General features: G+C 68.2%; 223 protein-coding genes, 2 tRNA genes and 1 other RNA gene (2 of these 226 cut by a window edge). 132 read left to right on the forward strand and 94 right to left on the reverse strand.

Features of this window, described 5'->3' with window-relative positions:
* The 3 genes in view from QNJ30_02615 to QNJ30_02625 are tightly spaced (at most 49 nt apart) and all read left to right on the forward strand, a layout consistent with a single transcriptional unit that may run on beyond the window.
* Positions 1–1014: the 3' portion of an alpha/beta fold hydrolase gene (locus QNJ30_02615; protein ID MDJ0942324.1), read on the forward strand. It extends 819 nt beyond the left edge of the window; 1014 of the gene's 1833 nt are visible here — the last part of the coding sequence; the start codon falls outside the window, past its left edge; its stop codon occupies positions 1012–1014.
* Positions 1015–1051: 37 nt separating this feature from the next.
* A complete protein-coding gene (locus QNJ30_02620; GenBank protein MDJ0942325.1) occupies positions 1052–1624 on the forward strand; it encodes a hypothetical protein in 573 nt (190 codons plus the stop codon).
* A 49-nt stretch (positions 1625–1673) separates the two neighbouring features.
* Positions 1674–2609, forward strand: coding sequence for a DUF5996 family protein (locus tag QNJ30_02625; protein MDJ0942326.1), 936 nt, complete (start codon positions 1674–1676; stop codon positions 2607–2609).
* 9 nt (positions 2610–2618) lie between these two features.
* On the opposite strand, the gene QNJ30_02630 is transcribed toward QNJ30_02625, so the two are convergent.
* Both QNJ30_02630 and QNJ30_02635 read right to left on the reverse strand, forming a co-directional pair.
* Positions 2619–3452, reverse strand: a complete 834-nt coding sequence (locus QNJ30_02630) for a universal stress protein (GenBank protein ID MDJ0942327.1) — start codon at positions 3450–3452, stop codon at positions 2619–2621.
* Positions 3449–5878, reverse strand: a complete 2430-nt coding sequence (locus QNJ30_02635; GenBank protein ID MDJ0942328.1) for an AAA family ATPase — start codon at positions 5876–5878, stop codon at positions 3449–3451. The genes QNJ30_02630 and QNJ30_02635 overlap by 4 nt, the downstream gene beginning before the upstream one ends.
* A 245-nt stretch (positions 5879–6123) precedes the next feature.
* Here QNJ30_02635 and QNJ30_02640 point away from each other — a divergent pair, with 245 nt between their 5' ends.
* The 3 genes from QNJ30_02640 (at position 6124) to QNJ30_02650 (ending at position 10681) form a co-directional block, all read left to right on the forward strand.
* Complete coding sequence (locus tag QNJ30_02640) at positions 6124–7458, forward strand: nicotinate phosphoribosyltransferase (protein MDJ0942329.1); 1335 nt, start codon at positions 6124–6126, stop codon at positions 7456–7458.
* Positions 7455–8690, forward strand: coding sequence for a cation:proton antiporter (locus QNJ30_02645; protein MDJ0942330.1), 1236 nt, complete (start codon positions 7455–7457; stop codon positions 8688–8690). The genes QNJ30_02640 and QNJ30_02645 overlap by 4 nt, the downstream gene beginning before the upstream one ends.
* Before the next feature lie 77 nt (positions 8691–8767).
* Positions 8768–10681: a PAS domain S-box protein gene (locus QNJ30_02650; protein MDJ0942331.1), complete on the forward strand. Its 1914-nt coding sequence runs from the start codon at positions 8768–8770 to the stop codon at positions 10679–10681.
* A 15-nt stretch (positions 10682–10696) separates the two neighbouring features.
* On the opposite strand, the gene QNJ30_02655 is transcribed toward QNJ30_02650, so the two are convergent.
* On the reverse strand, positions 10697–11431 hold the full coding sequence (locus QNJ30_02655; protein MDJ0942332.1) for a response regulator: 735 nt from the start codon (positions 11429–11431) through the stop codon (positions 10697–10699).
* A gap of 243 nt (positions 11432–11674) precedes the next feature.
* On the opposite strand from QNJ30_02655, the gene QNJ30_02660 reads away from it, so the two are divergent.
* The 4 genes from QNJ30_02660 (at position 11675) to QNJ30_02675 (ending at position 13899) form a co-directional block, all read left to right on the forward strand.
* Positions 11675–11902: a hypothetical protein gene (locus tag QNJ30_02660; GenBank protein ID MDJ0942333.1), complete on the forward strand. Its 228-nt coding sequence runs from the start codon at positions 11675–11677 to the stop codon at positions 11900–11902.
* A 213-nt stretch (positions 11903–12115) separates the two neighbouring features.
* Positions 12116–12838, forward strand: coding sequence for a helix-turn-helix domain-containing protein (locus QNJ30_02665; GenBank protein MDJ0942334.1), 723 nt, complete (start codon positions 12116–12118; stop codon positions 12836–12838).
* 204 nt (positions 12839–13042) lie between these two features.
* Positions 13043–13477, forward strand: coding sequence for a hypothetical protein (locus tag QNJ30_02670; GenBank protein ID MDJ0942335.1), 435 nt, complete (start codon positions 13043–13045; stop codon positions 13475–13477).
* Positions 13478–13611: 134 nt separating this feature from the next.
* On the forward strand, positions 13612–13899 hold the full coding sequence (locus QNJ30_02675; protein ID MDJ0942336.1) for a hypothetical protein: 288 nt from the start codon (positions 13612–13614) through the stop codon (positions 13897–13899).
* A 26-nt stretch (positions 13900–13925) separates the two neighbouring features.
* Here QNJ30_02675 and QNJ30_02680 read toward each other — a convergent pair whose 3' ends face one another.
* Entirely contained in the window at positions 13926–14195 is a 270-nt protein-coding gene (locus QNJ30_02680) for an amino acid permease (GenBank protein MDJ0942337.1), read from the reverse strand.
* A gap of 74 nt (positions 14196–14269) precedes the next feature.
* A complete protein-coding gene (locus tag QNJ30_02685) occupies positions 14270–14680 on the reverse strand; it encodes a DUF3775 domain-containing protein (protein ID MDJ0942338.1) in 411 nt (136 codons plus the stop codon).
* A gap of 260 nt (positions 14681–14940) precedes the next feature.
* Between QNJ30_02685 and QNJ30_02690 the strand changes: the two genes are divergently transcribed.
* Entirely contained in the window at positions 14941–15465 is a 525-nt protein-coding gene (locus QNJ30_02690) for a universal stress protein (protein ID MDJ0942339.1), read from the forward strand.
* Positions 15466–15518: 53 nt separating this feature from the next.
* Positions 15519–16811, forward strand: coding sequence for an MgtC/SapB family protein (locus QNJ30_02695; protein ID MDJ0942340.1), 1293 nt, complete (start codon positions 15519–15521; stop codon positions 16809–16811).
* Positions 16812–16851: 40 nt separating this feature from the next.
* Here QNJ30_02695 and sulP read toward each other — a convergent pair whose 3' ends face one another.
* The 10 genes from sulP to ccoN all read right to left on the reverse strand — a co-directional run bounded on the left by sulP (position 16852) and on the right by ccoN (position 27985).
* A complete protein-coding gene (gene sulP, locus QNJ30_02700; GenBank protein ID MDJ0942341.1) occupies positions 16852–18567 on the reverse strand; it encodes a sulfate permease in 1716 nt (571 codons plus the stop codon).
* A 124-nt stretch (positions 18568–18691) separates the two neighbouring features.
* On the reverse strand, positions 18692–20356 hold the full coding sequence (locus QNJ30_02705) for an AAA family ATPase (protein ID MDJ0942342.1): 1665 nt from the start codon (positions 20354–20356) through the stop codon (positions 18692–18694).
* Entirely contained in the window at positions 20322–20498 is a 177-nt protein-coding gene (gene ccoS / locus QNJ30_02710; GenBank protein ID MDJ0942343.1) for a cbb3-type cytochrome oxidase assembly protein CcoS, read from the reverse strand. Before ccoS ends, QNJ30_02705 begins: the two co-directional genes overlap by 35 nt.
* Positions 20495–22720: a heavy metal translocating P-type ATPase gene (locus tag QNJ30_02715; GenBank protein MDJ0942344.1), complete on the reverse strand. Its 2226-nt coding sequence runs from the start codon at positions 22718–22720 to the stop codon at positions 20495–20497. The genes ccoS and QNJ30_02715 overlap by 4 nt, the downstream gene beginning before the upstream one ends.
* A complete protein-coding gene (locus QNJ30_02720; protein ID MDJ0942345.1) occupies positions 22717–23211 on the reverse strand; it encodes a FixH family protein in 495 nt (164 codons plus the stop codon). The genes QNJ30_02715 and QNJ30_02720 overlap by 4 nt, the downstream gene beginning before the upstream one ends.
* Positions 23208–24698 (reverse strand): cytochrome c oxidase accessory protein CcoG, encoded by a 1491-nt coding sequence (ccoG, locus tag QNJ30_02725; protein ID MDJ0942346.1) that lies wholly within the window; start codon positions 24696–24698, stop codon positions 23208–23210. Before ccoG ends, QNJ30_02720 begins: the two co-directional genes overlap by 4 nt.
* A gap of 25 nt (positions 24699–24723) precedes the next feature.
* A complete protein-coding gene (gene ccoP / locus QNJ30_02730) occupies positions 24724–25590 on the reverse strand; it encodes a cytochrome-c oxidase, cbb3-type subunit III (protein MDJ0942347.1) in 867 nt (288 codons plus the stop codon).
* Positions 25591–25593: 3 nt separating this feature from the next.
* Positions 25594–25761 carry a cbb3-type cytochrome c oxidase subunit 3 gene (locus tag QNJ30_02735; protein ID MDJ0942348.1) on the reverse strand — a complete coding sequence of 56 codons (168 nt, stop codon included), beginning with the start codon at positions 25759–25761 and terminating at the stop codon, positions 25594–25596.
* 9 nt (positions 25762–25770) lie between these two features.
* Positions 25771–26493 carry a cytochrome-c oxidase, cbb3-type subunit II gene (gene ccoO / locus QNJ30_02740; GenBank protein ID MDJ0942349.1) on the reverse strand — a complete coding sequence of 241 codons (723 nt, stop codon included), beginning with the start codon at positions 26491–26493 and terminating at the stop codon, positions 25771–25773.
* Positions 26494–26503: 10 nt separating this feature from the next.
* Positions 26504–27985 (reverse strand): cytochrome-c oxidase, cbb3-type subunit I, encoded by a 1482-nt coding sequence (gene ccoN / locus QNJ30_02745; protein ID MDJ0942350.1) that lies wholly within the window; start codon positions 27983–27985, stop codon positions 26504–26506.
* Positions 27986–28217: 232 nt separating this feature from the next.
* Here ccoN and QNJ30_02750 point away from each other — a divergent pair, with 232 nt between their 5' ends.
* A complete protein-coding gene (locus QNJ30_02750) occupies positions 28218–29021 on the forward strand; it encodes a DUF2189 domain-containing protein (GenBank protein ID MDJ0942351.1) in 804 nt (267 codons plus the stop codon).
* 37 nt (positions 29022–29058) lie between these two features.
* Here QNJ30_02750 and QNJ30_02755 read toward each other — a convergent pair whose 3' ends face one another.
* Positions 29059–29517 carry a bacteriohemerythrin gene (locus QNJ30_02755; GenBank protein ID MDJ0942352.1) on the reverse strand — a complete coding sequence of 153 codons (459 nt, stop codon included), beginning with the start codon at positions 29515–29517 and terminating at the stop codon, positions 29059–29061.
* Between the two features lie 158 nt (positions 29518–29675).
* Here QNJ30_02755 and QNJ30_02760 point away from each other — a divergent pair, with 158 nt between their 5' ends.
* On the forward strand, positions 29676–30500 hold the full coding sequence (locus tag QNJ30_02760) for an aspartate dehydrogenase (GenBank protein ID MDJ0942353.1): 825 nt from the start codon (positions 29676–29678) through the stop codon (positions 30498–30500).
* 16 nt (positions 30501–30516) lie between these two features.
* On the opposite strand, the gene QNJ30_02765 is transcribed toward QNJ30_02760, so the two are convergent.
* From QNJ30_02765 to QNJ30_02800, 8 genes are all read right to left on the reverse strand, one after another.
* Positions 30517–30810, reverse strand: a complete 294-nt coding sequence (locus QNJ30_02765) for a bacteriophage holin (protein ID MDJ0942354.1) — start codon at positions 30808–30810, stop codon at positions 30517–30519.
* Between the two features lie 68 nt (positions 30811–30878).
* A complete protein-coding gene (locus QNJ30_02770) occupies positions 30879–32570 on the reverse strand; it encodes a tripartite tricarboxylate transporter permease (protein ID MDJ0942355.1) in 1692 nt (563 codons plus the stop codon).
* A 24-nt stretch (positions 32571–32594) separates the two neighbouring features.
* Entirely contained in the window at positions 32595–33080 is a 486-nt protein-coding gene (locus QNJ30_02775) for a tripartite tricarboxylate transporter TctB family protein (protein MDJ0942356.1), read from the reverse strand.
* 74 nt (positions 33081–33154) lie between these two features.
* Complete coding sequence (locus QNJ30_02780) at positions 33155–34129, reverse strand: tripartite tricarboxylate transporter substrate binding protein (GenBank protein ID MDJ0942357.1); 975 nt, start codon at positions 34127–34129, stop codon at positions 33155–33157.
* Between the two features lie 225 nt (positions 34130–34354).
* Positions 34355–35527 carry a TAXI family TRAP transporter solute-binding subunit gene (locus QNJ30_02785; protein ID MDJ0942358.1) on the reverse strand — a complete coding sequence of 391 codons (1173 nt, stop codon included), beginning with the start codon at positions 35525–35527 and terminating at the stop codon, positions 34355–34357.
* Between the two features lie 248 nt (positions 35528–35775).
* Entirely contained in the window at positions 35776–36225 is a 450-nt protein-coding gene (locus QNJ30_02790; GenBank protein ID MDJ0942359.1) for a host attachment protein, read from the reverse strand.
* Between the two features lie 110 nt (positions 36226–36335).
* A complete protein-coding gene (gene ftsH / locus QNJ30_02795) occupies positions 36336–38177 on the reverse strand; it encodes an ATP-dependent zinc metalloprotease FtsH (protein ID MDJ0942360.1) in 1842 nt (613 codons plus the stop codon).
* Between the two features lie 22 nt (positions 38178–38199).
* A complete protein-coding gene (locus QNJ30_02800) occupies positions 38200–38688 on the reverse strand; it encodes a hypothetical protein (protein MDJ0942361.1) in 489 nt (162 codons plus the stop codon).
* Between the two features lie 195 nt (positions 38689–38883).
* Here QNJ30_02800 and QNJ30_02805 point away from each other — a divergent pair, with 195 nt between their 5' ends.
* Complete coding sequence (locus QNJ30_02805) at positions 38884–39648, forward strand: helix-turn-helix domain-containing protein (GenBank protein MDJ0942362.1); 765 nt, start codon at positions 38884–38886, stop codon at positions 39646–39648.
* Between the two features lie 172 nt (positions 39649–39820).
* Here QNJ30_02805 and QNJ30_02810 read toward each other — a convergent pair whose 3' ends face one another.
* The 4 genes from QNJ30_02810 to QNJ30_02825 form a co-directional block, all read right to left on the reverse strand.
* Entirely contained in the window at positions 39821–41110 is a 1290-nt protein-coding gene (locus QNJ30_02810) for an enolase C-terminal domain-like protein (protein ID MDJ0942363.1), read from the reverse strand.
* Complete coding sequence (locus tag QNJ30_02815) at positions 41107–42132, reverse strand: aminoglycoside phosphotransferase family protein (GenBank protein MDJ0942364.1); 1026 nt, start codon at positions 42130–42132, stop codon at positions 41107–41109. Before QNJ30_02815 ends, QNJ30_02810 begins: the two co-directional genes overlap by 4 nt.
* Positions 42133–42503: 371 nt before the next feature.
* The gene (locus QNJ30_02820) at positions 42504–42950 is read right to left on the reverse strand and encodes a phasin family protein (protein MDJ0942365.1); all 447 of its coding nucleotides are present in this window, start codon (positions 42948–42950) and stop codon (positions 42504–42506) included.
* 75 nt (positions 42951–43025) lie between these two features.
* The gene (locus QNJ30_02825) at positions 43026–43568 is read right to left on the reverse strand and encodes an Hsp20/alpha crystallin family protein (protein ID MDJ0942366.1); all 543 of its coding nucleotides are present in this window, start codon (positions 43566–43568) and stop codon (positions 43026–43028) included.
* Positions 43569–43781: 213 nt separating this feature from the next.
* On the opposite strand from QNJ30_02825, the gene QNJ30_02830 reads away from it, so the two are divergent.
* The 9 genes from QNJ30_02830 (at position 43782) to QNJ30_02870 (ending at position 50909) form a co-directional block, all read left to right on the forward strand.
* Positions 43782–44651 (forward strand): universal stress protein, encoded by an 870-nt coding sequence (locus QNJ30_02830; protein ID MDJ0942367.1) that lies wholly within the window; start codon positions 43782–43784, stop codon positions 44649–44651.
* A gap of 49 nt (positions 44652–44700) precedes the next feature.
* On the forward strand, positions 44701–44997 hold the full coding sequence (locus QNJ30_02835; protein MDJ0942368.1) for a hypothetical protein: 297 nt from the start codon (positions 44701–44703) through the stop codon (positions 44995–44997).
* Positions 44998–45060: 63 nt separating this feature from the next.
* Positions 45061–45438 carry a hypothetical protein gene (locus QNJ30_02840; protein ID MDJ0942369.1) on the forward strand — a complete coding sequence of 126 codons (378 nt, stop codon included), beginning with the start codon at positions 45061–45063 and terminating at the stop codon, positions 45436–45438.
* Between the two features lie 103 nt (positions 45439–45541).
* Positions 45542–47284: a monovalent cation:proton antiporter-2 (CPA2) family protein gene (locus QNJ30_02845; GenBank protein MDJ0942370.1), complete on the forward strand. Its 1743-nt coding sequence runs from the start codon at positions 45542–45544 to the stop codon at positions 47282–47284.
* Positions 47285–47418: 134 nt separating this feature from the next.
* On the forward strand, positions 47419–48402 hold the full coding sequence (locus QNJ30_02850) for an endonuclease/exonuclease/phosphatase family protein (protein MDJ0942371.1): 984 nt from the start codon (positions 47419–47421) through the stop codon (positions 48400–48402).
* Between the two features lie 86 nt (positions 48403–48488).
* The gene (locus QNJ30_02855) at positions 48489–48806 is read left to right on the forward strand and encodes a hypothetical protein (GenBank protein ID MDJ0942372.1); all 318 of its coding nucleotides are present in this window, start codon (positions 48489–48491) and stop codon (positions 48804–48806) included.
* On the forward strand, positions 48787–49125 hold the full coding sequence (locus QNJ30_02860; GenBank protein ID MDJ0942373.1) for a cytochrome c: 339 nt from the start codon (positions 48787–48789) through the stop codon (positions 49123–49125). Before QNJ30_02855 ends, QNJ30_02860 begins: the two co-directional genes overlap by 20 nt.
* Before the next feature lie 200 nt (positions 49126–49325).
* Positions 49326–50027 (forward strand): tetratricopeptide repeat protein, encoded by a 702-nt coding sequence (locus QNJ30_02865; protein ID MDJ0942374.1) that lies wholly within the window; start codon positions 49326–49328, stop codon positions 50025–50027.
* 39 nt (positions 50028–50066) lie between these two features.
* Positions 50067–50909, forward strand: coding sequence for a universal stress protein (locus tag QNJ30_02870; GenBank protein MDJ0942375.1), 843 nt, complete (start codon positions 50067–50069; stop codon positions 50907–50909).
* 3 nt (positions 50910–50912) lie between these two features.
* Here QNJ30_02870 and QNJ30_02875 read toward each other — a convergent pair whose 3' ends face one another.
* From QNJ30_02875 to QNJ30_02885, 3 genes are all read right to left on the reverse strand, one after another.
* The gene (locus QNJ30_02875) at positions 50913–53672 is read right to left on the reverse strand and encodes an HAD-IC family P-type ATPase (GenBank protein ID MDJ0942376.1); all 2760 of its coding nucleotides are present in this window, start codon (positions 53670–53672) and stop codon (positions 50913–50915) included.
* Between the two features lie 99 nt (positions 53673–53771).
* Positions 53772–54335 (reverse strand): hemerythrin domain-containing protein, encoded by a 564-nt coding sequence (locus QNJ30_02880; protein MDJ0942377.1) that lies wholly within the window; start codon positions 54333–54335, stop codon positions 53772–53774.
* 58 nt (positions 54336–54393) lie between these two features.
* The gene (locus tag QNJ30_02885) at positions 54394–54582 is read right to left on the reverse strand and encodes a hypothetical protein (protein MDJ0942378.1); all 189 of its coding nucleotides are present in this window, start codon (positions 54580–54582) and stop codon (positions 54394–54396) included.
* A gap of 234 nt (positions 54583–54816) precedes the next feature.
* Here QNJ30_02885 and QNJ30_02890 point away from each other — a divergent pair, with 234 nt between their 5' ends.
* The 5 genes from QNJ30_02890 (at position 54817) to QNJ30_02910 (ending at position 58330) form a co-directional block, all read left to right on the forward strand.
* On the forward strand, positions 54817–55194 hold the full coding sequence (locus tag QNJ30_02890; GenBank protein MDJ0942379.1) for a cytochrome c family protein: 378 nt from the start codon (positions 54817–54819) through the stop codon (positions 55192–55194).
* A 149-nt stretch (positions 55195–55343) separates the two neighbouring features.
* A complete protein-coding gene (gene mtgA, locus QNJ30_02895; GenBank protein ID MDJ0942380.1) occupies positions 55344–56042 on the forward strand; it encodes a monofunctional biosynthetic peptidoglycan transglycosylase in 699 nt (232 codons plus the stop codon).
* A 229-nt stretch (positions 56043–56271) separates the two neighbouring features.
* Positions 56272–56574, forward strand: a complete 303-nt coding sequence (locus QNJ30_02900) for a hypothetical protein (GenBank protein MDJ0942381.1) — start codon at positions 56272–56274, stop codon at positions 56572–56574.
* Positions 56575–56701: 127 nt separating this feature from the next.
* Positions 56702–57079 (forward strand): polymer-forming cytoskeletal protein, encoded by a 378-nt coding sequence (locus tag QNJ30_02905; GenBank protein ID MDJ0942382.1) that lies wholly within the window; start codon positions 56702–56704, stop codon positions 57077–57079.
* An 18-nt stretch (positions 57080–57097) separates the two neighbouring features.
* On the forward strand, positions 57098–58330 hold the full coding sequence (locus QNJ30_02910; protein MDJ0942383.1) for a tetratricopeptide repeat protein: 1233 nt from the start codon (positions 57098–57100) through the stop codon (positions 58328–58330).
* Between the two features lie 6 nt (positions 58331–58336).
* Here QNJ30_02910 and QNJ30_02915 read toward each other — a convergent pair whose 3' ends face one another.
* Positions 58337–59671, reverse strand: a complete 1335-nt coding sequence (locus QNJ30_02915) for an MATE family efflux transporter (GenBank protein MDJ0942384.1) — start codon at positions 59669–59671, stop codon at positions 58337–58339.
* A 226-nt stretch (positions 59672–59897) separates the two neighbouring features.
* Between QNJ30_02915 and QNJ30_02920 the strand changes: the two genes are divergently transcribed.
* Together QNJ30_02920 and ykgO are read left to right on the forward strand one after the other, a co-directional pair.
* Positions 59898–60860, forward strand: a complete 963-nt coding sequence (locus QNJ30_02920) for a methyltransferase domain-containing protein (GenBank protein ID MDJ0942385.1) — start codon at positions 59898–59900, stop codon at positions 60858–60860.
* Between the two features lie 94 nt (positions 60861–60954).
* Positions 60955–61080, forward strand: coding sequence for a type B 50S ribosomal protein L36 (gene ykgO, locus QNJ30_02925; protein ID MDJ0942386.1), 126 nt, complete (start codon positions 60955–60957; stop codon positions 61078–61080).
* A gap of 85 nt (positions 61081–61165) precedes the next feature.
* Here ykgO and QNJ30_02930 read toward each other — a convergent pair whose 3' ends face one another.
* Complete coding sequence (locus tag QNJ30_02930) at positions 61166–63400, reverse strand: PhzF family phenazine biosynthesis isomerase (GenBank protein MDJ0942387.1); 2235 nt, start codon at positions 63398–63400, stop codon at positions 61166–61168.
* Positions 63401–63667: 267 nt separating this feature from the next.
* On the opposite strand from QNJ30_02930, the gene QNJ30_02935 reads away from it, so the two are divergent.
* The 6 genes from QNJ30_02935 (at position 63668) to QNJ30_02960 (ending at position 70264) form a co-directional block, all read left to right on the forward strand.
* On the forward strand, positions 63668–65155 hold the full coding sequence (locus QNJ30_02935) for an FAD-linked oxidase C-terminal domain-containing protein (protein MDJ0942388.1): 1488 nt from the start codon (positions 63668–63670) through the stop codon (positions 65153–65155).
* Positions 65156–65165: 10 nt separating this feature from the next.
* On the forward strand, positions 65166–66386 hold the full coding sequence (glcE, locus tag QNJ30_02940) for a glycolate oxidase subunit GlcE (GenBank protein ID MDJ0942389.1): 1221 nt from the start codon (positions 65166–65168) through the stop codon (positions 66384–66386).
* Between the two features lie 25 nt (positions 66387–66411).
* Positions 66412–67743, forward strand: a complete 1332-nt coding sequence (gene glcF / locus QNJ30_02945; GenBank protein ID MDJ0942390.1) for a glycolate oxidase subunit GlcF — start codon at positions 66412–66414, stop codon at positions 67741–67743.
* Positions 67744–67982: 239 nt separating this feature from the next.
* The gene (locus QNJ30_02950; GenBank protein MDJ0942391.1) at positions 67983–68936 is read left to right on the forward strand and encodes an HTTM domain-containing protein; all 954 of its coding nucleotides are present in this window, start codon (positions 67983–67985) and stop codon (positions 68934–68936) included.
* Positions 68929–69474: an HTTM domain-containing protein gene (locus QNJ30_02955; protein ID MDJ0942392.1), complete on the forward strand. Its 546-nt coding sequence runs from the start codon at positions 68929–68931 to the stop codon at positions 69472–69474. Before QNJ30_02950 ends, QNJ30_02955 begins: the two co-directional genes overlap by 8 nt.
* 244 nt (positions 69475–69718) lie before the next feature.
* Entirely contained in the window at positions 69719–70264 is a 546-nt protein-coding gene (locus tag QNJ30_02960) for a DUF2199 domain-containing protein (GenBank protein ID MDJ0942393.1), read from the forward strand.
* 21 nt (positions 70265–70285) lie between these two features.
* Here QNJ30_02960 and QNJ30_02965 read toward each other — a convergent pair whose 3' ends face one another.
* The gene (locus tag QNJ30_02965) at positions 70286–71371 is read right to left on the reverse strand and encodes a M14 family metallopeptidase (protein ID MDJ0942394.1); all 1086 of its coding nucleotides are present in this window, start codon (positions 71369–71371) and stop codon (positions 70286–70288) included.
* A gap of 88 nt (positions 71372–71459) precedes the next feature.
* On the opposite strand from QNJ30_02965, the gene QNJ30_02970 reads away from it, so the two are divergent.
* The gene (locus QNJ30_02970) at positions 71460–72008 is read left to right on the forward strand and encodes a tetratricopeptide repeat protein (protein MDJ0942395.1); all 549 of its coding nucleotides are present in this window, start codon (positions 71460–71462) and stop codon (positions 72006–72008) included.
* A gap of 99 nt (positions 72009–72107) precedes the next feature.
* Positions 72108–73031 carry an EamA family transporter RarD gene (gene rarD / locus QNJ30_02975; protein MDJ0942396.1) on the forward strand — a complete coding sequence of 308 codons (924 nt, stop codon included), beginning with the start codon at positions 72108–72110 and terminating at the stop codon, positions 73029–73031.
* 15 nt (positions 73032–73046) lie between these two features.
* Here the strand turns inward: rarD and pyk are convergent, their stop codons facing one another.
* Genes pyk through QNJ30_02990 form a run of 3 tightly spaced genes read right to left on the reverse strand, consistent with a single transcriptional unit; the run spans position 73047 to position 76548 of the window.
* Complete coding sequence (pyk, locus tag QNJ30_02980) at positions 73047–74462, reverse strand: pyruvate kinase (GenBank protein MDJ0942397.1); 1416 nt, start codon at positions 74460–74462, stop codon at positions 73047–73049.
* 56 nt (positions 74463–74518) lie between these two features.
* On the reverse strand, positions 74519–75790 hold the full coding sequence (locus tag QNJ30_02985) for a glycerate kinase (protein ID MDJ0942398.1): 1272 nt from the start codon (positions 75788–75790) through the stop codon (positions 74519–74521).
* Positions 75787–76548 carry an FCD domain-containing protein gene (locus QNJ30_02990; GenBank protein ID MDJ0942399.1) on the reverse strand — a complete coding sequence of 254 codons (762 nt, stop codon included), beginning with the start codon at positions 76546–76548 and terminating at the stop codon, positions 75787–75789. The genes QNJ30_02985 and QNJ30_02990 overlap by 4 nt, the downstream gene beginning before the upstream one ends.
* Before the next feature lie 214 nt (positions 76549–76762).
* On the opposite strand from QNJ30_02990, the gene QNJ30_02995 reads away from it, so the two are divergent.
* Entirely contained in the window at positions 76763–77509 is a 747-nt protein-coding gene (locus tag QNJ30_02995; GenBank protein ID MDJ0942400.1) for a Fe-S cluster assembly protein HesB, read from the forward strand.
* Here QNJ30_02995 and QNJ30_03000 read toward each other — a convergent pair.
* Positions 77463–78464 carry a 4-hydroxyproline epimerase gene (locus QNJ30_03000; protein ID MDJ0942401.1) on the reverse strand — a complete coding sequence of 334 codons (1002 nt, stop codon included), beginning with the start codon at positions 78462–78464 and terminating at the stop codon, positions 77463–77465. The two genes, QNJ30_02995 and QNJ30_03000, sit on opposite strands and share 47 nt — an antisense overlap.
* 71 nt (positions 78465–78535) lie before the next feature.
* On the opposite strand from QNJ30_03000, the gene QNJ30_03005 reads away from it, so the two are divergent.
* The 3 genes from QNJ30_03005 to QNJ30_03015 all read left to right on the forward strand — a co-directional run bounded on the left by QNJ30_03005 (position 78536) and on the right by QNJ30_03015 (position 80894).
* Positions 78536–79372: an N-formylglutamate amidohydrolase gene (locus QNJ30_03005; GenBank protein ID MDJ0942402.1), complete on the forward strand. Its 837-nt coding sequence runs from the start codon at positions 78536–78538 to the stop codon at positions 79370–79372.
* Positions 79369–80511, forward strand: a complete 1143-nt coding sequence (locus QNJ30_03010; protein MDJ0942403.1) for a carboxylate-amine ligase — start codon at positions 79369–79371, stop codon at positions 80509–80511. Before QNJ30_03005 ends, QNJ30_03010 begins: the two co-directional genes overlap by 4 nt.
* A gap of 86 nt (positions 80512–80597) precedes the next feature.
* A complete protein-coding gene (locus tag QNJ30_03015; protein MDJ0942404.1) occupies positions 80598–80894 on the forward strand; it encodes a DUF1244 domain-containing protein in 297 nt (98 codons plus the stop codon).
* A 15-nt stretch (positions 80895–80909) separates the two neighbouring features.
* Here the strand turns inward: QNJ30_03015 and QNJ30_03020 are convergent, their stop codons facing one another.
* Complete coding sequence (locus tag QNJ30_03020) at positions 80910–81092, reverse strand: helix-turn-helix domain-containing protein (protein MDJ0942405.1); 183 nt, start codon at positions 81090–81092, stop codon at positions 80910–80912.
* Between the two features lie 130 nt (positions 81093–81222).
* Between QNJ30_03020 and nhaA the strand changes: the two genes are divergently transcribed.
* The 3 genes from nhaA (at position 81223) to QNJ30_03035 (ending at position 83451) form a co-directional block, all read left to right on the forward strand.
* Positions 81223–82428 (forward strand): Na+/H+ antiporter NhaA, encoded by a 1206-nt coding sequence (gene nhaA, locus QNJ30_03025; protein MDJ0942406.1) that lies wholly within the window; start codon positions 81223–81225, stop codon positions 82426–82428.
* On the forward strand, positions 82425–83078 hold the full coding sequence (locus QNJ30_03030) for a carbonic anhydrase (protein ID MDJ0942407.1): 654 nt from the start codon (positions 82425–82427) through the stop codon (positions 83076–83078). The genes nhaA and QNJ30_03030 overlap by 4 nt, the downstream gene beginning before the upstream one ends.
* A 124-nt stretch (positions 83079–83202) precedes the next feature.
* Positions 83203–83451: a DUF2312 domain-containing protein gene (locus QNJ30_03035; protein MDJ0942408.1), complete on the forward strand. Its 249-nt coding sequence runs from the start codon at positions 83203–83205 to the stop codon at positions 83449–83451.
* A 28-nt stretch (positions 83452–83479) separates the two neighbouring features.
* Here the strand turns inward: QNJ30_03035 and QNJ30_03040 are convergent, their stop codons facing one another.
* A complete protein-coding gene (locus QNJ30_03040; GenBank protein ID MDJ0942409.1) occupies positions 83480–83665 on the reverse strand; it encodes a SlyX family protein in 186 nt (61 codons plus the stop codon).
* A gap of 23 nt (positions 83666–83688) precedes the next feature.
* Positions 83689–84387, reverse strand: coding sequence for an SDR family NAD(P)-dependent oxidoreductase (locus QNJ30_03045; protein ID MDJ0942410.1), 699 nt, complete (start codon positions 84385–84387; stop codon positions 83689–83691).
* A gap of 307 nt (positions 84388–84694) precedes the next feature.
* Here QNJ30_03045 and QNJ30_03050 point away from each other — a divergent pair, with 307 nt between their 5' ends.
* On the forward strand, positions 84695–85180 hold the full coding sequence (locus QNJ30_03050) for a hypothetical protein (protein MDJ0942411.1): 486 nt from the start codon (positions 84695–84697) through the stop codon (positions 85178–85180).
* Between the two features lie 52 nt (positions 85181–85232).
* Here the strand turns inward: QNJ30_03050 and QNJ30_03055 are convergent, their stop codons facing one another.
* Entirely contained in the window at positions 85233–88703 is a 3471-nt protein-coding gene (locus QNJ30_03055) for an indolepyruvate ferredoxin oxidoreductase family protein (GenBank protein ID MDJ0942412.1), read from the reverse strand.
* A gap of 433 nt (positions 88704–89136) precedes the next feature.
* Between QNJ30_03055 and QNJ30_03060 the strand changes: the two genes are divergently transcribed.
* The 3 genes from QNJ30_03060 (at position 89137) to QNJ30_03070 (ending at position 94176) form a co-directional block, all read left to right on the forward strand.
* The gene (locus QNJ30_03060; GenBank protein ID MDJ0942413.1) at positions 89137–90336 is read left to right on the forward strand and encodes an efflux RND transporter periplasmic adaptor subunit; all 1200 of its coding nucleotides are present in this window, start codon (positions 89137–89139) and stop codon (positions 90334–90336) included.
* Between the two features lie 11 nt (positions 90337–90347).
* Complete coding sequence (locus tag QNJ30_03065) at positions 90348–93530, forward strand: multidrug efflux RND transporter permease subunit (protein ID MDJ0942414.1); 3183 nt, start codon at positions 90348–90350, stop codon at positions 93528–93530.
* 100 nt (positions 93531–93630) lie between these two features.
* Entirely contained in the window at positions 93631–94176 is a 546-nt protein-coding gene (locus tag QNJ30_03070; GenBank protein MDJ0942415.1) for a DUF962 domain-containing protein, read from the forward strand.
* A gap of 60 nt (positions 94177–94236) precedes the next feature.
* Here QNJ30_03070 and QNJ30_03075 read toward each other — a convergent pair whose 3' ends face one another.
* The 3 genes from QNJ30_03075 to QNJ30_03085 all read right to left on the reverse strand — a co-directional run bounded on the left by QNJ30_03075 (position 94237) and on the right by QNJ30_03085 (position 97019).
* Entirely contained in the window at positions 94237–94749 is a 513-nt protein-coding gene (locus QNJ30_03075; protein MDJ0942416.1) for a cytochrome P460 family protein, read from the reverse strand.
* 132 nt (positions 94750–94881) lie between these two features.
* Complete coding sequence (chrA, locus tag QNJ30_03080; protein MDJ0942417.1) at positions 94882–96216, reverse strand: chromate efflux transporter; 1335 nt, start codon at positions 96214–96216, stop codon at positions 94882–94884.
* Positions 96216–97019: a chromate resistance protein gene (locus QNJ30_03085; protein ID MDJ0942418.1), complete on the reverse strand. Its 804-nt coding sequence runs from the start codon at positions 97017–97019 to the stop codon at positions 96216–96218. The genes chrA and QNJ30_03085 overlap by 1 nt, the downstream gene beginning before the upstream one ends.
* A 217-nt stretch (positions 97020–97236) precedes the next feature.
* On the opposite strand from QNJ30_03085, the gene QNJ30_03090 reads away from it, so the two are divergent.
* Both QNJ30_03090 and QNJ30_03095 read left to right on the forward strand, forming a co-directional pair.
* Positions 97237–98217 carry an NAD-dependent epimerase/dehydratase family protein gene (locus tag QNJ30_03090; GenBank protein ID MDJ0942419.1) on the forward strand — a complete coding sequence of 327 codons (981 nt, stop codon included), beginning with the start codon at positions 97237–97239 and terminating at the stop codon, positions 98215–98217.
* 71 nt (positions 98218–98288) lie between these two features.
* A complete protein-coding gene (locus QNJ30_03095) occupies positions 98289–98690 on the forward strand; it encodes a hypothetical protein (GenBank protein ID MDJ0942420.1) in 402 nt (133 codons plus the stop codon).
* A 33-nt stretch (positions 98691–98723) separates the two neighbouring features.
* Here the strand turns inward: QNJ30_03095 and QNJ30_03100 are convergent, their stop codons facing one another.
* Positions 98724–100604 (reverse strand): AMP-dependent synthetase/ligase, encoded by a 1881-nt coding sequence (locus QNJ30_03100; protein ID MDJ0942421.1) that lies wholly within the window; start codon positions 100602–100604, stop codon positions 98724–98726.
* 107 nt (positions 100605–100711) lie between these two features.
* Between QNJ30_03100 and QNJ30_03105 the strand changes: the two genes are divergently transcribed.
* The 13 genes from QNJ30_03105 (at position 100712) to QNJ30_03165 (ending at position 118628) form a co-directional block, all read left to right on the forward strand.
* Positions 100712–102517, forward strand: coding sequence for a M3 family oligoendopeptidase (locus tag QNJ30_03105; GenBank protein MDJ0942422.1), 1806 nt, complete (start codon positions 100712–100714; stop codon positions 102515–102517).
* Positions 102518–102613: 96 nt separating this feature from the next.
* Complete coding sequence (locus tag QNJ30_03110; protein ID MDJ0942423.1) at positions 102614–103978, forward strand: AarF/ABC1/UbiB kinase family protein; 1365 nt, start codon at positions 102614–102616, stop codon at positions 103976–103978.
* 115 nt (positions 103979–104093) lie between these two features.
* Positions 104094–105374 carry a hypothetical protein gene (locus tag QNJ30_03115; protein MDJ0942424.1) on the forward strand — a complete coding sequence of 427 codons (1281 nt, stop codon included), beginning with the start codon at positions 104094–104096 and terminating at the stop codon, positions 105372–105374.
* A 99-nt stretch (positions 105375–105473) separates the two neighbouring features.
* Entirely contained in the window at positions 105474–105869 is a 396-nt protein-coding gene (locus tag QNJ30_03120; protein ID MDJ0942425.1) for a hypothetical protein, read from the forward strand.
* A gap of 5 nt (positions 105870–105874) precedes the next feature.
* Complete coding sequence (locus tag QNJ30_03125; GenBank protein MDJ0942426.1) at positions 105875–108370, forward strand: DUF4132 domain-containing protein; 2496 nt, start codon at positions 105875–105877, stop codon at positions 108368–108370.
* Positions 108371–108397: 27 nt separating this feature from the next.
* Positions 108398–110914, forward strand: coding sequence for a DUF4132 domain-containing protein (locus QNJ30_03130; protein MDJ0942427.1), 2517 nt, complete (start codon positions 108398–108400; stop codon positions 110912–110914).
* A gap of 105 nt (positions 110915–111019) precedes the next feature.
* The gene (locus tag QNJ30_03135; protein ID MDJ0942428.1) at positions 111020–112015 is read left to right on the forward strand and encodes a zinc transporter ZntB; all 996 of its coding nucleotides are present in this window, start codon (positions 111020–111022) and stop codon (positions 112013–112015) included.
* Positions 112016–112113: 98 nt separating this feature from the next.
* Positions 112114–113481, forward strand: a complete 1368-nt coding sequence (locus tag QNJ30_03140; protein MDJ0942429.1) for a hypothetical protein — start codon at positions 112114–112116, stop codon at positions 113479–113481.
* A gap of 123 nt (positions 113482–113604) precedes the next feature.
* The gene (locus QNJ30_03145; GenBank protein MDJ0942430.1) at positions 113605–114759 is read left to right on the forward strand and encodes a Re/Si-specific NAD(P)(+) transhydrogenase subunit alpha; all 1155 of its coding nucleotides are present in this window, start codon (positions 113605–113607) and stop codon (positions 114757–114759) included.
* 1 nt (position 114760) lies between these two features.
* The gene (locus QNJ30_03150) at positions 114761–115174 is read left to right on the forward strand and encodes an NAD(P) transhydrogenase subunit alpha (protein MDJ0942431.1); all 414 of its coding nucleotides are present in this window, start codon (positions 114761–114763) and stop codon (positions 115172–115174) included.
* 13 nt (positions 115175–115187) lie between these two features.
* Positions 115188–116579, forward strand: a complete 1392-nt coding sequence (locus QNJ30_03155) for an NAD(P)(+) transhydrogenase (Re/Si-specific) subunit beta (GenBank protein ID MDJ0942432.1) — start codon at positions 115188–115190, stop codon at positions 116577–116579.
* A gap of 183 nt (positions 116580–116762) precedes the next feature.
* A complete protein-coding gene (locus QNJ30_03160) occupies positions 116763–117701 on the forward strand; it encodes a hypothetical protein (protein ID MDJ0942433.1) in 939 nt (312 codons plus the stop codon).
* Positions 117702–117746: 45 nt separating this feature from the next.
* The gene (locus tag QNJ30_03165; GenBank protein MDJ0942434.1) at positions 117747–118628 is read left to right on the forward strand and encodes a hypothetical protein; all 882 of its coding nucleotides are present in this window, start codon (positions 117747–117749) and stop codon (positions 118626–118628) included.
* 309 nt (positions 118629–118937) lie between these two features.
* On the opposite strand, the gene rpsU is transcribed toward QNJ30_03165, so the two are convergent.
* On the reverse strand, positions 118938–119141 hold the full coding sequence (gene rpsU, locus QNJ30_03170; GenBank protein ID MDJ0942435.1) for a 30S ribosomal protein S21: 204 nt from the start codon (positions 119139–119141) through the stop codon (positions 118938–118940).
* A gap of 220 nt (positions 119142–119361) precedes the next feature.
* Between rpsU and QNJ30_03175 the strand changes: the two genes are divergently transcribed.
* The 3 genes from QNJ30_03175 (at position 119362) to QNJ30_03185 (ending at position 121487) form a co-directional block, all read left to right on the forward strand.
* Entirely contained in the window at positions 119362–119955 is a 594-nt protein-coding gene (locus tag QNJ30_03175) for a peptide deformylase (GenBank protein MDJ0942436.1), read from the forward strand.
* 20 nt (positions 119956–119975) lie between these two features.
* On the forward strand, positions 119976–120614 hold the full coding sequence (locus tag QNJ30_03180) for a COQ9 family protein (GenBank protein ID MDJ0942437.1): 639 nt from the start codon (positions 119976–119978) through the stop codon (positions 120612–120614).
* 243 nt (positions 120615–120857) lie between these two features.
* A complete protein-coding gene (locus QNJ30_03185) occupies positions 120858–121487 on the forward strand; it encodes a PAS domain-containing protein (protein MDJ0942438.1) in 630 nt (209 codons plus the stop codon).
* 27 nt (positions 121488–121514) lie between these two features.
* Here the strand turns inward: QNJ30_03185 and QNJ30_03190 are convergent, their stop codons facing one another.
* A complete protein-coding gene (locus tag QNJ30_03190) occupies positions 121515–121658 on the reverse strand; it encodes a hypothetical protein (protein ID MDJ0942439.1) in 144 nt (47 codons plus the stop codon).
* Between the two features lie 256 nt (positions 121659–121914).
* Between QNJ30_03190 and QNJ30_03195 the strand changes: the two genes are divergently transcribed.
* Complete coding sequence (locus tag QNJ30_03195; protein ID MDJ0942440.1) at positions 121915–122925, forward strand: hypothetical protein; 1011 nt, start codon at positions 121915–121917, stop codon at positions 122923–122925.
* Positions 122926–123238: 313 nt separating this feature from the next.
* On the opposite strand, the gene QNJ30_03200 is transcribed toward QNJ30_03195, so the two are convergent.
* Both QNJ30_03200 and purE read right to left on the reverse strand, forming a co-directional pair.
* The gene (locus tag QNJ30_03200; protein ID MDJ0942441.1) at positions 123239–124345 is read right to left on the reverse strand and encodes a 5-(carboxyamino)imidazole ribonucleotide synthase; all 1107 of its coding nucleotides are present in this window, start codon (positions 124343–124345) and stop codon (positions 123239–123241) included.
* 10 nt (positions 124346–124355) lie between these two features.
* Positions 124356–124853 (reverse strand): 5-(carboxyamino)imidazole ribonucleotide mutase, encoded by a 498-nt coding sequence (gene purE / locus QNJ30_03205; GenBank protein MDJ0942442.1) that lies wholly within the window; start codon positions 124851–124853, stop codon positions 124356–124358.
* 259 nt (positions 124854–125112) lie between these two features.
* On the opposite strand from purE, the gene QNJ30_03210 reads away from it, so the two are divergent.
* On the forward strand, positions 125113–125772 hold the full coding sequence (locus QNJ30_03210) for a GGDEF domain-containing protein (GenBank protein MDJ0942443.1): 660 nt from the start codon (positions 125113–125115) through the stop codon (positions 125770–125772).
* A 34-nt stretch (positions 125773–125806) separates the two neighbouring features.
* Here the strand turns inward: QNJ30_03210 and QNJ30_03215 are convergent, their stop codons facing one another.
* Complete coding sequence (locus QNJ30_03215) at positions 125807–126013, reverse strand: DUF465 domain-containing protein (protein ID MDJ0942444.1); 207 nt, start codon at positions 126011–126013, stop codon at positions 125807–125809.
* A 157-nt stretch (positions 126014–126170) separates the two neighbouring features.
* Between QNJ30_03215 and QNJ30_03220 the strand changes: the two genes are divergently transcribed.
* Both QNJ30_03220 and QNJ30_03225 read left to right on the forward strand, forming a co-directional pair.
* Positions 126171–127256, forward strand: a complete 1086-nt coding sequence (locus tag QNJ30_03220) for an ATP-dependent 6-phosphofructokinase (GenBank protein MDJ0942445.1) — start codon at positions 126171–126173, stop codon at positions 127254–127256.
* Positions 127257–127260: 4 nt separating this feature from the next.
* The gene (locus tag QNJ30_03225; protein MDJ0942446.1) at positions 127261–127794 is read left to right on the forward strand and encodes a TIGR02444 family protein; all 534 of its coding nucleotides are present in this window, start codon (positions 127261–127263) and stop codon (positions 127792–127794) included.
* A gap of 225 nt (positions 127795–128019) precedes the next feature.
* On the opposite strand, the gene QNJ30_03230 is transcribed toward QNJ30_03225, so the two are convergent.
* Positions 128020–128640, reverse strand: coding sequence for a UbiX family flavin prenyltransferase (locus QNJ30_03230; protein ID MDJ0942447.1), 621 nt, complete (start codon positions 128638–128640; stop codon positions 128020–128022).
* A 110-nt stretch (positions 128641–128750) separates the two neighbouring features.
* Between QNJ30_03230 and QNJ30_03235 the strand changes: the two genes are divergently transcribed.
* The gene (locus QNJ30_03235) at positions 128751–128921 is read left to right on the forward strand and encodes a DUF465 domain-containing protein (GenBank protein MDJ0942448.1); all 171 of its coding nucleotides are present in this window, start codon (positions 128751–128753) and stop codon (positions 128919–128921) included.
* Positions 128922–128961: 40 nt separating this feature from the next.
* Here the strand turns inward: QNJ30_03235 and QNJ30_03240 are convergent, their stop codons facing one another.
* The 8 genes from QNJ30_03240 to QNJ30_03275 form a co-directional block, all read right to left on the reverse strand.
* Positions 128962–129852, reverse strand: a complete 891-nt coding sequence (locus QNJ30_03240; GenBank protein MDJ0942449.1) for a serine protease — start codon at positions 129850–129852, stop codon at positions 128962–128964.
* A gap of 9 nt (positions 129853–129861) precedes the next feature.
* Complete coding sequence (locus QNJ30_03245) at positions 129862–130350, reverse strand: DUF350 domain-containing protein (GenBank protein MDJ0942450.1); 489 nt, start codon at positions 130348–130350, stop codon at positions 129862–129864.
* Positions 130347–131444, reverse strand: coding sequence for an acyl-CoA desaturase (locus QNJ30_03250; GenBank protein ID MDJ0942451.1), 1098 nt, complete (start codon positions 131442–131444; stop codon positions 130347–130349). The genes QNJ30_03245 and QNJ30_03250 overlap by 4 nt, the downstream gene beginning before the upstream one ends.
* A 301-nt stretch (positions 131445–131745) precedes the next feature.
* Positions 131746–132906, reverse strand: a complete 1161-nt coding sequence (locus QNJ30_03255) for a hypothetical protein (protein MDJ0942452.1) — start codon at positions 132904–132906, stop codon at positions 131746–131748.
* A 150-nt stretch (positions 132907–133056) separates the two neighbouring features.
* Complete coding sequence (locus tag QNJ30_03260; protein ID MDJ0942453.1) at positions 133057–133428, reverse strand: hypothetical protein; 372 nt, start codon at positions 133426–133428, stop codon at positions 133057–133059.
* Positions 133429–133431: 3 nt separating this feature from the next.
* Complete coding sequence (locus QNJ30_03265) at positions 133432–133770, reverse strand: hypothetical protein (GenBank protein MDJ0942454.1); 339 nt, start codon at positions 133768–133770, stop codon at positions 133432–133434.
* Positions 133771–133780: 10 nt separating this feature from the next.
* Complete coding sequence (locus tag QNJ30_03270) at positions 133781–134086, reverse strand: hypothetical protein (protein MDJ0942455.1); 306 nt, start codon at positions 134084–134086, stop codon at positions 133781–133783.
* Between the two features lie 35 nt (positions 134087–134121).
* Complete coding sequence (locus QNJ30_03275; GenBank protein MDJ0942456.1) at positions 134122–135771, reverse strand: acyl-CoA synthetase; 1650 nt, start codon at positions 135769–135771, stop codon at positions 134122–134124.
* Positions 135772–135979: 208 nt separating this feature from the next.
* On the opposite strand from QNJ30_03275, the gene QNJ30_03280 reads away from it, so the two are divergent.
* The 12 genes from QNJ30_03280 (at position 135980) to QNJ30_03335 (ending at position 147026) form a co-directional block, all read left to right on the forward strand.
* On the forward strand, positions 135980–137056 hold the full coding sequence (locus QNJ30_03280; GenBank protein ID MDJ0942457.1) for a hypothetical protein: 1077 nt from the start codon (positions 135980–135982) through the stop codon (positions 137054–137056).
* Between the two features lie 241 nt (positions 137057–137297).
* Complete coding sequence (locus tag QNJ30_03285) at positions 137298–138422, forward strand: hypothetical protein (protein MDJ0942458.1); 1125 nt, start codon at positions 137298–137300, stop codon at positions 138420–138422.
* Between the two features lie 31 nt (positions 138423–138453).
* Positions 138454–140412 carry an ATP-binding protein gene (locus QNJ30_03290; GenBank protein ID MDJ0942459.1) on the forward strand — a complete coding sequence of 653 codons (1959 nt, stop codon included), beginning with the start codon at positions 138454–138456 and terminating at the stop codon, positions 140410–140412.
* 7 nt (positions 140413–140419) lie between these two features.
* On the forward strand, positions 140420–141772 hold the full coding sequence (locus QNJ30_03295) for a hypothetical protein (protein MDJ0942460.1): 1353 nt from the start codon (positions 140420–140422) through the stop codon (positions 141770–141772).
* Positions 141773–141813: 41 nt separating this feature from the next.
* Complete coding sequence (locus QNJ30_03300) at positions 141814–142095, forward strand: hypothetical protein (GenBank protein ID MDJ0942461.1); 282 nt, start codon at positions 141814–141816, stop codon at positions 142093–142095.
* A 34-nt stretch (positions 142096–142129) separates the two neighbouring features.
* Positions 142130–142792 carry a DUF1523 family protein gene (locus QNJ30_03305; protein ID MDJ0942462.1) on the forward strand — a complete coding sequence of 221 codons (663 nt, stop codon included), beginning with the start codon at positions 142130–142132 and terminating at the stop codon, positions 142790–142792.
* Positions 142793–142897: 105 nt separating this feature from the next.
* Positions 142898–143272: a rhodanese-like domain-containing protein gene (locus QNJ30_03310; protein MDJ0942463.1), complete on the forward strand. Its 375-nt coding sequence runs from the start codon at positions 142898–142900 to the stop codon at positions 143270–143272.
* 353 nt (positions 143273–143625) lie between these two features.
* Positions 143626–144126 (forward strand): YqhA family protein, encoded by a 501-nt coding sequence (locus QNJ30_03315; GenBank protein MDJ0942464.1) that lies wholly within the window; start codon positions 143626–143628, stop codon positions 144124–144126.
* A 458-nt stretch (positions 144127–144584) separates the two neighbouring features.
* Positions 144585–144656 (forward strand) — tRNA-Arg (locus QNJ30_03320).
* 2 nt (positions 144657–144658) lie between these two features.
* Positions 144659–144731, forward strand: a tRNA-Ile gene (locus tag QNJ30_03325).
* 382 nt (positions 144732–145113) lie between these two features.
* On the forward strand, positions 145114–146253 hold the full coding sequence (locus tag QNJ30_03330) for a slipin family protein (GenBank protein ID MDJ0942465.1): 1140 nt from the start codon (positions 145114–145116) through the stop codon (positions 146251–146253).
* A gap of 53 nt (positions 146254–146306) precedes the next feature.
* The gene (locus tag QNJ30_03335) at positions 146307–147026 is read left to right on the forward strand and encodes a hypothetical protein (GenBank protein MDJ0942466.1); all 720 of its coding nucleotides are present in this window, start codon (positions 146307–146309) and stop codon (positions 147024–147026) included.
* 13 nt (positions 147027–147039) lie between these two features.
* On the opposite strand, the gene QNJ30_03340 is transcribed toward QNJ30_03335, so the two are convergent.
* Positions 147040–148341 carry an MFS transporter gene (locus QNJ30_03340; GenBank protein MDJ0942467.1) on the reverse strand — a complete coding sequence of 434 codons (1302 nt, stop codon included), beginning with the start codon at positions 148339–148341 and terminating at the stop codon, positions 147040–147042.
* A 267-nt stretch (positions 148342–148608) separates the two neighbouring features.
* Here QNJ30_03340 and QNJ30_03345 point away from each other — a divergent pair, with 267 nt between their 5' ends.
* Complete coding sequence (locus tag QNJ30_03345; GenBank protein MDJ0942468.1) at positions 148609–150543, forward strand: propionyl-CoA synthetase; 1935 nt, start codon at positions 148609–148611, stop codon at positions 150541–150543.
* A 74-nt stretch (positions 150544–150617) separates the two neighbouring features.
* On the opposite strand, the gene QNJ30_03350 is transcribed toward QNJ30_03345, so the two are convergent.
* On the reverse strand, positions 150618–150830 hold the full coding sequence (locus QNJ30_03350; GenBank protein ID MDJ0942469.1) for a hypothetical protein: 213 nt from the start codon (positions 150828–150830) through the stop codon (positions 150618–150620).
* 115 nt (positions 150831–150945) lie between these two features.
* Here QNJ30_03350 and QNJ30_03355 point away from each other — a divergent pair, with 115 nt between their 5' ends.
* Positions 150946–151722, forward strand: coding sequence for a glucose 1-dehydrogenase (locus QNJ30_03355; GenBank protein ID MDJ0942470.1), 777 nt, complete (start codon positions 150946–150948; stop codon positions 151720–151722).
* 21 nt (positions 151723–151743) lie between these two features.
* On the opposite strand, the gene QNJ30_03360 is transcribed toward QNJ30_03355, so the two are convergent.
* The 4 genes from QNJ30_03360 to QNJ30_03375 all read right to left on the reverse strand — a co-directional run bounded on the left by QNJ30_03360 (position 151744) and on the right by QNJ30_03375 (position 154976).
* On the reverse strand, positions 151744–152634 hold the full coding sequence (locus QNJ30_03360) for a TauD/TfdA family dioxygenase (protein ID MDJ0942471.1): 891 nt from the start codon (positions 152632–152634) through the stop codon (positions 151744–151746).
* Between the two features lie 40 nt (positions 152635–152674).
* The gene (locus QNJ30_03365) at positions 152675–153130 is read right to left on the reverse strand and encodes a hypothetical protein (GenBank protein ID MDJ0942472.1); all 456 of its coding nucleotides are present in this window, start codon (positions 153128–153130) and stop codon (positions 152675–152677) included.
* Between the two features lie 20 nt (positions 153131–153150).
* A complete protein-coding gene (locus QNJ30_03370; protein ID MDJ0942473.1) occupies positions 153151–153819 on the reverse strand; it encodes a DUF1013 domain-containing protein in 669 nt (222 codons plus the stop codon).
* A 161-nt stretch (positions 153820–153980) separates the two neighbouring features.
* Positions 153981–154976, reverse strand: a complete 996-nt coding sequence (locus tag QNJ30_03375; GenBank protein ID MDJ0942474.1) for an NAD(P)H-quinone oxidoreductase — start codon at positions 154974–154976, stop codon at positions 153981–153983.
* An 87-nt stretch (positions 154977–155063) separates the two neighbouring features.
* Between QNJ30_03375 and QNJ30_03380 the strand changes: the two genes are divergently transcribed.
* A complete protein-coding gene (locus QNJ30_03380; protein MDJ0942475.1) occupies positions 155064–155246 on the forward strand; it encodes a DUF1192 domain-containing protein in 183 nt (60 codons plus the stop codon).
* Here the strand turns inward: QNJ30_03380 and QNJ30_03385 are convergent.
* Entirely contained in the window at positions 155243–155458 is a 216-nt protein-coding gene (locus QNJ30_03385; protein MDJ0942476.1) for a hypothetical protein, read from the reverse strand. The genes QNJ30_03380 and QNJ30_03385 overlap by 4 nt on opposite strands.
* 135 nt (positions 155459–155593) lie before the next feature.
* Here QNJ30_03385 and QNJ30_03390 point away from each other — a divergent pair, with 135 nt between their 5' ends.
* Positions 155594–156376 (forward strand): 3-hydroxybutyrate dehydrogenase, encoded by a 783-nt coding sequence (locus tag QNJ30_03390; protein MDJ0942477.1) that lies wholly within the window; start codon positions 155594–155596, stop codon positions 156374–156376.
* A gap of 14 nt (positions 156377–156390) precedes the next feature.
* On the opposite strand, the gene QNJ30_03395 is transcribed toward QNJ30_03390, so the two are convergent.
* A complete protein-coding gene (locus tag QNJ30_03395; GenBank protein ID MDJ0942478.1) occupies positions 156391–156960 on the reverse strand; it encodes a pyroglutamyl-peptidase I in 570 nt (189 codons plus the stop codon).
* A 121-nt stretch (positions 156961–157081) separates the two neighbouring features.
* Here QNJ30_03395 and ppk2 point away from each other — a divergent pair, with 121 nt between their 5' ends.
* Together ppk2 and QNJ30_03405 are read left to right on the forward strand one after the other, a co-directional pair.
* The gene (gene ppk2, locus QNJ30_03400) at positions 157082–158002 is read left to right on the forward strand and encodes a polyphosphate kinase 2 (GenBank protein MDJ0942479.1); all 921 of its coding nucleotides are present in this window, start codon (positions 157082–157084) and stop codon (positions 158000–158002) included.
* A 91-nt stretch (positions 158003–158093) separates the two neighbouring features.
* Positions 158094–158498, forward strand: a complete 405-nt coding sequence (locus QNJ30_03405; protein ID MDJ0942480.1) for a RidA family protein — start codon at positions 158094–158096, stop codon at positions 158496–158498.
* A 61-nt stretch (positions 158499–158559) separates the two neighbouring features.
* On the opposite strand, the gene QNJ30_03410 is transcribed toward QNJ30_03405, so the two are convergent.
* Positions 158560–159303 carry a DUF429 domain-containing protein gene (locus QNJ30_03410; GenBank protein ID MDJ0942481.1) on the reverse strand — a complete coding sequence of 248 codons (744 nt, stop codon included), beginning with the start codon at positions 159301–159303 and terminating at the stop codon, positions 158560–158562.
* Positions 159304–159748: 445 nt separating this feature from the next.
* Between QNJ30_03410 and QNJ30_03415 the strand changes: the two genes are divergently transcribed.
* The 3 genes from QNJ30_03415 to QNJ30_03425 are packed head-to-tail and all read left to right on the forward strand — an operon-like array spanning position 159749 to position 162290.
* Positions 159749–161044, forward strand: coding sequence for an O-acetylhomoserine aminocarboxypropyltransferase (locus QNJ30_03415; protein MDJ0942482.1), 1296 nt, complete (start codon positions 159749–159751; stop codon positions 161042–161044).
* 12 nt (positions 161045–161056) lie between these two features.
* Positions 161057–161845 (forward strand): alpha/beta hydrolase, encoded by a 789-nt coding sequence (locus QNJ30_03420; protein ID MDJ0942483.1) that lies wholly within the window; start codon positions 161057–161059, stop codon positions 161843–161845.
* Positions 161846–161852: 7 nt separating this feature from the next.
* Positions 161853–162290: a thioesterase family protein gene (locus QNJ30_03425; protein ID MDJ0942484.1), complete on the forward strand. Its 438-nt coding sequence runs from the start codon at positions 161853–161855 to the stop codon at positions 162288–162290.
* A gap of 152 nt (positions 162291–162442) precedes the next feature.
* Here the strand turns inward: QNJ30_03425 and QNJ30_03430 are convergent, their stop codons facing one another.
* The 4 genes from QNJ30_03430 to QNJ30_03445 form a co-directional block, all read right to left on the reverse strand.
* Positions 162443–163060: a TPM domain-containing protein gene (locus QNJ30_03430; GenBank protein ID MDJ0942485.1), complete on the reverse strand. Its 618-nt coding sequence runs from the start codon at positions 163058–163060 to the stop codon at positions 162443–162445.
* Between the two features lie 2 nt (positions 163061–163062).
* Entirely contained in the window at positions 163063–163875 is an 813-nt protein-coding gene (locus QNJ30_03435) for a TPM domain-containing protein (GenBank protein MDJ0942486.1), read from the reverse strand.
* Positions 163872–164468, reverse strand: a complete 597-nt coding sequence (locus QNJ30_03440) for a LemA family protein (protein ID MDJ0942487.1) — start codon at positions 164466–164468, stop codon at positions 163872–163874. Before QNJ30_03440 ends, QNJ30_03435 begins: the two co-directional genes overlap by 4 nt.
* A gap of 179 nt (positions 164469–164647) precedes the next feature.
* A complete protein-coding gene (locus QNJ30_03445; GenBank protein ID MDJ0942488.1) occupies positions 164648–165109 on the reverse strand; it encodes an Hsp20 family protein in 462 nt (153 codons plus the stop codon).
* Positions 165110–165397: 288 nt separating this feature from the next.
* Here QNJ30_03445 and QNJ30_03450 point away from each other — a divergent pair, with 288 nt between their 5' ends.
* Positions 165398–165781, forward strand: a complete 384-nt coding sequence (locus QNJ30_03450) for a DUF1465 family protein (GenBank protein MDJ0942489.1) — start codon at positions 165398–165400, stop codon at positions 165779–165781.
* A 23-nt stretch (positions 165782–165804) separates the two neighbouring features.
* Here the strand turns inward: QNJ30_03450 and rpmE are convergent, their stop codons facing one another.
* Positions 165805–166035 (reverse strand): 50S ribosomal protein L31, encoded by a 231-nt coding sequence (gene rpmE / locus QNJ30_03455; GenBank protein MDJ0942490.1) that lies wholly within the window; start codon positions 166033–166035, stop codon positions 165805–165807.
* Positions 166036–166280: 245 nt separating this feature from the next.
* On the opposite strand from rpmE, the gene QNJ30_03460 reads away from it, so the two are divergent.
* On the forward strand, positions 166281–168113 hold the full coding sequence (locus QNJ30_03460) for an ABC transporter transmembrane domain-containing protein (protein MDJ0942491.1): 1833 nt from the start codon (positions 166281–166283) through the stop codon (positions 168111–168113).
* Positions 168114–168147: 34 nt separating this feature from the next.
* Here the strand turns inward: QNJ30_03460 and QNJ30_03465 are convergent, their stop codons facing one another.
* The 7 genes from QNJ30_03465 to QNJ30_03495 all read right to left on the reverse strand — a co-directional run bounded on the left by QNJ30_03465 (position 168148) and on the right by QNJ30_03495 (position 175361).
* Positions 168148–169155 carry an alpha/beta hydrolase-fold protein gene (locus QNJ30_03465; GenBank protein MDJ0942492.1) on the reverse strand — a complete coding sequence of 336 codons (1008 nt, stop codon included), beginning with the start codon at positions 169153–169155 and terminating at the stop codon, positions 168148–168150.
* 144 nt (positions 169156–169299) lie between these two features.
* Positions 169300–170559 carry a peptidoglycan -binding protein gene (locus QNJ30_03470; protein ID MDJ0942493.1) on the reverse strand — a complete coding sequence of 420 codons (1260 nt, stop codon included), beginning with the start codon at positions 170557–170559 and terminating at the stop codon, positions 169300–169302.
* Positions 170560–170562: 3 nt separating this feature from the next.
* Positions 170563–171699: a flagellar motor protein MotA gene (locus QNJ30_03475; GenBank protein ID MDJ0942494.1), complete on the reverse strand. Its 1137-nt coding sequence runs from the start codon at positions 171697–171699 to the stop codon at positions 170563–170565.
* 313 nt (positions 171700–172012) lie between these two features.
* Positions 172013–173362: a hypothetical protein gene (locus tag QNJ30_03480; GenBank protein ID MDJ0942495.1), complete on the reverse strand. Its 1350-nt coding sequence runs from the start codon at positions 173360–173362 to the stop codon at positions 172013–172015.
* Positions 173363–173460: 98 nt separating this feature from the next.
* Positions 173461–174252, reverse strand: a complete 792-nt coding sequence (locus tag QNJ30_03485) for an inositol monophosphatase family protein (GenBank protein ID MDJ0942496.1) — start codon at positions 174250–174252, stop codon at positions 173461–173463.
* 9 nt (positions 174253–174261) lie between these two features.
* Positions 174262–174828, reverse strand: a complete 567-nt coding sequence (gene efp, locus QNJ30_03490; protein MDJ0942497.1) for an elongation factor P — start codon at positions 174826–174828, stop codon at positions 174262–174264.
* 125 nt (positions 174829–174953) lie between these two features.
* The gene (locus tag QNJ30_03495; protein MDJ0942498.1) at positions 174954–175361 is read right to left on the reverse strand and encodes a hypothetical protein; all 408 of its coding nucleotides are present in this window, start codon (positions 175359–175361) and stop codon (positions 174954–174956) included.
* A gap of 76 nt (positions 175362–175437) precedes the next feature.
* On the opposite strand from QNJ30_03495, the gene QNJ30_03500 reads away from it, so the two are divergent.
* Positions 175438–176112, forward strand: a complete 675-nt coding sequence (locus QNJ30_03500) for a cupin domain-containing protein (GenBank protein ID MDJ0942499.1) — start codon at positions 175438–175440, stop codon at positions 176110–176112.
* A gap of 28 nt (positions 176113–176140) precedes the next feature.
* Here the strand turns inward: QNJ30_03500 and gap are convergent, their stop codons facing one another.
* From gap to tkt, 3 genes are read right to left on the reverse strand one after another with little or no spacing between them, the layout of a single operon-like run.
* The gene (gene gap / locus QNJ30_03505; protein MDJ0942500.1) at positions 176141–177151 is read right to left on the reverse strand and encodes a type I glyceraldehyde-3-phosphate dehydrogenase; all 1011 of its coding nucleotides are present in this window, start codon (positions 177149–177151) and stop codon (positions 176141–176143) included.
* A 60-nt stretch (positions 177152–177211) separates the two neighbouring features.
* On the reverse strand, positions 177212–178213 hold the full coding sequence (locus tag QNJ30_03510) for a fructose-bisphosphate aldolase class I (GenBank protein MDJ0942501.1): 1002 nt from the start codon (positions 178211–178213) through the stop codon (positions 177212–177214).
* 44 nt (positions 178214–178257) lie between these two features.
* Entirely contained in the window at positions 178258–180213 is a 1956-nt protein-coding gene (gene tkt, locus QNJ30_03515; protein MDJ0942502.1) for a transketolase, read from the reverse strand.
* Between the two features lie 360 nt (positions 180214–180573).
* Between tkt and QNJ30_03520 the strand changes: the two genes are divergently transcribed.
* From QNJ30_03520 to QNJ30_03540, 5 genes are all read left to right on the forward strand, one after another.
* Positions 180574–180798, forward strand: a complete 225-nt coding sequence (locus QNJ30_03520) for a hypothetical protein (GenBank protein ID MDJ0942503.1) — start codon at positions 180574–180576, stop codon at positions 180796–180798.
* A 1-nt stretch (position 180799) separates the two neighbouring features.
* Positions 180800–181150 carry a cell division protein ZapA gene (locus tag QNJ30_03525; GenBank protein MDJ0942504.1) on the forward strand — a complete coding sequence of 117 codons (351 nt, stop codon included), beginning with the start codon at positions 180800–180802 and terminating at the stop codon, positions 181148–181150.
* 15 nt (positions 181151–181165) lie between these two features.
* A non-coding RNA gene (ssrS, locus tag QNJ30_03530) (6S RNA) lies at positions 181166–181323 on the forward strand.
* A 38-nt stretch (positions 181324–181361) separates the two neighbouring features.
* Complete coding sequence (locus QNJ30_03535; GenBank protein ID MDJ0942505.1) at positions 181362–181964, forward strand: 5-formyltetrahydrofolate cyclo-ligase; 603 nt, start codon at positions 181362–181364, stop codon at positions 181962–181964.
* Positions 181961–182773 (forward strand): TIGR00282 family metallophosphoesterase, encoded by an 813-nt coding sequence (locus QNJ30_03540; GenBank protein MDJ0942506.1) that lies wholly within the window; start codon positions 181961–181963, stop codon positions 182771–182773. The genes QNJ30_03535 and QNJ30_03540 overlap by 4 nt, the downstream gene beginning before the upstream one ends.
* A 7-nt stretch (positions 182774–182780) precedes the next feature.
* Here the strand turns inward: QNJ30_03540 and QNJ30_03545 are convergent, their stop codons facing one another.
* Entirely contained in the window at positions 182781–183077 is a 297-nt protein-coding gene (locus tag QNJ30_03545) for a hypothetical protein (protein MDJ0942507.1), read from the reverse strand.
* A gap of 232 nt (positions 183078–183309) precedes the next feature.
* On the opposite strand from QNJ30_03545, the gene QNJ30_03550 reads away from it, so the two are divergent.
* The 22 genes from QNJ30_03550 to QNJ30_03655 all read left to right on the forward strand — a co-directional run bounded on the left by QNJ30_03550 (position 183310) and on the right by QNJ30_03655 (position 205264).
* The gene (locus QNJ30_03550; GenBank protein MDJ0942508.1) at positions 183310–184059 is read left to right on the forward strand and encodes a YebC/PmpR family DNA-binding transcriptional regulator; all 750 of its coding nucleotides are present in this window, start codon (positions 183310–183312) and stop codon (positions 184057–184059) included.
* Positions 184060–184087: 28 nt separating this feature from the next.
* Positions 184088–184615, forward strand: coding sequence for a crossover junction endodeoxyribonuclease RuvC (gene ruvC / locus QNJ30_03555; protein ID MDJ0942509.1), 528 nt, complete (start codon positions 184088–184090; stop codon positions 184613–184615).
* Positions 184612–185211, forward strand: a complete 600-nt coding sequence (gene ruvA / locus QNJ30_03560) for a Holliday junction branch migration protein RuvA (protein MDJ0942510.1) — start codon at positions 184612–184614, stop codon at positions 185209–185211. Before ruvC ends, ruvA begins: the two co-directional genes overlap by 4 nt.
* On the forward strand, positions 185208–186296 hold the full coding sequence (gene ruvB / locus QNJ30_03565; protein ID MDJ0942511.1) for a Holliday junction branch migration DNA helicase RuvB: 1089 nt from the start codon (positions 185208–185210) through the stop codon (positions 186294–186296). The genes ruvA and ruvB overlap by 4 nt, the downstream gene beginning before the upstream one ends.
* Positions 186293–186742 (forward strand): tol-pal system-associated acyl-CoA thioesterase, encoded by a 450-nt coding sequence (gene ybgC / locus QNJ30_03570; protein ID MDJ0942512.1) that lies wholly within the window; start codon positions 186293–186295, stop codon positions 186740–186742. The genes ruvB and ybgC overlap by 4 nt, the downstream gene beginning before the upstream one ends.
* Positions 186743–186744: 2 nt before the next feature.
* Positions 186745–187473, forward strand: coding sequence for a protein TolQ (gene tolQ, locus QNJ30_03575; protein ID MDJ0942513.1), 729 nt, complete (start codon positions 186745–186747; stop codon positions 187471–187473).
* A 13-nt stretch (positions 187474–187486) separates the two neighbouring features.
* A complete protein-coding gene (gene tolR, locus QNJ30_03580) occupies positions 187487–187942 on the forward strand; it encodes a protein TolR (GenBank protein ID MDJ0942514.1) in 456 nt (151 codons plus the stop codon).
* Between the two features lie 4 nt (positions 187943–187946).
* Positions 187947–188873, forward strand: coding sequence for an energy transducer TonB (locus QNJ30_03585; GenBank protein ID MDJ0942515.1), 927 nt, complete (start codon positions 187947–187949; stop codon positions 188871–188873).
* Positions 188870–190207: a Tol-Pal system beta propeller repeat protein TolB gene (gene tolB, locus QNJ30_03590; protein MDJ0942516.1), complete on the forward strand. Its 1338-nt coding sequence runs from the start codon at positions 188870–188872 to the stop codon at positions 190205–190207. The genes QNJ30_03585 and tolB overlap by 4 nt, the downstream gene beginning before the upstream one ends.
* Positions 190208–190385: 178 nt before the next feature.
* Positions 190386–190889 (forward strand): peptidoglycan-associated lipoprotein Pal, encoded by a 504-nt coding sequence (gene pal, locus QNJ30_03595; GenBank protein MDJ0942517.1) that lies wholly within the window; start codon positions 190386–190388, stop codon positions 190887–190889.
* A 210-nt stretch (positions 190890–191099) separates the two neighbouring features.
* Positions 191100–192176 carry a tol-pal system protein YbgF gene (ybgF, locus tag QNJ30_03600; GenBank protein ID MDJ0942518.1) on the forward strand — a complete coding sequence of 359 codons (1077 nt, stop codon included), beginning with the start codon at positions 191100–191102 and terminating at the stop codon, positions 192174–192176.
* Positions 192173–193519 carry a tRNA lysidine(34) synthetase TilS gene (tilS, locus tag QNJ30_03605; protein ID MDJ0942519.1) on the forward strand — a complete coding sequence of 449 codons (1347 nt, stop codon included), beginning with the start codon at positions 192173–192175 and terminating at the stop codon, positions 193517–193519. Before ybgF ends, tilS begins: the two co-directional genes overlap by 4 nt.
* Before the next feature lie 106 nt (positions 193520–193625).
* The gene (gene ftsH, locus QNJ30_03610; protein ID MDJ0942520.1) at positions 193626–195560 is read left to right on the forward strand and encodes an ATP-dependent zinc metalloprotease FtsH; all 1935 of its coding nucleotides are present in this window, start codon (positions 193626–193628) and stop codon (positions 195558–195560) included.
* Positions 195561–195637: 77 nt separating this feature from the next.
* Positions 195638–196717, forward strand: a complete 1080-nt coding sequence (gene folP / locus QNJ30_03615) for a dihydropteroate synthase (GenBank protein ID MDJ0942521.1) — start codon at positions 195638–195640, stop codon at positions 196715–196717.
* Positions 196718–196798: 81 nt separating this feature from the next.
* Positions 196799–198157, forward strand: a complete 1359-nt coding sequence (glmM, locus tag QNJ30_03620; GenBank protein MDJ0942522.1) for a phosphoglucosamine mutase — start codon at positions 196799–196801, stop codon at positions 198155–198157.
* Between the two features lie 17 nt (positions 198158–198174).
* A complete protein-coding gene (gene thiD / locus QNJ30_03625; protein ID MDJ0942523.1) occupies positions 198175–198987 on the forward strand; it encodes a bifunctional hydroxymethylpyrimidine kinase/phosphomethylpyrimidine kinase in 813 nt (270 codons plus the stop codon).
* A gap of 99 nt (positions 198988–199086) precedes the next feature.
* Positions 199087–200160: a cobalamin-independent methionine synthase II family protein gene (locus tag QNJ30_03630; GenBank protein MDJ0942524.1), complete on the forward strand. Its 1074-nt coding sequence runs from the start codon at positions 199087–199089 to the stop codon at positions 200158–200160.
* Between the two features lie 89 nt (positions 200161–200249).
* Positions 200250–200837 (forward strand): DJ-1/PfpI family protein, encoded by a 588-nt coding sequence (locus QNJ30_03635; GenBank protein ID MDJ0942525.1) that lies wholly within the window; start codon positions 200250–200252, stop codon positions 200835–200837.
* Between the two features lie 77 nt (positions 200838–200914).
* On the forward strand, positions 200915–201535 hold the full coding sequence (locus tag QNJ30_03640; protein ID MDJ0942526.1) for a pyridoxamine 5'-phosphate oxidase family protein: 621 nt from the start codon (positions 200915–200917) through the stop codon (positions 201533–201535).
* Positions 201536–201691: 156 nt separating this feature from the next.
* Positions 201692–203014: a paraquat-inducible protein A gene (locus tag QNJ30_03645; protein MDJ0942527.1), complete on the forward strand. Its 1323-nt coding sequence runs from the start codon at positions 201692–201694 to the stop codon at positions 203012–203014.
* Positions 202998–204665, forward strand: a complete 1668-nt coding sequence (locus tag QNJ30_03650) for an MlaD family protein (protein MDJ0942528.1) — start codon at positions 202998–203000, stop codon at positions 204663–204665. The genes QNJ30_03645 and QNJ30_03650 overlap by 17 nt, the downstream gene beginning before the upstream one ends.
* Entirely contained in the window at positions 204662–205264 is a 603-nt protein-coding gene (locus tag QNJ30_03655) for a PqiC family protein (protein MDJ0942529.1), read from the forward strand. Before QNJ30_03650 ends, QNJ30_03655 begins: the two co-directional genes overlap by 4 nt.
* 73 nt (positions 205265–205337) lie before the next feature.
* On the opposite strand, the gene QNJ30_03660 is transcribed toward QNJ30_03655, so the two are convergent.
* The 8 genes from QNJ30_03660 to QNJ30_03695 form a co-directional block, all read right to left on the reverse strand.
* Entirely contained in the window at positions 205338–206426 is a 1089-nt protein-coding gene (locus QNJ30_03660; protein ID MDJ0942530.1) for a succinylglutamate desuccinylase/aspartoacylase family protein, read from the reverse strand.
* Between the two features lie 62 nt (positions 206427–206488).
* On the reverse strand, positions 206489–207796 hold the full coding sequence (mgtE, locus tag QNJ30_03665) for a magnesium transporter (GenBank protein MDJ0942531.1): 1308 nt from the start codon (positions 207794–207796) through the stop codon (positions 206489–206491).
* Between the two features lies 1 nt (position 207797).
* Positions 207798–208646: a CBS domain-containing protein gene (locus QNJ30_03670; GenBank protein MDJ0942532.1), complete on the reverse strand. Its 849-nt coding sequence runs from the start codon at positions 208644–208646 to the stop codon at positions 207798–207800.
* Positions 208639–209478, reverse strand: a complete 840-nt coding sequence (locus QNJ30_03675) for a hypothetical protein (protein MDJ0942533.1) — start codon at positions 209476–209478, stop codon at positions 208639–208641. The genes QNJ30_03670 and QNJ30_03675 overlap by 8 nt, the downstream gene beginning before the upstream one ends.
* 93 nt (positions 209479–209571) lie before the next feature.
* Positions 209572–210477, reverse strand: coding sequence for a 30S ribosomal protein S6--L-glutamate ligase (gene rimK, locus QNJ30_03680; GenBank protein ID MDJ0942534.1), 906 nt, complete (start codon positions 210475–210477; stop codon positions 209572–209574).
* Entirely contained in the window at positions 210474–210962 is a 489-nt protein-coding gene (locus QNJ30_03685) for a RimK/LysX family protein (protein MDJ0942535.1), read from the reverse strand. Before QNJ30_03685 ends, rimK begins: the two co-directional genes overlap by 4 nt.
* Before the next feature lie 12 nt (positions 210963–210974).
* Positions 210975–211301, reverse strand: a complete 327-nt coding sequence (locus QNJ30_03690) for a hypothetical protein (GenBank protein MDJ0942536.1) — start codon at positions 211299–211301, stop codon at positions 210975–210977.
* A gap of 308 nt (positions 211302–211609) precedes the next feature.
* Positions 211610–212998: a PLP-dependent aminotransferase family protein gene (locus tag QNJ30_03695; GenBank protein ID MDJ0942537.1), complete on the reverse strand. Its 1389-nt coding sequence runs from the start codon at positions 212996–212998 to the stop codon at positions 211610–211612.
* Between the two features lie 94 nt (positions 212999–213092).
* Here QNJ30_03695 and QNJ30_03700 point away from each other — a divergent pair, with 94 nt between their 5' ends.
* The 4 genes from QNJ30_03700 to QNJ30_03715 are packed head-to-tail and all read left to right on the forward strand — an operon-like array spanning position 213093 to position 215545.
* Positions 213093–213329: a DUF1127 domain-containing protein gene (locus QNJ30_03700; protein MDJ0942538.1), complete on the forward strand. Its 237-nt coding sequence runs from the start codon at positions 213093–213095 to the stop codon at positions 213327–213329.
* Positions 213330–213375: 46 nt separating this feature from the next.
* Positions 213376–214281 (forward strand): DMT family transporter, encoded by a 906-nt coding sequence (locus QNJ30_03705; protein ID MDJ0942539.1) that lies wholly within the window; start codon positions 213376–213378, stop codon positions 214279–214281.
* The gene (locus QNJ30_03710; protein MDJ0942540.1) at positions 214278–215057 is read left to right on the forward strand and encodes a PhzF family phenazine biosynthesis protein; all 780 of its coding nucleotides are present in this window, start codon (positions 214278–214280) and stop codon (positions 215055–215057) included. The genes QNJ30_03705 and QNJ30_03710 overlap by 4 nt, the downstream gene beginning before the upstream one ends.
* A gap of 8 nt (positions 215058–215065) precedes the next feature.
* Positions 215066–215545: a GNAT family N-acetyltransferase gene (locus QNJ30_03715; protein MDJ0942541.1), complete on the forward strand. Its 480-nt coding sequence runs from the start codon at positions 215066–215068 to the stop codon at positions 215543–215545.
* 4 nt (positions 215546–215549) lie between these two features.
* Here QNJ30_03715 and QNJ30_03720 read toward each other — a convergent pair whose 3' ends face one another.
* A complete protein-coding gene (locus tag QNJ30_03720) occupies positions 215550–217331 on the reverse strand; it encodes an SLC13 family permease (GenBank protein MDJ0942542.1) in 1782 nt (593 codons plus the stop codon).
* 178 nt (positions 217332–217509) lie between these two features.
* Between QNJ30_03720 and QNJ30_03725 the strand changes: the two genes are divergently transcribed.
* From QNJ30_03725 to QNJ30_03740, 4 genes are all read left to right on the forward strand, one after another.
* Positions 217510–218682, forward strand: coding sequence for a phosphoserine transaminase (locus tag QNJ30_03725; GenBank protein MDJ0942543.1), 1173 nt, complete (start codon positions 217510–217512; stop codon positions 218680–218682).
* 10 nt (positions 218683–218692) lie between these two features.
* The gene (serA, locus tag QNJ30_03730) at positions 218693–220270 is read left to right on the forward strand and encodes a phosphoglycerate dehydrogenase (GenBank protein MDJ0942544.1); all 1578 of its coding nucleotides are present in this window, start codon (positions 218693–218695) and stop codon (positions 220268–220270) included.
* Positions 220271–220392: 122 nt separating this feature from the next.
* Entirely contained in the window at positions 220393–221547 is a 1155-nt protein-coding gene (locus QNJ30_03735) for an ATP phosphoribosyltransferase regulatory subunit (protein ID MDJ0942545.1), read from the forward strand.
* 28 nt (positions 221548–221575) lie between these two features.
* On the forward strand, positions 221576–222419 hold the 5' portion of the coding sequence (locus QNJ30_03740; GenBank protein ID MDJ0942546.1) for an adenylosuccinate synthase. It continues 449 nt past the right edge of the window; the window shows 844 of its 1293 coding nt (coding positions 1–844); it begins with the start codon at positions 221576–221578; its stop codon lies off the right edge, out of view.

Raw genomic sequence — 222419 nt, forward strand, 5'->3', positions numbered from 1 at the left:
TACATCCTCGATCTCTCGCCGCAGAACTCGCTGGTCAAGTATCTGGTCGAGCGCGGCCACACGGTCTTCATGATCTCCTGGCGCAACCCGACCTCCGAGGACCGGGACCTCAGGCTCGACGACTACCGGCGCCTGGGCATCCTGGCGGCCTTGGACGCCATCGACGCCGTGGTGCCGGAGCGCGACGTGCACGGCGTGGGCTATTGCCTCGGCGGCACCCTGCTGGCGATGGCCGCGGCCGCCCTGGCGCGCAACAGCGATCCGCGCTTCGCCAGCCTCTCGCTCCTGGCCTCGCAGATCGACTTCCGCCACAGCGGCGAGCTGATGCTCTTCATCAACGACAGTCAGGTCGACTACCTGGAGAGCCTGATGTGGGACCAGGGCTACCTGGACACCCACCAGATGGCGGGCGCGTTCCAGCAGCTGCGCTCCAACGACCTGATCTGGTCGCGCCTGGTGCAGGACTACCTGCTCGGCAAGCGGCGCGGGATGTCGGACCTCATGGCCTGGAACACCGATCTGACCCGCATGCCCTACGCCATGCACTCTGAGTACCTGCGCCGTTTCTTCCTGAACAACGACCTCGCCGGCGGCCGCTACGAGGTCGACGGCCGGCCGGTCGCGATCAGCGACATCCGGGCGCCGATCTTCGCCGTCGGGACCACCAAGGACCACGTCGCGCCCTGGCGCTCGGCCTACAAGATCAACCTGCTTGCGGATAGCGAGACCACCTTCCTGCTGACCACCGGCGGGCACAACGCCGGCGTGGTCAGCGAGCCGGACCATCGCAACCGCTCCTACCAGGTCGCGACCAAGAAGGAGACCGACTACTACGTCGATCCCGAGACCTGGCTCGCGCGGACGCCGCGCAAGGACGGCAGCTGGTGGCCGGAGTGGCAGGCCTGGCTCGCGGCCCGCTCCAACGGGCAGATCCCGGCCCCCAGTCTGGGCGCCGCCGAGGCCGGCTATCCGCCGCTGATGGACGCGCCCGGCAGCTACGTGCTGCAGCCCTGAGGCGAAGAGCCATCGATCACATTGGGGAGAGAAGCCGATGACGCCACCGGCCGAAACGCGGGATGACCTCGTGCGGGAGGCGGTCGGCGTCTTCCACGACGCCCGGGCCCTGGAAGCGGCGGTCGACAGCCTGATGAGCCATGGCTTCGACCGGGCCGAGATCAGCCTCCTGGCCGGCGAGCACGCGGTCGAGGCCAAGCTGGGCGCGCACTACCGGCGGGTCCAGGACCTGGAGGACGATCCGCAGGCGCCGCGTCGGGCTTTCGTCTCGACCGAGGCCATCGGCGACGCCCAGGGCGCCCTGATCGGCGGTCTGATCTACCTGGGCGGAGCGGCGACGGCAGGGGCCCTGGTCGCCACCGGCGGCTCGCTGATCGGCGCGGCGGTCGCCGCCGCCCTCGGCGGCGGAGCGGGCGGCCTGATCGGTTCGGTCCTGGCCGGGCTGATCGGTGACAGGCACGCCCGGGGACTGCAGGAACAGCTCGATCGCGGCGGCCTTCTGCTCTGGGTCCGGACCCGTGACGGCGAACACGAGGAAAAAGCCCTCGGCCTGCTCCGGGACGCCGGCGCCAGCGACGTTCACGTCCACGGCCTGATAGACAAGCCGTAGCTCCATCCCCATCTAAGGCTCTTTGAAGACGAGCCGAGAGAGGTGGGAAATGCCCGAGGTCTGGCCCGAGATTCCCTTCGAACCCTGGAAGGAGAGCTGCGCGACGCTGCATCTCTGGACCCAGATCGTCGGCAAGTACCGCCTTGCCCGCACGCCCTGGGTCAATCATTCCTGGCACGCGACCCTCTACCTCACGCCCCGCGGCCTCACCACCTCGGAGATCCCCGACGGCACGCGCGCGGTTCAGGTCGATTTCGACTTCATCGATCATGCGCTGATCGTCTCGGCGAGCGACGGCGCCCAGCAGCGGATCGAGCTGCAGCCGATGGCGGTCGCCGATTTCCACGCCCGTTTCCGGGACGCGCTCGAGGCGATCGGCGCTAACGCGTCCTTCCATTCGGCGCCCAACGAGGTGGCGAACCCGATTCCCTTCGCGCGTGACCGCGAGCACGCCGCTTACGACGCCGATGCGGTGCAGCGCTTCTGGCGGGCACTTCTGCGGATCGACCGGGTCTTCAAGCACTTCCGCACTGGCTTCCTGGGCAAGTGCTCGCCGGTCCATCTCTTCTGGGGCAGCTTCGATCTGGCGGTGACCCGTTTCTCCGGCCGAACGGCGCCGCCGCATCCCGGCGGCATCCCGGCCTTGCCCGACGAGATCACCCGGGAGGCCTATTCCCACGAGGTCAGCTCCGCCGGCTTCTGGCCCGGGGGCGGCCCCATCGACGACCCCGCCTTCTACGCCTACGCCTACCCGACGCCGGAGGGTTTCGCCGAGGCCGCAGTCGGGCCGAAGGACGCGGTCTTCGATCGGGACCTGGGTGAGTTCCTCCTGCCTTACGACGCGGTGCGCGGCGCCGCCGATCCCGAAGCGGTGCTTCTCGAGTTTCTGCAGACTACCTATGCCGCGGCCGCCGACCTTGCCGGCTGGGACCGCAGCGCCCTGGAGACGGAGCTGGGACGGCCCGGCGTGCCCCGGGCGGCCTGAGCCGGCGCGTCAGCGCAGAAGCAGGACCGGCACCTCCTGCGTTTCGAGCAGCCCCTCCAGGTCGAGCTTCGAGGCCAGCGGGCCGCGCTGGTCGACGACGAGCAGGCCCGCATCCCGGCGCTGGACCAGGTCGTGGATCGCGGCGGCCTCGGCCGCGTCCAGGCGCTCGACCCGGCCGCGAAGTCCGGCCTCCCGCAGCCAGGTCGCTGCCTCGCCCTCCAGTGCCGCGGCGCGTTCCGGCGTGTCGGCCAGGACCCCGACGATCAGGGAGCAGGCGAAGACGCGCGCCAGCTGCGCGGTCAGCGGCAGGGCACGCGCGCCGCCTTCGTAGAGCGCGACCAGGGGACAGCCGGCCCGCTTGCCGCTGCGCGAGACCAGCACCGAGCAGGAGGCCGCCATCGCCGTACGGCGCGCCGTCGCGCCCAGCGGTGCGGTCCGGACCGCCGGCCGGCTGGTCCGGCCCAGCGCCACCAGGTCGAAGTCTCCCGCTTCGGCGACGACGGCCTCGGCGCTGCTGCCTTGGGCGATCCGGAAGGACCACTTGATCTGCCATTGCTCGGCCGTGCGCTCGAGGGCCGCGCGAGCCTCCGCGGCCTGCACCTTGAAGGCGCGGCGCAGCATGGCCGGATCCAGCGATCCTGTGCCTCGGGCGCCGACCAGCCGCGTGACCGGCAGCTCGGCCATCCTCAGCAGGTCGCTGTCCTCGACGAAGAGGCCGACCAGCTCGGCGTTGAGCCCCTCTGCCAGCCGGGCCGCCGCCTCCAGCGCCGCGCGGCTCTGCTCCGAGACGTCTAGGGCGACCAGGATGCGGCGCAGCGCCAGCTCGGCTTCCGGCGCCGTCATGGCTTCTCCTCCTCGCTCTCGCCGCGGGCGAAGGCCCGCCGCTGCTCGGCCAGCTCGATCAGGCGGGCCTCGACCCTGTGGTTGAGGCTGTCCTCGGGAAAGCGGCCGTCCGCGCCCCGCTCGCCCGCCGGCAGGCCGGTCAGGATCTCGATGCCCTGCTCGATGCTGGCTACGGGATGGACCCGGAAGCGGCCCTCTGCCACCGCCTCGATCACGTCCGGGCGCAGCATCAGGTGCTTGACGTTGGAGGCGGGGATCAGCACGCCCTGCTCCCCGGTCAGCCCGCGTTCGGCGCAGAGGTCGAAGAAGCCTTCGATCTTCTCGTTCACCCCGCCGATCGCCTGGACCTCGCCGTGCTGGTTGACCGAGCCCGTCACCGCGAAGGACTGCTTGATCGGGACCTCGGCGATGGCCGAGAGCAGGGCGTAGAGCTCGGCCGAGGAGGCGCTGTCGCCGTCGACGCCGCCATAGGACTGCTCGAAGACCAGGCTGGCCGAGAGGGAGAGCGGCCGGTCGCTGGCATAGTGCGAGCTGAGGAAGCCGCGCAGGATCAGCACGCCCTTGGAGTGAAGGGGTCCGCCCAGCTCGACCTCGCGTTCGATGTCGACCAGGTCGCCGCGGCCGAGGCGCACCCGCGCGGTGATCCGGCTCGGCCGGCCGAAGGCGAAGCCGCCCAGGCTGAGCACCGAGAGGCCGTTGATCTGCCCGACCTTGGCGCCGCGGTCGTCGATCAGCACGGTGCCGCGGAGGATCTGCTCCTGCATGCGCTGGCGCACCCGGTCCTGGCGGTAGATCTGCTTGTCGATGGCCTTCTGCACGTCGGCGCGCTCGACCACCTTGCGGCCCTCGGTCCGCGCCCAATGGTCCGCCTCGCGCAGCAAGTCGGCGACGGTATCGGTCTTGGCCGAAAGCCGCTCGGCGTCACCGGCCTGGCGTGCCGCTTGTTCCAGGACCCGGCCGACCGCCTCGCGCCCGAAGGGGCGCAGCTTGTTCTCGCGCACCAGGGTTGCGACCTGCCGAGCGTAGAGCCGATCGTTGGGTTCACTGCGGTCGATCAGCTCGTCGAAATCCGCCGAGACCTTGAAGAGGTCGGCGAACTCCGGGTCGTAGAAGGACAGCAGGTAATAGAGCTGACGATCGCCGATCAGGACGATCTTGAGGTTCAGCGGGATCGGCTCCGGCTCAAGCGATGTCGTGCTCAGCAGGCCCATCATGTGGGCCAGCGGCTCGGTCCGGATCTCCTTTGCGAAGAGGGCTCGCTTTAAGCCGTCCCACGCCAAGGGGCGCATCAAAACCTTGCGCACGTCGAGGATCAGGTAACCGCCGTTCGCTTTGTGCAGGGCCCCCGCACGAATCATGTTGAAGTCGGTGACCAGTGCGCCCAGCTCGGCACGGTGCTCGATATAACCTACCAGGCGGTCATAGGTCGGATTGTCCTCGTAGATGACGGGCGCCCGGCCTTCCGGACCGTTGTGGACGATGAGGTTCACCAGATAGCGGCGGAAAGCATCGCTGCCCGTCTCGCCCTCGCGGGCCACCCTCGGCCCCGCACCCTGCTTGGGTTGCTGGAGGAAGAGTTCTACGTTGCCGATCACGTCCTGCTGCACCTGCTCCAAGTACTCCAGGATCTTGGGCAGGTCTGCATAGGCGTCGCGCAGGGAGCCGATCAGATGGCCGACTGCCAGCTCGGCAGTTTCCTGGTTCAAGGCCCGCACCCTCTCGCGGGTCTCCTTAATCCAGATCGGGGTCTTCTCGAGCGCCGCCTGGAGGCGTTTCTGCAGCTCTTCGATGTCGGCCTCGATCTTCTCGCGGGCCTCCTTAGGGAAATGCTCGAAGACCTCCGGCGGAACTAGCTTGCCCTCGCTGACCGGCGCGAAAGCGAAACCGATCGGCGTGCGGACCAGAGCCAGGCCCTTCTCTTTGGCCGCCGCCTCGATCTCCGAGACCGAAGCCTGCTGCCGTTCCTTCAGCTCCTCCTCGATCACCTGTCGGCGGGTCCGGTACTCCTCGCTCTCGAAGGCGCTGATCAAGACGTCGTGCAGGTCCGTGACCAGCCGTGCCATGTCCTCCTTGAAGGCTCTGCCGCGTCCGGGTGGCAGCTCAATCGCCTTGGGTGCGTGGGCCTCGCGGAAGTTGTTCACGTAGCACCAGTCGGCCGGTGCGGGTTGCTCTGCGGCCTTGGCATCGAGGAAACGGCGGACGATGCCGTGCTTGTCAAGGCCTTCGGGCCCGAGGGCGAAGATGTTGTACCCCGGCTGTTCGATGCCCACGGCGAAGAGAATCGCTTCGACGGCGCGCGCTTGTCCGATGACCTCGCCCAGGTCCTCGAGGTCGTCGGTGGTCTCGAAGGTCAATCCGGAGGTGTCGCAGCGCCAGCAGAGCTGCTCTGCGGCCAGCGGCGCGCCGCCTTTGATTTCGCCGGGCAAGTCTCGATCTCCTGGTTCTCGAGCAAAGCAGCCGACATGCTCACAGATTCTGCGACGCCGGGCAAAGCCTCCGATCTACTTTTCCCGGCGCCGCCGATCCATTGATTTGAGTCAAGGTGCCCGCGGCGCGTCGGCCGCACCCTGGTGTTGCCCATCCAGGGCCCTTCTTCCTTTGTTCGATGGCCGCGCGATCCATGGTTTCCTCGCACGATCCGTCAGGCCCACAGCCCGCCTTCGGCAGCGGCTTGCTGCTTACCGACCTCTATCAGCTGAACATGCTGCAGGCCTATCTCGAAGCCGGCATGACCGAGACCGCGGTATTCGAGTTCTTCGTGCGCAAGCTGCCGCCAAGCCGCAACTTCCTGATGGCCGCCGGCCTGGAAAGTGTCGTGGACTTCCTGGAAGGCGCCGCCTTTACAGCCCCCGAGCTGGAATGGCTCCGCGGCAGCGGCCGCTTCTCGGCGGCCTTCGTCGACCACCTGGAGGGCTTCCGCTTCACTGGCGCGCTCCACGCCCTGCGTGAAGGCACGATCTGCTTTCCCGACGAGCCGCTGCTGCGTCTGACCGCGCCGCTGCCGGAGGCGCAGTTGCTGGAGACCCGGATCATCAACCTGCTGCACTTCCAGACCGTGATCGCCTCCAAGGCGGCGCGCATGGTCCTGGCCGCGCCGGGCAAGACCCTGGTCGACTTCGGCCTGCGCCGCGCTCACGGTGCGGAGGCCGGCCTTCTGGCGGCACGGGCGAGCTACCTGGCCGGTTTTGCCGGCAGCGCGACGACCCCGGTGGCGGGGCTCTACGAGGTTCCGATCTACGGCACCATGGCGCATTCCTTCATCCAGGCACATGACGACGAGGAAGCCGCCTTCGAAAACTTCGCGAGGGCCCGCCCCGAGGCGGTGGTGCTGTTGCTCGACACCTACGACACCCTGGCCGCGGCCCGGACCGTGATCCGCCTGGCGCCCCGGCTGGCCCAGCGCGGGATCACGATCCGCGGGGTGCGGCTGGACAGCGGGGACCTCGCCGAAGAGGCGCGGGCGGTGCGCCGGCTCCTCGACCGGGCGGGCCTGGAGCGCATACAGATCTTTGCCAGCGGCGGCCTCGACGAGATCCTGCTGGCGCGCTACCACGCCGAGGCGGTGCCCATCGATGGCTACGGGATCGGCACCAGCCTGACCACGGCTTCGGACGCCCCGGCACTCGACTGCGCCTACAAGCTTCAGGAATATGCCGGGCGGCCGAAGCGCAAGGTCTCGACCGGCAAGGCGACCTGGCCGGGCCGCAAGCAGGTCTACCGGCACTACGGCCACGACACGGTCATGGCCGGCGACGTCCTGACCTGCGAAGGCGACAGCCAGGGCGGCCAGGCCCTGATCGCGCCGGTCATGCGAGGCGGACGCAGGATGGCGTCGCTGCCCGGCCTGGAAGACGCCCGCGCCCACGCCGCGGCCGAGCTGGGCCGCCTGCCGGCCGCGCTGAGATCGCTGGACCCGGCGCCGGCCTACCCGGTCGAGGTCTCGGCCGCCCTGCGCGACCTGGCCGAGGAGGCCGACCGGGCGCGGCAGGAGGCCGGCGGCGCGTGACCGCGATCCTCGAGGTCCTGGTCGTCCTTCTGGCGGCGCGGATCTTCGGGCGGCTTGCGGTCGCCTGCCATCAGTCGTCCTCGATCGGCGAGATCCTGGCCGGCGTGGTGCTGGCCCTGGCGCTGGTCAGCCTGCCGGTCGAGTTGCCCCTGCTTGCCGGGCTGAAGGGCAGCGAGGCGGTCGAGCTGATCGGCGAGGTCGGGATCTTCCTGCTTCTGCTGCTGACCGGCATCGAGATGGAGCCGAAGGAGATTGCCGAGCACTCCCGCGAGGCGGTGCTGGTGGCCTGCGGCGGCATGCTGCTGCCCCTGGCCCTGGGCTGTCTGCTCGGCTGGGCGGTCCTGCCGCCCTCCGACCTGAAGCAGGGCCAGGTCCTGATCATCGGCATCGGGCTCTCGATCTCGGCGATCCCCGTGGCGGCCAAGGTCTTTATGGAGCTCGGCCTGCTGCATCAGGCGGTCGGCGAGATCGTCATCGCCGCGGCGGTGATCGACGACATCCTTGGGCTGGTCCTCCTGGCGATCGCCAGCCATCTGATCATCCAGGGCGACCTGCCGGACCTGGCCGCGCTGCTACTGCTGCTGGGCGCTGTGGGCGTCTTCTTCGGGGTTGCGATCGGGCTCGGCCTCCACGTCTACGGACCGCTGTGGCGCTGGCTTCACGTCCACCACGGCGAGGCCATGAGCCTGAGCGCCCTGCTCCTCTTCGCTCTCGGGCTCGGCGCCCTGGCCGAGCTGCTGGGCCTGCACTTCGTGCTCGGCCCCTTCGTCGCCGGGCTCTTCTTCGAGACGGGTCGGGTCGGCGTCGAGGCCTACGAACGGGTCAAGGCCGTGGTCGGGACCGTCACCTCCGCGGTCGCCGCACCGGTCTTCTTCGCCTGGATCGGCCTGCAGCTCGACCTCGATGCCTTCACGACGGTGCCCGAGTTCCTCGCCGCCCTGATCGCCCTGGCCTTTCTCGGCAAGCTGATCGGGGCCGGACTCCCGGCCTACTTGTGCGGCCTCGGGCCGCGCCATGCGCTGGCCATCGGCATCGGCCTGAGCGGTCGCGGTGCCGTCGAGCTGGTGATCGCCAGCATCGCCCAGAAGTCCGGCCTCTTCCTGGCCGGCGACGGGGCGCATCCGATCGTCGGCAACCTCTTCTCCGCCCTGGTGATCACCGCCGTGGCGACGACCCTGGTCGTGCCGATCGGGCTGCGCTGCCTCCTGGGCTGGCGTCGGCGGCCACCCTGACGGCCTTTTACCCCGCGCCGCCGAGCAGCTAGGCTACTCGCGCGGAGTTGATCCCGAGCAGTGAGGGATGGCCGACATTGTCCTCCGACCCTGAGGCGCCGAAACGCTCGGAGAAGGCCCCGGACACCGAGGCTTCGCTTGTAATCGTGCTCGATGCCGAGGGGCGGATCGTGCTGATGAACGAGGCCTGCGAGGCCCTGACCGGCCGGGATCAAGCCGAGGTGCGCGGACGCCGGATCTGGGATTGCCTCGTGCCGCCGGAAGAGGCGGAGACGATGCAAGGCAGCATCGCCGAGCTCTGGCAGAACCATGACGGCGGCGCGGGCCACTGCGACCTGATCGACCGCAGCGGTGACAGACGGCGCGTGTCATGGTCCCACGCCCTAGTGCGCGACCCTGCCGGGACCCCGCAGCTGCTGATCTGTACCGGCGTAGACGTGAGCCTGGAGGGGACCGCCCGTGCCGCCGCCGAAGAGCGCCAGGCGCGCCTGCGGGCGATCCTCGAAAGCGCCGTCGACGCGATCATCACCATCAACGACGAGGGCGTGATCGAAAGCCTGAACCCGGCGGCCGAGCGTCTCTTCGGCTATTCGGCCGCGGAGATGATCGGCCACAACGTCAGCCTCCTGATGCCCGAGCCGCACCGCAGCGCCCACGACAGCTACATCCGCCACTACCTGGACAGCGGCGAGCGGCGGATCATCGGGATCGGCCGCGAAGTGGAGGCCCGGCGCAAGGATGGCACCACCTTTCCGGCCGGCCTGTCGGTCAGCGAGGTGGTCTTCGACGGCCGCCGGCTCTTTACCGGGATCGTGCACGACAACTCGGCCCGGAGGGCGGCCGAGGAACAGCTCCACCACGCTCAGAAGATGGAGGCGGTCGGCCAGCTTACGGGCGGTATAGCGCACGATTTCAACAACTTGCTGACCGTGGTCATTGGCAACCTGGAAATGCTGGAGACCCGGGTCACCGACGACAAGTCACGCGCCCTGGTCCGCCAGGCGGAGGAGGCGGCCGAACTCGGCGCCGAGCTGATCGACCGCCTGCTGACCTTCGCCCGGCGCCGGTCGCTGGCGCCCCGGAGCCTCGATCTCAACGACCTGATCCTGGGCCTGGACGACATCCTGCGGCGGGCCCTGGGCGAGACGATCGACCTCAGCATCCTGCTTTCGCCCGGTCTCTGGCAGGTCCGCAGCGATCCGGGTCAGCTCGAAAATGCGTTGCTGAACCTCTGCCTCAACGCCCGCGATGCCTTGTGGAACGGCGGGCGGGTCACGGTCGAGACGTCAAACGCCGAAATCGACAGCGAGACCATGGCCGGCGATCCGGAAGTCAGGTCCGGCAGCTATGTCCGGCTCGCGGTCTCGGACAGCGGTCCGGGCATGCCGCCCGAGGTGCGCGACCGGGCCTTCGAGCCCTTCTTCACGACCAAGGAGCCCGGCGTCGGTACCGGCCTGGGGCTCAGCATGGTTTACGGCTTCGCCAAGCAGTCCGGGGGTTTTGCCAGGATCAAGAGCGAGCCGGGCTGCGGGACCACGGTCAGTCTGTTCCTGCCGCGCTGGCAAGGGGCAGCCGCCGACGCGCCGCCCGCAGCCACGGTTACCAGAGGCACTCGGGGGCGGGGCGAGACCATCCTCGTGGTCGAAGACGACGCCCGCTTGCGCCAAGTGACCGTCCAGCGCCTGATATCGCTCGGGTACGAGGTGCGGGAGGCCGCCAGCGGCCGCGCCGCGCTGGAGGCCCTTGCGGAGCACGACGGCATCGCCCTGCTGTTCACCGACATCATCATGCCCGGGGGCATGAGCGGGCCCGAGCTCGCCGCCGCGGTTCGAGAGAAGCACCCCGGGGTCAAGGTCCTCTACACCTCGGGCTATGCGGCTGAGGCCGCGGCACAGCGCAGCCTCCTGGGCCCGGGCGAAGCCCTGCTGCCGAAGCCCTATCGAAGGTCCGAGCTGGCGGTACAGCTTCGGCGGATCTTGGATCCGGACTGACGGCCCCCGGAGGGCTCAGGTGGCCGCGACCTCGGGCGTGAAGACATAGCCGATGCCGCGGACCGTCTTGATCAGCGAGGGATTCTTGGGGTCGGCCTCGATCTTCTTGCGCAGCCGTCCGACCTGGGTGTCGATGCTGCGATCGAAAGGACTCCAATCGCGTCCGCGCAGCCTGTCCATCAGCTGGTCGCGGTTGAGTGGCCGGTTGGGAGATTGGAGGAAGGCCAGCAGGAGGTTGAACTCCCCGGTGGTCAGCTCCACCTCGGCGCCGTTGGAATCGCGCAGCTCACGGCGCCTGGGGTCGAGAGTCCAGCCGGCGAAGACCAGCTGGCCGCTTTGCCGGCTGGGGTCGCCGACCCTGGCTTCCGGGGCGGGAGCCGGCGCGCAACGGCGCAGGACGGCGCGGATGCGGGCCAGGACCTCGCGCAGATGGAAGGGCTTGGCGATGTAGTCGTCGGCGCCGACCTCCAAGCCGATGATGCGATCCAGCATTTCGCCCTTGCCGGTAATCATGATGACCGGCACACTCGACTGCTGGCGCAGTTCGCGCAGCAGGGCCAAGCCGTCGTCTCCCGGTATCACCTGATCGAGCAGCACTAGATCGACCTCGGCGGCGGCCAACTCCTTGCGCAACTGCTTGCCGCTCTCCGCCTGGCTGACCTTGAAACCCTGCTCCTCGAGATAGGTGGCGAGCATCTCCCGGATCCGCCGGTCGTCGTCGACGATCAGTATGTGTGCCGGCGAGTCCACGAATCCCGGTCTCCAGTTCCCACTGGGTATCTAAAAGCCCTGAGGGCCCTCCCTCTCGCCCGGTCGGCGCCGGGCTTTCTTCTTGAGTAGCATGAAGTTGCAGAGTGACACAAAAAAGCTGCAGCCCCGCAGCCGCAACTTCGGCACACTGACGTCGCCAGGGTATTGCGTCGTCGCGGCAACGGGGCGGACGGCCTCCGCCGCACGTTCGCTTGCGCAGGGCCCACGACTTGGGAGGTGCAAATGCCCGATCAACCCCGCAATGGCGAAAAGGCCAAGGCCTGGTCGACGATGAAGGCCGCGGTCCGTGCCTACGCTCACGACCCCTCTGGGCACAATATGGTCGAGGTCGAGTCGGCCTGTAGCCGCTTGCGCCGGGTCGAAACCGACTCCCTGCTGGCCCGCGGCCAGGCCGCGGCGGCGGCCCCAGGAGGCGGTCCGCTTCGGAGCGAGGGGCGCGCCAAGGATTGACGCCGATGGTCTCGCTGTGTGAGGGGGCGGGACGCGACGGCGCCGAAGCGCGCTCGCTCCGTCACACTTCGTTACAAAGCCTTGCAAATTGACGCCGAGTTCCCCAGCGCGCGACATACGGCGGTGACGCGAGCCTGCTTCCCTAGGGACACGCGGGAGGGCTAGCGCGGCGCGCCGTCCTCCTTTGCATGTCGTCTTGTTGGGGAGGACAGAATGTTAGCGTTGAGGACCCAGAAGGCCCGGCGTTCCTGCGGACTGCGCAAGACCGGCTTTGCGGAGGGGCTGCCGGAAGGGCCCCTGGTCGATCTGTTTCTGGCCTCGGTCCGCAAGTCGGCGTCTGCGCGCGAGATCATCGTCTGCGAGGGCGACAGCAGCGAGAGCGTCTTCGAGGTCGTCGAGGGCGTGGTCAAGCTCTACAAGCTGACGCCGGACGGCCGGCGCCAGGTTACGGGCTTCGTCTATCCCGGACAGCTTTTCGGCCTGTCGCAGCAAGGCACCTGCATCTACACGGCCGAGGCGGTCACCCCGGTCACGGTCGTGCTCTACCCCCGGACCAAGCTGGACCACTTGGCCGCGCAGGTGCCCGGCTTGGCGCAGCGCTTGCTGGCGCTGGCGACCCGTGAGTTGATCACGGCACAGGAACAAATGCTCTTGCTCGGCCGAAAGACCGCGGTGGAGAAGATCGCCTCCTTCCTCGTTGCCCAGGCGGCCGACGCCGTCGCCCGCGGCGGCGATGGTGGCAGCCTCTACCTGCCGATGACCCGGGCCGACATCGGCGACTATCTCGGGCTGACCACCGAGACCGTCAGCCGCGTGTTCAAGCCGTTGAAAGAGCACGGAATTCTCTCTCTCCGGCATCAGAAGTACGTGGTCATCCATGACCATGCCAAGCTCATGGATCTGGCGAACGGCAACCTGCATGGCTTCGAGTACTGAAGCGTCGAGGAGGTCGGCGTGAGCCGGTTGCCCGAACCCTCCGACCCGGGGCACTCAGACAGGAACCGGCCTGTCGGGGGCGATCACTTCGCAGCCCGGCGGACTTTCGGTCGCCCCGGTAGGCTTGCCGGGGGTCTGCCCGCACCCCGGCGGCGCGCCGTCGTTGCCGCCTTCGAAGACCGGCTGCGACTTGAAGCCGCCCTCATGGCGCTGCCGCGCCTAGGCGTCAGCGCCGGCCGCTTTGGGATCTGCGCGACCGAGGCGTCCTTGGAATCCCTGCTGCCCCGCCGTTTTCGGGCTGCGGCGACCCAGGATCCCGGGCCGGTTCTGATTGTCGGCGACGGCTTTGTGGCGAGCGGCGAAGGGCGTCCTGTGGTGAAGGCCATGACGTGCCTGCCGGGAGGGACGGGGTCGGACCGCCTCCTGGTCTCGGATGGCTGGCCGCTGCCCACGTCGCCGGACCCGGCCGCTGCCGCCGTTTCCGGGGATCTCGCAAGGCTGCTCTCGGCGACCCGGGGCCGGCCCACGGTTCTCCTGGGCCTACGCCTGCTTAACAGCCAGCCGGCGGCCTCCGTCTGCCGGGCGTTGCTGGCGATCAACGACGGCCCGGTCGAGCTTCACGACCTCAGAATTCCCTGAACCTGCCTGCCTGAGCTTGCCGCCCCCGACATCTTGACGTGGGTCAATGAGCGACCCCGTATCCGGGTGTTCTCTGGTCGTCGGCGGTCGTACCGTCGAGCTTTCGGCAGGGTGGACAGGCCCTGGGGGAAAGTATGGTCGAGAGCGGCAAGGACGCTGATCTGAAAGAGATCCTCCGTGACCCGACGCGGGTTTTCCGTCAGCCCGAGGACGTGCTGCTGCATCCGGAGCTGGATCGGGAGGCGAAGATCGCCATCCTGCGCTGGTGGGAGCGCCGCGACCGCGATGCCTTGGCCCAGGAATCGCTTCGGCCGGACGGCGAATCCCTGCGCCTGAGCCGGATCATCCGTGCCCTGAACGCCTTGCTGCACGACCGCAGTCTGGACGGGGAAGCCGGGTCCGGCGATCGGCCGGATGACTGAGCGCGTTGCGGCCGTCGGCGGGCGCGTCACAGCAAGACCAGGCCCGCGAGCACGACCAGCAATCCCGTGGCCAGGGCGAGATTCCGGCGGCCGAAGCCTTCGTGCACGTAGATGGCCTCGCCGGCGCTGCGCGGGAAGCGCGCCGAAAGCTCGGCGAAGGAGAGGGCCGAGAAGGCGACCAGCAGCGAGGCCAGGAGGAAGGCCAAGGGCGCATGGCTCTGAGCGCCGGCCGCCACCTTGCCGACCAGCACGTAGATGCCGGCGCCGATCGTGGTGCCAAGGCCGTAGAGCGTCACCAGAGGCAGCGATAGGCTGCGCTTGAGCGCCGGCTGTCGCGCCCCGGAGGCCTCGGGGGCAGGGGGCGCCGCGCTCAGAGCCGCTCAGACTCCATGTCCTCGAGGGCGTAGCCGTGCTGCGTCAGGCCCTCCTCGAGGTAGTCGCTGAGCAGCGGTATGCCGAGGAGGTAGCTCGCGGTGTGATCGCTGCGGGCGTTGCGGGCCTCCTGCAGCGCCTGGTCCCACTCCTCGACGGTGAAGTCGCCACGGCCGAGCCAGGTCAGGGCAACGAGGTTGATCTGCTCCTCCTCGTTGAGGGCGGCGATGAACTCCGTGACCTCGTCATAGGTCGGATCGTCGCCGTAGTCCTGCACCAGCTCGTCCACCTCTTCTTCATCGACGGCGTTGGCTTCCGGTTCTTCTTCTCCGACATCGATCTGGGCGTCGAACTCGCGCGATCTGACGATGACGAAGAAGACCTTGTCCGGGGCAATCCCGATGTTCACGTCTCGCTCCCCGATTCCCAGCACTCACTCTCGCTTCCCCCGGAGATCCCGGTGCCCGGAGCGGCCCTCTCTTAGGCGGCCGCCCGCCGTCGCCGAGGTATCGAGAGTCTTGATTTTAGTATCGCGCCCGCCGGGCCCCAAATGCCTTGATCTGAGTCATTCGGCACCCCGACCTTTGACGTGCGTCAAGGTGGGGAACACTGCGCCGTGGTACCCGGGGCTTCAAGGCTCGAACCCGGACTTTCCGTGGGAGGGGCGCCATGTTCAAGACGATTCTCGTGCCGGTCGACGGCTCGGACCACGCGACCAAGGCGGCGGACTTGGCCACCGACCTGGCCCGGACCTACGGCGCCAAGCTGGTTCTTTTGCATGTCACGCTGCAAGGTGAGGCGCCGGCGCAGCTGCGCCGCCTGGCCGAGATCGAGCACTTCGTGGAAGCCGCAGAGGTCGAGCGGCCGTCGGTCGCAAACCTGCCGGCCGGTCTGGGCGCCGCCCTGCGCAACCAGCAGGAAAGCCAGCAGTCCCAGGCGATCTACCAGGCGCTCGGGCAGCAGATCCTGGATATCGCCGAACGCGCCGCCAAGGCCGGGAGTGTCGCCGATGTCGAGACCAGGATGGTGAGCGGCGATCCCACGGATCAGATCATCAAGGCTGCCGCGGAAACCGGGGCCGACCTCGTCGTAATGGGCAGTCGCGGCCTCGGCGATCTCAAGGGGCTGCTCCTCGGAAGCGTGTCGCACAAGGTCGCAAGTCTTGCAGCCTGTACCTGCATCACCGTGAAGTAGGCTTTCCCTCAAGTGAGCCGCCGCAGATCGATGGCGGCGACGGTCCCGGTAACATGGATTTGAGCTATGTGGAGCTCGAGCTTTTCCAGGGCCTGGGTGTGGCCCTGGCTCTCGGCATTCTGATCGGGATCGAGCGCGGCTGGCACGAGCGCGCGCTGCGCGAAGGCAGCCGGGTAGCCGGCATTCGGACCTTCGGGATCGTCGGCCTGCTGGGTGGCGTCTGGGCCCTGCTGGCCGAGATGGTCGGCGAAATCGTCCTCGGCTTCGCCTTCATGGCCTTCGCCGGAGTGATGATCCTGGCCCGCCTCCAGGTCGCGCGCGAGACCAAGGACTACGGCTCCACCACCGTCGTGGCGGCCATGTTGACCTTTGTGCTCGGGGCGCTTTCGGCCCGCGGCCAGATGCAGCTCGCGGTGGCGGCCGCGGTGCTGACCGCCTTGCTCCTCGGCATCAAGCCGATCCTGCACGACTGGATCGCCAGGATCACCTTCGAAGAACTGCTCGCCGTGCTCAAGCTGCTGGTCATGACCGCGGTCCTTCTGCCGGTGCTGCCCAACCGCGGCTTTGGGCCGTGGCAAGCCCTGAACCCGCAGGAGATGTGGCTGATGGTGATCCTGATCGCCAGCATCTCCTTCCTCGGCTACGTCGGTGTCCGGCTGATTGGCGAGTCGCGCGGCCTCCTGCTGACGGCCCTGGCCGGCGGCTTGGTGTCCTCGACCGCGGTCGCCATCAGCTACGCGCGCATCGCCCGCGGCAACCCCGATCGCAGTGCGATTCTGGCGGCCGGGATCGCCCTGGCGGCGGCGACCATGTTCCCGCGCACCCTCGCCGTGGCGGTGGTGATCGAGCCCCAGCTCCTGGCATTGCTCGCCTGGCCCCTCGGCTTGGCTTCGGTCGGCGGTTTCCTCGCCGTCGCCGTGCTCTGGCTGCGCCAGCGCGAGTCCGTCGGCGCCGCGGGGCTGCGGCTCAACAATCCCTTCGAGTTCGCCATGGCGCTCAAGTTCGGGCTGCTGTTGAGCGCCATCATGCTGCTGGTCCGGGCGGCCGAGGCCTGGGCGGGAGAGGGCGGGATCCTGGCCCTGGCGCTCTTGTCGGGGGTCGCCGACGTCGATGCCATCAACCTCTCCCTGTCGCGGCTTTCCGGACAGACCATCGCCCTGTCGACGGCCGCCTTCGGCATTGTCCTGGCCTGCCTTTCCAACACCCTGGTCAAGGCCGGGATCGCGATCGTCTCCGGCGGCCGTGCCCTGGCCCTGCCGGTCGCGCTGGCGCTGGGCGGCAGCCTCGTGGCCGGTGCGGTCGGCCTGGCCGTGGTCTGGCCGACAGCCGGCCAGCCGGTAATGTAATTGAAACGTCGTTCCTTGTCGGCCGAGGCCTCGTGGTGCGCTATGCCGGGTCGGAAGGATGTGAGCGGGGCGTGTGTGCTGCCGCCGCTTTTGAGCGCTTGCGGAAGGCGACCACAGCGGCGCGGACGGTCGGGAAGTTGTGAGCCGTGTTCGATTCACGAACCTGGTCCAACCAACCGCCCGAGAAGTGGCGCGCAAGGCTGCGCTTGGCGCGGGCAAAGGCGAGAACGATGCCCCGCGCGGCCAATTCGTCGCGAAGCTCGCCGACCTTCTCGATCGCGGTCACATCCAAGACATTGATCGGGCTGGCATCGACGACGATCCACTCGACGGGCGTCTCGGATCCGGCCATGGCCTTGAGCAGGCGCTCCTTGAAGTAGTCGACGTTGAAGAACACGAGGTCCGAGTCGAAGCGGTAGATGAGCAGACCCGGGTAGGTGATCGCCTCAGGGTAGTCCTTGAGGTCATGGAAGCCCCTGACGCCGATCTGCTTCGTCCGGCCGAGGATAGCGTCGTGGGGTCGGGACGCGACGTAGAGCAGCCAGATGAACGTCAGGGCCACCGCCAGCAGGACGCCCGGCAGTGCCCCCAGGACCAGGACCCCGACGGTGGTGGTGAGCGAAAGCGCCAGCTCGCGGCGGCTGATGGCGAAGAGCCTGCGCAGCTCCGCGAAATCGAAAAGACCGACGGCTGCGACCATGATGACCGCGGCCAGCCCGGCGCTGGGCACGTGAGCCAGCGGCCCGGTCAGGAAGAACAGGATCAGGAGCATGGTGCCGGCGGCGACGAGGCCGACCAGCTGGGTCTTGCCGCCCATGGCATCGTTGACCGCGGTGCGCGAGTCGGCGCCGGTGACGGGAAAGCCTTGGGCGAGGCCGGTGAGGATGTTGGCCGCGCCGAAAGCGATCATCTCCTGGTTGGGATCGATCTGATAGCGGTTGCGCCCGGCGAAGCTCTTGGCGGTCAGTACGCCGCTGGTGAAGCTGATCAGCATGAGGGCGGCCGCGTCCCCGAAAAGGTGCTGGTAGGTCTGCGGTTCGAAGAGCGCGAAATGGAAGGTCGGGAGGCCCGCCGGAACCTCGCCGAGGGTGGCCACGCCTTGAGCGCCGAGGTCCAAGGCAAGGACCGCGACGATGCCGACGACCACGACGATCAAGGCGGCGGGGAGCCGTGGTGCGAGCTTTCGGAGTGACACCTGAAGGATGAGCAACCCGACGCCGAGACTCAGCGTCGGCAGGTGAGCCTGACCAATCCTCTCGAAGAACTCGGCCAGCTTTGGAAAGAAGGTGCCGGCTTCGCTCGCGTAGCCGAAGAGCTTCGGCAGCTGTCCGGCGACGATGAGCAAGGCGATGCCGTTAAGGAACCCGACCAGGATCGGATGGGAGAGGAAGTTCGCAATGAAGCCGAGTCGTGCGATGCCGGCAACGACGTAGAAGACCCCGGTCATCAGGGTCAGCACCACCAGGAGCGCGAGGTATTTCTCCGGGTCGCCGCCGGACAGATGCCCCAGGCTGGCCGCGACCATGATGCAGGTCGCGGCGTCGGGGCCGACCATAAGCTGACGGGAGGAACCGAAGATCGCGTAAGCCAGCAGCGGAAAGATCGCCGAATACATGCCGACCACCGCGGGGACGCCTGCGAGCTCGGCATAGGCGATGCCGACGGGCAGGGCGATGGCGGCGACCGATAGCCCCGCGCCGAGGTCGTTCGGCAGCCAGGCGGCTTGGTAGTGCAAGAGGTTTTCCAGGCCGGGCATGAATCGCCGGACCAGGTGCCGAAGTGTCGTTGCTTGCTGCCTAGGAGATCCCATGTCTGCCCCCCAACCCTTCGACCAGATACCCGCTCGGTCCTTGTGTGGTGAGTAGACCCGGTCGTTAGCGCTATGTCCTAGGTCGGCCGTCTTCTCGCGGATGACCCGCGGACTCAGGACGAAGCCGCGCGATCCCGATCGAATCCGCGGCGCTGCGGGCCAGGTCGGCGGCTGCTCCGCCGGCGTCGAGGCGCCGCCAGGTGATTTCGCCGGTGTCGTAGCCGAGCTGGCGCTCGACGACGGCGGCGTCGGCGTCGGAGGCGTCGGCGCGGCGGGCCGTGACCCGCGCGCTCAGAGTCGCCGGTGCGGCCTGCAGCCAGAGGCCGTCGAAGCGCAGGCCCCGGTCGCGGGCGACGGCGGCGATGCCTTCGCGCTCCTCGGGCTTGGCGTAGACGGCATCGGCGATTACCGCTTGGCCGGCCGCCAGGCCCCGGCCCGCCCGCCGCCCGATCTCGGCATAGACCCGCGCGCCGAAGCCGGGATCGTAGGCCTCTGCCGGCAGGGGCGCGAGCTCGTCGACGCCCCAGAGCTGTTTGCGGATCACATCGCTGCGCAGATGCAGAGCCCCGGGCGCCGCGCCGAGCCGGGGCGCAAGTTGGCGGGCCAGGGTCGTCTTGCCGCTTCCGGAAAGGCCACCGACCGCCAGCAGACGAGGCGGCGGCGGCTCCAGGTAGCGGCGGGCCGCCTCGAAGTACTGCCGGGCCTCGACTTCCAGGCGCGCGCGAGCAGCGGCGTCTTTCTGGCTGGCCTCGGCGCTGGCTGAGACCTTGGCCCGAACCAGGGCGCGGTTGGCAAGGAAGCCGGGCAGGGCCGCCAAGCCCTCCAAGGCGTCGCCGCGCTGGACGTAGCGGTTGAGGACCAGGTTGGCCAGCGGGTGCAGATCCCGGTGCTCCAGGTCCATCAGGAGGAAGGCCAGGTCGTAGAGCACGTCGATGGCGGCGAAGGTGTCGTTGAACTCGATGCAGTCGAAGAGGGTGGGCGCGCCGTCGATCAGGCAGATGTTCCGCAAGTGAAGGTCGCCGTGGCAGCGTCGGACGTAGCCTTCGGCCAGCCGCGAGTCGAGCAAGCCGCCGCAGGCGTCCAGCCAGTGCCGAAACAGCGCTCGGAGGGTCTCGACGTCCTGGGCAGCAAAGAGGTCCGGGCGCTCGGCGAACTCGGCAAGGCTCTCCTCGGCGACCACCCGCTGTCCCGCCACCCCGCCGCCGAGGGCGCGTCCTGGGTCCAGCCGTTCCGCCGCCTCATGGAAACGCAGGATCGCGTCGGTCAGCCGCAGCGTCAGGTCCGGCGTCAGGCGGCCGATGGCGGCCAGGCGGTCAAAGAGCCCGTCCTGCTCGAAGCGCCGCATCACGACGACCCACTCGACGACCTCGCCCTCTCCGCCGAGGCGCAGGCCGCCAGCGGCTTCGCGGGTAATCGCCTCGGTTCCGAGGTAGAGCTTCGGCGCGCTGCGCCGGTTGAGCGCGACCTCCTTCTTGCAGAACGCCCGTCTCAGCGCCAGGGTCGAAAAGTCCATGTAGGGGAAGGCGACCGCCCGCTTGACCTTGTAGGCCCGGTCGCCGGCCAGGAAGACCATGGCACCATGGGTATCGAAGCGCTCAACCTCAGCGATGCCGGGGCCGTGATTTGCCGGATTGCCCAGAAAGGCCGCCACCTCGCTCTGGTCAGCGACGACGTGCGCGCTGACCTCGGAGGCGCTGGCCTCAGGCCCCCGGTCGTTCTGGGTGGTCGTTGTCATCCTCGTCTTCGTCGAAGAGAATTCGCTGGGCGGCGCCTTCCAGGTCTTCGAACTGTCCCGATCTCAGCGCCCAGAGAAAGGCGCCGAGCCCCAACAGGCCGAGGACGAGCGCGATGGGAATCAGGTAGAGCAGGCCGCTCATCGCGGGCCGCCCCGGACCAGCCGCAGCGCGTTGCCGGTGACCAGCAGCGAGGAAGCCGACATGCAGATGGCGGCGATCAACGGCGTCACCAGGCCGAGGACCGCAAGCGGCACGGCGATGGCGTTGTAGGCAAAGGCGAGCCCGAAGTTCTGCTTCACCAGGGCCTCGGCCCGGCGGGCGACGCCGAGCAGCTCCGGCACCGGTGCCAGGACTTCGCCCTGGAAGACTGCGTCGGCCGCGGTCTGGCTGATGTCGACGGCGCTCGACGGGGACACCGAGACCAGCGCCGCGGCCAAGGCCGGCGCATCGTTCAGGCCGTCACCGACCATCAAGGTCCGGCGGCCCTCGGCTTCCAGCGCCTCGAGGTGCTGGCACTTTTCGGCCGGTGTGCAGGCCGCGCGCCAGGTCTCGATGTTCAGGGCCGCGGCGACCGCCGCGACCGTCGCCTTGCGGTCGCCGGAAAGCAGCTCCACCCGATAGCCCTGAGCCTTGAGCTGTCGGACCACCGCGGCGGCGTCGGAGCGCGGCGGGTCGGTGAAGCTGAAGCGCAGCGGTGCCGCGCCGGGCCTGCAGAGCCAAAGTTCGGGCCCGCTGGTCGTGTCAGGGCCTTCGGTCTCGACGCCGCACCAGCGCCGGCTGCCCAGGCGGATCTCGCCCTCGGGCGTCTCCAGCAGCAGGCCGCAGCCTGGGAGCTCCTGGACGCCGCTGAAGGTCTCGGCCTCCGGCGCCGCCCGTGCGACGGCCTGCGCGAGGGGATGGCGGCTCGCTGCGGCGAGCCCGGCCGCCAGGCGCAGCCCCTCGGCGGGCTGGCCCTCGCGGATCAGGCTCGGCCGGCCCAGGGTCAGGGTGCCGGTCTTGTCGAAGACGATGGTGTCGGCCCGGGCCAGGCGCTCCAGCGCCGAGGCCGACTTCAGCAGGATGCCGCGGCGCAGGAGGCGGCCGCTGGCGATGACCTGGACGGCCGGTACCGCCAGGCCCAGGGCGCAAGGGCAGGTCACGATTAGCACTGCGATCGCGATCATCAGCGCCGGCTGCCAGGCCAAGCCGCCGATCAACAGCCAGCCGAGGAAGGCGACCAGGGCGAGCAAGTGGACCACCGGCGCGTAGAGCCGCGCGACCCGGTCGGCGAGCACGACGTAGCGGGCCCGGCGCTGCTCTGCTAACTCCATCAGGCGGACAATCTCGGCCAGGATCGTTGCCTCGCCGACCGCGGTGACCTCGAGTATCAGGGGTGCGCCCAGGTTGAGCGTCCCGGCGAAGACCGTCTCCCCGGCCCGGACCGGCCTGGGCAGGGTCTCTCCGGTGATCAGGCTGGAGTCGATCTCGGAGTGGCCGTCGACGACCTTGGCGTCGACCGCGATGCGTTCGCCCGCGGCCACCAGGACCCGTTGGCCGCTCTCCACCGCCTCGGCCGGCACGGCCTGGCGCCGGCCGTCCGGCAACAGCAGGGTCACCGCGCCGCCGCGCAGGGCCAAGAGGCGCTCGGCCGCCGAGCGCGCTCGCCCGCGGGCGCGCCGGTCTAGGTAGCGGCCGACCAGCAGGAAGAACAGCAGGGTCACGGCGGAATCGAAATAGGCGTGGGCGCCGCCGTTGATCGTCTCGAAAAGGCTCATGGCTGCGGCAAGGAGCACGGCAAGGGAGATCGGCACGTCCATGTTCAGGCTGCCGCCGCGTAGCGCCGCCAGGGCGGAGCGGAAGAAGGGCCGGCCGGCGAAGAGGATCGCCGGCAGCGCGATCAGGGCGGAGAACCAGTGGAGCAGGTCGCGGGTCGCCGGGCCCATGTCCTCGAAGTGCCCGGCCCAGACCGAGACGGAAAGCAGCATGACGTTGCCGGCCGCGAAGCCGGCGACCGCCAGGGCGATCAGCAGCTCCCTCTCGCTGCGATCCTCGCCGGCCCGCTTTTGCACCGGGTCGAAGGGCGTCACTCGGAAGCCCAGGCGCTCGACGATACCGGCCAGCTCGGTCGCCCGCGCCGCCGGTCCCGCCCAGCCCACCGCCAGCCGGCCGGTGGACATGTTGACCCGCGCCTCCCGGACGTCGGACTGGCGTTGCAGGGCGCTCTCGATCTTGCGGATGCAGCCGCCGCAATGGATGCCGTCGACCAGCAGGTGCAGGCGCGTCAGGCCATCTTCGCCCAGCGCGGCATGGCGCGTGCAGTCCAGTGGCGGCGTCTCTGGCGCCGGTTGAGCTGAAGCTTGCCGGTCGACTTCGAGCGCGGTCATGGCTGCAGGGTCACCCGGCGACGGCTGCTGTGGCGGTCGCCGTCCTTGGTGACGGTCAGCTCGACGTCCCATTGGCCTGGCAATGGCAGGGTCACCTGGCGGCCGTAGAGGCCGGCGCCCCGGTTCTCCAGGGTCACCGCGAAGTCGTGGCCCTCCAGGGTCGGGCGCTTGAATCTGGCCCGCACCTCGTCCGCGTAGAGGGCCTCGCCGCTGGGGCCGAGCAGCCGGACCCGCAGCTCGGCCGCGGTGCCGCCCGCCGGCTCCAGCGCCAGCGCGACGCGCCAGCCCAGCGCCTCCTGGGCCGCGCGTTCGGCCAGCCGGTCGTTGTAGGCCAAGCCGTCCTGGTAGGCGCTGTCGGTCTCCAGGCCGGTCCAGGTGCTGAGCGCGACCGCGATCATGGCGCCGTTGGCGGCGAAGACCACGAGGAAGAAACCAACGAAGATCCAGGGGATCTTCGAGCGCGCCTTGGCTGAGGCCGCCCGCCCGGTCATGGCTTCGGACCCCGGAACACGGTCTCGTTGCGCGCGACGTCGCCGCTGTCGACATCGGTCAAGGTCAAGGTGAAGCTCAGGCTGTCGGCGGTCACGGCGTCGCGCGGCAGGCGCAGATAGACCCGGTAGCTGGCCACGCTGTCCGGTTCCGCTTCCAGGATCGCGCTGCCCACGCCTTCGCCCTCCTGCCCGACCACGGTCAGGCCGGGGGCGGTCAGGCCCTCGATGCCGAGGAGATAGCTGCGGCCTTCCAGGGTCTTGTTCAGGATCTTGATGGTGTAGCCGTTGCGGATGCTGCCGTCCGACAGGGTCACGAAGAGCGGGTTGCGGTCGTGCAGGACGTTGATGTCGAGGCTGGCCCGGAAGGCCAGGCTCCACAGCATGAGGCCGGCCACGAACAGGAGCAGCAGGCTGTAGAGCGCGGTCCGCGGCCGGACCAGCCGATACCTGGGAATCGGCGCGGCCGCGGCCCGCGCCTCCTGGTTGCGCGTCGTATCGTAGGTGATCAAATTGAGCGGTCGGCCGACCTTGGCCATCACGCTGTTGCAGGCGTCGATGCAGAGCGCGCAGCCGATGCACTCAAGTTGCTGGCCGTCGCGGATGTCGATGCCGGTCGGGCAGACCGCGACGCAGAGGTTGCAGTCGACGCAGTCGCCCAGCCCGTCGGCAGACTGACCCTTTTTATGACGGCCGCGCGGCTCGCCGCGCCACTTTTCGTAGGTGACGATCAGGGTGTCCTCGTCGAACATCGCGGCCTGGAAGCGCGGCCAGGGGCACATGTAGGTGCAGACCTGCTCGCGTGCCAAGCCGGCCAGCAGGTAGGTGGTTGCGGTGAAGAGCCCGGTGAAGAAGTAGACTCCGACCGAGGCCTGGCCGGTGAAGACGTCGCGGACCACGGTCGGCGCGTCGTTGAAGTACATGATCCAAGCGCCGCCGGTCGCTGCGGCGATGACCAGCCAGACCGCGTGCTTCAGACTTCGCTTGCCGAGCTTCGCGGCGCTCATGGGCGCCTTGTCCAAGCGGACGCGGGCGTTGCGGTCGCCCTCGATCAGGCGCTCGACCCACATGAAGAGGTCGGTCCAGACGGTCTGCGGGCAGGTGTAGCCGCACCAGACCCGGCCGGCCAGGCTGGTCACCAGGAACAGACCGACCGCGCCGAGGATCAGCAGGCCTGTGAGGTAGTAGACCTCCTGAGGCCAGATCTCGATGAAGAAGAAATAGAGGCGGCCATTGACGATATCGACGAGCACGGCCTGGTCGGGCGCGTCGGGGCCGCGGTCCCAGCGGATCCAGGGCACGATGTAGTAGATCGCGAGCAGAGTGATCAGCACCGCCCACTTGAGGCGCCGGAAGGTGCCGGTGATCTGCTTGGGGTGGACCTTCACCCGGCTCGCGTACATCGACTGCCCGGCCTGCGCGGCCTGCCGGGCCCGTTCCTTCTGGGCCCGGGTCGAAAGGGCGTCCTCGACTGTGACCACGTCGTCCATGTCCGGCTCCGCAGGCCTCTCCCGGCTACTCCTCGCCGCCGCCCAGCGAATGGACGTAGACGGTCAGCATCTTGATGGTGGAGGCGTCCAGGCGGTCCTGCCAGCCTGGCATCACGCCGAGCTTCGGCTGGCGTATCTGGCTGATGACCTGGTCGCGGCTGCCCCCGTAGAGCCAGATCTGATCGTTGAGCCGCGGCCCGCCGAGCTCTCGGATGCCTTCGCCGGCCTCGCCATGGCAGGCGGCGCAGTTCTCCGCGTAGATCTCCTGCCCTGCCGTCGCGGACGCGCTGTCGTGCTCGGCGCCGGAAAGCGAGAGCACGTAGTCCGCCACGGCCTCGATCTGCTCCGGCTCGAGGATGTCGCCATAGGCCGGCATCTCGGAGTCGCGGGCTTCGTCGCTACCGTTGCGGATCCCGTGCAGCAGGGTGGTGTGGATGTCCTCCAGGGTGCCGCCCCAGATCCAGGCGTCGTCGGCCAGCACCGGGAAACCCTCCAGCCCGGCGCCGCCCTGGCCGTGGCAGGGTGCACAGTTGTCGGCGAAGGCCGCGGCGCCGCCGGTGAGCGCGAAGGTCAGGCGGTCCGGCTCGGCGGCGATCTCGGAGAGCTCGGCTTCCGCGATCGCGTCCCAGAACTGGGCCTGCCGGGCCCGCGCCTTCGCCAGATTCTCTTCGAGGTCGACCCGCGAGTTGTAGGCCAGCACGCCGGGGGTATGGCTTGAGAAGCTCGGGATCGCCGGGTAGAGGATGACGTAAACCAGCGAGAAGGCGATGCAGGCGTAAAAGGTATAGAGCCACCACCGCGGCAGCGGCGTGTTGAGTTCCTTGATCCCGTCCCACTCGTGGCCCGTCGTCTCCTGGCCCGAAATGGCGTCCTTTTCGATTTTCGTCGGCATGTCTCAGGCCTCCGCGTCGTCGTCGCGAAACGGTATCTGTGCGTGGTCGTCCATCTCCGCCTTGCGTTTGGGCCAATAGGCCCAGGCGACGATGCCGAGGAAGATCAGCATCAGCCAGACGACCCAGAGCGGGCGCAGCAGGTCGTAGGCGTCCTTGAAGAACTCGTACATGACGCCCTCCTATTGCCGCAGGTCTTCGGCCGTCAGGCCTTCGAAGTCGACCATGCGGCCCAGGATCTGGAGATAGGCGACCATCGCATCCATCTCGGTCAGTTCGCCCGGACGGCCGTCCAGGTCGCCGACCGCAGCCTTGGGATAGCGTTCGAGCAGTTCGTCGTGATCGGCCTCGGGATCGGCCTGCGCCCTCAGGTCCGCCAGGGCGTTCTCGATCATCGCCTCGCTGTAGGGCACGCCGACCGCGACGTTGGCCTGCAGGTGGGCCGCGACGTCGTCGACGCCAACCGGCTTGTCCAGCAGGAAGGCGTAGGGCGGCATGATCGACTCCGGCACCACCTGGCGCGGGTTGATCATGTGGGCCACATGCCAGTCGTTGGAGTACTTGCCGCCGACTCTCGCCAGGTCCGGCCCGGTCCGCTTCGAGCCCCACTGGAAGGGATGGTCGTACATGCTCTCCGCCGCCAGGCTGTAGTGTCCGTAGCGCTCGGCCTCGTCGCGGAAGGGCCGGACCTGCTGGGAATGGCAGGTGTAGCACCCCTCTCGGATGTAGATGTTGCGGCCGGCCAGCTCCAGCGGCGTGTAGGGGCGAACGCCCTGCACCTTCTCGATCGTGGTTTCGATGGTGAACAGCGGAACGATCTCCACCAGGCCGCCGATCGACACCGTGATCAATGTCAGCACCAAGAGCAGGATGACGTTGCGCTCGATTTTTCCATGCCAGTCCATGACGCCCTCCCTATTCCGCAGGCTGAGCGACGGGCGCGGCGGCACGGACTTCCTGACGGACTTCGCCGCGCGCCGTGCGCCACAGGTTGTAGACCATGATCAGGGCGCCGATCAGGAAGAGCACGCCGCCCAGGGCCCGGATCACGTAGAAGGGGTGCATGGCCTCGACCGTCTCGATGAAGGAATACTGCAGGAAGCCGAGCTGGTCGTAGGTCCGCCACATCAGGCCCTGCAGGATCCCCGAGATCCACATCGCGGTGATGTAAAGCACGATGCCGATGGTCGCGATCCAGAAGTGATAGCTGACCAGCCGCTCGGAGTAGAGCTGGGCCCGCCGCCAGAGCGCCGGCACCAGGTAGTAGACCGCGCCGAAGGATACGAAGGCGACCCAGCCCAGGGCGCCGGAGTGCACGTGGCCGACGGTCCAGTCGGTGTAGTGAGACAGCGCGTTGACCTGCTTGATCGACATCACCGGGCCTTCGAAGGTGCTCATGCCGTAGAAGGCGACCGAGGTGACCAGGAAGCGCAGGACCGGGTCGGTGCGCAGTTTGTCCCAGGCCCCCGACAGGGTCATGATGCCGTTGATCATGCCCCCCCAGGACGGCATCCACAGCATCACCGAGAAGACCATGCCCAGGGTCTGCGCCCAGTCCGGCAGCGCGGTGTAGTGCAGGTGGTGCGGACCGGCCCAGATGTAGAGAAAGATCAGCGACCAAAAGTGGATGATCGACAGGCGGTAGGAATAGACCGGTCGCTCCGCCTGCTTGGGGATGAAGTAGTACATGATCCCCAGGAAGCCCGCGGTCAGGAAGAAGCCGACCGCGTTGTGGCCGTACCACCACTGGGTCAAGGCGTCCTGCACGCCGGAGAAGAGCGAGTAGCTCTTGGTCCCGGTCCAGGACACCGGCACCGCCAGGTTGTTGACGATGTGCAGCATCGCGATGGTCACGATGAAGGCCAGGTAGAACCAGTTCGCAACGTAGATGTGCGGCTCCTTGCGCTTCAGCAGGGTGCCGACGAAGACCACCAGGTAGACCACCCAGACCAGGGTGAGCCAGAGGTCGACGTACCACTCAGGCTCGGCGTATTCGCGGCCCTGGGTGACCCCGGCGATGTAGCCGAGCGCGGCCATGACGATGAAGGCCTGGTAGCCGAAGAAGATGAACAGCCCGAGGGCCTCGCCGCCGAAGAGGCTGGCCCGCGAGGTGCGTTGCACCACGTAGAGCGAGGTGCCCAGAAGCGCGTTGCCGCCGAAGGCGAAGATCGCCGCCGAGGTGTGGACCGGCCGCAGGCGGCCGAAGGTGGTCCATTCCAGCCCCAGGTTCAGGACCGGGTAGGCCAACTGAAAGGCGATGTAGACGCCCATGACGAAGGCCGCCACGCCCCAGAACACGGTAGCGATGACGAAGTAGCGGATGACCCGTTCGTTGTATGCGACGGCTTGCGTCCGGCCAGCGGCAGCGTCGGCCGCGGCGACTTCGGCAACGGACATGGTGCCCCCTTTTTCCATCCTCTGTCGGTCAAACCCAGACTACACGAAACCAAAAGAAAGGCGATCCGGCCGCCGAACTCCCGGCCGAATTTCGTTTCGCAGTTGCAGCATAGGACAGAATCCCGGGCCTTGATCCAAATCAATTCGTCCGCCCTTGAGATTGCCTAGCTTGCGCGCCAAGCTAAGACTGCGCTTGTCTTCAGGCGCCGTTACGAGCGGGAGGTTTGAGCCGATGTCCGAAGCAGTGCCCGTGTTCTCGACACCTTCGCCCAAGATCCGTCAGGTCGGGCTCGACCGGCCCTGGGCTTGGCTGGCGGCCGGCTGGGGCGATCTGCGCAAGGCGCCGGCGGTCAGCCTGGGCTACGGCCTGGTCTTCGCCTTGGCCGGCTTCGCCATCCTGGCGGTGGTCTGGGCCTCGGGAATCTCGGCCGAGCGCTACGGCGGCTTTTTTGTGGTTTTGCCGCTCAGCGCCGGCTTCATGCTGGTCGGCCCGATCATGGCGGTCGGCCTCTACGAGGTCAGCAGCCGCCTGGCCAAGGGCGAGACGGTCTCCCTCGGAATCGCGGTGTCGGCCTTCCGGCGCAATCCGGCGCAGATCGCCCTGATGGGGCTGGCCCTGATGCTGTTCCTGTTGTTCTGGATTCGCCTGGCGACCCTGATCTTCGCCCTGTTCTTCGCCAGCAATCCGCCGGATCCGAACAACCTCATCATGGACGTCTTCTTTTCCGCCGAAGCCATCCCCTTCCTGATCGTCGGGGTCAGCGTGGGCGCGGTCTTGTCGGCCCTGGTCTTCTCCATCTCGGCGGTGTCGATCCCGATGCTGCTGGACCGCAACGTCAACGTGATCCTGGCGATCGCGACCAGCGTGGCGGCGGTGCGCCACAACCTCGCGCCGATGGCGGTCTGGGCGGCTCTGATCGTGCTCTTCACGGGGGCCGGGCTGGTCACCGCCTATCTCGGTCTGGTCGTCGCCCTGCCGCTGATCGGCCACGCGACCTGGCACGCCTACCGCGATCTGGTCGAACAGGACGGCTGATCGGCGATCGGCGCCTTTCGATCCGCGCCCTCCCGGCTCAGCTGGCCCGCCAAAGCTCGGCGGCCTTGAAGGCTTGCGCGGCGCTGCGGGCCTCCGCCTTGTCCTCGACCAGCGGCCGGTAGGCCATGTCGACGATCAGGATGTGGTGGGTGAGCCAGTTCTTCAGGTAGTCCAGCAGCTTGTCGTTGATCTCCGGGGCCGCCGCCTCGGGGTCCTCTTCGAAGCGCTTGGCCAGGGCCTGGATCTCCGCCGTGAAGTCCTCGTGCTCGGCCTTGTGCTCCGGCAGCTCCTGGAAGCCGCAGGCCTGCAGAACGTGCTCTTCGCGGGCGAAGTGGAACTCGGCATAGCGCATCAGTGCGAAGATGCACTGCCGCAGGGCACCGGGCTGGCCTGCGTTGTTGGCAAGCTGGTTGATGACCCGCACCAGCATCTTGTGGTCGTCGTCGAGCTCGGCAAGGCCGACGCTCATCTCGGGTGTCCACTCCATGAACGTCATGGCCGGCCCTCCAGCGTGAATCCCTTGAACCTGCTTCGAGTCTTCCCCGAAATTGCGCCGGGATCGTTGACCCAAGTCAATCGCGCCGCGCGGTGGGCAAGGCTCGCGGATTGCCGCAGCTTCACGTAGGCTGCCCCGCCAGATGCGGGAGAGGGGTGATGACGGAAGCGAATCGGGTGTCGCTCGGGGTCGCCGTCGGGGGCTTCGGCGCGATCGGCAGGCAGGTGGCGCGCGCCCTGGATCGCGGGGTGCCGGGGCTGCGGCTGGTGGCGGTCTCGGCGCGCGACCGAGAGGCCGCGGGCCGGCGCATGTCCGACTTCGCGCAGCCGGTCCCGGTTGTGGCGCTGGACGAGCTCGCGGGGCTGGCCGAGGTCGTGGTCGAATGCGTGCCAGCGGCGGCCTTTGCCGACTTGGCCGAGCCGGCCGTTGCGGCGGGTCGCCGCCTGGTCACGGTGAGCTGCGGCGTGCTCCTGCGCCGCTGGGATCTGGTTGAGCGCGCCAAGGCGAGCGGCGCCCAGATCGTCGTGCCGAGCGGCGCCCTGCTGGGACTCGATGCGGTCCGCGCCGCCGCCGAGGGCGAGATCCATGCGGTGCGCATGGTGACCCGCAAGCCGCCGGTCTCCCTGGCCGGGGCACCTTACCTCGAGCAACAGGGTATCGACCTCGAAGGGCTGACCGAGCCCCGCCTCATATTCCGCGGGACCGCGCGCGAGGGGGCCTTGGGCTTCCCGGCCAACGTCAACGTGGCGGCAGCGCTCAGCCTCGCCGGCATCGGGCCGGAGCGTACAGAGCTGGAGATCTGGGCGGATCCGGCCTTGACCCGCAACACCCACCGGATCGAGGTCGACGCCGACAGCGCCCGCTTCGAGATGCAGATCGAGAACCTGCCCAGCGAAGCGAACCCGCGCACCGGCAAGATCACCGCCCTAAGCGTGATCGCCACCCTGCGCGGTCTGACGGCGCCCTTGCGGGTTGGGGCTTGAGACTAGGTCGCTGCGGCTACGATGCGCGCCCTTGCGCCGTCGACTCGGGCGTGCGCTTGGTCAGCCTCGAAGCCAGCAGGTTGTAGAGCCAGGCCAGCAAGGCACCGCCGATCAAGCCGTCGGCGAAGCCCCAAGCCAGACCGACCAGGCTCCCCAAGGGCGTGACGCTGTAGCCGAGATAGATCTGCCCGACCGGCGAGGGCCCCGAGGTGCCGCCGCCGGCGAGGATCACCCACCAGGTCAGGAAGAAAACGCTGCCGCCCCACCAGAGAGCGAAGGCGAGCGCGAAGGCGGGGACGTTGAGCTTCATGGCGGTTCCTCCAAAGCGAGCGGTGGCCTCACTCGGGGAACAACCTGGGCGCCGCCTTTGTTCCTGTCTCAGGTCTCGCGGAGCTGCGAGACCTCGGCGCCGCTGCCGCGCAGCGGCAGCCGCCAGCCGGCGCGCTGGTGGCGCCAAAGGGTGAAGACGGCGAGCAACAGCAAGACGCCGGCCAGGACGGGCCGGACCACCCCGTCCATCAGGAAGAGCGGCGGCACGATGGCGAGGCAGAAGGCCGGGAAGTAGAACAGGGTCCAGCGCGCCTCGTGGCGCCGCGCCTGGTACCAGGGAAAGGCCGCCGAGAAGACTGAGATCACCAGGAAGAACAAGGCCCAGGGCCGGGTCACGAAGAGCGAGAGGTCCTCGGAGATCGCCAGGGCGCGCGACAGGTTGAGCTCGGCAACGTGGCCCAGGACCACGCCCAGGATCATCGGCGCCAGCGGAAAGCCCAGGGTTTTCAGGACGTAGCCGAGGACGCCGAAGACGAACAGGGTCCAGATGTCGAAGGTGACGTTGTTCAGCGCGAAGACGCCGATCGCGCAGTAGAGCAGGATCACCGAGGCCAGGGTGTACATCGGCACCCGCACGACCAGCAGGAAGGCCCGCAGGCAGACCGCCTGCATGGCGATCATGATGAAGTGCGCCAGGAAGAAGGCGACGAAGATGGCATAGGCGAGCTGGGGATTGTCGGAGATGAAGGTCGGGCTGGGCTGGACGTTGTGGATCAAGAGGGCGCCCAGCATGACCGCGGTGACCACGTCGCCGGGGATGCCGAGGGCCATCATGGTGATCAGGGCGCCGCCGGCGGTCGCGTTGTTGGAGGATTCCGGGGCGATGATGCCTTCCGGCGTGCCGCTGCCGAAGGCCTCGGGATTGCGCGAGGCCTTCTTGGCCTGGTCGTAGGCCAGGATGTTGGAGATCGAGCCGCCGGCCGCCGGCAGGATGCCGGTGAAGGTGCCGATCAAGGCGGAGCGGATCAGCTGCGCCCAGTGCCGGACGATCTCGCGGATCGCCTTGAGGTGCTCGACTCGCACCGCCTGGGCGCTCTTCTCCATCAGGGGCCGCCGCGCGGCGGCCACGTCGCGGACGTCGCTCAGGAGCTGGCTGAAGGCGAAGAGGCCGACCAGGACCGGCAGGAAGGCGAAGCCCTGCCTGAGGGCGTCGACGCCGAAATCGAAGCGGGCGACGCCATTGACCTCGTCCTCGCCGATGGTCGCGACCAGCAGGCCGAGCAGGCCGGCGATCACGCCCTTGACCAGGTTCTCGCCGGACAGGCTTGCGGTGATGGTCAGGGCGAAGAGCACCAGGGCGAAGTAGTCCCAGGGCCCGAACTCCAGGCCGATGCGGGCCAGCTGCGGGGCCAGGGCGACCAGCAGGCAGGCGCTCAGGATGCCGCCGAAGAAGGACGACCAAATGCCGATTCCCAGGGCCAGGCCGGGCCGGCCGCCGCGGGCCATGGGGAAGCCGTCGAAGGTCGTGGCGACCGACGACGGCGTGCCCGGGATCCCGGTCAGCATGCCGGACATCAGGCCGCCGGAGAGGCCGCCGACAAAGACCCCGATCATGGTCGCCAGGCCCTCGACCGCGCTGAGCCCGAAGGTGAAGGGCAGGGTCAGCACCACCGCCATGGTGATGGTGAAGCCCGGGATCGAGCCGGCGATCAGCCCGGCCGAGACCCCGAGGAACATCAACATCAGGTTGCCGAGCGAGAAGACCTCCGCGAAGGCGCCGCCCAGGTTCTCGATCAGCATGCCCCGCCGCCCCCCGGCCCTGGCCTATTGCAGGTTCAGGATGACGCCGCCCGGCAGGAAGACGCCGAGCGCGTAGGTGAAGATCGCCCACATCGCCCCGACCGAGATCACCGCGATGGCGAGGTGCAGGGGCAGCTGCGCCGCCTTGCTGCCGCCGAGAATGGTCAGCATCAGCAGGACGAAGAGGATCCCGCCCAGGAGCATGCCGAGAATCGGCAGGCTGACCAGGAAGCCCAGGAACAGCGCGTAGCAGATCAGCGGGTTGCGGTAGCGCCGCAGCCAGTCGCGCAGGCCGCCGCCTTCGCCGGCCGCCGGCGGGCTGCGCAGCGCCTGGGTCAGCAGCAGCAGCGAGAAGAGGCTGAGCGCCCCTAGGATGATCTGCGGCCAGACCGAGGACTGCAGGGTGCCGTAGTTGGTCGCCTCGATATCGAAGCTGGCGGCGATGAAGACGCCGCAGAACAGCAGCAGGAAGACCGCGGAAAGGGAGTCGCGATTGATGCGAGGCTGCATGGCCCGAGCCGACTTTCAAGAAAACAGAAATGGCCGGGACGGCGACGCCGCCCCGGCCGCGAAATGAGAAGGTCTCAGCCGCCCTTGTACATCCCGACCTCGGTTGCGATGCGCTTCCAGGTCGTGAAGGTTTCCTCGAAATAGGCCCGGTAGTCCTTGGGGCCCAGGTAGTTGATGCTGGTTCCCTTGGCGGTCATGGCCTCGACCACGGCCGGATCCTCGGCCGCCTTCTTCAGCAGCGCCGCGTAGTGGTCGACGACCGCCTTCGGCGTGCCCTTCGGCAGCACGACCCCGCGGTCGGTGCCGTAGATCAGGTCGTAGCCCTGCTCCTTGGCGGTCTTGACGTCGGCGATCTCGGGGTTCCGCTCGGCGGTGGTGATGCCGAGGGCCTTGAGCTCCCCGGTCGCGATGTACTTCTTCGCGGAGGCGAGGTTGATCTCGCCCAGCTCGATGTTCTTGGCCAGCAGCGCGGTCATGCGCTGGCGGGTGCCGTCGTAGGAGACGTGCTTGAACTTGATCCCGGCCGCGTCCTCGAGCAGCAGGAAGATGAAGTGGCTGGTCGAGCCCAGGGTGCCGCCGGCGATGATTTCGCCGGGCTTCTCCTTGGCCGCCGCCACCAGCTCGCCCAGGTCGTTGTAGGGCACGTCCGGGTTGGCGCCGAAGATGGCCGGCGTGCGGGTCAGCAGTGAGACCGGCTCGAAGGCGTCCCAGGTGAAGTCGACCCGGCCGCTCAAGAAGCTGGTCAGGGCGCTCTGGTGGATCGCGAAGAGCGTGCAGCCGTCAGCCTTCGCGCTCCTGGCTTCCTTCGCGCCCTTGTTGCCGCCCTGGCCGCTGATGTTGACGACCTGGAGCTGCGGCTTCGCACCTTGCTTGTTCACGGACTCGACGAAGGTGCGGAAGATCACGTCGGTGCCGCCGCCGGCGCCCCAGGGCACGATCAGCTTTGCAGTCCGGCAGGGGATATCGGCCGCCTGGGCGCTGGTCCCGGTGACCGCCAGCGCCAGGGCCGCGAAGGCGGCGCCGGCCATCCAAACACTCGCTCTGAACATCGTTCCTCCCTTGCGTACAAAAACCCCGCCACATCCCTCGCGGGGGAGGGACTTGTGAGCAGGGCACCAATGATTGCTCGATTATAGGCAGATCGCTACGGCCGCGGCCAGACGGCGGCCGTCACCCATCCTCCGACTTCGCGCTAGATCAAACGAGCGCAGATAATTTGACCCATTTCATACAGATAGAGCAGCTTGCCTTCGCTCGAATGAAGGCAGGATGCTCTACCGCTGGGTGTTGTACCAGCGGACGAACTCCTCGAAGAGCTGCTCCCTCTGCTGATTGGAGATGTTCCGCACGCCCGTGGACTGCTGGAAGGTCGACAGGAAGCGGTTGAAGGCGGTCTTGAGCTCGCTGGCCGGCGCGTTGCTGTTTGTCGCCAGCCATTCCTCGGCGGCGGCGAAACGCGTCCAGCCGGGCACCTCGGCGGCCAGGTTGATGGATCGCCACTTGGGGTTCCGCGGCTCCTGGCGCAGCTTCTCGAAGTTGTCGAAGAAGCGGGTCACGAAGCGGGCGACGCGCCGGTAGCGTTCGGTCCCCTTCGGCCAGGCATAAGTCGCCAGCACGACGCTGGTGGCGACGGTCTGGACCGACTGGCCCTCCGGGATCACGGCCGGATAAGCCTCGCTCTTGAGGGTCGCCGGCAGATAGACCGCCAAGAGCTTCTGGTAGTTGGGGTTGGGATTCTGGGGGTCGGTCAGCGGCACGAAGTGCAGGTCGTCCTCGGGCGTGATCCCGGTGAAGGCGGGCAGGGGCGAGCCGGCCATGCGCGCCATGGCCGCGATTTCGCCGTTCTTCAGCTTGAAGGTGGCGAGCTCCTGATCCAGGTAGACCGGCTCGACGTCGACGCCGAGGATCCGGAACACCGTCTGGCTGCCGATGTCGGTCGCGCTCAAGGGCTTCCAGAAGTTGACCTTCTTGCCGCGCAGCTGCTCGATGCTCCGGATGTCCTTGCGGGCCATGACGTGAAACTCGGCGTTGTAGAGCTTCGCGATGTAGTGGATGACCCGGTTGATGTTGTTGTAGAGTTCGGGGTCGCGGTTCTTGAAGTAGGCGAAGTAGCCCGACTCCGTCAGGCCCATGTCGACGCCCTTCAGCATCAGGACGTCGCGCATGTTCTGGGCGCCGCCGCGGCCGATCACCGGCAGGATGCGCAACTCGTTGCCGCGGGTGTCGTCGAGCACGTTCTGCAGGTCCTCGACCAGCTTGATGTAGGTGCCCGAGCGGCCCGCGGCCATGATGGTCACGGTGTTGGCGTTTGCCGCAGCCTGCTCCCTTTGGAACTTGGCGTTGCCGGGCGACGACTGCGCAACCGCGTCCTCTGCGATGCCGAAGGCAATCAAGCAGGCCAGGGAGAAAGCTGCGCCCCTAACCCTCGCACTCTCCAGCGACCTCATCTGGGAACTCCCTGTACCAAGACAATCAAAGGGTACGATTAGCCCGAGGCGCTGAGCTGAACAAGAGTCCCAGAAATGACAAAGAGATGTCGTCTTGCCACAGAGACCTGAGCAAGATGCTTAAGTTTATCAATTACGTGTATCAGTCCCTATATACTTTGGGTGATCTCCTCCGACTAGGTCCTGGGGTTCGGAATACCAGGGGTTGAGGGGCGACTGCCAATCTTCAACGCCGCGTCCGGGGCGGGCTACAGAGCGATCAGCTCGTCGAGATGGCCGGGCAATGCCTGGGTCGGGATCTTGGTCAAGTCCTTCGAGAGCTCGCCCGTGACCTTGGCCGTCGCACCGCGACCAAGGGCGGCGCGGAGTTCCCCGAGGGCCTTTGCCGGTGCGACCAGGATCAGACGGTCGAAGACTCTTTCGGCGGCCGCGGCATCCAGACGCGCCGCCACGGCCTTGAGGAAGTCTTGCTTCTCCTGCTGGTGCCAGTCGGCGCGCGGTGCCATGGCGTGGCGCCCCAGGCCCTTCCGGTCGTGCACTCGGCCCGGCCGATCGCTCCCCACCTCGCGCGTCGCGGCACGGGAGCCCTGCATCTCGCCGTCGCTGACCGGCGCCAAGCCCTTGCCGGGACCTGTGTTCTCCAAGATCCGCGCCGCCGCACCGTCGGCGACGACGATCCATGTCCGGGTCGCTTGCATCGAGACCTCCGAAGGGTGGCTCGGACTTTTAGATTCAGATCAACCGCGCCGAGCCGTGATCGTGTTGATCTGCGTCACGGCCGAGTGGACAGGCTATTGAGAGGTCACGCCTAGGCCGCCCTGTGCCCGGCCTGTGGCGTCGGGGGCAGCTTGGGCAGCTCGTCGCCGGCGAGGGTTTCCTTCTCCAGGAGGCGGCGGGCCGTCTCGTCCAGCAGCTTGCGGTGCCGTTCCAGGATCTTCGTCGCGGACTCGAAGGCGGCGTCCAGCAGGGCGCGGACCGCGCAGTCGATCTCGCGCGCGGTCTCCTGGCTGTGGGTGGCGCCGCGGGTGAAGCCGGGCAGGCCGCGCGGCGGGTTGTCCAGGAACTGCGGGGTCTCCTCGGCGTAGACCGCCTGGCCGAGCGTGGCGTCCATGCCGTAGCGCATGACCATGGAGCGCGCCACCTCGGTCGCCCGGTTGAGGTCGTCCGCGGCCCCGGTCGAGAGCTCGCCGAAGACCAGCATCTCGGCGGCGCGGCCGCCCAGCAGCACCGCCATCTTGTTCTCCAGCTCCGCCCGGGTCATGAGGTAGCGGTCCTCGGTCGGCCGCTGGATGGTGTAGCCCAGGGCGCCGATCCCGCGCGGGATGATCGAGATCTTGTGGACCTCGTCGCTGCCGGGCAGGGCCATGGCGACCAGGGCGTGGCCGGTCTCGTGGTAGGCGACGATCTTGCGCTCCCTGGGATTGAGCAGGCGGTTCTTCTTCTCCAGGCCGGCGACGATGCGCTCGATGGCGCGCACCACGTCGTCCATGGTCACGGCCTCGCCGCCGCGGCGGGTCGCCAGGATGGCGGACTCGTTGACCAGGTTGGCGAGGTCGGCGCCGGTGAAGCCGGCGGTCAGTTCGGCGATCTTTTCGGCGTCGATGTCGGGGCCGAGCCGGATGTCGCGCAGGTGCACCCCGAGGATCGCGACCCGGCCGAGCTTGTCGGGCCGGTCGACCAGGATCTGCCGGTCGAAGCGGCCCGGCCGCAGCAGGGCGGTGTCCAGGATCTCGGGGCGGTTGGTGGCCGAGAGCAGCACCACGCCGGAGGAGGGGTCGAAGCCGTCGAGCTCGGCCAGGAGCTGGTTCAGGGTTTGCTCCTTCTCGTCGCTGCCGCCGCCGACCGGCGACAGGCCCCGGGCCCGGCCCAGGGCGTCGAGTTCGTCGATGAAGATGATGCAGGGCGCCGACTTCCGGGCCTGCTCGAAGAGGTCGCGGACCCGGGCGGCGCCGACCCCGACGAACATCTCGACGAACTCGGAGCCGCTGATCGAGAAGAAGGGCACGCCGGCCTCGCCGGCCACCGCCCGCGCGAGCAGGGTCTTGCCGCAGCCGGGCGGCCCGACCAGCAGGACGCCCTTGGGTATCCGCGCGCCGAGCCGGCCCCAGGCCTCGGGCTCCGTCAGGAAGCGGACGATCTCCTGCAGCTCCTCCTTCGCTTCCTCGACCCCGGCGACGTCGTCGAAGGTGACCCCGACCTCCTTCTCCATGTAGATCTTGGCCTTGCTGCGGCCGATCGACAGAAACCCGCCCATGCCCTGCTTCTCGGCCATGCGCCGGAAGATGTAGAGCCAGGCGACAACGAAGATCAGGACCGGGACGGTCCAGGACAGCAGGGTGGCGAGAAAGGTGTTCTTGACCACCCCGGTGAAGGTGACGCCGGTCTCCTCCAGGTCGCGGGCCAAGTCGCTGTCGACCCGCACGGTATAGATCTGGTCCCGGCCGTCGGGCAGGGGGCTGTGAAGCCGGCCGCGGATGTGGTCCTCGGCGATCGAGATCTCGGCAACCTTGCCCTCGCGGAGCAGGGTCTGGAACCTGCTGTAGGGTATGGTCTCGACCTGCTGCAACCCCGCCAGCCAGTGCTGGAGCAGAAGCACGGCCAGGAAGGCGATCACGAAGTACCAGAAGTTGAAATGCTCTTTGCGTTCCACGGTCCCTGCCCAGCCCCGGCGCCTAGCTGTGGAAGGAGCGATCCATCGGCGGCAGAGGCTTGCAATAGCTGAGGCCGGAGAGCTTGTGGCCCTCTGATTCCAGAGCGTCGTGAAGACCGCTCGGGAAGAGCTGGACGCTGGCGGCGGGCATGATGACGTGGACGGCACGGCAGCCCTTGCCGCGGGCCAGGTTCTCGACCGCGGTGATGAGAGCGTGCTCGACCTGTCGGCGACCCGAGGCGAAATAGTCGTGGGCGATGAGGTTCTTGACCAGCAAGGTGCGGCCCTGGATCGGATCCTTCTCTATGCTATAGACCGCTAGCCCGAGGATGCAGCTTTCTAGCTTCTCGGCGACCAGTATGCCGTTCGGCTCCGGATGACCCCGGGCCATATGGCCCTCGGCAAAATCCAGCCACGCGCTGGCGGTCATGCTCGGGGCCGTCAGATGCACCAGGGGGAAGCACTGGGCCACCCGCTCGGCCTCCAGCGGTCGAATTCTCAGGTTTTGCATGGGTCAGCCGTGTCCTTTTCAGCCTGCGGCAGGCTAGGGTGCGGCAACAGACAAGGGCATTGACATAGGTCAACGAGGCCGAGGCGACGGGCTGGCGGTTAACGCCCTCGGTCTGCCCGGAAGGCGCCCTCGCAGCCTTGGCTTGCAGTTCCCTGACTTCCCGGCCAAACTGCTCGCGGTCTTGGGGAGCAAGGCATGGACCAGACGAACCAGTCGCCCTTCGACGTCCGGAACCGCAGGCTGGTGGAAGCCAGGAGCCGGCCGGAGCCTTCGACATCGCCCTGCGCGGCCTGCAGCGTGCGGCACCTTACCGTCTGTGCTGCCTTGGAAGGCGCCGAGCTGGAGCAGCTCGCCGACATCGTCCACAACGTCGAGTTGGAGGCGGGGCAGCCGCTGTTCGACGAGGGCGAGCGGGCGGACTACGTCTTCAACGTGACCGCGGGCTGCGTCAAGGTCTACAAGCTCCTGCCCGACGGCCGGCGTCAGGTGACCGGCTTTCTCTTCGCCGGCGACTTTCTCGGGCTCGCCAATCAGGACACCTACGCTTTCAGTGCCGAGGCGGTGTCTCCGGCGACCCTCTGCCGTTTCCAGCGCGGCAAGCTGGAAGCGGCGATGGAGCGCTTCCCCCAGCTCGAGAAGCGGCTCCTCGGCGTTGCCAGCCACGAACTGGCCGTCGCCCAGGAGCAGATGCTGCTGCTGGGCCGCAAGACCGCCAAGGAGCGGCTCGCCTCCTTCCTGATCAAGCTTTCCCAGGGCGCGGAACGCCGGGGCCGGCCGGCCAGTCCGGTCCGGCTTCCGATGACCCGGGCCGATATTGGCGACTACCTCGGCCTGACGACCGAGACGGTCAGCCGGGTCATGACCCAGCTCAAAGGACAGGGCACGATCGCGCTTCTGCCCAACGGTCAGGTCGATCTCCGCGAACTCGAGACTCTCGAGGACCTCGCCGGGGGCTACTAGATCAAACTGCGCTCGATCGGATCCAGTTGAGCGCAGATAATTTGATCTATTCCATATAGATAGAGCAGCTCATCTGCGTTCGAATGAACGCAGGATGCTCTAGCGAAAGCCCCGCGTCGGGCGTTTTCCTATCGGTTCCGGCTTTCTGCCAGGACCTCTCCGCACTGCGTCCTCAACGGCCCCAGGGAAATGCCTCCCGAGCCGGCAGGCGCCCGCCTGCCTGGCCGAACGCCTCTGCGATGCGCAGGCCTTCGTTCCACTTGGCCATGCGCTCGGATCGTGCGAAGGCGCCGACCTTGAGCTGTTTTGCCCGCCAGCCGACGGCGAGGTGGACGATCGTGACGTCTTCGCTCTCGCCGGAGCGCGCCGAGACGATGGCTTCCCAGCCGGCCGCCCGGGCCGCGTCGAACGCCGCCTGTGCCTCGCTGAGGGTGCCCGCTTGGTTGGGCTTGATCAGCGCGGTGTTGCAGGCACCGAGAGCCGCACCGTCGCGGATCCGCTGCGCGTTGGTGCAGATGAAGTCGTCGGCGACCACCTCGACCCGCGGGCCGGCCGCCGCAGTGAAGCGCGCCAGCGCCTCGCCGTCGTCCTCACCGAGCGGATCCTCGATCGCGACGATCGGGTAGCGCTCGAGCCAGCCGAGGAGCATCGCTGCGAGCGCGTCGGCGTCGACCTCGCGCCCGTCGCGCGCCAGGCGATAGTGGCCGCCGCGCCCGAAGTCGGTGGCAGCGATATCCAGCGAGATCGCCACCTCGTCGCCGGGTATCCGGCCCGCCAGCTCGATGGCGCGCAGAAGGTAGTCCAGCGCCTCCTCGTTGCTGTCAAAGGCCGGCCAGTAGCCCCCCTCGTCGGCCACGCCCTGCAGGCGGCCCGCCTCGGCCATCAGCTCGCCCGCAGCGCGGTAGACCTCGGCGGTCCAGTCCAGCGACTGCGCGTAGTCGCTCGCACCGACCGCGATAACCATGAAATCCTGCACGTCGACGCGCCGTCCGGCATGAGCCCCGCCGCCGAAGACCTGGATTTCCGGCAGCGGCAGGTCGAGGTCGTCGGCCTCGCCGGCGAGATGGCGCCAGAGCGGCAGGCCGCGCGCGGCGGCGGCGGCCTGCGCCACCGCCATCGACGTCGCGACCAGCGCGTTGCCGCCAAGCCGTGCGCGCTCGGGCGTGCCGTCGAGTTCGACCATGGCCGCGTCGATGCCGGCCTGGTCCGCGGCCGAGCGCCCGCGCAGCAGCGCGGCAATCTCGCCGTCGACCGCGGCCACGGCACCGCGCACGTCGAAGCCGCCGAAGGCCGTGCCGCCGTCGCGCCGGTCGAGCGCCTCGGCGCTGCCGGTCGAGGCTCCGGCAGGCGCGATGGCTCGCCCGAGGGCGCCGCCCGCGAGGCGTACCTCAGCCTCGACGGTCGGGCGGCCGCGCGAGTCCCAGATCCGGCGCCCCCGGACGGCCACGATGGTGTCGTTCATGTATCGAGTTCCTCGTTCCAGGCGGCAAGAACCGCCTCTAGCCTGTCTGCGGGAGCCGAGAGAAGGCGCCGCGCGCAGCGGCGCACCCGCTCCCGGTCGGCCTCTGCGGTGATGTACTCGACCGGCGATTTACCGTCGACCCGTGCCAGCAGCAACCCGGCCAGGAGATCCGCGGCGCGGGCCTCGAGGTCGACTGGCGGCTCCCAGTCGACCCCGGCGAGATAGCTGCTGGCCATCGCTGTGAAGGCGGCGTTGAAGCCGTTGCGCGCCGCGGGGGTCCACAAGGACTTCAGCAGCAGGTGGTTGACGCAGAAAGCAAGATCGAAGGCCGGGTCGCCGATGCAGGCGCACTCGGCGTCGAGGAAAACTGGGCCTCCCGGGCCGGCGAGGATGTTCTTGGGGCTGACGTCGCCGTGGATCATCGCGAGGCGGGTTTCGGCGGTGCGGGCGCTCAGACCGAACAGGACCTCGCGCAGGTCGGGATGGCGCGCGGCGGTCGCCTCGAGGTAGGGCTCCAGCCGGATGGCGTGGAAAATGTCGTGACGGGGGAAGCGCCGGGCGACCTCATCGTCGCCGGCGGTGGCCGCGTGGATCGCTGCCAGGCGGTGCCCGATCTCGGCCGCGAAGGCCGGGTCGGCGCGGCCATCGCGTAGCTCGTTCTTCCAGAGGCGGTGGCTCGCCGGGTCGAGGTAGCTCATCGCGCAAAGCATCGCTTCGGCATCGTGGTGGAGGACCGGCGGCGCGGCGCCCGGCACGACGCTGCCGGCGATCTCGTACCACGCAACCTCGAAGCGGTTGCGTTCGACCGGGGCGTGCCACTCGGCCGCCACTCTGAGCTGCGGCAGCGCCCGCTTGACGCAGAAGGTCTGCTCGGGCGTCACCACCTTCCAGATGCTCGAGGAGACGCCGCCCGCGAGCGGCTCGAAGGAGGCCGTGTCGGCGCCCTCGACAAGCCCCGCCTCCCGCAAGGCTGCAAGAATCGCCGCGTCCGGTTGGGCCGTGCCCGGCTCTGACCGAGTCATGTCGTGCCCCGACTTTTGAGGACCAGCCAGGAATTATGGCGTGAACCACCGCACGCCAAAATATGAAATGCAGGACTTGGCCGGTTTCGACTTATCCCTGCGTCCGGCAGGGTTGTCGGAATGCGGGGAGTGGGAGACTGAATATTCACGGAGCACCGGCAGGATCCGGCACGAATTCACCCGGGCCGCCCCTGTAAAGCGCGACCTGTGTCGCGGGAGACTTGGCGGGGGGCGCCCGCTGGTCGAGGTCGACAGGGCTCGCTCACGGACCTCGACGCCGAATCACGCGTCGAGCTGCGTGGCGACCCGAAGCCCTGCGCCCCGAGGGACGAAGGGAAGACCCGCTCCGTCTCGACAGGCGCAGACCGCTGTCAGGGCTGCCCGAAGGCCTTCATCGCCTCGCGGGTGCGTTCCTCGACGGGTGCCCAGCAGTCGCGTGAGATGTCCATCATCATGCCCATGAGCTTCTGGGCCTCGCGCAGGTAGTCCTCGCCGGCGGCCTGGACGAAGCTGGCTTGTAAGCGGAGGGCCTCCTCCGGCCCGCTGCACCCGATCAGCGACTCCGTGCGACCGAATTCCTCGCGCAGGCGGTGATCGGCAAAAGCCATGATCTCCCGATTGAGCGCGGTCCAGCCGTCCAGCATGGCCTGGTTCGCTGCCAGCATCGTTTGCACTGTCTCCTGGTTCGACTTGGCGAAGTCCCCGAAGTCGAAAGTCTTTTCGGCCTTCTCCGCCTTCTCGCTCGCTCCGGCTTTCGCCTCGGGCGTGACGCTCTCGCTCTTTCGTCTTGGCTGGGTCATCTTCTTCGCGGCCGTCATCGTGGTGTGCCTCGTAGTATTCGGTTGATGAGAAACCGAGGCCGAGCCGGGGGGCTCTCCTCGGACCTCCGGGCGCTACTTCTTCTTCTCGGCAATCTCGATCTTTTGCTCCTTGCGCCGAGCAGGGGCCGATTTCGGCAGCCTTATGGACAGGACTCCCTTGTTCATCTCTGCCTTGATCTTGTCGGCCTCGACCCCGGAGGGCAGACGGAAGGAACGCTTGAAGGTACCGTAGCTCCGTTCGCTGAGGAAGTAGTCCTTCTCCTTTTCTTCGTGCTCGGTCCTTTTTTCGCCGGACACCGTGAGCAGGTCGTCGCGAAGCGAGACCTCGACATCCTTGTCGTCCAGGCCGGGCAACTCGATCGCGATCTCGTAGGCGCTATCGCTCTCACTGATATCGGCCATGGGACTCACCGCCATCCGCCCCCAGCCGGGAGCGGAGTCGAAATCTAAGCCGCGCAATCTCGGCCAGCCTCGGAAATAGCTGTCGAAAACGCGGTCGATGTCCTGCCGGAGGCCGAGGAACGGATCGCCCATGCCCCGCGTCACGGCGGGCGCGGCCTCCTTTTCGCGGTCCTGGGATCTCTTGACGTCGGCCTTATCGCTGTGCTTCGCCATGGCCGTGACTCCTCGGTTTGGTCGGGCGAATTCGGCGGAAGGGAGTCTGGAATCCTGGTCCGGTCCCGGCCATGATCTGCGTCAACAGTCGCCGGCCGGAAGCGGCCCGAACGCACCTCAAGCCGGTCTCCCGAGTTGACCCAGGTCAATGCTCTGGCCGAGCGCGAGTGGAAGCCTGGAATTCCGGACATGACCTGCGAGCGAGGAATGCAAATGACCATCGCGGCGATCTTGGCACTGATCGACGGCGGTCCCGGGAGCGAGGGGGCGCTGATCACGGCGACCCAGCTTGGGCAGGCCTTCGACGCCTATGTCGAAGCGCTTCACGTCCGGGTCGATCCCGAGACGGTGATTCCTGTGGTCGCCGAAGGCATGTCGGGTGCCGCCATCGGCCAGATCATGGAAAGCACGCGCCAGGGCGCCGAACAGCGGGCCAAGGAAGCGGAACGCATCTTCACCGACCTCACGACTTCCGAAGGCTTGCCGGTGATCGGCGCCGAGCAGGAGGCGGAAGCCGGCCGCTTCGCCCTGGCCTGGACCGACATCACCGGACGCGAGGCGGCCGAAACCGCCGTGCGCGGCCGGTTGTTCGACCTCACGGTGGTGGCCCGGCCCGACGACGAGGGCGAGGCAGGCGGGATCGCGACCCTGGAGGCCGCGCTTTTCGATACGGGGCGGCCACTCGTCGTTGCGCCCCCGAGCGCGGCGGCCGTGCCGCCGCGGCACTTGGCCCTGGCTTGGAACGGGACCCGCGAGGCGGCGCGGGCGGTGTGGTCGGCGCGGCCCTTCTTCGCCGTGGCCGAGCGGATCTCGGTGATCACGGTGCTGCAGGACGGTTGGGAGGCCAGCCCGGTCGAGTTGGCGAACTACCTGGCCCGCCACGGCGTTGCCGCCGAGACCCACCTGGTGAAGCTCGGAGATGTCGAGGTCGGCGAGCGTCTGCTCGCCTCGGCCGACGGGCTTGGAGCCGATCTGCTGGTTATGGGCGGCTACGGGCACAGCCGCCTGCGCGAACTTGTGCTCGGCGGTGCGACGCGCAGCGTGCTGGCGCGGGCGTCCTTGCCGATCCTGATGGCGCACTGAAGCCGCCCAGGCTCTCGCCGATTATGAGGCGCGCGAAAGGAAGGATGCGATGTTGACCTACGAGGATGCCGTGGCCTTGTCGGACCTGACCGAGGAGGAGATCGAGGCTATCATGGAGCACGAGCATCTGCCCGCGATGGTGGCGGCCGAACTCGGCAACTACCTGGTCCATTCGCCGGAGGGCGTGCCGATGCTCAAGCGCATGATCCTCGAGGACATCGAAGCGGCGCGTGGTCGCGGCGATTGGGATCATGCGATGAAGCTGCGGCTGGTGCTCAGGCACTTCGTGCAAACCCATCCGCAGCACGTTGAGGCGGAAACCGCGGCCGGAGAGACGGCAACCTAGAGTCCTGCAGTCCCGGCCCGCTGCGGAGCCGCAGCTGTTCGAGAGGCCTTGAGGAGTTCCGAGATGATCCTGAAGCTGATTCGCCTGACCCTGGCGCGCGACCATGACTATCCGGACGGCAGTCCGGACCGTGGCTACGAGTTCGTCGCGCCCCTCGGCGAAGACGGCCACATCGACGTCGAGGAATGGCGCAAGCATCGCGATCGCTGCCGGGTCCGCCGCTTCTGGGTCGGCGAGGACGACGAGCACGGCCACCTGATCCACACGCGGGGCCGGACCTGGGCCTTCCATTACGACATCGACGGGAACCCCGACGATGACGAGGCCGGCTATCGTTTCGAGAGCCATGTCTTCGCGCCGGGCGAATACGTCTCCATCCGCGAGCACGACGGCGAGCTCAGGACCTTTCGGATCGCCTCGGTGGTGCCGCTCCCGGGATAGGCCGCCGGCCTAGTCCGGAACCGGCGAGGACCGCTCGGAGCCGCCTTTCCGCGCGCGCAGTCGCGAGCCTGACTCCAACGCGAAGCCTGACTGCAGAGACAGAATGACCGAGGGTCACGAGATTCCCTACCTGCGCGAGGTCCTGGTCTTTCTCTTGGCCAGCGTGTTCCTGGTGCCTCTATTCCGGCGTCTGGGAACCAGCCCGATCCTCGTCTATCTGGCCATCGGGGCCATCGTCGGGCCCTTTGGCCTGGGCTTCGTCGAAGACGCCGAGGGCGTACGCCGCCTGGCCGAGCTGGGGGTAGTCTTCCTGCTGTTCACCATCGGGCTCGAGCTTTCCATGGAGCGCCTCTGGTCGCTGCGCCGCTACGTCTTCGGCTTCGGTGCCCTGCAGGTCCTGATCTCCGCCGTGGCCATCGCGCTGGTGGCCTGGGCCTGGGGTAACTCACCTGCGGCGGCGATCCTGGTGGGTGCCGCTCTGGCGCTGTCCTCGACCGCGTTTGTGACCCAGCTTCTGATCGAGCGCGCCGAGCTCGCCTCGCCGGTCGGACGGCCGACCTTCGCGGTCCTGCTGTTCCAGGATCTCGCGGTGGTGCCGATCCTCTTCATGGTCGCCATCTTCGGCCAGGCTGAGGCAAAAGGCGGCGCCGAGCCCTTGGCCTTGGGCCTGATGATCGCACTCGGCCGTGCCGGGCTGGCGTTGCTCGTGATCGTCCTGCTGGGGCGCCTGCTCTTGAGGCCGCTGTTCCACCTGGTCGCCGGGCGGCACAGCCCGGAGCTCTTCATGGCGATGACGCTGCTTGTGATCATCGGGACCGCCTGGGCGACCGACCAGGCCGGGCTGTCCATGGCCAGCGGCGCCTTTCTGGCCGGGCTGCTGCTCGCCGAGACCGAATTCCGCCACCAGGTCGAAAGCGACATCCAGCCATTCAAGGGCCTGCTGCTGGGCCTCTTCTTCATCTCGGTCGGCATGGCGATCGATTTTGCCGCGGTGGCCGACCGCGCCTTCTGGGTCATCGCCTCGGTGCTTGGGCTGATGCTGCTCAAGGCCGCGATCGCCAGCGCCCTGGGGCTGGCCTTCCGCTTGCCGCCTGCCATCGCCCTGCGTTGTGGCCTCCTGTTGTCGCAGGGTGGCGAATTCGCCTTCGTGATTGTTGGGGCAGCGATGCTGGCCGGCCTGATTCCGCCAGCGGTGGCGCAGTTCATGGTCATCGTCGCCGGTCTGACCATGGTCATGACTCCTCCGGTCGCCGCCCTGGCGCGCCGCCTGTCGGAGGCCTTGGCCGCCAGGGATTCCGAAAGGTCGTCCGGTCATCTCGCCACCGAGACCGAGGGCCTGGAAGGTCACGTCATCATCGCCGGCTATGGCCGGGTCGGCCAAACCGTAGCGCGCTTCCTCGACGCCCAGAAGGTTCCCTATGTGGCGCTGGACCTGGATCCGGCCCGGGTCCTCGCCAGCCGAGAACGGGGCCAGCCGGTGCATTTCGGCAACGCCTGCCGCCATGACGTCCTGGAGCGCTTCGGCGCGGAGCGGGCAGCCTCGATGGTGATCACCCTCGACGATTTCCGGGCCGCCGGAAAGCTGCTGGCGATCGCCCGCAGCGCTTGGCCGGAGTTGCAGACCTTCGTCCGCGCCCGCGACCGTTCCCATGCGGCGGACCTGCTGGCGCGCGGCGCAACACTTGTCGTTCCGGAGACCGTGGAATCCAGCCTCCAGCTTGCCGGTCAGGTGCTGCAGGCGGTCGGCACGCCGCGCGATGCGGTGAACCAGCTGATCGATCAGACACGGGAGGCCGAGCTCCTTCCCCAGCGCGCGCCGGCGGCCCGCGCGGTTGCGGACTCCTAGAGCATGATCGCGTCACACCGCGCCGGTGTGGCGCGTGAATCAAGCTCTAAACTTATGGAATAGATCAAGATTCACGTCTCAGATTGATTCAATCTGAGACGATCTTGATCTAGAACCCGGGACGGCGGCACGCGATGCGTCTGGCCAGCTTCAACCTCGAGAACCTCGACGACGATCCCGGGCGGGATCCGCCCTTCGAGTCGCGGGTCGCCGCGCTTCGGCCTCAACTGCAGCGGCTCGATGCCGATGTGCTCTGCCTGCAGGAGGTCGACGCCCAGCGCGACCACAAGGGAAGGCCGCGGCGCCTTCGGGCACTGGACCGTCTGCTCGAAGGCACGGCCTATGCCGGCTTTCATCGGGCCTGCAGTCTGCGCCGGGAAAGCGGCGAGCCGGCGGACAAGCACAACCTGGTGATCCTCTCTCGCTGGCCGATCCTGGCCAGCCGGCAGCTGCACCACGACCTGGTTCCTCCGGTCAGCTACCGCCCGGTGACGGCGGAGCCGGCGGCCTCGGACGCCGCGCCGATCCTTTGGGACCGGCCGATCCTGCAGGCCAGCCTTGGTCTGCCCGACCGGCGCCGCCTCGAGGTCGTGAACCTGCACCTGCGGGCGCCCCTGGCCGCGCCCATCGCCGGGCAGAAGCTCGGCGCCTTCGCCTGGAGGTCGGTGCCGGCCTGGGCCGAAGGGTTCTACCTGGCTAGCCTGAAACGTTGCGGCCAGGCCCTGGAAGCCCGGCGGCTGGTCGACCAGCTCTTTGACAGCGACCCCGAGGCGCTGATCGCGGTCTGCGGCGACTTCAACGCCGAGGCCCAGGAGACCCCGCTGCGGATCGTCCGGGGCGACCTGGAGGACACTGGCAACGGCGCACTGGCCGGCCGCAGCCTGGTGCCGCTGGAGCGCGCCCTGCCCGACTCCCAGCGCTTCTCGGTCCTGCACCAGGGCCGGCGCCTGATGCTGGACCACATGCTGGTCAGCCGGGCCCTGCTGGCCTTTCACCGGGCCATCGAGGTGCACAACGAGGCCCTGGGCGACGAGCTGGTCGCTTATGCGACCGGCAGCCACAGCCCGGAGTCCTTCCACGCGCCCCTGGTGGCGGCCTTCCGCCTGCCGGGGGCTTGACTGCGGGAGCTTGACTTGAATCAATGCGGAAGGCGCCTTAACGGGTGAGACTGCATCTCGAAAATGCCCGTGCTCAAGAGAGGTTAATGGCCGTGAGGCAGACGATCTTCTTGACCGCTTTGGTGCCCGCCCTGGCGATTGCGGCCCTGGCGGTGGGGCCTTCAGAACGGAGCCTGGCGGAAGAAAACGGGTGGCAGCGCACCCTGAGCGCCGATATCGAGTTCGAGCATGGCTGCGAAGTCGCCTATTTGAGCCAAGTCGTCGAGCGCGAGGTCGATGGCGAGTTGATGGTCATGGCAAAGGTCCACTGCGTCGATCAGCGCGCGTTCGACGCGATACGGATGAGGAGTGCCGATGCCTTTGAATTCAAGGAGTGCACGCTGCGTGAAAAACAGTCCTGTTGAACTGACCCTTGCCGCCGCGATCGCCGGCCTGCTGATCGTCGTGCCCCTGCGGACCGCGGCGGCAGCGTCGGACCTCGAGGAGGGTCGGGCCCTGGCGAAGGAGTGGTGCAGCTCCTGCCACATGGTGGCGCCCGGTGTCGCGGCGACCACCACCGACGCGGCACCGCCCTTTCCGAAGATGGCTGAGGATCCGGCCTACACCGAGGACCGCCTGCGTAGCTGGCTTTGGGCGCCGCACCCTCCGATGCCTGACTTCGATCTCAGCCGCTTCGAGATCGAGTCCCTGGTCGCCTACATCAAGAGCCTGGACGCGAACTGACGACACGACCTCCCAAGTGGTTTACACCCGGTAACTTCGCCCTCCGCATCAGGTTCGCGCCCGAATGCGGAGGGCATTTTTCCCTCGGGAGGGCGGCCCGATTGCCGCGACAGGCTGATTGACTCAGATCATTTCAGCGGCGCGGGGGCGGCCGTAGCGTGGTTTTCTGATCGCAGTCCCTGCCGACGCGGAGGACGGCCATGATGCGCCGAAGTTCGGCCCTGATCCTGGTGTTGCTGCTGGCCCTGCCGCTCGCCGCCCGGGCGGACACGGCCTCGGCCTGGGAGGCCTACCTGGTGGGTGACTACGCGGCGGCGGTCGCCGAGCTTCGAGGGCTGGCCGAGGCCGGTGACCCCGAGGCCCAGTACGCGCTCGGCACCGCCTACAGCGACGGGATCGCCGTTGCCCGCGACTACCGGCAGGCCGCAGCCTGGTACGAGAAGGCGGCTGTGCAGGGACACGCCCGGGCGCAGTTCAGCCTCGGCTTCCTCTACCACCAGGGCGCTGGCGAGGGCGAGGCCGCCGTGGCGCCCGATCCCGCGCGGGCCCGGCGCTGGCTGACCCTGGCGGGCGAGGCCGGCAATCCGATGGCCGCCTATTTACTGGGCCGAATGTACCACTACGGCCAAGGCGTGCCCGCCGATCGGGACGCGGCGCTGCGCTGGGCCCGGCGCGCAGCGCAGCGAGGCATCGCTGGCGGCCAGTTCGAGGCCGCCGTCCTGCTCGGCAGCCGCAGCGCGGGGGCGGTCGCCTGGGTCGAAGCCTACAAATGGTGCCTGCTTGCAGCCCGGCAGGGCCACCCGGCGGCCGCCGCAAACCTGGAGGCTCTCGGCGAGCGCCTCAACGTCGAGGAGATCGCCGAAGCCGAGGCCGCGGCGGCGGTCTGGTCGCCGGCAGACTGACTCGGTTGCGACAGTTCGGAAAACAGGTGAGGGATCGACATGCCTTTCAAGAACCTCCTGGTCCATCTCGACGAGACGACGGCGTCCGACGCGCGCGCGGACGCCGCGCTTGAGTTCGCGCGCCGGCAGGGCGCCCATCTGACGGGGCTTTGCCTGGCGATCGAACCGGTGATTCCCAGCTTCGTCTATGCCCAGGTGCCGGAGGAAGTGCTGGTGCAGCGCCGCAAGACCGTGCGGGACGAGGCCGAGGCGATCCTCGCCGGTTTCACGGACAAGGCGGCCCGCGCCGGAGTCAAGAGCGACACGCGGATCGACGCCTGCCTGCAGCCTGACGTCCCGCGCACCGTGGGGCTTCATGCCCGCTACACGGACCTGCTGATTCTGGGCCAGCCCGATTCTTCCGAGTCCCCCTTGGGCGGCCGCCACCTGGCCGAGGAGGTGGTCCTGTCCTCCGGCCGGCCGGTCCTGGTGGTTCCCTATATCGGCATCAACGGGACGCTCGGAGATCGGGTGGTCATCGCCTGGGACGCCGGGCGCGAGTCGGCGCGGGCGGTCAACGACAGCCTGCCAATCCTCGAGCAGGCCAAGGAGGTCACCGTGGTCGCGATCAATGCGCGGTCGTCGGTCGACGGCCATGGGCCCGAGCCGGGCGCGGACATCGCCCTGCACCTCGCCCGCCACGGCTGCCAGGTCAAGGTCGAGCGACTGGAATCCCATGAGATCGGGATCGGCGACACCCTGCTGTCTTACCTGGCCGACCGTTCCGCCGATCTGGTCGTCATGGGCGCCTACGGGCATGCCCGCCTGCGCGAGCTGGTCCTCGGCGGCGTGACCCAGCACATGCTGGAGCACATGACCGTGCCGGCCCTGATGTCGCACTGAGGCTCAGTCGTCGCCTTCGGGCCGCGGGAAGAGGCCCTTGTAGAGCTCCATCACCAGGATCAGGGTGACTGCGAAGCCGCCGACCAGGGCCCAGTCGTCCAGCGCAATCGGCTGGATCCCGAGAACCTCCGCAAGGCCTGGTATGAAGCCGGCCAGGAGGTGCAGCCCGTGGGCTCCGACCACGGCCGCGACCAGGAACCAGTTGGCCGAAAGCGCAATGCGGAAGACCGAACGCCGCTCCGAACGGGCGTTCATGGCGTGCGCGTTCTCGAACATGACCATCAGCAGCAGAAGCAGGTTGCGGGCCTCGGCCTCGGCCATGCCGCGCTCCAGGCACCAGAAGAAGAAGCCGAAAGCCACGCCGCCCATGTAGATCCCGGCGACCAGGACCTGGGCGACCATGCGGCGGTCGAAGAGCGCTTGGTCCGGCGGTCGCGGGCGTCGTTTGAGGACTCCGGGTTCCCCCTTTTCGAAGGCCAGCGCGACGTCCTGGATGCCGTTGGTCACCAGGTTGAGCCAGAGCAGCTGGGCGGCGAAGAGCGGCACCGGCAACCCGGCGAGAATCGCCAGCAGGAATAGAACGATCTCGCCTAGGCCGGTCGTGATCAGCAAGTAGATCAGCTTGCGCACGTTGTCGTAGGCGACGCGGCCTTCCTCGATGCCGCCGACGATGGACGCGAAGTTGTCGTCGGCAAGGATCAGGTCTGCGGCGCCCCGGGCGACGTCTGTGCCGCCCCGGCCCATGGCGACGCCGATGGCCGCGGCGGAGAGGGCCGGCGCGTCGTTGACGCCGTCCCCGGTGACCGCGACCACCTCGCCGGCCCGGTGCAGCGACTCCACGATCGCCAGCTTCTGGATCGGCTCGACCCGGGCGAAAACCCGGGCCTCGGCGACCCGGCGGTCGAACTCGGCCGGAGTCGCGTCCAGCTTCTGAAGATCGCGCCCGGTCAGAACCTCGCCCGGCTCTGCCGAGAGACCCAGTTCGCGTGCGATGGCCAGGGCGGTCTGGGGATGATCGCCGGTGACCATGCGCACCGAGATCCCGGCGTCGCGGCAGGCGGCGACGGCCGCCGGTACTTCCGGCCTCACCGGATCGATCAGGCCGGCGATGCCGAGCAGCTCGAGATCCCGAAGCGCAGCGGTATCGTGGGACAAGGCGGCGTCTGCGGAGACCGCGCCCCGGGCGACGGCCAGCACGCGGAAGCCTTGAGCCGCCAGGCGGTCGGCGGCGGCCATGACCTGCGCCTGGTCTAAACCGCGGCAGCGCGGCAGGATCACCTCCGCAGCCCCTTTCAGATGCGCCATGGCGTGGCCCTCGGTGGCGCCTTCGGTGTAGGTGGCGGTGGTCGCGGTGTAGGCGGCGGCGAAGCGGTGCTGCGGTTCGTAGGGGATCCTGGCCAGCGCGCGCTGCTCCCGGCGCAATTCCTCGTGATCGAGGCCCAGCTTCGCGGCCAGGACCAGAAAGGCGACGTCGACGGTGTCGCCCAGGTGGACCGGGCCGGCGTCCGTCAGGCGCAGGCTGGCCTCGTTGCAGAGGGCGGCGCTGGCCGCCAGGGCCCCGAGCGCGGCGGCCTCGGGCCCCGCCACCTGTACGCCGTCGCGAAGGGCCGCGCCCTCCGTCCGGTAGCCGCTGCCGGCGACGTCGATCTGCAGGGCGTCGGACCGGCCCTGGATCAGAAGCAGTCGCTTCACCGTCAGCTCGTTCTGGGTCAGGGTTCCCGTCTTGTCGGTCGCGATCATCGTGCAGGCCCCCAGCCCCTCGACCGCGGGCAGGGCGCGGACAATGACCTTGCGCTGCAGCATGCGGTTGGTGGCGATGGCCAGGGCGACCGTGATCGCGACCGGAAGGCCCTCCGGGATCGCCGCGACCGCGAGCGCGACCGCGACCAGGAAGACCGTAATCAGCGGCTGACCTTGGAATATCTGCACCGTTGCCAGGACCAGGATCAGCACCAGGGTGACGATCCCGATGACCCGGCCGAACTGCTCGAGCCGCCGGATCAGCGGCGGCGCTTCGCCCTCGCTTTCCGCCAGCGCCTCGGCGATCCGTCCGATCTCGGTAGCGCGCCCGGTCCCGACCACGACCCCCAGGGCGCGTCCCGACAGCAGGGTCGTGCCGGCGAAGAGCAGGTTGTACCGTTCGGCTGGCGGCGTGTCCTGGGGCAGCACCTCGTCCGGCGCCTTGCCGACGGGGACCGATTCCCCGGTCAGCAGGGATTCGTCGGCGCGCAGCTCCTGGCCGTCCAGCAGGCGCAGGTCGGCGGCGATCCGGGCGCCGGTCTCGAGCTTGACGACATCGCCCGGCACCAGGTCCTGGGCATCCAGCTCGAGCCAGACGCCGTCGCGGCGGGCGATGGCGACCTCGCGGATCAGGGCGTCGAGGGCGGCGGCGCTGCGCTGGGCCCGCCACTCCTGCAAGGCGCCGATCGCCGCATTGAACTGCAGGACGACGAAGATGAAGAGAGCGTCCGCCAGTTCCCCAACCCACAGCGAGACCAGGGTCGCCAGCAGCAGCAGGTAGACCAGCGGGTTTTTGAACTGCCTGGCGTAGAGCCGCAGGACCCCTGGCCGGCGTGGACGCGGCAGGCGGTTGGGACCGAAACGCCCGCGCCGCCGTCGCGCCTCGGCGGCCGTCAGGCCGCCGACGGAGGTCTCCAGGCCGGAGAGCACGGCCTCGATCGGCTGGGCATGCCAGGAGGCCGCGAGACCATCATCGGGACGATGATTTCCCGGGTCTGACGCCGCAGCTCCCGCGTCCACCATCGCCCTCCCTTGCGGATCGTCTGCAAGATGCCGGGGTTCCGCGCCAATGCCCCTGACCTGGGTCAAGAACCGCGGTTCTGTCCGCCGGAAAGGAAGGGGTCAACCGCCGAGCCCGAGATCGATGCCGCGGCGGGCGGCCATGCTCCGCGCAAGCCCGGCGAGGTCGACCTCGGTCAGACGGCGGCGGGCGACCGGAAGCAGCAGGGCGTTCTCCCAGGCGAGGTGCCGGCGCTGGGTCTCGGCGAACTCCCGCACATTGACCAGGAAGCGGATCGGGTTCGCGAGCTGGGCGCCGCCGGCCAGGAGGGCCAGGTCCTCCAGCAGAAAGTCGACCAGATCCTCGTCGCGGCCGTGCTCGTCTGACAGCAGGTCCAGGATGTCCTTGACGTTGTCTTCGGGCTTGGCACGCTGCCAAAGCAGCGGAAAGAGATCCTTCTCCTCGTCCTCCAGGTGCAACCGGAGATCTCGGTCAAGGAAGGTCCGCAGCCGGGTCGCGAGCGCCGCCACCGGCGCCAACTCCATGCTCTCGGTCAACTTGGCCAGGCCTTCGCAGAGCAGCCTCTGGCGGTAGTGCTCGGCGAGGATGAAGTCGATCGGGGCGAGAAAGTCGTTCGGGCCGAGGTCTTTCCCGTCGATCTCCACGAACTCGCTGTGCGCCGCCATCGAGGTTTACCCGGTTTCGGAATGAAGCACGGCAGCTCTGCGGCAGGGGCTCGGCATGCTAGTGGTCCCGGTTATCCCGTTCGAACGCCATCTTGATCAGCACCATGATGAAGATGACGCTGAGGACGGCGATTCCGAGCGCGGAGTAATGCAGGACCGGGTCGTGCGAGTTTCCCGCCAGGATCAGCGCAGCCAAGCCTAGAAGGCCGACGAATCCCCCCACGATCCAACTGCCGATACCTTCCATGCCTCCCGAGCCTCCCCCTCGTGCTTGCCGCTGCAACGTCCTTAGGAATTACCTACCGGGCCATGACTTATGTCAATCCCGTCGGCCGGGTGTGGTGGCCCCGATGGGTGGGACGCGTGTGAACGATTCGGCCGCCGCCCGCGTATTATTGACGTAGCGGCCGCTGACGCTACTTTCTGGGTATCTGGAGCTCTGCGGGGCCGTAGCCTTGTCGTAAAGGGAGAGATACGGGTGATGACACGCAATGGGATTCTCGCGATTGCCTTGGCCGCCTTCTGCGCCTTGGGGGGCGCAACGGCCGAGGCGGCCGATCTGAAGAAGGGCAAGAAGGTCTTCAACAAGTGCAAGGCCTGCCACGCGCTGGAAGCCGGCAAGAAGAAGGTCGGGCCGAGCCTGCACGGCGTCTTCGGGCGCAAGGCCGGGACCGTGGACGGCTTCAAGTATTCCAAGGCCATGGTCGATAGCGGCATCGTCTGGGACGACGCGACCATCACCGAGTACCTGAAGAGGCCTAAGAAGTACATTCCCGGCAACAAGATGGCCTTTGCCGGGCTCAAGAAGCAGGACGACATCGACAACCTCTTGGCCTACTTGAGAGAGAACACCAACTAGGCGACCTTCGGGCCCGCCCTTCCACCGGCGTTGGAGCCCGGGCTGGTCGCGCGCCCGACCCGGCGGTAACCTGGATCGGCATCCGGCGGGCGCGGCCTTACGAGGCCGCGCCCCCGAACTCGTTCGGAACGATGCAGGTTCGAGACGCCATGGCCCGCCCCCGCGACTCCCGCCGGATCGGCCGCCGCTTTGTGCGGGCCCTGCTCTGGCTCCTGGTCCTGGGTGCGGCGGTCCCGCTGGGCGTCGTCGTCGCCTATCGGGTCGTGCCGCCGCCGATGACCCCGTTGATGGTGATCCGCCTGGCCGAAGGGGAGAGCCTGGAGCGTGACTGGGTGGCCCTGTCCCAGATCTCGCCCCATGCGGCGAAGGCGGTGATCGCCGCCGAGGACAACCTCTTCTGCAACCACCGCGGCTTCGACTGGGATGCCCTGCTGGAGGCCGTCGCGGAGCACCGTCGGGGCGAGCGCCTTCGCGGTGCCAGCACGATATCGATGCAGACGGCGAAGAACGTTTTCCTCTGGCCCGGGCGCAGCCTCGTCCGCAAGGGCCTGGAAGCCTATCTGACGCCCTTGATCGAGTTGGCTTGGGGCAAGCGGCGGATCATCGAGATCTACCTCAACGTCGCCGAGTGGGGCCCTGGCGTTTACGGCATCGAGGCCGCGGCGCGGCGCCACTTCGGCAAAGGCGCGGCCCGGCTGTCTCGCTGGGAGGCGGCGTTGCTGGCCGCGGTGCTGCCCAATCCGCGCGCTTGGTCGGCCTCGGACCCCGGCCCCTTCGTGCGCCAGAGGGCGCGCGTCTACCTGCGCCGGATGGAGCAGCTGGGCCCGCTGCTCGATTGCGTGGCCTGAGGTGTCTGCTTGTCCCGAAGCCGCAGTCCGGAGCGTGTCCGCTGAACCTCCGTCGCGCCGCTGGAGATGTGTCCATTTTGGGGCGCAGGTCCAAGGTTTAACCCTCGCTTAACCATGGCGGCGCATCCTAGTCTTGCGGCTGAAATCCGGCAGCGAAGGCATGAACCGGGGTTGAAGATCGCGACACCGACGGTTCAAGAACCGGATCGAGAGCAGGTGGAGGACGTGAATGTTCAGATTTGTCGGCTCGGCACTCAAGGCGCTCCGCGACTCCAAGGAGCACCGCAAGCATCGGCGCGCGCTCCAGGAGATCGAGCCCGGCCAGGCCTTCGTCCGGGCCCGTGGTGCCAGGACGCTGGAAACCGTGCAGGTGGCCGGCATCGTCAACTTGGTGGACGATGTGCCTCACGTCCGCTACCGCGTCCGTCTGCGCCAGCAGGCCGGCCACTTCGACGACGGGGTTCGAACCTTGGGCGCGGCACACTTCCTCGAGACCTACAGCAGAGTGGCCGAGCCGCGGTTCCAGGACTGACGCGCGGCGGCCATCGAAGGATGGACCCGGTCTCGGGCGGCCGTGCGCCGCGGCGCGACCTGCAGAACCAAGGTGCGCCAAAGGCGGCCATAGGGCGGAAGGAACGACCATGAAGGAAGGCGGCAAAATGCCAGTCCAACACTCGATCATATCCCCGGATCTCAAGATCAAGGGCGATCTCGTGAGCTCCGGCGACATCAAGGTCGAGGGCAGCGTCGAAGGCAGTATCTCCTGCCGGACCTTGACCCTCGGCGACAACCCGGTCATCAACTGCAACGTGACCGCGGATACGGTTCGGGTGAACGGCGAGTTCTCCGGCCAGGTCAAGGCGACCAAGGTGGTCTTGACCAGCACCGCCCGTTTCAACGGCGACATTTACCAGGAAACCCTGGAGGTCGAGGACGGCGCCTCGATCCAAGGCTATGTCGGCCGGCTCAAGGAAGCGCCTGGCCGCGAGCCGGCCAAGATCTCGGCGGTCCCCAGCGGCCAGCCCGGGACCAAGTAACGGAAGAGGAGCAGCCCGGTGATCAGCCTGTTCAGGTCTGAAGCTCGTATCGGATCTCTGGTCGGACTCCTGGCCGGCGCCCTGCTGCTGCCGTCGTCGGCCCTGGCCGGCTCGGCCGAGGTGGAAAACCACATGGGCACGGCCGTGGCGGCCCAGCTCAACGGTGACTTCGCCGGCGCCTCCGCCTCCTTCGAGGCTGCGCTCAAGGCGGCCAAGGACTTCAATCCCGGGGATCCACGCCTGGGTGACATCTTCCACGGCCTCGCCGTGGCCAAGCGCTCCGCCGGGAAGCTCAAGGACGCCGAGCCTTACTTCAAGCTGGCGCTGCTGGTGCGCGAGCAAGGGCTCGGCCGTATGCACCTCGACGTCGCCGCGACCCTGACCGAGCTCGCCGAGTTTCACCGGCTCCGCGGGCAGACCGACGAGGCGGTCACGGCGGCCAAGCGCTCGCTCGACATCCGCGAGGCCGTCCTCGGCGGCCAGCACATGGCGGTCGCGGCCAGCCATGGCCAGCTGGCCAACGTCTTGATGGACGGCGGCGACTACCAGTCGGCGGTCGGCCATGCCGAGCGGTCGCTGAACCTGATGGAGCAGGCGCTCAACCCCGACCATCCCAGCGTCGCCCAGGCGATGGACCGGCTGGCCAAGGCCTACCGCTACACGGGACGCTACGGCGAAGCCGAGGCGCTGCTCCAGCGGGCGCTGGAGATCCGCGAGAAGGCCAGCGGCCGCTTCAGCCTGGGGGTCGTGCCGAGCCTCGACAGCCTGGCGGCCTTCTACCTCGACCAGAACCGACTGGCCGAAGCGGCGGCCTATTTCGAGGAGGCCCTGGCCTTCCGGGCCGAGCCGCCCGGCGCCCCCCTGCCGGAGGTCGCCGAGAGCCTCGATAACCTGGCCGGGGTCTACCGCGCCCAGGGCCGTTTCGACCAGGCCCGAAAGCTCTTCGGGGAATCGCTGGCGCTGCGCCGCAAGGCCTTCGGCGCCGAGCATCCGGCGGTCGCGGTCAGCCTGGACCGGCTATCCCGGCTCAGCCACCAGGAGGGCCGCCTTCAGGAGGCGGAAACCTTGCTGCGCCAGGCGCTGGCGATCCGCGAGCGGGTCCTGGGTAGCAGCCATCCCGACCTGGTCAGGAACCTGGAGAGCTACGCCGCCCTCTTGCGCGAGACCGGCCGGACCAACGACGCCCTGCGGCTCGAGGCCCGGGCCCGCGCCATCCGGACCTCGCAGGAGGCCCGCCGCCCGGCGTGGTGACGACCGTTACAGCGGCCGGATCGCCCGCCGGCTGACAGCCGCGAAGCGCCAGGCGAGCAGCGCCGTCGCGCAGATCAATCCCAGGACCAGCCCCCAGAGCAGCCCCGGCACGCCGCCTTCGAGCGCCAGGCCCAGGGTGTAGGACGCCGGCACGGCGACCACCGGGAAGGAGATCAGGTAGATCCCGGTCGGCACGATGACATCGCCGGCGCCGCGCAACGCCGAGATCAGCACCGCTTGGCTGCCGTCGACGACGACCAGGAAGGCGATGACCGAAAGCCCTAGGACCATGATCGCGACGACCTCGGGCTCGCGGTTGAAGATCAGGGCCACCGGGGTCCCGAAGAGGCCGATCGCAAGGCCGGTGGCCAGCATCATCGCGACCACGAGGCCCAGGCCGACCCAGCCGGCCGCGGCCATGCCCCGACGGTCCTCGCGGCCGACGGCGTTGGCGACCCGGACGGCGGTCGCCGTGCCCAGGCCGATCGCCAGCATGAAGACGAAGGTCGTGACGTTGTGCACCGCCTGGTAGGCGGCCAGCGCCGTTTCGCCCAGCAGGCCGGCGAAGAAGATCACGGCGGTGAAGGTGCCCGATTCGCAACCGATCGCCAGCGCCGGCGGCAAGCCGAGCCGCAGCAGCTTCGCCCAGACCGGCGCCAGGCCCCGCAGCGGCCCTCTGATCCCCAGCTTCTCCCGATCCGGCAGCCTCAGGATGTAGACGGCGAGGACCGCGAACATGACCCAGCGGGTGATCGTCGTGGCCAGCATGGCCCCGGCCGCTCCCATCGCCGGCGCGCCGAGCTGGCCCTCGATCAGGAGCCAGTTCAAGGCGGCGTTTAGGAGGTTGGCGCTCAGGGCCACGACCATGCCCGGCTCGGGCCGGCCCAGGCCCTCGAGGAAGAAGCCGCAGGCGATGTAGAGCAGGATCCCCGGCAGGCCGAACCCGGCCACGACCAGCGCCGCCCCGCCGCCGGCTGCGATCGACGGCGCCTGTCCGGCGGCCAGCAGCAGGTCCTCGCCGAGCAGGAGCACGCTCCCGCCCAGGCAGCCGGCCAGGGCCGCCAGCGCCAGGGCCGCCCGCCAGATCCGGCCGCAGTCGGCGCGGCGTCCGGCACCGTCCGCCTGGGCGGTCAGGACCACGGTGCCGGTCAGGATGCCGATCCCGATCACCAGCAGGAAGACGAAGGGCGCCAGGGCGATGCCGTAGTAGGCCATCTGGGCCGCGCTGGCCTGGCCGCACATGGCGGTGTCCACGGTGATCATGATGATCATGCCGGCGCGCGCCGCCATGACCGGTCCGGCCAGACGCAGGGTCCGCGAGATGTGCTCGAACAAAGTCATCGGGCGGCCAGGTCGGGCCGCCCGCGTTACCGGTGATGCCTCCATGGTGGCCTGGACCCTACACCTGCGCCGGGCGGCGCGGAAGGGCCGGACCGGCGCAGCTGCCCAATCCTGGGCCGGTGGGGGACGCCGGGGCTTCGCCGGGGGATTAACCTCGGTTTCACCAAACTGGCCCATAAGGTCCTATGACTTTCGCAATCATCGCCCCTGGTCCTTAGGCCGAGCGATGTCGGCCGCAGATCGCCCCCTCAACCGCCCGAAGACGCGGGACGGCAAGATCCCTTTTGGCGTCAAGCTGAAGGCCTGGTGGGAGGGCTATGAGGTCAAGGTCCGCCACCGGGATCTGGAGGCCGAGGCGGAAGCGGAGCGCAATGCCGGTCCGGTGCGGCTCTCGGCGTTGCCCTGGGACGAGGCCCGCATCGCCTTGGTCCAGGCCGTCTGGGGCGCCGGCTGCAGCGCGCCGGGCGGCGAGGCCTACCTCTGCGAACTGGTCAAGCCCTTCGCCCTGACCGAGCACATGAGCGTCGTCGACGTCGGGGCCGGCCTGGGCGAGGCGGTGCGTGTGATCGCCAAGAACTTTCATTGCCGCAGCAAGGGATTCGAGCCGGATCCCAAGCTCGTTGCCGGCGCCGCCGAGCTCTCCCAGGCCGCCCACATGGCCGGCCGGGCCAAGGTCCTGCCCTTTGACGACCCCGAGTTCCCGCCCGCCCCGCACAGCGTCGACTGCGTGCTGTCGAAGGAGTTCCTCTACCTCGTGGACGACAAGCGCGGCCTCCTGACCGCCTTGGTCGAAGGGCTGAAGCGGCCGGGCCAGCTGCTGTTCACGGATTATGTGCTGGCCTCCGAGGACGGCCCCCGGAGTGATGTCGACGCCTGGGCGAAGGTCGACCCGGAGCCGATCCATCCCTGGACGGTGGCCCACTACGAAGCGCTCTTCGCCGAGCTGGGCCTCGAGCATCGGATCTCCGAGGACATCTCGGACTCGGTGAAGGCCAGGGCGGTCAAGGGCTGGGAGCAGTTCATCGGCAGTCAGAAGCGGGGCGGCGCCGGGGATCACCTCGCCCCTCTGATGGTCCGGGAGATCGAGATCTGGACCCGCCGGATGGCGGCCCTGCAGAGCGGTCAGCTGCGCGCCTACCGCTTCTTCGCCCTCAAGCGCAATCAGGGCCAGAAACTGTCCGTCACCTAGGGCTGACGGGCGCCTGGAGCGGATTGACAGCGGCTCTCGCCGCGCCTATGTTCCCGGCCGCATTGAAAGGGCTCCGTCCCGGAGTGAAAGGTCCATGAAAGTCGTCAACTCGCTGAAGACCGCGAAGAAGCGGGAAAAGAACTGCCAGGTCGTACGGCGCCGGGGCCGGGTCTTCGTCATCAACAAGAAGAACCCGCGCTTCAAGGCCCGCCAGGGCTGAGTGCGCGCCGGACGCCGGCGCGCCGGGCGATCCGTCTTCCTGCTTCCAAGATCATGAGAGATCGGCCCGCGACGGCGCCTGCGGGTTAGCTGCGTGCGGCGTCCAGGATCTTCGAGACGTCGTCGGGGTCCTCAAGGAGTTCGACCCCGAGGCGGTTCTTGTCGCGCCAGGCCACTTCGCCCTTCAGCCGGCCGATCTTCTCGTTCTTGAGGGTCACCGGGGAATCGAAGTTCAGGGTCAGGTCGTAGGCCAGCTCCTCCTCCAGCTGGAGCAGGGCGGCCTTGGGTGAAAGGTCGATGATCACGCAGGCGTAGATCTGGTCGCCGTGGCGCAGTGTCGCCGACCATAGAAACTTGTAGTGCTCCTGCCGGCGGAAGCGGCGAAGGTCTTCGTCGAGTCCCTTGTAATCCTGGTCGTCGTCCCAGTCGCCCTCGTCTTCCGCTTCGTCTTCGGCCTCCAGGCCGCGGTCCCTGCTCCGGTCGTCCTCGTCCTCGAAGTCCGCCGCCTCGGCTTGGAGCTCGTCGTCCTCCGCTTCGGAAAGAGCCTTGGCCCCGCTGGCAAGCGTGGCCATCGAGGGCTCAGGCGCATGGTCCTTGCCGTTGGCGGCCTTGGCGGAAGCCGCGTCGTCGTCGTCCTGGCCGGCGTCTAGCACTTCCGAGGAGGTCGCGTCGGCGTCGTCCTCGGGCTCGGTCTCGTCCGGCTCCGGCTGGTCGACGACGAAGCCGATGCGCCGCCCGGCGCCGACTTCCGGCTCCGCCTCAGGCGACTCCTCGCTGGCAGAAGCGGTGGCCTCCACGGTCTCCTCCGCCGTGTTCTTGGCGGGCTCCGGCTTGGCCGCCGTCTCGGCCTTCTTGGCCGTCAGGGCCTCAAGAACCGCCCGCAGCGGCACGACCTTGTCGCCGCCTGCCTTGGCCGGCGCGTCGCCGGCCGCAGCCTTCGCCGTTTCAGACTTGGCTTCCAGCTTTTCGGCTGGCTCCGGTGCCGACCTGGGCTTGGCTTCGGCTTCCGGCTTCGTCTCGGGCTTGGTCTCGGGTTTCGGCTCCGCCTGGGATTCCGCCGCCGGCGCCGGCCCGGTCTTCGTCTCCGGTCTGGCTTCGGGCTCCGGCTTCTTCGACGGCGCGAGAGCGGTCCCAGGTGACTGTGACCCTGCGGTCCTTTCGGCTTCGGGCTTCGCCGCGGCCGGCGTTGCGGGCGTTTCCTCGGCCTTGGCCGCTTCCTTCGCCCCGGGCTCGGCCAGGGTCTCCGGCCCGCTTTCCGTCTTGGCCTCGGTCTTGGTCTTTGTCTCGGTCTCGGTTCGGGCCTCCGCCTTGGTTTCCGTCCCGCTGTCCGCCTTGCTCGGCTCGGCCCCCTTTGGCTTTGCCTTCGCCGGGGCCGCGGTCTGCGGGACGAGGGCGCCCCGCTCGCCCGGCCTCGGGATCTCGATCCAGGCTTCGCCGACCAGGACCGAGGCGCCGCCGACCCGGATCGCGATCACCTTGCCCTGTTCCATGTCGGCCTCGAGCTTGATCAGGCTCGGCCGGCCCATCTCGAAGCCCTGTTCGACGGTCCAGAAACGGCTGCCCTGGCCCTCGGCGTCCAGGGAGCAGAGGTAGCCCGCGAGGCTGGCGGCGCCGGCGCCGGTCGCCGGGTCCTCCTCGACGCCCAGGGCCGGCGCGAAGACTCTCGCGCGGAGATCGGCGCCCTCGGTCTCGGCGCCGTAGACGAAGGCATAGAGGTTGGGCGCCCAGGTGTCCTGCAGGCTGCTCTCCCAGGTCTCGCGGTCCAGGCGGGCTCGGCCCAACGCCTCCAGGCTGCGCAGCGGCACGACCAGGAAGGGCACCCCGCAGGACACGGCGACGGGCCGGTCGTCGCCCAGCAGCAGGTCGGAGATGTCCAGCGAAAGCGCCGAGGCGATGCTCCTGAGCGACGGGATCTCCATCGCGAACTCGGGCATCTTGGCGACGTCGAGCTGGGTGAAGCCGGGGGCTCCGCCGTCGGCCTGGATCCGCACGGTGATCGGGCCGATGCCCTCTTCGAAGATGACCTCGGTCTCGCCGTTGCCGGCCTCGACCTCGCCCAGCAGGGCCAGGACGTGGGCGCAGCCAAGGGTCGGATGTCCCGCGAAGGGCAGCTCCATCGCCGGCGTGAAGATGCGCAGATGCCGGCTGTTGCCGGCATCCTTCGGGGGGCGCACGAAGACGGTCTCGGAAAGGTTGAGCTCGCGGGCGACGCGCTGCATCTGCTCCGGGCTCAGGCCCTCGGCCTCCGGGAAGACCGCGAGCGGATTTCCCCCGAAGATCCGGTCGGTGAAGACATCGGCCGTGTAGTAGCGGTAGCGCATCCGTGGTGTCGTTTCCGGGCCGGGGCGGCGGGGACTCCCGCTTTCGGCGTTGCCCATCGAAAAGACTGGATGCGGGTTAGGATTGCGTTAAGTCCGGCGCTCCTTCCGCGGCCAAATCTGTGACAAGACCAAATCTGTAACGAGGGCTTTGCGGTGGCTGCGGCATTGACCCGGCTCTCGGGGCTCGCCATAGTATCGTTAACTGGTAATACCAATTTTACGCCGTGGTTCCGGGGCGCAGCCGGGCAGCGGAGGGGAGGCCAGGCCATGAAGATGCCCGAACCGGATCAAGCCACCATCGCCCGAAAGGCGCAGATCGCCGCGGCCCTGCGGGAGATCGTGCCGGGCGAAGGGGTCATCGTCGAGGAGCAGGAGCTCAGGGCCTACGAGTCCGACGGTCTGACCGCCTATCGGCAGGTGCCCCTGATCGTGGTCCTGCCCAGCACCACCGAAGAGGTCAGCCGGGTCCTGGCCTATTGCCACGAAAACGAAGTCAAGGTCGTGCCGCGCGGCGCCGGGACCTCGCTGTCAGGCGGCGCGCTGCCCCTGGCCGACGGGATCCTGCTCGGCCTCGGCAAGTTCAACCGGATTCTCGAGGTTGACTTCGACAACCGTTGCGCCGTGGTCCAGCCCGGGGTCACCAACCTGGGGATCACCAATGCGGTCGAGCACGCCGGCTTCTACTACGCGCCCGATCCCTCCAGCCAGATCGCCTGCACCATCGGCGGCAACGTCGCCGAGAACTCGGGCGGCGTGCACTGCCTAAAGTACGGCCTGACCACCAACAACCTGCTTGGCCTGAAGATGGTGATGATCGACGGCACGGTGGTCGAGGTCGGCGGCAAGCACCTGGAATCCGAGGGCTACGACCTGCTCGGCCTGCTGACCGGCTCCGAGGGTCTCCTGGGGGTCGTCACGGAGGTCACGGTGCGGATCCTTAGGAAGCCGGAGACCGCCCGCGCCCTGCTGCTCGGCTTCGAGTCCAGCGAGTCGGCGGGCGACACGGTGGCGGCGATCATCGCCGGCGGGATCATCCCGGGCGGCATGGAGATGATGGACAAGCCGGCGATCCACGCCGCCGAGGCCTTCGTCCACGCCGGCTATCCGCTGGACGTCGAGGCGCTCCTGATCGTCGAGCTCGACGGGCCCGAGGCCGAGGTCGACCAGCTGATCGAGCGGGTCTCCGAGATCGCCAAGGCCCAGGGCGCCACGACCCTGCGGGCCTCCCAGAGCGACGAGGAGCGCCTGACCTTCTGGGCCGGGCGCAAGGCGGCCTTCCCGGCGGTCGGACAGATCTCGCCCGACTACTACTGCATGGACGGGACCATCCCGCGCCACCAGCTTGCCAAGGTGCTGACCCGGATGACCGAGCTCAGCACGCAGTACGGCCTGCGGGTCGCCAACGTCTTCCACGCCGGCGACGGCAACCTGCATCCGCTGATTCTCTACGATGCCAATGTGCCCGGCGAGCTTGAGAAGGCGGAGGATTTCGGCTCGGACATCCTCAAGCTCTGCGTCGAGGTCGGCGGCGTGCTGACCGGCGAGCACGGGGTCGGGGTCGAGAAGCGCGACCTCATGGGCACCATGTTCAGCGAGACCGACCTGGATCAGCAGCAGCGGGTCAAGTGCGCCTTCGACCCCAAGGCCCTGCTCAATCCCGGCAAGGTCTTCCCGCAGCTGCACAGCTGCGCCGAACTGGGCCGCGTGCACATCAACCGCGGGCAGCTGCGCTTCCCCGACCTGCCGCGCTTCTAGGACGCGGCCGATGACCGAGAGCTTGCGACCGGAAAACGCCGAGCAGGTCCGCGAGGCGGTGGCCTGGGCGGTGAGCGAGGAGGCCCCGCTCGAAATCCTGGGCCGCGGCAGCAAGCGTGGCCTCGGCCGGCCGCTGCAGACCCAGCACACGCTCGACCTCTCCGGCCTCAGCGGCATCACCCTCTACGAGCCCGAGGAGCTGATCCTGCGGGCCCGCGCCGGCACGCCCCTCGCCGAGATCGAGGCGGCCCTGGCCGAGAAGCGCCAGCAGCTCGCCTTCGAGCCGATGGACTCCGGCCCGCTCTTCGGCGCCGATCCGGGCGGCGGCAGCCTCGGCGGGCTGCTCGCCTGCAACCTGGCGGGACCTCGGCGGATCAAGGCCGGCGGGGCACGCGACCACTTCCTCGGCTTCGAGGCGGTCTCGGGCCGCGGCGAGGCCTTCAAGTCCGGCGGCCGGGTGGTCAAGAACGTCACCGGCTACGACCTCTGCAAGCTCCTGGCCGGTTCCTACGGCACCCTGGCGGTGATGACCGAGGTCACCCTCAAGGTCCTGCCGGCGCCGGAGAAGGCACGCACCGTGCTGGTCCTCGGGCTGGAGGATGCGGACGGTGTCCGGGCGCTGAGCCGCGCGCTGGGTTCGGCGCACGAGGTCTCCGCGGCGGCGCATTTGCCGGCGACGGTCGTGCCGCGCTCTGCGGTTCCCCACCTCCGCGATGCCGGCGGCGCGGTCACCCTGGTCCGGGTCGAAGGCACCGGGCTCTCGGTCGAGCACCGCTGCAAGGCCCTGCGGGACGAACTCGCGGATTTCGGCGAGACGGAGGAGCTGCACAGCCAGAATTCAGCGGCGGCCTGGGCGGAGATTCGCGACGTCCGGGCCCTGCTCGACACGGACGAAGCCGTGATCTGGCGCCTCTCGGTGGCGCCGACCCGGGGCCCGGAGGTGGCGGCGCGGCTGCGCGCGGAGCTGGCTGCCGAAGCCCTCTACGACTGGGGCGGCGGCCTGGTGTGGCTGGCGGTCGAGGGCGCCGAGGACGGCGGCGAAGCGCTGATCCGTGAGACGCTCGGGAGCGAGGGTCACGCCACCCTGATCCGCGGGCCGGAGAACCTGCGTGCCAGCGTCCCGGTCTTCCAGCCCCAGGGCCCGGCCAAGACGGCGCTGAGCGAGCGGATCAAGTCCGGCTTCGATCCGCGGCGGGTGCTCAACCCGGGCCGTATGTACGCCGGGATCTAGCGGCCGGAAGCGGGAGAGACACGGCATGCAGACCAACTTCACCCTGACGCAGCTGGCCGATCCCGACGTCGCCGAGGCCGAGAAGATCCTGCGGACCTGCGTCCACTGCGGCTTCTGCACCGCGACCTGCCCCACCTACGTGCTTCTGGGCGACGAGCTCGACTCGCCGCGCGGGCGAATCTACCTGATCAAGGACATGCTGGAGAACGACCGCCCGGCCAGCGCCCAGGTGGTCAAGCACATCGACCGCTGCCTCTCCTGCCTGTCCTGCATGACCACCTGCCCCTCGGGCGTGCACTACATGCACTTGGTCGACCACGCCCGCACCCACATCGAGCGGACCTATCGGCGGCCGCTTTTCGACCGCTTGCTGCGCTCGCTCTTCGCCTGGCTTCTGCCGATTCCGGGCCGCTTCCGCCTGGCCCTGGTCGGTGCCTGGTTCGCCCGCCCCTTCGCCAAGCTCTTTCCGGGCCGGATCGGCGCCATGCTGGCCCTGACGCCGGCTGCGATCCCGACCGCCAGCCGCTGCGACCTGCCCCAGGCCTTTCCGGCCGAGGGGCCGCGCCGGGCAAGGGTGGCGCTGATGAACGGCTGCGCCCAGCAGGTCCTGGCGCCCGAGATCAACGAGGCCACGATCCGGCTGCTGACCCGGCACGGGGTCGAGGTCGTGGTCGCCAAGGGCGCCGGCTGCTGTGGCGCCCTGACCCACCACATGGGCAAGGAGGCGCCGGCCCTGGCCTCGGCCAAGGCCAACGTCGGCGCCTGGACCCGGGAGCTCGAGGGCGAGGGCCTGGACGCGGTGATCATCAACGCCTCGGGCTGTGGCACCACGGTCAAGGACTACGGCTTCATGCTGCGCGAGGACGCCGAGTGGGCGGCCCCGGCGGCGCGCATCTCCGAGCTGACGAAAGATATCTCCGAGTTCATGGCCGACTTCGGGCTGGCCGCCCCGAGCGTCGCCTCGGGCCTGACGGTGGCCTACCACGCCGCCTGCTCGCTGCAGCACGGCCAGAAGGTGACCGCCCCGCCAAAGCAGCTCCTGACCGCGGCCGGCTTCGCGGTCCGGGAAGTGCCCGAGGGCCACCTCTGCTGCGGCTCCGCCGGCACCTACAACCTGCTGCAACCGGAGATCGCCCGGCAGCTCCGCGATCGCAAGGTGGCGAACATCGAGAGCACGACGCCCGACGTCATCGCCACCGGCAACATCGGCTGCATGACGCAGATCGCCGGCGGCACGGCAATTCCCATCCTGCACACGGTGGAGCTGCTCGACTGGGCCACAGGCGGCCCTTTGCCCAAGGCTCTGGAAGGCCGTATTCAGGCCGGGTTCGAAAGGCCGGCCGCGGCAGCGCAGTAGGCGCAGGCCCACCGCACTTGACTCCGACGGGGCGTTTCGAGCCATCATAGGTTGCAGAACCCGGCGGCGATCTGCCCCGCCGGAGGTGCCTAGAGCACGATGATATGAGGTTGACGCAACCTCATATCTGAATCCCGCTCTAAACTGCTGAAGTAGAGCGGGATTCAGGTTTGAAGTCCAATCGACTTCAAATCATCCCGCTCTAGCGGCAGATCGCATGAACACCGCGCGGAGGGACGATGCCTGGCAAGGAGAACGGCGGAATCGAAACCCGAACGCCGGGCGCGCCGGCGCAGGCGGGGCTCCTCGGACGCCTCGAGGACGGCCTCTTCAAGCCGGTGGACGCCTCCTCCCTGGCGTTCTTCCGCATCGGCTTCGGCCTGATCATGCTGGTCGAGTGCTGGCGCTTCTGGGAGCACGGCTGGATCGCGCGCTACTACATCGATCCGGAATTCTACTTCAAGTACTATGGCTTCGAATGGGTCGCGCCTTGGCCCGGCGACGGCATGTATTGGCACTTCGTGCTGCTGGCCGTGCTCTCGGTGATGATCATGGTCGGGCTGTTCTACCGGGTCGCGATCGTCGTCTTCTTTTTCGCCTTCACCTACGTCTTCCTTCTGGATCAGGCGCGCTATCTGAACCACTTCGTTCTGGTCAGCATGATCGCCTTCCTGATGATGCTGGTGCCGGCCAGCCGGATCTGGTCGCTCGACGCGCTGCTCGCCCGGCGCCGCCGGGCCGTCCCGACGGAGGTGCCGGCCTGGGCCGTATGGCTCTTCGTGATGCAGTTCGAGATCATGTACATCTTCGCCGGCATCGTGAAGGTCAACCCGGACTGGCTGCGCCTGGAGCCGCTGGCCATGTGGCTGGCCCGCCGGGCCGACGCGCCGCTGATCGGGCCCCTGTTCCTGGAGGACTGGGTGATCGCGGTCGGCGCCTACGGGGTGATCCTGCTGCACATCGTGGGCGCCCCGCTGCTGCTGTTCCGGCGCACGCGACTGCCGGTCGCGGTGGTCTACTTCGCCTTCCACCTGGCCAACCACTTTATATTCCGGATCGGCATCTTCCCCTGGGTGGCCATGCTCGGGACCCTGATGTTCTTCGATCCGGACTGGCCGCGCCGCCTGATCGAGCGGCTGCGGCAGGCGCTCGGGCGCCTCGTCTCCTCGGAGCGGAGGGTCGCCGATGTCTAGCCAGGCCATCGAACCCCAGGGGCCGAGCCGCTTCGCGCGCCGCGCCCTGCTCGCCTTCATCGGGCTCTGGCTGGCGGTGCAGATCCTGGTGCCCCTGCGCCACCTGCTCTATCCCGGCAGCCCGCACTGGAACGAGGAAGGCCACCGCTTCGCCTGGCAGATGAAGCTGCGCGACAAGAAGGCCGAGGCGTTCTTCACCGTCCTGGACCCGGCCAGCGGCGTGAAATGGACCGTCCATCCCGAGGATTTCCTGCTGCCGCACCAGGCGCGGAAGATGCCGACACGCCCCGATATGATTCTACAGTTCGCCCACTACCTGGCGCAGGTCTGGGCCGAGGAGGAGGGCCTGAAGAACGTGGAGGTCCGCGCCCGGGTCTGCGCCTCCCTCAACGGCCGGCGGGCCGCGCTGCTGATCGATCCGGAGCGCGACCTGGTGCCGATCGAACGCGATCTTTGGCACGCCGACTGGATCCTGCCCTTGACGCAGCCCTTCGAGCGGCCGCCCGAGCGGACCAGGCGGCGCAACCTCGACTGCTGACCGCCGCCCGGACCGCGTCGATGTCTCTTCCCGGAGGCAAGCTATGGGCGAAGCGGGCGATGTTTCTTCCCGACAAAGCATAGGCCATAAGGCCTAAGCAATCTTCGGCGCCGCCTTCACCAATTGTCCATCACCTTGCGGCAAGCTGCTGGCTCTCGGCTGTGGCGGCACCGGGAGCCCGTTTCGTGCGGGTTCGGCCGCCTGCCTTCAGGCGGCGTGAGGGCCGCGCGCGGAGGACGGATAGATGTTTCGTTTCAAGTGCGCCAGCTGCGGCGACTTCCACAGCGGAATTCCGGACATTGGCTGGTCCTATCCCGTCTTCTACCTGGACGTGCCCGAGGCCGAGCGCGAGGATCGCTGCGAGCTGACCAGCGACTCCTGCGTCATCGACGACACGTGGTTCTTCATCCGCGGCTGTCTCGAGATCCCCGTGATCGGGACCGAGGAGGTCTTCGCCTGGGGCACCTGGGTGTCCCTGAGCGAGGCGGACTACGAGCGCTTCGTCGAGCTCTACGACGTCGACCGCCGGGCCGAGGAAGGCTCCTTTCTGGGCTGGTTCTCTAGCAACATCGAGCTCTTTCCCAAGACCACCGAGCTGAAGGCCCGCGCCCACCTGCGCGACGGCGGCCTGCGGCCCTTCATCGAGCTGGAGCCGACCGACCATCCGCTCGCGGTGGAGCAGCGCGAAGGCATCACCTTGGATCGCCTGCGCGAGATCTACCGCTTCTTCAAGATCAGCGTCCTGCCCGAGGACGGCACCCAGGACTTGCTGCAGCCCCTGAGCGCCTGACGGCCGCCCGGCCCTTCGCCGTCAGGATTCGGCCATGCCCCGGAGCGCCAGGCGCTGGGTCTCGACGGCGCGGTCCCAGATCATCTGCTTCCAGTCCTCGGCGTCCTGATAGAAGGCTTCGCGGATCTGCGCCTTGATGGCGCGGCCCTTGGGCGACTCGAGGTCGCCGTGGACATGCAGCCAGTTGTCGGCGCGCAGGGCGCGGCGGACCAGGGGCGTGGGCAGGGTGCCGTACTCCAGCGCGATGCCGGTGACAGCGACATCGGACAGCGCCCGCTCCATGCCCTGGAGGTTGACCCCGTTCAGCTCGCAGGCCGAGGACGTGCCGAGGCTGGGGCAGGTCATGTCGCCCTCGTACCACTGCTCGGCCCGCTTAAGGGCGCCGCTGTCCGGGCGATGGGCACAGATCCGCTCGCCGTAGCCCCGTGGCCCGAGGCCGGTGTGGTAGTCGATGATCGCGACCTGCTCGGCGGAGGCGGGCAGGCGGCCCAGGATCTCGAGCAGGGTCCGCCGCGACCAGGTGTCCTCCCGGCCGCCGTAGAAGATGCCCTCGGGATGGCTGTACTGGCCACCGGAGATCGCCATCTGCAGAGCGTGGCCGCCTTCCCGCTCGCCGTAGGCCGCCAGCTGCGCCTCGGTCTCGGCGATCACCGAGTCGTTCCACTCAGTCGGGCAGAGGATCTCGGCCAGGTCGCGGTAGCCCGGGTTGTCCGGATAGGGGGCCGCGTGGTCGACGAAGTTGCGGTTCAGATCGACGTTGTCCTCGGTGACCCGGCGGATCCAGGCGAAACCATGCGGGTTGATGGCGTGGATCTGCAGGGACGCGGTATCGGGCGGAAGCTCCTTGTAGAGACCGCTCTCCAACCAGCCGAGCTGCACACCGGAGCCGCAGAAGCCCTCGGCGCCGTGGGTGCCCGAAACTGTCAGCAGAAGGTTGCGGGGCGCCTCCGGGCCCAGCCAGGCGGCGTCGGTGACGAGCGCCTCGTCGTTCGGGCCGCGGCCGGGGTTCTCGTGGTGCTCGACCCGGGCGCCGGCGGCCTGCGCGGCGTCGAGGAACCTTCGCCGCGCTTCCGTGTAGTCCGAAGAAAAGTACTGGCTGACAGACATCGCCGCTCCTCGATCCTGCGCAACTGATTCGATGGGTCCCAAAAAGACCTGCGTTCGCTTCGGGATCTGCGCCATACTAGAATACGTGATGGCGCGAACCGCAATCGTCTTGCTTCTGCTTCTGGGTCTGGCGACGCCGGCTGCGGCCGACCAGGACGACCCGCGCCTCGACCGGCTCTTCGAGCAGCTCTACCACGCCCCCGACCATCTTGCCGCGCAGGCCGTCGAGCACGCGATCTGGGAGATCTGGCTGACCTCCGAAGACGATGCCGTCAATGCCCTGATGAGCGAGGGGGTCGCCGCCATGCAGCGGCGCGACTTCGTGACCGCCCTGCGCAGCTTCGACAGCATGGTCGTGCTGGCGCCGGACTTTGCCGAGGGCTGGAACAAGCGGGCGACGGTCCACTACCTCATCGGCGCTTACGAGAACTCGCTGGAGGACATCGTCCGGACCCTCAACCTGGAGCCGCGCCACTTCGGCGCGCTGTCCGGGCGCGGGTTGATCCTCCAGGATTTGGGCCGCAGCGAGGAGGCCCTGGGCGCCTTCGAGGCCGCCCTGGATCTCAACCCGCAGCTGCCCGGCGCGCGGTTCAACGCCGAGGCGCTGCGCAAGCTTCTCAAGGACAGCGCGATCTGAGCCACGCGCGGCCCCTGCATGACCGCCATGCGAAGTCGGCATGTGGCGTGCCGGGCGGCCTCGGCTAGATTGACGCTCCACAGGCGGGCCGGGGCGCGGATGGCACGGCAGGACGAAAGGAAGCAGGCCGTCTCGGGGGTGCTCTTCGCACTTTCTGCCTTCGGCATCTGGGGAGTCAATCCGGTCTACTTCAAGGCCGTCGCCCATCTGCCGGAGCTGGAGGTGCTGGCCCATCGCGTGGTCTGGACCGTCGCGCTGCTGGCGGCCCTGGTCACGGCCACCCGCGGCTGGGCGCCCATCGGACGGGCGCTCCGCGACCGCCGGACCCTCGGGCTGCTGGCGCTCAGCACGGCGTTAATCTCGGTCAACTGGTTCATCTACATCTGGGCGGTCGTGGCGGAGCGGGTGCTGGAGACCAGCCTCGGCTATTTCATCAATCCGCTGATCAGCGTGCTGCTCGGGGTGCTGGTCCTGGGCGAGCGTCTCTCACGGCTCCAGGGCGCCGCCGTGGCGCTGGCCGCCCTGGGAGTCCTGAACCTCGGCGTCGCTACCTCAGGTCTGCCCTGGGTCGCCTTGTCCCTGGCGGTGACCTTCGGGTTCTACGGTTTGATCCGCAAGACGGTCGCCATCGGCTCGGCCGAGGGCCTGCTGGTCGAGACCGGTCTGATGCTGCCGCTCGCCTTGGTCTATCTGCTGGCGGTCGGCGGCAAGACCGGATTCTTCGGCAGCGGCAGCCCCGCCGACGTCCTGCTCCTGCTGGCGGCGGGCCTGGTCTCGGCAACGCCCCTGCTGTGCTTCACCAGCGCCGCCCGGCGGCTGCGCCTCTCCACCGTCGGCATGTTCCAGTACCTGGCGCCCAGTTGTCAGTTCCTGCTCGCCATCTTCGCCTTCGGCGAGACCTTCACCCGGGTGCATCTGGTCACCTTCCTGTGCATCTGGGCGGCCTTGGGCATCTTCACGCTGGACTCGCTGCGCCGTTCGCGGCGGGTACGCCCCGCCGCCGCCCCGGCCGGGGCCGAGTGAGTCCGACGCTTCGGTTCAGTCCACCCAGGCGATACGCAAGACGTTGGTCGCCCCCGGGGTGCCGAAGGGCACGCCGGCGGTGATCACCAGGCGGTCGCCGCTGTCCGCCAGCTTCTCCTTCGCTGCCAGCCGGCAGGCCTTGCCGACCATCTCCTGGAAGTCGCGGACGTCAGCGGTGTGGACGCTGTGCGCGCCCCAGAGCAGGGCCAGCTGGCGGGCCGTCGCGAGCTTCGAGGTCAGGACCAGGATCGGCACCACCGGGCGTTCCCGGGCGGCACGCAGGGCGGTCGAGCCCGAGGTGGTGTAGCTGACGATGGCGGCGGCAGAGATGGTCTCGGCGACCTGGGCCGCGGCCGCCGAGATGGCGTCCGGCGCGGTCTTCTCCGGCTCCGGGTGCAGGGCCTGGATGATCGGCGCGTAGTGCCGGTCGCCCTCGGTCCTGGCGATGATCCGGTCCATCATCTGCACCGCTTCCACCGGGTAGTCGCCGGCGGCGGACTCGGCGGAGAGCATGACCGCGTCGGCGCCGTCGTAGACCGCGGTGGCCACGTCGGAGGCTTCGGCGCGGGTGGGCGCCGGGGCCGAGATCATGGATTCCAGCATCTGGGTGGCGACGATCACCGGTTTTCCAGCCAGGCGGCAGAGGCGGATGATCTCCTTCTGGCGGCCGGGGACCTCCTCGGGGGCCAGTTCGACGCCGAGGTCGCCGCGGGCGACCATGAAGCCGTCGGCGCTCTCGACCAGCTCGCTCAGGTGGTTCAACGCCGCCGGCTTCTCAATCTTGGCCATGATCGCCGCCCGGCCGGCGATCAGGCGGCGCCCCTCGGCGATGTCCTCCGGCCGCTGCACGAAGGACATCGCGACCCAGTCGGCGCCCAGGTCGAGGCCGAACTGCAGGTCGCGGCGGTCCTTGTCGGTCAAGGGCGAGATGTTCATGACCACGCCCGGCAGGTTGACGCCCTTGTGGTCCTTGAGCGTCCCTCCGGTGACCACCTGGGTCTCGGCGAAGTCCCGGCCCAGCTTGGTCACCCGCAGCCGCAGCTTGCCGTCGTCGAGCAGGATCTCGGCGTCGGTCTCCAGGGCCTCGAAGATCTCCGGGTGGGGCAGGGACGCGCGCTCGGCGCTGCCGGGCGCCGGGTCCAAGTCGAGGCGGAAGTGCGCGCCGGGCGCAAGCGTTGCCTTGCCGCCCGCCAGCTCGCCGACCCGGAGCTTCGGCCCTTGCAGGTCCATGAGGATCCCGATCGGGTGGTCGAGCTCGCGCTCCAGCTTGCGGATGACGTCGACGCGGGACCGGTGGTCGTCGTGATTGCCGTGGCTGAAGTTCAGGCGGAAGACGTCGGCGCCGGCCTCGACCAAGGCGCGGATGGTCTTGGCGTCCGAGGAGGAGGGCCCGAGGGTGGCCACGACCTTGGCTTTACGTATACGTCGCATACGGGAAGCTTAGCGCCCTTTTGTGAAGACCTGGGGACAATTCTGCGGGTTACCGCCTATTCGGGCAGCAGGAGGATGGCGCGGAAGTCGTTGACATTGGTCAGGGTCGCGCCGGTGACCACCAGGTCGTGCAGCGCCTCGAAAAAGCCGTAGCTGTCGTGGCCGGCCAGGCAGGCCTCGGGGTCCAGGCCGAGGTCCCGCGCCCGGCCCAGGCTGTCCGGTCCGGTGATAGCGCCGGCGTTGTCCTCTGAGCCGTCAATGCCGTCGGTGTCGCAGGCGATGGCGTACAGCCGGGGGTCGCCCGCGGCGGCGAGGGTCAGGCCGAGCAGGTACTCGGCATTGCGGCCGCCCCGGCCCTTGCCGGTCATGGTCACCGTGGTCTCGCCGCCGGAGAGCAGGACCAAGGGCCGGTCGACGGGCAGCAGGGCCAAGGCCTCCTCGGCCTGCTGCCGGCCGAGGTCGCGAGCCTCGCCTTCCAGGTCGTCGCCAAGGATCCGGACGTCGGCCCCGGCCGCCCGGACGGCCTCGGCGGCGGCCTCCAGGGCACCGACGGGCCGGGCGACCATGACCGCCTCGGCGCCGGCGAGCCGGGGATCGCCCGGCTTCGGGGTCTCGTCCTCGGCCGCCGCCAGGTGGCGTTGCACCGCGTCCGGCGGCGTGATGCCATAGCGCTCCAGGACCGCACGGGCCTCGGCGAAGCTGGTCGGGTCGGGCACCGTCGGGCCCGAGGCGATGGTCGCGGGGTCGTCGCCGGGCACGTCGGAGATCAGCAGCGTCAGCACCTTGGCCGGCGCCGCGGCGGCGGCCAGGCGGCCGCCCTTGATCGCCGAAAGGTGCTTGCGCAGGCAGTTCATCTCTGAGATCGTCGCCCCGCAGCGCAGCAGGGTGCGCGAGACTTCCTGCTTGTCTTCCAGGGTCACGCCCGCTGCCGGCAGGGACAGGAGCGCCGAGCCGCCGCCGGAGATCAGGCAGAGCACCAGGTCATCGGGGCCGGCATCCCGGGCCAACTCGAGGATGCGCTCCGCGGCTCGGCGGCCGGCCGGGTCGGGGACCGGGTGCGCGGCCTCGACGATCTCGATCCGGCGGCAGTCCGTGCCGTGGCCGTAGCGGGTCACGACCAGGCCGGATAGGTCGTCCAACCGTTCGGCCGGCCAGTTCGCCTCGACCGCGGCGGCCATGGCCGCGGAGGCCTTGCCGGCGCCGAGCACGAGGGTTCGGCCGCTGGGCGGTGGCGGCAGGTGCGGCGGTACGACCAGGGCCGGGTCGGCGGCGTCCAGCGCCGCTTGGAAGAGCCGGCGCAGAAAGGCGCGGGGCTCGGCGACGGTCATGGCCGGCCGCCGGTCGCGGCGGCCGGGGCCGGCTCCGGTGGGGCGGCATAGGCGGCGATCACGGAGGAGAGGTGGTCCGTCATGGCCTTGGCCGCCGCCGCCTCGTCGCCGGCCTGGATCGCCTCCAGCACCGCCCGGTGCTGGGCCAGGAAGCGGCGGTCGTCCTCCGGCGTCGGGCAGAGCTCGAAACGATGGAAGGCGCAGTTTTCGCTGAAGATGTCGCCCAGCACGCTCAGCAGATGAAGGTAGACCGGGCTGTGCGAGGCCCGCGCGATCGCCATGTGGAAGGCGAAATCGTCCTCGGCCTTGTGCTTGGGCTCGCGCGCGGGATCGGCCATGACCGCGAAGAGCCGGGCGATCTCCTCGAGCTGTTCCGGCTCGGCCAGCCGGGCCGCCCGGCGCGCCGCCCAGGCCTCGAGCTGGGCTCTGAGCTCGGCCAGGTCCAGCAGGTTCCGAAGGTCGGCGCGGACCAGCCGGCCCAGGCCGCGGTCGAGATTCTCGGAGCTGGCGATGATCCGGGTGCTGCCGCCCTGGGTCGCGGAGACCAGGCCCTGGGCCTTGAGCTGCTGCAGGGCGGCCCGGACCGAGACCCGGCTGACGTTCATCATCTGCGCCAGCTGGCGTTCGCCCGGCAGGCGCTCTCCCGGGACCAGGCTGCCGCTGGCGATCATGCGCAGCAGCTCCTGGGCCACGCGGTCTGCGACCCGTTCGCGGGGGATTTCGTGGAACCGCGGATCCTGAGCGGCGGTGGGGTCCAACCCCTCCTCGCTGCCGCCCGAGGGCGCCTGCGGTCGCTGATTTGGTCGGTCGTCAGGCATCTCCACCCGGCTGGTCTTTTGGTATGACCAATCTAGCCAAGACCGGGGCGCCGTGAAAGCCATCCCGCCGTCATGGCAGCCATGCAGAGTCGCAGCCGGCAGCTGTGCTCAATGTTCTTTATTTGTTCTTTTAGTTGTGCAACTATGAAGCGCAATGCAGCTTCTCTTGCCACTCAGCGGCGAGGCCGCGCTGATCGCCGAGGTCCATGGCCGCCTGCTGGCCCGATTCGGACGGCCCGGTCCCTTCCGGCCTCTCGATCCGGTCAGCCAGCTGGTCATGGGGATCATCGGCGGCCGCACCCTCGGCGCCGACTCCCTGCGTGCCTTCGAAGCCCTGCGCGCCCGTTTCGCGAGCTGGGAGGCGCTGCGGGACGGGCCGGCTGCAGCAGTCGAAGCGGCAATCCGGCCCGTCACCTACGGGCCGGCAAAGGCGCAGCACCTGCAGCGGGCGCTCCATCAGTTGACCGCCCTTCGGGAGCGCCTGGAGCTCGATTTCCTGGGCGATTGGCCGGTCGAATCCGCGCTCGTTTGGCTCGAACGCCTGCCGGGGGTCGGCCGCAAGGTGAGCGCCGCCACCCTCAACTTCAGCACCCTGCGCCGGCCCGCTCTGGTCATCGACACCCATCACCTGCGGGTGCTGGCGCGGCTGCACTTGGTGGATCCCCGCGCCGCCATCGCCGAGGCCTACGATCACATCGTGCCCCGCCTGCCGAACGGCTGGGACGCCGACGACCTTGACGACCACCATCAACTGCTGAAGAAGCTCGGCCAGACCTACTGCCACGCCGGGACGCCGTCCTGCGGTGGCTGCCCGCTGCGGGATCTCTGTCCCAGCGGGTGCATGGCGCCGGTGATCAGACGACCTGAAAGCCGTGGGCGTAGGGGTCGCGCTCGTCGATGAAGATCGTGTTGAAGCCGGTGATCCGGGCCCAGCCCTCGATCGAGGGGACGATGCCGGGATGGTTGCCGACCCGGGTCTCGGCCTCTATGCGGCCGTGGAACAGGCTGCCGATGATGCTCTCGTGGACGAAGTCCTCTCCGACCTCGAGTTCGCCGCGGGCCGCCAGCTGGGCCATGCGCGCCGAGGTGCCGGTGCCGCAGGGGCTGCGGTCGATGGCTTTCTCGCCGTAGAACACGGCGTTGCGGGCCCGGGCCTCCGGCGCCTTGGGCTTGCCGCTCCAGAGCATGTGGCTGACGCCCCGAATCGTCGGGTCCTCGGGATGGGCGACCTCCAGAGTGTCGTTGATTCGGGCGCGCAGCTGTGGGGAGAGCCGCAGGATGTCGCCGGGCGTCAGGTCGTCCAGATCGCAGTAGTTCGGCTGCGCCTCGACGATGGCGTAGAAGTTGCCGCCGTAGGCGACGTCCAGCTCGAGCGGCCCCAGCTCGGGGCAGTCGACTTCGACGCCCTCAGCGGCCAGGTAGGCCCCGACGTTGGTGATCCGCACCCCCTCCACATGGCTGCCGGCCCGGCGGTAGCGGGCCTCGACCCGGCCGGCGGGGGTGTCGAGATCGAGCCTTCCCTCCTCCCGCGGCTGGACCAGGCCGCGCTCTAGGGCGAAGGTCACGGTCCCGATGGCGCCGTGGCCGCACATCGGCAGGCAGCCGCTGGTCTCGATGAAGAGCACGCCGACGTCGCAGTCCTCGCGGGTCGGCGGGTAGAGGATGGCGCCGGACATCATGTCGTGGCCGCGCGGCTCGAACATCAGGCCGGTGCGGATCCAGTCGTAGCGGGCGAGGAAGTCCTGGCGCCGGGCGCTCATGGACTCGCCCTGCAGGGGCGGACCGCCGCCGGCGACCAGGCGCACCGGATTGCCGCAGGTATGACCGTCAATGCAAAAGAAAGTGTTCGGCCGTATCTCTTCCATGCTGCCCTTCCGCGGCGCCTCGTGGCCGACTTGTTCGGCCTTCACCGCCGGGACTATAGTCCATGCAGATGTCTACAGCCTCCCAATTTCCAGGTGCCTCCCAGAGCGCTTTGCTGGCCCCGGACGAACCGGCGCCGGTGGTCGTCGAGAACCCCGGGGGACCGGCGCCCCTGCTGCTGCTCTGCGATCACGCCAGCGCCTTCATCCCCGCGGCCCTGGACCGCCTGGGACTGGACGGCGCCGAGCTGGCCCGCCACATCGCCTGGGACATCGGCGCCGCCGAGGTGACCCGCGAGTTGGCCCGGCTGCTGGACGCCCGGGCGCTGCTCAGCCATTTCTCGCGCCTGGTCGTGGACCCCAATCGCTGGCCCGAGGACCCGACCCTGGTGCCGCAGATCTCCGACGGCACCGTGGTGCCGGGAAACCGGGACTTGGGGGCCGAGGCGATCGAGGTCCGTATGGCAACCTTCTACCGACCCTATCACGACGCGATCGAGGCCGAGATCGAGCGACGGCTCGCGGCCGGCGAAACGCCTGCGGTGGTCTCGGTCCACAGCTTCACGCCGGTCATGCGCGGCGGCGAGCGGCCCTGGCAGGTCGGCGTCCTTTGGCAGGAGGACGTCCGGCTCCCGGTGCCGATGATCGCCCGTCTCCGCGACCGGGGCCTGGTGGTCGGCGACAACGAGCCCTATTCCGCGCGGGCGGGGCTGGGGCATACTCTCGAGAAGCACGCCGACCCGCGTGGCCTGCCGAACCTTCTGATCGAGGTGCGCCAGGACCTGATCGACACCCGGCACGGCGCTGCGGCGTGGGCGGCCATGATCGCCGAGGAACTGGCGCCGATTCTGGCCGATCTCGCGGCGGATGCGGAGATAAGAACGGCAGGGGCGGGGACATGACTCTCAAGGAACCGAGCTTCACCATCGGCATCGAAGAGGAGTACCTGCTGGTCGACCGCGAGACCCGGGAGCTGGCGACCGACGTCCCGCCGGACCTGGTCGAGGACTGCGGTAAGCGGGTCGAGGAAGGCCAGGTCACGCCGGAGTTCCTGCAGTCGCAGATCGAGGTCGGCACGCGGGTCTGCGACACGGTCAAGGAGGCCGCCGAGGAGCTCGGACATCTGCGCCGCCTGGTCGCCGAGGTGGCCGAGGAGTACGGCTTCGCGCCGATCGCGGTCTCGACCCATCCCTTCGCCGACTGGGAGCAGCAGAAGCACACCAATAAGGAGCGCTACAACGTCCTTGCCCGGGACATGCAGGCGGTCGCCCGGCGCCTGCTGATCTGCGGCATGCACACCCACGTCGGGATCGACGACGACGAGCTGCGCATCGACCTGATGGGACAGGTCAGCTACTTCCTGCCGCACCTTCTGGCGCTCTCGACCTCCTCGCCCTTCTGGCGGGGCGAGAAGACAGGACTAATGTCCTATCGACTCTCGGTCTTCGACGAGCTGCCGCGCACCGGTCTGCCGGAGAGCTTCGACAGCTACAGCGAGTACCAGCGGCACCTTGGAATCATGACCGCGGCCGGCCTGATCGAGGACGCCTCCAAGATCTGGTGGGATGTCCGGCCTTCGGTGCGCTTCCCGACCCTGGAAATGCGTATTCCCGACGTCTGCCCACGGATCGAGGACGGCGTCTGCATCGCCGCCCTCTACATCTGCCTGCTGCGCATGCTCTACCGCCTGAAGCGCGAGAACCAGCGCTGGCGGCGCTACAGCGCCATGCTGGTGCGCGAGAACCGCTGGCGGGCGCAGCGCTACGGCGTCGCCGAGGGCCTGGTGGACTTCGGCAAGGGTGAGATCGTCGATTACAAGGGCCTCCTGGAGGAGATCCTGCAGCTGATCCACGTCGACGCCCTGGCCCTCGACTGCGTCGCCGAGGTCGAGCACGCGCGGACCATCCTCACGCGCGGCACCAGCGCGCATCGCCAGATCGAGGTCTATGAGCAGGCGGTCTCCGAGGGGGCGGAGCGCCAGGAGGCTCTCAAGGCCGTGGTCGACCTTCTGATCGAGGAGAGCATGGCGGGAATCGCGTGAACCGACCGCGCGCGTTGGCCGCTGACATCGGCGCGGCCGCACCCTAAATGGATTCTCAGATCCAAGATCTTGCAAGGAGACCAGGGATGGACGACCAGACCCGTACCGAACTCGAGGCTGCGGCGTTTCGCCGGCTCGTCGCACATCTGCGCGAACGTACGGACGTACAGAACATCGACCTGATGAACCTTTCGGGCTTCTGTCGCAACTGCCTGTCCAAATGGTACGCCGCGGCGGCCGAGCAGAAGGGGCTTGAGATCGGCTACGATCAGGCCCGGGAGATCGTCTACGGCATGCCCTACGCGGAGTGGAAGGCCAAGTACCAGACCGAGGCCTCGGCGGAACAGAAAGCCAAGTTCGAGGCGGCCCACCAGGACCACTGAGGCCGGCCTCGGCGGTCAGGGCGCCCGGTTGGCATGGGCCTCGACGAAGCGCTCCAGGTCGTTGACCGCGACCCGCCAGTCGCGGCCAAACTTGAAGGCCCTGAGCTCGCCTTCCTTGATCCAGACGCGCACCGTGGCTTCCTTCACTTTCAGAAGCTCGGCGACCTCGTGCAGGGTCAGCATGGGCTTGCTCAGCATGGCGGCGGCCTCGAAACGGCGTATTGCTGTGTTTTCCGTGGTTCTACGTTGAATATATGATCTTCTTGAAGTTTTTATAAGCCTTACCATCTCTGGAATTTTGGGGTCGTAGCTCACCGGGGGATCAAGCGTGTCGATCGCGACCATCAGGGAATTCCTGCGCCACGAAGCGACGGCCGGCCTGCTGCTCATGTCGACGGCGGCTCTGGCGCTGGTGCTCGACAACTCGCCGCTGGCCGGGCTCTACGACGGTCTGATCGCGACCCCCGTCGTGGTGCAGGTCGGCGAGCTCGAGATCGACAAGCCCTTGCTCCTCTGGATCAACGACGGCCTGATGGCGGTCTTCTTCCTGCTGGTCGGATTGGAGATCAAGCGCGAGGTGCTGGAGGGCGAGCTGTCCTCGCGGTCTCAGATCATGCTGCCCGGTATCGCCGCGCTCGGCGGCATGGCCGTCCCCGCGGCGGTTTACGTCGCGATCAATTGGCAGGACCCGGTCCTGCTGGACGGCTGGGCCATCCCGGCAGCCACCGACATCGCCTTCGCGCTGGGCATTCTGGCGTTGCTCGGCTCACGGGTCCCCGTGGCGCTGAAGGTCTTCCTTCTGGCGCTGGCGATCCTCGACGACCTGGGGGCGATCATCATCATCGCGCTCTATTACACGTCCAACCTCTCGCTGGCGTCGCTGGCGGTGGCCGGGGTGGGGGCGACGGCCCTGATCGTTCTGAACCGGCTAAGGGTGATGCGCCTGGCGCCCTATATCCTGATCGGGATCGTGATGTGGGTCGGCGTCCTGAAGTCCGGCGTGCACGCAACCCTGGCTGGCGTGGTGCTGGCCATGGCGATCCCACTGCGCAACGGCGAGCCGGGCGAGGAACCCCCGCTGAAGCGCCTGGAGCACGCCCTGCATCCTTGGGTCGCCTTTGGCGTCCTGCCGGCCTTCGCCTTCGCCAACGCCGGCGTCCCGCTGGCCGGGCTGTCGCTCCAGTCCTTCCTGGAGCCGATGCCCCTGGGCATCCTGCTGGGGCTCTTCCTCGGCAAGCAGCTGGGCGTTTTCGGCGCGGTCTGGCTCGGCGTGCGGGCCGGGCTCTGCCGCTTGCCGAGCGGCGTGACCTGGCTCCAGATCTACGGCATCGCGCTGCTGGCCGGGATCGGCTTCACCATGAGCCTCTTCATCGGGACGCTCGCCTTCGCCGACCCCGCCTACAGCGCCGGCATCCGGCTGGGCGTGCTCGGCGGGTCGATCCTCTCGGCCTGCTTGGGATACGCGGTCCTGCGCTTCGCCTTGTCGGAACGGGCCGAGGAGGCTGCGGCGCGTCCTGGGGCACAGCCGTCATGACCCGGGACACCGCGACCGGCACCGAGGACCTGATCGAGGGATATCGGCAGTTCCGTCGGTCGGAGTATCCGACCCAGAAGCGGCTCTTCGAGACCCTCGCCGCGCGTGGCCAGGTGCCGCAGACCATGGTGATCAGCTGCTGCGACTCCCGGGTTGACCCGGCACAGATCTTCTCGGCCGGCCCCGGCGAGCTCTTCGTCGTGCGCAACGTCGCCAACCTCGTGCCGCCCTGCGGCAAGGGCGGCGACTACCACGGCACCAGCGCGGCCTTGGAGTTCGCCGTGACCGGGCTCAAGGTCCGGAACATCGTGGTCCTCGGCCACGCCAGCTGCGGCGGCGTTCGGGCCTGCCTCGAAGGCGCCAATGACCCCGACGTCGGCGGCCGCTTCATCGGCCCCTGGATGTCGATCCTGACGCCCGCGCGCGACAGGGTGCTGAGCGAGCACGCCGGCGCCTCGGACGAGACCCGCCAGCGCGCCCTCGAGCACGCCGGGGTTCGGCAGTCGATCGAGAACCTGCACAGCTTCCCCTTCGTCGCCCAGGCCCTCGCCGCCGGCGAGCTGCGCCTGCACGGCGCCTACTTCGGCATCGCCACCGGCGAGCTGGCCTTCTTGGACAGCGCCAGCGGCGAGTTCAGGACGGTCGCTTGAGCCGCGGCGACCTGCGCTTCGGGCCCCTTGCCGCTCGCCCGGCCGGCCGCTAGGGTGCGCGGCCTTCGGAGCCGGGGACACTGGCTTCGGATCATCAGATCGACATCACAGGGAGATGAAACGCATGGCCGATGTGGGCGGGATCGCGGCTGACCGGCTCAAGTCCTTCATCGAGAGGGTCGAGCGCCTCGAGGAAGAGAAGGCGGCGCTGAGCGCCGACATCCGCGAGGTCTATGCCGAGGCCAAGGCGACCGGCTTCGACACCAAGATCATGCGCCAGGTCGTCAAGCTGCGAAAGATGGACAGCAACGACCGCCAGGAGCAGGAGGAACTGCTCGACCTCTACAAGCGCGCCGTCGGTCTGGAGATCTGAGGGGGCCCTGCGTTCTGTCCCTGGCGGCTCAGCCGAGATCGCCGCGGCGCAGGGCCTGATGCAGGCGATCGGCGACCTGTTCGAGGTCCCGCTTCATGCCGTCGAGTGCCTGGCCCTGCTGGAAGACCAGGTCGTTGAGCTCCTCGATGATCTGCTCCTGGTGCGCCAACCGGGTCTCGAGCGCGACCAGGCGTTCCTCCTTGTCGTCGGTCATCCTCGTCTCCCGCCGCGGCGCCGTCAGAAGCGTTCGACCCAGGGACGGAGGTCAAGCTCCTGGGTCCAGGCGCTGCGCGGCTGCAGGTGGATTTGATAGGCCGCTTCGGCGATGGCGGCGGGATCGAGGACCGCGTCGGCGCCGCGCTCGGCCGGACTGTAGCCGGGCCGCTCGGCGGCGATCTGGCCATCGATGATCAGGTGGGCGACGTGGATGCCCTTGGGCCCCAGCTCGCGGGCCAGGCTCTGGGCCAGGGCGCGCAGTCCGAACTTCGGCACCGCCAGGTTGGCGAAGCCGGCGCTGCCCCGCAGGGCCGCCGTCGCGCCGGTGAAGAGCAGGGTGCCGGCGCCGGCCTCGAGCATGCGCCGCGCCGCCGCCTGACCGACGTTGAAGCCGCCCAGGCAGCCGACTCGCCAGCAGTGCTCGAAGTCCTCCGGAGTGATCTCCAGGATGCCGCCGGGCCGGTAGGCGCCGGCGTTGAAGGAGACCACGCCGGGGCTGCCGAGGTCGCGGTCGACGGCGGCGAAGAGCGCCTCGACCTCATCGTGGTCTGTGGCGTCGCAGGCATAGGCCCGGCCGCCGGTCTCCGCCGCAAGGTCCTCCAGCTCGTCCTTACGGCGCCGCGCCACGGCAAGCTTCATGCCGGCTTGCGCGAAGCGGCGGGCGAGGGCGGCACCGAGGCCCGGGCCGGCCCCGACGACGACTGCGACATCCTGGGTCATGGTGATCTTCCTCCGTCCTTGGCCTAGCGGGGTGGAACTCTAGCAGCGCTTCGCAGGCCGAGGCCACGCTGGCCCAGGTATCCGAGCGGTCTGCATCAGAATTCTATTTGCAATTGCGAAGCATTCTCATTAGCGTGAAGACCATCGTGTCGAGATATTCGGCTTCCTGCCGTCCTTCGGGACAGCGCGCTACCGGGTCCGGTTCAACTACGGGGAACGCCATGGAACAAAACGCGCCCGAGCTTACAGCCGGCATTGGTGCCACGGCCACCGCCTTGGCGACGATGCCGGCGAGCGAGGCCGTCTGATGCTTCGAGAACTGTCCGAGCTCGCAGAGGCCGAGGCGGTGGTCCTCCGGGCCCTGCGGCGCTGGATCGTCGGCGCCAGCAGCAAGGATCCCCGGCTCTGGTCCCTGGCCTGGAACGACTTGGCCGTGGCTTTCGGGTCCGAGGCTGGCCGCGATCTGCTGACCGCCCTGATCGGCATGGTGCGCGAGATCTGCGGCTATGCTCGGCGGCCGATCGAATATCACCAGCCCTGCTGTCCCTGCGTCTGCGCCGACGAGGTCTGCATCCTGGCACTGCTCGGCGCCTGCCAGCGCGCCGAGACGCAAATCGCCCGCAGCCTCGCCGAATGGCTGGTCTTGAGCGAGGGGGCGCCGGGCCTTTTGGAAGCGGCCAGGAGACTTGCGGCGGTGCTGGCCGCTCAAGGTTGCCGTCTGCCCGATCGGAGCGTCTCCGCGCCCCAGCCGACGGTTTCGCCGCTGCGTCCTGCGGCGGCGACCCTTCATTAGGAACGCGCGATCTTGGGTGAATCCGAGTCTTTGTCTCTGGGGTTCGGAGCGGCTACTCCGCCGCGCTCCTGACCGTCTGGGGATTGCGGAAGGCCTGAAGCAGTTCCGCTTCCTGGGCCTTGGCGGCCTCGAGATGGGCCTCCTTGACGTGACCGTAGCCGCGGATCTTCTCCGGCACCGAGGCCAGGGCCACCGCAAGGGCGTGGTTGTCGTGGTCGAGCCGGCCTGCGACCTCGTCGATCAGCGCGGCGTAGTCTCGGATCAGCTGCCGCTCGCTCCGCCGCTCGGCGCTGTAGCCGAAGACGTCGAAGGGCGTGCCGCGCAGACCGCGCAGCCTGGCCAGCAGCTTGAAGGCCGTGAAGATCCAGGGCCCGTATTCCTTCTTCTTGAGGTGCCCCGTCTCCAGGTTCTTTTCGGCGACGATCGGCGGCGCCAAGTGGAAGTGGAGCTTGTAGTCGCCCTCGAAGGTCTCGCGTAGCTTGGCCTCGAAGTTGCCCTCGGTGAAGAGCCGCGCCACCTCGTACTCGTCCTTGTAAGCCATCAGCTTGAAGCCGTAGCGGGCCACGGCGTCGGCGAAGCCGGCGAGGCCGGGCGTGCGGCTGGCCTCGGCGCTGCGCGCCGTCTCGACCAGGGCGAGGTAGCGCGCCGCGTAGGCGGCGTTCTGGTAGTCGGTCAGGAAGCGCCGGCGACGCTCGATCACCTGGTCCAGGGTCTCGGAGAGGTGATGGCTCTCCGGCTCGGCCTTGGGCGCCGCGGCCGTCTGGACCGCCTCCAGGTCGTGGGCGGCGCGCCGGCCCCAGAGGAAGGCGCGCTTATTGGCCTCGACCGCCACGGCGTTGACCTCGATCGCCTTGACGATCGCGTCGCCGGACAGGGGCACCAGGCCCTTCTGCCAAGCGTAGCCGAGCATGAAGAGGTTGGTGGCGATGGAGTCGCCCATCAGGGCGGTGGCGATGCGGGTCGCCTCCAGGAAGTCGGCCCGGCCGCCGCTGGCCTGCTTGATCAGCTCGTGCAGGCGCTGGCCCGGGAAATGGAAGTCCGGGTTGCGGGTGAAGTCGCCGGTCACGGTCTCGTGGCTGTTGATCACCGCGTGGCTCTCGCCCGGGGTCATCTTGGAGAGCGATTCGAAGCCCGCGGCGACGACGAGGTCGCAGCCCAGGACGAGGCGCGCGCCGCCGGCGGAGATCCGCACGGCGTGGATGTCCTCCGGCTTCGGCGCCAGGCGGATGTGGCTGACCACGGCGCCGCCCTTCTGGGCCAGGCCCGCCATGTCGAGGATCGCGCAGCCGCGACCCTCCAGGTGCGCGGCCATGCCCAGCAGAGCGCCGATGGTGACCACGCCGGTGCCGCCGACTCCGGTGATCAGGATGCCGTAGGGCGCGTCCAGGGCTGGGACCTGGGGCTTCGGGATCTCGGGCCAGTTCATGCTGCCGGTCTCGGCGGTCTTGCGCTTGCGCAAGGCCCCGCCGTGCACGGTCACGAAGCTGGGGCAGAAGCCGTTGACGCAGGAGAAGTCCTTGTTGCAGGAAGACTGATCGATGGCGCGCTTGCGCCCGAACTCGGTCTCCACCGGGGTCACCGAGACGCAGTTCGAGGCGACCGAGCAGTCGCCGCAGCCCTCGCAGACCAGCTCGTTGATGAAGGCGCGTTTGGCCGGGTCGGGGAAGCTGCCGCGCTTGCGCCGGCGCCGCTTCTCCGCCGCGCAGGTCTGGTCGTAGATGATCGCGGTGACGCCGGGATAGTCGCGCAGGTCCTTCTGGATCTCGTCCAGGTCGTCGCGGTGGCGGATGGTGACGCAGGGCGCCCAGTGGGTGGTGGCCGGATACTTCTCCGGCTCGTCGCTGACCACCACGACCTTCTTGACGCCCTCGCCCTGGATCTGGCGGCTGATCATCGCCGGGTCCAGCGGCCCGTCCATGGGCTGGCCGCCGGTCATGGCCACGGCGTCGTTGTAGAGGATCTTGAAGGTGACGTTGACGCCGGCGGCGACGCAGGCGCGGATCGCCAGGATTCCAGAGTGGAAGTAGGTGCCGTCGCCCAGGTTGACGAAGACGTGCTTGGTCTTGGAGAAGGGCGCCTGGCCGACCCAGGTCACGCCCTCGCCGCCCATCTGGGTGAAGGTGTCGGTGTTGCGGTCCATCCACTGGACCATGTAGTGGCAGCCGATTCCGGCCAGGGCCCGGCTACCTTCGGGCACCTTGGTCGAAGAGTTGTGCGGGCAGCCGGAGCAGAAATAGGGGATGCGCGCAATCGGCGCCTTCTCCTGCTGCAGCGCCTTCTCCTTGTCTTCCAGGAAGGCGAGGCGCTGCTGGATGCGCTCGCTGGTGTAGAAGCGGGCGATGCGCTTGGCGATGACCCGGGCGATGCCGGCGGGGGTCAGCTCGTTGGTCGAGGGCAGCGCCCAGTCGCCATCCTCGTCGAACTTGCCGATGACCCGCGGGCGCACGTCGGCGCGCCAGTTGTAGAGCTGTTCCTTGAGCTGGTTCTCGATGACCGCGCGCTTCTCCTCGACCACCAGGACCTCTTCCAGGCCCTCCGCGAAGGTGCGGGCGCCCTCGCGCTCCAGCGGCCAGGTCATGGCGACCTTGTAGACCGTGATGCCGATCTCGGCCGCCAGCTCCTGGTCGATGCCCAGGTCCTCCAGGGCCTGCATGACGTCGAGGTAGGACTTGCCGGTGGTGACGATGCCGAAGCGCCGCTTCGGGCTGTCCAGGACGATGCGGTCCAGTCGGTTGGCCCGGGCGAAGGCGAGGGCGGCATAGGCCTTGTAGCGGTGCAGGCGCTCCTCCTGCACCAGCGGCTGGTCGGGCCAGCGGATGTTGAGCCCGCCCTCCGGCATCTCGAAGTCCTCGGGCAGGGCGATCTCGACCCGGTGCGGATCGACGTAGACCGAGGCCGAGGTATCGACCGTCTCGGCGATGGTCTTGAAGCCGATCCAGCAGCCCGAATAGCGGCTCATCGCCCAGCCGTAGAGCCCCAGGTCGAGGAACTCTTGGACCCCGGCCGGGTTGAGGACCGGGATCATGGCGTCCATGAAGGTGTATTCGCACTGGTGCGCCAGGGTCGAGGACTTGGCCGTATGGTCGTCGCCGGCCAGCAGCAGGACGCCGCCGTGGCGTGCCGAGCCCGCCGAGTTGCCGTGCTTGAAGACGTCGCCGCAGCGGTCGACCCCGGGGCCCTTGCCGTACCACATGGCGAAGACACCGTCGTAGTTGCTGTCGCCGAAGAGGTCGCCTTGCTGGCTGCCCCAGACCGCGGTGGCGGCGAGGTCCTCGTTGACCCCGGGCTGGAAGTGGATGTGGTTGTTCTCGAAGAACCTGCGGGCGCGCCAGATCTGCTGGTCGACGCCGCCCAAGGGCGAGCCCCGGTAGCCGGAGATGAAGCAGCCGGTGTTCAGGCCGGCGGCGGCATCGCGCTGGCGCTGCATCATCGGCAGGCGGACTAGGGCTTGGGTTCCGGTCAGGAAGACCCGACCCCTGTCGAGGGTGTACTTGTCGTCGAGGGAGACGTCTGCGAGTGCCATGCCGTGTCTTCAGCTCCGAAGCAGGCGGTCGTGTGAATGATCCTTCCCCCCCGGCCTTCAGGAGACTACCCGAATTATGGCCAGATGGTTAACAGCAAGCGCGGTATATAGGTAAGCTATTCTGACCTAAATGGCAAGATTTTTCCGACTCCGGTGCTGAGGTATTTCGGGCCGGCTGCCGATAACCGCTTCTCGCGCCGGTCATTTCTGGCTTCACCGGACCGCAGCCGGAGGTTCCCGCGAACAATCGACATCGAGGTGTCGCTGGAATTGAAACACTCCGGCGTTAACCTAATCTAACTGATGGGTGGCCTGCCGCGGCTCCGGACGGTCGTGCTGCGACCTTGCACGCCGGGCGGCTGGGGTCTCTCCGTTTCGGATCAAGAGCCAAACTCGTCGCGACGCCCTGCAACCGAAATCCAGGACTGCTGTCATGATTTCGACGCTCCGCCGCTTTGTCTTCGGCAACCTCGCTCTGCCTCGCAAAGCGGGTCCGCTTGCGCTGATGCCGGCGGCCCTCGCGGTCCTTTTGCTGGCCGGCTGCAGGGACGAAGAGGCGGCCGCCAATGCCCCGGCCGCACCGCCGCCGCCGGTCACGGTTGCCAAGCCTCTGGTGAAATCGATCGTGGAGGACGACGAGTTCGTCGGCCGCTTCGCCGCGGTCAGCGAGGTTGAGGTGCGGGCGCGGGTCGGCGGCTACCTGGAGCGGATCGCCTTCGAGGACGGCCAGATCGTCCGGGAGGGCGACTTGCTCTTCACCATCGACGCGCGTCCCTTCGAGACCGCGCTCGGCCAGGCCCAGGCCGAGCTGGACAGTGCCGAAGCCGAGTTGACCTTCACGCGCAGCGAGCTGACCCGTGCCGAGGAACTGATCAACCGCGGCAACATCTCGCAGCAGGCGCGCGACGAGCGGCGCCAGGCCTTTCTCTCGGCCCAGGCCCGGGTCGCCGCGGCCAAGGCGGCGATCGATCGCGCCGAGCTCGACCTGGAGTACACCCAGATCCGCGCGCCTCTGACCGGGCGGATCGACCGCGACTACGTGTCCGAGGGCAACCTGGTCGAGGCCAACGTCACGGTGCTGACCAACATCGTGAGCACCGATCCCATCTACTTCTATTTCGACATCGACGAGCGCTCCTTTCTGGCCTATGCCCGCAACGCCCGTGCGCGCGGCGCGAGGCTGCAGGAAGGCGGCGGCGGCCTGAAGGTCGAGATCCGGCTCTCGGACGACCGCGAGGCGCCCTTCGAAGGGACCTTGGACTTCTCCGAGAACCGCATTGACCCGGACAGCGGCACCATGCGGGTGCGCGCCCTGGTGCCGAACCCGGGCCTGGTCCTGCAGCCCGGGCTCTTCGGCCGGGTCAGCGTGCCCGGCTCGCTGCCCTATGACGGGATCCTCCTGCCCGACGCGGCGATCGCCAGCGACCAGAACCGGCGCATCGTCTATCTGGTCGATGGGCAGGGGCAGGTCTCGACCCGGGAGGTGCGGCCCGGCCCGCGCATCGACGGCTACCGCGTGATCCGGGAGGGACTGAGCGGCGAGGAGACGGTGGTGGTCAAGGGCCTGATGCGGGTCCGCCCAGGCGTCACCGTGGCGCCGCAGATGACCGAGCTGCCGGCCGTGGCCGAATAGGCCCGGCCGCCATGCGCTTCGCCCACTTCTTCGTCGAGCGGCCGATCTTCGCCACGGTCCTGTCGTTGGTGATTCTGATCACCGGCGGCATCGCCTTTGTGCAGCTGCCGGTGTCCCAGTACCCGGAGATCGCCCCGCCGACCATCGTGGTCAGCACCACCTATCCCGGCGCCAACGCCGAGACGGTCGCGGCCACCGTGGCCACGCCGCTGGAGCAGGAGATCAACGGCGTCGAGGGCATGATCTACATGTCCTCCTACTCGACCAGCGACGGGCGGGTGCAGATCACCGTCACCTTCGCCCTCGGCACCGACCTCGACCAGGCCCAGGTCCTGGTCCAGAACCGGGTTTCCGTGGCGGAGCCACGCCTTCCGGAGGAGGTGCGCCGCCAGGGCGTGACGACCCGGAAGTCCTCGCCCGACCTGATGATGGTCGTGCACATGCTCTCGCCGGACGAGACCTACGACCAGCTCTACGTCTCGAACTACGCGCGCACGCGCGTGCGTGACGAGCTGGTCCGGCTGCGCGGCATCGGCGACGTGCGTCTCTTCGGCGAGCGCGAGTTCTCGATCCGCGTCTGGCTCGATCCCGACAAGCTGGCGGCCTACGGGCTGACCGCCGGCGACGTGGTCGAGGCGCTGCGCGAGCAGAACGTCCAGGTCGCCGGCGGCGCGATCGGCGCGCCGCCTTCGCCCGGAGGCACGCCCTTCCAGGTGACCGTCTCCACCCAGGGCCGCCTGTCCGACCCGCGCGAGTTCCGCAAGATCATCGTGAAGTCGACCGGCGCCGGCCGGATCGTGCGGGTCTGGGACGTCGCCCGGGTCGAGCTGGGCGCGCGCGACTACATCACCAACAGCTATCTCAACGGCAAGCCGGCGGTCGCACTCGGCATCTTCCAGCGGCCCGGCACGAACGCCCTGGAGACCGCCGATCAGATCCTGGCGACCATGGCGCGGGTCGGCGCTGACTTCCCGCCCGGCCTCGACTACGAGATCGTCTACAACCCGACGGAGTTCATTGCCGATTCGATCGACGCGGTCTACCGGACCCTCTTCGAGGCCCTGCTGCTGGTCGTCCTCGTGGTGCTGATCTTCCTGCAGTCCTGGCGCACGGCCCTGATTCCCATCGCCGCGATTCCGGTCTCCCTGATCGGCACCTTCCTGATCATGGCGGCCATGGGATTCTCGCTCAACATGCTGACCCTCTTCGGCCTGGTGCTGGCGATCGGCATCGTAGTCGACGACGCCATCCTGGTGGTCGAGAACGTCGAGCGGAACATCCGCGACGGCCTGTCGCCCAAGGAAGCGGCGCACCGCACCATGGACGAGGTCGGAACCGCGATCATCGCGACCTCCCTGGTCCTGGCCGCGGTCTTCGTGCCGGTGGCCTTCATTCCCGGCATCAGCGGCCAGTTCTATCAGCAGTTCGCGGTCACCATCATCGCCTCGACCCTGATCTCGACCATCAATTCGCTCAGCCTTTCGCCGGCCCTGGCGGCGCTGCTCTTGAAGCCCAAAGACGCGCCGCCGCCGAGATTCTTTCTGGCGCGCGCCGTCGCCTGGGCTGGAGAGCGCTTCAACCGGGGCTTCGATCGGGTGAGCGGCGGCTATGCCGCCACGGTCCGCGTGCTGGTCGGGCGCAAGGCCGTCCGCCTGGGCATGCTGCTGGGCTTCGCCGGGCTGCTCTACGGCACCGGCGCGGCCCTGCAGTCGGTGCCGCGCGGCTTCATCCCGCAGCTCGACCAGGGCTATGCCATCGTGGTCGTGCAGCTGCCCGATGCCGCCGCCCTCAACCGCACCGACGAGGTCGTCCTGCGGGCCAGCGAGATCGTCCGGACCACGCCGGGCGTGATCAACGCCGTCGGCTTCGCCGGCTTCTCCGGTGCCACCTTCACGAATGCGACCAACACCGGGGTGATCTTCGCCGCCTTCGCGCCCTTCGAGGAACGCCTGGCCCAGGGGCTCTCGGCCGAGGCGATCATCGGCCAGCTCTTCGGCCGCATGCAGCAGATCCAGGAGGCCTTCATCATTGCCGTACCGCCGCCGCCGGTGCGCGGCATCGGCACCTCGGGCGGCTTCCGGATGCAGGTCAAGGAGCTCACGTCCGAGGACATGCGCCGTGCCCTCAATACCGCCTACGGGCTGGTCGCTCAGGCCAACCAGGACCCGCGCCTGACCCGGGTCTTCACCACCTTCAGTGCCGCCAGCCCGCAGATATTCCTGGAGATCGACCGGGTGCGCGCGCAGATCCTGAACGTCCCGATCGAATCGATCTTCGAGGCGCTTTCGGTCAACCTGGGGACCACCTATGTCAACGACTTCAACGCCTTCGGACGCGTCTACCAGGTCCGCGCCCAGGCCGACAGCCCCTTCCGCCTGGACGTCGCCGACATCGCGCAGCTAAAGGTCCGTTCGGCCAGCGGCGCCCTGGTCCCGCTCGGCACCTTGGCCGAGGTGCAGCTGCGCTCCGGGCCCGACCTGGTGCAGCGCTACAACCTCGCCACCTCGGTCCCGGTGCAGGGCTCGGCCGCGCCCGGGGTCTCCTCCGGCGACGCCCTGGCGGCCATGGAGGAACTGGCGGCGAAGCTTCTGCCCGACGGCATGAGCTTTGAGTGGACCGAGCTGGCTTTCCAGCAGAAGCAGACCGGCGACACCGCGATCGCCATCTTCGTTCTCTCGGTGCTCTTCGTCTTCCTGGTGCTTGCGGCCCAGTACGAGAGCTGGGTCCTGCCGCTGGCGATCATCCTGATCGTGCCCATGTCCGTGCTCGCGGCGATGATCGGCGTCATGACCCGGGGCATGGACAACAACATCCTGACCCAGGTCGGCCTGGTCGTGCTGATCGCCCTCTCGGCGAAGAACGCGATCCTGATCGTCGAGTTCGCCCGCCAGGCCGAGGCGCGCGGCCTGGCGCTGGTCGAGGCCGCGGTCGAGGCCTGCCGCCTGCGCCTGCGCCCGATCCTCATGACCGCCTTCGCCTTCATCCTGGGCGTGGTGCCGCTGATGATCGCCACCGGCCCCGGCGCCGAGATGCGCCAGGCGCTGGGCACGGCGGTCTTCTCCGGCATGCTCGGCGTGACTCTCTTCGGCCTCCTGCTGACGCCGGTCTTCTACGTGGTGCTGCGCCTGATCTTCGGCCGCCGCCGCACAAAGGACCCGGGGCCGGCTCGGGAGGCCGCGGCGGCGGGGGATTAGGCCGGGTCCCGGGAGCCGGCGGCGGGAAACGGGATCGAACCGGCCGAGGCGCGGCGCTAAGCTCCGCTCGAGGTCGGGCACAACCTTGGGTTTAGGGACGATGACCGGCACGCTGTTCGAACGCCAGATGGCGATCTACACGACCTACCACCGCGATCACCGCAACCGCGTCACGCATTTCTTCGGCATCCCGGCGATCATCCTGGCCATCCTGTTCGCGCTGGCCCCGGTCCAGGTCGAGCTCGGCGCGACGACGGTCTCCCTGGCGATCCTGGTCTCGGCGGCGGTCTGGTTGCTGTGGATCGGGCTCGACCGGCCGATCGGGCTGGCCATGGGCCTCTTCATGGTCCCCGCGCTGGGACTTGCGGAGTGGGCCGCCGCAACCCAGAGCAGCAAGGCCCTCTGGATTGCCTTCGCGCTGCTCTTCGTCGGCGGCTGGGCCCTGCAGCTCCTGGGTCACCTCTACGAGGGCCGCCGTCCGGCGCTGCTCAGCAACCTCTTTCAGGCCCTGATCGGGCCGATGTTCCTCGTCGCCGAGGTCTTCTTCGCCCTCGGCCTGCGCCGGGATCTCAAGGCCCGGATCGAGCGGACGATCCGCGAGACCGATCCGCCGGCCGCCGGAAGCGCCGCGCAGCCCCTGGCCTGAGGACCTCCCGTCCCCTTCCAGCGCCGCCGCGGACGACGCCCCCGACCGAAGCCGGTCTGCCTATTGGCCGGCCAGGTGCTCGTAGGACCACACGAACTCCTTGTCCTGGAGCGGGTGGTGGCATTCCCGGCAGGCGGTGACGTCCTTGTCGAGCTTCTCTCCGGCGGCGCTGTAGACCGCGAACTCCCAGTCGCCGACCTTCAGCTCCTCGGCATAGCCCTCGTCGAAGCCCTGGCCGCGCTCCATCACCACCACGGCGGCCAGCTTGTCGATGATCCGGCGGCCGAGCGCGCTCTCAAGCGTGTTGCCCTCGCCGTCGACCTTGACGCTGTAGATCTCGCCCACGATCACCGAGCCGTAGGGCAGCTTGCCGTCCTTCGCGGCGCCCTTTGCGGCGGTCTCGTTCGCGAAGAGGCGGATGACCTGCTTGTCGTTGCCGATGCGGTCGCCCTCGTAGTAGTGCGTGAAGGCCGTCTTGTAGTCGGCGGGCAGGCTCACGTTTTCGGGCCCGGCGATGGCGGCGGTTGCAAAGACGCCGAGCCCAAGTCCGATTCCCAGTAGCGTTCGCAGCATGTCCGGGTCTCTCCCTGAAACGTTTTCCGTCCAAGCGGCGGGCCGGACGGTTTCAATCCACGAGGTTGGGGCAATCGCCGTGCCCCTTCAAGTGCCGCCCGAAGATTGTCTCACAGGTGTCCTCTCGATGCTTCACCCGAGCAGGACATGGTAGAGGGCGCCGAGGGCCGCGCCGGCGGCCAGCGTTGGCAGCATCGGCAGCTTGAAGCGCAGCATGGCGACCAGGGCGGCGCCGGTTAGAACCAGGGAGGCTGGATCGACGGTATCCCAGACCGGACGGTAGAGCCGCAGGGCCGAGACCCGGACCTCCTCGACTTCGGCGAAGCTGATGTGCAGGGCGAACCACAGCGCAAGGTTCAGGATCACCCCGACCACGGCGGCGGTCACGCCCGAGAGCGCAGCGTCCAGCTTGGCCTTGCCGCGCAGGGCCTCGACGTAGGGCGCGCCCAGGAAGATCCACAGGAAGCAGGGCAGGAAGGTGACCCAGGTGGTCAGGACGGCGCCCAGGATTCCGGCGCCCACCGGGTCCAGGGCGCCGGGATTGCGGTAGGCGCCGAGGAAGCCGACGAACTGCACCACCATGATCAGCGGCCCGGGCGTGGTTTCCGCAAGGCCCAAACCGTCCAGCATCTCGCCCGGCGCAAGCCAGCCGTAGGCCTCGACCGCCTGCTGTCCGACGTAGGCCAGCACCGCATAGGCGCCGCCGAAGGTGACGACGGCCATCTTGCTGAAGAACACGGCGACCTGTGTGAAGACGTCATCCGGTCCGAGGAGGGCCAGGAGCGCCGCGGTCGGCGCAAGCCAGAGCCCCAGGCAGACCAGGGGCGTGCGGAGGCTTGCGCGGCGATCGCGGCGTGGCGCGGTCATCGCGGTGCTCCGCGGACCCTCTGCCCGCATCCAGCCCGCGCCCAGGAAGCCGAGCAGTCCGGCGCTTACCACGATCAGCGGAAAAGGCAGGGCGAGGAAGAAGATGCCGACGAAGGCGGCCGCCGCGATCCCCAGGTGCAGACGGTTGCGCAGGGCCCGGCGGCCGATGCGCAGCAGCGCCTCGGCCACCACCGCGAGGACCACCGCCTTGATCCCGAAGAAGGCGGCCGCGACCAGGGGCAACTCGCCGTAGGCCGCGTAGAGCAGCGACAGCCCCAGGATCACCAGGGCCCCGGGCAGCACGAAGAGGATGCCGGCGACCAGGCCGCCCAGGGTCCGGTGCAGCAGCCAGCCGACGTAGGTCGCCAGCTGCTGCGCCTCGGGTCCCGGCAGCAGCATGCAGAAGTTGAGGGCGTGGAGGAACCGCGCCTCGTCGATCCACTTCTTCTCCTCGACCAGGATCTTATGCATCAGCGCGATCTGGCCGGCCGGCCCGCCGAAGCTGATCAGGCCGATGCGTAGCCAGACCCGGAAGGCCTCCTGGAAGGGGACCGCCAGGCTTCCGGCGGTTCCATCGGCCCCGATGTCGCGCGCCTCCATCAGGATCCCTCCGGAGCGGCCGGGTCCGCAGTGCCCAGACGGCACCCGACGTAGAGGGCGTCGAAGACCGGCAGGGCCGCGGAGACCCGCGCCGCGTCCTCCTCGAAGACCTCGGTTAGGCCGGCGATCATGGCTGGCAGCCCGATCCCGGCTTGGCCGCTGCCGTCGCGATCCCGGCCCGCCTTCTCGACGAGACCTGCAAGGTCATTAAGTGCGTCATCCCTTAAGCTGTAGCGCAGGAAGAAGTCATGCAAGCGACAGCCGTCGCCTTGGCCGGGTGCTGCGGAGCGGATTGGCCGGGCGCCGAGTTCGCTTGCGACCTCCTCGACCCAGTCCGGCTCGACGAAGTGCAACACCGCGGCCGGGTCGAGGAAGCGCCGGACGAACCAAGTGCGGGCGAGGCCGTCCAGGCCGATGCCGGTCGCCGCGACCCACTGGCTGCGATCCGTCACTCCGTCGGGGAGACCGGGCGACTTTTTGATCAGGGGGCCGCCCGACGCGCGATAGCCTTCGATGCCGCCGGAAAGGTAGCGCGCGTCGAATCCCTGCTCGCGCAGCAGCGCGGCCGCGCTCAGGCCGACCTGGTGGCCGTGGACGCAGTAGACGACGATCTCGCCGCTGCCGTGGAGCTCGCCGGCCCAGGTCTCGGCATCGCGATGGTCGCGCCAGACGGCGCCTGGGATCAGGTCTGTCGCCGCTTCGAAGACCTCGGAGCGGCGCACGTCGACAAGCCTCGGACAGGCCGCCGTCCCGACCAGGCGGCTCAGAACTCGAGAAGAAAAGCTTGCTTGCGTCTTGCCCATTTGCTCGACCCTCCAATACAGGAGCGTTGAGCGGTGCTTGGGCAAGGGATGCCTTGGACCGGTCGGGAGACCGCTTCACCCCGACAATGAGATACTAGCCCGGAAGGCGCCAAAGCTTCAATCCCGCCACGGGACGCACAGCTTTCGCTATCGATCAAAATCGTTAGACTGCCGGCTCTTTCAACTCCTTCGGCGCAGACTCGGCGAAGCAAGCTCCATGACCGTCCTCGTCACCGGCGTCGCCGGCTTCATCGGTTCCCACGTGGCCGGGGCCCTGCTCGACCGGGGCGAGCAGGTCATCGGGATCGACAATCTCAACGATTACTACGACCCGGCCCTCAAGGAGGCCCGCCTCGCCCAGTTTCGGGGCCGCAACGCCTTCGCCTTCCACCGCCTGGACGTCAGTGACCTGGCGGCGATCCTGGGGATGGTCGAGGCCCATCCGGAGATCACCCGGGTGGTCCATCTGGCCGCCCAGGCCGGGGTGCGCTATTCGCTGGAGAACCCCTTGGCCTACATCGAGGCCAATGTCAGGGGCCAGCAGGTGATGATCGAGGCCTGCCGACGCCTGCCGCGCTGCGAGCACTTCGTCTACGCCTCCTCCTCCTCGGTCTACGGCGCCAACCGTAAGCTGCCCTTCTCGGTCGAGGACCCGGTCGACCGGCCAGTCTCGCTCTACGCCGCGACCAAGCGCGCCGGCGAGCTCATGGCCTACACCGCGGCGCACCTCCACCGCCTGCCCTCGACCGGCCTTCGGTACTTCACGGTCTACGGTCCCTGGGGTCGGCCCGACATGTCGGCCTACATCTTCACCGACGCGATCTTCAAGGGCCGGCCGATCACGATCTTCAACCAGGGCGAGATGCGCCGCGACTTCACCTATATCGACGACATCGTCGCCGGCACAGTGAACGCCCTCGACCGGCCGCCGGCCGATGGCGGCGCGGTCCCGCCGCAGCGAGTCTACAACCTCGGCAACCACCGCTCCGAGGACCTGATGCGCTTCATCGGGGTGCTGGAAGCGGCTTGCGGCAAGGAGGCGATCAAGGAATTCGGGCCCATGCAGCCCGGCGACGTCAAGGAGACCTATGCCGACATCGAGGCCTCCCGGCGCGACCTGGGCTTCGAGCCGCGCACCCCAATCGACGAAGGCCTGCCCCGCTTCGTCGAATGGTACCGGGATTATCACAAGGTCTAGGCTTCGCAAGGCAGGTTCGCTCTCCCGATCGTGAAGCGCCCGGCGGACGCGAGGCTGCTAGGCTCCCCGCCATGCGATATCGAAGCCTAGCCCGCCTTGCCGCCGCCGGACTGCTGCTCGCGACGGCGACCGCACTGGCCCAGCACGGCCAGGGCGAGGCCCTGCCCCAGGGCAATTCCGGCTGCCCGGAGAGCCGGGCCTTTCTCGAGCCGGAGCTGACGACCCGGCCCGAGGACGGTGCGTTCTACGACACCCAGCGCCAGGCGATCGGCATGCCGATCCGCGACGTGATCCGTGCCATGGGCGGGATCGAAGCGGCCTATGTCGTCGCCGAGCGGACCCGGGCGAGCGCGAGGGCGAAGCTGGCCGAAGGTGCCCAGGGGGCGGAGCGCCGCTTCCACCAGGACACGATCCTGCGCGCCGACGCGCTGATCGCCATCCTCGATTGCCTGCAGAGCGGCGAGGGGGCTTAGGTCAGCTCCAAGCTTTGAAAGGAAAGAGCGGAGTCACGATCCGCTCTGGGCCGTCTCGCTCTGGGCCGTCTCGCTCTGGGCCGTCTCGCTCTGGGCCGTGTCGCTCTGGGCAGTCTCGCTTTGGCGGCGCTCGTAGAGGCCGTCGAGGAGCTTGCCGTAGGCCTCCTTGATCTTGTGGCGGCGGATCTTGAGGGTCGGGGTCAGCATGTGGTTGTCGACCGAGAAGGACTCCGGCGCGATGGCGAAGCGGCGGACCTTCTCCAGCGGCGAGAGCTCGGCGTTGACCCGGTCGACCGCCGCGGCGACCGCCTTGCGCAGCTCCGCATCGCCGTGCAGCTCGGCGAGACCGCCGGTCTTGCCGTTCTCCTTGGCCCACTCGGTGACGAACTCCGGGTCGGGCACCAGCAGGGCCACGAGGTTGGGCCGCTTGTCGCCGTAGACCATGGCCTGATGGAGCTCCGGCTGCAGGGTCAGGAAACCCTCGATCCGGGCCGGCGAGACATTGTCGCCGCCGGAAAACACGATGATGTCCTTCTTGCGGTCGGTGATCTTCACGAAGCCCTCGGCGTCCATCTCACCGATGTCGCCGGTGTGCAGCCAGCCGTCCCGAAGCACGGCCTTGGTCGCGACTTCGTCGCGCCAGTAGCCCTTCATCACCATGGGGCCGCGGACCAGGATTTCGCCGTCCTCGGCGATCCTCACCTGGACCCCGGTCATCGGCGGGCCGACGGTCTCCATCTTAACCTTGCCCGGCAGATTCACCGAGATCACCGGCGCCGCCTCGGTCTGGCCGTAGCCCTGCAGGACCCGCAGGCCCAGCGCCGTGAAGAAGATGCCGATGTCCGGATTGAGCGCGGCGCCGCCGGAGACGAAGGCTTTGAGCCGGCCGCCGAAGCGCTGCTTGACCTTGCGGCGGACGAGGAGCGTCAGGATCGCGTCGAGGATCCGCTCCTTCAGGGTCAGGCTGTCCGGGTCCAGGTAGCGCTTGCGCCCGAGCTCGACGGTGCGGTGGAAGAGCTTGGCCTTGCGCCCGCCCTGCTTCTCGACGCCCTTGAGGATCCGTTGATAGATCGACTCGTAGAGCCGCGGCACCGCGGTCATCAGGGTCGGCCGCGCCTCGGCCAGGTTGGTCAGCAGCTTCTCGACGCTCTCGGCGTAGTAGATCTGGGCGCCCAGGGCCATGGGGAAGAACTGGCCGCCGGAGTGCTCGTAGGCGTGCGACAGCGGCAGGAAGGACAGGAAGACCTCGTTGCCCACTCCCAGGATCTTAAGCACGTCGTGGGCGCCTAGGCAGTTCTGCATGACGTTCATGTGGCTGAGCATCACCCCCTTGGGCGTGCCGCCGGTGCCCGAGGTGTAGATGAAGCAGGCCGTGTCGTCGCGCTTGAGCTTGGAGACCATCTCGGCGGTGTCGTCGGGCCGCTTGGCGCCGTCGTCGATCAGCTGCCACCAGTCGTAGAGCTGCACCGTGGTGTCTTGGCCGAGCTCCGGCGGCTGGATAGTCACGACGAAGCGGCACTCCGGGGCGTCGATCGCCGCCGGCAGAACCTTCTGCGCCAGGGCCTTGGTCGAGACGATGGCGCCGACCGCGCCGCTGTGCGACAGGATGTGGTGGTGGTCGCCGACGTTGTTGGTGGTGTAGGCGGGGACCGTGATCGCGCCGGCGCTCATGATCGCGACATCTGCGATCAGCCACTCCGGCCGGTTCTCCGAGACAAGGACTACGCGATCCCCCGGCTTGACCCCGATGGCGCGCAGACCGCGGGACAGGGCGCTGACCGCCTCCGCGACCTCGGTCCAGGTCAGGAACCGGTATTTGCCCTCGCGCTTGGCCCAAAGGAAGGGCTTGCCGTCCAGGCGTTTTGCCTGATCGAACAGGAGAGCGGGCAGGCTTTGCCAGCGGTCTAGATCCACGCCATCCCCCTAAGGCCGTCGCGCTATCGTTCTATATTGTGATGCTGCGCGCTTGGCTCATCCCTTATGGCGGCCTATATGGCTGAGCGTCAAGGAGGTGCAGCACCATGATCGATACCGCCCGGACCGCCGGAACCGCCGAAACCGAGCTCGGTCCCCTGCCGACCTGGGACCTTTCGGACCTTTATCCGGAGGCCGACGGACCGGCACTGCGCGCCGATCTGACCGAGCTGACCGACGAGGCCGAGGCCTTTCGGACGCGCTACGAGGGCAAGCTCGACGGGCTCGACGGCGAGGCCCTGGGCGCCGCCCTGGAGGCCTACGAAGTCCTGCGCGAGCGGCTCGACCGGATCATGAGCTTCGCCCAGCTGGCCTATTCCGGCGACATCAGCAACCCCGAGATCGGCCGCTTCTATCAGTCGATGCAGGAGGCGACGAACGGCATCGCGAGCCGGGTTCTGTTCTTCACTCTGGAGCTCAACCGGCTTCCGGAGGAGCCGCTGGAGGGCAAGCTGGAGGCCGCGCCGCGGCTGGCGCGCTACCGGCCCTGGCTGCGCGACCTTCGGGCGCTGCGCCCGCACCAGCTCGCCGACGACCTGGAGCGGCTGCTGCACGAGAAGTACGTCGCCGGCCGCGGTGCCTGGGTCCGGCTCTTCGACGAGACCATGGCCGCGCTGCGCTTCCCTCTGGACGGTCAGGATCTGACCAGCGCCGAGATCCTCGACAAGCTGACCGATCCCGAGGCCACGGTCCGCAAGGCAGCGGCGGAATCCCTCGGGCGGGTTCTGGGCGCCAACGTCAAGCTCTTCGGCCACATCACCAATACCCTGGCCAAGGACAAGGAGATCGAGGACGGCTGGCGCGGCTTCGCCCGGCCGGTCTCGTCCCGGAACCTGGGCAACTACGTCGAGGACGAGGTCGTCGAAGCCCTGGTCGCCGCGGTGCGCGAGGCCTTCCCCAGGCTGTCGCACCGCTACTATGCCCTCAAGGCGAAGTGGTTCGGGGTGGAGCGGCTGCCCTATTGGGACCGCAACGCGCCGCTGCCGGACGAGGACCGGCGCCGGATCCCCTGGGCCGAGGCCCGGGACACGGTGCTCTCGGCCTATGCCGCCTTTTCCGGCGAGCTGGCCGAGGTCGGCCGGCGCTTCTTCGACAACCCCTGGATCGACGCCCCGGTGCGGCCTGGCAAGGCGCCCGGCGCCTTCGCCCATCCGACGGTGCCCAGCGCCCATCCCTACCTGCTGGTCAACTACCAGGGCCGGACCCGCGACGTCATGACCCTGGCCCACGAGCTGGGCCACGGCGTGCATCAGGTGCTGGCCGGCGCCCAGGGCCATCTCATGGCCGAGACGCCGCTCACCCTGGCCGAGACCGCCAGCGTCTTCGGCGAGATGCTGACCTTCCGGGCGATCCTGGCCGCGGAGGACGATCGGACCCGCCGCAGAGTCATGCTGGCGCAGAAGGTCGAAGACATGCTCAACACCGTGGTCCGGCAGATCGCCATGCACAACTTCGAAACCCGAGTCCACGACGAGCGGCGGGGCGGCGAGCTGCTGCCGGAGCGTCTGGGGGAGATCTGGCTGGAGAGCCAGACGGAGGCCCTGGGCCCGGCGGTGACCCTGGAGGGCGACTATCGGCACTACTGGGCCTACATCCCGCATTTCGTCCACGTGCCCTTCTATGTTTACGCTTACGCCTTCGGCGATTGCCTGGTGAACTCGCTCTACGCGGTCTACGAGGACGCCTCGGCCGGCTTTGCTGAGCGCTACCTGGAGATGCTGCGGGCTGGCGGGACCAAGCGGCACAAGGAGCTCCTGGCACCCTTCGGCCTGGACGCCGCGGATCCCGGCTTCTGGTCCCGGGGCCTGGGTGTCGTCGGCGGCTTCATCGACGAGCTGGAGGCGATGGATTAAGCGAAATCCCCGGCGCCGCAGCGGCCGTATAGTATACGAGCGGCGTCGCGCCGACGCGCGCTGGACAGACCGAGCCGGCGGGGCCATCTAGGTGTCATGACAGACAGCGATTTCACGGACGAATCCTCCCGCCTGAGCGGCCGGGTCAAGCGCTACGCCAAGGTCGGCGGGGCGGTCGGCGGCCTGGCGGCGCAGTTCATCGGCGCCCGCTATCTCGGCCTGGACCTGGATTCCGGCCGGCATTCCTCGGAGCTGAAGTCGGCCCTCGGCGGCCTCAAGGGGCCCTTGATGAAGGTCGCCCAGATCCTGGCGACCATTCCCGACGCCCTGCCGCGGGAGTACGCCGAGGAACTGCGCCAGCTCCAGGCCAACGCGCCCTCCATGGGCTGGCCCTTCGTGCGCCGCCGCATGCGCAGCGAGCTGGGTCCGGACTGGCAAGCCAACTTCGCCGATTTCGAGCACGAGGCCGCGGCGGCGGCCTCGCTTGGCCAGGTCCACCGGGCGACCGGCCACGACGGCCGCGCGCTGGCCTGCAAGCTGCAGTACCCGGACATGCAGTCGACCGTGGAGGCCGACCTGCAGCAGCTGAAGCTGGTGTTCTCGATCTACCGGCGCAGCGATAAGGCGATCGACCCCTCGGAGATCTACAAGGAGCTGTCGGAGCGCCTGCGCGAGGAGCTGGACTACGACCGCGAGGCCCGGCACATGCACCTCTACGCCGACATGCTCGGGGACGAGCCGGGCGTGCGGGTGCCCGACGTCCTGCCGGAGCTCTCCACCGACCGGCTGCTAACCATGACCTGGCTGGGCGGCACGCCGATCATGGACTTCGTCGCCGGCCATCCCGACACCGAGCTGCGCAACACCGTGGCCTACAACATGTTCAGGGCCTGGTACGTGCCCTTCTACTTCTACGGCGTGATCCACGGCGATCCGCACCTGGGCAACTACAGCCTGCGCGAGGACGGCTCGGTCAACCTGCTCGACTTCGGCTGCATCCGGGTCTTCGACTCCAGCTTCGTGCGCGGGGTGATCGACCTCTATCACGCCCTGGAGACCGGCGACGAGGCGCTGGCGGTCAGCGCCTACGAGACCTGGGGCTTCACCGGCATCGGCAAGGAATTGCTCGAAGTCCTCAACATCTGGGCCGAGTTCATCTACGCACCCCTGCTGGAGGACAAGGTCCGCAGGATCCAGGACAGCGACAGCGGCCTCTACGGCGCCCAGGTCGCCGGCAAGGTCCACAAGGAGCTGAAGCGGGTCGGCGGCGTCACCCCGCCGCGCGAGTTCGTCCTGATGGACCGCGCCGCCATCGGCCTGGGCTCGGTCTTCATGCACCTCAAGGCGGAGATCAACTGGCACCGCCTGTTCCACGACCTGGTCGCCGATTTCGACGAGGCGGCTCTCAAGGCGCGCCAGGCAGCCGCCTTGAAGGCGGCAGAAGTGCCGGCGGCGGGCTGAGCGCGACCCGGCAGGAACCGAGCGCTCCTGGGCCAGCTCGCCATCACGGCCTTAACGCCGGCTAAACCGTCGGTTGCTAGCTTTTCATGCGATTTCCGCCCTCTGGGCAGGTCGCATGGAGTCGAGCGCGATGCCTTTGGACGGCAGCCAGAGCCGGAACCCGCTTCTCGATGCCCGGAAAGATTCGCCCGCCCTTGAACGGCGACGGGCCGCGCTGATCCGCTTGGTCGAGGACTTCGTCGCCGAAGGGGTCGCGCGCACCCGCCCGGGCGGCAACGGGATCCTCTATCGGGGTCCCAAGGTCCGGCAGACGACGGCCGGGCGCGCGATTCTCGAGGCCAGCGAAGAGGAACGGGAGGCCTGCCTCGCGCTCGCCTTTTCCTGGATGGGCAGCATCTGGTCGGAGCTCGACGAGAACGAGACCTTCCCGACCGCCGAGCACGATGCCGCCTACAGCTGCCTCTACGTGCTGTTCTTGACCTTGCTGGACCGATTGCCGGGCCTGGGCGACTTGGCGCTCGGCATTTTGGTCAAGACGCAGGCGGCCTTGCCCGCCACCGAAGAGCACTTCCACCAGCTCCTCGACGACGTCCTCGACCTGATCGAAAGGGCCGCCATCGAGCGTGGCCTGCCGCCGATCCTGGAGGCACCGTTGCGAGCGCTCCACGCGGGGGGTGAGAAGGCCTGGCCCAATCCCAATGAATACTACCAGGCGTTCCTGGACCGCACCGCAGGTCTCGCGGAGGAGGCCCGGGTCGGACGACGAGTTGATCAGCCGTCGCCCAAGCTGCGGACGGATCTGGAGAGCTTCGTCGCCGATGCCGCCAAGCTGGACCTTGGGCTCTCGCGCCGCGCCAAGGTGAGTGCGATCCCGGCCGGCGCGCGGATCCTCCAGGCTCCGGCCGAAGAGCGCGCGACCTTCCTGCTGCCGGTCCTCCGCCGGCTCGCCGTGCTCTGCATGGCGGAGGGCCGGCTTCTCCATGCCGGCCCCTACGACGAGCGGCTGAACCATCTCTCCGCGCTCGCCTCCGCGCTGCTGCGGGCCAAGCTGCCGCTCAGCGATGCAGACCTGACCGAGAGCCTGGCGCTGACCTCGCGCGCCTGGGCGCGCATGCCCTGCACCGCCGTCCTGGCTCGCGTGGAGAGGTTCCTGGACGAGGCCACGCCGTCACGGGCGCTCATGGAAGCCTTGAGCGACCTGCGCATGAGGATCCGCGGCACCGAGGAGCTTTGGTCTCTCGACAGCGCCGAGTCTGCCCTTCTGCAGCGCGTCGAAGACCTGCTCTACAGGCACCTCGCGATCCTCGCTCCGGAGGCGGGCGAAGCGGCCGAGCGGCGCAGCGCCGGAGAAGAACGATCCGGTGGCTCGTCTTCAGGCCCCCCTCGTCGTGCTTAACCCGGGCTTAAGGCACCACTGGCAGATGTAGTGGCGGCGCGACCTGCTATGTCGGTCCGCGCGTCATCGGAGATCCGATCAGCCTACTGGGAGTCCGACATGGAAGCCGCCCTTCGCATCTATGACGAAACGCCGGGGGCCGAGCGCAAGCCCGCCGCGACCCTGCGCCTGGCGAGCGAGAAGATCACGGCCCGCGAGCTGATCCACCGTCGGGTCGAGCAGGAGGTGGCCGCCTTCAATGCGACCAAGGACAACGTCTTCCAGGGCCTGGTTCAGCCGAGCGAGTCGGAACGCCTGCTCAACGGCTTCAAGCTCAAGAAGCGCCGGCCGCTCGATGTCGACGAGCAGGTCAAGGTCGCCCTGGAGGCTTTCTCCAGAAACGGCTTCGTCCTGCTGTTCGACGACCGGCAGGTCGAGGATCTCGACGAGGTTGTGATCGTGACACCGGAGAGCAGCGCGACCTTTCTGCGCCTGGTTCCCCTCGTCGGAGGCTGACCCCGATGGATCTCGGCCGCGTGTTCCGGCGGGTCACGGGCGCGCCCGTGGCGGCGGATCCGGTTGCCGCCATGGCACCGACGGTCCGCGCCTACCTCGACGAGGCGGCCGCGGCGGCGCCGAGCAGATATGAGCCTCCGAAGATCGAGGAACTCGAGACGGGCCGGGCGCTGCTCGAAGCCGCGCCGGGCGACCAGGTCCTCGCCCTGCGCGCCACCTTCGACGCGCTCTGCGCCGGGCTGCGCACCAGCGCCGCTCTGGGCACGTCGCGAAGACACGGTCTAAGGCTTCAGGCGCTGAAGAACCTCGCGTCGCGGCTCCTCCGTAGGCGCTTGCCCTACCGCTCGGACGACCTGGAGGCCATGATCCGCGCGCTCGCCGGCAAGACGGCGCAGGACCACTGGTTGCCGACCGGCGGCCTGCTGCGGGCGGTGGAACTCCACGTCCGCGCGCAGGGTCTCGACGACTCCCTGCGGGCCGCGCTCCTGCATCTGAGGCAGAGGGCCGAGTCCTCGGCCTTTCGGCGCATCGTCCAAGGCGTGCCTGAGCTGCCGGAGCTGGCCGAGAAGGTCGCGCGACTCCTCGAGGAGCCCGACGCCGCGTCCTTCCTGCGCAAGAGTCCCTGGGGGACGGAGGTCGGCTCCTGGCTCTCGGCCCTGGAGCCTGGGCCCAAGGCGGCCTGGACCGCTCTCCTGGCCCATGCCGCCACCGCCCGGGGACGCAACCGGCCGCCCAGGAACTGGGACGCCGAGGCGGCAGCCCTGATGGGCGCGGTCGGTGCAGAGGTCTTCGCGCAGCGGCTCGAGGGCTGGCTTGCCGGCCTGGCGCTCGAACCCGAGAATCCCGATCCCAACGCCGAGCTGATCAGGGGATTGATCTGGATCGCCGCCGGCCTCGAGGCCGAGACCGCGGCGCCCTTGCTCGGCGGCTTCACCGAGCGCTGCTTCAAGAAGGTGCCCGAACACGGCGCCCGATCGGTCCTGCTCGGCAACGCCGCGCTTTTCGCGCTGGGCGCGCTGCCCGCGGGCGGCGGTGTCGCGGAGCTCTCGCGGCTCAAGGGCAAGCTGCGCTACCCCAGCGCGCGCAAGCAGGTCGAGAAGGTGCTGCAAGACGCGGCGGCGCGCGCCGGCAAGACGCCCGAAGAGCTCGAGGAGATGGCGGTGCCGGACTTCGGGCTCGACGTCGCGGGCTGCCGTGTCGAGCCGCTGGGCGACTTCCAGGCGGTGATCCGTATTGCCGGCGCCGAAATGGTCGCGCTGACCTGGCGCGGTCCGGACGGCAAGGAGCGCAAGACGGTGCCGGCGGCGGTCAAGCGTGACCATCCGGACGGGCTCAAGGCGATCAAGCGTCGGGTCAAGGAGATCAAGGACGTCATGAGCGGCCAGAGCGGCCGTCTCGAGCGGCTGTTCCTGGCCGAGCGCCGCTGGCCCCTGGCCGAGTGGCGAAAGCTCTACCTGGACCATCCCTTGCTGTCCGGCCTCAGCCGGCGCCTCATCTGGCGCTTCGACGGCGGCGAAGACAATGCCGGCGGCTTGGCCGAGGGGAACCGGATCACCGATCACACCGGCGCGCCGCTCGACTGGCTGGACGACGAGACCCGGGTCTCGCTCTGGCACCCGATCGACGAGCCGGCCGAGCGGGTCCTGGCCTGGCGGCGCCGGCTGGCGGATCTGGAGATCACCCAGCCCTTCAAGCAGGGCCACCGCGAGATCTACGTGTTGACCGAGGCGGAACGGCAGACCGAGGTCTACTCCAACCGCTTCGCCGCCCACATCCTCAAGCAGCACCAGTTCCGCGCGCTCTGCCAGCAGCGCGGCTGGCGCTACGACTTCCAGGGGCAGTGGGATTCCTACAACGTGCCCGACCGACCCCTGGAGCGGCACGGCCTTTCGGCTCAGTTCTGGGTCGAGCCTTGCCACGACGACGCCACCGAGGCCGGCGTCTATCTCTACCTCTCCAGCGATCAGGTGCGTTTCGTCGATCCCGGCGGGACGCCGGTCGCGCTCGCCCAAATTCCGCCCCTGGTCTTCTCAGAGCTGATGCGCGACGTCGACCTCTTCGTCGGGGTTTGCAGCCTGGGCAACGACCCCACCTGGGCGGATGGCGGCGTCCAGGGCCACCATATGGCCTATTGGCGAAGCTACAGCTTCGGCGAGCTGTCGGAGACGGCTCGGACCCGGTGCGATGTGCTGGCCGCCGTGGTGCCGAGACTCAAGATCGCCGATCGCTGCGACCTGGAAGACCGCTACCTCAAGGTCCGCGGCCGGCGGCGCAGCTACAAGATCCACCTCGGTTCCGGCAACGTCCTGATGGCGCCCAATGATCAATATCTCTGCATCGTCAGGGGGGTCAGGGGCTGGGACACCGGGACCTCAGGCCAGAGGATTCGGCTGCCCTTCGAGGGCGACGCCATGCTCTCGCTCATCCTCTCTAAAGCCTTCCTGCTGGCCGAAGACGACAAGATCACCGACCGCACGATCCTCTCACAGATCGGCCGCTAGGAGTCACCAGCCCAGGAGGCGACCAGGATGATGTTCAGCAAGCTCTTCGGAGGCTCCGGCGCCAAGTCCGCCGCGCGCCGAGCCGAGCCCGGCGACAGCGAAGCGGCGCGCCTCGTTTCGGCCTATCTCGAGGAGGCCATGGCGCAGGATCGGGTGTGGTCCTCCACCGATCTCAAGATCCAGAACTTGGAGGCCGGTCAGAAGATCCTGGAGGCTGAGCCGTCGCTGCGCATCGCGATCGTGCACGAGGCCATTGCCCAGATGCAGGAGATCTCCGATCGCCTCCGGAAGCTGCAGAGCCGCGGCCCCCAGGAGTGGAACGCGCGCTACAGCAGAGAGGGCTTGCCGCTCAACAAGAGGCACGAGCGGCTCGGCTGGCTCCTGTCGCGTATGCTGCGCAAGCGACTACCTTTCGATCAGTCTGACCTCGTCAGCCTTCTGCGAGCCTGGGCATCGTCCAGCGACGGTCATCCCTGGTATTGGCCGGAGGCTGGCATCCTCAAGGCCGTCGAGACCTTCGCCGAGAGAAGAGGCTTGGAGCCCGAGCTGCGCGCAGCTCTAGAAGACTTGCGCACCAGCGAGACCAGCAAGTTCCTAGACGAGAGCCTTTTGCAACGGGTCGACCGGCAGCTCGCCGAAGCGGGGCAAAAGTTGGTGCTGGACAACACGCCCTTCGGCGTCGGCGTGGTCGGCTGGATCACCGGCCTCGGACAGCCAGAGCGAGATGCCTGGAACGGCTTGGTCGGGCACGCGCGGGAGGCGGACACCAAGGCAAAGCCGAGTGCCAAATGGCTGAAGGCAGCGGGCGGCTATGTCGAGGCCATCGGGGCGGAAGCCATTTCCGAGCGGCTTGCCGCTTGGCTCGAGGAGTTTCGGCCCGGACCGGAGAATCCGGCGCCCAGCACCAATTTCATCAAAGGCCTGATTTGGTTCGGATCCACCCTCGACGATGACAGCCTGGCGCCGCTCATCGGCCGCTTCTGCGAGGCTTGCTACAAGAAGCTGTCCGGGGTCGGTCCAGCCAACATCAAGCTCGGCAACGCCTGCATCTACGCTCTGGGCGCCATGACGGGCGAGCGGGCGGCGGCAGAGCTGGTGCGCCTGCGCAGCCGGATCAAGTTCAATCAGGGCCGTAAGCAGCTCGACAAGGCTATAGAGGCCGCAGCCGAGCAGGCCGGGCTCTCGGTGCAGGACCTGGAGGAAATGGCGCTGCCGGACTTCGGTCTGGATCCCGAGGGCTGCCTGCGCGAGACGCTCGGCGACTGCACGGCCGAGCTCCGCATCGCTAGCTCTGAAGATGTGATCCTGAGCTGGACGGGCCCAGACGGCGAGCCGCGCAAGTCGGTCCCGGCGGCGGTCAAGGCCGAGGACGCCGAGGCGCTCAAGGACCTCCGAAGCCGCGTGAAGGAGATCAAGGGGCTGCTTTCCGGCCAACGCTGGCGACTGGAAAGCCTCTATCTGCAGGACCGGCGTTGGCCCTTGGCAGCCTGGCGCGCGCGCTACCTCGACCATCCACTGCTCGCGAACCTCAGCCGCAGGCTGATCTGGCGCTTCGTCGAGGGCGACGATGTCGTGGATGCGATCCCGGTCGAGAAAGGGCTGGTTGCAGCGGACGGCCGGGCGTGCGACTGGCCCGGCGACTCCGCCGAGGTGTCGCTCTGGCATCCCCTGGGGACAGATGCGGAAGAGGTGCTCGCCTGGCGGGACCGGCTCGCGGATCTCGAGATCACCCAGCCCTTCAAGCAGGCTCACCGCGAGATCTACATCCTTACCGACGCCGAGCGGGCGACCGACACCTACTCCAACCGTTTCGCTGCCCACATCCTCAAGCAGCATCAGCTCAACGCGCTCTTCCAAGCTCGTGCTTGGAGCTATGGCCTGCGTGGTCTCTGGGACCAGCCCGAGAGCGTGCCGACGCGCCTCCTCCCCCACTGCGGCCTCCAGGCCGAGTTCTGGCTCGATCCGGTCGACCACGACAGTTACACGGACTCCGGCGTCTACCTCTATGTCAGCACCGACCAAGTCCGGTTTCATGACGAGCACGGCCAAGTTCTGCGCCTGCAGGACGTGCCGCCGCTCGTGTTCTCCGAGGTGCTGCGCGACGTGGATCTCTTCGTCGGGGTCGCCAGCGTCGCCAGCGATCCGAACTGGCAAGACGGCGGGCCGGAGGGGCGCCACCGCGACTATTGGTGGGAATACAGCTTCGGCGACCTGACCGAGACGGCGAAGACCCGTCGCGCAGTCTTGGAAGTGCTGGTGCCGAGCCTGAAGATCGCCGACCGCTGCGCGCTCGAGGAGAAGTACCTGCGGGTGCGCGGCAGCAGGCGCGGCTACAAGATCCACCTGGGATCCGGCAACATCCTGATGGAGCCCAACAATCAGTACCTCTGCATCGTCAAGGGCTGGGACAAGGCGGCGGACAAGCAGAAGATCCGCCTGCCCTTCGAAGGTGATGCAACGCTCTCGCTCATCCTGTCCAAGGCCTTCCTCCTGGCCGAAGACGACAAGATCACCGACGACACGATCCTCTCTCAGATCGGCTGAGGCCCTTAGCTTCGGCAAAAAAAGCGCAGCGGGCGCCGTTAATCGCCCTGAAACCAAAGCCCTCCAGGATAGGGCTGATCCCGAGCATCCCTGGAGCGGCCTGCCTTGCCCGACGGCGACAACGGACTGGTCTGTGCCTATGCCCTGGACGGCGAGGGCGGTGGGCGGTCCCTGGACTGGCCGGAGGTCGAGGCCTGGGCGGCCGCAGAGCGCGGCCCCGTAGCTGCCGGCCTGCAGTGGGTCCACCTCAGCCGCCGGGCCGAGGGGGCGAAGCGCTGGCTGGCCGAGAAGAGCGGCCTCGACCCGGTGGTCCAGGAGGCCCTGCTGGCCGAGGAGACCCGGCCGCACTGCGACCTGATCGGCGAGGGCGTGCTGCTGATCCTGCGCGGGGTCAACACCAACCCCGGCGCCGATCCCTCGGACATGGTCTCGATCCGGCTGTGGATCGAGCCGCGGCGCATCGTCTCCTCGCGCAACCGCAAGCTGATCGCGATCCAGAGCCTGGAGGACGCCATCGCCGCCGGCCGCGGGCCCGGCTCGGCCAGCGACCTGATCTGCGACCTGGCCAAGGCCCTGGTCGAGCGCATGGACCCGGTGCTGGACGACCTCGACCGGGAGGTCGATGCCCTGGAGGTCGCTGGGCTCAGGCCGGCCGGCAGCGACCACCGGGCCAGGCTGCAGCGGATCCGGCGCCGGCTGATCTCCCTCAAGCGCTACATCGCGCCCCAGCGGGCGGCACTGACCAAGCTGATCGACCTGCGCCTGCCCTGGTTCGAGGCCCACGACCTGATCCGCCTGCGCGAGATCGGCGAGCGGGTCGTCCGCTACGTCGAGGAACTGGAGGCCCTGCGCGAACGGGCTCAGGTGATGCAGGACGAGCTGACCAACCGGCTGTCCGAGCAGATGAACCGGAACATGTATTTGCTGACCATCGTCGCCAGCATCTTTCTGCCCCTGGGCTTCATCACCGGCCTCCTGGGGGTCAACGTCGGCGGCATCCCGGGCACCGGGGAGCCGCAGGGCTTCCTGGTGCTCTGCGGCCTGCTGCTGCTGGTGGCGCTGCTGGAATACTGGATATTCAAGCGGCTGAAATGGATCTGACCCGGTCCGGCGCGGCTGGCGACCGGCTCAGCCTTCCGTAACCACTTCTTGGTAAACATCGGCACCATCACGGACCCGGGTCCTGACAGGTGGGAGGCATGACGCAAGAGCGAGCAACCCCGGAGTTTCGGCCGCCCGAGGCCGGCTCCGAACCCGACACGCGCCGCATCTTCCTGAAGCGGGCCGGCGGCGTCTTCCTGCTGGCCGCGGGCGGCCTGGCTTGGCGGGCCTACGACACCGGCGTCTTCAGCGTCGGCCGCGGCCCGGCCTACGAGCCCTGGCGGACCTGGCGGGGCGGCGGGCCGAGCGAGGGCCCCCTAGCCCTGGTGCGCGCCGGGGTCCTCGCCGCCAGCGTGCACAACTCCCAGCCCTGGCTGTTCCGGGTCGGCTCGGACTCCCTGGAACTGCTGGCCGACCCTGGCCGGCACCTCGGGCCGATGGATCCGTTTCGCCGCGAGCAGCACATCTCCCTGGGCTGCGCGCTGGAAAACATGGTCCTGGCCGCCGGCGCCCAGGGTCTGCGCCCGGAGGTCGAGTTTCTGCCCGGTCGGCTCATCGAGCCCTGGGTCGAGGTGCCGAGCGTCCCCGCGCCCGAGGTGGTGGCCCGTCTGCGCTTCACGCCAAGCCGCCGCGACATCTCCGGACTCTATGCGGTGATCTCGCAGCGCCACACCAACCGCGGCCCCTATTTCCCGGATCGCGGGGTGCCGAGGGAAACGCTCTGGGCTTTCAACGATCTGGCGCGCGAGGACGACACCCTGCGCCTGGTACTGCTGGAAGACGGGGTCCGGCGCGCGGTCTTCGACCGGCTGATGGTCGACGCGACCGAGGCGATCGTCGCCGACCGGGAGATGATCGAGGCCAGCAACGCCTGGTTCCGGCTGACGCCGCGGGAGATCGACGAGCACCGCGACGGGCCGACCATAGATTCCTTCGGCCTGCCGCCGCTGTCGCTGGCGGCGGTCAAGATGCTGCCAAAGCCGGAGCCGGAGAAGACCCATCGCCAGTGGGTGACGGCGACCCGGGACGTCCAGCTGGCCACCGCGCCCTTGGTCGGCCTTATCGCAGTGCGCGATCCCTACGAGCGGGCGACCGCCCTGCGCGCCGGCCTCTTCTGGCAGCGCCTTCAGCTCTGGGCGACGGCCCAGGGCCTGGCGATGCAGCCGATGAACCAGTTCGTCCAGGTGATCGACCGCGATCGACAGCTCAAGCGCGATTCGGCCTTCGGCGCCCGCCTTGCCGAGGTTCTCGGCGACGACCGATGGCGGGCGACCCTCGCCTTCCGGGCCGGCTATCCGGCTGTCGCCGCCGGGCCCAGCCCGCGCCGCAGCATCGAAGGCCTGGTTCTGGAAGAGGCGCCTGCGGCATCGCTGCGCGAGGCCGATCTTATCGCCGAGCAGAGCGGTTTCTCGACGGGCTCTCCGGCCGATCCAAGTGTCGCGCGCGACGGCAAGCGGTCGCGGTGAATCGCGCCTGACGCGTCCAAGCTCCCGACAAGCCACCGGTTGATTGCAGGCGAAGGGCTTGCAAGGCGGGAGATTCTGCGCTCTTAACTAAAGAAGGGGCCATTCAGGGAAGCCGGGGGTTTGATGAAAATCGCGATCCCGAAGGAACGCCATCCGCAGGAGGCGCGTGTGGCGGCCTCGCCGGATACCGTCAAGGCCCTGGTCGGCCTCGGCGCGACGGTCAGCGTCGAGAAGGGGGCCGGGCAGGGCGCGGCAATGACGGACGAGGCCTACAAGACGGCCGGCGCCAGCATCGCCAAGGACGCGAAGACCGCGCTTAACGGCGCCGACGTGGTGCTCAAGGTCCGTCGGCCCATGGCCGAGGGCGAAGCGAGCGACGAGATCGGCCTGATGCGCAAGGGCGCCGTCGTCCTCGCGCTCTACGATCCCCTGCGCGACAGCGCCGGGGTCGAGGCGGCGGCCAAAGCGGGGCTCACGGCCTTCGCCATGGAGATGATCCCGCGGATCACCCGGGCCCAGTCGATGGACGTGCTGTCCTCCCAGGCCAACCTGGCCGGCTACAAGGCGGTCCTGGACGCGGCGGCGGAGTTTGGCCGCGCCTTCCCGATGATGATGACCGCGGCCGGCACCATCGCCCCGGCCCGGGCCCTGGTGATGGGCGCCGGCGTCGCCGGGCTGCAAGCCATCGCCACCGCGCGCCGCCTGGGCGCCATCGTCTCGGCGACCGACGTCCGGCCGGCGGCCAAGGAGCAGGTCGAGAGCCTTGGCGCCAGCTTCGTCGCGGTCGAGGACGAGGAGTTCAAGCAGGCCGAGACCGCCGGCGGCTACGCCAAGGAGATGAGCGAGGAGTATCAGAAGAAGCAGGCCGCGCTGATCGCCGAGACCATCGCCAAGCAGGACGTCGTCATCACCACCGCGCTGATCCCCGGGCGGCCGGCGCCCAAGCTAGTCGACGAGGCCATGGTCAAGTCGATGAAGCCGGGCTCGGTGATCGTCGACCTGGCGGTCGAGACCGGCGGCAACTGTACGCTGGCCCAGGCCGGCAAGGTGGTCACAAAGCACGGTGTCAAGATCGTCGGCCATCACAACGTGCCGGGTCGCCTGGCGGTCGACGCCAGCGCGCTCTACGCCAAGAACCTCCTGAACTTCCTCAAGCTGATCATCGACGCCGAGAGCGGCGAGCTGAAGATCGATTGGGAGGACGAGATCATCAAGGGCACCTGCATCACCCACGAGGGCAAGGTGGTCCATCCACAGTTGAGCGGGGAGACCGGCTGAGATGTCTGTCGACAGCTTCCAGGAAAAAGGCAAGGACGCCATCGAGAAGGCGCAGGAACTCAGCGATTTGGTCGAAGCCCTGGTCAGCGAAGGCACCCAGATGGCCATGACCACCGCGGCCGAATATACCGGGCCCTCGCCCCTGGTCATCGGCCTGACCGTCTTCGTGCTGGCGGTCTTCGTCGGCTATCACGTGGTCTGGCGGGTGACGCCGGCGCTGCATTCGCCGCTGATGGCGGTCACCAACGCGATCTCTTCGGTGATCATCGTCGGCGCCCTGATCGCCGCCGGCCCGGCCAACCTGGGCTTCAGCGAGATCATGGGCTTCCTGGCGGTGACGCTGGCCTCGGTGAACATCTTCGGCGGCTTCATCGTCTCGCAGCGCATGCTGTCCATGTTCAAGAAGAAGAAATAGGGCGGAGCCGACCATGACCGCAGATCTCTCCGCCCTGGCCTATCTCGTCGCCTCGGTCTGTTTCGTCCTGGCGCTGCGCGGCCTGTCGCATCCGGAGTCCAGCCGCTCCGGCAACATGTTCGGCATGGTCGGCATGGTCATCGCCATCGTGACCACCCTGCTGCTGCCCGGTGTGGTCAGCTACTGGCTGATTATCGTCGGGATCCTGATCGGCGGCGCGATTGGCACCTTCATCGCGCTCAGGATCAACATGACCGCCCTGCCGCAGCTGGTCGCCGCCTTCCACAGCCTGGTCGGTCTCGCTGCGGTCCTGGTCGCCGCGGCCGCCTTCTATCAGCCGCAGGCCTACGGCATCGGCATCCCCGGCGACATCCACGTCAACAGCCTGATCGAGATGTCGATCGGCGCCGCCATCGGTGCGATCACCTTCACCGGCTCGGTCATCGCCTTCGCCAAGCTGCAGGGCGTCATGAGCGGCGCGCCGATCACCTTCACCGGCCAGCACCCGCTGAACGCCATCCTCGGCGTGGTCACGGTGCTGCTGGTCGCCTGGTTCTGCGTTGACCAGCTCGGCATCACCTTCTGGCTGATCGTCCTGCTGACCCTGGTGCTGGGGGTCCTGATCATCATCCCGATCGGCGGCGCCGACATGCCGGTCGTGATCTCGATGCTGAACTCCTATTCGGGCTGGGCCGCCTGCGGCATCGGCTTCACGCTCGAGAACAACCTGCTGATCATCACCGGGGCCCTGGTCGGCTCGTCCGGCGCCATCCTCAGCTACATCATGTGCAAGGGTATGAACCGCTCCTTCTTCAACGTCATCCTCGGCGGCTTCGGCGCCGAGGGCGGGGCGGCGGTGCAGGACCTTGGCGACAAGACGGTCAAGCCGGGCTCGGCCGACGACGCCGCCTTCATCATGAAGAACGCCGGCTCGGTCATGATCGTCCCGGGCTACGGCATGGCCGTGGCCCAGGCCCAGCACGCCCTGCGCGAGATGGCCGATCTGCTGAAGAAGGAAGGCGTTGAGGTGCGCTACGCCATCCACCCGGTGGCCGGCCGCATGCCCGGGCACATGAACGTCCTCCTGGCCGAGGCCAACGTGCCCTACGACGAGGTCTTCGAGATGGACGAGATCAACCGCGACTTCGCCTCGACCGACGTATCCTTCATCATCGGCGCCAACGACATCACCAACCCGTCGGCCAAGACCGACCCGGCCTCGCCGATCTACGGCATGCCGATCCTCGAGGTCGACAAGTCCCAGACCGTGCTCTTCGTCAAGCGCTCCCTGAGCCCGGGGTACGCCGGCATCGACAACAGCCTGTTCTACGCCGACAACACCATGATGCTCTTCGACGATGCCAAGAAGATGTGCGAGCACATCGTGAAGGCCCTGGAACAGTAGGTTCGACGGCCAGGGCTCGCCCTCTGGGCCGCCCGTCTTGGAAGACCGAGCAGCGCAGCACCCCCCAAATGGGGGCAGACAGCAGGTTTCCGCCTTGGGCAGGCTGTCATGAGGACAATTATCTTAGGTCCGGGCGGCCGGACGGGGAGGTTCGGCCCGCGCAGGGCCTGAGGGGAGGTCGGCGTGAAGACCCTGCGCTCCGCCGTGCTGATGCTCGCGGTTCCGCTTCTCGCCTTGGCGGGATGCCTTAAGGACGCCGTGGACGTCAGCCAGCTGGGCCTCGGCAAGGACGGTGGCATCTTCAGCCCCGGCGGCATCCTGAGCGGCGAGACCGAGTACGTCTACGCCGAGGCGGCCGAGATCCCGCCGGAGGTTCCGGCCCTGATGACCGCGGTGATGCTGCGGCTGCGCGGCGAGACCGGCGGCGAGGTGACGCGTCTGCTCTCGGTCTCCGGCAGCGAGGTTATCAGGCCAGAGGTGCGCTTCCGCTACCGGGGCTTCGCCGTCCGCAGGGTCCTGATCGACGACTTCGAGACGGACGACGGCAGGCCGGGCCAGCGTCGTCTGGCCGGCCGGCTCTATCTCGAAGATCCCATGGGACGCGCGACCTCGATAACCTTCGACCTCTCCTATGCCCTCTTGCAGCAAAAGCTGCACATCAGCGCGGCCTCCTGGTCGCCGACGCTGTCGCAGGAGCCGCGCTCGGCCCTCTACGTCGTGCCTCGCCAGGCCATCGAGCCGGAGCTGGACGGCATCGAGATGCGCTATCGGGAGCTCTATGCCCTGGTCCTGGACCGGGCGCTTCCCGTGGCGACCGGGGCGCCTCTCCCCCAGAGTGCGCAGGACTATCTGCTTTTCGTCTTCATCCAGGACCGCCTGGGACCGCGGGCCGAGCTGGACCTGCGGATCGGCGAGGAGCCCGAGCAAGGCGGCGGCTACTCGGGGGCCTCGTCGCTGATCGTCTTCCCGGAAGGCTGGGCGGTCGGCCTCATCGCCGGCCGCTTCGACCTGTCCAGGGAAGAGCCCTTGTGGGTGAAGGTCTTCTACAAGCCGCGGGCCTACGAGAGGCTCGACCTGATCGGCCTGTTCTCGATGCCGCCGCAGGTCGAGCCGGCCAGCTGAATGGCGATGCGGCGCGGCGCGGGTCGCTCGAAGGAGGAAGGGAAGATGAACGCTCCGGCAAAGCCCGCGATCGTCTTGCGCGGCCTGGCGGCCGCTGCGGCCTTGGCCGTCGGCCTCGCCGGGCAGGTCGCTTTGGCGAGCGAGGGCGGCGGCAGCGAAGGCGGCGGCAGTCAAGGCGGCGCCGGCGAGGCCGACGGGGAGGAAACCCGCGACTCCGGACCCTACTTCCTGGGCCGCGAAGCCGACCGCGCTCCGCCGGGCTTTACGAACCTGGTCCGGGCGACGGCCGCCTTTCAGGGCTATTCGCTTTTTCTCAGTCCCGAAGAGGGTACGGCGCGGTTCCTCTTTGATCTGACCTACGGGCCCCTGATCGAGCTCGTGACCGCGCTGAGCTTCCAGCAGCAGTTCGGCCCCCCGCGGGAATCCCAGGCCGCGCCACGGCAGAGCGACAAGACCGCTTCCAAGCCTTCGGGCTTCGTCCAGCTCGGCGAGGGTCTTTCGATGATCGAGCGCATCCAGATCAGCGAGAAGCTCGCCGGGATCCTGGGCCGCAAGGACGCCTTGTACGCCGAGGAAGACGGCGGCCTGCCGTATTGGATCTTCAAGGAGGATAGCGGCACGAACTCGAACGGCGCGAGCGAACCGGCACCACCGCGGATCATCTGGGAGGTCGAGGCGGCAGCCGGCGATGCCGCGAAGGGCGCGGGCAAGGCCAAGTTATCCGACGGGATGGATTCAGCAGCCAAGTCCAAGGCGAAGGCGGGCAGGGACTTCGACCGCAAGGCGCTCGACTACCTCGATGAGAACTACCTGTGGCTTCAGGAGAGGTTCGGTTCGAAGGACCCGGAAATTAGGGCCCGAAAGGCCAAGATGGCCGAGGAGAAAATAGAAGAGCTCAAAAAGAAGAGACAAAATCGGGGGCGGTGATCACCGGACACCATCGTGCAGGACGCAGTCGGACTATGTCATGCTCCCCGGGGAGGCAGGAGGCCCATGGCTGTTGCGATCGGTGCCGGCGGCTCCCGTCCTAGGGCTTTCGGGTCCGATCACCGCTCCGGGGCGTCCCTGACGCGGCGCCACCGCCCGCTATCCAGGAAGCGGATTTGACCGGAGCCTCCGCGAAGCCTCAGGATCACGCACACCAATAGCCGCCCGCACAATACGGGCGGCAGGATCCAATCCATAGCTATTCATGACAAGGGATGCCCGGCAGGGCGCTCCTATCGCGTCAGCGCGCTAGAAGCCTTCGCGCTCCATGCGCTTGCGCAGCAGCTTGCGGTAGCGGCGCACCGCCTCGGCCTGCTCGCGCTTGCGGCGCTCGGAGGGCTTCTCGTAGGAGCGACGCAGCTTCATCTCACGGAAGATGCCCTCGCGCTGCATCTTCTTCTTCAGCGCGCGCAGGGCTTGGTCGACGTTGTTGTCGCGAACATGTACGTGCACGGCCCTTCAAGTCTCCTTCTGGACCTAGGGTTAAGCGAACATTGCCGGGCTGGCGGCTGGTCGCCCCGGCATGCAGACGCAAAACAACGTCCGCGGCGGCCGGACCACGCCGGGGCCGGTGTGGTAGCACAGCCGCCGGGGCTTGGGAAGGCGAATCTTCGGCGGTTTTCGGACGCCGCGGCGGCTTTACCTTGGCCCCCCGGCTACTCATATTGAGCCCATGGCCATTCTCAAGATCGCCCGCATGGGGCATCCCGTGCTCAGCCGCCCGGCCGCACCGGTCGACGATCCCGGGGCGCCCGCCATCCGCCGGCTGGTCGCGGACATGATCGAGACCATGGAGGACGCGCCGGGCACCGGCCTGGCCGCGCCCCAGGTCCATGTCCCGTTGCGCCTGGTGGTCTTCAAGGTGGAGGGCGCGCGCGCCAGCCGCGAGGACGGGCCCGAAGCGAGCGGACCAGGGGCGGACGGGCCCAGTGCGGACGGGGGCGGGGACGGCACGGTGCCGATGACCGTGCTGATCAATCCCGAGATCGAGCCCCTGGGCGAGGACAAGGCCCTCGGCTGGGAGGCCTGCCTCTCGGTGCCCGAGCTGGCCGGCGAGGTGCCGCGCTACACCGCGATCCGCTACCGCGGCCTGGACCCGGACGGCCGAACGATCGAGCGCGAGGCCAGAGGTTTCCACGCTCGGGTGGTCCAACACGAGTGCGACCACCTGGACGGGATCCTCTACCCGCAGCGCATGCTCGACTTGAAGAAACTGGTCTTCGCCTCCGAGCTGCGTCACCTGGGCGGTGCCGAAGCTGCGGACTGAGCGCGGGAAGGAGAAAGTCCTTGGATATCGAGACGACCCGGCGCCGGCTCCTGGACGCCACCCTGGACCACGTGCCCTTCGACGGCTGGTCCGTGACCGCGCTGCAGCGGGCGGCGGCCGACCTGGGCCTCGACGCGGCCACGGCGGTCAACGCCTTTCCCGGCGGCGCGGCCGAGTTGATCGCGTTCCACAGCGCCGAGGCCGACCGGCAGATGCTGGACGCGCTGCCGCCCCTGGACCTGCCGGGGATGCGGGTTCGGGATCGGATCGCCGCGGTGGTCCGCCTGCGTCTGGAGCAGAATGCCCCGCATCGCGAGGCGGTCCGGCGCGCCGTGGCATTCCTCGCCCTGCCGCAGAACGGCCCCTTGGCGCTGAAGTGCCTCTATCGAACGGTCGACGCCATGTGGTACGCCGCGGGCGACACCTCGACGGACTACAACTTCTACACCAAGCGGCTGCTGCTCTCCGGGGTCTACAGCTCGACCCTGCTGTTCTGGCTGAACGACGAATCCGAGGGCTCCGCTGAGACCTGGGCCTTCCTGGCGCGCCGCATCGACGAGGTCCTGAAGATCGGCGGCAGCCTGGGCAAGGGGGTCAAGGCCGTGCTGGATGTCCCCGACCGCCTGTTCCGTTTCCGCCCGGGAAGCATGCGGCGCTGAAGATCCGGCTCCCGGCGACTCGCGCCTTTATCGAGGGCGGCCGCCCGGTCATCTCCCGGTCCGAGCCGAGCGGGGCCGGTCATGCCGAAACCCCTAAGCGTCGGGCAAGCAGAGCCTGTAGTCCTAGATCTTAGTCCATAACTTTAGAAGTGCCCAGGATCTGCGCAGTTCCCGGTTGAATATGCTGTACCCCAAAGGTTTGGTGTGTTCTAAGCTGGCGTGCAAGCAAGGGAGCCTTGCCAATTGAACCCGACTGCGACCACGTCCGGCAGCGAAGATCGCGACAGAGCGCGAACACCGGTTCCGACCGCGAGCGACCTCGCCGGCAAGGTCGTGGCGTACCTGACCGAGCGCGGCGAGGGGCAGCGCCTGGCGGCTTTCCCGGGCCTCGAGATCAAGGGGCTGGAGCTGGTCCTGGAGCCTTCGGAACAGGACCTCGCGGCGGACGAACTGAAGGCGGTGCTTCGGTACTGGCAGGATCTGCCGCGTCGCGACGGGATCCCGGACGTGATCAAGGTCGAGCCGGACCGGCTGCTGTCCGCTCTGGGCTACCTCATGCTGATCGATTTCGGCGAGGCCGAGGACGACTTTCGCTACGCCCTCTACGGCAGCAAGATCGCCAAGGTCTCCGGCTTCGACATGACCGGCAAGAGCATCTGGGACATTCCGACGACCTCGGCCGTCCAGGTCTTCTTCGCGGCCTGCTACATGGCCGTGGGCCGGCTGAAGCGCCCGATCTACAGCGTGCACGAAGCACCGCCGGCGATCACGGTGAGCCACTGGCACCGCCTGATCCTGCCCCTTGGCAAGGACGGCGAGGTCAGGCGCTTGCTGGTCTGCAACGTCCCGATCAGCAAGGGCAAGCCGCTCTGAAGGCCCGGCCTCCCAGGCGGCGTGGGCTTACAGGCCGTCCGGCTTCTCGATCACCAGGATGCGGGCCTCGCCCAGGGGATGGGCGACGTGCTCGTCGCCGGCTTCTGCGAAGCAGACATCGCCGGCCGCCAAGTGCTGCGCCTTCTCGATCCCGGCTTCCCGGTAGTGCATCTCGACTAGATAACTGAGTGCGCCCGAGACCGCGGCGCCATCTTTGACGTATGGGTCGCAGGGTTTGTCGACGAGAAGCGCTCTTAGGCGACTTCCCGCAATCAGCAGCTTTCCGGGCGTTCTGAATTCACATTCGTTCCACAGGCCTCTAGTGGAGCACCAATCTGCTGGGGAATTAACCTTCACTTAACCATAACTAATTATCACCTTTTATCTGTCACGTCTAATGGGTCATTCAAGAGCATGGCCTCTTCCAATGCTGCCGGTTGATTGGTGCAAGATGAAACTTCAGAAAGATGGCGATGCAAGCGATTTCGGCGTCGACGGGGGCGCTGGCAAAACAGAAGCAAGGCTTCATCGGAAACTCGGACGCTACGTCCTGATAAGTTTACTGGAAGGCCAAAAATCCAGTCGTTTGGCAACAATAACTCTTGGAATGTTGCTTCCGGTCATTGTATCGGGATGCAGTTTAGTGAACTCGAATAAGCTAATGCGTGCAGATGCATACGTCACGCAAGGTTCAGCCCAGATCAAAGATGGAAAAGTAAAAGACCCTATCAATCTGGACTCTTTCAAGTTTAATGTTGGGGATACGGAGTCAGCTTACTCAAAGGCATCGAAAGCACAAAATGGTGTCGACCGGAACCGTCTGCAGAGCTTCCTGCTTCGCCTTTCCGACGTGAACTGTGCTCGATATGTCGACGACATGTATGCCAGGGTCGCGGCCAGAAAGGTCGTGCTGAAGTCAATTACCCTTTTATCGGGTAGCGCAGCTGCTGTCGTGTCGGGAGAGCTGGCAAAAAGTGTCCTTGGTGCCGTTAGCGCCGTCGCAACAGGTACCGACGCGATCCTGGACGCCGAGATATTGCAGAACCAGGTAATTACACTGGTGGCTACCCAAATAAATGCACAGCGCGCATCTATCGCTGCAGAAATTCGACGAAAACGTGAAGAGGCTGATCAGCAGGGGAACCAATCACTGGTAACTTATTCCCTGGAAGGCGCAATCCATGACGTCGATCGATATCATCAAGCTTGTGGATTCCTGCCGGCAATTGTAGAGCTGACCAAGGAGTCCCAAAGGGTCAGGGTTACAAAGGCTTCACTTGATGCGGAGCGCGGTAAATTAATGAAGGAGAAGGACGATATTGACACAAGGATCCGGAATCAAACAAATCAAAATATACTAAAGATCGAAAATAGAAGGCTTGAGCAAATCGGTCGTAGGTTGGAAGAGATCGACATCCTGCTCAGGGTTGCGGAGTAAATTGCTTCGCGATGTATTGTGTTGTCTGTAGAGATGTAGCAACGGTCCTTTGCGGAGTGAGCGTGGTCTCAGGACCGGAAGAATCTCGTGATCATAGTTTGGTAGATGGCAATGTACTGCCGGATCAGGCCCGAGCGGAATGCCGGCAGAAGCCAAGCGCCAGTCTCAAAGCGCTAACTGAGCTTCAATGAACCTGGAAACCAGTAGCGCCAAGTCGCATCCCTTGTATCGCAAGTCAAAGCCGGCGGGCCGGTTTGATAAGTGGATGTGACATTCCTGCTATCTTTCACCTATTGCTCTTGAGGCCGTAGGATCAGTCTTTGGTTGTTGGCGACAGCCGGGTCACGTGGCCCATCTTGCGCCCGGGCCGGGCCTCGGTCTTGCCGTAGAGGTGCAGCTTCTGGTTCCGGTCGCTCAACTGCGCGCGCCAGGCTTGCGCCTCGTCGCCCAGCAGGTTGCGCATCACGGCGTCCGAGTGGTGTTCGCTCGACCCCAGCGGCAGGCCCATCACCGCCCGGACGACCTGCTCGAACTGCGAGGTGACGCAGGCGTCCAGGGTCCAGTGGCCGGAATTGTGCGGCCGCGGGGCCAGCTCGTTGACCAGGACCTCGCCGTCCTCGGTGACGAACATCTCCACGGCGAGCAGGCCGACCAGGTCGAGCGCCTCGGCGAGTCGCCGGGCGGTCGCCTCGGCCCGCTCGGCGACCAGGGCGTTGGTCCGCGCCGGCGCGATGGTGGTGCGCAGGATGTGGCTTTCGTGCTGGTTCTCGACCGGCGGGTAGTCGGCCATCTCGCCGTCCAGCCCGCGGGCGACGATTACCGAGACCTCCAGCTTGAAGTCGACGAAGGCCTCCAGGATGCCCTGCGCCTCCGGATTGCCGCCGGCCATCTGGGCCCAGGCCGCGGCCGGATCGCTCTCCGCCTCCAGGCGCACCTGGCCCTTGCCGTCGTAGCCCAGCCTGGTGGTCTTGAGCACCGCCGGGGTGCCGAAGTCGCGCAGGTGGCGGGCCAGCGCCTCGGGGCCGTCGATGGCGGCGTAGCGGGCCGTCGCAATCCCCTGGTTGCCGCAGAAGTCCTTTTCGCGCAGCCGGTCCTGGCAGATCGCAAGGACCTCGGCGCCGGGCCGCACGGCGACCGAACGGGCCAGGATCTCAACGGTCCGCAGCGGAATGTTCTCGAATTCGAAGGTGACCACGTCGACCGCCTTTGCGAAGGCGGCCAGCGCCGCCTCGTCGTCGTAGGCGGCCCGGGTGAACAGCGGGGTCACCTGGCTGGCCGGGCAGTCCGCCTCGGGGCAGTAGATGTGGCTGCGATAGCCCAGGGCCGCCGCCGCCAGGGCGGTCATGCGGCCGAGCTGGCCGCCGCCCAGGATGCCCAGGGTCGCGCCGGGGGCCAGAGGGGCGGGCGCAGGCTCGGTCATGCTCGGGTCCTCAGGCATCGTCGGAAGGGGCCTCGGCGACGCCCGCGCTCTGCCGGGAGCGCCAGTCGTCGAGCGCCTCGGCCACCGCGGGGTCCGAGAGCGCGATCACGGCCGCGGCCAGCAGCGCGGCGTTGATCGCCCCGGCCTTGCCGATCGCCAGGGTGCCGACCGGAATGCCGCCCGGCATCTGGACGATGGACAGCAGGCTGTCCATACCCTTCAGCGCCTGACTCTCGACCGGGACTCCGAAGACCGGCAGCGGCGTGAGGGAGGCCACCATGCCCGGCAGGTGGGCGGCGCCGCCGGCGCCGGCGATGATGACCTTGAGCCCGCGGTCGCGGGCCGTGGTCGCATAGTCGACCATCCGTTTGGGCGTCCGGTGGGCGGAGACGATCCGGATCTCCCGGGCCACGCCCAGGGCGTCGAGGGTCTCCGCCGCATGACGCAGCGTCGCCCAGTCCGACTGGCTGCCCATGATGATCCCAACCGCCGCTTGGCCGTTCGACATCCACCCCTCGCATCCTGTCTGCCCCGCCATCCGGCAGCGCCGGGCGCATTATTGGGAATTGCCGGGAGGGTGGCAAGCGGGCCGGCGGCCACCCGTGGGGAGGGTGCATTGCCGGGCCGTTTATCGTTTGCCAAGCCGCAGCGGCCCGCCCATAGTCTGGCCCGGAACGACCTGAATCTGGTGGATTATGCGGGTTCGCGATAGCTCGTCTTCCCGAGGCCTGTCCGGCGTATCGGCCGGCAGGGAGCGTGCGGCCAAAGTGGCCGCCGAGGGCCTGGAGGCGCCCTCTGCGCCCCGGGACACCGCGACCCTGGCCGGAATCCCTGAGTCCGAGCTGACGCCCAAGGTGCGCACGGCCATCGACCGCCTGCTGTCGGACGTGGCGCACCTGCGCGAGGAGCTCGAGCTCGCCAAGCGGCGGATCCAGCACCTCGAGGATCTGGCCGACCAGGACGTCCTGGTCCCGGTCGCGAACCGGCGCGCCTTCGTGCGTGAGCTTAGCCGCCTGATGGCCTTCGCCGAGCGCTACGGCACCCAGGGCAGCGTGCTTTACTTCGACGTCAACGGCATGAAGGAGATCAACGACAACCTCGGCCACAGCGCCGGCGACGCCGCGTTGCGCCACGTCGCCGAGGTCCTGCTCGGCAACGTCAGGGCCTCGGACATGGTCGGCCGGCTGGGCGGCGACGAGTTCGGCGTGATCCTGTCCCAGTCCGATCAGGAGGCGGCCAGGGCCAAGGCCGAGCGCCTGGCCCAGGCAATCCTCGCCCGGCCGCTCGAATGGGAGGGCCGGCGGCTGGACATCGAGATTTCCTTCGGCAGCTACAGCTTCGCGGGCGGCGAGAGCGTCGACGATGCCCTGGCCGCCGCCGATCACGCGATGTACCGGCACAAGAAGACCCGTGGCGGTGAGGACTGACCGCCGTCCTCGCACCGCCGGCGGTGACGCCGCCTCAGGCGATGATGTCGGGCAGAAGCCGGCTCTCCAACTGCAGGATCTGGTCCTTGAGCAGGAGCTTCCGCTTCTTCAGACGCTTGACCTGTATCTGGTCGAAAGGCGCCTGTTCCGAGATCCTGGCGATGACGTCGTCGAGGTCGCGGTGCTCACTCTTGAGCTGGCTCAGCCTCTCTCTGATCAACTCGATCTCGCGCTCTTCCATGCTAGCCGTGTACCAAAACACCCCCCTGGGCGGCACGGCCGACCGGGACTCCAAGTCTAGCCTTTTCCGGCGCCCGAGGGGAGTCCTCGGGTGGCGGTTGAACCGGCCGCGGCTTTGCCCGAGACTGCCTGCCGCACAGCAAGGTTAAGGGTGAGGTATGGCAGCGGTGAAGCGGATCGGGCTCCTGACCAGCGGCGGCGATTGCGCCGGGCTCAACGCGGTGATCCGGGCGGTGGTCGAGCGCGCGGTGCAGGGCTACGGCTGGGAGGTGGTCGGCATCCACAACGGCACCGACGGCCTGCTGACCCGCCCGGTCGCCGCCGAGACGCTGGAGCTCTCGCGCTTCACCGGCGAGATCCTCCGCCGGGCCGGAACGATGCTCGGCACCACGAACAAGGGGGACCCTTTCGACTATGAGCAACCCGACGGCAGCCGGATCGATCTCAGCGACAGCATCCTCGAAGGCCTGGGGCAGCTCCGGCTCGACGCGCTGATCGGCATCGGCGGGGACGGCAGCCTGAGCATCCTGCGCCGTCTGGCCATCAAGGGCGGCATCAACCTGGTCGGAATTCCCAAGACCATCGACAACGATGTCGGAGCGACGGAGATCTCGATCGGCCACTGGAGCGCGGTGCACGTCGCGACCGAGGCGCTGGACCACCTGCAGCCGACCGCGGCCAGCCATTCCCGGGTCATGGTGCTCGAGGTCATGGGACGCGATGCCGGCCACATCGCCTTGACCGCGGGCATTGCCGGCGGCGCCGACGTGATCCTGATCCCCGAACTGCCCTACCGGGTCGAGCGGATCGCCAACAAGATCGAGGAGCTCAAGGCCCAGGGCCGCAACTTTGCCCTGGTCGTGGTCGCCGAGGCGGTCAAGACTGAGGAGGGCACGGCGGTCCGCACCCAGCAGGCCGGCGGCAAGCAGACCTACGGCGGCATCGGCCACTACATCGGCCAGCGCATCGGCGAGGCGACCGGCGCCGAGACCCGGGTCACCGTCCTGGGCCACCTGCAGCGCGGCGGCCCGCCGACGGCGCGCGACCGCCTGATGGCCTCGGTCTTCGGGGTTCACGCCGTGGACCTGATCGCCGCGGGCCGCTTCGACCGCATGGTGGCCTGGCGGAACCGCGAGGCGATCGACGTCCCCCTGGAGGAGGCGGTGGCCCATTATGCGGCTGTGGAGCCGGCAGGCGCGCTGGTCCAGACCGCGCGCGGCCTGGGGATCTCCTTGGGGGACTAGAGAGATGGACGCGGCGCCGGCCAACCCCTTTTGGGACTTCTCGCTGGAGGTCTACCAGCGCCGCAACGTCGCCGGGCCCTGCATGGCGCTGCAGGACCGCCTGCAGCTCGACGTCAACCTGCTGCTGTTCTGCTGCTGGACCGGCGCCAAGGGCCACCAGCTGAGCGAGCAGCAGGTCAGGGAGGCGCTGGCGGCGACGGAAGTCTGGCAGGGCCAGGTGGTGGCGCCTCTGCGCCGCCTGCGCCGGCTTCTCAAGACCAGCCTGGACATGGCCCCGGCCCGGCGCCAGGCCTTCCGCGACAAGCTGAAGGACCTGGAGCTGGATGCCGAGCGGGTCGAGCAGGACATCCTGATCGAGACCGTGCCCCTGTCCCCCGGCGAGACCCGCGGCGCCGAGGTCGCCGCGCTCAACCTCTCCACCTATCTGCTGGTCAAGGGTGCCGACCTCGGCGACGCCGACCTGGCCGAACTCGGCAAGCTGCTCGACGCGGTCTTTCCGGAAGAGGCGGAGGGCAACCAGGAGCCAAAGCTGCTGTAAGACGCCTTTGGCAGAGGTCGGCAGGGCGGTTCGACCCGGCCCACAACCTCTCCTTCACCGACTCGGCGATGCGCAGTCCTAGCGTCGTCTTTATCTCAAAGTAGAAGAGTTTCCTGAGCTTAAGGGTGCGGCAATGCCGGAAGTGCAGGATCGAGGCGCGCGCGCTCAGCGGTCGGGAGGTCAGATTGTCAGAAAGGCGTCATTCCCCGGATGAAGGCTGAGGCCTCACCCCCGCTTGCCGCGCTTGAGGGCGCGGATCGGACGGGCGCCGTCGGCCTCGGGCTCGCCCCAGCGGCGGACCTTGCCGCTGTCCAGCCCGAATTGGTCCAGGACCCGCCCGACCGACTGGTCGACGATGTCCTCGATCCGCTCCGGGTTGGTGTAGAAGGCGGGCACCGGCGGGGCGATCACCGCGCCCATCTCGGACAGCGCCAGCAGGTTGCGCAGGTGGCCGCTGTGCAGTGGCGTCTCGCGCACCATCAGGACCAGCGGGCGCCGCTCCTTCAGGACCACGTCGGCGGCGCGGGTGAGCAGGGTGGTGGTGACCCCGGTCGCGATCTCGGCCATGCATTTCACGGAGCAGGGCGCGATCACCATGCCGAGGGTCCGGAAGGAGCCGCTGGCGATGGCCGCGCCGATGTCGGCGACCGGGTGGCAGACGTCGGCCAGGGCCTGGACATCGGCCAGCTTGCGGTCGGTCTCGTAGGCCAGGGTCAGCTCCGCCGCCTTGCTGATCACCAGGTGGCTCTCGACCGGCAGGTCCCGCAGGGTCTCCAGCATGCGCAGGCCGTAGATCACGCCGGAGGCGCCGCTGAGGCCGACGATAAGGCGCTGGGATCCGCTCATGACACTGCCTGCCGCTCCGCCCCGTCGGGGTGCGCCATCGCTTGGCAAAGACGCTTTTCTGGGATTACCATGAAGCTTTCGTGAAACCTTGCAAAGGGAGTTGTGACCGGATGTCCATGGACGATCACGTCCGCGCCCTGCGCGCAAAGCATGCCGCCCTCGAGCAGGAGATCGACGAGGAGAATCAAAGACCTCATCCCGACGACCTGCATCTCGCCGAACTTAAGCGCGAGAAGCTGCGGATCAAGGACGAAATCGCCAAGTTCGGCACTCCCGCCTGACGGCCTAGGCCGTCAGCCCCCGGCCTGACAGACGAGCCGCCTAGCGCAGCGGCGGGCGGCGCCGCCTCTCTGTACGCTCGCTCCAGCACAGGACCTTGGCCACGCTGAGCTTCTCGCGCAGGTGGTCGCCGTAGCCGGCGTAGTTGGAGGGCGCGACCTTGACCTCGCCCGGGACCACGGGGGTGACCTCGGAGGCCGTGACCTCGGCCCGGTCCATGACCTCGGACAGGGAGCGGGGCGCCGCCGAGGTGACCCGGCCGCGCCGCGGCGAGGCGGCGATGGCGACCCCGACCACCGCGCCCTCCGCGGTCACGACCGGACCGCCCGAGAGCCCGCCCAGAGGCAGGTCGTTGCGCGGCGCCCGGTCGATCTCGGCCCAGAGGAGGCCGGGCTCGACCGAGCGCCGGCTGCGCACCTTGACCCGGCCCATGAGCTCACCGTAGACGTCGCCGGGCTCGCCCCTCGGGTAGCCCAAGTGGAAACCGTCCTGACCCTTGTAGAGTGGCCCCGCGGTCAGCGGCAGGGCCGGCGCGTTCATCCCGGTCTCGAGCAGCGCGACGTCGGCCCGGGGATGGGACACGATCTTCCGCACCCGGACCGCCTCCCGCGGCCCGGTCTGCAGCGCCACCTTGCCGCAGCCCCTGACCACGTGGCGGGCGGTCAGCCAGTGGCCCTGGCCGTCGATGGCGAAGGCGGTGCCGGAGCAGGATTCGGCGCAGGGGTCGGAATCGCTCAGCTTCAGGACCGGATCGCGGCGCGAGGGGCCGGGCAGGGGCTCTGCGCTCGGCCGCTCCGGCCGCCGCTCGGCCTCGGCAACCGCCGGCGGCGGGCCCGCCGGGGCCGGACGGCGCGGTCCGCTCTGCTCGGCGAAGCGAAGGAAGAGCGCGACCACGCCGAGACAGGTCACCAGGAGGACGAGGCGGCGGGCCATGGCCCGGGCTCAGCCCGAGACCGCCGCGGCGTTGATGCCGGCGACCGCCAGCTTGACCGCGACCAGGACCAGGGCGGGGCCGATCTCCCCGGCCTCGATGCGGGCCGGCAGGTCCCGCAGGATCAGGTCGGCGGCCTTGAAGGCGACCAGCTGGATCACCAGGGTCAGGGCGCCCCAGATCAAGATGTCCCACTCGCTGACGCTGTTGGCCATGCAGACCGCCAGGGGAAAGCCGATGCCTAGGATCGCGCCGGAGAGGGAGACCGCCGCCGCGACGTTGCCCTCGCGGATCAGCCGGAATTCCCGGTGCGGCGTGATCCAGACGTAGACCACCACCCCGACGGCGAGCATCGCGGTGGTGATCGCGAAATGGGAAAGGAGGGTGGGAAACCCGGTGAAGAAGCTCTCGAGCACCGCGTCCATTGCGCCGCCTGCCTGCCTGGTTGCAACCGCGCCCAGGACGTAGCGCAGGCGGCGCCCGGGGTAAACAGCGCTCACGCCGCCGCGGCCGCCGCCTCGACACGCCCGAGGCGCTTCAGGAAGCGCAGGTGCGAACGGATCATCCCGAAGAAGCTGGTCTCCCGGATGACCAGGCCGTGCTTGCGCGCCGTCGCCCGGATGATCGGTGCCAGGTCCCGGTAGTGGACGTGGCTCACCTTCGGGAAGAGGTGGTGGGCGACGTGGCAATTTACGCCGCCGGCCAGAACAGCGGCGAGCCGGCTCTGCGGCGACCAGTCGAGGGCCGTGGCGATGGCGTGCTCGGCCCAGTCGCCGGCCAGGCGGCCGTCCGCGGCGACCTTGGGAAAGTGGGTCTCCTCGGCGAAGTGGGTGCCGATCAGCAGGACCACGAAGGTCAGCGAGGCGATCCCGGTCATGACCAGGTAGCCGATGACGATCTGCCACCAGGGCAGCTCGATCAGCAGCAGCGGCAGGCCCAGGGTGAGAGTGAAGTAGATCGACTTGGCGGCGAAAAACTTCAGGGCTTCCGCGCGGGTCGGGCTGAGGCCGACCATGTTGGCCAGGCGGTCCTTGGTCAGGTAGACGAAGTCCTGCACGAAGATCGAGTGCAGGTTGACCAGGAGGTAGAGCAGGGGCGCATAGAGGTGCTGCAGGCCGTGGAACCAGCGCCGGGGATGGTTCGGGGTCAGGCGGATCAGGCCGTTGTGGTCGATGTCGGCGTCGCAGCCCTCGACGTTGGGGAAGACGTGGTGGGACTTCACGTGGCGCAGCCGCCAGAGCCGGCCGTCGACCCCGATCAGGCAGAAGATCGCGAACTGGATCGCCCGGTTCAGCCGCGGATGGGGCGTGAGCGCGTCGTGGGCCGCGTCGTGGGCGACGTTGATCCCGAGCAACAGGCCGGAGAGCCCGAAGACGACGGCCAGCGCGAGCAGCGCCAAGGGCGGCAACGGCAGGGTCAGGAGGGCGCCGTAGGCGGCCGCCCCGACGCCGGCGATGATGGCGGCCTTGGCCCAGAGCCGCCGGTCGGCGTAGGGCGAGGTGCCGGTCCACTGAAAGTAGGTCTGCACCTGCTGCCGGACCTCGCGAAAGAAGGCGGTTCCGCTGCCGCCCGCGAACTTGATCCTCATCGTCATGGTATGATCCCCATGCTTTAAGGCACTGATCCAGATTGTAAGTGAATACTCACTTACAATCTGAGAAATGGACCCGTGGCAGGAGTTCTTCAAGCCCTTTCTTGGCGTCTAGGAGACGATACTCAGGGCGGCTTGGCGCCCCTGGTAAACAAGGCTCATGCCGATGCAACTGCGGCTTCGGCCTCGCGACGCGAACGTAAGCCGGGCGCGGCCAGAGTTGCAGCGCGCCCGGTGGGTACAGTTCAAGAAATCGCGCTCCAGCCTCATTGATTTTGAGCGAGAGTTCAGCGGAACTCGTCGATTAGTCCAAGAGCGCTCGGGCCACGAGTCTGACGGTTTGAATGTGATACAGCTCTTTAGAGGCCGGCAGATACATGAGCCAGCGCCTGAGCCCGATACTCTTGAGCGGTCCCTCGAAAACCCTGCCGTTTATCTCGAAGCGGTAGCTCGAAGGACCGGGGTAAAAGCTTTCGGCTGGCACGAGAACAGTGTAGCCTTGGAGGGTCTCTTCCTTCGAAAAGACCGCTCCCGCTACTTCGTCGACTGGCATCGTGCCATAGGTTCGGTAAAGACCTCCGCAGAGCTCGTGAACCTCTTCGGCGATGACTCGGCAGCCGTAATACGGCGTACTGCGGCCACGAACAACGCAGTGATTGATGCCCGAACACAGCAGGCCTTCCAGCGCCCGTCGCCTGTCCTCCTCGCCGTAAAGGTCCGAGTCCCAGACAATCAACGTCGGGGCCCGGTACTCTGCGAGGCTCTCCCTGGCCCCATCGATCTGACCCCAGAGCCGCTCGTCCGCGCTCGTCACCACGTAGCCGCGGAACACCTTCGGCTCTTGCTCGAGTAGCCAGGGCACTTCTGCGAGAAGGGAGGATTGGGACTCGAACTCCCCTGGTCTTGACCAGATCCAGTCGCCGGTGCCGAGACGCTTCGCTTCAAACCCTTTGAACCTGACCCGGGCATCTTTCTGGGCGTAGTAAGTGTCGGAGAAGTAGACTTCGGCCCGGGACGGCCGGTCGGGGTCATCGACCCAATAGACGAGAGGATAGTAACCCTCGGGGAAAGTGTCGTCCAAGCCACCTTGCCACCTCGAGCAGGCCGTCAGCGGTGACATCAGCAGGACGCCGCCCGTGGCCAGCTTCGCGGCAAAGGCTCGATTTCTGACGTTGAACAGATTGCCTGGCCCCGATCCGAAATTGTAGGGGAAGAAATCCGGCCCCTTCCGCACGCACTCGACGACGCCGCCCAGAGACACGGCCTCGCCCTCGACCTCGAAGTCGGCACGAACGGAGTACCAGTGATAGGCCGGAGTGCCTCTTGCGCCGATACAGGCAGAGGTCAGAAGCAAGACCGAAAGGACAAGGATCGGAGACCGCAATCGGACCGTCCCGACCTTCGCCCTCACCTCGCGGAAGAAGGCGCTTCCGCTGCCGCCCGCGAACTTGATCCTGGTCGTCATGGCATGGCCCCCATGTCCTCGCGCCCTGATCCGAAGTGTAAGTGAGTAATTACTTACAAAATCCGAAATGGGATGCCGGCCGGTGACCTTCAAGCCCTTTTTCGCTTCGGGGGCGGTCGCCGGGGGCCGCGGGGCGCCGCGGTCTTGCGATCAGAAGAGCGACAGGCTGCGTCTGTAGGGACGGCCGTGCAGCAGGACGAAGCGGCTGCGCACCCGGCGGACTTCCAGCAGTTCGCAGTCGGGCAGGCGCGCGGCCAGGAAGGCCGTGGCCTCGAGGTAGTCGTCGGCGCGCAGGCGGTGGACCCGCGGTTTCCGCCGTTCGCGGCACGCGAGCTGCACCCGGTAGATACCGCCGGCCAGGTAGTGAGCCAGCTCCGCCTCGATGGGGCGGTGGATGTAGGCCGGGCCGGCGAGGATGCCGGAGACGTTGAGGTAGATCTCCAGGCCCAGGCCCCCGACCAGGATCAGCGCCATCAGCAGCCAGTGGCGCGGCTTCATCTTGTGCAGCGGGATCCGCTTCATCGCCTAGATCCGCTTCATCCAGGTGACCTCGCAGTCCGGGAAGCGCTGCGCCAGGAAGGCCAGGGCCTCCTCGGAATCGTCGGCGCGCAGGGTGTTGGCCCGCTTCCGCGGCGCATTGCGACAGGACAGGCTGACGTCGTAGCGATGGCCCACGACCATGTAGAGGGTCTCCGTCCTCAGGCCCCGGTGCAGGTAGTCGCGGCCGTCGCGGACCCCGGTCACGCTGACCGCGAAGCCCAGGAAGAGGCCGCTGGCGAGCAGCAGGAGCAGGGCGGTGCCGAGGCCGCCCTTGCGGCCCCGGGAGCGGGATTTTCGGCGCTTGCGGCCTCTGCGGTCGCTCATCTAGGCGTTCCTAGCCGAAATCCATGGAATGCTTGACCCGGCAGTCCGGAAAGCGTGCCTTCAGATAGGCCTTGGCCTCGCCCCAGCGGCGCGCGCGCAGGCGCACCACCCGCAGCTGCGGCGGCGTCTCGCAGGCCAGGGTCGCGGACATGGTGTGGCCCCAGAGCCGGAAGCGGAACTCGTTGTAGAAGTCCCGCGAGACGTAGTCGCCGTCCCGCGTCAGGCCGGCGGCGGCCAGGGCCGCGCCGACGAGGTAGACCGTCAGCACCACGGCCGCCGCCGCGGCGACGCTCTTGGCCGGCTTGGGAATCCGCATGGACCGGAGCCTAGCAGGCCCCATTTTCCATAGGGTTAAGCCGTTTGCGACCCCGCCTTCTCCCTGAGCACGAACTTCTGGATCTTGCCGGTGGAGGTCTTGGGGAGCTCGCCGAAGATCACGGTCCGGGGGCACTTGAAGTGGGCCAGGTTGTCGCGGCAGAAGGCGATGATCTCCTCAGCCGTGGCCTCGGCGCCCTCCTTCAGCTCGACGAAGGCGTAGGGGGTCTCGCCCCACTTCTCGTCCGGCTTGGCGACCACGGCGGCCAGCGCCACCGCCGGGTGCTTGTAGAGCACGCCCTCGATCTCGATCGAGGAGATGTTCTCGCCGCCGGAGATGATGATGTCCTTGGAGCGGTCCTTGAGCTCGACGTAGCCGTCGGGATGCCAGACCCCGAGGTCGCCGCTGTGGAACCAGCCGCCGGCGAAGGCGGCCGCGCTGGCCGCGGGGTTCTTGAGGTAGCCCTTCATGACGATGTTGCCCTGGAGGAAGACCTCGCCCAGGGTCTCGCCGTCCTTCGGCACCGGCGCCAGGGTCTCGGCGTCGGCGACCATCAGGCCCTCCAGCACCGGATAGTTGACGCCCTGGCGGGACTTGAGTGCAGCCTGCGCCTCGCCCGGCAGGCCGTCCCAGGCCTCGTGCCAGGCGCAGACCACCGCGGGGCCGTAGGACTCGGTCAGGCCGTAGACGTGGGTCACCTTGATGCCCTGCTGCTCCATGGCGGCCAGGACCGAGGCCGGTGGCGGCGCGGCGGCGGTCATCATCTCGACCCGCTGCGGGAAGCCGGCGCGCTGCTCTTCCGTGGCGCCGAGGATCATCTGCATGACGATGGGCGCGCCGCAGAGGTGGGTCACGCCCTGCTCGGCGAAGGCCCGGTAGATCGCCCCCGCCTCGACCCGGCGCAGGCAGACGTGGGTGCCGGCCAGCGCCGTGATGGTCCAGGGGAAGCACCAGCCGTTGCAGTGGAACATCGGCAGGGTCCAGAGGTAGACCGGGTGCGGCGCCATGCCCCAGGTCAGGACGTTGCCCAGGGCGTTCAGATAGGCGCCCCGGTGGTGGTAGACCACGCCCTTGGGGTTGCCGGTGGTGCCCGAGGTGTAGTTGAGCGAGATCGCGTCCCACTCGTCGCCGGGCAAGGACCAGGCGAAGTCCGGGTCGCCCTCGGCCAGGAAGCCCTCGTAGTCCAGGCTGCCCAGGCGCTTGCCGCCGGGTCCCTGGGGATCGTCGACGTCGATCACCAGGATCTCGCGGTCGAGCTCGGCCAGGGCCGCTTCGATGACCGGTGCGAACTCGGTGTCTGTGATCAGGACCTTAGCCTCGCCGTGATCGAGGATGAAGGCGATGGCGGCGGCGTCCAGGCGGACGTTGAGGGCGTTCAGCACCGCGCCGGCCATGGGCACGCCGTGGTGCGCCTCCCACATCGGCGGCGTGTTGGGCGCCATGACCGCGACGGTGTCGCCCTTGCCGATGCCGCGCTTGGCCAGCGCCGAGGCCAGGCGCCGGCAGCGCGCGTAGGCCTCGGCCCAGCTCCGCGTCTCGGCGCCGTGGACCACGGCCGCGCGCTCGGGGAAGACCGCAGCGGTGCGCGGCAGGAAGCTCAGCGGCGACAGCGGCGTGTAGTTGGCCGGGTTCTTCTCCAGGTCGGTCTCGTAGGGCCTGCTGCCCGCCGTCGGGTCTTGGGTCACGGTCCGCTGCCTCCCGGTTCCGTCTTCATTCTGCACAGGGTCGGGGGCATTCTAGCGCCCTTGCAGGCCGGGAAAACCCGCTCCCACGCCCGGCGCGTACTCTGTTTCCGCCTTAACCAAGACTTCAATTCTTGGTGAAATGACTTCGAAACTCGCCCATATTCCTTGTGTGGGCTTCTTCTTTCGGACGACAGGACGGGTTTGATCCATGCAGGACTTCGACAGCGCGGTTCGCCAGGCCGAAGAACAAATCAAGATCGCGCAGGAAAAGACGCTGGCCGTGAGTTCGGTCTTCGCGGAGGCCGAGGTGGCCAAGGCGGAAAGCCTGCCTATCGATATCGAGAACGCCAGCCTGCAGGACGTCGAGACGCACAACGAGGCGATGAACGCCAACATCGCCGAGCTGATTATCGGCCTCGACGAGGTCACGGCCGGATTCTCCAAGGAATTCGAGGCGATGCGCGACAAGACCGGCTGGGAGACCATGGTCGGCTGGTTCTCCAGCGCCAAGGCGGACAGCCTGAGGGCCGAGCGGATCCGGGTCGCCAGCATCGACGACAACCTGCAGGACCTGATCGGCAAGTCCGACGTCATCGTCGCAATTTTGGACCGGCAGCTCGCCACCCTGAACGAGCAGAAGGGCAAGGTCGAGACGCGCCTGGAGCAGACCCTTGCGGAGCGCGAGCAGGCCGTCGCCGAGCTGGAAAGCGTGCGCGCGGAGCTGCAGGCCCTGGACCCCAAGATCATCGACCTGGAGAACCGCATTTCCATGGCCACCGACCCGGCCGAGCGGACCCAGCTCGAGACCGAGCTGGCCAACCTCAACACCCGCCACAACGAGCTGGTCCAGGCCGAGCAGGTCACCCTGGCGCGCTCCCAGACGCTCGAGAAGTACATCGAGAAGGGCAAGACCTGGGTCGATTCTCTGCAGAATCAGGCGGCGACCCAGATGGTCCTGATCAACAAGCTGCAGACCGACACCAAGCAGCGTGTGGTGCTCTACGACGCCCTGACCAAGTCGCTCAAGACCGCCCAGCAGCAGGAGGTCGCGCACCGGATCAACGAGATCGGCAGCCAGACCGACAAGGAGGCCCAGGCGGCCATGGCGGCGATCGGCGCGGCGACCCAGGCCCGCATCGCCGACATGATGGAGGCCCACGAGGACAACATCGTCTTCGCCCGCAAGGTCCTGGAGGAGAAGGCCAAGGCCGACGAGCGCTTCGCCCGGCGCTTCGCCCGGGTCGTCGAGAAGCACGACAAGAACCTCTACGGCCAGCCGTCTTGACCTTGCCTGGGCCAGCCATCGGAACACAAGCCGGTATGGGTTGCCGATAGTGTCCCTAGCGAAGCCACCTCTCCTGCCGTCATCCCCGGACTTGATCCGGGGATCCATCGAGTCGCCGGTACCATGGATTGCCGGGTCAAGCCCGGCAATGACAGCTGGAGACGTATCTCTCGGCGAGAGATCTCGGCGGGCACTTGGCCACCTGCCGTCGCCTGATTCAGAACCGCGAACGAGCTGCTAGGTGCCCGCTTCTGGTCTCGAAATAAGCGACAGCGCCGCCTGCCGCGGCTACTTCGGCAAGTTCAGCGAGATCACGCGCCACATCCGTGGCCTGGCCAGCGAGATGTCGCTGGACGGGAGGTCGAAGGGGCTGGCCGAGATCGAGGCCGAGGTCTTGGAGGGCTACCTGCGCAGCCTGTCCGGCAGCCTGACTGCGCTTTCGATCAAGTACCTGATGACAGGGCTGGTCGGCGGCCGACGTCCCGGGCCCCTGACCATCGACCACACCGACAGCGGCTTCCCGCAGTTCCAGGAGATCGTTCGGATGGCCGGCGACCGCGGCGAGGCCCAGTCGCGCTTGGCCGAGTTGCCCCAGCGCGCTGCCCTCAAGGCCGAAATGGTCGACCACCTGCTGCAGCATCGCAGCCTGCCGCGCGACCTGCAGCTCGACATGAGCCGGCGGGTCTACTACGAGATGCTGAGCGAGGTGCCGCTCTTCCTGGCCCAGAACCCGCCGCAGCTCATGCCCTTGGGCACCCGGGATCCGGAGACCCGGGGCCACCTCTGCCACTGGGCGGTCTACGACACCCAGCGCAACCTGCCCAACGTCTACCTGATGCAGCTGGAGGACAGCGGCGAGCGCTCCCTGACCCAGGACCAGCGGCGCTGGCCTCTCGTGGCCGAGCACCTGCTGGCGCAGTCGCTGTCCAGCCTCAAGCTGCTGACCATCGCCCGCGGCTTCGATAAGGACTTCCAGGACATGCACCCGAAGGTGCTGAAGCGCTTCCACCTCGGGCCGATGTACGCCAACAGGCTGACCCGGCACTCCGACACCGTGCAGGACATCCTGGCCGAGAGCGACGACGAGCCGGGCCAGGACTGGGTGCTCTGCTGGACCGTCGAGACCCTGCGCGCCAAGGGCTCGAAGAAGACCTCGACCGGGCTCTTCGGCTCGGTCCGGACCGAGATCTACGACATCGACCCGCAGGCGCCCGAGGAGGTCGAGGCCGGCGCCTCGGCCATCGAGCGCTGCATGATCCTGCCCTACCGGCCCTATCAGCGCCTGGTCGAGCGCGACCTGCCGCAGTTGCGCTCGGTCCGCAAGTACGTCGTCGGGCCCGACGGCACGATCCTGCGCCGGGCCTGACCGTGACTCACAAGAGGGGACCAGAGAGCGCATGACCGCCACCGCGCTGATGGAGATCAAGGAAGCGGAGATCCGCAAGCACTACCCGCAGACCTACCAGCTGCTGGCCGGCTTCGACTATGCGCCGCGGATCGGCCGCGCCAGCGAGGCGCCCGCCGCGCGCCGCGGCCGCTCGCCCGGCATTCCCGGGCGCCGGGGCTTCCGCTCGACCACCCCGGGCCTGGCGAACTCCGGCGCGCCCTCGGGCGTGGTCTCGCTCTTGAACCGGATCCAGGGCATCGACTCCGAGGACCCGCTGCAGAGCGAAGCCCAGGTCCACGTCCTGCGTAGCCTCAGGCGTGCGCTGGCGGTCGCCGAGGCCGTGGTCGAGCTCTACGGCGAGCTGACCCCGCTCAACCAGCTCAAGCAGGCCAACAGCCAGGGCCGCCTGGCCGAGGCGCAGAAGGCGGAGTTCGCCGAGCTGCTGTCGAGCGCGGCGCTGATCGGCCTCTTCACCTTCGCCAACCTTCTGGGCTTCCTGGTCCGCAACGGCGGCGAGGCCGGAGGGCCGGAGATCGAGGTCGGCGAGGTCGAGGAGATCGTGCTCGACAACATCAACGTCGCGCTCAAGGGCGCGCTCTGGGAGCTCGACCAGAAGCTCGCCCGCTTCGCCGAGACCGACGCCGAGCTGGCCGCCGCGGTCACCGCCTACGCCGAGCGGCTGATGGACGAGGCCGCCCTGCGCAGCAGTGGGGCCCGCCACCTGGAGGCCTTCGTCGCCAAGACCTACCGGGTCGAGGCCGACGACTTCCAGATCGACGGCTTCACGCCGGCGCGCCGGGCCGCCTCGACGCCGCTGGTCATGACCTTCAAGAAGCCGGAGGAGGTGATCGGCAACCACATCGCCAAGCACCAGTGCATGAAGCTGGCGAAGATGCTGATGGCCTACGACTTCACCCGCCAGCTCAACCCCTTCGTCGAGCTGGGCGGTTTCATCTTCACCTTCATGGGCGACGGCAAGCCGGGCACCGGCAAGACCACCCTGATCCAGATGCTCGGCGGCCTGCTGAACGACTACTGCCAGGCGGCCGGCTATCCCTTCCGCTACGAGAACCTGTCGTCGGAGTCGATCGATTCCTACCAGGGCAAGTCGGGCCAGAACGCCAAAGCCTTCATCCGCAACGTCATGGATCCCCACGTCATCGGCTTCGGCACCATCGACGACATCGACCAGATCGCCGGCCGGCGCGGCGACCGCCAGTCCTCCTCGGGCCAGCAGGAGATCACCGCGGTGCTGATGGAGTCCTTCAGCGGGGCCAACACCGTGGTCCGCGGCAACTGCAGCTTCGGCATGTTCTCCAACTACCCGGAGAACGTCGATGACGCCCTCCGGCAGCGCGCCGGGGCCCGCTTCCTGGTCGACGGCCCGCGCAGCGAGGCGGACTACATCGACATCCTCCACCTGCTGCTCGGCAAGAACCACGACATCGCCGTCGGCAAGCACGAGCTCTACGCCGCCCAGGAGATCCGCCGCGCCGTCGCGGCTTCCTACGAGCAGCACGGCCGGCCGGCGGAGGACCAGCTGGAGGCGGTCTTCGAGGCGGTCGCCAAGGCCCAGGGGCCGCTCGACACCATCGCCAAGCTCGGCCGCTACCTCAAGGCGATCCAGGACGTCGACCAGCGCTTCACCGGCCGCGCGGTCAAGAACATCACCGATGCCATAAAGGTCCGCGCCATGGACGTCGAGCTGCCCGACGAATGGATGGCGGAGCCGGTACTCTTCCTGCAGCAGGACTACGAAACAAAGCTCAAGATGATCGGCGAGCTGATGAACCCGATCACCCCGGAGATGGTCCTCCAGGAGATCAACCGCTACGCCGACGCCGAGTTCCGCTACGCCAACGTCTCCGACGAAACGGCGGTCGACGGCATGGTCCGCGACTTCCACCTGCAGGCCGAGGCCAAGCGCCGCTATATCGCCGATGTCGGCGGAGGCGAGGGGCAGGGCTAGGGACCCCATGGACCGGCTGACCGAGAACAAGCTGATCTACGGCAACCTTTTCGAGGTTGGGACCGAGGTGCTGCAGAACCGCTACAACCGCGCCCTGCAGCTGCTCTACGGCCGGCAGACCGAGCTCCAGCGCTTCCGCATCGACCAGAGCGGCTTCTCGCCGGAGGTCGCCGAGGAGCTCGACGACCCCGAGTACCTCAACCCCCACGGCTGCAACCGCATGTTCATCCTGCTCACCCTGGAGCAGGCCTACCTGCCGCTGCTGGACGCTACCTTCTCCTCCAGCCGGGCGATCCTTCAGAACTACATCGACGACAACCGCGAGGCGCTCTTTGCGCTCACCGCCCGCGACGCGGTCTTCGGCGAACTGGAGGACTCGGTGTACAAGATCAAGACCCTGGGCGACCTCACCTCGATCAAGCACATCCGGATCAGGGCGCGCACGCCGAGCCGCCTGATCACCAAGGCCAAGCGCCTGAGCAGCAAGATCGAGGCCTTCATGGAGAGCGAGACGGCCTGGTCCGACGACGAAGCCTTGCAGCAGATCATCCAACTCGCCGAGACGGTCGGGGATGTGCGCCGGCAGCCGGTGATCCCGGGCCGGACCGACTACGAGGAAGGCAACTTCTTCACCACCCACATGGGCGGGCTCTATGTCTTCAACTCGGCGCGCAAGCCGACCCTGATCTACTGCAGTCCCGACCAGCAGGGCAGCCGGGTCTACGAGGACAAGACCCTGGGCTTCCGGCACATCCCGGTGAGCGATCGCGCCGCGGTCGCACGCTATTTGAAGGAGGCCGATCTGGTCGAGCCCCTGGACGGGCTCAAGCACCTGGATCCCGCGGAGCTGCTGCGCGAGAAGCTGGAGTTCGTCGCCGTCGACCACGCCGCGCAGAACGACGCCCCGGGCGAGATCTGGGACTTCGAGCCCATGGCCCTGCGCCGCTACCTGCAGCGGAATTTCGACGAGCTGCCGGCCGAGTTCCACGACGTCCAGGGCGCGCTCCGCGCCCTGGAGCAGGGCGAGCCCGGCGGAGGCCTGGAGCCGGAGTCGCCGGGCTACTTCTATCTGCTGCGCTCGGCCCGTCACAAGGACCGGGATCTGGTGAACCATCTCTTGGCGCGGCTGACGCCGCTCGACTTCCGCCAGCTCTTCATCTGCAACAAGGAGCTCTTCTACGAGCTCTACGAGACCTGGAACGACCGCAAGCGTGGCTATGTTGCGGAATACCTCGCGCGGCACTATCAGGGGCGGGCGGCCGAGGTCTGGCGCCATCTCTACGGCCGGACCAAGGTGGCCGAGGGGCCCTGGGGCGCGCGGCCGGCGGGCGAGCGCTCCGTCATCCCGGAGGCGGGGTGATGCCCGCCGGGCCGCGCAGGTGAAACGGGGGATCGGAAGCGATGCTGTGGGTCTGGCTTGTCCGTTCGCTGGGTGTCTTCGCCGTCCTGACGGTGATCTACATCGCGCTCTCGCTGTTCAAGCGCTGGGAGGAGCGGCGCCGGCTCGGGGCCGAGTACGACAGCCTCCACGCCGGGGGCGGCGCGACCGAGGCCCGCGACCTCTACATCCAGCGCGGCATCCACAGCTACAACAGCTCGCTCAGGCGCAAGCTGCTCTGGGGCGTCTACCTGGTGCCGCTGATGGTGCTCGCGCTTCTGATCCTGCTGGGCTACCTCAGCTAGGGAGCGGCAGGGGGACGCGAAAGGAAAGGCTGGCGTGAAGATCGTAATCTGGATGCTGAAGCTGCTGCCGCTGGTGGCGGCGATCCTGTTCCTGCACTTCTACCTGCCGTCCAAGGACGTCGTGCGGATCGTCGACACCGACGTCAAGCGCATGGACGTGGTCTCCAAGGACTTCGTCGGCGAGGGCAAGGACGGCGCGCCGGCCCGGACCCGTGACGTGCGCTTCATCAACGCGGTCTGGCCCGACGGCAAGCCCCGGGTCTACCGCAACGAGGAGACGGACTGGAGCTTCCCCTGGTACTTCAAGTTCGATTCCGGGAACCTCCAGACCGAGGCCCAGGACCTGCGGTCGACCAAGAACGAGCCGATCTGGGTGGTGATCACCCACTATGGCTGGCGCTTCGAGATCCTGTCGATGTTCCCCAATGCGGTCGAGATCGAGCGCGTCGAAGATCCGGACCACTTCCCGGTCCCCTGGTTCCGCATCGTCTTCTTCGTTCTCTTCGCTGCCTTGGCGCTCTGGCTCTGGTACCTTTGGCGCTGGTTCGTCGAGGTCCGCTGGAAGCCCTTCCTGGCCGAGCTGGCGATCGACGACCGCTTCGAGAACGCCTCCAACGCATTCGGCCAGGTCTGGCGCTGGTTCAAGGCCAACCTCGGCGACCGCTTCGGTGGCCGGCGCAAGCCCGGACGCGGCTGAGTCACGTGGCCATCTCGGCCTCGGCTTGATCGAGGTCAATAGCCCGGCGCGGCAGGGCGGCTAAGCTCGGCCTCGCTGGTCCAGGTTTCCCCGAGGGAGGGCAAAATGCTGAAGCGCGGGTTCAAGGCGATGCTGGCCGAGGCGAACGCCGTGATCGAGACGGTCGCGGTGCACGATCTGCCCTATGCCCAGGAGGATAGCGATACGCTCCTGGTCGACGTGCGCGAGACGGTCGAGCGCGAAAGCGAGGGGCTGATCCCCGGCTCGCTCCATGCGCCGCGCGGCCTGCTGGAGTTCCACGCCGACCCCGAGAGCCCGATCTACAAGGAGGAGCTGACGCCCGACCGCCGGATCATCCTCTACTGCGGCACCGGCGGACGCTCGGCGCTGGCGGCCAAGACCCTGATGGACATGGGCTTTTCCGACGTCGCTTCGCTGGCCGGCGGCTTCGCCGCCTGGCGCAAGGCGAAGGACGACTAGACCGCGGGCGGTCGGCCAAACCCGATCGCTGGCCGGGCCTGGATCGGCCGCCGGCCTCCGGGTGGAGTCTGGCGGCCTGGTTGTTTCGAAGCCCCCTTGTCCGGCCCCCACGGCGCTGGACTGGCTCGGCAGGACAAAGCTCTGCGCCCTCGCAACGGTGCTTCTCGCGGTGATCTCCCTGGCCGACCGGGCTCTCGCGAGACTCCGGCTTCCCCCGTCGTGGAATTGAAATCGCGCCCCGCCTCGGAGCGCGGCCCGCAGAGGATCGCTTTGCGCTGCATTCGAGGCCGGTATAGAAGGGTTCGGTGACGTCGTGGTGGCGTGGTGACCGACCGCCGGTCAGGGGGCGAGGCATGCGACTCGAAAAGATCGAACAGAACGTCGGCTGGATCCGCATGATCAGCATTATTGCGGTCGTGGCCTCGGGCTTCGGCTCGCTGCTGATGTTCGTGATCGGTGCGGTCAAGGTCTTCCGGGCCTATGTCACCTATCTCGGGCCGGATCTGCTGACGAAGAAGGTCCCGAACGAATCGGCGAACCTGGCCATCGCCCTGGTCGTGCAGGCGATCGACGCCTTTCTGATCGCGCTCGTCCTGCTGATCTTTGGGAAGGGGATCTACAGCCTCTTCGTGCACGAGCTCGACGACGATCACCCGAAGGTCAAGGGCTGGCTGGGCATCCAGAGCATCTCCCACTTGAAAGCCATTCTGGCGGAACTCGTGATCATCATCCTCATGGTGAAGTTCCTCGAGAGCGCGCTGCGGACCTTCGGCGGGTATCAGTGGGAGATGCTGATCCTGCCCTTGGGCGTCCTCATGCTGGCGGGCGCGGTCCGGCTCCTGGAATTGAGGTAGTCGCCTCTCTCGCCGGCAAGAAATCGCCGGGCGCAACATTTGAACTCTTCCCCAGTATTATTGGAACAATTCTGTCTTTTTCTGGCTTGGATCCGATTCTGTCTTGAACCGGATTCGGCTCCGGCCTATAACCCGCGTCCGCCCGGACGACGGGCGGCCTTTGCAAGCAGTGGAAACGGCAATGACGCAAGAGTCATTCAACGAAAGCCGGCCATCAGGGCCGGAGGACACCAGGGCCTGACCCGGGCGTTTCCGCTCGTGTCTTGCCCGAGAGCGATCGACGAGAAAGGGCGAGACACATGAGACAATCCATCATGACATAGGCGAAAAGCCGGCACCCTTCGCTAGGTGACCGGGCTTCATTCCTTTGGTCATTTCCTCCGTGGTCCGGGCTCCGAAGGCCCGGCCGGCGCGCCCGGCGTCCGTAATGCGCCCCGCGTGTATCGAGTTTGACCGTGCCGATGTAGCTCAGTGGGAGAGCGCCGGGCGCGAGCGCCCGGAGGTCGCGGGTTCGAGTCCCGTCATCGGAACCCGAATGTAGCTCAGTGGGTAGAGCACTGGACTGATAATCCAGGAGTCGAGGGTTCGATTCCCTCCATTCCGCAGCCTGAAACGCTGCTCCACCTTCTAAGTGGATGACCTTTTTTGAGGGTGCCGGAAGGGGGCCAGACCCCGAAGGGTTCCGCAGCTTCGGCGGCGGGCGCCACGGGGTCGGGCGCCACGGTGCCCTGTGCCGCGCGTCCCGCCGGCCTCTCCCGCCGCGGCGCGGCAACGGGCACGCCGGTCCGGTTCCGGGATCCTTCGGGAGCCCGCGGCGGCCGGCACCCTCGGCGCCGCCCCACGGCGGGCGGGTCCGGCGGCCGCACGGCCCGCGCCGCGGCGTCGGTGCCCTTCCGGTTGCCCCGCACAGCAAATGATTGATTTGGAACTTTTCTGTTCCCCCACGTGCAGAAAGAAGACGTGACGAGAGAAGAAAGGAGAAGACCGATGGTCATGAAGACCGAACGGATTGCGGACACGGAGCTGGGTCTCCTGTACCGCGACCGGGTCTTCCAGAAGGTTCTGGGACCCGGGGTTCACCGCCGGCTGCCGAACATGTCGGTGCGTACCGAGGTCCGCAAGCTGGACCTGCGGGCGCTGCCGGTCCGCGATGCCGCGCTGGAGGCGCTCTACCTGACGCGTCCCGACGCGGTCGCCCAGCACTTCGCCGTGGCGGACGTGGCCGACAACGAGCTCGGCCTGGTCTTCGCCGACGGCAAGCTGGTCGACCTGGTCGGGCCGGGCGGGCGGGCCTTCTACGCCAAGAACCTGCGGCAGATCGACGTCCGCATCCTTGATGCCGCGGCCGAGGTCGAGGCGCCGAAGGAGCTGGTCGCGCCGCTGGCCCGGCTGAAGGACCAGGCTCTGGTCCTGCTGGTCGAGGTCCCGAGCGACCACGTCGGCCTGCTCTACGTCGACGGCGTGCTCCAGCGGCAGCTCAAGGCCGGGCGCTACGCCTTCATCCGGGCGGCGCGCCGGGTCGATGCCGTGACCCTGGACCTGCGCCTCCAGACCCTGGAGGTGACCGGCCAGGAGGTTCTGACCAAGGACCGCATCGGCCTGCGGGCCAACGTGACGGCCGTGTTCCGGATCGCCGATCCGATCCAGGCCGTCTCGATCACGGCGAACCTGCGCGACCACATCTACAAGGAGCTCCAGTTCGCTCTGCGTCAGGTGGTCGGCACCCGGACCCTCGAGGAGGTGCTGGGTGACAAGCAGGGCATCAACGCGGCGATCGCCGAGCGGCTGGTGCCGCAGCTGGCGGCCAACGGCCTGACGGTGACCTCCGTCGGTGTCAAGGACATCATCCTGCCCGGCGACGTGCGGGAGCTGATGAACCGGGTCATCGAGGCGGAGAAGACCGCGCAGGCCAACGTGATCAAGCGCCGGGAGGAGACCGCGGCGACGCGCTCCCTCCTGAACACGGCCAAGCTGATGGAGGACAACCCGATCCTCCTGCGGCTGAAGGAGCTGGAGGCGCTTGAGAAGGTCTCGGAGAAGGTCGGCAACGTCATCGTCGGAAACGGCATGGACGGTGTCCTCGACGACCTGGTCCGGATCAAGCCGCGCAAGCGAAAGGAGGACTGAACTGGGGCCGGGACCTTCAGGGTTCCGGCCCCGACCGGTTCGGAAAGGGCGAGATGCGCGAAGACATGTTCAAGATGATCGTCGAGCGACCGCGACGCGGGGTCCGCAGGGCGCACAGGGTCAAGTCGCGTCTCGACCCGCTGCCTGAGCGCACTAAGGTCGGCATGAAGCGGAGCGCCTTCGAACAGAAGGGAAGAATGAAGTGGTTGAACGAGAACCTTGCCCCGCTTCGGCGTTATCTGCGGAAGCAGCGCGGCCGGCCCTGGGACAAAGTCTACAGCGAGATCTGCGCACGGCTCGACACTCGCAGCACGGTCAAGCAGCACGTTCGCGACCATCTGCAGGACTTGATCGTGGTGAAGGCGATGGTGGCGAAGGATGGGGCGCTGTTGGAACTTGGACATTGGGGAGACCCTCGGCCGCTTCATGCCTCCCGATGCGAGCTCTACGTCGATCCTAGGGACGGGATCATCAAGGAGGTTGCCGCGCTGCGGCGAAAATTGGGTTTACCGATTTCCCGCAGAGCGCGGCGGCGGAGACCAGGGTCGAAGAGAAATGACGTCATACCGCTGGCCGAGTTCGAGGATCTCAAGCGGATCGACGGGATCTGGTACCGCCTGCGCTACCTGCCTTTGGCCGGAACGCTCCGGCCCGAGTGCGGCTGTCGGCGCTGCCGCCCTTTGCCCATCGACACGCGGCCCCTTGCGGAAAAGCGTCAGCTTTCGAAGGCCGAGCTCAGGCGCCGAGGCCTGAGCAACCAAGTCGCCGTCTGACGCCGCCGCCCGCTCACGACGCTGAGGCGTGCTCCGGCGCCTCGGTTGCTTCGACCGCATCCTCCTCCGTCTCGTACTCGACCAGCAGTGGGTCGATCGGCATGGTGCCGGGGCTGGCGGCGAAGGTCGCCATCTGGCCCTCGTAGTCGGACTCCGGGGCCTCGCGCTGGAACATGCGGGCGAAGGCGAAGAGGCCGAGGCCGATCATGGCGAAGGCGACGAAGACGAAGAGCCCGCCCGGCCCCAGCCGGTCCATCAGCACGGAGGCGAGCGGCGAGGCGACCGCCGAGCCCAGGCTGAAGGTCAGAATCAGCGCCGCAGCGGCCGAGACGATGGAATCCTCGGGCAGCCAGTCGTTGGTGTAGGCGATGACGATGGCGTAGAGCGGGAATATCGCGGCGCCGGTAACCACGGCGCCCAGCAGCACGCTCTCCCAGGACAGCGGGCCGGACAGCGCCAGGCTGGCGAAGGCGGCGCAGCCGGCCCCACCCAGGGTCGCGGCCACGGCGATCACCTTGCGCCGGTCGAAGTGGTCGGACAGCCAGCCGATGGGGAACTGGAAGACCAGGCCGGCGAGCAGGGCCGTGGTCATGAAGTAGGAGACCTGGTCCGCGCTCAGGCCGGCGCTGCTCCCGAAGACCGGCGCCAGGCCGACGAAGGCGCCCTGGGCCGAGCCGACGCAGAGGATGCCGATCATGCCCAGCGGGGTCTCCTTGTAGAGCCGCTTCAAGGTAAAGGCGTCGCGCTCGGTGGCCTCCGGGGTCGCGGGGACGCTCGCCCGGGTCATGGTGATCGGCACCAGGGCGAAGGAGACGATCATCGAGGCCAGGATGAAGAGGAAGAAGCCTTGCGCGTCGCCGAGGGTCGCCAGCATCGGCCCGATCGAGAAACCGCCGAAGACCGCGACCGCGTAGATCGACAGCAGGCGGCCGCGGACCTCGTTGCCGGCCTGGGCGTTCAGCCAGCTCTCGACCACGGTATAGAGGCCGGCGAAGCAGAAGCCGATGACGAAGCGGAAGGCGATCCAGGCCAGCGGCTCCGGCCAGAGCGGGTGCGCCAGGACCACGCCGGAGACGGTCGAGGCCAGGGCGGCAAAGGTCCGGATGTGGCCGATCGCGCGGATCAGGTTCAGGCAGTAGAGCGAGCCGGCCGCGAAGCCCAGGAAATAGGCCGCCGTGATCGCGCCCATGGCGTAGACCGAGAAGCCCTCGAGCCCGGCGCGCACGCCCAGCACCACGAACTGCAGGCTGTTGCCGGCCAGCAGCAGGGCGAAGCAGACGATCAGGGTCGTCACGTTGAGCAGCAAGTGGCGCATCGGGTGGCTCCGGCTCGGCGCAAGTCTTTGGCCAGAGTTGGTTCAGACCGGAAACGGCCGCCAATCTGCGCCGGCACGGCCGGAAATGCTGTCTTGGGAGCGAAACCGGAGATGCCGTTTTGAGGCAATTCGATGGCGGCGCTGGCGCGGGGCAGACCCGGTTGACCCAGGTCAAGTACGCCTTGGCCGGCCGGGGCTATCTTCCCCTCCGGACTTTGCTTGCCTATGCTTTGGCCGTAAGGCCGGGGCAGGGGCGCTGCTGCAGCGATCCGGCGCAGAGCCGGCAAGAAAAGCAAGAGGAGGCAGGGGATGAGCCGTTTCGACGAGGTGCAGGCGCGGTCGCTGTCCGATCCGGAAGGGTTCTGGGGCGAGGCGGCCCAGGGGCTGCATTGGGACAAGACCTGGGACCGGGTGCTGGACGACTCCAACCCGCCCTTCTACCGCTGGTTCCCCGGCGGCGTGCTCAACACCTGCTACAACGCCCTCGACCGCCACGCCGACGGCGGCCGCGGCGAGCAGGCGGCACTGATCTACGACAGCCCGGTCACCGACACGATCCGCAGCTACAGCTATCGCGAGCTGCGCGACCTGGTGGCCAGCTTCGCCGGGGCCATGGCCGCCAAAGGGGTCGGCAAGGGCGATCGGGTCATCGTCTACATGCCGATGGTGCCGGAGGCGGCGATCGCCATGCTGGCCTGCGCCCGCCTGGGGGCCATCCACTCGGTGGTCTTCGGCGGCTTCGCGGCCAGCGAGCTGGCGACCCGGATCGACGACGCCAAGCCGAAGATGATCGTCTCGGCCTCCTGCGGCATCGAGCCGGGCCGGGTCGTGGCCTACAAGCCGCTGCTCGACAAGGCGATCGAGCTGGCCGAGCACAAGGTCGGGGCCTGCATCATCCTGCAGCGTCCGATGGAGCGGGCGGAGATGGTCCCCGGCCGCGACCACGACTGGGAGGAGGTCGCCGCGACCGCCGCGCCTCACGACTGCGTGCCGGTGCTGGCGACCGACCCGCTCTACATCCTCTACACTTCGGGGACCACCGGGCAGCCCAAGGGCATCGTGCGCGACAACGGCGGCCACGCCGTGGCCCTGTACTGGAGCATGAAGAACATCTACGACGTCGAGCCGGGCGAGGTCTATTGGGCCGCCTCCGACGTCGGCTGGGTGGTCGGCCACTCCTACATCGTCTATGCACCGCTGCTGCACGGCAACACCACCGTGATGTACGAGGGCAAGCCGGTCGGCACGCCGGATCCCGGCGCCTTCTGGCGGGTGATCTCGCAGCACGGGATCTCGACCATGTTCACCGCGCCGACCGCCTTCCGCGCGATCCGCCAGCAGGATCCGGAGGGCGAGCACATCGGCCGCTACGACCTCTCGAAGTTCCGGGCGCTGTTCCTGGCCGGCGAGCGCTGCGACCCGGACACCCTGCACTGGGCGGAGGAGAAGCTGCAGGTTCCGGTGATCGACCACTGGTGGCAGACCGAGACCGGCTGGGCGATCGCCGCCAACTGCCTGGGCATCGAGCAGCTGCCGGTCAAGGCCGGCTCGCCGACCCGGGCGGCGCCGGGCTGGGACGTCCGGGTCCTGGACAACGAGGGCCGGCCGGTCGGCCCCGGCGACATCGGTGCCATCGTGGTCAAGCTGCCGATGCCGCCTTCCTCGCTGCCGACCCTGTGGCAGGCCGAGGACCGCTTCCGCCAGGCCTATCTGACCGAGTATCCCGGCCACTACCAGACCGGCGACGCCGGCTACATCGACGAGGACGGCTACATCTTCGTCATGTCGCGCACCGACGACATCATCAACGTCGCCGGGCACCGGCTTTCGACCGGAGCCATGGAGGAGGTCCTGGCTGCCCACCCCGACGTTGCCGAATGCGCGGTGGTCGGCGTGCACGACAAGCTCAAGGGCCAGCTGCCGGTCGGCTTCCTGGTGCTCAAGGCCGGGGCCGAGCGCGAGGACGAGGAGATCGTCAAGGAAGTGGTCCAGATGGTCCGCAATGAGATCGGCCCGGTCGCGGCCTTCAAGCTAGCCACGGTGGTCAAGCGCCTGCCCAAGACCCGCTCCGGCAAGATCCTGCGCGGCACCATGCGCCAGATCGCCGACGGCGAGGCCTACAAGGTGCCGGCCACCATCGACGACCCGGTGATCCTGGAAGAGATCACCGACTCCCTGCGCGGCATCGGCTACGGCGGGTAAAAAAAGTGGCGCGTCCTTGCAGAGCGGGGGCTGGACGCGCCTAGTTCACAGGGAGTCATCGGGCCAAAGGGTCGTCAGGCCGCGGCCTTGTCCGGCACCTCCTCGGCGAGCAGGACTGTCAGGGCGCCGGCCCAGCCGTTGGCACGGCAGGCCCGCAGCGCGCCCTCCCGGCCGAGCTTGGCCCGAAGGTCCTGGGCCAGGTGCTCGTGGGGCGCCGGTGCCGCGATCTCGCGGCCGCCCAGGAGGCGCGGCGCGGGCCTTTGGATATTCGGTTTCAAGGTCGTCATCTCTCGGCTCGCGTCCCGGTTTTGGTTTGGGGCTCTGCGCTGCGGCTCGGTTGAAGCCTCCGGCGCCGCGTGGCAGCTTCTGTTCTCGATAACGAAACCGGGTGAGGGTTATTCCATGCGCCTGAAGGACAAGGTTGCCGTCGTCACCGGTGCGGCGCGCGGCATCGGCCGCGCCTGCGCCGGGTGCCTGGCCGCGGAGGGGGCCAAGGTGGTGCTCTCCGACGTCGAGGAGGCGGGCGGCGAGGCGGCGGCCGAGGCGCTGCAGGCCGAGGGCGCCGAGGCGCTCTTCGTACCCTGCGACGTCGGCGACAAGGCGCAGGTCGAGGCCCTGGTCGAGCGCAGCGTCGCCGCCTACGGCGGCATCGACACCGCGGTCGCCAACGCCGCCATCGTCAAGGCCGCCGACTTCCTCGACTTCACCGAGGAGGACTTCGACGAAGTGATCCGGGTCAACCTCAAGGGCGTCTTTCTCACCGGCCAGGCGGTGGCCCGCCAGATGGTCGCCCAGGGGCGGGGCGGGACCATCGTCAACATGTCCTCGGTCAACGCGGTCATGGCGATTCCCTCGATCCTGCCCTACGTGGTCGCAAAGGGCGGGGTCAACCAGCTGACCAAGGTCATGGCGCTCGCCCTGGCCGAGCATGGTATCCGGGTCAACGCCATCGGTCCCGGCTCGATCGCCACCGAGCTGGCCGCGTCCGTCCTCGCCGACCCGGAGAAACGCCGCGGCGCGCTTTGCCGCACCCCCCTCGGCCGCTTCGGCGAGCCTGAGGAGATCGGCAAGGTTGCGGTCTTCCTGGCCTCCGAGGACTCGAGCTACATCACCGGTCAGACCCTCTACCCCGACGGCGGCCGCCTGGCGTTGAACTACACCGTGCCGGTGCCGGAGTAGGAAGAAGCCCGGCCACGAGAGTTAGTCGGCAGCAGCTTGGGGCTTCTGTCCGCCGATGGTCGTGCGGTGCAGGAGGCGGCGCTGGCCGTCGTAGTCGTTGATCGCAAGGTGCTGGGTCACCCGGTTGTCCCAGAGCGCCAGCGAACCCGGAGCCCAGCGGAAGCGGCAGGAGAACTCGGGCTTTGTGGCGTGGCCCTGGAGGAAGTCGAGCAGCGGCTTGCTCTCCTCGCGGGTCATGTCCTCGAAGCGCAGGGCGTAGACGGGGTTGACGAAGAGCGCCTTGCGGCCGGTCACCGGATGCCGGAGGACCACGGGATGGGCGGTCTCGAAGTCGGCCTCCGGGTTGTCGCGGTCGATCCGCATCGAACGGCTGAGGCGGAAGTTCGACAGCGCCTCGTTCCGGGTGCCGTAGTAGGGCGCGGCCGTGTGCATCGCCTTCATGCCCTCCAGCAGGGCCTGCAGGCCCGGCGAGAGGGTCTCGAAGGCCAAGGCCATGTCGATCCACAGGGTGTCGCCGCCGGTCTCCGGGACCTCGAGCGCGTAGAGGCAGGTCGCGGCCGGGGGCTCGGGCAGGAAGGAGAAGTCGGAATGCCAGGTGCCGCCGAAGGTCGAGATCTTGGCCTCGTCGGCCTCCTTAAGGACGACGATGATCTCGGGATGGTCCGGGTGCGGGGCGATGAAGGGCATGCGTTCCGGCACGCCGAAGCGGGCCGAGAAGGCGATCTGCTGCTCGGGGGTCAGCTTCTGGTCACGGAAGAAGATGACCTTGTGCGCGGCGAAGGCGCGGTCGATCTCCGCCGCCTGCCGCTCGTCCAAGGGCTCGGCGAGGTCGACGCCGTCGATCTCGGCCCCCAAGGCGCCGGAGACCGGCTGGACCGTGATTCTGCGATAGGTGCTTGCGTCCTCGGGCATTTGGCTCCCCCGGCTTCCGGCGCGCCGGCGCCCGGCGGGATCAGCCCTCGAGCCCGCCCCAGGTGCCGTTGTTGGCCTTGCAGGCGATGGATTGCACCACATGGGCCCGGCCGCCGGCCAGGACCTTCTGGGTCAGGCGCTTGCAGGGCCGGCCGTCGGGGCCACGGAAGGCCGAGTTGATGTTGAACTGGCCGCCGTTGCCGCTCAAGGGGTTGTACCAGGAGGTCTTGCCGCCCTCGGGCCGGCTCTCCAGGGCCTCGCCGGCGGCGTTGCGGAAGTGGCGCTGGTCTTGGTCGCTGAGCATGGCGTCGACCACGCCGCCGCCGAGCACGTCCCGGAACTGGTCCAGCATGGCCCAGCCGGCATCGCTGTCGGCGTAGACGAGGGCGGCGTCTTCGGCCGGGCCCGGGGTCGGAAGAGCCTCCCGGCTCGCCGACTGGCAGGCGGCGAGGCCGGCAAGGATCGCAAGCGCCAGGACGGCGCGGAACCGCGACATCTCGGGCATCTCCCTCTGGCTCAGCCTTCGAGCGTCGCTTCGCTGTCGGCGCCGGCCTCCGCGGGGACTTCGGCCGGCGCTTCGGCTGCAGGGGGCGCGCCGACCTCCGCCTGAAGCTTGGCCTCGGCCTTGGCGGCCTCCTTCTCGGCGGCCTTGCGGGCCCGCTCCGCAGCGCGCTGCGCCTTCTCGATCACCGCGTTCAGTTCGCCCTGGCCACAGAGGCCGAGCAGCACCGGATCGCGGGGCTGGATGTTCGCCATGTTCCAGTGGGTCCGCTCGCGCACCGCCTGAATGGTATTCTTGGTGGTGCCGATCAGCTTGCTGATCTGGGCGTCCGAGACCTCGGGATAGTTGCGCAGCAGCCAGGCCACGCCGTTGGGCTTGTCCTGGCGCTTGGCGACCGGCGTGTAGCGCGGGCCCTTGGTCCGCTTCGCCGGCTGCGGCAGGTCCTGCTTGGCGAGCCGCATGCGCGTCGTCGAGTCGCCCTGGCAGCGGGCGATCTCTTCCTTGGTCAGCTGACCGTTGGCGATGGGATCCAGGCCCTGCATCCCGGTCGCGATCTCGCCGTCCGCGATCCCCTGGACCTCGAGGGGGTGCAGACCGCAGAAGTCCGCGATCTGGTCGAAGGTCAGGGCGGTGTTCTCCACCAGCCACACGGCGGTGGCTTTGGGCATAAGCGGCTTGGACATGCTTCCTCCATCGGCAGGCCGGCTCGAGCGCCGACCAAGCCCAGCGGGCCGGATTGCCCGCCGATCACCCTCACGCTAAATGGGGGATAGCCGAAATATAGGCGCCGGGACCGGCCCTGGAAAGCCCGGAACGCCCGGAAGCCGCCGCTGTCTTGGAAGCGTCATACGGTCAGGACGATCTTGCCGATGTGGCTGCTGCTCTCCATCAGGCGGTGGGCCTCGGCCGCCTCGGCCAGGGGAAAGGTCTTGTACATCACCGGCTTGACGTCCCCGGACTCGAGCAACGGCCAGACCTTTTCCTTAAGGCTCTGGGCGATCGCCGCCTTGAAGTCGAAGGGCCGGATGCGCAGGGTCGAGCCGGTCACCGTCAGGCGCTTCAGCATGATCGGCAGGAAGTTGACTTCGACCTTGGGGCCGTTGAGGAAGGCGATGAACACCAGGCGGCCTTCAGGCGCCAGGGCCTTGATATCACGCGCGATGTAGTCGCCCCCGACCATGTCCAGGATCAGGTCGACGCCTTCGCCGGTGGCCTCGGTCACGACCTCGACGAAGTCCTCCTCGCGGTAATTGATCGCCCGCTCCGCGCCCAGCTCCTCGCAGGCCCGGCATTTCTCGGCCGAGCCGGCGGTGGCGAAGACCCGGGCCCCGAAGCGCGCGGCCAGCTGGATCGCCGTGGTGCCGATGCCGCTAGAGCCGCCGTGCACCAGGAAGCTCTCGCCCGACCGCAGGCCGCCGCGGTCGAAGACGTTGGACCAGACGGTGAAGAAGGTCTCCGGCAGCGCGGCCGCCTCGGCCAGGCTCAGGCCCCGCGGCACCGGCAGGCACTGGCCGACCGGGGCCGTACAGTACTCGGCATAGCCGCCGCCGGCGACCAGCGCGGTCACCTGGTCGCCGCCGTGCCAGCCGGTGACGCCCGGCCCGGTGGCGACGACCTCGCCGGCCAGCTCCAGGCCGGGGATGTCGGTCACCCCCGGCGGCGGCGGATAGCCGCCCTTGCGCTGCAGCACGTCCGGCCGGTTGACCCCGGCGGCGGCGACCTTGATCAGCAGCTCGCCTTCCCCGGGCTTTGGCACCGGCCGAGTGCAGGGCACCAGGGCCTCGGGGCCGCCCGGCTCGGGGATCTCGATGGCGGTCATGCTGTCCGGTATCTGGTACATCCTGGTCTCCCCAAAGCTGGCGCGCTGCCGCCGATCTAGTATCATGCGAGCCGGGATGGCAAGCGCCGCATCTTCGAGGGGCCCGACATGGAACTGGAAGACCTTGAACCCAGAACCAAGCAGCCGAAACCCAAGGACCTGGAAAGCCTCGGGGTCGAGGAACTGGAGGAGTATCTCGCCAAACTGGAGGCCGAGGCCGAACGGGTGAAGGAGAAGATTGCCGCCAAGAAGGCCTATCTCTCCGGCGCGGATTCGCTCTTCAAGAGCTAGGCTGCGGTCCGGCGCCCGCGGCCCCGCAAGTAAAGCAACCAGCCGAGCGCTCCCAGGATCAGCACGATCACCAGCCAGCCGACCCGCGGGCTGAAGGGACAGCGCGCGCCGGGCGGCATCCGCCAGGGCCCGCCCCGGGGCGACAGCGCCACGTGCGCGATCGGCAGCAGATAGAAGCCGATCAGGAAGGTCCAGGCAGCCAGCGGGTTCATAGCACGGCCATTCTGAGCCCCCGGAGTATCGGGTTCCAGCCCCTACGCCTCAATGTTGCGGCTGTTTCACTTTCTCTTGCCGTCCTTCGCGATTATGTAAGCCTCCACACGAGCGTTCAGGACAGGGAGAGTGGCATGCTCAAAGGCAAGACGGCTTTGGTGACGGGATCGACCAGCGGCATCGGCTTGGGGATTGCCCGCGCCCTGGCGGGGCAGGGCAGCAATATCGTACTCAATGGACTCGGTGATGCCGCAGAGATTGAAAGCCTGCGCCATGAGATCGCCGAGCAGGCGGGGGTCGATGTCCGTTTCTCCGGTGCCGACCTCTCCAAGCCCGAGGAGATCGCGGCCATGGTCGAAGAGACGGAGGCGGCCTTCGGCGGGGTTGATATCCTGGTCAACAACGCCGGTATCCAACACACCGATCCGGTCGATGCCTTTCCGCCGGAGCGCTGGGACGCGGTCATCGCGATCAACCTGACCGGCGTCTTTCACAGCATCCGCGCGGTCCTGCCCAGGATGCGCGCGCGCGACTGGGGCCGGATCATCAACGTCGCCTCGGCCCACGGCTTGGTCGCCTCGGTCAACAAGAGCGCCTATGTCGCCGCCAAGCACGGCGTCGTCGGCCTGACCAAGGTCGTGGCGCTGGAGACCGCCGAGGCCGACATCACCTGCAACGCGATCTGCCCCGGCTGGGTCCTGACCCCGCTTGTCCAAAAGCAGATCGAGACCCGCGCGGAAGAGGAAGGCATCTCGGTCGAGCAGGCGGAGTACGACCTGCTAAGCGAGAAGCAGCCCTCGAAGAAGTTCGCGACCGTGGAACAGATCGGCGAATTGGCGGTCTTTCTTTGCGGCCCGGGCGCGGCGCAGATCACCGGCACCACCCACTCGATCGACGGCGGCTGGACGGCGCAGTGAGGGTCCTGCGCCATCTAGGGCTCCGCGATCCAGGCCCTGACGATGTCGACGAAGGCCTCTAGGCGTTTGTCCGAGCGCTCGACCCGCGGGAGATGCACGAAGCCAGTGCGAGTGCCCGGGAAGGCTGTGGCCGCGAGGTGCGCCGCGGTGAAGAAGGCATGGTTGCAGACGTAGCCGCCGGCGTCGCGTGATAACTCCACCTCCTCCCCGAGGCCGCGGGCGGTCTCGGCCATGCGGCCGAGCGGCAGGGTGCTCCAGTAGCCGACGGGCGCTCCGGCAAGGATGCGCTGACCTTGCCGGACCTCGCCGTCGTTGTCGGGGGCCGCGGCATCGTTCAGGTTCAAGGCGACCTGCTCGAGACGGATCCGGACGGCCTCGCCGGCAAGGCCGAGCATCAGCGCTCTTCGCGGCCGATGTGCCCGGAGCAGATCGCCGATGCCGGCTTCGGCCCGCCGGTAGGAGGTCGGCAGCACGGCCGTCACGACGGCGGGGTCGCCCAGCGCGGCGAGCGCCGACACCACCAGCTCCGAAGGGTTGCAGCTCGCGCCGCCGAAGGGCTCGAAGCCCGTTACCAAGTTTGCCATGGTCGTCACCCCGTAGCCGCAGCCAGCCCCGCGCTGATTCTAGTCAAAGTCCTGTAGTACTTTGCAGCCTATAGTATCACTCCGAACCAACATCGTTACTCGAACGGGGAAGCAGGGCAGCATGAGCACCGAAACACGTGAGCCGAGGGAGCAGAGCTGGGTCGAGGCAGAGCTCGAGGACAGCTTCGACGAAGAGCTGGAGATGGAGATCGACGACGAGCGGATCGCCAGAGAGCTCCGTACGATCACCGACCTCAAGCACACGTCGACCCTGGAGCGGCGCTTCTACTTCCACGAGCTGTTCCGCTTGCAGGCGGAGCTGGTGAAGCTCCAGGACTGGGTCGTGCAGACCGAGTACAAGCTGGTCGTCGTCTTCGAGGGCCGGGACGCGGCCGGCAAGGGCGGCGTGATCAAGCGCATCACCCAGCGCCTGAACCCGCGGGTCTGCCGGGTCGTGGCCTTGCCTGCGCCGACCGAGCGCGAGAAGTCCCAGTGGTACTTCCAGCGCTACGTGCCGCATTTGCCGGCCGGCGGCGAGATCGTGCTCTTCGACCGCTCCTGGTACAACCGCGCCGGGGTCGAGCGGGTCATGGGCTTCGCGACCCCGGACCAGGTCGACGAGTTCTTCTACGATGTTCCGGAGTTCGAGCGGATGCTGGTCCGATCGGGCATCAAGCTCATCAAATACTGGTTCTCGATCACCGACCAGGAGCAGCAGCTGCGCTTCCTGATGCGAATCCACGACCCGATGAAGCAGTGGAAGCTGAGCCCAATGGACCTGCAGTCGCGCGTCCGCTGGGAGGACTACACCAAGGTCAAGGAGCAGATGTTCGAGCGCACGAACATTCCGGAAGCCCCGTGGTTCATCGTCGAGGGCAACGACAAGAAGCGGGCCCGGCTCAACTGCATTCATCACCTCCTGCAGCAGATGCCTTACCGGGAGGTGCCGCAGGCGCCGATCACGCTTCCCGATCGGGATCACAATCCGGACTACGAGCGCAAGGTTCTGCCCGACGAGCTCTATGTCCCCCAGACCTACTGAGGTCTGGTCTGGGGGAGGGCGCGGACAGCAGACCTCGGTCGTTCGGAGAGGGCGCAGTCGGATAGGAAGGGCGTGCTGGGTCTCGCGATGAATGAGATCGATAGACTGGACCCACCCGCATTGGCGGATCCCTCCGACTGGCTACGCGCAAGTGGTCACCGCTCCCGCGGACGCTCGGCTCGTCTTCGTGTCGGGTCAGCTCGGTGACCGTCCGGACGGCCGCAGGGCCCCGACCTTCGGGGCGCAGGTCGCCTGGAGCTTCGAGAACCTCGAACACGCGTTAAGGGCTGCCGGCGCCTCGCGCCGATCGGTGCTTCAGATCACGATCCTCGTCGTCGACCACGATTCCGGTCGCCTGCAAGTTGTTTCGGAAGCGCGGCGGCAATTCTTTGGAGAGCACAGGCCCGCGAGCACCTTGATCCCCGTTCCTCGCCTGGCCTGCGATTGGATGCTGTTCGAGATAAACGCCATCGCCCTCGCCGGCACGGCCGATTGAGCAGTGACCCCTTGTCCCTTTGGCTCCGAGATTCGCTCTTGCGAGTTTCGGAAGCGGGACACTAGTACCAGATCTCCATCCTCAAGCCCCTCGCATCGTGTAGCGGTTCTTCGGGCAGGCGGACGGCCTCGCCCCGGAGCATGCGGTGGGCGGCCAGGGCGCAGGCCGCGGCATCGATGACGTCGTCGGGCTGGACCTGCGCCCGCGGGAAGACGTCTAGCAGTCGCTGGATGCCCGGGAGTCCTGCGCCCGCAAGGAGCTGCAAGCGGGCCTCGCGGCCTTCCGCGCTGCGCTTGCCGGGCAAGGGGGCCCAGCCGTTCAGGTGGTGGAAGATCAGCTCCGGATGGGCCTCGCGGACGCGGTCCTGGTCCGCAGGGCCCAGAGCCTCGTCCAGCTCGCGGATCTTGGGCAGGATGTTCCAGCTCTGCTTGCTGAGGCCACAGCCCTCGCGGCGCCGGCCCTCGGCCTGGGCCTCATCCCAGGCGCCGCAGTCGAGCATGTAGCGGCGCGGGGCCGGGAAGACGCTGGACTTGCGCCCGCGCGGCAGCAGCCGCCGAGCCGCGACGTCGCAGCCGCGCGGCCCGACATCGGCCAAGCCGATCGGCATGTCGACGGCGACCAAGGCGGCCAGGTCCCGCTCCGCGGCCAGCGCCGACCAGTCCGCCGCCAGCGCCGCCCTCAATTTGCCGGATTCCGGCTCCAGGATGACAGTGACCCAGCCGGCGCGACAGCCGTCGAGGCCCAGAATCTTTTTTTTTCCACAGATTTTCCCTCTCTGGGCATATTTGGTTAAGAAATTAACCATTTGTTAGGAACCGCTCACTATTTTGGGCAGTGACGGTATTGGTTCCTGTCCTCCCACGGGAGCCTGACACGTCGCTCTGACGTGTATCCGTTCCTTGAATGCCTCCCTGTTGACTTGCCGCCCGGCCTCTTGGCCGGGCGGCCTTGTTTTTTTCTGCGGGTTTTCCCTTATCCCAGAATCCATTCTTGACCACTTAGGGGCAGCACCATAGTGTCTTCCTCCACGGCAAGTTGACAGGTCGAGGCTTCAAAGAACAAGGAGGGCGTGAGCCGGCGAAAGCCAGGCTCAAAGCCCTCCAAGTTCTTTTGGAGCCAATTTTTTTTCCAGATCGTTCGGGACTTCCTCCGGCCCCTTCAGAGACGCACGGGCGGCGGCGCTGACCCTGTGCGCCGGCGCTGGCCACTGCGACCGTTTCCTGTAAGGTGGCGCCAAGGGGAGATGCGCCATGGCCGATCCGAAGTTTCTCAAGTTCGACACCCTCAGCCTGCACGCCGGACAGCGGCCCGACCCCACCACGGGCTCCCGGGCGGTGCCGATCTACCAGACCACCTCCTACGTGTTCCGCGACACCGACCACGCCGCGGCGCTCTTCAACCTGGAGCGGACCGGACACATCTACTCGCGGATCTCCAACCCGACCACGGCGGTCCTGGAGGAGCGGGTGGCGGCCCTGGAGCAGGGGGTCGGCGCGGTCGCCACGGCCTCCGGTCAGGCCGCCCTGCACCTCGCCATCACAACCCTGACGGGGCAGGGCGGCCACATCGTCGCTTCGGCCTCGCTCTACGGCGGCAGCGTGAACCTCCTGGCGCTCACCCTGCCGCGCTTCGGGATCGAGACCACCTTCGTCAAGCCGCGCGACCTCAAGGGCATGGAGGCGGCGATCCGCCCGGAAACCGCCCTGATCTTCGCCGAGACCCTGGGCAATCCGGGCCTCGAGGTGCTTAACATCCCGGCGGTGTCGGAGATCGCCCACCGCGCCGGGATCCCGCTCCTGATCGACAACACCTTCGCCAGCCCCTTCCTCTGCCGGCCGGTCGAGTTCGGCTGCGACCTGGTCATGCACTCGGCGACCAAGTGGCTCGGCGGCCACGGCGTCGCGATCGGCGGCGTCATCGTCGACGGCGGCCGCTTCGATTGGGAGAAGAGCGGCCGCTTCCCGACCCTGACCGAGCCTTACGCCGGCTACCACGGCATCGACTTCGCCGAGGAGTTCGGCCCCCAGGCCTTCTGCATGCGGGCCCGGGCCGAGGGCCTGCGCGACTTCGGCGCTGCCATGAGCCCGGCCAACGCCTTTCACATCCTGCAGGGCGTCGAGACCCTGCCGCTCAGGATGGAGCGCCACGTCGCCAACACAACTGTCGTGCTGGAGTTCCTGCTCGAGAACGAGGCCGTTTCCTGGGTGTTGCACCCGATCCTGCCCAGCCACGAGGACCACGAGCTCGCCAAGCGCCTGCTGCCCAAGGGCGCCGGCTCGATCGTGTCCTTCGGCGTCAAGGGCGGGCGCGCAGCCGGCCGGCGTTTTATCGAGGCCTGCGGCCTGGCGTCGCACCTGGCCAACGTCGGCGACGCCAAGACCCTGGTCATCCACCCGGCCAGCACCACCCATCAGCAGATGGACGCCGCGCAGCTCGAAGCCGCGGGGGTCGGCGAGGACATGATCCGGCTCTCGGTCGGCTTGGAGGATCCCGGCGACATCGTCGAAGACCTGCGCCAGGCGCTGCGCGCCTCCCAGAAGAGCTAGGAACAGGGCCTCATGGAGCTCGACGTCGACGGCCAGAGCGTCTTCGCGGCCACGGGCGGGCGGCCCTTCGACCCTAGCCTGCCGGCCATCATCTTCATTCACGGCGCCGGCCTGGACCACACCGTTTGGGCCCTGCAGACCCGCTACTTCGCCCACCATGGCCACGCGGTCCTTGCGGTCGACCTGCCCGGGCACGGCCGCTCGGAGGGTGCGCCGCTCGAGACCATCCCGGCCCTGGCGGACTGGATCGGGCGCTTGATCGAGGCCGCCGGCCTCTCCGAAGCGGCCCTGGTCGGGCATTCCATGGGCGCGCTGGTCGCGCTGGACTGCGCCGCCCGCCACGGCGAGGCAGTGGCGGCGATCGCCCTGCTCGGCGCCGCGCCCGCCATGCCGGTCCATCCCGATCTGCTCAGCGCGGCCGAGGCAAACAGCCACCTGGCCTTCGACCTGGTAACCTCCTGGGGCCACGGGCCGGCGGGCCACCTGGGCGGCAACCTGGCCCCAGGCCTCTGGCTAATGGCCGGCGGCGAGCGCCTGCTGGAGACGGCCAAGCCGGGGGTGCTGTTCACCGACCTGCGGGCCTGCGCCGACTACGACGACGGGATGGCCTCTGCGGCTGCAGTCGCCTGCCCGGCGCTGCTGGTGCTGGGCGCCGAGGACCGCATGACCCCGGCCCGGGCCGGCCGCAAGTTGGCCGAAGCGATCTCCGGCGCCCGGGTCGAGGTCATCCCTGGCTGCGGCCACATGATGATGGCGGAGAAGCCGGACCAGACCCTGGATGCCCTCAAGACCCTTCTGTGAGCCCTGAATGATCGACAGCTCCGCCGAAGCCCGCGCCGGCTATCCCCACTTCCTGACCATCCCGACCCGCTGGATGGACAACGACATCTACGGCCACGTCAACAACGTGGTCTACTATTCCTACTTCGACACGGTCATCAACGAGTACCTGATCCGCGAGGGCGGGCTCGACATCCACGACGCGGCGGTGATCGGGGTCTGCGCCGAGTCCGCCTGCCGCTTCCGGGATTCCTTCGTCTTCCCCGAACCGGTCGAGGCCGGGCTGCGGGTCGGCGAGCTGCGCAACCGGGCGGTGCGCTACGAGATCGGCCTGTTCAAGGCGGGGGCCGACACGGCAGCCGCGAGCGGGCACTTCGTCCACGTCTTCGTCGAGCGGGCCGGGATGCGCCCGACCGAGATCCCGGAACCGATCCGCGCAGCCCTGGCACGGCTGGTCGCCGGATAGCGATCTGCCGAGTTGGGCCCAAGGGCCCCGGTGGGCTCACCCTTCGACAAGGGGCGCCGCCCAGCGCTTCGCGCGGATGAAGGAGGCTGCCAGCTCGCTGTCCACCTTCACACCGAGCCTGTCGAAGTGGGAGGGTGGATTCCGAGTCGCCTCTACAGCTCGACCAGGTGGTTGGGCAGCTCGTCCGGATTGCGCGGCTCCGCCGGGAAGTGCTCGGCCAGCAGGGCGCCGCAGCGCTCGACGGCGTTCAGGAAGGCCTCGGCAGTCTGCTTGGCCCGGACCTTGGCCACGAAGTCGCGGACGATGCCGTCCCAGGATCCGGGCGGGACCCGGTCGTTAATCCCCTGGTCGGCCATAATCTCGACGTAACGCTCGGCCACCGACACGAAGATCATGATGCCCGAGCGGCCCTCGGTGTGATGCAGGCCCTGCTCGACGAATTGCGCCCGCGCCAGGCGACCGGCCCGCTGCCGCTTCAAGGCCCGGGGGATCAGACGCATCTTGATCGGCTGCCAGCGGGTCAACAGGCCGAGGCCCAGGAAAACGACGATCTGGATCTCGTAGATCTGCAGAGCGGTGAGCGGCAGGTCCAGCAGCACCAGGGGCAGGGGGGTCAGAAGGGCGGTGCCGGCCGCCCAGAGCAGGGGCAGGAAGGGGTAGTCGTCCGCCTCCCGGGCGATGATGGTCACGATCTCCCCGGCCGTGCGGCTTTCCGCCTCCTGGATGGCCCGGGCGATCCGCGCTTTGTCTTCGTCCTTTATGAATTCCATGCTCACCAACTTCCCGATGACCCGCCGCCTCCGAAACTGCCGCCGCCGCCGCCGAAGCCGCCGCCGCCGCTAGAGCCCCCACTGCCGAAGCCCCGACCGCCCCAGCTACGGCTGCCCCGGCGACGGTCGCCGTCATAGGTCCAGACTTGGCCGTCGTCATCGACGTGTCTCTTGCGGCGCCCTTGCCCTGCGGTGGCTCTATATTTGTAGTTCATGAAGAACAGAAGCAAAAACACAAAAAGAAAACCGCTGAGAGCCACAACTACAATAAAGCCGTCGGGATTGGCAGTTCTCGGAGCCTTGTGTGTCGGCGCCCTGTAGCTGCCCTGGATGGCCAGGAGCATGGCGTCAACCCCGGCCTCGATGCCGGCCTCGAAGTCGCCGCGCTTGAAGCGGGGCGTGATCTCGTACTCGATGATCGAACGGGACAGGATGTCGGTCAGGTCGCCCTCCAGGCCGTAGCCGACCTCGATGCGGAGCTTGCGCTCCTTCGGGGCCACGATCAGCAGGGCGCCGTTGTCGCGCCCGGCCTGGCCGATCTGCCAGTGCCGGCCCAGCTCGACCCCGAAGCGCTCGATCGTATAGCCCTGGAGCGAGGGCAGGGTGACCACGACCACCTGGTTCGAGGTCTGCGTCTCGTGGGCTTCGAGTTGCTGCACCAGGCGCGCCTCGGCCGCGGCCGACAGGAGGTCGGCCCCGTCGACGACCCGTCCGGTTAGGGCCGGGAACTCGGGCGCTGCCGAGGCCGGCACAGCGGCCAGCAAGACAAGCGGCGGCAGCAGTCGGGAACCGGAGTAAATCACCTTGCCGATCATTGGAAGGAAACCTCGGGCGGCTCGCTGGAGCCCTCCGGGGCGCTGAAGGTCTCCTTCAGCTTGAGGTCGCTGTAGAGGATCGCCGCCCAGATCCGGCCTGGAAAGGTCCGCAGCTCGGTGTTGAAGGCCTGAACCGCCTGGATGTAGTCGCGGCGCGCGACGGCGATGCGGTTCTCGCTGCCTTCGAGGCTCGACTGCAGGGCCAGGAAGTTCTGGTTCGAGGTCAAGGTCGGATAGCGTTCGACCACGACCAGGAGCCGGGCCAGGGCCTGGCTCAGCGCGCCCTGGTTGGCCTCGAACTTCCGGAAGGCCTCCGGGTTCTCGATGATGTCCTTGGGAATGGTCATCTGCGCGACCTTGGCGCGCGCCTCGACCACGGCGGTCAGCACGTCGCGTTCCTGGCCGGCGAAGCCCTTGACGGTCTCGACGAGGTTGGGGATCAGGTCGGCACGGCGCTTGTACTGATTCTCGACCTCGGCCCAGGCCGCCTTGGCGGCTTCATCGCGTGTCGGGAGCTCGTTGACGCCGCAGGCGCTGAGCGAAAGCCCGAGCAAAAGGACCGCCAGGAGTCGGCTCGCGTGCCGCCATGCCATTCTTTGTCTCCCCCAGTTGCAAAAGCCTGCGCGCCGCGCGTGTCATAGCAGACGGTGCCGCGACCGTCGGCGCAACTTCTCCTCCTCCGGCCCGCCGCGACGGGGCCGTCACTCGGTTGTTGTCCGCTTGAAAAGGGCCCGGCCGGAGACCGGCCGGACCCCCGAAGATCTGGCCGCGGTCAGGCGGCCTTCTGCTCGATGGACTTGGTCTTGCCACCGGCGGTCTTGATCGCGATCTGCCTGGGCTTCATGGCCTCGGGCACCTCGCGCACCAGGTCGATGTGCAGGAGACCGTTCTCGAGCCGCGCCCCGGTGACCTGGATGTGGTCGGCAAGATCGAAGCGGCGCTCGAAGGCCCGGCGGGCGATCCCGCGGTGCAGGAACTTCTGCTCCGCGTCCCGCTTCTCGGCCTTGCCGGAGACGACCAGGATGCCGTCGCGGACCGTCACATCAAGAGCGTCCTCACCGAAGCCGGCAACCGCCATGGAGATGCGGTAATCATCCTCGCCCAGCTTCTCAATGTTGTAAGGCGGGTAGGAAACGGCTTGGTCGTCAACCCGGGTCGCGCTGTCGAGCAGCCTGGCCATGCGGTCGAAGCCGACGGTGGAACGGAAAAGGGGTGTCAGGTCAAAACTATGCATCGCCACATCCTCCTTGAGCGATATGGTTAAGGGTGGCCCGCCGTTTTCGGCCGGACCGATCCATGCTCATTCCGTCGGAGACCCTCCACGAGGCGTTCTCCAGGAACCTCTCTCAAGTGAGGAGGCGTTGCTTGTTTTTCAAGAGGTTCCGGGTCGATGGTCTAGATATCAAGAAAATGCTAATCAACCGGTCGCATATTTGTGGTATTTTTTATGAGACCCTAAGTATTAGATCTAAAATTCAGAGATTTTGATTGAGGTTTTGTTTTGCCCGATCAGCAGACAGTGGTGGCGTTCTTCGACAGCACCTACGAGGAAGCCCTGGGCCTGGCCTGCGAGCTCCGGGATCGCATCGCGGCCAAGGGCGGCGAGGGCCGGCCCGAGCCCGAGGACTACCATGCCCGCCTCTACGGCAGCTGCGAATGCCTTCGCATGACCGCCCGCCTGACCCAGGTGATCGCTTGGTTCCTCGTTCAAAAGGCGGTTCACGCGGGCGAGCTGAGTCGGGAGGAGGCCAGGGCGAAGCACCGCCGGCTCGGCGGTCAGGCGGTCTGCAATCCGGATCGTGAGCTCAAGGATGCCGGCCTGCCGCCGGTGCTCGCCGATCTGCAGCGGCGCACGGGCGAACTCTACGCCCGCGTGGCGCGTCTGGATTCCATGATGAACGGGTGAGGGCCGCGGAGCGGCGGCCCGGGCTACTTGTCGCCTTTGAGGCCCAGGCCCTGGAAGCGCTTGTTGAATTTGGCCAGCTGGCCGCCGGTGTCGACCAGGCGATGGACGCCGGTCCAAGCCGGATGGGTCTTGGGGTCGATGTCCAGGCGCAGGCTGTCCCCGGCCTTTCCGTAGGTCGACCGGGTGGTGAAGGTGGAGCCATCGGTCATGATGACCGTGATCTCGTGGTATTCGGGATGGATTCCGTCCTTCATCGTCCTGCTCCTTTCGCAGCGGCGGGTGTATACCTGAGCCGGCAGCGCTTGGCAAGGACTGCCGCGCGGCTTTCTGGGCGGCCCATGGCCTTGTGGTTTCGCGGAATCATCGGCGGTCTCGAGGTTGCCGGGTGGCGGGCCTTGGGCTAGGGATAGCTGCCGTTTTTCGAGCCCGGAAGGACCATGCAGGCAAAGACCGACCGACAGCGCTCCAAGACCGCCGGCCGACCGCTGGGCGCGGCCGGATGAGGGGTGCCGCCAAGGCCGGCAAGACGGAGGAGCGGCCGCGGAGCCGGCGCCTGGCCGAGCTCGGCCATCTCTGGCGCTATGTCCGCCGCTATCCCTGGCAGCTCGCCGGCGCCTTCGTCGCCCTGGTGATCGCGGCCGGCACGGTCCTGGCCATGGGTGTCGGCCTGCGCCGCCTGGTCGACGACGGCTTCGCCAGCGGCAACGCGGCGCTGCTGGACCAGGCGGTCTTCGTGCTCTTCGGCGTCACCCTGGTGCTCGCCGCCTCCAGCTTCGCCCGCTTCTACCTGGTCTCCTGGATCGGCGAGCGGGTGGTCGCCGACATCCGCATGGAGGTCTTCGACCATGTCATCACCCTGCCGCCCTCCTACTTCGAGATGACGCGCACGGGCGAGGTGATCTCGCGCCTGACCACCGACACCACGGTCCTGCAGGTGGTCGTCGATTCCACGGTATCGATCGCGATCCGCAACGCCCTGCTGCTGGTCGGCGGCACGGTCCTGCTGATCGTGACCAGCCCCAAGCTGACCGGTCTGGTCTTCCTGGTGGTGCCGCTGATCCTGCTGCCGATCCTGATCTACGGCCGGAAGGTCCGCCGCCTCAGCCGGATCACCCAGGACCGGGTCGCCGACGTCGGCGTCTACATCAACGAGTCGATCGGCGAGATTCGCACCGTCCAGGCCTTCGGCCACGAGCCGGAGGACCGCAGGAGCTTCGCCGGCCGGGTCGAGGAGACCTTCCGTGCGGCGATCGCGCGGATTCGGGCGCGAGCCCTGCTGACCGCCGCGGTGATCATCTTCGCCTTCGGAGCGATCAGCGTGATCCTCTGGATCGGCGGGCATGACGTCCTTTCCGGACGCATCTCCGGCGGCGAGCTCTCGGCCTTCGTCTTCTACGCCGTCGTGGTCGCCGGGTCGATCAGCGCCCTGAGCGAGGTCATCGGCGACCTCCAGCGGGCGGCCGGCGCCACCGAGCGCCTGCTGGAGCTGCTGTCGACCCGACCGGAAATCGCGGCGCCGGAACGGCCGCTGCCGCTGCCGCATCCGGCGTGCGGCGCGGTCGCCTTCCGCAACGTGGAGTTCCGCTACCCGGCGCGGCCCGAACAGGCGGCGCTGCACGGCTTCGACGCCGAGATCCAGCCGGGCGAGAAGGTCGCCCTGGTCGGGCCCTCCGGCGCCGGCAAGACGACCGTCTTCCAGCTGCTGCTGCGCTTCTACGATCCTCAGGAGGGGGCGGTCCTGCTCGACGGCGTCGACCTGCGCGAGGCCGAGCCCGCGGCGCTGCGCGCGCGCATCGGCCTGGTGCCCCAGGAGCCGGTGCTGTTCTCCGCCAGCGTCCTGGACAACATCCGCTACGGCCGGCCCGAGGCTTCCGAGGCCGAGGTCCGGGCGGCGGCCGAGGCGGCCAACGCCCTGAGCTTCATCGACGAGCTGGCCCAGGGCTTCGATACCGACCTGGGCGAACGGGGCGTGCGGCTGTCCGGCGGCCAGCGCCAGCGTATCGCCCTGGCCCGGGCCGTGCTCCGCGATCCGGCGGTGCTGCTGCTGGACGAGGCGACCAGCGCCCTGGACGCCGAGAGCGAGCGCAACGTGCAGCAGGCGCTGGACCAGCTGATGACGAACCGCACGACCCTGGTCATCGCCCATCGCCTGGCGACCGTGCTCAAGGCCGACCGGATTTTGGTCCTCGACCAGGGCCGGATCGTCGAGAGCGGCCGCCACGCCGAACTGGTGCGCCGCGACGGCCTCTACGCCCGCCTCGCCGCCCTGCAGTTCGAAGACGCGGAACTGCTGCGCGGCGACGGCGCCCGGAACGAGGCGGCGACGGGGTAGTGGTCTCGGCGCTTCGCCATCTTCGGAGGCCGCCTCACGACAAGGCCTTGGCAAGGAACGGCAGGCTCGCGTCCATGCGGTAGTCGACCGACGAGTGGTTGTCGTCGAACTCCTCGTAGACGTGATCGACGCCGGCCGCGACGAGCTTTCGGTGCAGTCGGCGGGCACCGTAGACGAGATTGTATTGGTCGACCCTGCCGCAGTCGATCCAGAGCGCCTTCAGCGCCTTAAGGTCCTCGGCGTGGCGTTCCGCCAGGACGACGGGGTCCCAGCGCCGCCACGCGGCCCAGCGCTCCTCGATGATCTCGCAAGTCTCGGGATCGACCGGCAGGCGAATCCCGCAGAAGGCCTCCGGGTCCGGGTCGTAGGTCGCCGCCATCGCGAGGGTCATGAGGTTGTGGATGTCCTTGCCGTTCCACTTCGGCCCGGCCTCGAAGTCGGTGACGAACTTCTCGATCGACCCGTCCTTCTTGGCGAGCGCCCGCAAAAGGGTCGGCATCTCCGGCAGGTAACAGAGCTCGAAGGCCATGTCTCCGGAATGGCAGGCCGCGGCGGCCCAGCAGTCGGCATGGCGCATGGCGTGTACGATGGCCCCATAGCCGCCGGAGGATTTGCCGAAGACGCCGCGCCGGCCGGTTCCGCCGCAGCCGAAGCGCCCCTCGATGGCCGGCAGCATCTCCTCGATCAGGAAGGTCTCCCAGTGCCCCATGGCCTCGGAGTCGATGTACTGGTTGCCGCCGAGGCGGGTGAAGCAGTCGGGAAAGGCGACGGCGACCGGGGGCATCTCGCCTTCGGCGATCAGGCGATCCAGACGCTCCGGCAGGTTCTCCCCGAAGTTCCTCCAGTTGACGTGCGACGGCCCGCTTGCGGTGAAGCCGACCAGATCGACCAGAAGCGGCAGGTCCCGGCCGTCGTGTCCATTGGGGAGGTAGACCACGACATCGCGCCTACTGGGATCGCCGAGCAGGTTCGACTTCAGGACCGAAGACTCGAGGCTCAGGCGATCAAGGCTGCCAGCCGGTGTCGTGTGGCTTCTGCGCATCTAAGGAGTTCCCGTGTCTGGCGAGGTCCGGTCCACGACGAAGGCTGACCGTAGACCGGCCGCCCAGGGGGTAGGGGAGCCTAACCCGACAGGAGCGAAGGAGTCTCGCAAGAGCAGCCTGCGATCGCTGGAACGGAGCCTTCGCTAACGCTGGGTGAACTTCAGCTCGATGCGGCGGTTGCGGCGGAAGGCGACTTCGTCGCTGCCGCTGTCGATCGGCTGGAACTCGCCGAAGCCGGTGGCGGCCAGGCGCCGTGCCGGCACGCCCTCGCCGATGAGGAAGCGCACGACGGAGATCGCACGGGCGGTCGACAGCTCCCAGTTCGAGGGGAACTCCGCGGTCGATATCGGGCGCCGGTCGGTGTGGCCGTCGACCCGCAGCACCCAATCGATCTCGTCCGGGATCTCGCGGGCGATCTCGTTAAGGGTGTTGGCCAGGCGCGCCATCTGGACCCTGCCGCCCGAGCCGAGCGCGGCCGAGCCCGACCCGAAAAGAATCTCCGACTGGAAGACGAATCGGTCGCCGACCACCTGGATATCCGGCCGCTCCCCCAGGACCTGGCGCAGCCGGCCGAAGAACTCCGAGCGGTAGCGCGCAAGCTCCTGGACCTTGGTCGCCAGGGCGACGTTGAGCCGGCGGCCGAGATCGGCGATCTGCACCTCCTGCTCCTTGTTCTTGGCTTCGCTCAGATCCAGCGCCTCGCTGAGCTGGGACAGCTGCTGGCGTAGTGCCAGGATCTGCCGGTTGAGCAGCTCGGCCGCCACCTGGGCCTCCTCGGTCAGGCTCTCCTGCTCGGACAGGCGGCCGGCCAGCCTCTCCTTCTCTTCCGCGGCCGAATCCAGCTCGCCCTGGGACGCCGCCAGCTGCGCGCGCAGGTCGTCCCTCAGGCTCTTAAGGATCGCCAGCTCGGCAAGCTGCGCCTCGATCTTCTCCTTGTCGGCCTCGATGGTCTTGTAGGCGTCTTCCAGCTGCCCGCTGACCTGGGAGCTCGAGGAGACCGCCTCGTCGAGCCGGGCCGAGAGGTCGTCGCGCTCCCGGGTCAGGAGCGAGAGCTGGTCTTTCAGCCGGTCGCGCTCCTCGGTCAGACCGGAGAGCTGGCTGCTGAGGCTCTCGCGCGCGGTCAGAGAGGTGTTCAGCTCCTCGGAGACCTCGTTGAAGTCGCTCTGCAGCCGGAAGCTCTCGGCCCGTTCCAGGGCCAGCAGCTCGCCCAGCTCGGCGACCTGGCGTTGCAGCCGCTCCAGGGCGGCGTCGCGGCCCGAGAGGGCGGTCGACAGGAAGTACTGTGCGATCATGAAGACCATGAGGACGAAGATCACCACCAGAAGCAGGGTGGAGAGCGCGTCGACAAAGCCGGGCCAGATGTTGACCGACCGCTGGCGGCCCCGGCGTTCCAGCGCGAACATCGCCTAGCGGGCCTCCGTGTCCTCGGCCAGGGCGGCGATGGTGCGGGCCAGGAGGCGAATCTCGCTGCGGATCTCCTCGACCGCCTTGTTGCGGCCGCTGGCGGCTTCCTGCACGAGGCGGCCCATGTGATGATCGAGGTTGCGCAGGTGGTCGCGGCTGGCGTCGTCCAGGCCGCCGACCCGCGTGCCGTTGACCTCGGCCAGCTGGGACAGCACTGGGCGCAGCTGGGCCTGGCTCTCGGCCAGGCGGGTCAGGATCGACTGCTCGCTGCGCAGCTGGTCGGTCAGGGTGCCCAGGCGCTCGGCCAGGACCTCGAGGCTGTGGTCCATGTTGAGCCGGCTCTCCTCGGACTTGGCCATGGTCCGCTGGAGCGAATCCAGGCTGTCGGCGGTCTGCTCGAGCAGCGCCTGGATAAAGGCCGGCACCGGCTGGTCGCCGTCGGCCAGGGGTCCGCCGCCGGTCAGACGCGTGACCTCGGAGAGCCACTCCTCAAGCTCGTTGACGAAGCGGTTGTGAGCCTGGGCGGCCTGCAGCTCGAGGAATCCCAGGATCAGCGAGCCGGCGAGCCCGAAGAGCGAGGAGCTGAACGCCGTGCCCATGCCGGACAAAGGGGTCTCCAGGCCCTGCTTCAACTGGTCGAACATCGCCGTGGCGTCACCGGTGCCGCCGCTGAGGCCTGAGATCGTCGCACCGACCGCGCCAACGGTCTCCAGCAGCCCCCAGAAGGTGCCCAGCAGGCCCAGGAAGATCAGCAGGCCGATCAAGTAGCGGGACATGTCGTGGGATTCGCTGATCCGGCTCTGGATGCCGTCGAGCAGCGAGCGCATGGACAGCGCCGAAAGCCGGATCCGCCCGGTGCGCTCGCCCATCATGGTGACCATGGGGCCGAGCAGCTTGGGCGGCCGCTCATCGCTGGCCGCGCCCGGCATGACCAGGCTGCCGCTCTTCTCGCGGATCAGGCGTTGCAGCCAGTTGACCTCAGGGTTCAGCGCAATGACCTGCCGGAGGCTGTAGCCGATGCCGAACAGCAGGACGCCCAGGATCACCCCGTTAAGCACGGCATTCGCGCTGAAGGCTTCCTGGAGGCGGGGGTAGAGAACCGCGCAGATGGCGCCCACCACCAGCAAGAAGATCGCCATTCGGGTAAGGTAGCGGTAGGGCCGAGTGATCATGTCTTTTCAGGCTTTGGCAGCTTCCAGATGGGTTCGGCGCCGGAGATCCCTGAGGCGACGGCCGGTGCCGCGAGAAGGCACGGCAATAGACGATGGCGCGCCCGACGACTCGGCGCCAAGGAAAGGATAGCAGATTCGGTCCGAGGAAAGGCCTCCAGAAACTTCAAGCCCCTTCCCTTGTTCACAAGGCGTCAGCCTGCCGACGCAGTGCGGCAGAACTGTGGCGCCTTCCCGCGGCAGCACCAGCCCATCGCCTGGATAGACTGGCGCCGAAGCGGGTCTATTGGGACACGAGTTCGTAGTCGATCCGCTCCGCCGGACCGTCGGTCGACTGGTCCCCGAGGGGTCGCAGAAAGACCTTCTTGGCTTTGACGCCCCGCCTCTCCAGATAGCCTCGGGCGACCAGGCCTCGGTTCAAGGACATCCGCCGCGGGTCCCGGCCGGTCGCGTAGGCGCGGAACTCGACGCCCTCGGCCTCGGCGGCGAGCAGGCGTTCGGCCAGGCCGTCCAGCACGGCGCGCGCCTCGGCTGAGAGCTCCGTCGAACCGGCCTCGAAGAGGATCCGTCCCTCCAGGGGTACACCGGCCGGCGGTCGGGTCGCCACCTGTGGCTCGCCCACCCTTGGCTCATCGGGCTTCGAAGCGACGGCCCCGAGCCGTTCTTCCGGATCGGGGGCGGGCGCGGCCGGAGGCGCCTTTGTTGCCTGGACGGCTTTGGCGGTCGTCTCCGCGGCGACGGCGGGCGGGACCGGCGGCTCCGGCACCGGCGGTGCGGTGATCCTGCCGGGCCGCGGCGCCTGGGGCTCGGCGGCTTCGGCCAGCTCGTTCAGGATCGCAGCCGGGGCGGGCTGGGCGCCGACCGAGTCGGCGGGCGCCTCGACGGCCGGCGGCGGCAGGGCCGTGGGCGGCGGCTCCGGGGGCGCGGCCTTTGGCAAAGCTGCCTGGACGGCAGGAACCTCGATTTCGCCGAGGTCCTCCAGGGGCAGCGGTGCCGGGGCCGGCACCTCGAGGTCCGCAGCCTCCGGCGGGGGGGCATCTGCGGTCGCTTCGGCAATCGGAGCCGATGCTTCAGGCGGGGGCGTGTCTTCGATCAGGGCCGAACGGGCGATCGGTGCAGAACTGACAGCGGGCCTTGCAGGCCGCGGCGGGACATCGCGCGGCTTGACGACATCGCGCGGCTTGACCACCGCCGGCTCGCTGGGGCGGCCGCGAGAGCGCGCGCCCTCGATCGCTTCGAGCTCCGAGGTCAGGACACTCGGGGCCGGGGGCGCCTGTGCCGGCTGGGCCGGCCCGACCTGGCCAAGGGGCACGACGTAGAGGCGGCTCTCCAACTGCCAGGGCGGGGGCGTCTGCAGCGGCGCGCGTGGCTGCCGTTGGCTGCTTGGACCCGGGGTCGGCGGGTCCTTCTCGAGGCGCTCCAGAAGCCTGGTGTTGATGTAGACGTCGGGCGGCTCGGCCGGAGCGCCGCCGTCCTGGGCCAGGGCCGGCAGCGAGACCGGCGTCGACAGCAGGACCGTGAGCAGAAGCGCTCTTGCGGTTCGGGCGAAACGGCCGGAGCCGGGGGCGCGCCTCCTGGCTCCTTCACCGGCCCGCTCCGGCCGCCCTTTCCCCGGTCCTGCACGCTTCGGCATCTTCCCCGGCCGCGCTCCTTGCGCTTTAGATCCTTGATTCGTAACCTAATCCTGCAGGGCGGCCGGCGGCAAGTCCCGGCGGCGACAGCCTCCCGACGTCAGCTTTTGAGCAGCTTCATCAGCTCGGCATGCAGCTCGCCGTTCGCGGCGAGCAGGCTGCCGCTGTCCAGGGAGAGGCTGCGGCCGTTCATCTCGGTGACGAAGCCACCGGCCTCGCGCACCAGCAGCCAGCCGGCCGCGAAGTCCCAGGCCGAGAGGCCCCACTCCCAAAAGCCGTCGAAGCGGCCGGCGGCGATGTAGGCGAGGTCGAGGGACGCCGTTCCCCAGCGCCGGACCCCCGCGGTCGCCGCCATGGCCCCGGCCAGTTCGCGGGTGAAGCGGGCGGCGTCGCCGTGGCCCTGGAAGGGAATGCCGGTGGCGAGCAGGCAGTCGCTCAGGCCGCGGCGGCCCGAGACCCGAAGCCGCTGATCGCCGAGGTAGGCGCCGACGCCCTTCTCGGCCCAGAACAACTCTTCCTTTATCGGGTCGTAGACCACGCCGGCGGTGATCTCGCCGCGCTCTTCCAGGGCGATGGAGACGGCGAAGTGGGGCAGGCCATGCAAGAAGTTGGTCGTCCCGTCCAGCGGATCGACGATCCAGCGCTGTTCGGCCTCCGGGTTGTCGTGGCGCCGTCCGGATTCCTCCATCAGGAAGCCGAAGCCGGGGCGTGCCTTGGCGAGCTCCTGGCGCAGCGTTTCCTCGGCGCGCAGATCTGCCGCGGAGACGAAGTCCGACGGCCCCTTGCGGGAGACCTGCAGGTTCTCCACCTCGCCGAAGTCCCGTTTGAGGCCGCGCGCCGCCCGATCGGCGGCCCGGACCATGACGTTGATGACCGCCGATCGCCTGGGCATCGGCTGCGTCTAGTCCTTGGCGCGTTCGACGTAGGACCCGTCCGCGGTGTTGACCACGACCCGGGTGCCGGCCTCGATGTGCGGCGGGACCAGAGTCCGCGTGCCGTTCTCCAGAACCGCCGGCTTGTAGGACGAGGAAGCGGTCTGGCCCTTGACCACGGGATCGGCCTCGGAAATCTCCATCACCACGGTGTCGGGCAGCATGACGCTGATCGGCTCGCCCTCGTAGGATTCGATGGTCACCTCCATACCGTCCTGCAGAAAGCGCATCGGCTCGCCGACCAGGTCCTGGTTCAGGGTGATCTGCTCGTAGCTCTCGTTGTCCATGAAGGTGAGCATCTCGCCGTCGGCGAAGAGGTACTGATAGGGCTTCTGGTCGAGGCGCACGCGCTCCACAGATTCCGAGGAGCGGAAGCGCTCGTTGAGCTTGGTGCCGTCGCGGATGTCCCTGAGCTCGACCTGCAGGTAGGCGCCGCCCTTGCCGGGCTGGGTGTGCTGGATCCGCACCGCCCGCCACAGGCGGCCCTTGTGCTCGACGACGTTGCCGGGGCGGATTGCGTTGCCATTGATCTTCATTGGGTCTGTATCCGGGAAAACTCGGCTCTCGAAAAGCGCGCGGAAGCTAGCAGTTCGGCTCCCGCCAGGCAATTGCCGGAAGGCCCTCCGCGGGTGCTTTCCTGTGCTCTTGTTGAGATAGGAGATCAGGGCCCGGATAGCCAGGCCCTGCAGGCGACATCGGGCGCCGCCTCGGCCGCAAGGTCGAGCGCCTTGAGGCGCCCGGTCACCAGCTCGATCCCTTCGCGCTCACAGATCTCGGCCAGCTGCTTCGCCGCCTTGCGCGAGCCGGTGAAGCGCAGGGCCGGCAGGCCCTGGTCGAGCGCGGCCAGCACCAGGCCCGGCTTGTCGCCGCAGTCGAGCAGGCCGGTGACCGGGACCCCCGGCCGCTCGGCCCGCGACGCCCGCAGCAGCTCGCGGAACCACAGGACTCCGGCGTAGCCGGCGGCCCCGGGCGCCGAGGCCAGGACCACGCCACAGCCCGCCGCCTCGGCCGCCGCGAGGGCGATCCGGGCGTCTTCCAGACAATGCACGATCACGGCCTTTTCTTTCATCCCGGGCTGCATACATACAGCAGGAAACCCGGTTCGGGCCCATTATTATTTGCCGATGCAAGGAGGATCCGCCGCCATGTCCGAGCATGAGATCAACGGCGACCTGTCCAAGCTCGCGGTTGTTCACACGGCCGACATGGAATGGCAGGCGAGCCCCAGTCCCAGCGTCTGGCGCAAGCGCCTGGACCTGAGCGGCCCGCTGGAGGCCGGGCGGGTGACCTCGGTGGTCCGCTACGACGCCGACAGCCGCTTCGCTCAGCACCCTCATCCGGACGGCGAGGAGATCCTGGTCCTCGAAGGAGTCTTCTCCGACGAGCGCGGCGATTACCCGGCCGGCACCTACCTGCTCAACCCCGAGGGCTTCAGCCACGCGCCCTTCTCGCGGGAGGGCTGCGTGCTTTTCGTCAAGCTACGCCAATACCCGGGCAGCGACCGGCGGCAGGTCACCATCGACAGCAAGGCCACCGACTTGCGGGACGGCGAGGTTGCCGGGCTGGAGGTCCTAGACCTCTACGGCGAGCCCAAGCACCCGGAGCGCATCCGCCTGCTTCGACTGGAGCCGGGCGCGATCCTCGACTCCCAGGTCTATCTGGGCGGCCAGGAGATCTTCGTCCTCGAAGGCGAATTGGAGAACGGCGAGCGCAGCTACCGGGCCGGCAGCTGGGCCCGCTACCCGGCCGGCAGCCGCCACGCCCTGACGAGCGAAGGCGGCTGCCTGTTCTACGAAAAGACCGGGCATCTCGTGGTGTAAGCCCGGCCCGGCTTCAGAAGATGCCGCGTTAGATCAGCTTGCCGAGGGCGACCGCGGTGTCGCTCATGCGGTTGGAGAAGCCCCACTCGTTGTCGTACCAGGTCAGGACGCGCACGCAGGTGCCGTCCAGGACCAGGGTCTGGGTCAGGTCGAAGGTCGAGCTGGCCGGGCTGTGGTTGAAGTCGCTCGACACCAGGGGGGCGTCGTTGACGGCCAGGATCCCCGTGAGGCGATTGCTCTCCGCGGCCTCGACCATGGCCGCGTTGACGTCCTCGGCGGTCGTCTCCTTCTTCGCCTCGATGGTGAGGTCGACCAGGCTGACGTTCGGCGTCGGCACCCGGATCGCGGTGCCGTCCAGCTTGCCTTTCAGCTCCGGCAAGACCAGGCCCACGGCCCGCGCGGCGCCGGTCGAAGTCGGGATCATCGAGACCGAGGCGGCCCGAGCCCGGCGCAGGTCCTTGTGCAGGGTGTCGACGCTCGGCTGGTCGCCGGTGAAGGCGTGGATCGTGGTCATGAAGCCGTGCTCGATGCCCACGGTCTGGTCGAGCACCCAGGCGACCGGAACCAGGCAGTTGGTCGTGCAGGAGGCGTTGGAGACCACGTCGTGGTCCGCGGTCAGCCGGTCGTGGTTGATGCCGTAGACCACGGTCAGGTCGGCTTCGCTGCAGGGCGCGGAGACCAGCACCTTCTTGGCGCCGGCCGTCAGGTGCGCGCTCGCGGCCTCCCTGGAGTTGAAGCGGCCGGTGCATTCCATCACCACGTCGATGCCGAGATCGCCCCAGGGCAGCTTGGCCGGATCGCGTTCGCTGAGCACCTTCGTCTCGTGGCCGTCGACCTTGATCGCGGTCTCCATCGCCTCGACCTTGCCGGGGTAGCGGCCGTGGACCGAATCGTGCTTCAGCAGGTGCGCGTTGGCTTCGGCCGAGCCGAGGTCGTTGATCGCAACAAACTCGATGTCCGTGCGCTCGGCTTCCATGGCGGCCCGCAGCACGAGCCGGCCGATCCGGCCAAAACCATTGATCGCAACGCGTAGAGCCATTCTCCTACTCCCTCGGCGGGTTGTCTGTCGGTCGGTTCGAGTTGATCGGCGGGCCCATGCTCAGGCGTAGCTGCCGAGGCTGGCCTGGCCGTTCGCACGGGCGCGCTCCAGAAAGGCCGCCTGGCCGGCCGCCAGGTTCTCGGCCTTGCCGCCCCAAGCCTTGAGCGGCGCCGCCTGGAGGGCCCGCCCGTAGGAGAAGCTGAGCTTCCAGGGCAGGCGCGCCAGCAGCTTGTTCATCGCGTTGAGGTGCAGGGTGGCCTGCTCGTCGCTTTGCCCGCCGGAGAGGAAGACGATGCCGGGGACCGCGGCCGGCACGCAGCGCTGCAGGGTCCGGACCGTGCGCCGGGCGACCTCCTCGACGCCGGCCTGCTCGGGGCAGTCGGCGCCGGAGACGACCATGTTGGGCTTCAGGAGCGTGCCCTCGAGGACGATCTCCTGCTCGGCCAGGGCGGCGTAGACCCGGCGCAGCGTGGTCTCGGTCACCGTCTCGCAGGCGTCGATGTCGTGGCCGCCGTCCATCAGGACCTCGGGCTCGACGATGGGCACCAGGCCGGCCTCCTGGCAGAGCGCCGCGTAGCGCGCCAGGGCGTGGGCGTTCGCGTCTTGGCAGGCCGCGCTGGGCAGGCCGGCGCCGATGCTGTAGGTCGCCCGCCACTTGGCGAAGCGGGCGCCCAGGCCGGCGTACTCGGCGAGCCGGTCGCGCAGGCCGTCCAGCCCTTCGGTGACGGTTTCGCCCGCATGCAGGGCCAGGGGCTTGGCGCCGGAGTCGACCTTGATCCCGGGGATCATGCCGGCGTCGATGATGATCTGAGCCAGGCGCCGGCCGTTGGCCGCCTCTTGGCGGAGCGTCTCGTCGAACAGGATCACGCCACTGATGTGCTCGGCCGCGCCCGCGGTTGTGAAAAGCATGTTGCGGTAGTCGCGGCGGGTCTCGGTGGTCGATTCGACCTGGATGCCGTCGAAGCGCTTCTTGATCGTGCCGGTACTCTCGTCGGCGGCGAGGATTCCCTTGCCGTCCGCCACCAGCGCCTGGGCCGTCTCTGCGAGCTGCGCGATGTCCATCCCTGGTTTCCCCTCTTGGTCTTCCGTCCTTCTCTTCCTTGTCCCTAGAGCCAGCTCTTGACCCGCTCCACCACGGCCTTGGGCGTGATCTGGAAGTGCTGGTAGAGCTCGGGCGCGGGGCCCGAGGCGCCGAAGCCCTCCATGCCGACCACCGTGCCATCCAGGCCGACCCAGCGGTGCCAGCCGAACCAGCCGGCCGCCTCGATCGCGACCCTCAACAGGCCGGGCCCGAGGACCTCGTCGCGGTAGTGCGCCGGCTGTTCCAGGAACAGCTCCCAGCAGGGCATGGAGACCACCGCGGCGTAGATGTTCTCTTCGGCCAGCAGCTTGCGGGCCTCCAGGGCGACCTCGACCTCGGAGCCCGAGGCGATCAGGGTGACCTGCCGCTGTTCGGCCGCCGGGGCCAGGATGTAGGCGCCCCAGGCGCTGTAGTTCTCGGCGAAGGTCTCGGTGCGCAGGGTCGGCAGGCCCTGGCGCGACAGCGCCAGCACCGATGGCTTGTCCGGCGCGCTCAAGGCCAACTCCCAGGCCTCGGCGGTCTCGATGCTGTCGCAGGGCCGGAAGACCCTGAGGTTCGGGATCGCCCGCAGCGCGGCCAGATGCTCGACCGGCTGATGGGTCGGGCCGTCCTCGCCGAGGCCGATGGAGTCGTGGGTCATAACGTAGACCACCCGCTGCTCCATAAGCGCCGAAAGGCGGATCGAGGGCCGGCAGTAGTCGGTGAAGACCAGGAAGGAGCCGCCGTAGGGGATCAGCCCGCCGTGCAGCGCCACGCCGTTCATGACCGCGGCCATGCCGTGCTCGCGAATGCCGTAGTGCAGGTAGTTGCCGCTGAAGTCCTCGGCGCTGACCACCTTGTGCGCCCCGGTCCGGGTGCCGTTGGAGCCGGTCAGGTCGGCCGAGCCGCCGATCAGCTGGGGCAGCTTCTCGACCAGGACCTCCAGGACCTTCTGGGAGGAGACCCGGGTCGCGACCTTGGGGGCCTCGGCGGCGACGGCCTTCTTGAACCCGGCCAGGTCCGCCTGCCAGCCGGCGGCGAGTTCGCCTTTCACGGCGGCCTCGAAGGCCTGGGCCTGGGCCGGCTCGAGCGCGGCGAGGCGCCGATCCCAGGCCTCGGCCTCCGCGGCGCCTCTCTTGCCGGCGGCGCGCCAGGTCTCGAGGATCGGGCTCGGCACCTTGAAGGGCGGGTGGCTCCAGCCGAGCGCCGCGCGGGCGCCAGCGATCTCGTCTTCGCCCAGCGGTGCGCCGTGCGACGAGGCCTTGCCGGCCTTGCTGGGCGCACCGAAGCCGATGGTCGTGCGGCAGGCGATCAGCGACGGCCGGTCGTCGGCCAGAGCCTGCTCGGTGGCCCGGGCGATGGCCTCGGGGTCATGGCCGTCGATCGTCTGGACGTGCCAGCCGTAGGACTGGAAGCGCAGGCCGTGGTCGACCGAATCGGACAGCGAGGTCGGGCCGTCGATCGAGATCCCGTTGTCGTCGAAGAACACGATCAGGCGACCCAGGCGCAGGTGCCCGGCGAGGGCCGCGGCCTCATGGCTGATGCCTTCCATCAGGTCGCCGTCGCTGGCGACGACGTAGGTCCGGTGGTCGACGACGTCGTCGCCGAAGCGGGCGTTCAGCAGGCGCTCGGCCAGCGCCATGCCGACCGCGTTGGCCAGGCCCTGGCCTAGCGGCCCGGTGGTGGTCTCGATGCCCGGGGCAAGCCCGTACTCCGGGTGCCCGGCGGTGCGGGCGCCGACCTGGCGGAAGTTCTTGATCTCCTCCAGGGTCATCTCCGGATAGCCGGTCAGGTGGAGCAGGGCGTAGAGCAGCATCGAGCCGTGCCCGGCCGAGAGCACGAAGCGGTCGCGGTCCGGCCAGTCCGGACGCTCGGCCTGGAACTTCAGGAAGCGCGAGAACAGCACCGTCGCGACGTCGGCCATGCCCATGGGCATGCCCGGATGGCCGCTGTTCGCCGTCTGCACGGCGTCCATGGCCAGCGCGCGGATCGCATTCGCCATATCCTTGTGAGTCGCTCCGGGCGCAGCCCCGGAGTCGGAAAGCCCAGACGGCCTAACGTCCATTGAATGACCTGCCATTTGCTCTGATGCGGCGGGGGCCCGCACCCGTCTCCCCGCGTCCTCGATCCCGAGGCGGCCTTGACCCTGGCCAAGTGGGCATCGGGACCGGTTCGCCGTCCTCCGGGATCACGCCCGTCTTCGGCGCGCAAGATGCCGCCACGGCACTGGAGCGTCAACCGGCATTATCCTTAAGCCGGGGCAGTTGCACCGCGCCCGGTTCGGTTGACCGGCGACCGTGCCAGCGCCTATCCTGCGCGTCGTTGGGTTGGGGAAAATCTCTGGGATTCGGCAGCAGCGAAGATGTCCCGTCTGATCGAAGCAGCGCAGCGTCTGAAGTCGGCGACCGACGCCCTGGAGCAGGTCGCGCTCGAGGCTTCGCCCGGCGCGCAGGCCCCGGACCCGCGCCTGGACGAGGCGCTGGAGCAGGCCCGGCGCGAGAACCAGGAACTGAGCGAGGCCGCGGACCAGGTTGCGGTGCGTCTGGATCGCGCGATCAAGCGGATCCAAGGCTTGCTGGAGACCTGACGTGGCCGAGATCACGCTGACGATCAACAACCGGAACTACGACATCGCCTGCGACGATGGCCACGAGGACCACTTGCGCCGGCTCGGCGCCTATGTCGACCAGAGGGTGAACGATCTGGCCGCCGCGGTCGGCCAGATCGGCGAGCCGCGCCTTCTGGTCATGGCGAGCCTGCTCATCGCCGACGAGCTGCACGAGGCCATGAGCAAGCTCGGTTCGGGCCGGAACGGCGACGGCGAGGCCAATGGCGAGGTGATCGCCGCCTTCGAGGAACGCGAAGTCGAGGTGGCCGAGGCCCTTGAAGCCTGTGCGCAGCGGCTTGAGCGCATTGCCGCGACGCTCGGGACCTCCTAGATAGCTTGTTCATCGGCGGTGCTGCGGGGTGCGTCAGGCCTTTCGATCCCTGGGGCCAATACGACCCTCTAGGGAGCTGTCCCTGCCGGAGCCGTGGTTCCGGTATATGGCGCCCACCTGCGTAAGCAGGCCACAGAGGATGATATCCGGCCAACGGCCTTTGCGGCACCGCTTGTCCCTTTTGCTTTCGAGTCCGATCCGCCTGCAGTCCATGACCAAGACCCTCGAAGCCAAGGCCGCCCTGCGCAGGTCGTCTCGCCAGATCCGGCGCGCGGCCGCGGAAGAGCGGGAGTCGGCCGCGGCGGAGGTCTGTCGGCGCCTGCTCGATGCGCTCGTGATCCCGGCGGAGGCGAGGGTGTCGGGCTACTGGCCGCTGCGTGACGAGCTGGACCCGCGTCCGGTCCTCGAGGCCCTGGCCGCGCGGGGCCGGCGGCTCTGCCTGCCGGTGGTGGTCGAGTCCGGCGCCGCGCTGGTTTTCCGGAGCTGGCGGCCCGACGCCGCCCTGGAGCCGGCGGTTTTCGGCACCCGGGTGCCCGGCCCGGACTGCCCGTCCGTCGAGCCGGACATCCTGTTGGTGCCGCTGCTCGCTTTCGACCGCCGGGGCCGGCGGCTCGGCTATGGCGGCGGCTTCTACGACCGGACCCTGGCCGCTCTGCGCGGGCGCCGTCCGGTGCTCGCGATCGGCCTGGCCTTCGCCGCCCAGGAGGTCGAAGAGGTTCCGGTCGAGGCCGGAGACGAGGCGCTCGATCGGATCGTGACCGAGCGCGAGGTCATCGCGCCGCGGGACCTCCCAGCCGGGCTGGAGCGGGCATGAGGATTCTCTTCTGCGGCGACGTCAACGGCCGCTCGGGACGCGAGGTGGTGGCCGAGCATCTGCCGCGGCTGCGCCGCAAGCTGGACCTGGACTTCGTCATTGCCAACGGCGAGAACGCCGCTGGCGGCTTCGGCATCACCGAGAAGGTCTGCCAGGAGCTCTTCGCCGCCGGCGTCGACGTGATCACCGGCGGCAACCATTCCTGGGACCAGCGCGAGGCCCTGCACTTCATCGGCCGGGAGCCGCGCCTGTTGCGGCCGCACAACTACCCGGAAGGCACACCGGGCCGCGGCGCCGGGGTCTTCGCCGCGCCGGGCGGCAAGAAGGTCCTGGTCCTGAACGTGCTGGGCCGGCTGTTCATGGACCCGCTGGACGACCCCTTCGCCTGCGTCGAGCGGGAGCTCGCCAAGCAGCGCCTGGGCGCCACGGTGGATGCGGCGGTGCTGGACTTCCACGCCGAGACGACCAGCGAGAAGATGACCATGGGGCACGTGGTCGACGGCCGGGTGTCGCTTTGCGTCGGCACGCACACCCACGTGCCCACCGCCGACGCCATGATCCTGTCGGGCGGCAGCGCCTACCTCAGCGATGCCGGGATGTGCGGCGACTACAACTCGGTCATCGGTATGGACAAGGCGGTGCCGATCGCCCGCTTCACCCGCAAGCTGCCGACCGAGCGCCTGGCGCCGGCCAACGGCCCGGGCACGCTCTGCGGGGTCTTCGTCGAGACTTCGGATTCCAGCGGCCTGGCGAAACGCGTCGAGCCCGTCCGCGCCGGCGGCTTGCTGGCGCCAAGCGAACCGGATTGAGGCCGGATCAGGCCTGGCGGCAGCCGTCGATGTGGCTCAGGAAACGCTCGACCTCGTCCTGAAGCGTCGCCGTTTGTCGAGAGATCTCCTCGGCCAGGGTCGATAGCGGTGGGCCATCCCCGATGCCCTGGCCGACGGCCGCTGCGAGGCAGGCCTCCAAGGCGGGCAGGGCGGTCTTCTCCGCAAAGCCTTCGACCAGGCCGGCGGCCCGCTCCAGGCGCCCTTCGATCTCGGCCTGGGTGACCGGGCCCGCTGCACCCAGGGGGTCAGAGGCGATATCCGGAAGTTCTATCTTCGGCTGCATCTGCCCTCGCTTGCGCGGCGCCGGGGCCACGCCGACTTGGGGGTGCAGTCTGGCGGTTCGAACTTAAGCCGGGGTAAAGTCTCCAATTTGCGCTGAATCGCCCGGTATCGCTGGCTCCGGGCGCCCAAATGTCGCCATATTGGTTGACTATCCCTCGACGAAGTCCGAGGTTGTCCACCACAAAATATGGTAAAATTCTCGACTTCACCCCGAGATCTAGATTGGGGCGGCGATGGCCGGTCATTCACAGTTCAAGAACATCATGTTTCGCAAGGGCGCGCAGGACAAGAAGCGCGCCAAGCAGTTCGCCAAGCTGTCGCGCGAGCTGACCGTTGCGGCCAAGACGGGCCTGCCGGACCCGAACATGAACCCGCGCTTGCGCACCGCGATCGCGGCGGCGCGCGCGGCCAACATGCCCAAGGACAACATCGAGCGGGCGATCAAGAAGGCCAGCGGCGGTGACGACGACACCAACTTCGAGGAAATCCGCTACGAGGGCTACGGGCCGGGCGGCGTGGCGGTCATCGTCGAGGCCTTGACCGACAACCGGAACCGGACCGCCTCGGAGGTCCGCGCCGCCTTCAGCAAGCACGGCGGCGCCCTGGGAGAGACCAACAGCGTCGCCTTCATGTTCGAGCGGGTCGGCTCGATCCTCTACGGCGGCGAGACTGCCGATGCCGACAGCATCTTCGAGGCGGCGGCCGAGGCCGGCGCAGACAATGTCGACTCCAACGCCGAGGGCCATGAGATCGTTTGCGCCCCAGAGGTGTTCTCGGAGGTACGCGATTCGCTCGTCGCGCGATTCGGCGAGCCGCGGGAAGCCGGCCTGACCTGGAAGCCGCAGACCACCGTGCCGGTCGACGAGGCTCAGGCCGACGGCCTGATCAAGCTTTTGGACACATTGGAGGACAGCGACGACGTGCAGCGGGTCTCGGCCAACTTCGAAATCGCCGACGAGGTCCTGGCCCGAATGACGGCCTGACCTCGACGGCGGAGGAAGAGGGGAGAGCATGCGGGTGGTCGGTTTGGACCCCGGGCTTCGGCGCACCGGCTGGGGCGTGATCGAGGCCGAGGGCAATCGCCTGCGCCACGTCGCGCACGGCGTGATCGAGGCCGATCCGGTGCAGACCCTGGACCGACGGCTGCGCGAGCTGCACGAGGCCTTGCTGGCGATGATCGCGGCGCAGGCGCCGCAGGAGGCGGCGGTCGAGGAGACCTTGGTCAACCGCAACCCGGACTCGACCCTGAAGCTGGGCATGGCTCGGGGCGTTGCGCTGTTGACCCCGGCGCTGGCCGGACTGGCGGTGACCGAGTACCTGCCGCTGGTGGTCAAGAAGTCGATCGTCGGGACCGGCCAGGCGAGCAAGGAGCAGGTCGCCGTCATGGTCCGCCAGCTGCTGCCGGGTTGCGGCGTACGTACGGCGGATGCCGCCGACGCCCTGGCGGTGGCGATCTGCCACGTCCACCACCGCGCGACGCGGCGGCGCTGGCGCGATCGACCGGTTGCCGAGACGGCGGCCGTGGAGGAGCCGGCATGATTGGCAAGTTGACCGGCCTGGTCGATTCCACCGACGAGGATCACATGATCCTCGACGTCGGCGGCGTCGGCTACCTAGTCTTCGCCTCGGCCCGAACCCTCGGCCGGCTGCCGGCCAAGGGCGGCGGCGTCAGCCTGCTGATCGAGACCCACGTCCGCGAAGACCAGATCCGGCTCTACGGCTTCATCGACCGGGCCGAGCAGGACTGGTTCTGCCTGCTGCAGACCGTTCAGGGTGTCGGCGCCCGCCACGCCTTGGCGATCCTCTCGGCCCTGCCGCCCCAGGAGCTCTCCAAGGCCATCGCTGCGCAGGACAAGGCGGCGCTCGCCAGGGCCAACGGGGTCGGCCCGAAGCTGGCCGGCCGGGTCGCTGCCGAGCTGCGCGAGAAGGTCGACGCCGTCGCCCTCGGCCCGGTGCTGGTGGCGACCGAAGGCGGCGTCGAGACAACCACCGAGGACGCGGTCTCCGCCCTGGTCAACCTGGGCTACCGGCGCAGCGAGGCCTTCGGTGTCGTGGTCGAAGCCAGCCGCCGCCTGGGCGCCGAGGCCGGGGTCGAGACCCTGATCCGTGAGGGCCTGAAGGAACTGGCGTCATGACCGATCCCCGCCCCGACGCCCGTCCCGACGCCCGTCTCGTGGGCCCTGAGACCGGCACCGCCGATCAGGCCGAGGCCAGCCTGCGGCCGCAGCGCTTGGAGGACTTCGTCGGCCAAGCGCGCTTGCGCGAGAACCTGCGGGTCTTCGTGCAGGCCGCCGCCGCCCGCGGCGAGGCCATGGACCATACCCTGTTCTTCGGCCCGCCGGGGCTCGGCAAGACCACCCTGGCGCAGATCGTCGCGCGCGAACTGGGGGTCGGCTTCCGGGCGACCTCGGGGCCGGTGATCGCCCGCGCCGGCGACCTAGCCGCGATCCTGACCAACCTCGAGCCGCGCGACGTGCTCTTCATCGACGAGATCCACCGCCTCTCGCCGGCGGTCGAGGAGATCCTCTACCCGGCGATGGAGGACTTCCAGCTCGACTTGGTGATCGGCGAGGGACCGGCGGCCCGCTCGGTGCGGATCGAGCTGCCGCCCTTCACACTGGTCGGCGCGACCACCCGCTCCGGACTGCTCACCACGCCGCTGCGCGAGCGCTTCGGTATCCAGCAGCGCCTGGAGTTCTATTCGGCCGAGGAGCTGGGCGGCATCGTGCGCCGCGGTGCTTCGGTCCTGGGTGCGGAGATCACCGCCGAGGGCGCCGAGGAGATCGCGCGTCGTTCCCGCGGCACGCCGCGCATCGCCGGCCGGCTGCTGCGCCGGGTCCGCGACTTCGCCGCGGTCGACGGCGAGGCCTGCATCGACGCCGAAGTCGCCGACCGCGGTCTGCGCCGGCTGGACGTCGACCGCCTGGGCTTCGACGCCATGGACCGACGCTACCTCGGCTGCATCGCCGAGAACTACGGCGGTGGCCCGGTCGGCGTCGACACCCTGGCCGTCGCCTTGGCCGAGCAGCGCGACGCCTTGGAAGAAGTCATAGAGCCCTTCCTGATCCAGCAGGGCCTGGTGCAGCGCACGCCGAGGGGCCGGGTCCTGACCGCCTCGGGCTACGGCTACCTCGGCCTGCCTGCCCCCGATCGCGGTCTCGATCAGCTCGACCTCCTGGGCGCCGAGGCCGTCGGCGACGACGGGGAGGGGCCGGCATGATCGAGGCCCTGTCCGGACGCTTCGACGGCGTGGAGCATGTCATGCCGCTGCGGGTCTACTACGAGGACACCGACGCGGCGGGCATCGTCTACTACGCCAACTACCTGAAGTTCGCCGAGCGGGCGCGGACCGAGATGCTCCGCCTGCTCGGCATTCACCAGCGCAGCATGTCCGAGGACTACGGCCTGGCCTTCGCGGTCCGGGACTGCAGCGTCGACTACCGCCGGCCGGCCCGCCTGGACGATCTGCTCGAGGTGCGCTCGCGCCTGGTCAAGCTGAGCGCCGCGGCGGCGCGCGCGGTCCAGCGCATCACCCGCGAGGGCGAGCACCTCGCCAGCGTCCGGGCGCGGATCGCCTGCATCCGCCTCGACGGCAAGCCGTCGCCCATCCCGCAGCCCCTGCGCCGGGCGCTGCTCCCCTTTTGCTTTCCGGAAGAACGGGTTTAGCCATGCCAAACGAATCGGTCGATAGCCTCACACTGGGCGGCTCCGCCGCCAGCGATCTGACGGTCTGGGGGCTGTTTCTCGAAGCCGACATCGTGGTCAAGATCGTCATGATCATCCTGCTGTTCTGTTCGTTCTGGACCTGGGCGATCATCTTCGAGAAGATCTCGCGGCTGCGCCGGCTGCGCTCCCGCGCCGAGGACTTCGAGGAGTCCTTCTGGTCGGGCGGCTCGCTGGACGATCTCTACGACCGCCTCGACAGCCGGCCGACCGATCCCATGTCGGCTCTCTTCGTCTCCGCCATGCGCGAGTGGCGCCGCTCGATCGCCAAGGGCCTTGCCGCTTCGGAGCAAGCCCGCAACGGACTGCAGCAGCGCGTCGAGCGGGTCATGGGAATCACCCTTGGCCGCGAGATGGACCGCCTGGAGCGGCACATGACCTTCCTGGCCTCGGTCGGCTCGGCGGCGCCCTTCGTCGGCCTCTTCGGCACGGTCTGGGGCATCATGAACGCCTTTACCTCGATCGCCGCCTCCAAGAACACCAGCCTTGCGGTGGTCGCGCCGGGCATCGCCGAGGCGCTCTTCGCGACCGCCCTCGGCCTGGTCGCGGCGATCCCGGCGGTGATCGCCTTCAACAAGCTGTCCAACGACCTGGGCCGCTATGCGGCGCGCCTCGAGGCCTTCCAGGTCGAGTTCGGGGCGATCCTGTCCCGCCAGATGGAGGAGGCCCGCTAGCATGGCAGGACCTATGATCGCCAGTAGCCGCGGCAGCGGGCGGGCAGCCCGCTACCGGCCCATGGCCGAGATCAACGTGACACCCTTCGTCGACGTCATGCTGGTCCTGCTGATCGTCTTCATGGTGACCGCGCCGCTCTTGACCGTCGGCGTGCCGGTCGATCTGCCGAAGACCCAGGCCAAGACGATCTCGGACCCGGAGGAGCCGCTGGTCATCAGCGTCGACGCGTCCGGCGAGATCTACCTGCAGGACAGCCAGATCGAGATCGAGAACCTGGTGCCCCGGCTGGTCGCGATCACCGAGAACAAGCCGGACACGCGAATCTTCGTGCGCGGCGACCAGTCGATTTCCTACGGCCAGATCATGGAGGTCATGGGCACGGTCAACTTCGCCGGCTTCCGAAGGGTCGCCCTGATCGCCGAGATGCCGGGGACCCGAAAGCCCAAGAAGGGCAAGAAGGACGGCTGAGCCCATGCGCGGTGGCATGATCTCCTCGACCCTGCTGCACCTGGCGGTGCTGATCGTGATCGCGGTCGGCCTGCCGGACTTCGGCCGGGACCTGGAGGTCGCGCCGCCGATCCCGGTCGAGATCGCGACCATCGACGATCTGACCCGCCCCAAGCCGAGCAAGACGCAGAAGCCGGAGCCCAAGGTCGCGGAGGTGGAAGAGCCGCAGGAGATCCCCGACGCGCCGCCACCGCCGCCGCGCCCGGTGGCCGCGCCGCCACCGCCGCCCGAGCCAGCCCCGGAGCCGCAGCAGCAGGCGGCGCTGCCCGACCCGACGCCGCCGGAGCCGACCCCGGAGCCCGAGCCGGAACCTTTGCCCCTGCCCGAGCCCGAGGCGAAGCCCGAGCCTAAGGAAGAGGTCAAGGAGAAGCCGAAGCCGAAACCGCCGGCGCCCCGACCGAACCGCAAGCCGCAGGTGAAGCTGGCCAAAAAGCCCGAGAAGAAGAAGGAAGAGCCGAAGGAGGATCGGCTGGCGTCGATCCTGAACAACGTCGACCAGCTGAAGAAGGAAATTCCTACGCCCAGCGAGGAGAAGAAGCAGGAGGCGCCGCAGTCCCGACAGCAGGTATCGGCTCTTGATCAGAGAGTGACGATCAGCGAGAAGGACGCGATCATTCGGCACGTCTCACGTTGCTGGAACGTACCGGCTGGGGCGCGAGATGCGGAGAAGCTGATTGTTGGGCTCCGGGTCTACCTCCATGTCGATGGCACGGTCCAACGAACCCAGATTGAAGACCTATCGCGTCTTAGAGATCCCTTCTTCAGAGCCGCTGCCGAAGCGGCCGACAGGGCGGTGAGGCGTTGCAGCCCTCTGCCTACGCCGAATAAGGACTACAGCGCTTGGCGAGTCATGCTTCTCAATTTCGATCCGTCGGAGATGTTGGGACAATGAAACACTTGGTACATCGGAAGATGGCGGTCGCCATCCTCGGCCTCCTCGCTCTTGCGGTCTTCGGTTCGCCCGTGCGGGCCGAGCTGCGGATCGACATCACGCGTGGCATCGTCGAGCCGATACCGGTGGCGGTGACCGAATTTTACGGAGACGAGGCCGAGCAGGCGCAAATCGGCCGCGATATCGCAGGTGTGATCGCCGCGAACCTCGAACGCTCCGGCCTGTTTCGGCCTGTCGACAAGCGTGCCTTCATCCAGGACGCCGAGAGCCTGCGTGCCGCACCGCGTTTCGCCGACTGGCGCCTGATCAACGCCCAGGCGCTGGTCAACGGCAGCATCCAGCAGCAGGCCGACGGCCGGCTCAACGTCGAGTTCCGGCTCTGGGACGTCTACGCCGAGAAGCAGATGACCGGCTTTGCCTACTTCACCACGCCGACCAACTGGCGCCGGATCGCCCACATCATCTCCGATGCGATCTACCAGCGCCTGACCGGCGAGGACGGCTACTTCGACACCCGGGTCGTCTACATCGCCGAGAGTGGCCCGCAGACCCGGCGCATCAAGCGCCTGGCGATCATGGACCAGGACGGCGAGAACCACCGCTTCCTGACCGACGGCGGCTCGCTGGTGCTGACCCCGCGTTTCTCGCCGACCAACCAGGAGATCACTTACGTCTCCTACATCGGCAAGATCCCGCGGGTCTATCTCTTCAACCTGAACACCGGCCAGCGCGAGGTCCTGGGCGATTTCCCGGGCATGACCTTCGCGCCGCGCTTTTCGCCCGACGGCAACGACGTGATCATGAGCCTGGCCCGCGACGGCAACTCCGACGTCTACGTCATGGACCTGCGGACCCGCAGCCTGCGGCGCCTGACCAACCATCCCTCGATCGACATCTCGCCGTCCTTCTCACCGGACAAGTCGAAGATCATCTTCAACTCCGACCGGGGCGGCAGCCAGCAGCTCTACGTCATGAACGGCGACGGCTCGGGCGTGCGCCGGATCAGCTTCGGCAAGGGCCGCTATGCGACCCCGGTCTGGTCGCCGCGCGGCGACCTCATCGCCTTCACGCGGATTCATCAGGGCCAGTTCTACGTCGGCGTCATGCGCCCCGACGGCTCGGGCGAACGCATGCTGGTCAACGACTTCCGGATCGAGGGGCCGACCTGGGCGCCGAACGGGCGCATCCTCGCCTTCTTCCGGCAAGGTCAATCCAATGAAAGGGGCCAAGTTTCGACCAAGCTGTACACAATAGACCTCACCGGTTATAACGAACGCGAAATGATCACGCCTATCGATGGCTCCGACCCGGCGTGGTCTCCGCTCAATCCTTAGGGGGATGGCGGATCATGCAGATCCGCTTCGGCATCTCCCTAATCCCCCCGGCACCGCCGTCCCAAATTCCAATAAACGGCAGCCGGATCAAGGAGCAGCCCGTGCTTGACAAGGACTCACGTGGTGCGGGACATACACTGCTCATTCGCTTCCCCGGATGGTTCTGAGAGGGTAGACAATGCGGTTCAAAGTACTCAGCATGTTTGCAGCCTTGTTGCTTTTGGCTGCCTGCGAAACGCCTAAAGAGGAGACCACGTCCAGCACCACGACGGCGACGGAAGCCCCGTCGACGCCGTCGGAGCCGGTCACGCGGGACACGGTTCAGCCGGGATCGCAGGAGGACCTCATCGACAAGGTCGGTGATCGCGTCTTCTTCGACTTCGACAAGTACGATCTGAAGCCCGAGGGGCGCAGCACGGTCGAGGCCCTGGCGGCTTGGCTGAACTCCTTCCCGGCGGTCACCCTGACCCTCGAGGGTCACGCCGACGAGCGTGGCACGCGCGAATACAACCTCGCTCTGGGCGAGCGCCGTGCCAATGCCGTCAAGGACTACCTGATCGCCCTCGGCATCAACGCCGGACGCCTGACCACAATCAGCTACGGTGAAGAGCGGCCGGCGGTTCCGGGTTCCTACGAGGAGGCCTGGGCGCAGAACCGGCGTTCGCAGTTTGTCGTCAACTGATAGGCTGCCGACGACGAAAGCTGACGCTGAGTGCCACCCTGCCGGCTCGATCGCCCGTCGATGAGCCGCAGGGTGGCCTCTTGCGTTTTGGGGCCTTGCGTTGCAAGTGCTTGCATCGAGGCGCGGATGCCACAATTTTGCCCACAACCCCGGCTAGATTTGGCACTCCCTTGAAAGGCGACGATGGATCGAACAGCGACGATGCCCGAGATGCCTGAGCCCAGATTGCCCCGTCCCCAAGCGATCGGAGCCCGCCTGCGCCCCGCCCTGGCCATGCCCCTGCTGGCTGCGACGGTGCTCCTGGCGGTCGGCAGTTCCGGTGCCGTGGCGCAAAGCAGCGACCTGCAGAACCTGATCCAGCGGGTCGACCGGCTGCAGCGCGAGATCTCGACCTTGCAGCGGCAGGTCTATGCCGGGGGCGAGGTTCCGCAGCCGGCGCCGGGTGCCGGCGCGGCGATCGCGCCCGGCGAGGACGTCAAGCCGGTCGTCGCCGCCCGGCTGCATACCCGCATCAACGAACTCGAGAACCAGCTGCGGAACCTGACCGGACAGATTGAGCAGGCCAACTTTGAGGTCAGCCAGGTGGCGGCGCGCCTCGACAAGCTTGTCGGCGACGTCGACTTCCGCTTGCGGGAACTGGAAGCCCGCCTGGGCGGCGGCTTCCCGGCGGAAGGCGGCCAGGGCGGCCCGGCCCTGGGGGCGGCCCCGGCCGGTCAGCCCGGCGGCCTGGCAGCCGCGGACCCGGCAACCCCGCAGGTCCTGGGCGAGGTGCCGCGTGCTCAGGTCGAGGCGCTGCGTTCGGGCCAGGGCCAGGGCCAAGGACAGCCGACCTCGCTGGCGCCGCAGACCGGGTCGGTCGCGGCGGCAGCGCCGGCGCCGAGCGGCGGCGGCCTGCCCGGCAGCTCGGTCAAGGCCGACTACGACTACGCCTTCGGCTTGCTGCGCCAGGCCAACTACGTCGAGGCCGAGTCGGCGCTGAAGGACTTCCTGGAGCAGCACGCCGACGATCCTCTGGCCGGCAACGCCAAGTACTGGCTCGGCGAGACCTACTACGTCCGCGGTGACTTCCGCCAAGCGGCGGTGACCTTCGCCGAAGGCTTCCAGCGCTACCCGGAGAGCACCAAGGCGGCCGACAACCTGCTCAAGCTCGGCATGTCTCTGGCGCAGCTGAACAAGAAGGACGACTCCTGCGGCGCCTTCAGCGAGCTGCTCAAGCGCTATCCGGATGCCTCGGGAAGCGTGCTCCAGCGTGCCTCCCTAGAGCGGGAACGCCTGGGCTGCAAGTGACCGGCCAAGACCCCGCTGCCACGGCCGAGACCGGGCCCGTCAGCGCAGCGGAGTTCGCCGATCTCATCGAATCCCTGGGACCCTTTGGCGCGGCACCGCAGCTTGCGGTGGCGACCTCCGGGGGCAGCGACAGTCTGGCCTTGGCCGTCCTGAGCCACGATTGGGCGGTGGCGCGGGGTGGCGCGGTCCAGGCGGTGACCGTGGATCATCGCCTGCGGCCCGGCTCGGCGGCCGAGGCGCTCCGGGTCCGGCGCCTGCTTCGGCCGCTGGGCATCGCACACAGGATCCTGACTTGGCGCGGCCCGGTTCCGGCCGCCAACCTGCAGGCGGTGGCGCGGGCCGCCCGCTACCACCTTCTTCTGGATCACTGCGCGCGCAGCGGCACCTTACACCTGCTGCTGGCCCATCACCGCGACGATCAGGCTGAGACCCTGCTGCTGAGGCTCGGGCGCGGCAGCGGCCTCGACGGACTGGCGGCGATGTCGGCCAAGGTCGCGCTGCCTCAGGCCGTGGTGCTGCGACCGCTGCTGGCGCTGCCGCGACAGCGCCTGGCGGCGACCCTGCGGGCCCGTGGAATCGACTGGATCCAGGACCCAAGCAACGTCGACACCGTCCATGCCCGGGTCCGGCTGCGCCGGCTCCTGCCGGCCCTGGCGGAGGAGGGGCTCAGCGCCGGACGCCTGGCCGCGGCCGCGGGGCACTTGGGGCGCGCCCGGGCGGCTCTGGAAGGGGCGGTGGCCGCGCTCCTGGCCCGGGCGGCCCGGATCGACCCGGCCGGCTACATCCGCCTGGACCCGCGTCCGCTGTGTGCCGCCGAGGCGGAGGTCGGGCTGCGCGCCCTGGCACATGCCGTGACGACCGTCGGCGGCCGGCCCTACACGCCGCGCTGGGAGCGGCTCAGCAGCCTCTTCGCCCGGATCGCCGAGGCCGGATTCCGCGGCGCGACTCTGGGCGGCTGCCGAATTCTACGCCGCGGCGACGTTCTGTTGATCGCTCGCGAGGCCGCGGCCGTAGAGACTCTTGAAGTGCAGCCCGGCTCCCAGGTGCGCTGGGATGGACGCTTCGAAATATCACTGTCCCGGGGCATCGAGCCTACACCCCTGCGTATTGGAGGTCTCGGCAAGGCGGCTTGGGAGGAGCTGGTGGGCGCCCGACCTGAGCTCCGCATGGTGCCTCTGCCGGCACCGGCCCGGGCTGGATTGCCCGCGATCTTTGACGCTTTAGGGTTAAGAGAGCTACCCCATATGGGTTATAAACGAAAGGGGTCCAAAGGGGTCTTCGTGAGGACATGCAACTTCGCGCCTTCTGCCGCGCTCACGAGTTCTGGCTTTACTGTTGCTTAGAGCCTGTGGGACATTATCTACTGGCACAGAGGGAGCGAAACGCCGGGCAGTGGACTGGGCGCAAAATGCGCTCGCCTTAGCCCAGGCGCTTTAAGGAAACGGAACTGTGAATCTCAGCCGTAACGCCGTACTCTGGATCGCAATCGTCCTGCTTTTGTTCACGCTGTACCATCTCTTCCAGAGCGGGCCCGGCGTCGGGCACGCTCCTAAAGAGGTGCCGTATTCCGACTTCCGTGCCGCCGTCGCGGCGGGGCAGGTGAGCAACGTCACCATGCAGGGCGACAAGCTCACCGGCGAATTCAAGGACCGCGGCAGCTTCAAGACGGTCGCGCCGCCGAACGATGCTGGCTTGGTCGACCTCCTGAACGACAACGGCGTCGAGCTGACGGTCAAGTCTCCCGAGGAGATGAGCCCGCTGCTCAGCATCCTCATCACCTGGTTCCCGATGCTTCTGTTGATCGGCGTATGGATCTTCTTCATGCGCCAGATGCAGGCCGGCGGCGGCAAGGCTATGGGCTTCGGCAAGAGCCGAGCGCGCCTCCTGACCGAGAAGACCGGCCGGGTCACCTTCGACGACGTCGCCGGCATCGACGAGGCCAAGCTGGAGCTGGAGGAGATTGTTGAGTTCCTGCGCGATCCGCAGAAGTTCCAGCGCCTGGGCGGCAAGATTCCCAAGGGCGTGCTGTTGGTCGGCCCGCCGGGGACCGGCAAGACCCTGCTGGCCCGGGCCATCGCCGGCGAGGCCAACGTGCCCTTCTTCACGATCTCCGGTTCGGACTTCGTCGAGATGTTCGTCGGCGTGGGCGCCAGCCGCGTTCGCGACATGTTCGAGCAGGCGAAGAAGAACGCGCCCTGCATCATCTTCATCGACGAGATCGACGCCGTCGGACGCCACCGCGGCGCCGGCCTGGGCGGCGGCAACGACGAGCGCGAGCAGACCCTGAACCAGCTCCTGGTCGAGATGGACGGCTTCGAGTCCAACGAAGGGGTCATCTTGATCGCCGCGACCAACCGGCCGGACGTGCTCGACCCGGCGCTGCTGCGCCCGGGCCGCTTCGACCGCCAGGTCGTGGTTCCCAACCCGGACATCCTGGGCCGTGAGAAGATCCTGCGCGTCCACATGCGCAAGGTGCCGCTGGCGCCCGACGTCGACCCGCGCACCGTGGCCCGGGGCACCCCCGGCTTCTCCGGAGCCGACCTCGCCAACCTGGTCAACGAGGCGGCCCTGCTAGCGGCCCGCGCCGGCAAGCGGGTGGTCACCCAGGCCGACTTCGAGAACGCCAAGGACAAGGTCCTGATGGGCACCGAGCGGCGCTCCATGGTCATGTCCGAGGAGGAAAAGGAGCTCACCGCCTACCACGAGGCCGGGCACGCCCTGGTCGGCCTCTACGTGCCCGGCAACGATCCGCTGCACAAGGTGACCATCATCCCGCGCGGCCGGGCCCTGGGCGTGACCATGAACCTGCCCGAGCGCGACCGGCTCACTTTCAAGAAGAGCGAGATCGAAGCCAAGCTGGCCATGATGTATGGCGGCCGGGTCGCTGAGGAGCTGATCTACGGCGACGAGAACGTCACCACCGGCGCCGGCAACGACATCCAGCAGGCGACCAACTGGGCCCGGCGCATGGTCACCGAATGGGGCATGAGCGGCAAGCTCGGCCCGCTGCGCTACAACAACGACCAGGAAGAGGTCTTCCTCGGTCATTCCGTGGCGCGTTCCCACAACATCTCCGGCGACACCGCGAAGATCATCGACCAGGAGATCCGGCGCCTGATCGACGAGGCCGAGTCCCTAGCGCGCAAGGTCCTGACCGAGCACATGGACGAGCTCCATCTCCTGGCCAAGGGCCTGCTCGAGTACGAGAGCCTCTCCGGCAATGAGGTGGATCGGATCATCAAGGGCGAAGAGCTGGACCGCAGCGAAGACACCGGGACCGAGCCGCCAAGCGGCCGCAAGAGCTCGGTGCCCTCCAGTGGCCGCGCCAGCTCCGGCAAGGACTCGCCCGGCGGGCTGGAGCCGGAGCCGCAGCCCGGCAGCTGAACGCCCCTTCGATAGGAATAGAAGCCTCCGCGGCCCCGCTTCCCGGCGGGGCCGCAGGTCGTTATAACCCTGCGGTCATGGGCTCGATCTATCTCCGACCCCTGGGCCTCGACGCCGCGGCGTCGGCCGCGGAAGGTCTGCCGCTCGCCGGCGGACCCTTGCGGTTCGCGGCGGCCGAGGTGGCGTGGCGTTCGGCGCCCGGCCCCGCCGAGCGGGAGAGCCTGCCCCTCGGCGAAGCCCTGGCCAGGGTCGCTGCCGAGGCCGGCGACGAGGCCGGCGCGAGTCTGCGCGACCGCCTGAGCCGGGCGCGCTCGGCCTTCGCCGGCCTGGCCCTGGACCGGACCCGGATCATGGGCGTGATCAACGTCACTCCGGACAGCTTCTCCGACGGCGGCGACCGCTTCGATCCCGGCCGGGCCGTCGCCGACGGGCAGGCGATGCTCGCGGCGGGCGCGGACATCCTCGATGTCGGCGGCGAGTCGACCCGACCCGGTGCGGCACCGGTCGAGCCGGCCGAGGAGCAAGGCCGGGTCCTGCCGGTGATCCGGGCGCTCGCCGCCGAGGGCGCCGTGGTCTCCATCGACAGTCGCAATGCCGCCACCATGGCCGAGGCCCTGACCGCCGGCGCGGCCATCGTCAACGACGTCAGCGCCCTGACCGGCGATCCGCGGAGCCTGTCCCTGGTGGCGGAGGCCGGCTGCGGCGTCGTCCTGATGCACATGCAGGGGGCGCCCCAGACCATGCAGCAGGCGCCGCGCTACGACGACGTGGTCCTGGATGTCTACGATTTCCTGCAGGCCCGTCTCGAGGCCTGCCTCGAAGCCGGCATTCCGCGCGCTGCCGTGGCCGTCGATCCGGGCATCGGCTTCGGCAAGTCCCTGGCCCACAACCTGGCCCTTCTGGAGTCGCTGGCGATCTTCCACGGCCTCGGCTGCCCGATCCTGCTCGGCGTCAGCCGAAAGAGCTTCATCGCCCGGCTTGCCGGTGAGGCGCCGCCCAAGGCGCGGCTGCCCGGTTCCCTGGCCGCGGCGCTGTCCGGCCTCGCGCGCGGTGTCCAGATCTTGCGCGTGCACGACGTCGCCGAGACGGTGCAGGCGGTCCGGGTCTGGGAGGCGATCCGCGCCGCGCCGCCCGCCACGGAATCGCCCAAGACTTGACCCCTTGGCGCAACAAGAGGATGTAGTCTCAACGGTCCTTCGGCTGAAGCGCGACGCCGGGGTCGAGCAAACAGAGGTGAAATGGCGAAGACACTCTTCGGAACCGACGGCATCCGCGGCACCGCGAACCAGGAGCCGGTGACCGCCGAGACCGCCCTCGCCGTAGCGATGGCGGCGGGTGCCCAGTTCACCCGGGGCGCGCACCGCCATCTGGTGGTGATCGGCAAGGACACCCGGCTCTCCGGCTATCTGCTCGAGCCGGCCATGACCGCCGGCTTCATCGCCGCCGGCATGGACGTTGTCCTGCTCGGTCCCATGCCGACCCCGGCCGTGGGCTGGCTGACCCATTCGCTGCGCGCCGACCTGGGGGTCATGATCTCGGCCTCGCACAACGCCTATCCGGACAACGGCATCAAGCTCTTCGGCCCGGACGGCTACAAGCTCTCGGACGAGGTCGAGTCCGAGATCGAGGCGCGGATCGCCAAGGGCACCGCCGCCTACCGGGCGCCCAGCGAGCACCTGGGACGGGCCCGGCGCCTCGACGACGCCGCCGGCCGCTACATCGAGTTCGCCAAGAACACCTTCCCGAAGGAGCGCCGGCTCGACGGCCTCAAGGTCGTGGTCGACTGCGCCAATGGCGCCGCCTACAAGGTGGCACCCACGGTGCTCTACGAGCTCGGCGCCGAGGTGGTGCCTCTGGGCGTCAATCCCGACGGACTCAACATCAACCGGGACTGCGGCGCGACGGCGCCGAGCTGGCTGCAGAGCGCGGTGGTCGCCCAGGGCGCCGATCTCGGCATCGCCCTCGACGGCGACGCCGACCGGACGATCCTGGTCGACGAGACCGGCGCGGTGATCGACGGCGACCAAGTCATGGGCCTGATCGCTCGCTCCTGGAGCCGGGCCGGGGCGCTGGCCGGCGGCGGCGTGGTCGCGACGGTGATGTCCAACCTCGGCCTGGCCCGCTTCCTGGAGGGCGCCGGCCTCAAGCTGCACCGGACCCCGGTCGGCGACCGCTACGTGGTCGAGGAGATGCGTGCCCGGGGCTGCAACCTGGGCGGCGAGCAGTCCGGCCACATCGTGCTCTCCGATCACACGACCACCGGCGACGGACTGATCGCGGCGCTCCAGGTCCTGGCCGTGCTGATCGAGGCGCAGCGGCCGGCCAGCGAGGTGACGGCGGTCTTCACGCCGCTGCCCCAGCAGCTGAAGAACGTCCGCTTCAATGGCGGCGCGCCCCAGGACGACGCCCGGGTCAAGGCCGCCATCGCCGAGGGCGAGAAGGCCCTGGGCGCTGAAGGGCGGCTTCTGATCCGCAAGTCGGGAACGGAGCCGGTGATCCGGATCATGGGCGAGGCCGAGGACGAGGCCCTGCTGTCCCGGGTGGTCGAGCGGATCGCGGACGCCATCGCCGAGGCTGCCGCGGCACCGGGTGGCTGAGGCGGAGGGGGAGTTCCATGAAGGGACGGGTTCTGATCGTCGCCGGTTCCGACTCCGGGGGCGGCGCGGGCATCCAGGCGGACATCAAGACGGTGACCGCCCTGGGCGGCTTCGCCGCCACCGCCGTGACCGCTCTGACCGCCCAGAACACGACCGGGGTCTACGGGGTGGTCGGAGTCGAGCCGGCCTTCATCCAGCAGCAGATGCGGGTTGTGGTCGAGGACATCGGCGCCGACGCGGTCAAGACCGGCATGCTGCATTCCGCTCCCGTGATCGAGGCCGTCGCCGAGGTCCTGGCCGAGCTCGATCCGGCGCTCCCGGTGGTCGTCGACCCGGTGATGGTCGCGCAGAGCGGCGCCTCCCTCTTGGAGTCCGACGCGGTCTCGGCCGTCAAGGAACGCCTGCTGCCGCGGGCCGGGGTCCTGACCCCGAACCTGCCGGAGGCCGCGGCGCTGCTGGGCGGCGCGATCTCCGAAACCCGCGACGGCATGGTCTCGGCGGCCTTGGGTCTCGCCGAACTCGGCCCCGGTGCCGTCCTGCTCAAGGGCGGCCACATGGCGAGCGACAGCCTGCGCGACGTTCTGGTGCGCCGTGGTGAGGTGCTGGAGGTTTTCGAGGAGCCCCGCATCGACACCGAGCACACCCACGGCACCGGCTGCACCTTGGCCTCCGCGATCGCCACCGGCCTGGCGCAGGGGCTCGCGGTGACCGCCGCCGTGCAGAGGGCACGCCGCTACCTCCGCCTGGCCATTGAGCGCAACCCTGGCCTCGGGCGCGGCCAGGGACCGGTCGACCACGGGGTCACGGTCCGGCCCTTCGACGGCGCCTAAGTCGCGATCGCGCCGGCCCTCGAACGGCCTCCCTCTGGTGACATCCGGCGTTCCGCGAGTCACTATCGGCACCGGCGGACAACCATGGGGAGAAATGTCATGCCCATCCCGACGGAGCCGATCGGCAGCGTGCCGCGTCCTGACTACCTTCTGGATGCCTTCAAGAAGCAGGGCGAAGGGAGGCTGGACGCCGACGGTCTGCACCAGGCCGTCGATCGTGCGGTCGCCGAGACCATTGCCGCCATGGAGGCCACGGGATCGCCGGTCATCACCGACGGTGAGCAGTCCAAGCCCAGCTTCGCGACCTATCCGATCGACGGATTGGCGACCCTGGCGCCCGACGGCGTCGTGATCCCCTTCGCTGACGGGCACTCGCGTCAGTTGCCGCGGCTGACGGCGGGCCCCTTCCGCTACATGACCTACTCGGGGACTTTTGTCGCCCAGGCTCGCCGGCATGCGACGAAGCCGATCAAGCAGGCCGTGATCGCGCCCTCGGCGCTGAGCCTGCTCTATCCGCAGGACGGCATCGATGGCTACCCGCGCGAGGCCTTCATCGACGACCTGATCACGGAATGCGCCGCGGACATCCGCTCTGCCTTCGACGCCGGAGCGGAGAGCGTGCAGATCGATTTCACGGAAGGTCGCCTGTCCTGCAAGCTGGATCCCTCCCGCGGGCTCCTGCGGGACTTCGTCGCCCTGAACAACGCCGTGCTGGACCGTTTCGGTGCCGAAGAGCGCCAGCGGATCGGCGTGCACACCTGCCCGGGCGGCGATCACGATTCGACTCACTCCGCCGACGTCGACTATGCCGAGCTGCTGCCGGATCTCTTCGGCATCAAGGCCGGCAGGTTCTTCATCCAGATGGCGAGCGAGACGGACCGGCCTCGGGTGCTGGACCTGATCGCGCGCGAACGGCGGCCGGACCAGACCGTCTTCATCGGCGTGATCGATCCCATCAACGAGACGGTCGAGAGCGCGGACACCGTTCGTGACCGCACCCTCGAGGCGGTCGAGCATCTCGGGCACGAAAAATTCGGCACGACCGACGACTGCGGCTTCTCCCCCTTCGGCGACGACACCTCGACGGCGCGGGAAACCGCCTTCGCCAAGATCAGGGCCCGCGTCGAGGGAACACGGCTTGGGGCCGAGAACCTTGGAATGGCCCAAGAATGAAAGTGTTCAGGGCTTTACAGCGGCCAGGATGTTGCCATGGCAGACCATCAAGTGCGATCGCGACCGGATAGTCTTACCATCCGCCAGCCATGACGATCCTTGCCATCATCGCCTTCGACGGCTTCACGGACCTCGACGTCTTCTTGCATTGGGACCTTCTGAACCGCCCGCGCCAGGAGGCGCCGGAGCGATTTGGACAGTGGCGTGTCCGGCTGCTCGGCACCGCGGCGCGCCACCGCTCCACGGCCGGCCTGGAGATCGAAATGCAGGGGGCCATCGACGAGGCACGCGAAGCCGACGCCGTGCTGCACGCCAGCGGCCCAGCGACCCGAAGCCTCGCCCAAGATCGCAACTACCTCGATCGCTTGTCGCTCGATCCGGCGCGCCAACTGGTTGCGTCCCAGTGCTCCGGGGCCCTGGTCCTTGCGGCCAGCGGCCTGCTCGAGGGCAAGACTGCGACCACCTATCCCACCGCTAGGGCGCAGCTCGAAGGCTACGGCGTCACTTTTCTTGCCGAGCCTTTCGTCGCCCACGAGCGAATCGCGACTGCGGCGGGCTGTCTGGCCGGCGTCGAGCTCGACCGTTGGCTGCTCAGCAAGCTTGCGGACCCCGAAGTGGCGGCGGCCTGCATCGCTTCGGCGAGCCCCATCGGCCAAGGGCTCGAGTTGGACGCCTAGCCTTCGGCCCCGACAAGACCCATAATCCGCGGCGCCGTTCTTGGCCCGTCGCTTTCGAGAGAGGTTCGTCAGGCCCCATGTCCGATCGCCACGCAATCACGTCGCTCGAAGCCCTGGAAGCCCTCTACGGGGCGGTGAACGAGAATTCCCTGGCCAAGGAGACCGGCACTCTGACGCCGGAATACCGCCGCTGGATCGAGGCGGCACCCTTTTTCGCCATCGCCAGCGCCGGGCCCGGCGGGCTCGACTGTTCGCCGCGAGGCGACGCAAAGGGCCAGCTGTTCCGCTGCCTGGACGACAAGACGCTCGCGGTGCCCGATCGGCGCGGCAACAACCGGCTCGATACCTTGAGGAACATCCTCGCCGACCCGCGCGTCGCCCTGCTGTTCCTGATCCCGGGAATCAACGAGACGCTGCGCGTCAATGGTCGTGCGACGATCACGACGGACCCCGAGCTGGTCGAGAGCTTCGCGGTCGGCGACAAGAGGCCGGCGAGCGTCATACTGGTCGAGATCGATTCCGTCTACTTCCAATGCGCCAGGGCCCTGGCCCGCGCCAAGCTCTGGGATCCGGACCTTCGGATCGATCCCGGCGAGGTCCCGACGGCCGGGCAGATGACCAGGGCCGCCAAGCCCGGCTTCGACGCGGAAGGTTACGATGCCGGGCTCCCGGCGCGGCAGCGGGCGACGCTCTACTGAGCCGGATCGCGGAGGCCCGACGCCAGGCCGCCGCCGCAGCGGGCTCGCCCGGGTTGAAGGACCGCCTCCAGAATCAGCTAGACATTTCGAGCGCTAAGCTCTGAATTGTCTCCCAGGGCAGATCCGCAGGATCTGTCGTGCGGTGTGGGGAGGCGGATGACCACGCGACCCGTGGCCTATGCGGACCGGTCGGTCGTGGTCTGCCATGAGTGTGATGCGCTCTACCGAAGGGTGGAGACGGCCGCGCCGTCCAAGGCCAAGTGCGGGCGCTGCGGCGCCGTCCTCTACCGCAGCAAGCCGGACAGCATCGACCGCTCGCTTTGCCTGCACTTGGCGGCTCTGCTGTTCCTGGTCCTGTCCAACTCCTTCAACTTCATGACCTTCAAGCTCGAGGGCCGCGAGCAGGTCAACACCCTGATCTCCGGCGTCGTCGAGTTCTATAACCAGGGCCTCTGGCCGCTCGCCCTGCTCGTGTTGCTGTCGACGATCCTGATTCCGCTGATCAAGGTGCTGAGCACGATCTATGTCCTGGTTGCGGTGCGCTTCGACCAGCCGGCGCCGCGGCTCAAGACCGTCTTCCGCTACATCGAGATCATGCATCCCTGGGCGATGATGGAGGTCTACCTCCTCGGGGTGCTGGTCGCGATCGTCAAGCTGTCGGACATGGCGACCATCGAGTTCGGGACCGCGCTCTATTGCTTCGTCGCCCTGATCGTTCTCTTGGCCGCGGGCGAGGCGGCCCTGGAGCCCGAGGAGGTCTGGGAGCGCATCGACCGGCGGCGACCCGGGCGCAAAGCGCCGTCGTTGTCGCCGCCGGACCTGGCGGGTACGCGCCCCTTCGGCTGCCACACCTGCGGCCTCGTGACCCATCTGAACCGGGCGGCGGAGGCGCGGCATCCGCACTGCGAGCGCTGCGGCACGGCCCTGCACTGGCGGAAGCCCAACGGGATGAACCGGGCCTGGGCCCTGGTGATCACCGGCTTCATTCTCTACATCCCGGCGAACGTATATCCGATCATGACCGTGATCTCCTTCGGCAGGGGCGCGCCGGACACCATCATCAGCGGGGTCATCCACTTGATCGAGGCCGAGATGTGGCCACTCGCCCTGCTGGTGTTCTTCGCCAGCGTGACCGTGCCGGTCATGAAGCTGGTCGGCATGATCTTCCTCCTGGTTTCCGTGCAGCTCAAATCCAGCTGGCGGCCGAGGGACCGGACCCTGCTGTACCGGATCGTCGAGGCGGTGGGCCGCTGGTCGATGATCGACATCTTCATGATCTCGATCCTCGCGGCGCTGGTGAAGCTGGGCGCGATTGCCACCATCGAGCCCGGAGTCGGCGCCACCTCCTTCGCGGCGGTCGTGGTGATCACCATGATCGCGGCGATGTCCTTCGATCCGCGGACGATCTGGGACGCCATGGAAGAGGGCAAGAGAACGAAAGCCATCGAAGGGAGGGCGGCAGGTGTCACAGCAAGCTGAGAACGGGACGGCGCCGGACGCACCCGAGATCGCGATCGAAGAGCGCCGCGGGATTTCCACGGTCTGGCTGATCCCCGTTGTGGCCGGCGCGATCGCGATCTGGCTCGCCTATACCACGATCTCTGAGCAGGGGCCGGAGATCACGATCTCCTTCAAGACCGCGGCGGGCCTCGAGCCCGGCAAGACCAAGATCAAGTTCAGGGACGTCGACGTCGGCCTGGTCGAGGAGGTCGACATCACGGACGACCTCTCGGGAATCGTGATCAAGGCGACCTTGGACAAATCCGCGACGCCGCACCTGAACGACGAGACCCGGTTCTGGGTGGTGCGCCCGCGGCTGGGGGCCGGCGGCGTCTCCGGACTCGGCACGCTCGTCTCGGGCGCCTACGTCGAGATCGACCCGGGCGGCGGCAATCCGCGGCGCGACTTCGTCGGTCTCGAGGTGCCGCCGGTCATTACCTCCGACGTGCCCGGCACCCAGTACCGCCTGAAGTCGGACCGGCTGGGTTCGCTCGGCCCCGGCGACCCGATCACCTTCCGCGGCATCCGCGTCGGTCAGATTCTCGGCTACGAGCTGAACGAGGACGCCGGCGGCGTCACTTTCGTAGCCTTCGTTCAGGCGCCGCACGACAGGCTGGTGCGCGACGAAACGCGTTTTTGGAACGCCAGCGGTTTCCAGATCGAGGTCGGGGCCGAAGGCTTCGAGGTAAAGACCGAAAGCCTCGAGACGCTCCTCGCCGGCGGCATCGTGTTCAGCACCCCCTTGGGCGCGCTGCGGCAGCAGCCGAGCACTCCCGATACCGAGTTCGTGCTCTACGACAGCGAGGAGAGCGTCGAAGAGGCGGAGATCGTAGAGCGCCTGCCCCTGTTGTTGAAATTCGACGGCTCGGTGCGCGGCCTCAACCCCGGCGCGCCGGTCGAGCTCAGGGGCCTGCGGATCGGCACGGTGAAGGACGTGCGCCTGGAGTACGATACGAGCACCAAGGACTTCAGCGTCCCCGTTGTCATCACGATTGAGCCCTCCCGACTCACGATCGTGGGCGAACAGGAGACCACGGCCTACGGCCCCCTCGACGAGTTCGTCGAGCGTGGCCTGCGCGCGCAGCTTCGATCCGGCAACCTGCTGACCGGTCAGCTGCTGGTCGCCCTGGATTTCTTCCCCGACGCGCCGCCGGAGAAGGTGGACTACAGCGACGTCTACCCGGTCCTGCCGACGATCCCCTCGGAGATCGAGCAGCTCACCCGATCGGTCGGCGATGTCCTCGACAAGGTGTCGAACCTGCAGCTCGAGGAACTGGTCGGCGACCTGCGCGCCACGGTGCAGTCGGCCCAGGAGCTCGTCGCCTCGCCGCAGGTCACCGACGCGGTCGCCAATCTCAACCGCTCGCTCGCCAGCCTGGAGAGCCTGCTCGGCAAGGTCGACGAGGAGGTCGGCCCGCTGGTGAACAGCCTGCGCAAGACCTCGGCCGCGGCCGAGGCCACCTTGGTTTCCACCGAAAGCATGGTCAGCGAGAATTCTCAGATTCGCTACGATCTGTCCCAGCTCCTGCAGGAGCTGACCGAGGCGGCGCGCTCGATCCGGGTGCTGGCGGACTACCTCGAGCAGAATCCGAGCGCGCTCTTGAGCGGCAAAGGGGGGGCCGATCAATGATCCAGACCACAAGCCCGCGTCACGCCGGTCTCCTGGCCGTGCTGGTGCTGTCCTGCATCCTGGCGGCCTGCGCCGAGAGCCAGCCCTCGCGCTTCTACCTGCTTTCGAGCCTGCCGCCGGCTGAGGCCGGCGAGTCGGCCAAGCCGCTTTCGGTCGGGGTCGGGCCGATCTCCATGCCGGAGTACCTGAACCGCCCGCAGATCGTGACCCGCGACAGCTCGACTAAGCTGGCCCTAGCCGAGTTCGACCGCTGGGGCGAGCCCCTGGACGAGCTCTTCAGCCAAGCCATGGCGGCGAACCTCTCCGCGCTGCTCAAGACCGAGCGGGTCTATCGGCTGCCCCGCCGCCGCACCGCCAGCCTCGACTACCAGGTCGAGATCGACATCTTTCGCTTCGACGCCGAGGCGACCGGCCTGGTCCAGCTGACCGCGCGCTGGTCGCTCTACGGCAAGGGCGGCAAGAAGCTCCTCAAGACCGGCACGGCGAATCTGACCGAGCAGGCCGGGCCGACCCCCGAGGACCTGGCCGAGGGCATGAGCCGCGTGGTCGAGCGCTTCAGCCGCAACATTGCCGGCGAGATCGGTTCGCGGCGCGGTTAGCGTCTGTATTGCAAGGACAATCGATGTTCAATCCCGGGGTGTGGTCGTATGACGGCGATCCGGCTTGGTTCGGTTACACGATTGGCGGTTCGTCGGCCAGCTCGGAAGTCAGGCCGCGTTCGTAGGCGGCTTCTGGCTCAAAGTTGTCTAGGGAGCGCCCGACGATTTGCCCGCCCTCGTACTGGGCGATGTGAAACAGCGCGTCGCCCTCGTGCACCAGCGGCAAGTTGCTGCGCCCGATGGCAACGCCGCTGACGGAGCTCAGAATCTCGATCTCGTTCTCACCGAAAGGGTCGGCGACGACACCGAGGACTTGGCCCTCCTTGACCTGACTGCCCAGAGATGTGGTGGCTCGCAGCAAGCCGCTCTGTGGTGCGCGGATCCACCTGCTCGAGCCGATCATCAGCGGCTTCAGCTTCGCGGTCTTTCTTTTTGAAGCGGAGAGCATCTCCAGGGCGCGCATGACCCGAACGATGCCTTTGACACCCGCCCGGATGCAGGCTTCGTCGAAGCGCAGGGCCTCGCCGGCCTCGTAGACTATGACGGGCACATTCTGCCGGCTGGCGGCCTCTCGTAGGCTGCCTTCGCGCAATCCGGCGTTGATCAGAAGGGGCACGCCGAAGGCTTGTGCCAGCCGCTCAGTCTCCGGGTCGTCAAGGTTTGCCCGGATCTGCGGGAAGTTGTCGCGATGAATGGCGCCCGTGTGCAGGTCGATACCATGCGTCGACTTGCTCACGATTTCGTCGAGGAACAGTCGTGCGAGACGCGCCGCGAGGGAGCCTCGAAGCGAACCGGGGAAGGATCGGTTGAGGTCTCGCCGGTCCGGCAGATAGCGGGATTGCGAGACGAACCCCAGAACGTTGACGATCGGAACGGCGATCAAGGTACCGCGCAATCGGCGCAATCCGCTGAGCCTCAGCAGGCGCCGGATGACCTCGACACCGTTGATTTCATCACCGTGTATCGCCGCGCTGACGAAAAGGCGTGGTCCCTCGGTTCTGCCATGGACGACCTGCACCGGCATGGTCATCGGCGTGTGCGTCGAAAGCTCGGCGATCGGCAGATCGATCGTGCAGCGCTGACCCGCTCGAACCTCGACGTTACCGAGGGTTATCGGGCTTCTCTCCTGCCTTGGTCGCTTGCGCGCCGTCTTGGCCACCATAACTTCAACAACTCCGCATTCTTGACCTTGCACGAGCCCGAGACTCAAAGGCGGTACCAAGCCTACAGCATTCCCATGAGCAAGGTGGCGATGCCAAGGAACGAAAAGAACCCGGCGATGTCGGTGACGGTCGTCAGGATGATCGAGGACGATTGGGCCGGGTCCTGACCGAGGCGCTTCAACGCGATCGGCACGACAGCACCGGCGAAACCCGCTGAGATCATCGCGAGCACCATCGACATCGCGATCACCAGCACCAGCCCGACCGAGCCGCTCCAGATCAGGACGCCGATGCCGCAGGTGACCGAGATGGCCAGGCCGTTGATCAAGCCGACGTTGACTTCCTTGACCATGACGGCCAGCCAATGGCGCACCGTGATCTCACGGAGCGCAAGGCCGCGCATGGTCACGGCCAGCGCCTGCGCGCCGGCATTGCCGGACTGACCGGCGACGACGGGCAGGAGCACGGCTAGTGCGGTCACCTGCGCGATGGTGTCCTCGAAGAGGCCGACGACCGCTGCCGCCAGAAAAGCCGTCAGCAAGTTGACCTGCAGCCAGGGCTGACGCTTGCGCACGGCGAAGGAAACCTTGGAGAGCGCGCGTTCGTCCTTGCTGGCACCCACCATCGTCTGGAGCGCGCCGCTCGCCTCTTCCTCCAGCGCCTTGACCAAGGTTGCGTAGCGAACCACAGCGACCAGCCGACCATCGAGGTCGACCACGGGGATGTTCGGCAGCCGTGACTTCTCCAGAAGGGCGACGACCTCGTCTCTTGGCGCGGTCGCCTGCACGACGACGCTTGCCGGCTCGGAAATCTCGTGCAGGGTCTGGTCGAGATCGGCGATGGCGAGATCGTGGATCGCGACTTTGGCCGAGAGACGGTTGTCGTCGTCGATGACGAACACCGAGTGGCGGTCTCGCAGCTTGGACCCCCGCAAGCGCTCCAGCGCCTGAGCGACGGTCATGCCGGGACGGAAGACCCCCACTCTGCTGTCCATCAAACGGCCCGCGCTGTCGTCGGGGTACTCCATCAGCGCCTGCAGTTCCCGACGAAGGGTTTCGTCCAGAAGCGCCAGTTGTTGCTGCCGCTCTTCGTCGTCGAACTGGCCCAAGAGCAGCAGTGTGGCGTTCGGGCTCATGTCCTCGAGAACATGCTTTGCCAGAGGAGCCGGCAGATGACGCAGCAGACTCGCCCCGATGTCGGGCGCCAACCATACGAACAGAGAGGTCACCGCTTCGGCCGACAGCTCGACAAGCGCTTGCGCAACTTCGGCCGGAGGCATCGCTTCGATCTGCTTGGCTGCATCGAGAGGGAAGTCGTGAAGGTAGCTTTGGTTCAGCAGAGCGACGGCCTTTGCGGACTCGCCCGGCATTTCAACTCTCCCCATCGCTTGCTAGCCGGCTCAAGCTGGGCGCTGCCGTTGCCGTATGCAGCAACCCGGCGAGTACGACGAGGAAGGCCTGGACGAGATGCACGACCAGCACATTGATCCGCGGGCCCTCCGCCGGCCCACGCTCGACGAGCAAGCTCTCGCGCAAGCTGTCGAAGTGGAGAACCCCGACCAGGCGGCGACTGCGATCGGTCACGGGAAGCGACAGGGCACGATCCCAGGCGGGCAGGGACACCACCGCAGCGAGGGAGGCATTGGGAGACACCCGGGTGAAATTCTTCTGCATCAATTCGCCCAGCAAGGCGTCGTCCTTAGCGCCCAGCAAGCCCTCGACATCGACGACGCCGCGTAGTCTCTTGTCCTCGTCGATCACGAACAGAAGAGACCCCAGCCGCGTGCCGCTTCGGCGAATCCGTTCGAGGCAGTCTTTGACTGCGGTGTCCGGCGCAAAGGTCGCCTTTGGTGCGTCCATCCAAGCGCCGACCGTGCCAACATCATAGGCGAGGTAGCGCCGCAGAGCCGCGGCCTCTCGCCTGGAAAACGCTGCCAGGATTGCATCCTTGGTCGAAGGCGGCAGTGCCCGCATAAGCACGGAGCGCGCGTGCACCGTCGTCTTGGAAAGCACGGCGGCCGCTTTCTTGGGACTCGCACGTTCGAGGATCGCGACTGCGCGCGCCGGCTGCATCTGACTGAGCACGGTGGCGGTTCTGATCTCCGGCGCTTCCTCGAGGAAGGCGGCCGCGTCCTCGGGCGGGATCCGCTCCAGCGCACGCGCCGCGCCAAGAGGTCGGGCCTCTAGAAACGCAATGCTCAGTTCGGTTGCCCTATTCATCGGAGGGCGCTTCCGTTACGAGCGTCGTCGTCTCTTCGCTGAAGACCTTGGCTGGAATGACAACACGGCCTTTGGTCGTCGCGAGAATGACGGATACCGGCGTCAGCTCGAGGATTTCGCCCTCGACACCACCCATCCTCGCACGTTGTCCGGGCTGATACTGCTGCTGCAGGTAGTGCGAGCCGATCAGGTTGCCGACGAAGCTGCGCGACCCTAGTGCGAAAGCCAAGGCCAGGCTGCCCACGACCGCTGCAACCAGGATCGCGATCAACGTGATAAGTAGCGTAACGTCGATGCCGATCTGATTGATGCCCAGAACCAGGGCGGTCACGAAGATCGCCGCCTGTACGCTTCCGCCGAAGAGCTCGGCGTGCGGGAAGCCTCCCGAGGCGACGGCGGCGGTGGTCAAGTCGCGGGCCAGCGTGCTGATCAACAGGCCGACCAGGATGATCAGTCCGCCGGCGAGCAGGGTGGGCAGATAAACTACCACCCGGTCGAGCCAGGCGGAGAAGGCGTCGAGCCCGAGCACCCGGGTCGCCGCAGTGACGAAGAAGAGGATAATGACCCAAAACGTCACGTTGCCGATCAGCTTGACCCCGGCATTGGAGATACGGAGACGGCGTGCCTGCTCAGCCCCGAAGCGGCGATCGAAAAGGCCGTTCAGCCAGTTCGCGAACCTGACGCCCAGGGACTGCAGGATGCGCGCGATAAACCAGCCGGCGAATAGGATGACGATCGCACCGGCCAGAGTCGGCAGAAACTCTACCAACTGCCCGATCAGGCGTGAGGCCGCCGCGCTGGCCTCCTTGAACCAAAGGGACACCTCTTCCATCGTGTCTACTCCCATCGCTCCTGGCCGCCTGCGCCGATATCGGCGTTAGCCGGTGCCTCCCCAGGACGGAGGCAACGCAGCGCTGCGCCCGGGCTAGCCTCGTCCGCGGGTCCTGGTCTTGTTTGGCCTGGCGTTCTTCTCAAGGAACTCGATGACCTTGCCGGCAACGTCGATTCCCGTCGCGTTCTCGACGCCTTCGAGTCCCGGGCTGGAGTTGACCTCCATGACCACCGGTCCGTGGTTCGAGCGCAGCAGGTCGACACCGCAGACGTTGAGCCCCATGGTCGCCGCTGCGCGCACCGCGGTCGAGCGCTCCTCCGGGGTGATCCTGATCACCTCGGCCGAACCGCCGCGGTGCAGGTTCGAGCGAAAGTCGCCCTCCGCTCCCTTGCGCCTCATGGCCGCGACGACCTTCTCTCCGACGACGAGACAGCGAATGTCCTCGCTGCTGGCTTCCTTGATGAACTCCTGCACGAGGATGTTCGCCTTGACGCCGCGAAAAGCCTCGATGATCGATTTGGCGGAGTTGTGCGTCTCTCCGAGGACGACGCCGATTCCCTGAGTGCCTTCCAGCAGCTTGATCACAACCGGCGTGCCGCCGGCGATGTCGATCAGGTCTTCAGAGAACTTGGTGGAATGGGCGAAGGCTGTGACCGGCAGGCCTATGCCTTTGCGTGCCAAGAGTTGAAGCGAACGCAGCTTGTCGCGCGAGCGGCCGATCGCCACCGACTCGTTTAGCGGCCAAACGCCCATCATCTCGAATTGCCGCAGAACGGCGAGCCCGTAAAAGGTGATCGACGCACCGATACGTGGAATCACCGCTTCATAGCCGAGCAGCTTCTCGCCCTTGTAGCGGAGCTCCGGACGATGGGAGGTGATGTTCATGTACACGAGCAGGGTGTTGATGATATCGATCTCGTGTCCGCGCTGCTCCGCAGCCTCCACCAGCCGCTTGTGCGAATAGAGGTCCGGGTTGCGTGCCAAAAGCGCGATTTTCATTCCTCTTCTCCTGTCGGTCTCTTTTGTTTCCTGCGCCGGCCGTGTGAAAGCTTGAAAGAGGTGCCCGAGTCCACGAGCAGGCGCTTGCGCAGTGCTTGTCGACCGAGCAGCATGCGAAAGCCCATCTCGTCGCGATTGGTCAGGGTTACCTGGATCATCCACACCTGCTCGCCCATTCTGAGCGGCGTTTCGATCACGTAGCGTTGCTCCCGTCTGCCGTTGGAGCTTGTGACGACTCTCTCGTCGACGATCGGCGCTTCGCAGAGGAGTTCGGGGAGCCGCCGGTGCTGGACCGGATGCACATAGAACCGGACGAAGCGGCGCCCACCTCGCCTGAAGGGCTTGACCCTGTAGGCGTGCAGCGCCGAGGTCCGGGCGCCGGTGTCCAGCTTTGCCTTGATGCGCTCGACGCCCAGATCGGGGAGCGCAATCCACTCGCGCCAGCCCACGACGAGTTGCTCGCGTTTCCGACGCCGCGGCTTCATGGTCCCGCGCACTCAGGTGATTTCGGCCAAGGAGTCTGTCGCGGAGCCTCCGGGTAGAGCCTCGGCGACGCAACTGTCGCTCAGACGTCGGTAGTTGCGGAAGGAACGCTGCGGCAGGATCACGAAGAAGGTCTCGAGATCGATCAGCACGAAGCCCAGTTCGAAGAGCTCCTCGCCGATCTTCCGGACCGTCTCGGCGGGGACGCGTCTGCGCTGCGTTAAGAGCTTGAAGTGCTTCATCGAGATACGGAAGCGACCGCGGTCCTTGCCTCCGAACCTGCGGTCATAGAAACCGGCGAGCCGCTCCGCGACCTGGCGCTCCGTCAGTCTTTCCGTCAAGTCAGCCTCCGCCCCAACAGCAAGGCAATCTGTGATGTCGGATTCTAAGTGTGCCAGAAAATCAGATATAGATAAAGAAAATTTGTCTATAGATATATTTTTTTGAGCTTAATCCAAAACCGTCCCGGGGAGAGGGCAGAACGCTCGGCGCAAGCCGGCGATCGCCGGATTCGGGAGGCGCCTTCGGGCTCCGTCCCGGTCCCTCGGATGTGGCTGATTCGATTGAAGAGGTGCGCGAATGTCCCGCCGCCGCCCTCGCTGAACGGCTCGCAGCTCAGGAGGGTCGCGTGTCTCGAGCGGCCCTCGAACTAGACCAGGGCCGGGGTGCCGGCGGGGGCCTGATCCAGGATCCGGCTCAGGGTCTCCAGGCCGGCCTTGAGCTGCGCCCGGCTCGCAGCGGCGTGCAGGCAGAGGCGCACGGCGTGGGGCACGGGCTGCCGGCCGACCGCAAAGACCCGGGCCGAGCCGACCATGACGCCCCGCCGACGGGCCTCCGCGGCGTAATCCTCGTGGCGCCAGGGCCGCGGCAGGGTCAGCCAGGCGTGGAAGCAGCGGGGGTGGGTGACCAGATGGCCGGCCGGCAGGATCGCCCGCGCCAGGCTCTGGCGGACCTCGGCCTCCCGGCGCTTGGCGTCCGCGGCCTGCTTGGCCTTGCCGCTGCGGATCAGGCGGGTCGCCAGCTCGGCCATGAAGCCTGAAGGCATGAGGGTGCTGGCCCTCAGCGCGGTCGCGATCCGGTCGTGGAAGGCCAGGGGCGCGCGCAGAAGGCCGATGCGCAGGCCCGGCGCCACGCACTTCGACAGGCTGGTGGCGTAGAAGCTGCGCTCCGGGGCCAGGGCGGACAACGGCGTCACCGGCGCATCGAGCAGGAAGCTGTAGATGTCGTCCTCGATGATCATGACGTCGTGGCGCCGGCAGATCTCGACGATGCGCCGCCGCCGGGCCTCCGGCAGGACCGTGGTCGTCGGGTTCTGCAAGGTCGGGATGCAGTAGAGCACCCGGGCGCCGCTGGAGCGGATCGCGGCCTCCAGCGAATCCGGCACCAGGCCCTGATCGTCCAGAGCGACCCCGTAGAGCTGGCGCTCCAAGGCCTCGGCGATCGACTTGATGCCGTAGTAGGTCAGGGCCTCGGTCAGGATCACCTCGCCCGGGCGGGTCAGAGCGACCGCAGCGAGGAACATGGCGTGCTGGGCGCCGCAGGTCACCACGATCTCCTCCGGCGGTACCTCCAGCCCGGCGCCCTTCAGCCAGTCGGCAGCCGCGGCACGGTGCGATTCCCGACCCGGACCCAGCAGGTAGCCGAGGTGGCGGTTCAGCTCGGGATCCCGTGCCATGCCCGCCAGCTCCTCGCCGAAGAGGGCGTGGTCGGACTCCAGCGCCGGAAAGTTGTAGGACAGGTCGATCAGGCCGTCCTCGTCGCCGAGATCCTGGAAGGTCGGCGGGGCGCTCGGCAGTTGCTCGCGCACGAAGGTGCCGCGGCCGACCTCCCCGGCGATCAGACCCCGGCGCTCGGCTTCGGCATAGGCCCGGCTGACGGTGCCGACGGTGACGCCGAGGTGCCAGGCGAGGTCGCGATGGGTCGGCAGGCGGTCGCCGGGCGCCAGGCGTCCCTTGGAGACGTCCTGGGCCAGGGCCTCGGCGATCGCCAGGTAGCGCGGGCCGCTGAGGTCTTCGAGATTGGGTCGCCAAGTTGTCATGGGGACAATGTTCCGATTGACCAAACAATATCGGAAATCTAGATAAATGTACCGAGACAATCAAGGATGAATAGATACAATCTAGGAGGGTCAGATGACATCCGTCTCGTTTTCGACCCGCCGAGGCGCGTCGCCGAGAGGGATCGCGCCGGAAACCGGGTTCGCGTCCTCCGGCCTGCTCGCCAGGATCATCGAAGGCCTGCTGCTCTGGCAGGAGCGGGCCGCCCAGCGGCGTGCCTTGGCCGGCCTCGACGATCACCTGCTGAAGGATATGGGCATCACGCGGGCCGAGGCCGACCGTGAGGCGCGCAAGCCCTTCTGGCGGGCCTGACGAGGGTGGCGCGGCCGTGACCGCCGCCGTTGAGAGGCCAGCGCAGGTGTCGGGGCGCCTGGTGGGGGCGGTCGCGCTGGTGACCGTCACCCTCTGGGCCGGCACCGTGATCGCGACCAAGCTGGCGGTCGCGGAGATGGAGCCCCTCGCGGTGGCTTTGTCGCGGGCCTGGCTGGCCGGCCTCCTGGCCTTGCCCCTGGCGGTTCTGACCCTCAGGGAACGGCCGCGCGGCGCCACCGCCTGGCGCGGCCTCGCGGCCGCGGCCCTGGGCGCCAACGTTCTCTGGCCGATTCTCCTGGCCCTCGGCCTGACCATGACCAGCGGCAGCCATGCCGCACTGATCATGGCCAGCCTGCCGGTCCTGGCCGGATTGATCGCGGTGCCGGTCGACAGCCGCTGGCCGGGCGGGCGGTGGTGGCTCGGCTGCGCCATCGCCTTCGCCGGCACGCTTTGGCTTATCTTCCGCCGCGGGACCGAGGGCCAAGCCGAGGCGAGCGTCGTCGGCGATCTACTGGTTTTGCTGGGCTGTGCCGCGGCCGCCTTCGGCTACGTGGCCGGGGCCCGGGCCGCGTCCAACGTCAATGCCTGGCAGGTCACGCTTTGGGGACTGGTCCTGGCCGGGCTGCTGCTTCTGCCCGGGGCTGCCTTGATCGATCTGGCCGAGTTGCCGGACGCCGGCCGCGAGGCCTGGCTCGGCATCGTCTATCTGGCGCTGGTGTCCTCGGTGCTGGGCTATGCGCTCTGGTACTGGGCCCTGGCCAAGGGCGGGATCGCGCGCATCGGCAGCTTTCAGTTCCTTCAACCCCTCATCAGCCTGGTCCTGGCCGCGATCATCCTGAACGAGAGGCTGGAGCCGGTCCTGCTCCTGATCGCGGCCGTCATCCTGTCCGGCGTCTGGCTGGCCCAGAGCGGCGGCCGGCGTCAATCCGCCAACCTGGAGACATCGAAATGACCTTGCCGATCTACGTCGTCGACGCCTTCGCCGAAGCCCGTTTCGCCGGCAACCCCGCCGCCGTCTGCCCGCTCGAGACCTGGCTGCCGGACGAGGTGATGCAGGCCATCGCCGCCGAGAACAACCTCTCGGAGACCGCCTTCCTGGTGAAGGCCGACGGGGCCTACGACCTGCGCTGGTTCACGCCGGCCAAGGAGGTCGATCTCTGCGGCCACGCGACCCTGGGCAGCGCCTTCGTGATCTCGACCTACCTCGACCCCGAGGCCCGCCGCATGGTCTTCCGGACCCGCAGCGGCGAACTCGTCGTCACGCGCGACGGGGAGCGGCTGACCATGGACTTCCCGGCCCTGGCGCCGCAGCCGGTCGAGCGGGCGGCGGAGGTGACCGAGGCGCTGGGTTTCGCGCCTCAGGCCGTCCTGGCGGCGGACAAGCTGATGGCCGTGCTTGAGAGCGAGGCCGAGGTGCTGGCGGCGGCGCCGAACCTGGATCTGGTGGCGGTCTGGCCGGAGGACGGGCTTATCATTACCGCGCCCGGCGAGACCTGCGACTTCGTCTCCCGCTTCTTCGCGCCCGCCGGCGGCATCCCGGAGGATCCCGTGACCGGCTCGGCGCACTGCGTCCTCGCGCCCTATTGGGCCGAGCGCCTGGGCAAGACCGAGCTGAGCGCCCGCCAGGTCTCCGCCCGGGGCGGGGCGCTGGATCTGTCCCTCGCGGGCGATCGGGTGATGATCTCCGGGCGGGTCGTGCCCTACCTGGAAGGCATCATCCATGTCTGACCGGACCCATGTCTGACCGGCGCGCGCGGATCCGTCCGGCCCGGGCGGCGGACCTGGACGAGGTCCGTCGCCTGTTCCGCGCCTACGCGGCCTGGCTGCAAGCCGAGGTCTGCCTGGCCGACTTCGAGGCCGAACTGGCGTCCCTGCCCGGCGCCTACGCCGAGCCCGCCGGCGGGATCTGGCTTGCCGGCGAGCGGTCCGAGGCGCGCGGCGTGGTCGCGCTGCGGCCTTTGCCCGAGCCCGGGGCCTGCGAGATGAAGCGGCTCTACGTCGCCCCCGAGGCCCGCGGGCGGGGCCTCGGCGAGGCCCTCCTGCAGGCCTGCATCGAGGGCGCGCGGGGGCGGCAGTGCAAGCTGCTCTACCTGGAGACCCTGAGCGCCCGCATGCCGGAGGCCGAGCGGCTCTATCGCAGGGCCGGCTTCGTCGACAGCGAGCCCTACGACTGCACGCGGCCGCCTGAGGTGCGCTGCCTCGCGCTCCCACTGTAGCGGCCTACAACGGCCAGACCTGCAGGATCAGGGGCACGGCGACGGCGACGATCAGGATGTCCAGCGGCAGGCCGAGCCGCCAGTAATCACCGAAGCGGTAGCCGCCGGGCCCCATCACCAGGAGGTTCGACTGGTGGCCGATGGGGGTGAGGAAGGTCGAGGAGGCGCCGACCGCGACCGCCATCAGGAAGGGATCGATCGAGACCCCGAGGCCCTGGGCGATGGTGATCCCGATCGGCGCCATCAGCACCGCGGTCGCGGCGTTGTTGATGACGTCCGAGAGCAGCATGGTCAGAACCATGAGCAGGGCGAGCAGGGCCCAGACCGGCAGGTTGTCGGAGAGCCTGATGATCGGCTCGGCGATCAGCATGGTGCCGCCGGTGGAATCCAGCGCCACGCCGACCGGGATCATGGCGCCGAGCAGGATGATCACCGACCAGTCGATGCCCTCGTAGAGGTCCTGCAGACTGATCTCGCGCAGCAGGACCAGCGCGGCGACGGCCGCGACGAAGGAGATCTGCAGCGGCAGCAGCCCCAGGACGGTGAGCAGGATCGCCAGGCCGAAGATGCCGGGCGCCAGGATCGAGGCGGCGGCGGCGCGCTGGGTGGGCAGCTCGCGCTGGGCCAGCGGCAGGCAGCCCAGGGTCGTCAGCGCGGCCGGGATGCCCTCGCTTTCGCCCTGCAGCAGCAGCACGTCGCCGGCCTGGAAACGGACGCCGCCCAGGCGCTCGGTCAGAGCCAGGCCTTGCCGGGCCACGCCCAGGAGGTTGAGACCGAAGGCCGTGTGCAGGCGCAGGTGCCGGGCGGTCAGACCTTCCATGCGCGAGCCGGGCGTGACCACCGCCTCGACCAGGCCGACCCGTTCGGAACGGAAGGACTCGGCGCCGTACTCGGCGGCGCCGACCAGCTCCAGTGCCGCCTCCTCGACGACCCGCTTCAGGGTCGCGGCGTCGGTCTCAAGCTCGATCATGTCGCCGGCCTGGAGCCGCAGGTAGCCGGAGGGCGCCAGCATGCGGTCGCCGCGCCGGATCAGGGCCAGGGCGGCCAGGTTGTTCTGCGCCAGGTTCTCCAGCTCGATCAGGCGGCGGCCAACGTAGGGCGATTCCTCCGGCAGCCTGACCTGGGTCAGGTAGTCCTCGATGTGGAAGTCGATGCTCGGCTCGACCTTGCCGCTGCGCTCCTTGGGCAGGAGACGCCAACCCAGGAGGGAAATGAAAAGCAGGCCGGTCGCGGCGACCCCCAGGCCGACCGGGGCGAAGTCGAACATTGTGAACGCGCTGCCGCCGGCCTCCTCGCGGAAGCTGGCGATGATGATGTTGGGCGGGGTGCCGATCAGGGTGATCAGCCCGCCGAGCAGCGACGCGAAGCTCAAGGGCATCAGCAGGCCGCTGACCGGGCGGCCGCTGGCGTTGGCGCTCATGATCGCGACCGGCAGCAGCAGCGCCAGGGCGCCGACGTTGTTCATGAAGGCGGAACAGATCGCGGCCAGTCCGGTCAGCGCCAGGACGTGGAGAGTCGGGGTGCCCGTCGTCGGTCGAAGCAGACGGGCGGCAAGCTCGGTCAAGGTCGACCTTTGCAGCGCCCGGGAAAGGATCAGGACCGCGGCCACCGTCACCACCGCCGGGTGTCCGAAGCCGGCGAAGGCCCCCTCGGCGGAGACCAGGCCGGTGACGACCGTCGCGAGCAGGGCCATCACGGCCACGACGTCGTAGCGGATGCGGCCCCAGATGAAGAGCCCCAGGGTGCTCGCCAGGATCAGGAAAATGGCCGTCTGCTCGAAGGTCATGGTTCTCTTGCAACCCGGGCGCGAGCACGGCGCCCGCGAATCCCCCGGTTCCTGACAAGATGGCCCGATTCCGCGGCTCCGGCCAAGGTTGTTTGCATCGCATTGACGCACTGCAACATGATTTCTACACTCGCCGCCGTTGCCCCCACGGCCCTGGTTGAAACCACGGAGAGACCCGATGTCCCGCCCCGCGCCGCCCGAGCGGCGGCCTGCGAACCCTTGCTTTTCCTCAGGTCCCTGCGCCAAGCGTCCGGGCTGGAGCCCGGACGCGCTTTCCGAGGCCGTGCTCGGCCGGTCGCATCGCGCCAAGGCCGGCAAGGCGAAGCTTGCCGAGGTCATCGCCCGCTCGCGCCGGATTCTCGGGCTGCCGGAGGACTGGCTGCTCGGGATCGTGCCGGGCTCCGACACCGGCGCGGTCGAGCTCGCCATGTGGTCGCTCCTGGGCGCCCGGGGCGTCGACATCCTGGCCTGGGAGAGCTTCGGCGAGACCTGGGCGACGGACGCCGAGACGCAGCTCAAGCTCGATGACCTGCGGATCCTGCGCGCCGGCTACGGCGCGCTGCCGGATCTCTCCGCGGTCGACTTCGCCCGCGACGTCGTCTTTACCTGGAACGGTACGACCTCGGGGGTCCGGGTGCCGGACGGCGACTGGATCCCGGCCGACCGGCAGGGCCTCATGATCTGCGACGCGACCTCGGCCGCCTTCGCCATGGCGCTGCCCTTCGACAAGCTGGATGTGGTCACCTGGTCCTGGCAGAAGGTCCTCGGCGGCGAGGCGGCCCACGGCATGCTGGCGCTTTCGCGGCAGGCCGTCGCGCGCCTCGAGAGCCACAGTCCGCCTTGGCCGCTGCCCAAGCTTTTCCGCCTGACCAAGAAGGGCGCGCTGGACCGGGCGATCTTCGAGGGTGCGACCATCAACACGCCCTCGCTGCTCTGCGTCGAGGACGCGATCGACGGCCTGCGCTGGGCCGAGGAAATCGGCGGCCTGCCGGCCCTGATCGCCCGCTCCGAAGCAAACTTCGCGGCCGTGTCGCGTTGGGTCGAAGCGACGCCCTGGGTCGATTTCCTGGCTGCTGACCCGGCCACTCGCTCGACCACCTCGATCTGCCTCAAGGTCGTCGATCCCTGGTTCCTAGGCCTTTCCGGCGAGGCCCAGCGGGCCGCGACCAAGGCGCTGGCGGCCGAGGTCGAGGCGGCCGGCGCCGGCTACGACATCGGCGCCTACCGCGCCGCGCCGCCGGGGCTGAGGATCTGGGGCGGGGCGACCGTCGAGACCGCTGACATCGAAGCCCTGCTGCCCTGGCTGGACTGGGCCTTCGGCCTGATCAAGTCCCAACGCGCCGCCGCCTGAGGATAGCCGAATGCCCAAGGTTCTGATTTCCGACAAGATGAGCCCCCTGGCCGAGGAAATTCTCAAGACCCGCGGAGTCGAGGTCGAGGTGGCGACCGGCCTGTCCCCCGAAGAGCTGGTCGAGAAGATCAAGGGCTTCGACGGCCTGATCGTGCGCTCGGCGACCAAGGTCACCGACGAGGCGCTGGAGGCGGCGGAACGGCTCAAGGCCGTCGGCCGGGCCGGCATCGGCGTCGACAACATCGACGTTCAGGGCGCGACCCAGCACGGCATCGTGGTCATGAACACGCCTTCGGGCAACGCGATCACCACTGCGGAGCATGCCCTCGCGCTGCTCCTCGGCCTGGCCCGGCAGATTCCGGCGGCAGACCGCTCGACCCAGGCCGGCAAGTGGGAGAAGTCCCGCTTCATGGGCGTGGAGGTCACCGGCAAAACCCTGGGAATCATCGGCTGCGGCAACATCGGCGCGATCGTCGCCGAGCGGGCCCAGGGCCTGAAGATGCGGGTGATCGCCTACGATCCCTTCCTCTCGCCCGACCGCGCCCTTGACCTTGGCGTCGAGAAGGTCGAGCTGGACGACCTTTTGGCCCGCGCCGACTTCATCTCCCTGCACGTGCCACGCACCGAGCAGACCGCCGGCATGATCGATGCCGAGGCCCTGAAGAAGACCAAGCGCGGCGTGCGCATCATCAACTGCGCCCGGGGCGGCCTGGTCGTCGAGGCGGACCTGCGCGCGGCGATCGAGAGCGGTCAGGTCGCCGGCGCCGCCTTCGACGTCTTCTCGGAGGAGCCGGCACGCGAGAACGTGCTCTTCGGCCTCGACGAGGTGGTCTGCACCCCGCACCTCGGTGCCGCGACCACCGAGGCGCAGGACAAGGTCGCGGTCCAGATCGCCGAGCAGATGGCCGACTACCTCCTGACCGGCGCCGTCACCAACGCGCTCAACATGCCTTCGCTCAGCGCCGAGGACGCCGCCCGCCTGGCGCCCTATATGACCCTGGCTCAGCAGCTCGGCTCCTTCGCCGGGCAGCTCACCCGCACCGGCCTCAAGCAGGTCCGGATCGAGTACGAGGGCCACGTCGCCGAGCTCAACTGCCGGCCGCTGACCCAGGCCGCGATAACCGGTCTGCTGAGCCCGATCCTGGACTCGGTGAACATGGTCAACGCGCCGGTCCTGGCCCGCGAGCGGGACATCGCGGTCACCGAGGTCAAGCACGACCGGGATTCCGACTACCAGACCCTGATCCGCCTGACGGTGACCACCGAACGCGGCCCGCGCTCGGTCGCCGGCAGCCTCTTCGGCGGCTCCAAGCCCCGGATCGTCGAGGTCAAGGGGATCGCCGTCGAGGCCGAGCTGGGCCCGCACATGCTTTACATCAGCAACGAGGACAAGCCCGGCCTGATCGGCGGCCTGGGCAGCATCCTGGGCGACGCCAAGGTCAACGTCGCGACCTTCCACCTGGGCCGCGTCGAGCCGGGCGGCGACGCCCTCGCTCTGGTCCACGTCGACGAGCCCATCGCCGAGGCGGTGCTGGCCCGGATCACGGCGCTGCCGCAGATCAAGCAGGTGGTGCTGCTCCACTTCTAGGCTGGGCGGCGCAACGGGGAACGACCGATTGCGGGCGTGGCAGGGCGGCGAGGAGGCTTGACCGCGCCCTTGCCGGCGGCTACGGCTCGCGGCGGGGAAATCCGGGGTTCCGGAAAAGCGAGATGGACAGCCAGAACGACAAAGCCCTGCTGCCGGCCGGTCTCCAGGACCTGCTGCCGCCCGAGGCCGCCCGCGAGGCGGCAACGGGGGAGGCGCTGCTCGCCTGTCTGGCGGCCCAGGGCTACGAGCGGGTCAAGCCGCCGCTGATCGAGTTCGAGGAGGCGCTTCTCTCCGGCGCCGGCGCCGCTCTGGCCAATCAGACCTTCCGGCTGATGGACCCGGTCAGCCAGCGGATGATGGGCCTGCGCGCCGACATCACCACCCAGGTCGCGCGCATTGCCGACAGCCGTCTGGCCGGCGCGCCCCGGCCGCTGCGGCTCTGCTACGCCGGGCAGGTCCTGCGTATCCGCGGCAGCCAGCTGCGTCCGGAGCGGCAGTTCGGCCAGGCCGGCGCCGAGCTGATCGGCGTCGACTCCGCCGCCGCCGAGGCCGAGCTGATCCTGCTCGCCTGGGAGGCCCTGACCGCGGTCGGCGCTGCCGGGCTCTCGGTCGACCTGACCTTGCCGACCCTGGTTCCGCTGCTGGTCGCCGAGCTGCCGCTGGAGGCGACCGCGCGCCGTGAGTTGCGTCACGCCCTCGACCGTAAGGACGCCGCCGAGGCCGAACGCCTAACGGGGTCGAAGGGTGCGCCGCTGATCGCCCTGCTGCGCGCGACCGGACCGGCGGCAGCGGCGGTCACTTGGCTCCGCAAGCTCTCGCTGCCGGCGGCGGCGCGCCACAAGATCGAGCGCCTCGCCGAGGTCGTGGGTTTGCTGAGCGCGGCCGCGCCCGAGCTCACGGTGACGGTCGACCCGGTCGAGCACCGCGGCTTCGAGTACCAGACCGGATTGAGCTTCGTGGTCTTCGCCCGCGGCGTACGCGGCGAGCTCGGCCGCGGCGGGCGCTACGAGATCGAGCGCCGAAGCGGCGAAGGCGAGCCTGCCGTGGGCTTCACCCTTTACATGGACACGGTGTTGCGCGCCGCACCGGAGGGCCAAGAGGCGAAGAGGCTGTTCCTGCCTTCCGGCACGGAACCGGCCCTGGCGCGCAAGCTGCGCCGGGACGGCTGGGTGACCCTGGCCGGCCTCGATCCCACCGCCGACGCGGCGGCGGAGGCTAAACGTCTGGGCTGCGGCCATATCCTCGTCGAGGGCGTGGCCAGGGCGCTGGAGGAATGACCCCTTAAGGAACGGGGCAGGGGGAATGATGGCGAACGTCGTAGTGGTCGGCGCCCAGTGGGGCGACGAAGGGAAGGGCAAGATCGTCGACTGGCTGTCGGAGCGCGCCGACGTGGTGGTGCGCTTCCAGGGCGGGCACAACGCCGGTCATACGCTGCAAGTCGAGGGCGTCACCTACAAGCTGTCGCTGCTGCCCTCCGGCGTGGTGCGGCCCGGCAAGCTCTCGGTGATCGGCAACGGCGTGGTGATCGATCCCTGGGCGCTGCTAGACGAGATCGAGCGGCTCGGCGGCCAGGGCGTGGCGATCACCCCGGAGAACCTGCAGATCGCCGAGAACGCCTCGCTGATCCTGCCGATCCACGGCCAGCTCGACCGGGCGCGCGAGGCGGCGCGGGGCGCCGGCAAGCTGGGCACCACCGGCCGTGGGATCGGCCCGGCCTACGAGGACAAGGTCGGCCGGCGCGCGGTCCGGGTCTGCGACCTCGGCGACGCCGACCTGCTGGCCCAGCGGGTCGACGCCCTGCTCCTGCACGGCAACGCGTTGCTGCGCGGCCTGGGCCAGCCCGAGGTCGACCGGGAAGAGCTGATCGCCCGCCTGCGGGAGCTGGCGCCGAAGATCCTGCCCTTCGCCGGCCGGGTCTGGGAAAGCCTGCACGCGCTGCGCCGCCAGGGTCGCAAGATCCTTTTCGAGGGCGCGCAGGGCGCCTTGCTCGACGTCGATCATGGGACCTTTCCCTACGTCACCTCCTCCAACACCATCGCCGGCCAGGCGGCCGCGGGCGCCGGGGTCGGGCCCCAGGCGCTGAACTACGTGCTGGGCATCACCAAGGCCTACACCACCCGGGTCGGCGCCGGGCCCTTTCCGAGCGAGC

Source organism: Kiloniellales bacterium (assembly GCA_030066685.1).
Classification (GTDB): Bacteria; Pseudomonadota; Alphaproteobacteria; order Kiloniellales; family JAKSBE01; genus JAKSBE01.

Coding starts and splice junctions, on each gene's coding strand:
- QNJ30_02620 (MDJ0942325.1), top strand. CDS start 1,052: ATGACGCCACCGGCCGAAACGCGGGATGACCTCGTGCGGGAGGCGGTC.
- QNJ30_02625 (MDJ0942326.1), top strand. CDS start 1,674: ATGCCCGAGGTCTGGCCCGAGATTCCCTTCGAACCCTGGAAGGAGAGC.
- QNJ30_02630 (MDJ0942327.1), bottom strand. CDS start 3,452: ATGACGGCGCCGGAAGCCGAGCTGGCGCTGCGCCGCATCCTGGTCGCC.
- QNJ30_02660 (MDJ0942333.1), top strand. CDS start 11,675: ATGCCCGATCAACCCCGCAATGGCGAAAAGGCCAAGGCCTGGTCGACG.
- QNJ30_02665 (MDJ0942334.1), top strand. CDS start 12,116: ATGTTAGCGTTGAGGACCCAGAAGGCCCGGCGTTCCTGCGGACTGCGC.
- QNJ30_02670 (MDJ0942335.1), top strand. CDS start 13,043: ATGGCGCTGCCGCGCCTAGGCGTCAGCGCCGGCCGCTTTGGGATCTGC.
- QNJ30_02675 (MDJ0942336.1), top strand. CDS start 13,612: ATGGTCGAGAGCGGCAAGGACGCTGATCTGAAAGAGATCCTCCGTGAC.
- QNJ30_02690 (MDJ0942339.1), top strand. CDS start 14,941: ATGTTCAAGACGATTCTCGTGCCGGTCGACGGCTCGGACCACGCGACC.
- QNJ30_02695 (MDJ0942340.1), top strand. CDS start 15,519: ATGGATTTGAGCTATGTGGAGCTCGAGCTTTTCCAGGGCCTGGGTGTG.
- sulP (MDJ0942341.1), bottom strand. CDS start 18,567: ATGCCCGGCCTGGAAAACCTCTTGCACTACCAAGCCGCCTGGCTGCCG.
- QNJ30_02705 (MDJ0942342.1), bottom strand. CDS start 20,356: ATGACAACGACCACCCAGAACGACCGGGGGCCTGAGGCCAGCGCCTCC.
- ccoS (MDJ0942343.1), bottom strand. CDS start 20,498: ATGAGCGGCCTGCTCTACCTGATTCCCATCGCGCTCGTCCTCGGCCTG.
- QNJ30_02715 (MDJ0942344.1), bottom strand. CDS start 22,720: ATGACCGCGCTCGAAGTCGACCGGCAAGCTTCAGCTCAACCGGCGCCA.
- QNJ30_02720 (MDJ0942345.1), bottom strand. CDS start 23,211: ATGACCGGGCGGGCGGCCTCAGCCAAGGCGCGCTCGAAGATCCCCTGG.
- ccoG (MDJ0942346.1), bottom strand. CDS start 24,698: ATGGACGACGTGGTCACAGTCGAGGACGCCCTTTCGACCCGGGCCCAG.
- ccoP (MDJ0942347.1), bottom strand. CDS start 25,590: ATGCCGACGAAAATCGAAAAGGACGCCATTTCGGGCCAGGAGACGACG.
- QNJ30_02735 (MDJ0942348.1), bottom strand. CDS start 25,761: ATGTACGAGTTCTTCAAGGACGCCTACGACCTGCTGCGCCCGCTCTGG.
- ccoO (MDJ0942349.1), bottom strand. CDS start 26,493: ATGGACTGGCATGGAAAAATCGAGCGCAACGTCATCCTGCTCTTGGTG.
- ccoN (MDJ0942350.1), bottom strand. CDS start 27,985: ATGTCCGTTGCCGAAGTCGCCGCGGCCGACGCTGCCGCTGGCCGGACG.
- QNJ30_02750 (MDJ0942351.1), top strand. CDS start 28,218: ATGTCCGAAGCAGTGCCCGTGTTCTCGACACCTTCGCCCAAGATCCGT.
- QNJ30_02755 (MDJ0942352.1), bottom strand. CDS start 29,517: ATGACGTTCATGGAGTGGACACCCGAGATGAGCGTCGGCCTTGCCGAG.
- QNJ30_02760 (MDJ0942353.1), top strand. CDS start 29,676: ATGACGGAAGCGAATCGGGTGTCGCTCGGGGTCGCCGTCGGGGGCTTC.
- QNJ30_02765 (MDJ0942354.1), bottom strand. CDS start 30,810: ATGAAGCTCAACGTCCCCGCCTTCGCGCTCGCCTTCGCTCTCTGGTGG.
- QNJ30_02770 (MDJ0942355.1), bottom strand. CDS start 32,570: ATGCTGATCGAGAACCTGGGCGGCGCCTTCGCGGAGGTCTTCTCGCTC.
- QNJ30_02775 (MDJ0942356.1), bottom strand. CDS start 33,080: ATGCAGCCTCGCATCAATCGCGACTCCCTTTCCGCGGTCTTCCTGCTG.
- QNJ30_02780 (MDJ0942357.1), bottom strand. CDS start 34,129: ATGTTCAGAGCGAGTGTTTGGATGGCCGGCGCCGCCTTCGCGGCCCTG.
- QNJ30_02785 (MDJ0942358.1), bottom strand. CDS start 35,527: ATGAGGTCGCTGGAGAGTGCGAGGGTTAGGGGCGCAGCTTTCTCCCTG.
- QNJ30_02790 (MDJ0942359.1), bottom strand. CDS start 36,225: ATGCAAGCGACCCGGACATGGATCGTCGTCGCCGACGGTGCGGCGGCG.
- QNJ30_02800 (MDJ0942361.1), bottom strand. CDS start 38,688: ATGCAAAACCTGAGAATTCGACCGCTGGAGGCCGAGCGGGTGGCCCAG.
- QNJ30_02805 (MDJ0942362.1), top strand. CDS start 38,884: ATGGACCAGACGAACCAGTCGCCCTTCGACGTCCGGAACCGCAGGCTG.
- QNJ30_02810 (MDJ0942363.1), bottom strand. CDS start 41,110: ATGAACGACACCATCGTGGCCGTCCGGGGGCGCCGGATCTGGGACTCG.
- QNJ30_02815 (MDJ0942364.1), bottom strand. CDS start 42,132: ATGACTCGGTCAGAGCCGGGCACGGCCCAACCGGACGCGGCGATTCTT.
- QNJ30_02820 (MDJ0942365.1), bottom strand. CDS start 42,950: ATGACGGCCGCGAAGAAGATGACCCAGCCAAGACGAAAGAGCGAGAGC.
- QNJ30_02825 (MDJ0942366.1), bottom strand. CDS start 43,568: ATGGCGAAGCACAGCGATAAGGCCGACGTCAAGAGATCCCAGGACCGC.
- QNJ30_02830 (MDJ0942367.1), top strand. CDS start 43,782: ATGACCATCGCGGCGATCTTGGCACTGATCGACGGCGGTCCCGGGAGC.
- QNJ30_02835 (MDJ0942368.1), top strand. CDS start 44,701: ATGTTGACCTACGAGGATGCCGTGGCCTTGTCGGACCTGACCGAGGAG.
- QNJ30_02840 (MDJ0942369.1), top strand. CDS start 45,061: ATGATCCTGAAGCTGATTCGCCTGACCCTGGCGCGCGACCATGACTAT.
- QNJ30_02845 (MDJ0942370.1), top strand. CDS start 45,542: ATGACCGAGGGTCACGAGATTCCCTACCTGCGCGAGGTCCTGGTCTTT.
- QNJ30_02850 (MDJ0942371.1), top strand. CDS start 47,419: ATGCGTCTGGCCAGCTTCAACCTCGAGAACCTCGACGACGATCCCGGG.
- QNJ30_02855 (MDJ0942372.1), top strand. CDS start 48,489: ATGGCCGTGAGGCAGACGATCTTCTTGACCGCTTTGGTGCCCGCCCTG.
- QNJ30_02865 (MDJ0942374.1), top strand. CDS start 49,326: ATGATGCGCCGAAGTTCGGCCCTGATCCTGGTGTTGCTGCTGGCCCTG.
- QNJ30_02870 (MDJ0942375.1), top strand. CDS start 50,067: ATGCCTTTCAAGAACCTCCTGGTCCATCTCGACGAGACGACGGCGTCC.
- QNJ30_02875 (MDJ0942376.1), bottom strand. CDS start 53,672: ATGGTGGACGCGGGAGCTGCGGCGTCAGACCCGGGAAATCATCGTCCC.
- QNJ30_02880 (MDJ0942377.1), bottom strand. CDS start 54,335: ATGGCGGCGCACAGCGAGTTCGTGGAGATCGACGGGAAAGACCTCGGC.
- QNJ30_02885 (MDJ0942378.1), bottom strand. CDS start 54,582: ATGGAAGGTATCGGCAGTTGGATCGTGGGGGGATTCGTCGGCCTTCTA.
- QNJ30_02890 (MDJ0942379.1), top strand. CDS start 54,817: ATGACACGCAATGGGATTCTCGCGATTGCCTTGGCCGCCTTCTGCGCC.
- mtgA (MDJ0942380.1), top strand. CDS start 55,344: ATGGCCCGCCCCCGCGACTCCCGCCGGATCGGCCGCCGCTTTGTGCGG.
- QNJ30_02900 (MDJ0942381.1), top strand. CDS start 56,272: ATGTTCAGATTTGTCGGCTCGGCACTCAAGGCGCTCCGCGACTCCAAG.
- QNJ30_02905 (MDJ0942382.1), top strand. CDS start 56,702: ATGCCAGTCCAACACTCGATCATATCCCCGGATCTCAAGATCAAGGGC.
- QNJ30_02915 (MDJ0942384.1), bottom strand. CDS start 59,671: ATGACTTTGTTCGAGCACATCTCGCGGACCCTGCGTCTGGCCGGACCG.
- QNJ30_02920 (MDJ0942385.1), top strand. CDS start 59,898: ATGTCGGCCGCAGATCGCCCCCTCAACCGCCCGAAGACGCGGGACGGC.
- ykgO (MDJ0942386.1), top strand. CDS start 60,955: ATGAAAGTCGTCAACTCGCTGAAGACCGCGAAGAAGCGGGAAAAGAAC.
- QNJ30_02930 (MDJ0942387.1), bottom strand. CDS start 63,400: ATGCGCTACCGCTACTACACGGCCGATGTCTTCACCGACCGGATCTTC.
- QNJ30_02935 (MDJ0942388.1), top strand. CDS start 63,668: ATGAAGATGCCCGAACCGGATCAAGCCACCATCGCCCGAAAGGCGCAG.
- glcE (MDJ0942389.1), top strand. CDS start 65,166: ATGACCGAGAGCTTGCGACCGGAAAACGCCGAGCAGGTCCGCGAGGCG.
- glcF (MDJ0942390.1), top strand. CDS start 66,412: ATGCAGACCAACTTCACCCTGACGCAGCTGGCCGATCCCGACGTCGCC.
- QNJ30_02950 (MDJ0942391.1), top strand. CDS start 67,983: ATGCCTGGCAAGGAGAACGGCGGAATCGAAACCCGAACGCCGGGCGCG.
- QNJ30_02955 (MDJ0942392.1), top strand. CDS start 68,929: ATGTCTAGCCAGGCCATCGAACCCCAGGGGCCGAGCCGCTTCGCGCGC.
- QNJ30_02960 (MDJ0942393.1), top strand. CDS start 69,719: ATGTTTCGTTTCAAGTGCGCCAGCTGCGGCGACTTCCACAGCGGAATT.
- QNJ30_02965 (MDJ0942394.1), bottom strand. CDS start 71,371: ATGTCTGTCAGCCAGTACTTTTCTTCGGACTACACGGAAGCGCGGCGA.
- QNJ30_02970 (MDJ0942395.1), top strand. CDS start 71,460: ATGGCGCGAACCGCAATCGTCTTGCTTCTGCTTCTGGGTCTGGCGACG.
- rarD (MDJ0942396.1), top strand. CDS start 72,108: ATGGCACGGCAGGACGAAAGGAAGCAGGCCGTCTCGGGGGTGCTCTTC.
- pyk (MDJ0942397.1), bottom strand. CDS start 74,462: ATGCGACGTATACGTAAAGCCAAGGTCGTGGCCACCCTCGGGCCCTCC.
- QNJ30_02985 (MDJ0942398.1), bottom strand. CDS start 75,790: ATGACCGTCGCCGAGCCCCGCGCCTTTCTGCGCCGGCTCTTCCAAGCG.
- QNJ30_02995 (MDJ0942400.1), top strand. CDS start 76,763: ATGCAGCTTCTCTTGCCACTCAGCGGCGAGGCCGCGCTGATCGCCGAG.
- QNJ30_03005 (MDJ0942402.1), top strand. CDS start 78,536: ATGCAGATGTCTACAGCCTCCCAATTTCCAGGTGCCTCCCAGAGCGCT.
- QNJ30_03010 (MDJ0942403.1), top strand. CDS start 79,369: ATGACTCTCAAGGAACCGAGCTTCACCATCGGCATCGAAGAGGAGTAC.
- QNJ30_03015 (MDJ0942404.1), top strand. CDS start 80,598: ATGGACGACCAGACCCGTACCGAACTCGAGGCTGCGGCGTTTCGCCGG.
- QNJ30_03020 (MDJ0942405.1), bottom strand. CDS start 81,092: ATGCTGAGCAAGCCCATGCTGACCCTGCACGAGGTCGCCGAGCTTCTG.
- QNJ30_03030 (MDJ0942407.1), top strand. CDS start 82,425: ATGACCCGGGACACCGCGACCGGCACCGAGGACCTGATCGAGGGATAT.
- QNJ30_03035 (MDJ0942408.1), top strand. CDS start 83,203: ATGGCCGATGTGGGCGGGATCGCGGCTGACCGGCTCAAGTCCTTCATC.
- QNJ30_03040 (MDJ0942409.1), bottom strand. CDS start 83,665: ATGACCGACGACAAGGAGGAACGCCTGGTCGCGCTCGAGACCCGGTTG.
- QNJ30_03045 (MDJ0942410.1), bottom strand. CDS start 84,387: ATGACCCAGGATGTCGCAGTCGTCGTCGGGGCCGGCCCGGGCCTCGGT.
- QNJ30_03050 (MDJ0942411.1), top strand. CDS start 84,695: ATGCTTCGAGAACTGTCCGAGCTCGCAGAGGCCGAGGCGGTGGTCCTC.
- QNJ30_03055 (MDJ0942412.1), bottom strand. CDS start 88,703: ATGGCACTCGCAGACGTCTCCCTCGACGACAAGTACACCCTCGACAGG.
- QNJ30_03060 (MDJ0942413.1), top strand. CDS start 89,137: ATGATTTCGACGCTCCGCCGCTTTGTCTTCGGCAACCTCGCTCTGCCT.
- QNJ30_03065 (MDJ0942414.1), top strand. CDS start 90,348: ATGCGCTTCGCCCACTTCTTCGTCGAGCGGCCGATCTTCGCCACGGTC.
- QNJ30_03070 (MDJ0942415.1), top strand. CDS start 93,631: ATGACCGGCACGCTGTTCGAACGCCAGATGGCGATCTACACGACCTAC.
- QNJ30_03075 (MDJ0942416.1), bottom strand. CDS start 94,749: ATGCTGCGAACGCTACTGGGAATCGGACTTGGGCTCGGCGTCTTTGCA.
- chrA (MDJ0942417.1), bottom strand. CDS start 96,216: ATGGAGGCGCGCGACATCGGGGCCGATGGAACCGCCGGAAGCCTGGCG.
- QNJ30_03085 (MDJ0942418.1), bottom strand. CDS start 97,019: ATGGGCAAGACGCAAGCAAGCTTTTCTTCTCGAGTTCTGAGCCGCCTG.
- QNJ30_03090 (MDJ0942419.1), top strand. CDS start 97,237: ATGACCGTCCTCGTCACCGGCGTCGCCGGCTTCATCGGTTCCCACGTG.
- QNJ30_03095 (MDJ0942420.1), top strand. CDS start 98,289: ATGCGATATCGAAGCCTAGCCCGCCTTGCCGCCGCCGGACTGCTGCTC.
- QNJ30_03105 (MDJ0942422.1), top strand. CDS start 100,712: ATGATCGATACCGCCCGGACCGCCGGAACCGCCGAAACCGAGCTCGGT.
- QNJ30_03110 (MDJ0942423.1), top strand. CDS start 102,614: ATGACAGACAGCGATTTCACGGACGAATCCTCCCGCCTGAGCGGCCGG.
- QNJ30_03115 (MDJ0942424.1), top strand. CDS start 104,094: ATGGAGTCGAGCGCGATGCCTTTGGACGGCAGCCAGAGCCGGAACCCG.
- QNJ30_03120 (MDJ0942425.1), top strand. CDS start 105,474: ATGGAAGCCGCCCTTCGCATCTATGACGAAACGCCGGGGGCCGAGCGC.
- QNJ30_03125 (MDJ0942426.1), top strand. CDS start 105,875: ATGGATCTCGGCCGCGTGTTCCGGCGGGTCACGGGCGCGCCCGTGGCG.
- QNJ30_03130 (MDJ0942427.1), top strand. CDS start 108,398: ATGATGTTCAGCAAGCTCTTCGGAGGCTCCGGCGCCAAGTCCGCCGCG.
- QNJ30_03140 (MDJ0942429.1), top strand. CDS start 112,114: ATGACGCAAGAGCGAGCAACCCCGGAGTTTCGGCCGCCCGAGGCCGGC.
- QNJ30_03145 (MDJ0942430.1), top strand. CDS start 113,605: ATGAAAATCGCGATCCCGAAGGAACGCCATCCGCAGGAGGCGCGTGTG.
- QNJ30_03150 (MDJ0942431.1), top strand. CDS start 114,761: ATGTCTGTCGACAGCTTCCAGGAAAAAGGCAAGGACGCCATCGAGAAG.
- QNJ30_03155 (MDJ0942432.1), top strand. CDS start 115,188: ATGACCGCAGATCTCTCCGCCCTGGCCTATCTCGTCGCCTCGGTCTGT.
- QNJ30_03165 (MDJ0942434.1), top strand. CDS start 117,747: ATGAACGCTCCGGCAAAGCCCGCGATCGTCTTGCGCGGCCTGGCGGCC.
- QNJ30_03175 (MDJ0942436.1), top strand. CDS start 119,362: ATGGCCATTCTCAAGATCGCCCGCATGGGGCATCCCGTGCTCAGCCGC.
- QNJ30_03190 (MDJ0942439.1), bottom strand. CDS start 121,658: ATGCACTACCGGGAAGCCGGGATCGAGAAGGCGCAGCACTTGGCGGCC.
- QNJ30_03195 (MDJ0942440.1), top strand. CDS start 121,915: ATGCTGCCGGTTGATTGGTGCAAGATGAAACTTCAGAAAGATGGCGAT.
- QNJ30_03200 (MDJ0942441.1), bottom strand. CDS start 124,345: ATGACCGAGCCTGCGCCCGCCCCTCTGGCCCCCGGCGCGACCCTGGGC.
- purE (MDJ0942442.1), bottom strand. CDS start 124,853: ATGTCGAACGGCCAAGCGGCGGTTGGGATCATCATGGGCAGCCAGTCG.
- QNJ30_03215 (MDJ0942444.1), bottom strand. CDS start 126,013: ATGGAAGAGCGCGAGATCGAGTTGATCAGAGAGAGGCTGAGCCAGCTC.
- QNJ30_03220 (MDJ0942445.1), top strand. CDS start 126,171: ATGGCAGCGGTGAAGCGGATCGGGCTCCTGACCAGCGGCGGCGATTGC.
- QNJ30_03225 (MDJ0942446.1), top strand. CDS start 127,261: ATGGACGCGGCGCCGGCCAACCCCTTTTGGGACTTCTCGCTGGAGGTC.
- QNJ30_03230 (MDJ0942447.1), bottom strand. CDS start 128,640: ATGAGCGGATCCCAGCGCCTTATCGTCGGCCTCAGCGGCGCCTCCGGC.
- QNJ30_03235 (MDJ0942448.1), top strand. CDS start 128,751: ATGTCCATGGACGATCACGTCCGCGCCCTGCGCGCAAAGCATGCCGCC.
- QNJ30_03240 (MDJ0942449.1), bottom strand. CDS start 129,852: ATGGCCCGCCGCCTCGTCCTCCTGGTGACCTGTCTCGGCGTGGTCGCG.
- QNJ30_03250 (MDJ0942451.1), bottom strand. CDS start 131,444: ATGACGATGAGGATCAAGTTCGCGGGCGGCAGCGGAACCGCCTTCTTT.
- QNJ30_03255 (MDJ0942452.1), bottom strand. CDS start 132,906: ATGACGACCAGGATCAAGTTCGCGGGCGGCAGCGGAAGCGCCTTCTTC.
- QNJ30_03260 (MDJ0942453.1), bottom strand. CDS start 133,428: ATGAAGCGGATCCCGCTGCACAAGATGAAGCCGCGCCACTGGCTGCTG.
- QNJ30_03265 (MDJ0942454.1), bottom strand. CDS start 133,770: ATGAGCGACCGCAGAGGCCGCAAGCGCCGAAAATCCCGCTCCCGGGGC.
- QNJ30_03270 (MDJ0942455.1), bottom strand. CDS start 134,086: ATGCGGATTCCCAAGCCGGCCAAGAGCGTCGCCGCGGCGGCGGCCGTG.
- QNJ30_03280 (MDJ0942457.1), top strand. CDS start 135,980: ATGCAGGACTTCGACAGCGCGGTTCGCCAGGCCGAAGAACAAATCAAG.
- QNJ30_03290 (MDJ0942459.1), top strand. CDS start 138,454: ATGACCGCCACCGCGCTGATGGAGATCAAGGAAGCGGAGATCCGCAAG.
- QNJ30_03295 (MDJ0942460.1), top strand. CDS start 140,420: ATGGACCGGCTGACCGAGAACAAGCTGATCTACGGCAACCTTTTCGAG.
- QNJ30_03300 (MDJ0942461.1), top strand. CDS start 141,814: ATGCTGTGGGTCTGGCTTGTCCGTTCGCTGGGTGTCTTCGCCGTCCTG.
- QNJ30_03310 (MDJ0942463.1), top strand. CDS start 142,898: ATGCTGAAGCGCGGGTTCAAGGCGATGCTGGCCGAGGCGAACGCCGTG.
- QNJ30_03315 (MDJ0942464.1), top strand. CDS start 143,626: ATGCGACTCGAAAAGATCGAACAGAACGTCGGCTGGATCCGCATGATC.
- QNJ30_03330 (MDJ0942465.1), top strand. CDS start 145,114: ATGGTCATGAAGACCGAACGGATTGCGGACACGGAGCTGGGTCTCCTG.
- QNJ30_03335 (MDJ0942466.1), top strand. CDS start 146,307: ATGCGCGAAGACATGTTCAAGATGATCGTCGAGCGACCGCGACGCGGG.
- QNJ30_03340 (MDJ0942467.1), bottom strand. CDS start 148,341: ATGCGCCACTTGCTGCTCAACGTGACGACCCTGATCGTCTGCTTCGCC.
- QNJ30_03350 (MDJ0942469.1), bottom strand. CDS start 150,830: ATGACGACCTTGAAACCGAATATCCAAAGGCCCGCGCCGCGCCTCCTG.
- QNJ30_03355 (MDJ0942470.1), top strand. CDS start 150,946: ATGCGCCTGAAGGACAAGGTTGCCGTCGTCACCGGTGCGGCGCGCGGC.
- QNJ30_03360 (MDJ0942471.1), bottom strand. CDS start 152,634: ATGCCCGAGGACGCAAGCACCTATCGCAGAATCACGGTCCAGCCGGTC.
- QNJ30_03365 (MDJ0942472.1), bottom strand. CDS start 153,130: ATGTCGCGGTTCCGCGCCGTCCTGGCGCTTGCGATCCTTGCCGGCCTC.
- QNJ30_03370 (MDJ0942473.1), bottom strand. CDS start 153,819: ATGTCCAAGCCGCTTATGCCCAAAGCCACCGCCGTGTGGCTGGTGGAG.
- QNJ30_03375 (MDJ0942474.1), bottom strand. CDS start 154,976: ATGTACCAGATACCGGACAGCATGACCGCCATCGAGATCCCCGAGCCG.
- QNJ30_03380 (MDJ0942475.1), top strand. CDS start 155,064: ATGGAACTGGAAGACCTTGAACCCAGAACCAAGCAGCCGAAACCCAAG.
- QNJ30_03385 (MDJ0942476.1), bottom strand. CDS start 155,458: ATGAACCCGCTGGCTGCCTGGACCTTCCTGATCGGCTTCTATCTGCTG.
- QNJ30_03390 (MDJ0942477.1), top strand. CDS start 155,594: ATGCTCAAAGGCAAGACGGCTTTGGTGACGGGATCGACCAGCGGCATC.
- QNJ30_03395 (MDJ0942478.1), bottom strand. CDS start 156,960: ATGGCAAACTTGGTAACGGGCTTCGAGCCCTTCGGCGGCGCGAGCTGC.
- ppk2 (MDJ0942479.1), top strand. CDS start 157,082: ATGAGCACCGAAACACGTGAGCCGAGGGAGCAGAGCTGGGTCGAGGCA.
- QNJ30_03405 (MDJ0942480.1), top strand. CDS start 158,094: ATGAGATCGATAGACTGGACCCACCCGCATTGGCGGATCCCTCCGACT.
- QNJ30_03410 (MDJ0942481.1), bottom strand. CDS start 159,303: ATGGTTAATTTCTTAACCAAATATGCCCAGAGAGGGAAAATCTGTGGA.
- QNJ30_03415 (MDJ0942482.1), top strand. CDS start 159,749: ATGGCCGATCCGAAGTTTCTCAAGTTCGACACCCTCAGCCTGCACGCC.
- QNJ30_03420 (MDJ0942483.1), top strand. CDS start 161,057: ATGGAGCTCGACGTCGACGGCCAGAGCGTCTTCGCGGCCACGGGCGGG.
- QNJ30_03425 (MDJ0942484.1), top strand. CDS start 161,853: ATGATCGACAGCTCCGCCGAAGCCCGCGCCGGCTATCCCCACTTCCTG.
- QNJ30_03430 (MDJ0942485.1), bottom strand. CDS start 163,060: ATGGAATTCATAAAGGACGAAGACAAAGCGCGGATCGCCCGGGCCATC.
- QNJ30_03435 (MDJ0942486.1), bottom strand. CDS start 163,875: ATGATCGGCAAGGTGATTTACTCCGGTTCCCGACTGCTGCCGCCGCTT.
- QNJ30_03440 (MDJ0942487.1), bottom strand. CDS start 164,468: ATGGCATGGCGGCACGCGAGCCGACTCCTGGCGGTCCTTTTGCTCGGG.
- QNJ30_03445 (MDJ0942488.1), bottom strand. CDS start 165,109: ATGCATAGTTTTGACCTGACACCCCTTTTCCGTTCCACCGTCGGCTTC.
- rpmE (MDJ0942490.1), bottom strand. CDS start 166,035: ATGAAGGACGGAATCCATCCCGAATACCACGAGATCACGGTCATCATG.
- QNJ30_03460 (MDJ0942491.1), top strand. CDS start 166,281: ATGAGGGGTGCCGCCAAGGCCGGCAAGACGGAGGAGCGGCCGCGGAGC.
- QNJ30_03465 (MDJ0942492.1), bottom strand. CDS start 169,155: ATGCGCAGAAGCCACACGACACCGGCTGGCAGCCTTGATCGCCTGAGC.
- QNJ30_03470 (MDJ0942493.1), bottom strand. CDS start 170,559: ATGTTCGCGCTGGAACGCCGGGGCCGCCAGCGGTCGGTCAACATCTGG.
- QNJ30_03475 (MDJ0942494.1), bottom strand. CDS start 171,699: ATGGCGATCTTCTTGCTGGTGGTGGGCGCCATCTGCGCGGTTCTCTAC.
- QNJ30_03480 (MDJ0942495.1), bottom strand. CDS start 173,362: ATGCCGAAGCGTGCAGGACCGGGGAAAGGGCGGCCGGAGCGGGCCGGT.
- QNJ30_03485 (MDJ0942496.1), bottom strand. CDS start 174,252: ATGCCCAGGCGATCGGCGGTCATCAACGTCATGGTCCGGGCCGCCGAT.
- efp (MDJ0942497.1), bottom strand. CDS start 174,828: ATGAAGATCAATGGCAACGCAATCCGCCCCGGCAACGTCGTCGAGCAC.
- QNJ30_03495 (MDJ0942498.1), bottom strand. CDS start 175,361: ATGAAAGAAAAGGCCGTGATCGTGCATTGTCTGGAAGACGCCCGGATC.
- QNJ30_03500 (MDJ0942499.1), top strand. CDS start 175,438: ATGTCCGAGCATGAGATCAACGGCGACCTGTCCAAGCTCGCGGTTGTT.
- gap (MDJ0942500.1), bottom strand. CDS start 177,151: ATGGCTCTACGCGTTGCGATCAATGGTTTTGGCCGGATCGGCCGGCTC.
- QNJ30_03510 (MDJ0942501.1), bottom strand. CDS start 178,213: ATGGACATCGCGCAGCTCGCAGAGACGGCCCAGGCGCTGGTGGCGGAC.
- tkt (MDJ0942502.1), bottom strand. CDS start 180,213: ATGGCGAATGCGATCCGCGCGCTGGCCATGGACGCCGTGCAGACGGCG.
- QNJ30_03520 (MDJ0942503.1), top strand. CDS start 180,574: ATGTCCCGTCTGATCGAAGCAGCGCAGCGTCTGAAGTCGGCGACCGAC.
- QNJ30_03535 (MDJ0942505.1), top strand. CDS start 181,362: ATGACCAAGACCCTCGAAGCCAAGGCCGCCCTGCGCAGGTCGTCTCGC.
- QNJ30_03540 (MDJ0942506.1), top strand. CDS start 181,961: ATGAGGATTCTCTTCTGCGGCGACGTCAACGGCCGCTCGGGACGCGAG.
- QNJ30_03545 (MDJ0942507.1), bottom strand. CDS start 183,077: ATGCAGCCGAAGATAGAACTTCCGGATATCGCCTCTGACCCCCTGGGT.
- QNJ30_03550 (MDJ0942508.1), top strand. CDS start 183,310: ATGGCCGGTCATTCACAGTTCAAGAACATCATGTTTCGCAAGGGCGCG.
- ruvC (MDJ0942509.1), top strand. CDS start 184,088: ATGCGGGTGGTCGGTTTGGACCCCGGGCTTCGGCGCACCGGCTGGGGC.
- ruvA (MDJ0942510.1), top strand. CDS start 184,612: ATGATTGGCAAGTTGACCGGCCTGGTCGATTCCACCGACGAGGATCAC.
- ruvB (MDJ0942511.1), top strand. CDS start 185,208: ATGACCGATCCCCGCCCCGACGCCCGTCCCGACGCCCGTCTCGTGGGC.
- ybgC (MDJ0942512.1), top strand. CDS start 186,293: ATGATCGAGGCCCTGTCCGGACGCTTCGACGGCGTGGAGCATGTCATG.
- tolQ (MDJ0942513.1), top strand. CDS start 186,745: ATGCCAAACGAATCGGTCGATAGCCTCACACTGGGCGGCTCCGCCGCC.
- tolR (MDJ0942514.1), top strand. CDS start 187,487: ATGATCGCCAGTAGCCGCGGCAGCGGGCGGGCAGCCCGCTACCGGCCC.
- QNJ30_03585 (MDJ0942515.1), top strand. CDS start 187,947: ATGCGCGGTGGCATGATCTCCTCGACCCTGCTGCACCTGGCGGTGCTG.
- tolB (MDJ0942516.1), top strand. CDS start 188,870: ATGAAACACTTGGTACATCGGAAGATGGCGGTCGCCATCCTCGGCCTC.
- pal (MDJ0942517.1), top strand. CDS start 190,386: ATGCGGTTCAAAGTACTCAGCATGTTTGCAGCCTTGTTGCTTTTGGCT.
- ybgF (MDJ0942518.1), top strand. CDS start 191,100: ATGCCTGAGCCCAGATTGCCCCGTCCCCAAGCGATCGGAGCCCGCCTG.
- folP (MDJ0942521.1), top strand. CDS start 195,638: ATGGGCTCGATCTATCTCCGACCCCTGGGCCTCGACGCCGCGGCGTCG.
- glmM (MDJ0942522.1), top strand. CDS start 196,799: ATGGCGAAGACACTCTTCGGAACCGACGGCATCCGCGGCACCGCGAAC.
- thiD (MDJ0942523.1), top strand. CDS start 198,175: ATGAAGGGACGGGTTCTGATCGTCGCCGGTTCCGACTCCGGGGGCGGC.
- QNJ30_03630 (MDJ0942524.1), top strand. CDS start 199,087: ATGCCCATCCCGACGGAGCCGATCGGCAGCGTGCCGCGTCCTGACTAC.
- QNJ30_03635 (MDJ0942525.1), top strand. CDS start 200,250: ATGACGATCCTTGCCATCATCGCCTTCGACGGCTTCACGGACCTCGAC.
- QNJ30_03640 (MDJ0942526.1), top strand. CDS start 200,915: ATGTCCGATCGCCACGCAATCACGTCGCTCGAAGCCCTGGAAGCCCTC.
- QNJ30_03645 (MDJ0942527.1), top strand. CDS start 201,692: ATGACCACGCGACCCGTGGCCTATGCGGACCGGTCGGTCGTGGTCTGC.
- QNJ30_03655 (MDJ0942529.1), top strand. CDS start 204,662: ATGATCCAGACCACAAGCCCGCGTCACGCCGGTCTCCTGGCCGTGCTG.
- QNJ30_03660 (MDJ0942530.1), bottom strand. CDS start 206,426: ATGGTGGCCAAGACGGCGCGCAAGCGACCAAGGCAGGAGAGAAGCCCG.
- mgtE (MDJ0942531.1), bottom strand. CDS start 207,796: ATGCCGGGCGAGTCCGCAAAGGCCGTCGCTCTGCTGAACCAAAGCTAC.
- QNJ30_03670 (MDJ0942532.1), bottom strand. CDS start 208,646: ATGAATAGGGCAACCGAACTGAGCATTGCGTTTCTAGAGGCCCGACCT.
- QNJ30_03675 (MDJ0942533.1), bottom strand. CDS start 209,478: ATGGAAGAGGTGTCCCTTTGGTTCAAGGAGGCCAGCGCGGCGGCCTCA.
- rimK (MDJ0942534.1), bottom strand. CDS start 210,477: ATGAAAATCGCGCTTTTGGCACGCAACCCGGACCTCTATTCGCACAAG.
- QNJ30_03685 (MDJ0942535.1), bottom strand. CDS start 210,962: ATGAAGCCGCGGCGTCGGAAACGCGAGCAACTCGTCGTGGGCTGGCGC.
- QNJ30_03695 (MDJ0942537.1), bottom strand. CDS start 212,998: ATGACAACTTGGCGACCCAATCTCGAAGACCTCAGCGGCCCGCGCTAC.
- QNJ30_03700 (MDJ0942538.1), top strand. CDS start 213,093: ATGACATCCGTCTCGTTTTCGACCCGCCGAGGCGCGTCGCCGAGAGGG.
- QNJ30_03710 (MDJ0942540.1), top strand. CDS start 214,278: ATGACCTTGCCGATCTACGTCGTCGACGCCTTCGCCGAAGCCCGTTTC.
- QNJ30_03715 (MDJ0942541.1), top strand. CDS start 215,066: ATGTCTGACCGGCGCGCGCGGATCCGTCCGGCCCGGGCGGCGGACCTG.
- QNJ30_03720 (MDJ0942542.1), bottom strand. CDS start 217,331: ATGACCTTCGAGCAGACGGCCATTTTCCTGATCCTGGCGAGCACCCTG.
- QNJ30_03725 (MDJ0942543.1), top strand. CDS start 217,510: ATGTCCCGCCCCGCGCCGCCCGAGCGGCGGCCTGCGAACCCTTGCTTT.
- serA (MDJ0942544.1), top strand. CDS start 218,693: ATGCCCAAGGTTCTGATTTCCGACAAGATGAGCCCCCTGGCCGAGGAA.
- QNJ30_03735 (MDJ0942545.1), top strand. CDS start 220,393: ATGGACAGCCAGAACGACAAAGCCCTGCTGCCGGCCGGTCTCCAGGAC.